Source organism: Actinomadura miaoliensis (assembly GCF_039536785.1).
Classification (GTDB): domain Bacteria; phylum Actinomycetota; class Actinomycetes; order Streptosporangiales; family Streptosporangiaceae; genus Spirillospora; species Spirillospora miaoliensis.
Window position 1 is genome coordinate 55,459 of sequence record NZ_BAAAZG010000016.1, and the last position, 186,213, is coordinate 241,671.

The 186,213-nt window shown below is 71.7% G+C and carries 187 protein-coding genes and 8 pseudogenes; 94 read left to right on the top strand and 101 right to left on the bottom strand.

The annotated features are described in order from the left end of the window. Positions 1-420: 420 nt before the first annotated feature. From ABD811_RS43980 to ABD811_RS12895, 6 genes and pseudogenes are all read right to left on the bottom strand, one after another. Positions 421-926: pseudogene (locus ABD811_RS43980) on the bottom strand (Tn3 family transposase); the annotation flags it as partial. A gap of 126 nt (positions 927-1,052) precedes the next feature. After that, positions 1,053-1,577 carry a Rossmann-fold NAD(P)-binding domain-containing protein gene (locus ABD811_RS12875; protein WP_344945824.1) on the bottom strand — a complete coding sequence of 175 codons (525 nt, stop codon included), beginning with the start codon at positions 1,575-1,577 and terminating at the stop codon, positions 1,053-1,055. Then, positions 1,561-1,872, bottom strand: a complete 312-nt coding sequence (locus ABD811_RS12880) for an SDR family oxidoreductase (protein ID WP_344945827.1) — start codon at positions 1,870-1,872, stop codon at positions 1,561-1,563. Before ABD811_RS12880 ends, ABD811_RS12875 begins: the two co-directional genes overlap by 17 nt. A 48-nt stretch (positions 1,873-1,920) precedes the next feature. Beyond that, a complete protein-coding gene (locus ABD811_RS12885) occupies positions 1,921-2,226 on the bottom strand; it encodes a recombinase family protein (protein ID WP_344945830.1) in 306 nt (101 codons plus the stop codon). Between the two features lie 88 nt (positions 2,227-2,314). After that, positions 2,315-2,572, bottom strand: coding sequence for a hypothetical protein (locus ABD811_RS12890; RefSeq protein WP_344945833.1), 258 nt, complete (start codon positions 2,570-2,572; stop codon positions 2,315-2,317). A 247-nt stretch (positions 2,573-2,819) separates the two neighbouring features. Further along, a complete protein-coding gene (locus ABD811_RS12895) occupies positions 2,820-3,164 on the bottom strand; it encodes an ArsR/SmtB family transcription factor (RefSeq protein WP_344945836.1) in 345 nt (114 codons plus the stop codon). Between the two features lie 228 nt (positions 3,165-3,392). Between ABD811_RS12895 and ABD811_RS12900 the strand changes: the two genes are divergently transcribed. Together ABD811_RS12900 and ABD811_RS12905 are read left to right on the top strand one after the other, a co-directional pair. After that, on the top strand, positions 3,393-4,550 hold the full coding sequence (locus ABD811_RS12900) for an MFS transporter (protein ID WP_344945839.1): 1,158 nt from the start codon (positions 3,393-3,395) through the stop codon (positions 4,548-4,550). Positions 4,551-4,583: 33 nt separating this feature from the next. Continuing rightward, a complete protein-coding gene (locus ABD811_RS12905; RefSeq protein WP_344945842.1) occupies positions 4,584-5,060 on the top strand; it encodes a hypothetical protein in 477 nt (158 codons plus the stop codon). An 8-nt stretch (positions 5,061-5,068) separates the two neighbouring features. Here ABD811_RS12905 and ABD811_RS12910 read toward each other — a convergent pair whose 3' ends face one another. Then, on the bottom strand, positions 5,069-5,362 hold the full coding sequence (locus ABD811_RS12910) for a hypothetical protein (RefSeq protein ID WP_344946446.1): 294 nt from the start codon (positions 5,360-5,362) through the stop codon (positions 5,069-5,071). On the opposite strand from ABD811_RS12910, the gene ABD811_RS12915 reads away from it, so the two are divergent. Beyond that, positions 5,304-5,450 carry a hypothetical protein gene (locus ABD811_RS12915; protein WP_344946436.1) on the top strand — a complete coding sequence of 49 codons (147 nt, stop codon included), beginning with the start codon at positions 5,304-5,306 and terminating at the stop codon, positions 5,448-5,450. The two genes, ABD811_RS12910 and ABD811_RS12915, sit on opposite strands and share 59 nt — an antisense overlap. A gap of 55 nt (positions 5,451-5,505) precedes the next feature. On the opposite strand, the gene ABD811_RS12920 is transcribed toward ABD811_RS12915, so the two are convergent. The 3 genes from ABD811_RS12920 to ABD811_RS12930 all read right to left on the bottom strand — a co-directional run bounded on the left by ABD811_RS12920 (position 5,506) and on the right by ABD811_RS12930 (position 9,060). Continuing rightward, complete coding sequence (locus tag ABD811_RS12920; protein ID WP_344945845.1) at positions 5,506-6,024, bottom strand: DUF421 domain-containing protein; 519 nt, start codon at positions 6,022-6,024, stop codon at positions 5,506-5,508. Positions 6,025-6,992: 968 nt separating this feature from the next. Further along, positions 6,993-7,640 (bottom strand): nitroreductase family protein, encoded by a 648-nt coding sequence (locus ABD811_RS12925; RefSeq protein ID WP_344945848.1) that lies wholly within the window; start codon positions 7,638-7,640, stop codon positions 6,993-6,995. 28 nt (positions 7,641-7,668) lie between these two features. Further along, the gene (locus tag ABD811_RS12930) at positions 7,669-9,060 is read right to left on the bottom strand and encodes an MFS transporter (protein ID WP_344945850.1); all 1,392 of its coding nucleotides are present in this window, start codon (positions 9,058-9,060) and stop codon (positions 7,669-7,671) included. Between the two features lie 136 nt (positions 9,061-9,196). Here ABD811_RS12930 and ABD811_RS12935 point away from each other — a divergent pair, with 136 nt between their 5' ends. Further along, on the top strand, positions 9,197-9,661 hold the full coding sequence (locus tag ABD811_RS12935) for a MarR family winged helix-turn-helix transcriptional regulator (protein ID WP_344945853.1): 465 nt from the start codon (positions 9,197-9,199) through the stop codon (positions 9,659-9,661). A 315-nt stretch (positions 9,662-9,976) separates the two neighbouring features. On the opposite strand, the gene ABD811_RS12940 is transcribed toward ABD811_RS12935, so the two are convergent. Next, positions 9,977-10,567: a helix-turn-helix domain-containing protein gene (locus ABD811_RS12940; RefSeq protein ID WP_344945856.1), complete on the bottom strand. Its 591-nt coding sequence runs from the start codon at positions 10,565-10,567 to the stop codon at positions 9,977-9,979. 47 nt (positions 10,568-10,614) lie between these two features. On the opposite strand from ABD811_RS12940, the gene ABD811_RS12945 reads away from it, so the two are divergent. Further along, the gene (locus ABD811_RS12945) at positions 10,615-11,472 is read left to right on the top strand and encodes a class I SAM-dependent methyltransferase (protein WP_344945859.1); all 858 of its coding nucleotides are present in this window, start codon (positions 10,615-10,617) and stop codon (positions 11,470-11,472) included. An 85-nt stretch (positions 11,473-11,557) separates the two neighbouring features. Beyond that, the gene (locus ABD811_RS12950) at positions 11,558-12,502 is read left to right on the top strand and encodes an NAD(P)/FAD-dependent oxidoreductase (protein WP_344945861.1); all 945 of its coding nucleotides are present in this window, start codon (positions 11,558-11,560) and stop codon (positions 12,500-12,502) included. Positions 12,503-12,598: 96 nt separating this feature from the next. Here the strand turns inward: ABD811_RS12950 and ABD811_RS12955 are convergent, their stop codons facing one another. Continuing rightward, a complete protein-coding gene (locus ABD811_RS12955; protein ID WP_344945864.1) occupies positions 12,599-13,816 on the bottom strand; it encodes a PP2C family protein-serine/threonine phosphatase in 1,218 nt (405 codons plus the stop codon). 170 nt (positions 13,817-13,986) lie between these two features. Here ABD811_RS12955 and ABD811_RS12960 point away from each other — a divergent pair, with 170 nt between their 5' ends. Beyond that, positions 13,987-15,039, top strand: a complete 1,053-nt coding sequence (locus ABD811_RS12960; protein WP_344945867.1) for an alpha/beta fold hydrolase — start codon at positions 13,987-13,989, stop codon at positions 15,037-15,039. A gap of 32 nt (positions 15,040-15,071) precedes the next feature. Further along, positions 15,072-15,968, top strand: coding sequence for a Vgb family protein (locus ABD811_RS12965; protein WP_344945870.1), 897 nt, complete (start codon positions 15,072-15,074; stop codon positions 15,966-15,968). A 72-nt stretch (positions 15,969-16,040) separates the two neighbouring features. On the opposite strand, the gene ABD811_RS12970 is transcribed toward ABD811_RS12965, so the two are convergent. The 3 genes from ABD811_RS12970 to ABD811_RS12980 all read right to left on the bottom strand — a co-directional run bounded on the left by ABD811_RS12970 (position 16,041) and on the right by ABD811_RS12980 (position 18,460). Continuing rightward, complete coding sequence (locus ABD811_RS12970; RefSeq protein ID WP_344945873.1) at positions 16,041-16,976, bottom strand: 2-hydroxyacid dehydrogenase; 936 nt, start codon at positions 16,974-16,976, stop codon at positions 16,041-16,043. A gap of 186 nt (positions 16,977-17,162) precedes the next feature. After that, positions 17,163-18,335, bottom strand: coding sequence for a methyltransferase domain-containing protein (locus ABD811_RS12975; protein WP_344945876.1), 1,173 nt, complete (start codon positions 18,333-18,335; stop codon positions 17,163-17,165). Further along, on the bottom strand, positions 18,332-18,460 hold the full coding sequence (locus tag ABD811_RS12980) for a hypothetical protein (RefSeq protein WP_344945879.1): 129 nt from the start codon (positions 18,458-18,460) through the stop codon (positions 18,332-18,334). The genes ABD811_RS12975 and ABD811_RS12980 overlap by 4 nt, the downstream gene beginning before the upstream one ends. Before the next feature lie 370 nt (positions 18,461-18,830). Between ABD811_RS12980 and ABD811_RS12985 the strand changes: the two genes are divergently transcribed. The 3 genes from ABD811_RS12985 to ABD811_RS12995 all read left to right on the top strand — a co-directional run bounded on the left by ABD811_RS12985 (position 18,831) and on the right by ABD811_RS12995 (position 20,554). Beyond that, entirely contained in the window at positions 18,831-19,037 is a 207-nt protein-coding gene (locus tag ABD811_RS12985; protein ID WP_344945882.1) for a DUF1918 domain-containing protein, read from the top strand. A gap of 260 nt (positions 19,038-19,297) precedes the next feature. Further along, positions 19,298-20,128 (top strand): universal stress protein, encoded by an 831-nt coding sequence (locus tag ABD811_RS12990; protein ID WP_344945885.1) that lies wholly within the window; start codon positions 19,298-19,300, stop codon positions 20,126-20,128. 51 nt (positions 20,129-20,179) lie between these two features. Next, positions 20,180-20,554, top strand: coding sequence for a CBS domain-containing protein (locus tag ABD811_RS12995; RefSeq protein ID WP_344945888.1), 375 nt, complete (start codon positions 20,180-20,182; stop codon positions 20,552-20,554). Positions 20,555-20,659: 105 nt separating this feature from the next. On the opposite strand, the gene ABD811_RS13000 is transcribed toward ABD811_RS12995, so the two are convergent. Beyond that, positions 20,660-20,800 (bottom strand): hypothetical protein, encoded by a 141-nt coding sequence (locus tag ABD811_RS13000; protein ID WP_344945891.1) that lies wholly within the window; start codon positions 20,798-20,800, stop codon positions 20,660-20,662. A gap of 349 nt (positions 20,801-21,149) precedes the next feature. Here ABD811_RS13000 and ABD811_RS13005 point away from each other — a divergent pair, with 349 nt between their 5' ends. Both ABD811_RS13005 and ABD811_RS13010 read left to right on the top strand, forming a co-directional pair. Continuing rightward, the gene (locus tag ABD811_RS13005) at positions 21,150-21,773 is read left to right on the top strand and encodes a hypothetical protein (RefSeq protein ID WP_344945894.1); all 624 of its coding nucleotides are present in this window, start codon (positions 21,150-21,152) and stop codon (positions 21,771-21,773) included. A gap of 121 nt (positions 21,774-21,894) precedes the next feature. Further along, on the top strand, positions 21,895-22,434 hold the full coding sequence (locus ABD811_RS13010; RefSeq protein WP_344945897.1) for a putative immunity protein: 540 nt from the start codon (positions 21,895-21,897) through the stop codon (positions 22,432-22,434). Between the two features lie 266 nt (positions 22,435-22,700). Here the strand turns inward: ABD811_RS13010 and ABD811_RS13015 are convergent, their stop codons facing one another. Then, positions 22,701-23,258 (bottom strand): TetR/AcrR family transcriptional regulator, encoded by a 558-nt coding sequence (locus tag ABD811_RS13015; protein ID WP_344945900.1) that lies wholly within the window; start codon positions 23,256-23,258, stop codon positions 22,701-22,703. A 250-nt stretch (positions 23,259-23,508) separates the two neighbouring features. On the opposite strand from ABD811_RS13015, the gene abc-f reads away from it, so the two are divergent. Both abc-f and ABD811_RS13025 read left to right on the top strand, forming a co-directional pair. After that, entirely contained in the window at positions 23,509-25,128 is a 1,620-nt protein-coding gene (abc-f, locus tag ABD811_RS13020; protein ID WP_344945903.1) for a ribosomal protection-like ABC-F family protein, read from the top strand. Positions 25,129-25,174: 46 nt separating this feature from the next. Further along, the gene (locus tag ABD811_RS13025; RefSeq protein WP_344945906.1) at positions 25,175-25,828 is read left to right on the top strand and encodes a CatB-related O-acetyltransferase; all 654 of its coding nucleotides are present in this window, start codon (positions 25,175-25,177) and stop codon (positions 25,826-25,828) included. 18 nt (positions 25,829-25,846) lie between these two features. Here the strand turns inward: ABD811_RS13025 and ABD811_RS13030 are convergent, their stop codons facing one another. Next, entirely contained in the window at positions 25,847-26,020 is a 174-nt protein-coding gene (locus ABD811_RS13030) for a hypothetical protein (protein ID WP_344945909.1), read from the bottom strand. Positions 26,021-26,074: 54 nt separating this feature from the next. Here ABD811_RS13030 and ABD811_RS13035 point away from each other — a divergent pair, with 54 nt between their 5' ends. From ABD811_RS13035 to ABD811_RS13050, 4 genes are all read left to right on the top strand, one after another. After that, a complete protein-coding gene (locus tag ABD811_RS13035) occupies positions 26,075-27,148 on the top strand; it encodes an erythromycin esterase family protein (RefSeq protein ID WP_344945911.1) in 1,074 nt (357 codons plus the stop codon). Between the two features lie 183 nt (positions 27,149-27,331). Beyond that, entirely contained in the window at positions 27,332-27,721 is a 390-nt protein-coding gene (locus ABD811_RS13040) for a PPOX class F420-dependent oxidoreductase (RefSeq protein ID WP_344945914.1), read from the top strand. Between the two features lie 267 nt (positions 27,722-27,988). Beyond that, the gene (locus ABD811_RS13045) at positions 27,989-28,477 is read left to right on the top strand and encodes a DUF4158 domain-containing protein (RefSeq protein WP_344945917.1); all 489 of its coding nucleotides are present in this window, start codon (positions 27,989-27,991) and stop codon (positions 28,475-28,477) included. After that, on the top strand, positions 28,474-28,674 hold the full coding sequence (locus tag ABD811_RS13050) for a hypothetical protein (protein ID WP_344945920.1): 201 nt from the start codon (positions 28,474-28,476) through the stop codon (positions 28,672-28,674). Before ABD811_RS13045 ends, ABD811_RS13050 begins: the two co-directional genes overlap by 4 nt. 46 nt (positions 28,675-28,720) lie before the next feature. Here ABD811_RS13050 and ABD811_RS13055 read toward each other — a convergent pair whose 3' ends face one another. After that, positions 28,721-30,175 (bottom strand): alpha/beta hydrolase family protein, encoded by a 1,455-nt coding sequence (locus ABD811_RS13055; protein WP_344945923.1) that lies wholly within the window; start codon positions 30,173-30,175, stop codon positions 28,721-28,723. A 360-nt stretch (positions 30,176-30,535) separates the two neighbouring features. Between ABD811_RS13055 and ABD811_RS13060 the strand changes: the two genes are divergently transcribed. Next, positions 30,536-30,874: a hypothetical protein gene (locus ABD811_RS13060; RefSeq protein WP_344945926.1), complete on the top strand. Its 339-nt coding sequence runs from the start codon at positions 30,536-30,538 to the stop codon at positions 30,872-30,874. Positions 30,875-31,127: 253 nt separating this feature from the next. On the opposite strand, the gene ABD811_RS13065 is transcribed toward ABD811_RS13060, so the two are convergent. After that, complete coding sequence (locus tag ABD811_RS13065; RefSeq protein WP_344945929.1) at positions 31,128-31,499, bottom strand: OsmC family protein; 372 nt, start codon at positions 31,497-31,499, stop codon at positions 31,128-31,130. A gap of 163 nt (positions 31,500-31,662) precedes the next feature. Then, positions 31,663-32,538: an alpha/beta fold hydrolase gene (locus ABD811_RS13070; protein WP_344945932.1), complete on the bottom strand. Its 876-nt coding sequence runs from the start codon at positions 32,536-32,538 to the stop codon at positions 31,663-31,665. A 51-nt stretch (positions 32,539-32,589) separates the two neighbouring features. Here ABD811_RS13070 and ABD811_RS13075 point away from each other — a divergent pair, with 51 nt between their 5' ends. After that, positions 32,590-33,219 (top strand): TetR/AcrR family transcriptional regulator, encoded by a 630-nt coding sequence (locus ABD811_RS13075; protein ID WP_344945935.1) that lies wholly within the window; start codon positions 32,590-32,592, stop codon positions 33,217-33,219. Between the two features lie 8 nt (positions 33,220-33,227). Here the strand turns inward: ABD811_RS13075 and ABD811_RS13080 are convergent, their stop codons facing one another. From ABD811_RS13080 to ABD811_RS13110, 7 genes and pseudogenes are all read right to left on the bottom strand, one after another. Then, entirely contained in the window at positions 33,228-33,359 is a 132-nt protein-coding gene (locus tag ABD811_RS13080) for a hypothetical protein (RefSeq protein WP_344945938.1), read from the bottom strand. Between the two features lie 454 nt (positions 33,360-33,813). Further along, positions 33,814-34,923 (bottom strand): hypothetical protein, encoded by a 1,110-nt coding sequence (locus ABD811_RS13085; protein ID WP_344945941.1) that lies wholly within the window; start codon positions 34,921-34,923, stop codon positions 33,814-33,816. Further along, entirely contained in the window at positions 34,916-35,998 is a 1,083-nt protein-coding gene (locus tag ABD811_RS13090; RefSeq protein ID WP_344945944.1) for a sensor histidine kinase, read from the bottom strand. Before ABD811_RS13090 ends, ABD811_RS13085 begins: the two co-directional genes overlap by 8 nt. 368 nt (positions 35,999-36,366) lie before the next feature. Continuing rightward, the gene (locus ABD811_RS13095; RefSeq protein ID WP_344945947.1) at positions 36,367-36,726 is read right to left on the bottom strand and encodes an NAD(P)-binding domain-containing protein; all 360 of its coding nucleotides are present in this window, start codon (positions 36,724-36,726) and stop codon (positions 36,367-36,369) included. 51 nt (positions 36,727-36,777) lie between these two features. Beyond that, positions 36,778-37,185 (bottom strand): arsenate reductase ArsC, encoded by a 408-nt coding sequence (locus ABD811_RS13100; RefSeq protein ID WP_344945950.1) that lies wholly within the window; start codon positions 37,183-37,185, stop codon positions 36,778-36,780. A gap of 314 nt (positions 37,186-37,499) precedes the next feature. Further along, positions 37,500-38,607: pseudogene (gene arsB / locus ABD811_RS13105) on the bottom strand (ACR3 family arsenite efflux transporter). Between the two features lie 8 nt (positions 38,608-38,615). Beyond that, positions 38,616-39,032 (bottom strand): ArsR/SmtB family transcription factor, encoded by a 417-nt coding sequence (locus ABD811_RS13110; RefSeq protein ID WP_344945953.1) that lies wholly within the window; start codon positions 39,030-39,032, stop codon positions 38,616-38,618. A 106-nt stretch (positions 39,033-39,138) separates the two neighbouring features. On the opposite strand from ABD811_RS13110, the gene ABD811_RS13115 reads away from it, so the two are divergent. Together ABD811_RS13115 and ABD811_RS13120 are read left to right on the top strand one after the other, a co-directional pair. Next, entirely contained in the window at positions 39,139-39,624 is a 486-nt protein-coding gene (locus ABD811_RS13115; RefSeq protein ID WP_344945956.1) for an ArsI/CadI family heavy metal resistance metalloenzyme, read from the top strand. A gap of 334 nt (positions 39,625-39,958) precedes the next feature. After that, positions 39,959-40,903: pseudogene (locus ABD811_RS13120) on the top strand (IS481 family transposase); the annotation flags it as partial. Positions 40,904-41,074: 171 nt separating this feature from the next. Here ABD811_RS13120 and ABD811_RS13125 read toward each other — a convergent pair. Next, positions 41,075-41,533, bottom strand: a complete 459-nt coding sequence (locus ABD811_RS13125; RefSeq protein WP_344945958.1) for a winged helix-turn-helix transcriptional regulator — start codon at positions 41,531-41,533, stop codon at positions 41,075-41,077. 81 nt (positions 41,534-41,614) lie between these two features. On the opposite strand from ABD811_RS13125, the gene ABD811_RS13130 reads away from it, so the two are divergent. Beyond that, positions 41,615-42,841, top strand: coding sequence for an MFS transporter (locus ABD811_RS13130; protein WP_344945961.1), 1,227 nt, complete (start codon positions 41,615-41,617; stop codon positions 42,839-42,841). A gap of 467 nt (positions 42,842-43,308) precedes the next feature. Beyond that, the gene (locus ABD811_RS13135) at positions 43,309-44,073 is read left to right on the top strand and encodes a tyrosine-type recombinase/integrase (RefSeq protein WP_344945964.1); all 765 of its coding nucleotides are present in this window, start codon (positions 43,309-43,311) and stop codon (positions 44,071-44,073) included. A 318-nt stretch (positions 44,074-44,391) separates the two neighbouring features. Here ABD811_RS13135 and ABD811_RS13140 read toward each other — a convergent pair whose 3' ends face one another. After that, a complete protein-coding gene (locus tag ABD811_RS13140) occupies positions 44,392-44,850 on the bottom strand; it encodes a GbsR/MarR family transcriptional regulator (RefSeq protein WP_344945967.1) in 459 nt (152 codons plus the stop codon). 87 nt (positions 44,851-44,937) lie between these two features. Here ABD811_RS13140 and ABD811_RS13145 point away from each other — a divergent pair, with 87 nt between their 5' ends. Both ABD811_RS13145 and ABD811_RS13150 read left to right on the top strand, forming a co-directional pair. After that, positions 44,938-45,873: an ABC transporter ATP-binding protein gene (locus ABD811_RS13145; protein WP_344945970.1), complete on the top strand. Its 936-nt coding sequence runs from the start codon at positions 44,938-44,940 to the stop codon at positions 45,871-45,873. 32 nt (positions 45,874-45,905) lie between these two features. Continuing rightward, complete coding sequence (locus ABD811_RS13150) at positions 45,906-46,739, top strand: ABC transporter permease subunit (RefSeq protein ID WP_344945972.1); 834 nt, start codon at positions 45,906-45,908, stop codon at positions 46,737-46,739. A 213-nt stretch (positions 46,740-46,952) separates the two neighbouring features. On the opposite strand, the pseudogene ABD811_RS13155 reads toward ABD811_RS13150, so the two are convergent. Beyond that, positions 46,953-48,413 (bottom strand): annotated as a pseudogene (locus ABD811_RS13155) (transposase). A gap of 49 nt (positions 48,414-48,462) precedes the next feature. After that, entirely contained in the window at positions 48,463-48,660 is a 198-nt protein-coding gene (locus ABD811_RS13160; protein ID WP_344945975.1) for a hypothetical protein, read from the bottom strand. Between the two features lie 523 nt (positions 48,661-49,183). Here ABD811_RS13160 and ABD811_RS13165 point away from each other — a divergent pair. Next, on the top strand, positions 49,184-49,876 hold the full coding sequence (locus ABD811_RS13165; RefSeq protein WP_344945978.1) for a hypothetical protein: 693 nt from the start codon (positions 49,184-49,186) through the stop codon (positions 49,874-49,876). 130 nt (positions 49,877-50,006) lie between these two features. Here the strand turns inward: ABD811_RS13165 and ABD811_RS13170 are convergent, their stop codons facing one another. Next, positions 50,007-50,921 carry an aminoglycoside phosphotransferase family protein gene (locus ABD811_RS13170; RefSeq protein ID WP_344945981.1) on the bottom strand — a complete coding sequence of 305 codons (915 nt, stop codon included), beginning with the start codon at positions 50,919-50,921 and terminating at the stop codon, positions 50,007-50,009. Between the two features lie 915 nt (positions 50,922-51,836). Here ABD811_RS13170 and ABD811_RS13175 point away from each other — a divergent pair. Continuing rightward, positions 51,837-52,199: a hypothetical protein gene (locus ABD811_RS13175; RefSeq protein ID WP_344946449.1), complete on the top strand. Its 363-nt coding sequence runs from the start codon at positions 51,837-51,839 to the stop codon at positions 52,197-52,199. A 338-nt stretch (positions 52,200-52,537) separates the two neighbouring features. Here the strand turns inward: ABD811_RS13175 and ABD811_RS13180 are convergent, their stop codons facing one another. Beyond that, a complete protein-coding gene (locus ABD811_RS13180) occupies positions 52,538-52,675 on the bottom strand; it encodes a hypothetical protein (protein ID WP_344945983.1) in 138 nt (45 codons plus the stop codon). Between ABD811_RS13180 and ABD811_RS13185 the strand changes: the two genes are divergently transcribed. Further along, the gene (locus tag ABD811_RS13185; protein ID WP_344945986.1) at positions 52,674-53,192 is read left to right on the top strand and encodes a putative immunity protein; all 519 of its coding nucleotides are present in this window, start codon (positions 52,674-52,676) and stop codon (positions 53,190-53,192) included. The genes ABD811_RS13180 and ABD811_RS13185 overlap by 2 nt on opposite strands. A gap of 133 nt (positions 53,193-53,325) precedes the next feature. Further along, on the top strand, positions 53,326-53,634 hold the full coding sequence (locus ABD811_RS13190) for a hypothetical protein (protein WP_344945989.1): 309 nt from the start codon (positions 53,326-53,328) through the stop codon (positions 53,632-53,634). Positions 53,635-54,072: 438 nt separating this feature from the next. Here ABD811_RS13190 and ABD811_RS13195 read toward each other — a convergent pair whose 3' ends face one another. After that, complete coding sequence (locus tag ABD811_RS13195; protein ID WP_344945992.1) at positions 54,073-54,489, bottom strand: hypothetical protein; 417 nt, start codon at positions 54,487-54,489, stop codon at positions 54,073-54,075. Here ABD811_RS13195 and ABD811_RS13200 point away from each other — a divergent pair. Together ABD811_RS13200 and ABD811_RS13205 are read left to right on the top strand one after the other, a co-directional pair. Further along, positions 54,463-55,200: a VOC family protein gene (locus tag ABD811_RS13200; RefSeq protein WP_344945995.1), complete on the top strand. Its 738-nt coding sequence runs from the start codon at positions 54,463-54,465 to the stop codon at positions 55,198-55,200. The genes ABD811_RS13195 and ABD811_RS13200 overlap by 27 nt on opposite strands. A gap of 366 nt (positions 55,201-55,566) precedes the next feature. After that, positions 55,567-56,106: a DUF1062 domain-containing protein gene (locus ABD811_RS13205; protein WP_344945998.1), complete on the top strand. Its 540-nt coding sequence runs from the start codon at positions 55,567-55,569 to the stop codon at positions 56,104-56,106. Positions 56,107-57,028: 922 nt separating this feature from the next. Here ABD811_RS13205 and ABD811_RS13210 read toward each other — a convergent pair. Further along, a complete protein-coding gene (locus ABD811_RS13210) occupies positions 57,029-57,424 on the bottom strand; it encodes a RidA family protein (protein WP_344946001.1) in 396 nt (131 codons plus the stop codon). Between the two features lie 136 nt (positions 57,425-57,560). Between ABD811_RS13210 and ABD811_RS13215 the strand changes: the two genes are divergently transcribed. Continuing rightward, positions 57,561-58,535, top strand: a complete 975-nt coding sequence (locus ABD811_RS13215) for a helix-turn-helix transcriptional regulator (protein WP_344946004.1) — start codon at positions 57,561-57,563, stop codon at positions 58,533-58,535. 945 nt (positions 58,536-59,480) lie between these two features. Here the strand turns inward: ABD811_RS13215 and ABD811_RS13220 are convergent. Further along, positions 59,481-59,888 carry a winged helix-turn-helix transcriptional regulator gene (locus ABD811_RS13220; RefSeq protein WP_344946007.1) on the bottom strand — a complete coding sequence of 136 codons (408 nt, stop codon included), beginning with the start codon at positions 59,886-59,888 and terminating at the stop codon, positions 59,481-59,483. A 106-nt stretch (positions 59,889-59,994) separates the two neighbouring features. Between ABD811_RS13220 and ABD811_RS13225 the strand changes: the two genes are divergently transcribed. Then, positions 59,995-60,828, top strand: coding sequence for an enoyl-CoA hydratase/isomerase family protein (locus tag ABD811_RS13225; protein ID WP_344946010.1), 834 nt, complete (start codon positions 59,995-59,997; stop codon positions 60,826-60,828). A gap of 30 nt (positions 60,829-60,858) precedes the next feature. Here the strand turns inward: ABD811_RS13225 and ABD811_RS43985 are convergent. Next, positions 60,859-61,189: pseudogene (locus ABD811_RS43985) on the bottom strand (Tn3 family transposase); the annotation flags it as partial. 348 nt (positions 61,190-61,537) lie between these two features. Between ABD811_RS43985 and ABD811_RS13235 the strand changes: the two are divergent. From ABD811_RS13235 to ABD811_RS13260, 6 genes and pseudogenes are all read left to right on the top strand, one after another. After that, positions 61,538-61,654, top strand: a pseudogene (locus tag ABD811_RS13235) (helix-turn-helix domain-containing protein); the annotation flags it as partial. A 312-nt stretch (positions 61,655-61,966) separates the two neighbouring features. Then, a pseudogene (locus ABD811_RS13240) lies at positions 61,967-62,792 on the top strand (IS5 family transposase). Positions 62,793-63,280: 488 nt separating this feature from the next. Further along, entirely contained in the window at positions 63,281-63,943 is a 663-nt protein-coding gene (locus ABD811_RS13245) for a HEAT repeat domain-containing protein (protein WP_344946016.1), read from the top strand. Between the two features lie 3 nt (positions 63,944-63,946). Next, positions 63,947-64,951, top strand: coding sequence for a HEAT repeat domain-containing protein (locus tag ABD811_RS13250; RefSeq protein WP_344946019.1), 1,005 nt, complete (start codon positions 63,947-63,949; stop codon positions 64,949-64,951). Between the two features lie 504 nt (positions 64,952-65,455). Continuing rightward, a complete protein-coding gene (locus ABD811_RS13255) occupies positions 65,456-65,971 on the top strand; it encodes a hypothetical protein (protein ID WP_344946022.1) in 516 nt (171 codons plus the stop codon). Positions 65,972-66,332: 361 nt separating this feature from the next. Then, the gene (locus ABD811_RS13260) at positions 66,333-66,473 is read left to right on the top strand and encodes a Tn3 family transposase (protein ID WP_425549401.1); all 141 of its coding nucleotides are present in this window, start codon (positions 66,333-66,335) and stop codon (positions 66,471-66,473) included. 121 nt (positions 66,474-66,594) lie between these two features. Here ABD811_RS13260 and ABD811_RS13265 read toward each other — a convergent pair whose 3' ends face one another. Then, on the bottom strand, positions 66,595-67,194 hold the full coding sequence (locus ABD811_RS13265) for a TetR/AcrR family transcriptional regulator (protein ID WP_344946028.1): 600 nt from the start codon (positions 67,192-67,194) through the stop codon (positions 66,595-66,597). A 96-nt stretch (positions 67,195-67,290) separates the two neighbouring features. Here ABD811_RS13265 and ABD811_RS13270 point away from each other — a divergent pair, with 96 nt between their 5' ends. Together ABD811_RS13270 and ABD811_RS13275 are read left to right on the top strand one after the other, a co-directional pair. Further along, the gene (locus ABD811_RS13270; protein ID WP_344946031.1) at positions 67,291-68,781 is read left to right on the top strand and encodes a carboxylesterase/lipase family protein; all 1,491 of its coding nucleotides are present in this window, start codon (positions 67,291-67,293) and stop codon (positions 68,779-68,781) included. Between the two features lie 325 nt (positions 68,782-69,106). After that, positions 69,107-69,613 (top strand): recombinase family protein, encoded by a 507-nt coding sequence (locus tag ABD811_RS13275; protein ID WP_344946034.1) that lies wholly within the window; start codon positions 69,107-69,109, stop codon positions 69,611-69,613. Between the two features lie 613 nt (positions 69,614-70,226). Here the strand turns inward: ABD811_RS13275 and ABD811_RS13280 are convergent. Beyond that, positions 70,227-70,970, bottom strand: coding sequence for a helix-turn-helix transcriptional regulator (locus ABD811_RS13280; protein WP_344946037.1), 744 nt, complete (start codon positions 70,968-70,970; stop codon positions 70,227-70,229). Between the two features lie 124 nt (positions 70,971-71,094). Here ABD811_RS13280 and ABD811_RS13285 point away from each other — a divergent pair, with 124 nt between their 5' ends. Both ABD811_RS13285 and ABD811_RS13290 read left to right on the top strand, forming a co-directional pair. Beyond that, positions 71,095-71,664, top strand: a complete 570-nt coding sequence (locus ABD811_RS13285; protein WP_344946040.1) for a DUF2231 domain-containing protein — start codon at positions 71,095-71,097, stop codon at positions 71,662-71,664. A gap of 64 nt (positions 71,665-71,728) precedes the next feature. Next, on the top strand, positions 71,729-72,178 hold the full coding sequence (locus ABD811_RS13290) for a hypothetical protein (protein WP_344946042.1): 450 nt from the start codon (positions 71,729-71,731) through the stop codon (positions 72,176-72,178). Positions 72,179-72,824: 646 nt separating this feature from the next. Here ABD811_RS13290 and ABD811_RS13295 read toward each other — a convergent pair. Then, positions 72,825-73,316, bottom strand: a complete 492-nt coding sequence (locus tag ABD811_RS13295; RefSeq protein ID WP_344946045.1) for an ArsR/SmtB family transcription factor — start codon at positions 73,314-73,316, stop codon at positions 72,825-72,827. Between the two features lie 170 nt (positions 73,317-73,486). Between ABD811_RS13295 and ABD811_RS13300 the strand changes: the two genes are divergently transcribed. Both ABD811_RS13300 and ABD811_RS13305 read left to right on the top strand, forming a co-directional pair. Next, entirely contained in the window at positions 73,487-75,406 is a 1,920-nt protein-coding gene (locus ABD811_RS13300; RefSeq protein WP_425549402.1) for a heavy metal translocating P-type ATPase, read from the top strand. Positions 75,407-75,936: 530 nt separating this feature from the next. Beyond that, the gene (locus ABD811_RS13305; RefSeq protein WP_344946050.1) at positions 75,937-76,986 is read left to right on the top strand and encodes a coiled-coil domain-containing protein; all 1,050 of its coding nucleotides are present in this window, start codon (positions 75,937-75,939) and stop codon (positions 76,984-76,986) included. Positions 76,987-77,455: 469 nt separating this feature from the next. Here ABD811_RS13305 and ABD811_RS13310 read toward each other — a convergent pair whose 3' ends face one another. The 4 genes from ABD811_RS13310 to ABD811_RS13320 all read right to left on the bottom strand — a co-directional run bounded on the left by ABD811_RS13310 (position 77,456) and on the right by ABD811_RS13320 (position 80,717). Then, positions 77,456-78,703, bottom strand: a complete 1,248-nt coding sequence (locus tag ABD811_RS13310; RefSeq protein ID WP_344946053.1) for a glycosyltransferase — start codon at positions 78,701-78,703, stop codon at positions 77,456-77,458. Between the two features lie 335 nt (positions 78,704-79,038). Further along, positions 79,039-79,218 carry a DUF4158 domain-containing protein gene (locus tag ABD811_RS43990; RefSeq protein ID WP_425549403.1) on the bottom strand — a complete coding sequence of 60 codons (180 nt, stop codon included), beginning with the start codon at positions 79,216-79,218 and terminating at the stop codon, positions 79,039-79,041. A 345-nt stretch (positions 79,219-79,563) separates the two neighbouring features. After that, positions 79,564-79,704, bottom strand: coding sequence for a Rieske (2Fe-2S) protein (locus ABD811_RS13315; protein WP_344946055.1), 141 nt, complete (start codon positions 79,702-79,704; stop codon positions 79,564-79,566). Continuing rightward, positions 79,683-80,717 (bottom strand): PucR family transcriptional regulator, encoded by a 1,035-nt coding sequence (locus ABD811_RS13320; RefSeq protein WP_344946058.1) that lies wholly within the window; start codon positions 80,715-80,717, stop codon positions 79,683-79,685. Before ABD811_RS13320 ends, ABD811_RS13315 begins: the two co-directional genes overlap by 22 nt. Positions 80,718-80,813: 96 nt before the next feature. Between ABD811_RS13320 and ABD811_RS13325 the strand changes: the two genes are divergently transcribed. The 3 genes from ABD811_RS13325 (at position 80,814) to ABD811_RS13335 (ending at position 85,516) form a co-directional block, all read left to right on the top strand. Further along, positions 80,814-81,710, top strand: a complete 897-nt coding sequence (locus tag ABD811_RS13325) for an alpha/beta hydrolase (protein ID WP_344946060.1) — start codon at positions 80,814-80,816, stop codon at positions 81,708-81,710. A 219-nt stretch (positions 81,711-81,929) separates the two neighbouring features. Further along, a complete protein-coding gene (locus ABD811_RS13330; protein WP_344946062.1) occupies positions 81,930-83,768 on the top strand; it encodes an ABC transporter ATP-binding protein in 1,839 nt (612 codons plus the stop codon). Beyond that, positions 83,765-85,516 carry an ABC transporter ATP-binding protein gene (locus tag ABD811_RS13335; RefSeq protein ID WP_344946064.1) on the top strand — a complete coding sequence of 584 codons (1,752 nt, stop codon included), beginning with the start codon at positions 83,765-83,767 and terminating at the stop codon, positions 85,514-85,516. Before ABD811_RS13330 ends, ABD811_RS13335 begins: the two co-directional genes overlap by 4 nt. Positions 85,517-85,594: 78 nt before the next feature. Here the strand turns inward: ABD811_RS13335 and ABD811_RS13340 are convergent, their stop codons facing one another. The 4 genes from ABD811_RS13340 to ABD811_RS13355 all read right to left on the bottom strand — a co-directional run bounded on the left by ABD811_RS13340 (position 85,595) and on the right by ABD811_RS13355 (position 89,811). After that, the gene (locus ABD811_RS13340; protein WP_344946067.1) at positions 85,595-86,326 is read right to left on the bottom strand and encodes a TioE family transcriptional regulator; all 732 of its coding nucleotides are present in this window, start codon (positions 86,324-86,326) and stop codon (positions 85,595-85,597) included. A gap of 551 nt (positions 86,327-86,877) precedes the next feature. Beyond that, a complete protein-coding gene (locus ABD811_RS13345; protein ID WP_344946070.1) occupies positions 86,878-87,480 on the bottom strand; it encodes an NAD(P)H-dependent oxidoreductase in 603 nt (200 codons plus the stop codon). After that, positions 87,477-88,538, bottom strand: coding sequence for an LLM class flavin-dependent oxidoreductase (locus ABD811_RS13350; RefSeq protein ID WP_344946073.1), 1,062 nt, complete (start codon positions 88,536-88,538; stop codon positions 87,477-87,479). The genes ABD811_RS13345 and ABD811_RS13350 overlap by 4 nt, the downstream gene beginning before the upstream one ends. Positions 88,539-88,689: 151 nt before the next feature. Further along, positions 88,690-89,811 carry a TRM11 family SAM-dependent methyltransferase gene (locus tag ABD811_RS13355; RefSeq protein ID WP_344946076.1) on the bottom strand — a complete coding sequence of 374 codons (1,122 nt, stop codon included), beginning with the start codon at positions 89,809-89,811 and terminating at the stop codon, positions 88,690-88,692. A 1,062-nt stretch (positions 89,812-90,873) separates the two neighbouring features. On the opposite strand from ABD811_RS13355, the gene ABD811_RS13360 reads away from it, so the two are divergent. Next, positions 90,874-91,299: a helix-turn-helix transcriptional regulator gene (locus ABD811_RS13360; protein ID WP_344946079.1), complete on the top strand. Its 426-nt coding sequence runs from the start codon at positions 90,874-90,876 to the stop codon at positions 91,297-91,299. A 228-nt stretch (positions 91,300-91,527) separates the two neighbouring features. Here ABD811_RS13360 and ABD811_RS13365 read toward each other — a convergent pair whose 3' ends face one another. Continuing rightward, a complete protein-coding gene (locus tag ABD811_RS13365) occupies positions 91,528-92,061 on the bottom strand; it encodes a MarR family winged helix-turn-helix transcriptional regulator (protein ID WP_344946082.1) in 534 nt (177 codons plus the stop codon). On the opposite strand from ABD811_RS13365, the gene ABD811_RS13370 reads away from it, so the two are divergent. The 3 genes from ABD811_RS13370 (at position 92,060) to ABD811_RS13380 (ending at position 94,317) form a co-directional block, all read left to right on the top strand. Beyond that, positions 92,060-92,581, top strand: coding sequence for an SgcJ/EcaC family oxidoreductase (locus ABD811_RS13370; RefSeq protein WP_344946084.1), 522 nt, complete (start codon positions 92,060-92,062; stop codon positions 92,579-92,581). The two genes, ABD811_RS13365 and ABD811_RS13370, sit on opposite strands and share 2 nt — an antisense overlap. A 633-nt stretch (positions 92,582-93,214) precedes the next feature. Then, positions 93,215-94,009 (top strand): maleylpyruvate isomerase family mycothiol-dependent enzyme, encoded by a 795-nt coding sequence (locus ABD811_RS13375; RefSeq protein ID WP_344946087.1) that lies wholly within the window; start codon positions 93,215-93,217, stop codon positions 94,007-94,009. Positions 94,010-94,164: 155 nt separating this feature from the next. Then, positions 94,165-94,317 carry a hypothetical protein gene (locus ABD811_RS13380; RefSeq protein WP_344946090.1) on the top strand — a complete coding sequence of 51 codons (153 nt, stop codon included), beginning with the start codon at positions 94,165-94,167 and terminating at the stop codon, positions 94,315-94,317. Positions 94,318-94,448: 131 nt separating this feature from the next. Here ABD811_RS13380 and ABD811_RS13385 read toward each other — a convergent pair whose 3' ends face one another. Beyond that, positions 94,449-95,159 (bottom strand): VOC family protein, encoded by a 711-nt coding sequence (locus ABD811_RS13385; RefSeq protein ID WP_344946094.1) that lies wholly within the window; start codon positions 95,157-95,159, stop codon positions 94,449-94,451. A 229-nt stretch (positions 95,160-95,388) separates the two neighbouring features. On the opposite strand from ABD811_RS13385, the gene ABD811_RS13390 reads away from it, so the two are divergent. Both ABD811_RS13390 and ABD811_RS13395 read left to right on the top strand, forming a co-directional pair. After that, entirely contained in the window at positions 95,389-95,856 is a 468-nt protein-coding gene (locus ABD811_RS13390; protein ID WP_344946097.1) for a hypothetical protein, read from the top strand. A 227-nt stretch (positions 95,857-96,083) separates the two neighbouring features. Beyond that, complete coding sequence (locus ABD811_RS13395; RefSeq protein ID WP_344946100.1) at positions 96,084-97,031, top strand: RNA polymerase sigma-70 factor; 948 nt, start codon at positions 96,084-96,086, stop codon at positions 97,029-97,031. Between the two features lie 307 nt (positions 97,032-97,338). Here the strand turns inward: ABD811_RS13395 and ABD811_RS13400 are convergent, their stop codons facing one another. Further along, a complete protein-coding gene (locus ABD811_RS13400; protein WP_344946103.1) occupies positions 97,339-98,301 on the bottom strand; it encodes a LysR substrate-binding domain-containing protein in 963 nt (320 codons plus the stop codon). A gap of 49 nt (positions 98,302-98,350) precedes the next feature. Between ABD811_RS13400 and ABD811_RS13405 the strand changes: the two genes are divergently transcribed. From ABD811_RS13405 to ABD811_RS13415, 3 genes are all read left to right on the top strand, one after another. Beyond that, positions 98,351-98,773 (top strand): hypothetical protein, encoded by a 423-nt coding sequence (locus ABD811_RS13405; RefSeq protein WP_344946106.1) that lies wholly within the window; start codon positions 98,351-98,353, stop codon positions 98,771-98,773. Further along, on the top strand, positions 98,766-100,379 hold the full coding sequence (locus ABD811_RS13410) for a multicopper oxidase family protein (protein WP_344946109.1): 1,614 nt from the start codon (positions 98,766-98,768) through the stop codon (positions 100,377-100,379). The genes ABD811_RS13405 and ABD811_RS13410 overlap by 8 nt, the downstream gene beginning before the upstream one ends. Positions 100,380-100,636: 257 nt before the next feature. After that, entirely contained in the window at positions 100,637-101,725 is a 1,089-nt protein-coding gene (locus ABD811_RS13415; protein WP_344946112.1) for an FAD-dependent oxidoreductase, read from the top strand. A gap of 15 nt (positions 101,726-101,740) precedes the next feature. Here the strand turns inward: ABD811_RS13415 and ABD811_RS13420 are convergent, their stop codons facing one another. Then, the gene (locus ABD811_RS13420; protein ID WP_344946115.1) at positions 101,741-102,091 is read right to left on the bottom strand and encodes a MarR family winged helix-turn-helix transcriptional regulator; all 351 of its coding nucleotides are present in this window, start codon (positions 102,089-102,091) and stop codon (positions 101,741-101,743) included. A 24-nt stretch (positions 102,092-102,115) separates the two neighbouring features. Further along, positions 102,116-102,319: a hypothetical protein gene (locus tag ABD811_RS13425; protein ID WP_344946118.1), complete on the bottom strand. Its 204-nt coding sequence runs from the start codon at positions 102,317-102,319 to the stop codon at positions 102,116-102,118. Positions 102,320-102,511: 192 nt separating this feature from the next. Here ABD811_RS13425 and ABD811_RS13430 point away from each other — a divergent pair, with 192 nt between their 5' ends. From ABD811_RS13430 to sigJ (ABD811_RS13440), 3 genes are all read left to right on the top strand, one after another. Continuing rightward, entirely contained in the window at positions 102,512-102,739 is a 228-nt protein-coding gene (locus ABD811_RS13430) for a hypothetical protein (protein WP_344946121.1), read from the top strand. A 63-nt stretch (positions 102,740-102,802) separates the two neighbouring features. Continuing rightward, positions 102,803-104,005 carry a hypothetical protein gene (locus ABD811_RS13435; protein WP_344946124.1) on the top strand — a complete coding sequence of 401 codons (1,203 nt, stop codon included), beginning with the start codon at positions 102,803-102,805 and terminating at the stop codon, positions 104,003-104,005. Between the two features lie 90 nt (positions 104,006-104,095). Then, complete coding sequence (gene sigJ, locus ABD811_RS13440; RefSeq protein ID WP_344946126.1) at positions 104,096-104,983, top strand: RNA polymerase sigma factor SigJ; 888 nt, start codon at positions 104,096-104,098, stop codon at positions 104,981-104,983. A 1-nt stretch (position 104,984) separates the two neighbouring features. Here the strand turns inward: sigJ (ABD811_RS13440) and ABD811_RS13445 are convergent, their stop codons facing one another. After that, the gene (locus tag ABD811_RS13445; RefSeq protein WP_344946128.1) at positions 104,985-106,511 is read right to left on the bottom strand and encodes an MFS transporter; all 1,527 of its coding nucleotides are present in this window, start codon (positions 106,509-106,511) and stop codon (positions 104,985-104,987) included. A gap of 323 nt (positions 106,512-106,834) precedes the next feature. Then, entirely contained in the window at positions 106,835-107,194 is a 360-nt protein-coding gene (locus ABD811_RS13450; RefSeq protein WP_344946131.1) for an antibiotic biosynthesis monooxygenase, read from the bottom strand. A 224-nt stretch (positions 107,195-107,418) separates the two neighbouring features. Between ABD811_RS13450 and ABD811_RS13455 the strand changes: the two genes are divergently transcribed. Both ABD811_RS13455 and ABD811_RS13460 read left to right on the top strand, forming a co-directional pair. Then, positions 107,419-107,784, top strand: a complete 366-nt coding sequence (locus ABD811_RS13455) for a YciI family protein (RefSeq protein ID WP_344946134.1) — start codon at positions 107,419-107,421, stop codon at positions 107,782-107,784. Beyond that, positions 107,781-109,046 (top strand): RNA polymerase sigma factor, encoded by a 1,266-nt coding sequence (locus ABD811_RS13460; RefSeq protein ID WP_344946137.1) that lies wholly within the window; start codon positions 107,781-107,783, stop codon positions 109,044-109,046. Before ABD811_RS13455 ends, ABD811_RS13460 begins: the two co-directional genes overlap by 4 nt. On the opposite strand, the gene ABD811_RS13465 is transcribed toward ABD811_RS13460, so the two are convergent. Further along, positions 109,018-110,622, bottom strand: coding sequence for a bis-aminopropyl spermidine synthase family protein (locus ABD811_RS13465; protein WP_344946139.1), 1,605 nt, complete (start codon positions 110,620-110,622; stop codon positions 109,018-109,020). The genes ABD811_RS13460 and ABD811_RS13465 overlap by 29 nt on opposite strands. A 107-nt stretch (positions 110,623-110,729) precedes the next feature. On the opposite strand from ABD811_RS13465, the gene ABD811_RS13470 reads away from it, so the two are divergent. Further along, the gene (locus ABD811_RS13470; RefSeq protein ID WP_344946142.1) at positions 110,730-111,515 is read left to right on the top strand and encodes an RNA ligase family protein; all 786 of its coding nucleotides are present in this window, start codon (positions 110,730-110,732) and stop codon (positions 111,513-111,515) included. Further along, positions 111,502-112,626, top strand: a complete 1,125-nt coding sequence (locus tag ABD811_RS13475) for an AAA family ATPase (RefSeq protein WP_344946145.1) — start codon at positions 111,502-111,504, stop codon at positions 112,624-112,626. Before ABD811_RS13470 ends, ABD811_RS13475 begins: the two co-directional genes overlap by 14 nt. Positions 112,627-112,644: 18 nt before the next feature. On the opposite strand, the gene ABD811_RS13480 is transcribed toward ABD811_RS13475, so the two are convergent. Both ABD811_RS13480 and ABD811_RS13485 read right to left on the bottom strand, forming a co-directional pair. Then, positions 112,645-112,779, bottom strand: coding sequence for a hypothetical protein (locus ABD811_RS13480; RefSeq protein WP_344946149.1), 135 nt, complete (start codon positions 112,777-112,779; stop codon positions 112,645-112,647). A 24-nt stretch (positions 112,780-112,803) separates the two neighbouring features. Then, positions 112,804-113,757 carry a helix-turn-helix transcriptional regulator gene (locus ABD811_RS13485; RefSeq protein ID WP_344946152.1) on the bottom strand — a complete coding sequence of 318 codons (954 nt, stop codon included), beginning with the start codon at positions 113,755-113,757 and terminating at the stop codon, positions 112,804-112,806. A gap of 81 nt (positions 113,758-113,838) precedes the next feature. Between ABD811_RS13485 and ABD811_RS13490 the strand changes: the two genes are divergently transcribed. Further along, positions 113,839-114,588, top strand: a complete 750-nt coding sequence (locus tag ABD811_RS13490) for an alpha/beta fold hydrolase (protein ID WP_344946155.1) — start codon at positions 113,839-113,841, stop codon at positions 114,586-114,588. A gap of 46 nt (positions 114,589-114,634) precedes the next feature. Here the strand turns inward: ABD811_RS13490 and ABD811_RS13495 are convergent, their stop codons facing one another. The 6 genes from ABD811_RS13495 to ABD811_RS13520 form a co-directional block, all read right to left on the bottom strand. Next, positions 114,635-115,435, bottom strand: a complete 801-nt coding sequence (locus tag ABD811_RS13495) for a hypothetical protein (RefSeq protein WP_344946158.1) — start codon at positions 115,433-115,435, stop codon at positions 114,635-114,637. Positions 115,436-115,583: 148 nt separating this feature from the next. Then, on the bottom strand, positions 115,584-115,949 hold the full coding sequence (locus ABD811_RS13500) for a fluoride efflux transporter FluC (protein ID WP_344946161.1): 366 nt from the start codon (positions 115,947-115,949) through the stop codon (positions 115,584-115,586). Next, positions 115,946-116,290 (bottom strand): DUF190 domain-containing protein, encoded by a 345-nt coding sequence (locus ABD811_RS13505; protein ID WP_344946163.1) that lies wholly within the window; start codon positions 116,288-116,290, stop codon positions 115,946-115,948. Before ABD811_RS13505 ends, ABD811_RS13500 begins: the two co-directional genes overlap by 4 nt. Continuing rightward, a complete protein-coding gene (locus ABD811_RS13510) occupies positions 116,287-116,784 on the bottom strand; it encodes a fluoride efflux transporter FluC (protein ID WP_344946166.1) in 498 nt (165 codons plus the stop codon). The genes ABD811_RS13505 and ABD811_RS13510 overlap by 4 nt, the downstream gene beginning before the upstream one ends. 200 nt (positions 116,785-116,984) lie before the next feature. Further along, complete coding sequence (locus ABD811_RS13515) at positions 116,985-118,223, bottom strand: cytochrome P450 (RefSeq protein ID WP_344946439.1); 1,239 nt, start codon at positions 118,221-118,223, stop codon at positions 116,985-116,987. Between the two features lie 155 nt (positions 118,224-118,378). Then, entirely contained in the window at positions 118,379-119,332 is a 954-nt protein-coding gene (locus tag ABD811_RS13520; protein WP_344946168.1) for an NADP-dependent oxidoreductase, read from the bottom strand. A 49-nt stretch (positions 119,333-119,381) separates the two neighbouring features. Here ABD811_RS13520 and ABD811_RS13525 point away from each other — a divergent pair, with 49 nt between their 5' ends. Both ABD811_RS13525 and ABD811_RS13530 read left to right on the top strand, forming a co-directional pair. Further along, positions 119,382-120,008 carry a TetR/AcrR family transcriptional regulator gene (locus ABD811_RS13525; RefSeq protein WP_344946171.1) on the top strand — a complete coding sequence of 209 codons (627 nt, stop codon included), beginning with the start codon at positions 119,382-119,384 and terminating at the stop codon, positions 120,006-120,008. A gap of 190 nt (positions 120,009-120,198) precedes the next feature. Continuing rightward, entirely contained in the window at positions 120,199-120,804 is a 606-nt protein-coding gene (locus ABD811_RS13530) for a YbaK/EbsC family protein (protein ID WP_344946174.1), read from the top strand. Positions 120,805-120,811: 7 nt separating this feature from the next. Here ABD811_RS13530 and ABD811_RS13535 read toward each other — a convergent pair whose 3' ends face one another. From ABD811_RS13535 to ABD811_RS13550, 4 genes are all read right to left on the bottom strand, one after another. After that, complete coding sequence (locus tag ABD811_RS13535; protein ID WP_344946176.1) at positions 120,812-122,647, bottom strand: glycoside hydrolase family 3 protein; 1,836 nt, start codon at positions 122,645-122,647, stop codon at positions 120,812-120,814. Between the two features lie 431 nt (positions 122,648-123,078). Beyond that, entirely contained in the window at positions 123,079-124,110 is a 1,032-nt protein-coding gene (locus ABD811_RS13540) for an ARPP-1 family domain-containing protein (RefSeq protein ID WP_344946179.1), read from the bottom strand. Continuing rightward, positions 124,107-125,429, bottom strand: a complete 1,323-nt coding sequence (locus ABD811_RS13545; protein WP_344946181.1) for a hypothetical protein — start codon at positions 125,427-125,429, stop codon at positions 124,107-124,109. The genes ABD811_RS13540 and ABD811_RS13545 overlap by 4 nt, the downstream gene beginning before the upstream one ends. 51 nt (positions 125,430-125,480) lie before the next feature. Further along, positions 125,481-126,311 (bottom strand): TetR/AcrR family transcriptional regulator, encoded by an 831-nt coding sequence (locus ABD811_RS13550; RefSeq protein WP_344946184.1) that lies wholly within the window; start codon positions 126,309-126,311, stop codon positions 125,481-125,483. Between the two features lie 101 nt (positions 126,312-126,412). Between ABD811_RS13550 and ABD811_RS13555 the strand changes: the two genes are divergently transcribed. Further along, positions 126,413-127,429, top strand: a complete 1,017-nt coding sequence (locus tag ABD811_RS13555) for an ABC transporter ATP-binding protein (RefSeq protein ID WP_344946187.1) — start codon at positions 126,413-126,415, stop codon at positions 127,427-127,429. Positions 127,430-127,460: 31 nt separating this feature from the next. Beyond that, on the top strand, positions 127,461-128,231 hold the full coding sequence (locus ABD811_RS13560; protein WP_344946190.1) for an ABC transporter permease: 771 nt from the start codon (positions 127,461-127,463) through the stop codon (positions 128,229-128,231). A 22-nt stretch (positions 128,232-128,253) separates the two neighbouring features. Here the strand turns inward: ABD811_RS13560 and ABD811_RS13565 are convergent, their stop codons facing one another. Then, positions 128,254-129,300: an EamA family transporter gene (locus tag ABD811_RS13565; protein WP_344946193.1), complete on the bottom strand. Its 1,047-nt coding sequence runs from the start codon at positions 129,298-129,300 to the stop codon at positions 128,254-128,256. A gap of 147 nt (positions 129,301-129,447) precedes the next feature. Between ABD811_RS13565 and ABD811_RS13570 the strand changes: the two genes are divergently transcribed. Further along, the gene (locus tag ABD811_RS13570) at positions 129,448-132,225 is read left to right on the top strand and encodes a hypothetical protein (protein ID WP_344946196.1); all 2,778 of its coding nucleotides are present in this window, start codon (positions 129,448-129,450) and stop codon (positions 132,223-132,225) included. 102 nt (positions 132,226-132,327) lie between these two features. On the opposite strand, the gene ABD811_RS13575 is transcribed toward ABD811_RS13570, so the two are convergent. The 3 genes from ABD811_RS13575 to ABD811_RS13585 form a co-directional block, all read right to left on the bottom strand. Continuing rightward, positions 132,328-132,891, bottom strand: coding sequence for a dihydrofolate reductase family protein (locus ABD811_RS13575; protein WP_344946198.1), 564 nt, complete (start codon positions 132,889-132,891; stop codon positions 132,328-132,330). A gap of 75 nt (positions 132,892-132,966) precedes the next feature. Continuing rightward, on the bottom strand, positions 132,967-133,461 hold the full coding sequence (locus tag ABD811_RS13580; protein ID WP_344946201.1) for an SRPBCC family protein: 495 nt from the start codon (positions 133,459-133,461) through the stop codon (positions 132,967-132,969). Then, positions 133,458-133,832, bottom strand: coding sequence for an ArsR/SmtB family transcription factor (locus ABD811_RS13585; protein WP_344946204.1), 375 nt, complete (start codon positions 133,830-133,832; stop codon positions 133,458-133,460). The genes ABD811_RS13580 and ABD811_RS13585 overlap by 4 nt, the downstream gene beginning before the upstream one ends. Positions 133,833-133,991: 159 nt before the next feature. On the opposite strand from ABD811_RS13585, the gene ABD811_RS13590 reads away from it, so the two are divergent. After that, positions 133,992-135,101, top strand: coding sequence for a WYL domain-containing protein (locus ABD811_RS13590; protein ID WP_344946207.1), 1,110 nt, complete (start codon positions 133,992-133,994; stop codon positions 135,099-135,101). Between the two features lie 72 nt (positions 135,102-135,173). Here ABD811_RS13590 and ABD811_RS13595 read toward each other — a convergent pair whose 3' ends face one another. The 3 genes from ABD811_RS13595 to ABD811_RS13605 form a co-directional block, all read right to left on the bottom strand. Continuing rightward, positions 135,174-135,638: an ATP-binding protein gene (locus ABD811_RS13595; RefSeq protein ID WP_344946209.1), complete on the bottom strand. Its 465-nt coding sequence runs from the start codon at positions 135,636-135,638 to the stop codon at positions 135,174-135,176. Positions 135,639-136,126: 488 nt separating this feature from the next. Next, positions 136,127-136,342, bottom strand: a complete 216-nt coding sequence (locus ABD811_RS13600) for a DUF3040 domain-containing protein (RefSeq protein ID WP_344946211.1) — start codon at positions 136,340-136,342, stop codon at positions 136,127-136,129. A gap of 56 nt (positions 136,343-136,398) precedes the next feature. Continuing rightward, entirely contained in the window at positions 136,399-138,039 is a 1,641-nt protein-coding gene (locus tag ABD811_RS13605) for a glycoside hydrolase family 10-like protein (protein WP_344946214.1), read from the bottom strand. Between the two features lie 216 nt (positions 138,040-138,255). Between ABD811_RS13605 and ABD811_RS13610 the strand changes: the two genes are divergently transcribed. Further along, positions 138,256-140,352, top strand: a complete 2,097-nt coding sequence (locus ABD811_RS13610) for an intein-containing Rv2578c family radical SAM protein (protein WP_344946216.1) — start codon at positions 138,256-138,258, stop codon at positions 140,350-140,352. A gap of 2 nt (positions 140,353-140,354) precedes the next feature. Here ABD811_RS13610 and ABD811_RS13615 read toward each other — a convergent pair whose 3' ends face one another. Continuing rightward, positions 140,355-141,179, bottom strand: coding sequence for an SDR family NAD(P)-dependent oxidoreductase (locus tag ABD811_RS13615; RefSeq protein WP_344946219.1), 825 nt, complete (start codon positions 141,177-141,179; stop codon positions 140,355-140,357). A gap of 413 nt (positions 141,180-141,592) precedes the next feature. Between ABD811_RS13615 and ABD811_RS13620 the strand changes: the two genes are divergently transcribed. Further along, positions 141,593-142,090, top strand: a complete 498-nt coding sequence (locus ABD811_RS13620) for a hemerythrin domain-containing protein (protein WP_344946221.1) — start codon at positions 141,593-141,595, stop codon at positions 142,088-142,090. Between the two features lie 281 nt (positions 142,091-142,371). Here the strand turns inward: ABD811_RS13620 and ABD811_RS13625 are convergent, their stop codons facing one another. From ABD811_RS13625 to ABD811_RS13640, 4 genes are all read right to left on the bottom strand, one after another. Next, on the bottom strand, positions 142,372-143,703 hold the full coding sequence (locus ABD811_RS13625; RefSeq protein WP_344946223.1) for a glycosyltransferase: 1,332 nt from the start codon (positions 143,701-143,703) through the stop codon (positions 142,372-142,374). Continuing rightward, positions 143,696-144,298: a TetR/AcrR family transcriptional regulator gene (locus ABD811_RS13630; RefSeq protein ID WP_344946225.1), complete on the bottom strand. Its 603-nt coding sequence runs from the start codon at positions 144,296-144,298 to the stop codon at positions 143,696-143,698. The genes ABD811_RS13625 and ABD811_RS13630 overlap by 8 nt, the downstream gene beginning before the upstream one ends. A gap of 209 nt (positions 144,299-144,507) precedes the next feature. Then, the gene (locus tag ABD811_RS13635) at positions 144,508-145,020 is read right to left on the bottom strand and encodes a carboxymuconolactone decarboxylase family protein (RefSeq protein ID WP_344946228.1); all 513 of its coding nucleotides are present in this window, start codon (positions 145,018-145,020) and stop codon (positions 144,508-144,510) included. Positions 145,021-145,141: 121 nt separating this feature from the next. Then, the gene (locus ABD811_RS13640) at positions 145,142-145,312 is read right to left on the bottom strand and encodes a hypothetical protein (protein WP_344946231.1); all 171 of its coding nucleotides are present in this window, start codon (positions 145,310-145,312) and stop codon (positions 145,142-145,144) included. 378 nt (positions 145,313-145,690) lie between these two features. Here ABD811_RS13640 and sigJ (ABD811_RS13645) point away from each other — a divergent pair, with 378 nt between their 5' ends. After that, positions 145,691-146,590 carry an RNA polymerase sigma factor SigJ gene (gene sigJ / locus ABD811_RS13645; RefSeq protein WP_344946234.1) on the top strand — a complete coding sequence of 300 codons (900 nt, stop codon included), beginning with the start codon at positions 145,691-145,693 and terminating at the stop codon, positions 146,588-146,590. A 255-nt stretch (positions 146,591-146,845) separates the two neighbouring features. Here the strand turns inward: sigJ (ABD811_RS13645) and ABD811_RS13650 are convergent, their stop codons facing one another. Continuing rightward, the gene (locus ABD811_RS13650) at positions 146,846-149,029 is read right to left on the bottom strand and encodes an MMPL family transporter (protein WP_344946237.1); all 2,184 of its coding nucleotides are present in this window, start codon (positions 149,027-149,029) and stop codon (positions 146,846-146,848) included. Between the two features lie 215 nt (positions 149,030-149,244). Between ABD811_RS13650 and ABD811_RS13655 the strand changes: the two genes are divergently transcribed. Continuing rightward, the gene (locus ABD811_RS13655; protein ID WP_344946240.1) at positions 149,245-149,991 is read left to right on the top strand and encodes a TetR family transcriptional regulator; all 747 of its coding nucleotides are present in this window, start codon (positions 149,245-149,247) and stop codon (positions 149,989-149,991) included. 73 nt (positions 149,992-150,064) lie between these two features. Here the strand turns inward: ABD811_RS13655 and ABD811_RS13660 are convergent, their stop codons facing one another. The 4 genes from ABD811_RS13660 to ABD811_RS13675 form a co-directional block, all read right to left on the bottom strand. Further along, positions 150,065-151,756, bottom strand: a complete 1,692-nt coding sequence (locus ABD811_RS13660) for a SulP family inorganic anion transporter (RefSeq protein ID WP_344946243.1) — start codon at positions 151,754-151,756, stop codon at positions 150,065-150,067. Positions 151,757-151,767: 11 nt separating this feature from the next. Then, positions 151,768-152,430 carry a carbonic anhydrase gene (locus ABD811_RS13665; protein WP_344946246.1) on the bottom strand — a complete coding sequence of 221 codons (663 nt, stop codon included), beginning with the start codon at positions 152,428-152,430 and terminating at the stop codon, positions 151,768-151,770. A gap of 336 nt (positions 152,431-152,766) precedes the next feature. Then, complete coding sequence (locus tag ABD811_RS13670; RefSeq protein ID WP_344946249.1) at positions 152,767-153,414, bottom strand: hypothetical protein; 648 nt, start codon at positions 153,412-153,414, stop codon at positions 152,767-152,769. Positions 153,415-153,735: 321 nt separating this feature from the next. Then, positions 153,736-154,746 carry a S1C family serine protease gene (locus ABD811_RS13675; RefSeq protein WP_344946250.1) on the bottom strand — a complete coding sequence of 337 codons (1,011 nt, stop codon included), beginning with the start codon at positions 154,744-154,746 and terminating at the stop codon, positions 153,736-153,738. Positions 154,747-154,849: 103 nt separating this feature from the next. Here ABD811_RS13675 and ABD811_RS13680 point away from each other — a divergent pair, with 103 nt between their 5' ends. The 3 genes from ABD811_RS13680 to ABD811_RS13690 all read left to right on the top strand — a co-directional run bounded on the left by ABD811_RS13680 (position 154,850) and on the right by ABD811_RS13690 (position 157,865). Then, positions 154,850-155,584: a spermine/spermidine synthase domain-containing protein gene (locus ABD811_RS13680; protein WP_344946253.1), complete on the top strand. Its 735-nt coding sequence runs from the start codon at positions 154,850-154,852 to the stop codon at positions 155,582-155,584. 161 nt (positions 155,585-155,745) lie between these two features. After that, positions 155,746-156,342, top strand: a complete 597-nt coding sequence (locus ABD811_RS13685) for a biotin transporter BioY (RefSeq protein ID WP_344946256.1) — start codon at positions 155,746-155,748, stop codon at positions 156,340-156,342. A gap of 275 nt (positions 156,343-156,617) precedes the next feature. After that, positions 156,618-157,865, top strand: coding sequence for an isochorismate synthase (locus tag ABD811_RS13690; RefSeq protein ID WP_344946259.1), 1,248 nt, complete (start codon positions 156,618-156,620; stop codon positions 157,863-157,865). 12 nt (positions 157,866-157,877) lie between these two features. On the opposite strand, the gene ABD811_RS13695 is transcribed toward ABD811_RS13690, so the two are convergent. Together ABD811_RS13695 and ABD811_RS13700 are read right to left on the bottom strand one after the other, a co-directional pair. Then, entirely contained in the window at positions 157,878-158,690 is an 813-nt protein-coding gene (locus ABD811_RS13695) for an Fpg/Nei family DNA glycosylase (RefSeq protein ID WP_344946262.1), read from the bottom strand. Between the two features lie 104 nt (positions 158,691-158,794). Then, positions 158,795-159,916, bottom strand: coding sequence for a fatty acid desaturase family protein (locus tag ABD811_RS13700; protein ID WP_344946264.1), 1,122 nt, complete (start codon positions 159,914-159,916; stop codon positions 158,795-158,797). A 401-nt stretch (positions 159,917-160,317) separates the two neighbouring features. Here ABD811_RS13700 and ABD811_RS13705 point away from each other — a divergent pair, with 401 nt between their 5' ends. Continuing rightward, the gene (locus tag ABD811_RS13705; protein WP_344946267.1) at positions 160,318-161,166 is read left to right on the top strand and encodes a tyrosine-protein phosphatase; all 849 of its coding nucleotides are present in this window, start codon (positions 160,318-160,320) and stop codon (positions 161,164-161,166) included. A 173-nt stretch (positions 161,167-161,339) separates the two neighbouring features. Further along, on the top strand, positions 161,340-162,287 hold the full coding sequence (locus ABD811_RS13710) for a hypothetical protein (protein ID WP_344946270.1): 948 nt from the start codon (positions 161,340-161,342) through the stop codon (positions 162,285-162,287). A gap of 28 nt (positions 162,288-162,315) precedes the next feature. Here ABD811_RS13710 and ABD811_RS13715 read toward each other — a convergent pair whose 3' ends face one another. After that, positions 162,316-162,969 carry a TetR/AcrR family transcriptional regulator gene (locus ABD811_RS13715; RefSeq protein WP_344946273.1) on the bottom strand — a complete coding sequence of 218 codons (654 nt, stop codon included), beginning with the start codon at positions 162,967-162,969 and terminating at the stop codon, positions 162,316-162,318. Between the two features lie 55 nt (positions 162,970-163,024). On the opposite strand from ABD811_RS13715, the gene ABD811_RS13720 reads away from it, so the two are divergent. Further along, positions 163,025-164,257, top strand: a complete 1,233-nt coding sequence (locus tag ABD811_RS13720) for an MFS transporter (RefSeq protein ID WP_344946276.1) — start codon at positions 163,025-163,027, stop codon at positions 164,255-164,257. Positions 164,258-164,288: 31 nt separating this feature from the next. Here ABD811_RS13720 and ABD811_RS13725 read toward each other — a convergent pair whose 3' ends face one another. Beyond that, entirely contained in the window at positions 164,289-164,966 is a 678-nt protein-coding gene (locus ABD811_RS13725) for a LysE family translocator (RefSeq protein WP_344946279.1), read from the bottom strand. A 1,009-nt stretch (positions 164,967-165,975) separates the two neighbouring features. Here ABD811_RS13725 and ABD811_RS13730 point away from each other — a divergent pair. From ABD811_RS13730 to ABD811_RS13755, 6 genes are all read left to right on the top strand, one after another. Further along, the gene (locus tag ABD811_RS13730; RefSeq protein ID WP_344946282.1) at positions 165,976-166,986 is read left to right on the top strand and encodes an AAA family ATPase; all 1,011 of its coding nucleotides are present in this window, start codon (positions 165,976-165,978) and stop codon (positions 166,984-166,986) included. A 226-nt stretch (positions 166,987-167,212) separates the two neighbouring features. Continuing rightward, a complete protein-coding gene (locus ABD811_RS13735; protein WP_344946285.1) occupies positions 167,213-168,085 on the top strand; it encodes a DUF58 domain-containing protein in 873 nt (290 codons plus the stop codon). Continuing rightward, complete coding sequence (locus tag ABD811_RS13740; protein WP_344946287.1) at positions 168,082-169,032, top strand: VWA domain-containing protein; 951 nt, start codon at positions 168,082-168,084, stop codon at positions 169,030-169,032. The genes ABD811_RS13735 and ABD811_RS13740 overlap by 4 nt, the downstream gene beginning before the upstream one ends. A gap of 115 nt (positions 169,033-169,147) precedes the next feature. Continuing rightward, positions 169,148-169,765 carry a class I SAM-dependent methyltransferase gene (locus ABD811_RS13745; RefSeq protein WP_344946290.1) on the top strand — a complete coding sequence of 206 codons (618 nt, stop codon included), beginning with the start codon at positions 169,148-169,150 and terminating at the stop codon, positions 169,763-169,765. Beyond that, positions 169,762-170,328, top strand: coding sequence for a TrmH family RNA methyltransferase (locus ABD811_RS13750; RefSeq protein ID WP_344946293.1), 567 nt, complete (start codon positions 169,762-169,764; stop codon positions 170,326-170,328). Before ABD811_RS13745 ends, ABD811_RS13750 begins: the two co-directional genes overlap by 4 nt. Positions 170,329-170,396: 68 nt before the next feature. Further along, the gene (locus ABD811_RS13755; protein ID WP_344946296.1) at positions 170,397-171,212 is read left to right on the top strand and encodes a glycerophosphodiester phosphodiesterase family protein; all 816 of its coding nucleotides are present in this window, start codon (positions 170,397-170,399) and stop codon (positions 171,210-171,212) included. Between the two features lie 16 nt (positions 171,213-171,228). Here the strand turns inward: ABD811_RS13755 and ABD811_RS13760 are convergent, their stop codons facing one another. The 3 genes from ABD811_RS13760 to ABD811_RS13770 form a co-directional block, all read right to left on the bottom strand. Next, entirely contained in the window at positions 171,229-172,131 is a 903-nt protein-coding gene (locus ABD811_RS13760) for a helix-turn-helix domain-containing protein (protein ID WP_344946299.1), read from the bottom strand. Between the two features lie 181 nt (positions 172,132-172,312). Continuing rightward, entirely contained in the window at positions 172,313-172,555 is a 243-nt protein-coding gene (locus tag ABD811_RS13765; protein ID WP_344946302.1) for a hypothetical protein, read from the bottom strand. Positions 172,556-172,862: 307 nt separating this feature from the next. Beyond that, on the bottom strand, positions 172,863-173,156 hold the full coding sequence (locus ABD811_RS13770) for a type II toxin-antitoxin system Phd/YefM family antitoxin (protein ID WP_344946305.1): 294 nt from the start codon (positions 173,154-173,156) through the stop codon (positions 172,863-172,865). A 112-nt stretch (positions 173,157-173,268) separates the two neighbouring features. Between ABD811_RS13770 and ABD811_RS13775 the strand changes: the two genes are divergently transcribed. The 3 genes from ABD811_RS13775 to ABD811_RS13785 all read left to right on the top strand — a co-directional run bounded on the left by ABD811_RS13775 (position 173,269) and on the right by ABD811_RS13785 (position 175,033). Beyond that, entirely contained in the window at positions 173,269-173,919 is a 651-nt protein-coding gene (locus tag ABD811_RS13775; RefSeq protein ID WP_425549404.1) for a ClpP family protease, read from the top strand. Then, the gene (locus ABD811_RS13780) at positions 173,919-174,533 is read left to right on the top strand and encodes an ATP-dependent Clp protease proteolytic subunit (protein ID WP_344946308.1); all 615 of its coding nucleotides are present in this window, start codon (positions 173,919-173,921) and stop codon (positions 174,531-174,533) included. The genes ABD811_RS13775 and ABD811_RS13780 overlap by 1 nt, the downstream gene beginning before the upstream one ends. A gap of 155 nt (positions 174,534-174,688) precedes the next feature. Continuing rightward, the gene (locus ABD811_RS13785; RefSeq protein WP_344946444.1) at positions 174,689-175,033 is read left to right on the top strand and encodes an RNA polymerase-binding protein RbpA; all 345 of its coding nucleotides are present in this window, start codon (positions 174,689-174,691) and stop codon (positions 175,031-175,033) included. Positions 175,034-175,151: 118 nt separating this feature from the next. Here the strand turns inward: ABD811_RS13785 and ABD811_RS13790 are convergent, their stop codons facing one another. The 8 genes from ABD811_RS13790 to kdd all read right to left on the bottom strand — a co-directional run bounded on the left by ABD811_RS13790 (position 175,152) and on the right by kdd (position 184,417). Beyond that, entirely contained in the window at positions 175,152-175,709 is a 558-nt protein-coding gene (locus tag ABD811_RS13790; protein WP_344946311.1) for an FxsA family protein, read from the bottom strand. 165 nt (positions 175,710-175,874) lie between these two features. Beyond that, positions 175,875-176,621 (bottom strand): polyprenol monophosphomannose synthase, encoded by a 747-nt coding sequence (locus ABD811_RS13795; RefSeq protein ID WP_344946314.1) that lies wholly within the window; start codon positions 176,619-176,621, stop codon positions 175,875-175,877. A gap of 5 nt (positions 176,622-176,626) precedes the next feature. Beyond that, positions 176,627-178,246 (bottom strand): apolipoprotein N-acyltransferase, encoded by a 1,620-nt coding sequence (gene lnt / locus ABD811_RS13800; RefSeq protein ID WP_344946318.1) that lies wholly within the window; start codon positions 178,244-178,246, stop codon positions 176,627-176,629. Positions 178,247-178,892: 646 nt separating this feature from the next. Continuing rightward, complete coding sequence (kal, locus tag ABD811_RS13805; protein ID WP_344946321.1) at positions 178,893-179,288, bottom strand: 3-aminobutyryl-CoA ammonia lyase; 396 nt, start codon at positions 179,286-179,288, stop codon at positions 178,893-178,895. After that, on the bottom strand, positions 179,285-180,100 hold the full coding sequence (gene kamE / locus ABD811_RS13810) for a lysine 5,6-aminomutase subunit beta (RefSeq protein ID WP_344946324.1): 816 nt from the start codon (positions 180,098-180,100) through the stop codon (positions 179,285-179,287). The genes kal and kamE overlap by 4 nt, the downstream gene beginning before the upstream one ends. Beyond that, on the bottom strand, positions 180,097-181,698 hold the full coding sequence (gene kamD, locus ABD811_RS13815; RefSeq protein ID WP_344946327.1) for a lysine 5,6-aminomutase subunit alpha: 1,602 nt from the start codon (positions 181,696-181,698) through the stop codon (positions 180,097-180,099). The genes kamE and kamD overlap by 4 nt, the downstream gene beginning before the upstream one ends. Before the next feature lie 166 nt (positions 181,699-181,864). Then, on the bottom strand, positions 181,865-183,196 hold the full coding sequence (locus ABD811_RS13820; protein WP_344946332.1) for a DUF2252 domain-containing protein: 1,332 nt from the start codon (positions 183,194-183,196) through the stop codon (positions 181,865-181,867). An 84-nt stretch (positions 183,197-183,280) separates the two neighbouring features. Further along, positions 183,281-184,417 carry an L-erythro-3,5-diaminohexanoate dehydrogenase gene (gene kdd, locus ABD811_RS13825; protein WP_344946335.1) on the bottom strand — a complete coding sequence of 379 codons (1,137 nt, stop codon included), beginning with the start codon at positions 184,415-184,417 and terminating at the stop codon, positions 183,281-183,283. 136 nt (positions 184,418-184,553) lie between these two features. Between kdd and ABD811_RS13830 the strand changes: the two genes are divergently transcribed. Both ABD811_RS13830 and ABD811_RS13835 read left to right on the top strand, forming a co-directional pair. Next, on the top strand, positions 184,554-185,930 hold the full coding sequence (locus tag ABD811_RS13830) for a KamA family radical SAM protein (protein ID WP_344946337.1): 1,377 nt from the start codon (positions 184,554-184,556) through the stop codon (positions 185,928-185,930). Between the two features lie 62 nt (positions 185,931-185,992). Further along, positions 185,993-186,213: pseudogene (locus ABD811_RS13835) on the top strand (cytochrome P450); the annotation flags it as partial.

The following is a 186,213-nucleotide window of genomic DNA, read 5'->3' on the forward strand; positions in this document are numbered from 1 at the left end:
GGCTGCCTACGACAAGCTGGCCGGTCCGGCTGTCCAGGCTGGGGGCGGGCGCAACCTGTCCCTCCTCCCGTCCCGTGGCGGTCGAGTCGTCGCCCACGAGGCCGGAATCACGCAACGCGTCGTTCTGATCGAGTTCGACAGCTTTGAACAGGCCGTCGCGGCATACGAGAGCGAGGCATACCAGAAGGCGCTGGTGGCCCTCCCCGACGGCTTCGAGCGCGACTTCCGCATCGTCGAAGGCATCGACTGACCGAGGTCCAGTCGGATCTTCACTGAAGATCCACCATTTTGGGTTTTCGCTGGTGCGGCTGCTGGTGTGGCGGGGTTCGTGGGTGCTCGTGTTGCCCTTGCGCGGCGGGAGCTTGGCCACGACCTGGCCGTCCCGCGGCAGCCACACCAGCGGCACCGGCCCCACTCCCCCCGCAGCCGGCGCATCAGCGTCGCCGAGCTCAACCGGCCCTCGCTGATGGAGATGGCCACCGGCATCAGGTCGCGCCAAATGCCGTTCGATCAGCTTCCAGTCGATCAGGTTGCGTCCGCCGCCGCCGGCGGCGTGTTCGCCGAACCGCTCGTCGATGTGCGGATAGACCAGGTGCTCGGACGCCCGGAAGAACACCAGGTCCTTAAAGTCGCGGATGCGCGGCATCAGGTCGAAACCGAACAGCGCGGTCAGGGTGAACACCGGCGCCGACTGGCCTTGGGTGTCGGCGTGCACGGGTGGCGGGCTGGATGTCGGACTCGTTCCCTCGATCACGTGCACCGCCTCCCACGCCCCGCAACAGGATGAACCGGGAGAACAACGCCACGTAGGTGTCAGAGACGTGGTGATGGGCGATCCCCCCGACGCCCCCGTACCGGATGGATGTCTCCGCGAGGAGATTGTCGATGTAGGTCTCCACCTGGGTGCCGTCGGCGACCACCGCGGTGTCATTCATCCCCGCCTATGCCGTGTCCCTTGACCGCCCACCCGCCCGGTAGACGCTTCCTTGTCCAGCACACCCAGGTGCCGTGGGACAACTACGAAAACCTCGTGGCCGCCTTAGGCCCTGTGATTAACGAAAGGCGTCGGCGTGCTCTCGCACCCACTGTTCGAAGGTGCGAGCGGGGCGTCCGAGGATTTGTTCGACCGTGTCGGTCACTGTGTACGCCTCTTCGGGCGGGTCGGCGTACCAGCCGACGACATGGTCGATGGCCTCCTGGGAAGCGCCCGCCTGGCGCATCCGCTCGCGCGCCTGCTCCTCGGTCAGCTCCACGAACCGAATCTCGCGGTCCAGGGCCCCACTCAGAACGGCCAGCTTCTGCGGCATGTCCAGGACCTCGGGCCCGGTCATCACGTACTCCCTGCCTGCGTGGTCGTCCTCGGTGAGCGTCCTGGCGGCCACGGCGCCGATGTCGGCCTCACCGATCATCGCGCTGCGGGTGGCGCCGAACGGCTCGCGCACCACGCCCTCGTCCCTGACCGAGTCGGTCCACAGCAGGGCGTTGGACATGAACTCCTGCGGCTGGAGCGTGGTCCACGCCAGCCCTTCGGCCGCCACGGCGTCCTCGACCGGGCCCGGCTCACCGCTCCACAGCATCGTCACCTGCCGGACGCCCGCTTTGGCCGCCAGCCGCGCGATCTGCGGGCCGGTGCGCAGCGGAGCGCCGTCCCCGCCGTCGAAGGTGATCAGGGTGCATGGCGGTCACGCCCTCCAGCGCGGATGCCAGGCTGTCGGGCACCGCGAGATCCCCGGCTGCCACTTCCACACCTGCAGGCACGAGGGCACGAGCGGGGTCACGAGTGAGGGCCCGGACCTTGTGGCCCCCGCCGAGCAGCTCTTCGACCACGTGACGGCCCACGTTTCCGGTGGCTCCGGTGACCAGGATGGTCATAGCGTTCGTTCCGTCATCGGACAACGCCACGACGCTAGAACCTCAAGATCACTTGGGGGCAACCGTCACCGCTGGGGGTGCCGTTGAGGGCCGCTCCTCCAGGAGCGAGGCGGGGATGATCAGTGGGGGCGTCTGCGGGTGGCGGGCCGCCTCCAGGCCGTCCTTGGTCTTGCGGACGACGTCGCGGCGCCGGTCCTCTGCCAGGGCCAGGATCAGGGAACGCTCGGTGTGCTCGCTGGCTGCGATGCCCTCCAGCACCTTGACCGCAATGCCGCGCTGGAACAGGTCGTTAAGGGCGATCAACCACTCAAGGAGGTCGCGGTCGAGGCGGTCGACCTCCTGGACGGCCAGCATGTCCCGTCACGGATGTGCGACACCGCTTCCAGCACCGCGGGCCGCTTCTGGGTGGCGAGCTTGCCGCTGGTCTTCTCCTCGAACACCTTCAGGCACATCGGATCCAGGGCGTCATGATGCCCAGCCCGCTCCGCAACTGCTCCTTGCACCCGGTCTGGATGTCGCGCATGTCCGTCCAGCCCAGCGCCGCGGGCGCCTCCACCAGCGTGATCCGCCGCACCCCGGGTTCGAGGGTGGCCTCCAGCATGGCCGCGCAGCCCGCCAGGTTCCCCTCCCACGCATCGGCCTCGGCGGAGAACGCCCGCCGCACCACGACCGCCAGCCGGCGCTGCTCCTCCGCGTACACCTCGCGTGGTTGCCGCTGAGTCTTCTGCCTGTGGGTGCTGACCCGGACCGCAGACCGATGAGCGCCACAGCGGGCCGCCTTTCGTTCTTCAAGCGGTCGTTAGATGAACGCCCGCACCGAACGCGGCCCTCAACCCGCTACCGCCGAAATCCGGTCCGATCCTCCTCGCGGGCCGATCCCCAAGCGAACAACCCTCAGCAGGTCCGGCTGTCGGTTTCGTCGGCGTCTCGGCCGACCGGCCTTCGGGTCACCAGTTGGCGATCACTTCGTGTCCTTGCGGGATGGCGAGGTCGAGGAGGCCGGGGAAGCGGGCGTCGAGATCGTCTCGGCGCAGCCGGTTCAGTCGCCGGGTCCCCTCGTCCCGCTGGCGAATCACGCCGGCTTCTCTGAGGACCTTGAAGTGGCCGCTCTGGGTGGACTTGCTGACCGGCAGGGCGAACGTGGTGCAGGCCAGTTCACCATCGGGCTCGACGTCGGCGAGCCGGGCGACGATGGCCAGTCGGACCGGGTCGCTGAGGGCGGCCAGCACGGTGGTGAACCGCAGTTGGGCGCGGTCGGGGTGGATGAGCTCGGTCGCGGTACGGCTGGCCATGCCTCCAGGATAGCCAAACATGTTCGGCGTTCTCGAACATCTGCTATGTTCGGGAACCCCGAACATGACCCGGAGGGACGAATGCCGCTCGAACGCTCCGCCGCCGCCCCCAGGGGGAGGCCACCGCACCACTACAGTCCGGGTGCGCGTCCCAGCGCGCTGAACACGGACCCGGACACGAAGACTGCCCCGGCAGGGCGATGGCGATTTTGGGCCGCGGCTTACGCGTTGCTGATACTGCTCACCGGCACGAATCTGCCGACGCCGTTGTATCGGGGCTACGAGGCCGAATACGGGTTCTCGCCGTTGATGGTCACGCTGATCTTCGCCGCGTACGTGGCTGTGCTGATCCCCTCACTGCTGGTGGCGGGCACGCTGTCGGACGCGGTCGGCCGCCGCAGCGTGCTGCTGCCGGCAGTGGCTCTGGCCGCGCTGGGATCGCTGGTGTTCGCCCTCGCCGCGGGCACGGAGTGGCTGTTCGCCGCCCGCATTCTGCAGGGCCTCGCGCTCGGCGCGGCCTCGGGGCCGTTGACCGCGGCGCTGACAGAACTGGAACCCAGCGGAAACCGGCGCAAGGCGGCGCTGGTGTCCACCGTGGCCTCCGTGGGCGGCCTGGGACTTGGGCCGGTGCTGGCCGGCGTGCTCGCCCAGTACGCTCCGGCACCGCATGTGCTGCCGTTCGTGGTGGAGTTCGTGCTGCTGGCGCCCGCGATGGCAGCCGTCATCACACTGCCGTCGACCCGCTCCAGGACCCGGTGGCGCCCTCGCCGGCCCGAGATCCCCGCTGACATGCGAGCGGTGTTCGCTACCAGTGGGACGGCCAGCTTCCTCGCGTTCGCGGTGATCGGGTTGTTCCTCACCCTCGTCCCCACGTACGTGGCCACCCTGTCGGGCAGCACGAACCTGCTGCTGGGCGGTGCGGCCGTGGCACTGATGCTGCTCTGCTCCGCGCTCGCCCAACTCCTCGGCTACGGCAGACCGGCCCGGGCGCTGGAGATGGTCGGCCTGCCGCTGCTGGCCACCGGACTCGTACTGCTCGCCCTCGCCGGCGCGCTCTCCTCGCTGATCCTTTTGCTCGCCGCGACCGTCATCGCAGGCACCGGCCAAGGCCTGGCGTTCCTCGGCGGCCTCACCGCAGTCAACCAAGCCGCCCCCGCCGACCGCCACGCCGACGTGCTCTCCAGCTTCTACGTGATCATCTATCTCGGCGTCGGCCTGCCCGTCATCGGTGTCGGCTTCCTCGCCACCGTGGCCGGCCTTCTTGCCGCCGTGCAGTACTTCGCCGGGTTCGCGGCGCTGCTGTGCCTGGTGATGCTGCTTGTCCTCGCCCGAGCACGTCGCAGCATCTCGCCTATCCCATCTGCCCCCAATACCAGCACTGATTGAAACCACGCCACCGCGACCATCCCGGGGAAAGCCATGGATGCCACCGAACTCGACGCGGCCTACCGCGACCTGCTCACCGCAGCCGAAGCGATCAGCGATACCGCCGCACTCGCCGCGCCCGCACGCTCTGCCGTTGATTGGACCTTGAGCCACCTCGTGCTCAGCGACCGCATCCTCGCCGCCGCAGGAGGCGACGTACTCGCCGGCCTGCCCGTCACCATCGACAACCGCCCGGCCATGGACGACACCGCCATCGCCTCCTTGGTCGCCTCCACCACCCATGCCCAGCGCGTCGACCTGATACGCCGTAACGCCACCGACCTCAGCACCGTGATCAAGGCGATCCCCGACCACGCCGCCGCCACCTTGGTTCAGCTTCGCCTGGTCAACCGCGACGGCCAACCCGTCCCCGACCAGCAGTTGTCCTGGAGCGGCCTGATCCGTCTACGGGCGACCGAACACCTCCCTGGGCACACGGCCCGGCTGAGGGCGCTCGCCACCACCGAGTAGTCCTCGCCTCAGCCCAGTCCACCCAGATCGGTACCGCCGATCTCCAACCGGGAGCCCATGTCGAGCCCCACCTCGCCGTATGGGCGAACGTGCTGCCAGAACAGCGGGGTCAGGCGGTGCCGGTCGGCCGGGATGAGCAGGCCCGACCCCTGCGAGTCCCACTCGCTGGAGCTGACCGCGACCATGCAGACCGCCCGCGCCACCGGCTCACCCGCCGAACGGCTGCTGGCCACCTGCCGCGCCATGCGCGCCTGGGCCACCACCCACCCCGCCGAATTCCGCTGGATCTTCGCCAGCCCCATCCCAGCAACCGCCTCCGCCCGCAACCGCCCCGACTCCCCCGCAACTAGGCAGCACGCGACTTCGAGCTGGTCTTCCTCCAGCACTTGAGGTAGGGGGCCGGGGCACCGGCCAGCGGGACCGCGGGGCCGCCTCCTGCTCGGCCTCACAGGGATTCGGGAGGCTCGACCGGCTCGGTCTCCCCGCGGTCTCGACGGACCACGCTGATCATGCCGTTCGGTTCGATGTACGCGCGGTCGACCACGGCGATGTCCTCGATGCCGTGCAACCGCAGATGCGACTGGACCTCCTCGGGCGTCATGAACTCCCGCAGCATCACCTTGCGGTTCAGCATGCCGTTCTCGATCAGCGCCCTGGGCCGGGCCTTCAGCAGCGCCCCGACCCGAGGGAACCGATAGGCGACGGCGTCAACCGCCACACTCCAGAAGAGGATCGTGGCCACCAGTACCACACCGTCGGTAACCGACTCGGCCTCACCGTGCAGACCGGCCGCTGCGGCCTCGGCGACCAGGACGACCAGCAACACGTCCGTGATCCCCAAGCCACCCGCTTCGCGCTGCCCGACCAGCCGCAGAAAAACAAGCAGCACGAGAAAGGTCACCGTGCCACGCACGAACCCCTCCAGCAGCGGGACGCTCGGAGCGAAGATCGACTGCCAGTCCATACCGCACCATCTACCCAGTGGCCCCCGGCCGCCTGCAGGCCAGCTTTCACGTTTGTGCTGGTCAGTAAGCGGCCAAGCGGCTCTGCGTCGCCCCGGCGATAACGGAGCCGGTTCTGCTGTCCGACCGGCGCGTCCCCGCCTCCGGCCGCCGTCCCCGCAACCGCCGACGTCCGCCCGGTGACCAGCCGGGACCGCTTGTCGCATCCGCACGCGGAGGTACCTGTTCAAGACCACCTTGCCCGCACTCGCCCCCCACGCAGGCGGGTAGACGCTGCACCAGCTACGGCACTCGGCGCGGAGGTACCTGTTCAAGACCACCTCGCCCGCACTCGACCCGCACGCAGGCGGGTAGACGCTCCATCAGCTACGGCACTCGGCGCTGACTCACCTGGGCGCCGTGGAGGCGGGCCGCCGCCGCGTCCGCTGAACGTCCACAGCCGCCGACCGTCATGCCACACCGGCGTGCACGCCGCTCACCTGCGACCTGCCCGCGCCGGTCCGGACGGGCGGCTGGGGATGGTCAGCGCCTACCCGACCGGCTACAACAGCGGGGCCGACGCGGTGGCGGGGGGTGCGTATGTCCCGCGAGTCGCGTCGCTGTTCCCTGCGCAGGAGGCCCGTTCACGCCGCTGTCGACCCCGTCCTGTGCCTCACCGACATCGTCGTCGGCGCCCCCTGGAACCGGCGCCACCACCGGCATCGGCCCGAAAGCGCCCTGGCCATGATCGTGTAAACGACGATCGGCGTCCTCAGTGTTCGGCGCGGCGGCACGGGACGGTGTGCCATGACCCCCTCGACGAATATCTTCCGTCATCGGTGAGGAGATCAGCTTCAGGCAGAAGGCCTCCATTCCGAGGCCACCGACTACTGAGCTGACGAGCGCCAACCATGCGTCCCGGACTCGATGAGCCGCCTCGGGAGTATGCGGGTCGACGGCCGAGATACTTCGACGGGCAGGGTCGGCGTGGTCACCAGTGCTCCCAGTGCAGGATCTGCTCGCGGGGGATCCGACGGGCGGGCTTGAAGTCGGTTCCGATGGTGTAGGCCAGCGGAATGAAGGCGGCGAGCATCACCTCGTCGTGCGGGACGCCGAGGATTTCGGCCAGTTCGCGTTCGTAGGGGGCCTGGGCTGTGGTCCATACGGTGCCCAGGCCGCGGGCGCGGGCGGCGAGCATGAAGCTCCATACGGCGGGCAAGATCGAGCCCCACGTCATGGACTGGTCCAGGACGGAGGCCCGGTCGGTGCGACCTTCCACGGCGGGGATGACGAAGACCGGCACGCGGTGGATGTTGTCGTATAGGTACTGCAGCCCCTCGGCGATGCGGTCCATGGAACCGGGGTGGGCGTACATGCGCCGCAGGTCGCGTTCGGTGAGCGGCCGGCCGCCGCCGGCGGTCAGCGCGCGGCGGAAGACGTCCGCGATCCGCAGGCGCCGGGCCTGGTCGGTGACGACCAGGAAGTGCCAGCGCTGGCGGTTGCGTCCGGTCGGTGCCTGGGTGGCCAGGTCGACGCACTCTTCGATGAGCTTGCGGGGCACGGACCGGGTGAGGTCGAGGCGCTTGCGCACCGCGCGGGTGGTGGACAGCAGTTCGTCGGGCGTGAGGTTCAAGGTCATGTCGGGCTTCTCCACGAGGGGACGATGATCAGGCGTCGGTCGAGGCGGGGGCGGGGGCAGGGGCGGTGGCCGGGGCGCGCAGGCCGAAGTGGGCGATGAGCGCCCCGATCAGCGAGAAGCTCCCCGCCGCGAGGAACGCCAGCCGGTAACCGGCCAGGGCGGAGTCGCCCAAGCTCATGACGGCGGCCAAGGCCGCCACACCGATGCCCGCGCCGATCTGGACGGCGGAGGTGACCAGCCCGGACGCCAGTCCCTGCTGGTCGTCGGGCAGCCCGCCCACCGCGGCGATGTTGAGGCTGGGGAAGGAAAGGCCGTTGCCGATCCCGTGCACCAGCAGCGCGGGCAGCAGCACCGTGAGGTAGTCGCCTGAGCTGCCGGCCCGCAGGAACAGCAGGATGCCCGCGGCCTGCACCAGCATTCCCGCGGCGGCGACGCGGCCGAGGCCCCAGCGGCTGATCAGCCGTCCGGTCAGGTTGGCGGTCACCACGATCGCCAGGCCCATCGGGACGATTCCCAGTCCGGTGGCCAGCGCGGTGTAGCCGAGTTCCTGCTGCAGGTACAGCACGGCGACGAACTGCCAGCCGATGGTCGCGCATGCCCAGGCGAGCGCCGCGAGATTGGCGGCGGCCGTCCGCCGGACCCGGAACACCCCCAAGGGGACGAGCGGGAGCCGCTGCCGGCGTTCGACGGCCACGAACACACCGAGCAGGCCCACCGCCACGACTCCGGCCCGCCAGTCGGTCTCGGTCAGCGCGTACACCAGCAGTAGGACGCCGCCGGTGACCGCGGCTGCGCCCGCCAGGTCGAACCCGCCACCGCCCAACCGGTTCGGCGTGTTCCCCGCCGGGAGCACCAGGGGCGCGGTGACCAGGACGAGCAGGGCGATCGGGACAGGCAGGAAGAACACCAGCCGCCAGTTGACCTCGGTGAGAACACCAGAAGCGATCAGTCCGGCGCTGTAGCCGGTCGCGCCCGCCAGCGCGTAGACACCCAGCGCCCGGTTGCGGCGCGGCCCTTCGGCGAAGGTGGTGGTGATCAGAGACAGCGCGGCCGGGGCCGTCAACGCGGCCGCCACTCCCTTGACCACGCGCGTGGCGACCAGTGGCCAGCCCGCCGACAGCAGGCCGCCTACCAGGCTCGCCGCCGCGAACACCGCCAGCGACACCAGGAACATCCGGCGTCGGCCGAACAGGTCGGCCATCCGGCCGCCCAGCAGCAGGAACCCGCCGTAGGCGACCGCATAGCCGGACATCAGCCACTGCAGGGTGCTCTCGGGCAAGGACAGGTCCGAGCCGATGGCGGGCAGTGCCACGCCCATCAGGGACAGGTCCATCGAGTCCAGGAACACCGCCGCGCACAGCAGCACCAGGGCCGCGCGTTCGCGACCCCGTATGCGGCCGCGGCCGTCAGAAGACGCCATGACCTCACTCCATCTGTCATCAAACAATCTGCGATCAGACGAAATGGACCGTAGGCGCGCAAACCATCTGCTGTCAAACAATCGCCGGTGAGATGAGTTTGGTAGGGTGGCGACTACTGGACGGGAAGGGGACCGGATGTCGCAGACGACCGACGGGCGCGTGAAACCGAGCTACTTCCCGCAACTGGCGGCCGAACGGCTCGACATCGCGCTGTGCCGGACCTCGACAGCGGTGGCGCGCGCGGCGGACGCCCATGCGGGCGCCCAGGGCCTCGGTGTCGGCCAGCACCTGGTGCTGAAGATGCTCGCCGCGGTCGGCCCCTGCTCCCAGCAGACCCTCAGCGAGGAACTGCGCATCGACCGCAGCGTCATGGTCGGCGTCTGCGACGACCTCGAACGGGACGGCCTCGTCCGCCGCGAGCGCAATCCGCGCGACCGACGCTCATACGCCGTCACCATCACCGACGTCGGCCGGCGCCGCCTCACCGAGGTCGAGAAGTCGATCCCCGGCTTCCTGGACGACGTCTTCCAGCCCCTTAGCCACCAGGAGCGCGCCCAGCTCACGGCGCTGCTGAACAAGCTGCTGAACCCCAGCACCTGACAGTTCACGCCTGGTGGCCTCACGTCACCGGTGAGCGCTACGCCGGAGAAATCGGTGATCGCCGCTTGCGGGCGCGAGACGTCACGGAGCTGAATGGCGTCCGTCCAGCGCCGCACGCGAGCCCCCGGCCCTCACCGCAAAGGCAGACAGCCACCCCAATCGTGCACAGGCGCGGCTCTGGCCAGGCGGCGACGCTTGTCTTGGACGTGGCCGTGGGGGGCGTGCAGGGGCGTCCGGGCTTCGGCGGCGAGGCTGCCGGAATCGGGGTTCGGGCCGACGGTTCCGGTATCGCTGCCGGAGACGGCTACGTCGCCGTCATGGTTGCGGAGCGTTGTCGAAGACGTGCAGGTGGGTGCGTTCTCCGTTGTGGTCGAAGATGGTGAGGATCTCGACGGGCCCCTCGTGGGCGTCGATGGCGTGCGGGGTCATGGTGGAGAACTCGGCCGCGTCGCCCGGCTTGACCAGGATGGTGCGCTCCCCCAGGTGCAGGCGGGCCGTCCCGGACAGCACGGTGAACCACTCGCGACCGGGGTGCACTTTCAGGTGCTCGGCGCCTTTGGGGCGGTCCGGGGTGATGCGCATCTTCGCCACGGTCACGCCGTGCAGGGAACGTTCGCGGGACAGGAGCCAGCTCGTCATCCCGCGCGTGTGACAGGGCTCCGGCCGGATCACCACGTCCTCGTCATCGTCGGACTCGACGAGCTGGTCGAGCGTGGTGTCCAGGGCCCGGGCGATCGCGACCAGTTGGTCGATGGCGATCCTGCGATGTCCGGTCTCGATGCGGCTCAGGCTGGACGGGCTGAGATGGCAGCGGGCCGCCAGAGCGTCCAGTGACCAGCCGCGCGCCAGCCGCAGACCGCGGATGCGCTGCCGGATCACCCTGTCCAAATCCACTTCTTGCGTCATACGCAAGAGTGTATGTCAGTGACGCATGGAGCGTTTAGCGTGAAGTCATGACACAGCACGCTCACCACCATCACGGTCCTCGTCACGGCGGGCACGCGCACCACGACGAGTCGGGGCTGGCGGACATGCTCGACCTGGACGCGCAGACGTTCAGCGCGTACCTGGACGAGCTGACCGACTGGGTCCAACAGCACACCTCCGGGGCACCGCGTAAGGTCGCCGACCTGGGGGCGGGCACCGGCGGCGGCAGCCTGGCGCTGGCACGGCGCTTCACGGCGGCCGAGATCGTCGCGGTCGACCAGTCCGCGGTGATGCTGGACCGCGTCCGCGCGGCGGCGCGCGCACAGGGGCTGGATGATCGGCTGCGCGTCGTCCAGGCCGACCTGGACGACGCCTGGCCCCCGATCGGTTCCGTCGACCTGGTGTGGGCGGCCTCATCGCTGCATCACGTCGCCGACCCGGACCGGATGCTCGGCGACGTGCACGCCGCCCTGCGCCCCGGAGGTCTGCTGGTCGTCATCGAGATGGACGCGCTGCCGCGCTTCCTCCCGGACGACATCGGCATCGGCCGTCCCGGCCTGGAGGAGCGCTGCCATGAGGCGGCGGCTCGGGCGGGCTGGAACGCGCACCCTGACTGGCGGCCTCATCTGGAGCGGGCCGGTTTCGAGATGGCCGCTCAGCGCACCTTCGTCATCGAGGCGAGCCCGGCGCCGCCGAGCGCCACACGCTATGGGCACGCCCTGCTGAGCGGCTTCCGCTCCGCCCTTGACGGCCACTTGGCCGCCGACGACCTCGACGCACTCGACCATCTGCTGGCGGCCGACCGCCCTGACGCGCTCCTGCACCGCCGCGACCTGACGTTGCGCGCCAGCCGGACCGCGTGGGCTGCCCGCCGACGGCCCTGAACTGCTCGCACAGTCGAGCACACGGCTGCCCGGCCAGCACGGCGAATGTCCGGCATGGCCGTCAACGAGGTGAAGGAGATCTTCCATGGACACGGACCGGAATCACGACGTCGCGATCATCGGCGGCGGGGCGGCGGGTCTGAGCGCGGCCGTCACGCTGGCGCGTTCCCTGCGGTCGGTAGTCGTCGTGGATGCCGGCGAGCCGCGCAACGCACCCGCAGACGGCGCACACAACGTCCTGGGACACGACGGCATCCCGCCGCTCGAACTGCTCGCCGCAGGGCGGCGGGAGGCGGCGCACTACGGGGCGCAGATGCGTCACGACCGCGCCGTGGCCACGCGTCGCCACGACGGCGGGTTCGAGGTGGAGCTCGCCGGCGGCGAGACGGTGTGGGCCCGGCGGCTGCTGCTGGCGACGGGGTTGATCGACCAGCTCCCCGACGTGCCGGGACTGCGGGAGCTGTGGGGAAAGAGCGTGCTGCACTGCCCGTACTGCCACGGCTGGGAGGTCCGCGGGCAGCGCGTCGGCGTGCTCGGCACGAGCCCTCGCAGCGTCCACCAGGCCCTGATGTTCCGACAGCTCAGCGAGGAGGTCACGCTCTTCGCCCACCGGATGCCCGACCCGAGCGACGAAGCCTGGGCTCAGCTCGCGGCCTTGAGCATCCAGGTCGTGGACGGCACCGTCGACCGGCTGCGCATCGAGGACGGCGCCCTGCGGGCCGTCGTCCTGGAGGACGGCCACGAGTTCGGGGTGGACGCGGTGGCGGTGGCTCCCCGGTTCGTGGCCCGGTCGGACCTGTACGAGCAGCTCGGCGGAACCCCCACCGACCAGCCTGCCGGAGCGTTCATCGCCACGGACCCGATGGGCCGGACGGAGATCCCCGGCGTGTGGGCCGCGGGGAACTCGACCGATCTGGGGGCGATGGTCGCGGCCGCGACGGGGGCCGGGGTCGTGGCCGCCGCCGCCATCAACGCGGATCTCGTGGCCGAGGACGCCGCCACCGCCGTATGGGCGCGGATCGGAGCCTGACCTCACTCACTGGTCCGACCAGATGGCAGGTGGTCGACTGTGCGTCACGCGGATGGCGACGTCACAGACGACGAAGCCACCGCCCCGGGCGGGTGGTCAGCACGGGGTGCGGCGCATCAGCAGAACGGCGACGTCGTCTTCGGCCATCTCACGGCCGATGAGCGCCGACATGACCGCGGCGCCGACCGCCTCCGGGGGACCCGCGTACACCGCGTCGCACAGCCGGGAGAAGCCATGGGCGAGTGGACTTCTCCGCCGCTCCACCAGCCCGTCGGTGTAGAAGCACAGCAGGGCGCCCGGAGGCAGCGTGACGGTGGTGGTCCGGCGGGGCAGGTCCTCCCCCAAGCCGATCAGGACGTCGCTCTCCAGGTCGAGGAACTTTCCCGCGCACCCCGGCAGGGCGAGGACCGGGGGGCAATGGCCGGCCGAGGACACCCGGATCCGGCCCGCCCCCGGGTCGCACATCGCGTACAGCACGGTCGCCGTCGCCTCCGGCTCGAAGTGCTGCATCTTGCGGTTGAGCTTGCGCAGTACCTCCGCCGGATCGTCGTTCTCGAGCGCATAGGCCCGCAGGGCACTGCGCATCCGTCCCATCACGACCGCGGCCGGGAACCCGTGCCCCGCCACGTCCCCCATGACGATGCCGACCTCGCCGGAGGGAAGGGTGAAGACGTCGTACCAGTCACCCCCGACGCTCGCCTTGCCGGGCCGATAGCGGGCGGCGAACTCGACGCCGGGGATGCTCGGAAGCGCGGCCGGCACCAGGCTGCGTTGCAGTTCCAGGGCTCCGGCGCGTTCCGCCCTGGTGAGCAGCGACTGCACCGCCATCGCGACACGCGCGGCCGCGAGTTGCAGGAACTCGGTCTCGTCCTTGGTGAAGCGGCGTTCGGTGAGCGACCCGATGTGCAGAACCCCCACCAGCGTGCCGCCGGCGATCAGGGGAACGCCGAGCAGGGAGCGCAGGCCCCGCTGGACCAGCAGCGGGTTGAACACGTTGGCGTTGGCCACGTCGTCGATGTAGACCGGCCGGCGCTCGGCGGCGACACGCCCGGCGAAGCCTTCGCCGACCGGAACGTGAGCGGCCTGGGTGACCTCTTCCTCGAGCCCCTTCGCCGCCGTCGCCACCAGGAACCGCGCCTGACGGTCCAGAAGCAGCACGACGGCGGTGTCGACCTCCAGGATCTGGCGGACGCGCTCGAGCAGGGTGTCCAGGAACTCATCAACGCCCATGTGGGCGAACGCCTCATCGGTGATCGCCTGGATGTTCTCAAGCTTGCGGGCGGCATCCCGCAGGGCGCTTGCTGAGTTCTCCACCTTGCCAACTGTATGTGAACCATGTGGTACCTCCTCACCATCCCCGCAGGTCCCAGGACCGGTCACAGGGCGTCGCGGGCCATACTCCAGCGGACCGTGGACCACGGAAGCCTGTGCGTGCCGTCCCCGGCGGCCGAATGCACGCTCCACACGGCCGCTGCCCGAGGCGCATGACTTTCGACGCAGCGGACGCGGCGATCAACCCCTTGCAGGCCCGCGTGCCCGCCGAGCCCCCCGGCAAAGGCGATCGCGGTCGCCGGGGGCCTACGCACGGCCTTGATCAGTTGCACCTCCGGGGTTCGGTGGGCAGGGTGTCCGCGATGTTGGGAAGGCATGTCGAGTTGCCCGTTGCCGACGGTGTGCTGTCGGGGGTGGACTTCGGTGGGCGAGGAACGGGCGTGTTGCTCGTCCACGGAAGCGGTCACAACGCCGCGGCGTGGGCTGATGTGGCACCGCGCCTGGTGGATCACTGTCACCCGGTGGCGCTGGACCTGCGTGGGCACGGGCACAGCGAGCCCACATCGAGCACGCCCGAGCAGTATTGGCGAGACCTCGGCGACGTCGTGGCGGCCCTGGGATGGGACCGTCCCCTGCTCGTGGGGCATTCCACGGGCGGGTACGCGGTGACCGCGGCGGCCGCCGCCGGCCTTGTGGATCCCTCGGCGGTCTGCGTGGTCGACGGCATGGTGCTCGACGATCGGGACACGGCGGCGCGCGGCCAGACCCAGTGGCGGGCGCCAGAGGCGGCAGCCCGGTTGCGGGAGATGTTCCGCTACGGTTGGCGGGCTGACGAACAGCAGATGTCGGCCTACGTCGAACGGTGTGCGGGCGAGGCCGCGACCGACTGGCTCAACGCCGGAGCACGTCCTGAGCTGGTACGCGAGCTCATGCGGCGTGCCTTCCTGCGGTGCGCGGACGGGCGCTGGCAACGCCGCCCGACCACCGAGGAGATCGCCACCGTGAGCGACCCCGACCCTCACGCGCCGATCTATCATCCCTCTGTGGACGTGTACGCGCGTGTCCGGTGCCCCCTGACGTTCGTGCTGCCCACCCGCGGCTTCTACGCGCAGCGCCGCGACGAGCTGCAGGCCGTGGTCGACAGCGCCCCGGACCGCGAGTTGCTCGACATCGCGGCCAACCACAACGTGCCCATGACCCGGCCCGCCGAACTGGCCGCCGTCATCGTCGAACTCGTGCGCCGCACCTCGAAGCCGCGTTCCTGAGGCCGGGCGACGAGCGCCCTGGAAGGAGAAGGATGCAGCACTCCGATCACCCGTCCGTCCGGGAGTTCCCGGTCGCGGACGCCAAGGCGGGCCCGTACGGCATCACGACCGGGTCCGATGGCGCGTTGTGGATCACTCTGGTCCACGGCGGGGAGATCGCCCGGCTGACCCTCGACGGTGACCTCAGCCGGTATCCCGTGGGCTCGGAGACGTGCCGGCCGGCCATCATCACCCAAGGACCGGACGGGGCGCTGTGGTTCACCCGGTCCGGGGACGACCACATCGGCCGCATCACGATCGACGGCACCACCAGCGCGTTCTCGCTGCCCGCACCCGGCGGTGCCCCCTTCGGGATCTGTGCGGGTCCGGACGGCGCCTTGTGGTTCACCGAGATGAACACCGACCGGATCGGCCGCATCACCCCCGACGGACAGATCGTCCACTTCCCCCTCCCCGCCCAGGGGGCGTTCCCCTCGATGATCACCCCGGGTCCGGACGGCGCGTTGTGGTTCACCCTCAACCAGGCCAACGCCATCGGCCGTATCGACCTCGACGGCAAGGTGACGCTTCATCCGCTGCCCACCGCGGACGCCGCACCGGTCGGCATCACATGCGGAGCCGACGACGCCCTCTGGTTCGTGGAGATCGCCGCCGGCCAGATCGGCAGGCTCGACGTGGACGGCACGATCCGGGAGTTCCCGCTCCCCGATCGCGCCGCCCGCCCCCATGCCATCACCGCGGCCCCCTCGGGAGAGTGCTGGTTCACCGAATGGGGCGCCAACCGCATCGGACGCATCACGTCCGCCGGAGAGATCACCGAGTACGACCTTCCCACGCCGTCATCGGAACCCCACGGCATCACGGTGGGCCCGGACGGCACCGTGTGGACGGCCCTGGAGACAGGTGCGGTGGCCCGCCTGACCCTCTGAAAGCCTGCCCCGCGCCCATGAGGCAACGACCTCGTGGAGCGGCCGCACCTGCCCGGCGTCTCGCGGGGGGCGTCAGATCTCCGGGACGGGCGTGATCAGCGTGCCCTTCTCCATGAAGTTCCGCAGGTTGCGGAAGGCCAGGTCGCCCATGGCCCGCCGCGTCTCGTGGGTGGCGCTGCCGATGTGCGGAAGCAGGACGACCGAGTCGAGAGTCAGGAGCTCGGCGGGCACGTCCGGCTCGTGGGCGAACACGTCGAGTGCGGCACCCGCGATCCGTCCGCCGGTCAGGGCGGCGACCAGCGCGGGTTCGTCCACCACGCTGCCGCGCGAGATGTTCACCAGGTAGCCGTCCGGCCCCAGCGCCTCCAGCACCGCCGCCGAGACCAGGCCCCGGGTGCCCGCCCCACCCGAGGTCGCCACGATCAGTGCGTCGCACCAGGCCGCGAGCTTTTCCGGTGTCTCCATGCGCGCATAGGGGACGCCTTCGACCCGTGACCGCGAATGGTAGGCGATCTCGACGTCGAAGCCCTCCAACCGGCGGGCGATGGCCCGGCCGATGCGCCCCAGACCGAGAATGCCGACCCTTTTGCCGCTGACCTTGGTCGCCAGCGGAAACGGACCACGGGTCCAGTCGCCGCGCCGCACGAACCGGTCGGCGGCGGAGAACCGGCGCATCACGTCGATCAGCCCGCCCACGGCCGTGTCGGCGACACAGTCGTTGAGCACGTCGGGCGTATTGGCGACGGCGATGCCGCGTTCCTTCGCCGCCTCCACGTCGGTCGTCTCGTACCCCACCCCGAAGTTCACGATCACGCGCAGCGACGGGAGCCGGTCCATCAGCGCGCGGTCCACTCCGATGCGCGAGCTGGCGACCGCGGCCGCGAACTCGGCGCCGTGCTCGTCGAGATATCCGTCCGGCACGTCATCCAGCAGCACGACGTCGTAGTGCTCGCGCATGTCGCGCTCAAGAGACGGCAGCAGCGGGCCTATCTGCAGTACACGGTCCAAGGTCTTCCCTCTCCGGCCTCGTCATGGTCGACCTGCAACACCCACACCTACCAGCCCGAACAACCATAAGCCGCCCGGAAAAAGGGCGTGCGTACAGCCATGATCACAGCTAGACGTCGCATCGCCGACGATCAGCCAGGAGCTCTTCCGCGTCCCGTTGTCCTGGTGGTCAACCAGCCGAGACGCTCAGTAGCGCACCGGGGCCCAAGACGACATCGATGGCGCATCGAGCCACACCTGATGTCGCCCGTCAGGCAGGACCGTCATACCGAAGCGGGTGACTCCCGGTCGGCCGTGGCCCAGCCAAGTCCGGTACGCGGCGGCGACCTCGTCCCAGAGGCGCCGCGGCCCGTACTGCTCGACCCGGTGGACGGCGTTGCCCTCGAAGTCGACCGAGGCCCACGATCGGCCGCCCGTCTCGACGTCGATGAGCCAGACGGTGAATTCGCCGGACCCATCGTCGGCGTCGAAGCGGTGCCAGGACACACCGGGCACCTGGACGCCGATCGCGAAGTCGACGTCGGGACGACCGAACATGTCACACAGGTCCAGGTCGGTGGTGGACACGTCGGGGGCGTCGCCGTCGTGAACGTGATCGCTCAGCGTGCCAAGCAGCACGCGGGCGTCCCTCATCCACATGAACGGGGCCCGCCCGGCGAACGGGCCTGACGCGGTTCCGTCCTCGTGCACAGTGAGCCGTAGCAGTGCGTCGTTGTGGTACGCGTTGCCCCACGGGGTCAGGATGATCCCGCCCGGCCGGGTCTGCTCGATCCACGCCGCGGGGACGCGCTGCACCGACGCGGTAGCGATGATCCGGTCATAGGGGGCGTGTGGGGGGTGCCCAGCGGCGCCGTCTGCGGTGATGACCCGCACCGGGCGGCCGACGCGGGCCAGGGCCTGGCGGGCGCGCTCGGCCAGCCGCGGGTCGACTTCCACCGTGGTCACGTTGCCGGGGCCGAGCCGCGCGGCCAGGAGCGCGGCGTTGTACCCGGTGCCGGTTCCGATCTCCAACACTCGCGTCCCCGGCTCGGCGTGCAGCTCGTCGAGCATGCGCAGGACGAGGCTGGGTTGGCTGGCGCTGCTGGTGGAGTACTCGCCGTGGTCCGGGTCGGCCGGCCGGCCGTCGTCGACCTGGGTGACGATGTACCCGTCCCGGCCGACCATCTCCCACCAGACATCGGGTTCCGTCAGGCGGGACAGTCGCCGCCAGCCGCCGGGCGCCTCGGTCCAGACATCGTCGGGAATGAACAGGTGCCGCGGCGTGGCGCGGAACTCGTCCCGCCATGTCGCGGGCAGCGCTCCGGCCGATTCGAGTTCGGCCTCGAGATCTCTGGCGCTGAGGGTGGGGTCGGCGGTCACTTTTCCTTGCCGGATCCGTGCTTGGGGCCGGTGGTGCCGTCCGACTGCTGCTTGGTGAACTTTCCGTCCTTGGGGTTCTCGCTGTCGCCGTGGCTGCCCATCTCCGCCTCCCAGCGGTCGACCACGCGCGAAGCTACCCCCGCCACAAGATCGTTGCGGGCGGTGACGCAACAAAGCCACCTCAAGGTGAGGCGTCAGTGGCTGGGTTCACCCAATACGGCGACAGCGGCTAGTCGACCGGCGGCCACGCCCGCCAGGTCCGTCCAGGCCAGCGATCGGCCCGGGGCCAGGCCCTGCCGCAGTGCGGATACCAACCGGGCAACGTCTTTACTCGGCAGCGCGCGATGGGCCGCGCACGACCCGCGCGGGCGGGGCAGACCGCCTCGCACACCTCTCTACATCGCCGCTGACCTGTGCGTTTACAGACCTTCGCCCCTTGTGGCCACCCATCACCCACACCACGATGGAGTTCGAAGGGATTGTCAGGAGGACACCATGCAAGCGAGCAAAGGCGACCGGCTGGTGATCCACGGACATCACGTGGGCCAACCGGACCGCGAAGCCGAGATCCTGGAAGTACACGGCCGGGACGGAGGACCTCCCTATGTCGTCCGATGGGACGACGGCCACAAGAGCACGCTCTTCCCCTCCTCCGACGCCACCATCGAGCACTACCCGCCCAAGTCACCGAAGGAGCGTTAGGCGGCACACCAAGGACACTCGCCAGGGCGTCGGCGAGCGCTCTCCACGAGCCGTCTTGCGCGCCTGCTGACCAAGCGTCACGTGGGTCACGGGAGGAGGGCCAAAGGTCCCCCGAACCGGGGGCGGCGGCCCCTACCTGCGGTTTTCCGTCGGGTTGACGCTGGACGGGACCCTGGCCATGAGGGGCGGTCAATGCACGATCACCGCAGTGCACGCCTCCGGTCAGGGACGGATGCGGCCGACGAGGTGAGGGATGGCGCATGAACACACCCGTTGTCGCAGGGCTGGACGGTTCGGCCGCGTCACCGCGGTGCGTCGCGTGGGCGGTCACTGAGGCGAGCCTTCGGGGCCGTCCGCTGGAGTTGGTGCACGCGTCGATGATGCTGTACCGGGACGGATCATTGAGCGAGGCCGCCTACGAGGGGCTGGAGGAGGAGCGGACTCGCCTGCTCACCGAGGCCAAGGCGTACGCGCTGGGTTTGCAACCGGGGCTGGAGGTCCGCATTCGGCTGCTGGCCCAGGAGCCGGGCAGGGCCCTGGTGTTCGAGAGCGAGCACGCGGAACTGGTCGTCGTCGGTACGAGCGGACTGGAGAACTTCGGCGGTCCCCTGCTCGGGTCGGTGGCCCTGCGCCTCGTGGCGGGCGCCCGCTGCCCCGTGCTGGCGATCACTGACGGTGCTCCCGATGCCGACACGGCGCCCGCCGAGGTCGTCGTGGGTGTCGCCGAACGGGATCGCGAGTCCCGTGCGATCGGCTGGGCCTTCGAGGAGGCTTCCCTGCGGGGGGCGCATCTGAGCGCCATCCACGCGCTCGGCGGCGAGTTCGGCGCGGGCCGGGAGAAGGTGGACGAGGACACGTCGCTGGCCGAGGCGCTGGCGGGCTGGCGGTCGAAGTATCCGGATGTGCGGGTTTCACGAGCCATCGTCGATCAGCACCCGGCGCGGGCGCTGGTGGCCGCGTCCGACCAGGCCGCCCTGGTCGTCGTGGGGGCGACGCACCGCCACGGCGTCACGGAGCTGGCTCTGGGCAGCGTCGGTCACGCGTTGCTCCACCAGGCGCTGTCCGCCGTCGTGATCGTCCCGGAAGCGTGACCGGCAGAGGGCTCGTCCGACGACAAATGATCAGCTCAGCGGGGAGGGATCATGCTGATCAGCAACGTTTACCGGCCGATGATCTTCAACTGCCAGGCGGTGGAGCGACTGGCGGAGGCGGCGCGACGGATGGAGGAGCACAAGGTCGGCGCCCTGGCCGTGCTCGACGGTGAGCGGGTCGCCGGGATCATCACCGAGCGCGACCTGGTGAGGGCTCTGGCCTCGTCGGCCGACCCCGCCTCCGAGAGGGTTGCGGCGTATGCCTCAACGCAGATCAAGACCGCCTCCCTGGGGGAGGACTCGGGTGAGGTCGCACGCCGGATGCTGGAGGCCGGCATCCGGCACCTGCCGGTGGACGATCACGGACGCCTGGTCGGCATGGTGTCGATGCGTGATCTGCTCACCCTGGAAACCTGGGCGGTCTGAAGCCACCCCGGCACCGGTCACGCCTACGCCGTGACTGACCAGTCACCGGCATGCCCACACGAAGCAGGCTCTCTCCTTCCTCGCGCCTTGCCCGCCTTGGCCCGATCATGACGTCTGCTCCAATGTCGGCACGTCGCCTTCGGGCAGCCTCAGCTCCCGCGCCTTCGCCAGCCGGCGCATGACCTTGCCACTGAGGGTGAGAACGGGCTGGCGGTGGACGGCACCGGTGTGTGGGCGCTGACCCATGACCGACTCATCCGCGTCGACACACGGACCGGCCGGAAGACGTCGACGCTGACCATCCACAACGCCTGGCACAACCGCCCGGTCGACCTATGGGTGGCGGACGGCGACCTGTTCCTCTCCGTTGTCGCGGACGGAACAAATGACCAACCACCCGTCCGAGTCCTCGGATGAGCCGGCCGCCCCGGCCCGACCACTGCGGCGACCCTCGCGGCCGCGGTCGACCGCTACCCAGACCAGATCCCGACCGGCACCACCCGCGCCGGCTACGACGACACCCTGGCCGCCTGATCGACGTCGCCGGCGGCGCGTCCCGGTCGCCACGCTGACGCCCGAGGACTTCGCCGCGGTGATGAACCGCTGGAACGGCGCGGCGGCCGCAACCTGGAACCGGCACCTGTCCGCGCTCACCTCCTTCACCACCTGGGCCCAGCGCCACGAGCTCCTGGAAACCAACCCGGCCCGGCGGCTGACCCGCCGCAAGCCCGCCCGCCGCGGCGACCGCTCCATGGCCACCGGCAACGCCCGGCTCCTGCCCCGCCTGCTCAAGGGCCGCACCGCCGGGCCGGTGTTCCTGGCCGACCGCCGCGCCCCCGCCTCCGGCGCCCGTGCCCCCGCGGCGGCCGACATCTGCCCGGCGACCGGCCGCGGCCGGCTGTCGTATCCGCAGGCCGAGTACCTGTTCAAGACCGCCCCAGCCGGCCTGGACCCGCACGGCCGCGGCTGGACGCTGCACCAGCTGCGCCACTCGGCGCTGCAGCACCCGGCCGCCGCCGGCCGCACCGCCGCCGAACTCCAGGCCAACTCCCGCCACGCGCACCTGGCCAGCCTCGCGCCCACATCAGCCTCGGCGAGCACACCTCCTGCGCGACTACCGCCGCGTGGGGGTGCACCGCGCCCTTCGGCCTGCCCGTGGGCTCGTCTCGCGGATCTAGGTCCCCCTCTGGAGCGGCCTCCTGGGCCGGGGGCCAGGTAGCAGCCGACCGCAGGTTTGAAGGTGTTTCCTCTTTACGCACTGAAGTGAGCTCCGAAGTTTACACCGGGAGTTCAACGATACAGTTGAACTCGCTTCGGCCCTATATGCAGAGGGATGACCCATGGCGGATGACTCCACGGCGATCGAACTCAGCAAGTCCGAACTCCGCGAGGTCACCGGCTACGCCGTGGCCTGCGCGCGGCCTGCTTTGGCGATCTTCGAACGTGACCGCCCTGACGATCGGCGCCCACGAGCCGCGATCGACGTCGCGCAGGCGTTCGCGGATGGCGCCGAGCGGACCAAGGCGCTGCGTGACAACGCGTGGGCGGCGCACCGGGCGGCTCAGGAGACCCGCGACGCGGGGCAGGCTGCGGCGAGCGACGCCGCGCGTGCGGCCTTGGCCGCGGCCAGTGCGGCGTTCCTCCACCCCTTGGCGAAAGCCACTCAGGTCAAGCACATCCTCGGTTCGGCCGCTCATGCCGCACGAGCGTTCGAACTCTCCGCCGGAGACGATCGCACCGTCGGAGCCGACCACATCGCGCAGTTGCGAATTCTTGCTGGTCCCGTCGTGGTGGACGTCCTGAGGCGCTACCCGCTCGCCCCGCCCGGCGGTGGGCGGGTCGGAGAACTGATGCGTCAGTTGGACGCGTCGCTCCGGTGATCCCGGACTGAGTGCTGATGGACGAGTCCCGTCGACCATGAGCCGCCCGCTGGCGGGATGTGTTCGCCGTCAACGCGGCCCCCGGGGGTGCCCGTCTGCTGGACTCGGTGCAGCCGCGTGTGCTGGACGGGCTCGGGAGTGACGCCGCGATGCAGTTCGTCGGCGGCAGGTTGCAGGCGGAAAACGTGGGGCCGTGAGCCGAGCCGCCGCTGCGGACCGCGTTCATGTGCGGCTGTTCGGCTCGGCGGTGGGGCGGAGGGGGCCCGTCAGGTGTCGCCGACCGGCGTGGGTTGGGCGAAGGCGCCGGCGGACGCGGCGAGGGCGGCGGTTCTGGCCGCCTGGTCGGGCAGGTCCGGGTCGGGTGGCGTGCGCAGGAGCACCAACTGGTGGTACAGGGGCGCGGTGGCGGCGATGAGCAGTCGCCGGGCGTCGGTGTGCGGCGGGAGTTCGCCGCGCCGCACGGCCCGGCCGACGATGATCTCGCAGCGGGCGTAACGGTCCTCCCAGAGCCGCCGCTGGGCGTGGTCGGCCTTCTCTGAGCGGAACGAGGCGGCGATCAGAGCCGCCACGATCGGCGGCTGCGCGGTCAGCGCGTCCTGGATCTCATGGTTCAGCGCCGCCAGGTCGCCCTGCAGGGAGCCGGTGTCCGGAGGCTGCCAGGCGTCGTCGCCCGCCGCGTCCAGGACGTCGGCGAGCAGGCCGCCGACGTCTCCCCAGCGCCGGTAGACCGTCGCGCGGTGCACGCCGGCGCGGGCGGCGACGGCCTCCATGGTGAGCCCGTCATAACCGCGCTCTCCGAGTTCCGCGAGGACCGCGTCGAGCACCTGCGTACGGATACGGGCGGTACGGCCACCGGGGCGGCGCCGGAGCGGTGCTGGCGGCCGGGTGCCCTCCGGTTCGGGGACTGCGGAAGTCATCGCTGGTGAATCCGTTTGCTCAGTGGGGCGGCGTTATGACAGCATCTTAATGCAGCACTTGTCGCACTAGTGGAGTCATCGATGCTCTTCCGAAGCGTTCACCCGGCCGCGCGGCCCCTGACGGCCGCCCCGTTCTCGAATGCTTTGGAGTGCACGCATGCCCACACAGATCACGGCGCTCGGCGTCAGCAAGTCCTTCAACGGCAGGGTCGTCCTCGACTCGGTGACCTGCTCGATCGCCGCGGGTGAGCGCACCGGGATCGTCGGTGAGAACGGGTCCGGCAAGACCACCTTGCTGCGCCTGCTCGCCGGGCGCGAACGGCCCGACCAGGGCGAGATCGTCGTCCAGGCCGCCGGCGGCGTCGGTTATCTCGCCCAGGACGAGCGGCTGCCGCCGGACGCGACCGTCCAGCACGTCATCGACCGGGCCCTGAGCGACCTGCGCGCCATCGAGGAGCGGATGCGCCGCCTGGAGGCGGCGATGGCCGACGGCGACGAGTCGGGCATGGCCGAGTACGGCGACCTGATGACGGTCTTCGAGCTGCGCGGCGGCTACGACGCCGACGCCCGTGTGGAACGCGCCCTGCACGGACTCGGCCTGGGCCTCGTCGACCGCGACCGCACCGTGGGCGGGCTGTCCGGCGGAGAGCAGGTCAGGTTGCGGCTGGCGGCCGTCCTGGCGGCCGCGCCGGAGGTGCTGCTGCTGGACGAGCCGACCAACCATCTCGACGACAGCGCCCTGAGCTGGCTGGAGGAGCACCTGTGCGCCCGGCGGGGCACCACGGTGGCGGTCTCCCACGACCGGGACTTCCTCGAACGCGTCGCCACCGGCCTGCTGGAGGTGGACGCCGACCGGCGCCGCGTCGTCCGGTACGGCAACGGCTACGCCGGCTACCTCGCCGAGAAGGCGGCTGCCCGGCAGCGCTGGGCCCAGGCGCACGAGCAGTGGCGGGCCGACATCGACCGGCTCCGCGAGGCCGCCGCGACCACCGCCCGGCAGGTGGCGCCCGGCCGGGAGATGAAGGACCGCAACAAGATGGCCTACGACCGGGCGGGCGGCCGGGTGCAGCAATCGCTGGCCAGCCGGGTGCGCAACGCCGAGGAACGGCTACGCCGCCTCCTTGCCGACCCGGTCCCGCCCCCGCCGGAGCCTCTGCGCTTCACCCCCGTCCTGCGGGCCCGCCGCCTGCAGGGCGTGGTGCTCGACGCCGCTGACATCGCCGTCGTCGGCCGGCTCGACCGCACGAGCCTCACCGTGACGGCGGGCGACCGGCTGCTGATCACGGGGCCGAACGGGGCGGGCAAGAGCACCCTGCTGCGCGTCCTGGCCGGAGAACTCACCCCCGACAGCGGGAACATCACCCGCCGTGGCAGGATCGGCTACCTTCCCCAGGAGCCGCAGCCCGGGAACCCGGACGAGACCCTGCTGGCCGCCTTCGCCCGCGGCCGGACCGGTGAGGCCGACGAGCACGCCGAACGGCTGCTGTCCCTCGGCCTGTTCGACCGCGACCGGCTCTCGGTGCCGGTCGGCCGGCTGTCGACCGGGCAGCGGCAACGGCTCGCCCTGGCGCGGATGCTCAGCGAGCCGTCCGAGGTCCTGTTGCTCGACGAACCCACCAACCATCTGTCGCCCGCCCTGGTCGAGGAACTGGAAGCCGCCCTGGCCGGCTACGAGGGCGCCCTCGTCGTCGTCAGCCACGATCGCCGGCTGCGCCGGCGCTGGAAGGGCGCCCACCTGGCCATGCAACCGACATCGGCGTCCGCCGCCAACGCCTGACGCCCCAAGCCCGCCAACACCCCTTGCAGGAAGGAAACGATCGCTGATGCCTGCTGTGCCCGCCGACCCGACCGTGGTGCATCCGATGCCCGAGCAGCCGCGGGTGGTGCTGCTGAAACCGCTGATCACTTCCCCGCTGATCGAGGTCGGAGAGTTCACCTACTACGACGATCCGGACGATCCGACCGCGTTCGAGACCCGCAACGTGCTGTACCACTACGGGCCGGAGAAACTGGTCATCGGGAAGTTCTGCGCGCTGGGCGAGGGCGTGCGGTTCATCATGAACGGCGCCAACCACCGCATGGACGGCCCTTCGACGTTCCCCTTCCCGATCATGGGCGGTTCCTGGGCCGAGCACTTCGACCTGATCAGTGGCCTGCCCGGACGCGGCGACACCGTGGTGGGCCACGACGTCTGGCTCGGCTACCGGTCCATGGTGATGCCCGGCGTCCGCATCGGCCACGGAGCGATCGTCGCCTCCGGTTCCGTCGTCGTCGACGACGTCCCCGACTACGGCATCGTCGGCGGCAACCCCGCCCGGCTCATCCGCCGCCGCTACAGCGACGCGGACGTCGACCGCCTCCTCGCACTGGCCTGGTGGGACTGGCCGCTCCAGCACATCACCGAGCACGTCCGCACGATCATGTCCGGCGGCATCGACGACCTGGAGAACGCGGCGCCCACGCCCCCGGACCAGTGATCCACTCACGTTCCAGCACTACAGAATCGAGCGATCAGCATGCCTGCTTCCTCCCACCACGACCCGTTCGCCGGCTGGCTTCGCGGCCATGCCGTCCCGCTCACCCACCTCGACCCGGCGGCGCCTCTCGATGACCTGGAGCCGCTGCGCGACATCATCGGCACCGCGCGCGTCGTCGCGATCGGCGAGCACTCCCACTTCATCGACGAGTTCTCGCTCCTGCGCCAGCGAGTCCTACGGTTCCTGGTGGAACGCTGCGGTTTCAGCGTCCTGGCCTTCGAATACGGCTTCAGCGAAGGCTTCCCCCTCGATGCCTGGGCCCAAGGGGAAGGCACGGACGACGATCTGTCGGCGCACCTCGCCGCGACGATCCCCGTGGGAGTCGCGGAGCCGCTGCGCTGGATCCGCCGGCACAACCGCACGGCCACGCAACCGGTGCGTTTCGCCGGCATCGACATCCCGGCGGCCGGTGGATCCCTGCTCCCCGCTCTGGCCCCGGTCGCCGACTACCTGCGCCAGATCGATCCCGAAACCCTGCCGGCGGTCCAGGAGGCGATGCGGATCGCCGAATCGTTCGCCGGCGGCTCCGGGGCCGTGGCCGCGCCCGCGTGGGCGCGCCTGGACGCCACCGAACAGGACGCCCTCAGCGCGACCCTGACGCGCCTGCTCATCCGGTTCCGCTCCGTCGAACCGCTGTACGTCTCCCGCGGCGATCAGCACAGCTACGACATCGCCTTGCGGCGTCTTGAAGGCGCCTGCCACGCCGACTACAGCTTCCGCGCCATGGCCGCCCTGTTCGCAGGAAGCGGCTTGACCGCCGACACCTCGGCCCGGGACGTCTACATGGCCGGGTCGGTCCTGTGGCACCTGGAGCGCTTCGAACCCGGCACCCGCATCGTGCTGGCAGCGCACAACGCCCACATCCAGAAATCACCGATCGCCTTCAACGGCCACCTCACAGGGTTCCCGATGGGCCAATACCTCCACAGCGCCCTCGGCGACGAATACTTCGCCCTCGGCCTGACGAGCATCACCGGACACACGGCCGAGATGCGCCGCGACGAGGAAACGCCCTTCGGTTTCACCATCGACGACACCACGCTGGGGCCGCCCGAGCCCGGAAGCGTCGAAGCCGCCTTCGCCGACGCCGACCTCGGGCTCGGCATCGCCGATCTCCGCCGGGCACGCCGCGAGACCCCTGGCGGCGTCGGTCCCGACCGCATCCGGATGCAAAGCACCTATTTGCACACCCCCGTCCTGGACTCGTTCGACGGCATCCTCAACACGCCGCTCTCCACCATCGCCGACATCCAGATCTGAGGCGCCCCGCCTCCGCGCAACCGGCATGGAGCACGGCGGACGCGGCGTCTAGGCCGCGCCATCGAACGGATCCCCGGGCCCAGCCTCCGATCAGCCTTGACCAGCCACCCGAAAACGAGTGATTGAGGCGACGCAGCAAGCTTGTCGCACCAATCACCACACCGAGCCACAAGGACCGCACGTATGACCTTCACCCAAGCCGAACTCGACTACCTGGCCACACAGCACATCGGACGGCTGGCCACCGTCTCACCCGACGGAAAGGTGCAGAACAACCCGACCAACTTCTTCCTCGACGCCGCCGCGGGCACGATCGTCATCGGCGGAGGTGCCCTGGGCAGGTCGAAGAAGTTCCGGAACGTCCAGCAGGGCAGCACGGTCGCGTTCGTCGTGGACGACCTGGCGACGGTCGATCCGTGGGCGCCCCGGGGCATCGAGATCCGGGGCACGGCGGCGGCGCTGACCGACCAGGAGCCGCCCATGCCCGGCTTTTCCCGAGAGATCATCCGGATCACCCCCACCAAAATCGTCTCGTGGGGACTGGGCGGCCCCCGAACGAGCCGCACGGTGTGAAGTACAGCGACAAGGCGGTAACACGTGCGCTGCTGAGCGTCCTGCACCGGCACTCCTCGTACTTGTCCCGTCCGGCCCAGCACGACGAATAGCGATCTCCTGGCCTGGCCGGTGCCCGCGAACGTGGCCACACCGAGCCCGGCCAGGGGTGACGCCGAGGTGAGCCCCGTCAGCAGTTGTTCTTGGGTGCGACTGCCGTAGGCCGTCACCCATTCAGCTCAGTGTCGTCGGTGGTGATGTTGACCATCGTCTGGGCCGGGGTGGGTTGTGACCTCGATCGAACGGACCGCGTATCCGCAGTTCAAGCGGCTGATCATCGCGCATGACCATCTGTTCTTCGCGCCGACCCGGGAGGAGGCGGCGTGGGCGGCTGAGCGGATGGATTCCGGCGGCCACCAACTCCCGCTGCTGCTGGCGTTGAAGTCCTATCAGCGGATGGGCCGGGACGAATACCCGGAGATGGTGGTCGACTTCGTCCGCCGCGCGGTGGAACTGCCGGAAGGGACCATGCCGCTGTGGGCGACGGGCTGGACGATAGAGCGGCAGCGTACGGAGGTGCGCCGCCGGGTGGGGGCGACTTTTGACCAGGCCGAGGCCTGCCGGATCGCGGAGGGATCGATCCGCAAGGAGGCCGCGGCGAAGAACCGTCCGGCTGATCTGATCAACATCGCGTTGGAGAGGGTCGTAGGCGCCGGGCTGGAACTGCCAGCGTTCTCCCCTCTCGACGCGATGGCTCGACGGTCCGTAAGGAGGTGAACACGTCGATCTGCACCGGTATCCACAACCGGGTCGAGCGGGCGGGACTGCTGCGGCTGCTGGAGGAACGCGACTCGGATGGCACCCCGCAGTACAACCGGCTGAAGAAGTCCTCGCAGAGTCCGGCCTGGTCGCACTTCAAGCAGCTGATCACGCATCTGGACTGGGGTGATGGGCTGGGCGACACCAGGGTGTGATGGCCGGTGCCGCCTCGCGGGCCGTCGGCTGCCGCGGCGAAGCCGGTCAGCGGCTGCTGCCCGGTGGATAGACGCTGAGGACGCCGTAAGCCGAGAGAACGTCAGCCAGGTCGCCGGGTTTGTGCCGCAGGGTGACGTCCAGGAAGGCGAGCGTGGTTGCGGCGACGACGTGCGGGCTCTCGGTGCGCCCCAGGGAGCCGACCAGCGAGGGCACAGGCGGCAGGTACAGGGGGCCGTCCATGAAGGTGAGGTGTGCGGCGCCGGGGATGGTGAGCCGGTAGCTCGTCGTGGTGTTGAGCTTGAGGGCCTTGGTGAGGCGGGGTATGTAGCGTGGGTCGGTTTCGGGGGTGATGGCCTGGGTGAGCGCGAGCGTCGGCTGGTGGAGGGAGGGTGAGGTGGGGCCGTGCGGGTAGCCGTCGAGATCGATGACGGCGTCGAACCTGGGGTCCTGCCGGGCTGCCTGCAGGGCGGCAGCACCACCCATGGAGTGGCCGGTGACCGCTACTCGCCTGGTGTCCAGGCGTCCGGTCAGCGGGCCGGCGATCTCACCTCGGCCTAGACGGTCCAGCTGGGTGAGGACGAAGCTGAGGTCGGCGGCCCGAACAGCCGTCCAGCCAACCGCCAGCTCGTCATCCTTGTCCCGGTCACCGGTGGAGGCGATTTTGGCGTGAATCGTTCGGCCGTCGGCGAGGACGACGGCGGCGGAGTCGTACGGGTGGTCGAGGGCGGCAACCACATAGCCGTGGCTGGCCAGTTCCTCCGCCCAGGCGGTGTTCTGGGTGCGCACTCCGCTCGATCCGGGAGAGAACAGCACGACCGGGAACCGTCCGCCTCTGTCGGCCACCGGGGCGTTGACGACCGAATGAGTGTGGGCATGTGGGACGCCGTCGACCAGGAAGCCGGGCAGGCCGACCGCGCGGGCGAGGGCGTCGGAAACGGTGCGCGCCTCGTCCTCCGTGCGTCCGAGGTACTGGGCGCGCTGCGTGCCGGCGGGGCTCTTCTGCGCGGGGTACCAGAGCTGGACCACGACCGTGCGCCGGTCGTGCGGATCGGCGGTGAAGGTCTCGGGGCGGAGTGGGTCGGTCCACTGCACCACTCGAGTGCCGACCGCGAAACCTCCCGACGGCTCGGGGAACACGGGTACAGGAAACGCCCAGGCGGCCACCGGGCCCGTGGCAATCAGGCCGACGCAGGCCGCCGACCCAGGCAACGCCAGCCACCATCGGGCCCGCCACACTGGCCGGCCGGTACGCCGTCGCAACAGGGGAGAAAGAGCGAACGGCAACGCGACGGCAGAGCCTGCCAATACCGGCAGCATCTGCCAGCGGATCCCCACCACACTCAGCACGATCACAGACAGCACAAGAACCACCCCCGCCGCGATCGTGACGCGTGGGCGGGCCGAGGCGGGAAGCCAGCGCGCCACCACCAGCGCGACGGCACCTACCAAGGCAAGGAATTCCAGGGGGGACATGTACAGCCCCGTAATGATCTCGGTCACCCGGCCATCGTCAGGGCGGGGCACGCGATGCCACATCGATCCCGGGTCGCCGTCGCATGCAACCGGAGTCGCAATCCGAGGCATGTCCCGTGTGCGACCGAAGTCGCAGCGCCCTCAGACGGTGGACTCATGCGCCTCTAGGCACCCGGGGGCCCTGCCCCTTCCAGAAGCTGTGTCCCTACGCGGGCGGTCAGCGAAGAAAGCGCAGCTTACCCATATCCGGGTCATGCGGGGCGTGCTGCGCGATCACGCTGCGGCCGAGCCCGCACCCGCGTCGGCGGTCGTGCCGACGGGCTGCCCGGTGTCACCGCTGGCCTTGCCACCCGTCTCGTTGTCGGTCTCGTTGTCGAGGACCAAGTGGTGCAGGCACTGTTCGCCGCCTACCGCCTGGGCAACGGCAAGCTGTATGGCCACATCAACCCGACAAAAACCGCAACGAGATTCCTGGAGTTCTGCCGCTACATGCGCAGCCTCTACCCGCCGAAGATCCGCATCGCGATCGTGCGCGGCAACTTCTCACCGCGCCTGACCACGAACAAGGACACCTGGGTCGCGACTGGGCCGCGGCCAACAACGTCGAACTGGCCTGCACGCCATCCAACAGCTCGTGGCCGGGTCACATCGAGGCCCAATTCACCGCCCTCAGCTACTTCGCTGGACGGCGCCGGCCACGCCAGTCGCAAAAGCAGGCTGGCGTGATCCGCCGCTAAATCTGGCGGAAGAAGCACGCCGCCGACGATCGAGGGCCTGGCAGCGGGCGGGCCGCTGGTCGGGCAGGTGACCCGGCTGCTGGCCGACCGTGTGGAGTTCGTCGCCCACGCCTGGTCCCAGTGCAGCACCGCCACGAACCGCGTGGCAGGGTGGTGCGGCAGGCGTGGTCCAGGTGCTGCAGGCCCGACGCGAACGCCTCCGTGAGCTCATCAGCAAGGCCCACGTTGCCTGTACCTCTCCGTCAGGCCGGTTCGAACACAAGCTGCTTGCTCAGCGTGGAGCGGACCGGCGAGCATGCGATGCGCTTCATGACCGCGGGCCGGTGAGCCTCAAGCGCCGGGTCGAGGACGAGCTCGTACCGGAACCGCGTTGCCGAGTCCTCGCGCTCCAAGTGCACCTGCACGCTCACCTCGGCATTGGTGAACCCCAGGTCGGCCAGCGCCATCCGCGCAGAGATGGTCATGCACGTGGCCAACGCCGCCTCCAGTAGTTCATGCGGCCGCATCCCCACCGAGCCACCCATGCCCTCTTTGAGCGTGTCGGCCAGGCCCTCGTTGTCGCCGGCCCGGAACCTGACCTGCCAGGGCGTCGAAAGCGCCACAGCCTCGACCATCGCCTTTGCCCCTCCTGCCACAACCCGACCCGCCGGGATCGTAACGGTCAGACCATATAATGAGAAGATCCGTCCAGAGTATGGGACGCGTGGTCGGGTGGGCGGGACGAACGTTGCCTGCTACGGCACCGGGACCTGGTCATGACGGTGTCTGTCTGGTCCGTCAGGGGGTTTTCTGCTGCCCGGCCATCTTCAGGATGCGGTCGGTGACCAGCTCTGGCCGGTCCGTCGGCAGCGCGTGACCCGCGCCGGGCACGATCTCCACCCGGGCGGCGGGTATGAGCTGGGCGAGGCGGTCGGCGACCCGGCGGGAGTCGTGCAGGGCGCTGCGTGCACCGAGGAGGAACAGCGAGGGCGCGTGCACGCGCCGGAGTTCTTCGTCGGTGAAGACCTGGGCCGGCGGGAGCCCACGGCGGAAGCTCATCGTCGACCGCATCATGCGCATCAGCTCGGTCTCGAGGATCGTGCTGTTGGCGACCAGCCGTGCCAGGAAGGGGCGCAGCGGACGTGGCGCGGTCCCGGCGAGTCCACCGCCGATCGCCCAGGTGAAGAACCGCCATCCGGGGTCGGCGAAACCGGCGGGGTCCACCAGGGTCAGGGACGCGGTTCGACCGGGGTGGTGGATCTGGTGCTGGAGGGCCAGCCAGCCGCCGTAGGAGCAGCCGACCAGATGGGCCTCCGCCACCTCCAGCGCGCTCAGGAGTTCCTCCAGCCAGGCCGCGCCGTCTCGGCCGTCGCCGATTGGAGCGGTCTGCACGCTGGCGCCGGGCTCGCCGACGGTGTCCACGGCGATGACCTGGTGCCGTCGGCTCAGCGCGTCGATGTATCGGTGCCACATCAGGGCGTTCCCGCCGGCTCCCGACAGCAGCACGATCGGCCGGTCGCCGGGCGGTCCGGCGCGGTAGGCGCGGGTAGTCCCGAAGGCGGTGGGGACATCGAGCGTCTCCCGGGCTCCCGGCCACAACTCCGCCAGCGTCTGTTCATAGGCGGTGTGGAAACGGTCCCTGCTTCTGGCGTCCTTGAATGCACCGAGTTTCATGATACGTCTGTATCACGGTACACCTGTATCACGAAAGGGAGGTGATGCGCCGTGCCCGCACGGGTGGATCACGAGGAGCGCAGGAAGCAGATCGCCGAGGCGTTGTTGCGGATCGCCGACACCCGGGGCCTGCAGTCGGCCAGCATGCGGGCGGTCGCCGCCGAGGCAGGCGTCTCCCTGCGGCTGGTGCAGTACTACTTCACCACCAAGGAGGCACTTCTCCTGGACGCGCTGGACCGGCTCGGCGCCCAACTCCAGGCCCGGATGCTGGAGTGGATCGGCGCGGCGGGTCCCTCGCCCACACCGCGTGACATCGTGACGGCGATCCTGTCGTGCGTCCTGCCGACCGATCCGGAAAGCCGCCGGATCACCAGGACCTACGCCGCGTACTACACGCTGGTCCTCAACGACCCTGCCCTGCTGGCCAGGCATGCCACCGCCCAGCCCGACGGCCTGGAGTCCTTCCTCGGCAAGCAGATCCGCGCCGCCCAACAGGCGGGCCAGATCGACCCTGCCAAGAACCCCGAGATGACGGCGGCCGGACTGCTGGCGCTGGTGAACGGACTCGGGCAGAGCGTTCTGGGCGGCCAGCGCGACGGCGAGGCGGCCCTGGCCGTGCTCACCCATCACCTGGACGAGCTGTTCCGCTCCCCTGCACGAGATGATCAACCCACTGGCTGACCTGCTGCTCAAGGCAGGGTTTCAATCCGGGACAGGCTCACCAGGGTGAGCCCGCGCACATGAACCAGCGCCGCCCGGCACGGGTCCAGGGCGGCGAACTCGGTCACGTACCGGTCGGCGAGCTGCTCCAGTGCGGTCACCCGCCACCGGCTACGACGGCGCCCCACCGCACCACGACACACAGGGCCGGACCCCGGCCAGCAAAGCCGCAGCTCCTGACGGCACGACTTCCCAGGTCGGCGCGATGGGAATTTCGGTGAGGTAGGGGGACGACCGGAAGGCGGCGGAGACAACCGCAACACAGCGGTCCTGGAAGTCGACAGTGCCGGTCTCGACGATTCATGCAGGGGCGGTGAGGTAGTCGTCGGTGGCGCTCAGGGCGAAGTAGCCGTCCAGACGGTGTCCGCGGGCGCGATCGGTAGAGGCGGCGGGCCTCGGTTTCGGCGAGCGTCCGCAGGTCCGCGGGTGTGGACTCGGTGACGGAGCCGACGGAGAGACATGCGCGGGCGCGTCGGCTGACGGTGACGCACAGCGCCTCAGCGCCGTGCATGTAGCCGGAGAGTACGGCGTCCTGGTCGTCGATGACGGCGATCGTCACGGGCCGTCCCATTGGGCCTCCACCCAGAGCAGGTCTCCGTCGCGGTCACAGGTGACGGTGACGCCCTCCACCGCGGCGGGTTCAGGGACGGCGGCGTCACCGTCGACGAGCACTGAGACGCTCACCTGCCCGGTCCCTGCGGAGACCACGGTGACGCGGGCGGCCTCGCCGGCGCCGGTCAGCACGGCCAGCGGGACCTCGGCGAGCGCCACGGCGACCTCCTCGCTCATCGGCGGCGTCCTGCCCACCTGGGCCATCTCGATGACGACGCCGCGGCGCATTGCCTCGTCGATGCCGGGACGCAGGAGGCGCAGCAGCGGGTCGGGGACGTCGTCCTGCTCGGCCAGCACCTGCCGGAGCATGGCCTCCGCCGTGGCGCACCGGTGCCGGACCTGCGCGTCCGCGGGGTCGACGGTGCCGTCGGCCAGGCCGCGCAGGACATCCGCGATGAGCCCTCGCGCCTCCCGGTAGCGGTCCTGCCGCGCCGCGGCGACCTCGGCGATGACGGCCGCGCGTGTCGCCATCTCCCACTGTTCGGCCGCGGCCTCGGCAGCCATGCCGCCGCTGAACCGGAACACCCGCGCCCCGGCGATCAGCGCGAACTGGATGCTGGCCGAGGCGTACAACAAGGTGACGAACCCGGCGACCGCATGCCGGCTCATCTCTCCCGTGGCCGCCAACGCCACGACGACGATCCCCGCGTTCACCGCGAGCACGGCGACCACCTGCCGCACCGGCCGGTGCAGGAGGAGCAGCACTCCCACCAGGCCGACCGACGTCCACGCCCAGTTGGTTCTCAGCTGCTGACCGTCCGGGCAGTTGGCGGCCATCGCAACCCCGGCCGCCAGGTCGACGGCGACCAGCGACCACGTCACCGCGGCCGCCTGCGTCCCGCGCAGCAGCAGCACCGCGCCACACGCGATGATCAACAGTTGGGTGGCCCAGACCGCCACCGCCAGGCCCGGGGACCGGTACAGGTCCCAGAAATCCAGCAGGGCCGTGCCGACGGCCCCGACCTGCCAGAGAGCGACCGCGATGACCGTGGCGATGTCGAAGGCACGGTGGAAACGCGCGGCGAACTGCCCGGCCGGCGAGCTGTCAGCCACGGGTCCACCGCAGCGTGACCACGGTCCCCTCCCCTTGCCGGGACCGCACGGTGGCTGTCCCGCCCACCATCGCCATGCGTTCCACGATCGAGTACCTGATGCCCCGCCGGGCATCCGGGACATCGGCGGGATCGAAGCCGCTACCGCGGTCGACGACGTCCACCTTCACGCTGTCGCCGCGTCGTACTGCGCAGATCGACGCCTTGCGCACCCCCGCATGCGTCGCCACATTGCGCAGCGCCTCACGAGCCGAGCCGATGATCGCCGAGGCAACCGGCGCAGGAACATCGATACACGGCCCCCCGATGACAGTGAGATCCACAGAGACCGCCGGACGCGCCTGTGCGACCAGTCGCTCCAATCCGTCCGCGAGGTCGGCCAGCGGCGCGTCGGCGACGGGCGGAGGCGCCGAGCACTCCTCCATGACCTCCAGCGCCCGCCGCGCGCCCTCACGCAGACCAGGCGAGCCGGACTGGACGGCACCGGACGCGACCATCGTCAGCGTGGCCAGCACCGAGTCGTGCATCTGCAGACGGTGGTGGCGCTCGTCCACCCGGCGGGTCGCCTCCACCATGGCCCGCTGCCGCTCACGGTCCCGGTCCGCGACGATGGCGTCGGCGCGCCGCCCGCCGCGGCGCAGCAGCCACATCATCGCGCTGACCACTGCGGCCTGGACGAACAGGATCCGGATCTCGCTGGTCGCCACCGGAACACCGGCGATGTAGGCGGCGATGACCACGGCCGCCAGCGGCAGCCCCGCGACCGGGCGCAGGGCCAGCTGCGCCACGTAGATGGCAGTACTGGCCAGCATGATGGCCCATGTCGTCTCGTGCACGACCATCGAGACGGGGACGAGCCGCGCCTGCCCGAGCATCACCAGCGCCACCAGCGCGCTGTCCGCCGCGACCAGTGGCAACCCCAGTCCGCCTCGGACGGTGACCACGGTGAAGAACGCCGCCCACACCGCCATCCCGCCGAGCGCCGCCACCTGCCAGCCGCGGGAGACGCCGGTGCCGTCACCGACGCCGGCGGCGACGCACGCCGCCGCCACTCCCCCACACCGCAGCGCTATCACGAAGCGAAGTACGGTACGCCCCAAGGCGTAGTCGGAGGGACCTGGCGCCGTCCGTGAGCGAGCCCCCGTGGCCCACCGGATGCCTGATACAGCCATTGATCACGTCACGTCCGGAAGGTCGTCAGGCCTCCGAGTATGGCCGATCCGCATCGCGACGAAAGGCACATGGCCGGTTCCGGTAGCCCACGCGCCCCCCGCAATGGGGGACCAATGCCAGAACTCCCGCGCGTGCGACAGCCGCACGTGGGTCATGACATCTAAATCGAAAAGGCTGCGAACAGGCGTTATCGCTCAAGGCCCGGGTGGCCACCACCCGCACATACGCCGTCGGCCGGCCTCGGCGAGGAGGGCAGAACGGCCCGAGCACCTCAGGGCGGCCAGAGCGCGGCCGGCGTCGGCGACCCGCCGGTCAGGTGGGCGATGTAGTGCGGGCCGTCTGCGGTGACGGACTGCACCCGGGTGCGAGTGCGGATGTCGGCGTCCAGGCGGTCGGCGTAGCGCTGCAGGTAGTCCACGACCTCGTCCCGGCGGGGGTAGCGGTCGGGGTCGCCGTCGAAGGGCAGGCCGGGCAGGGCACTGTAGCGGGCCGGGGAGAACAGGGTGAGGCTGTCGTAGTAGCGCGGCCACGACCCGACCGGCCGGTCGGAGGCCTCGGCGATGACCGGGGCCAGCCTGGAGGCGCGCAGGGCGTGGGCGGCGGCCAGCCCGGATTGGCCGCCGCCGACCACCAGAGCGTCAACGTTTCCATGATGGGGGTGCGGTCTCGTGGGTGCGGTGAGTCAGTGGGCGGGGAGGAGTTCGGCGAGCAGTTCGCGGACGCGGCGATCGATCTCGTCGCGGATCGGGCGGACCTCCTCGGCGGGGCGGCCGGCGGGGTCGGGCAACTGCCAGTCCAGGTAGCGCTTGCCGGGGAAGACGGGGCAGGCGTCGCCGCACCCCATGGTGATGACCACGTCGGCGGCCTGCACGGCCTCGCTGGTCAGCGGCTTGGGGAACTCCTTGGACAGGTCCAGGCCGAGTTCGGCCATCACCGCGGTGACGGCCGGGTTGATCTGGTCGGCGGGCGCGGATCCGGCGGAGCGGACGCGGACCCGTCCGGCGGCGTGGTGGTCCAGCAGGGCGGCGGCCATCTGCGAGCGTCCGGCATTGTGAACGCACACGAACAGCACCTCGGGGATATCGGACACGGCTTCTCCTTGAGGACGAGCATGGACGTGGGAGTAGGCGCGCGGAACCGAACCGGGCGGCCGGCACCGGCAGATGCGTGCGGACGCGGGCGGTGGCGGCTGGCAGGTTCACCCCGGCAGGCTGAGGCCGGACAGGCGGTCCGGCACGCGCAGCTTCGTAGGAATCGGCGACCACCGCCTCCACGGTTTCGGGTGAGAACACCCCCACGTGGCGGCGGATGACGGCGTGACCGAGTGTGGCGTGCACGTCCGGCAGACGGCAGTCTCCGAAGCTCCTGCACGACGACGAGAGAAAGGCGTCATCTGGACACCGGTCACCAGGTGCGGGCATGGGCATGCTCTGCTACGGAGGAGGCGGCGCGGCGGCGTAGCGCCAGGGAGACGTAGATGAGTGCGACCAGGACGGGGACTTCGATCAGCGGGCCGACGACACCGGCCAGGGCCTGACCGGAGGTGACTCCGAAGGTCGCGATGGCGACCGCGATGGCCAGCTCGAAGTTGTTACCGGCGGCGGTGAACGCCAGTGTCGCGGTCCGCTCGTAACCCAGCCCGGCCAGGCGGACGAGTGTGTAGGAGGCCGACCATATGACCGCGAAGTACGCCAGCAGGGGCAGCGCGATGCGCGCCACGTCCCACGGCCGGGAGGTGATCGCCTCGCCCTGCAGGGCGAAGAGGATCACGATGGTGAACAGCAGCCCGTACAGCGCGGCCGGACCGATTCGCGGCAGGAACCGCTCCTCGTACCAGACGCGGCCGCGGGCGCGTTCGCCCAGGCGGCGGGTCAGGTATCCGGCGACCAGTGGGACGCCGAGGAACACCAGGACGCTGCGGGCGATGTCCCAGGCCGACACGTCCAGGCTGGTCTGGTCCAGGCCGAGCCGGCCCGGCAGCACGTCCAGGTAGAACCAGCCGAGCACACCGAACGCCACCACCTGGAACACCGAGTTCAGCGCCACCAGCACCGCGGCGGCCTCGCGATCGCCGCACGCCAGATCGTTCCAGATGATCACCATGGCGATGCACCGGGCCAGCCCCACGATGATCAGCCCGGTGCGGTGCTCCGGCAGTTCCGGCAGCAGCAGCCAGGCCAGCGCGAACATCAACGCGGGACCGACCATCCAGTTCAGGGCGAGGGACGGGACCAGGAGGCGGCGGTCGGAGGTGACGGCGTCCAGCCGGTCGTAGCGGATCTTGGCCAGCACCGGATACATCATCACCAGCAGCCCCGCCGCGATCGGCAGCGAAATCCCCTCGAGCTGCACCGCGTCCAGCGCCTCGTCCAAACCGGGGATCGCGGCCGGCCAGCAGACCGACGGTCATCGTGGCGGCGATCCACACCGGCAGGAACCGGTCCAGCGCCGGCAACCGCGCCATCACCCCGGCAGCGGTCGGCTCGGGGGCACCGCTCCCCCGCCCGCTCATCGCCCGGTTCACTGGGACGTCACCGCGGCGACGCGTGGGCCCAGGATCACCGACAGGCGCTGCAGCACCTGCGGGTTCACCCAGTAGTACACCCATGTGCCGCGCCGCTCGGAGTCGATGAGCCCGGCCTGCTTGAGCACCTTCAGATGGTGGCTGATGGTCGGCGGAGTCAGGTCGAAGGCGTCGGTGAGCTCGCACACGCACGCCTCGCCGCCCTCGTGGCAGGCGATCAGCGACAGCAGCCGCAACCGGACCGGGTCGCCGATCGCCTTGAACAACGGCGCCAGTTCGGCCGCCTCCTCAGGGCCCAACGGCGCGCAGACCAGCGGCGAACAGCACGCTTCCGTCCCGGCGCGGGGCTCGGCCGCGGCGGCGGGGTTGATGACGACCGGCCCGTCCACGACCGGCAACTCCTGCTTCGACATACTTCTAATTTGACATCCATCTAAGTGCAGGCGCAAGCTGAGGCCGGTTGCTGGTTAGACGTTCGTCTAATCAGAGGTGGGATCGTCGATGCACAGGAGGAAGCTCATGTCTCGTGTCCAGCTCGCCCTGCGGGTGCCCGACCTGGAAGCCTCGGTCGCCTTCTACACCAGGCTGTTCGGTGCCGAGCCCGCCAAGCGCCGTCCCGGCTACGCCAACTTCGCCATCGCCGAGCCGCCGCTCAAGCTCGTCCTGATCGAAGGCGCCGACGAGGACGCCACCCGCCTGGACCACCTGGGCGTGGAGGTCGAAGACTCCGGCCAGGTCACCGACGCCGCCGAGCGGCTGAAGGAGTCGGGCCTGGTCACTCTGGAGGAGAACGACACCGCCTGCTGCTACGCCCTGCAGGACAAGGTGTGGGTGACCGGCCCCGGCAACGAACCCTGGGAGGTGTACGTGGTCAAGGGCGACGCCGACACCCTCGACAAGGCCGAAGACTCCACCTGCTGCACACCCCAGCCCACCGACACCTCTTCCGCCCCCGCCGCGGACAAGGCGCACGCCAGGACCGCGACGGGCGCCGACTGCTGCTGACCTCAGTGCAGGTCGCCAAACGCCGTGGCACCCTCAACCCCGCCCACCTGCGCCCCCACGATGGTGACGCCCTGGGCACCGGCCTGGGCGGCCGGGCGCCGGCAGGTGTCCGGGTGGACGGTGTGATCCGTCAACCGGACCTGCCGCTCCGAAGTCGGCCACCGCGCAGACGCGGCAGTAGAACGACCAGCACCGCAAGCCGGGGCCCCAGCGCTCGCTAGCTGTTGTGGGACATGACGTTGTGGACGTTGGGGCTTGAGTGAAGAGACGGGTCTTCCGGCGGCAGGATGAGAAGCGCGACCAACCCGTCCTGCCGCCCCGGAAAGACCCGTCCGTGCTTCACGGTAACGCGCCGTTGTCCGTCGAGGGCCGCCGCCGGCTCGTCCAGCGCTGCCAGACCCGCCCGATCGCGCACGTGGCCCCGGAGATGGGCATCTCCTGCTCGTGCGCCAGCAAGTGGGTCAACCGCTACCGCCGCTTCGGCGAGATCAGCCTGCTGGGCCGGCCCAGCGCCACCCCAGAGGTCATCGCGCAGATCGGACGACTGCGCCGCGAGCGCAAATGGTCGGCCCGCCGCATCGCCCTGGAACTGGTCGGCCAGGGCATCGAGATCAGCGAGCGCACCGTGGGCCGCCACCTGGCCCACCTGGGCCTGAACCGCCGCCGCGACCCGACAGGACGACCAACCACCCCGCACGGCCGATCATCGCCCGCTGGCCCGGCCACATGGTGCACGTGGACGTCCAAAAGACCGGCCGCATCCCCGACGGCGGCGGCCGGCGAGCGCGCGGCCGTCACAGCGAGCAGGCCCGGCTGGTAGCCCGCGCCAAGACCGCCGGAGCCCGCGGCGGCTACGTCGACCTGCACTCTGCCGTCGACGGCTACTCCCGCCTGGCCTACACCGAAGCCCTGCCCGATGAGAAAGCCGCCACCGCGATCGGATTCTGGCACCGGGCACGGGCGTTCTTCGCCGCCCACGGCATCATGCGCATCCACCGCGTCATCACCGACAACGGCGCCTGCTACCACGCCGCAGACTTCACCCGGGCACTACACGCAACCCGAACCCGCCACCAGCGGATCAACCCCTACACCCCACGCCACAACGGCAAGGTCGAGCGCTACCACCGGATCCTGACCGAGGAATACCTCCACGCCCACACCTGGAACCAGCGAACACCACCGCTCACAGGCCTCGACCATCTGGAACGTGCACTACACCTTCCACCGCCCCCACACCGCAGCAATGCGAGGGCACGCCCCTGACCTGCGCGTAGGGAAGTTCAGGTTCATCTCCCGCGCCGCGTTGCCGGTGGCGCAGCACGCCTGCGAACCGGCCCACGGTGCGCAGGCGTGCCGCCGCGGTCGGCTCGTCCACCATCGCCTCCTCTGACGGGCGGGCGGACGGCGGGGTGTCTGCGAGGTCTGAAGACGCCGAGGCCCCTGCCTTCTATCGGGTCTTCTGCACGTGGGTGGTGTCGGTGTCGAGGAGGGTGCCGTCAGCGCTGGTCGGCGTGATTTCCGGCACTGGGGTGCCGTGCTGGTCGACAAGGATGGAGTGGGTCTCGCCAGGGGCGAAGGCGTGACGTTCCCCCCACTGGCGCAGGGTGAGGATGACCGGGAAGAGGTCGCGGCCGGCGTCGGTGAGCACGTACTCCTGGCGGCGGCCCGATGGTGCGGCGCGCTGGACGAGGAGCCCGTGAGCGGTCAGCTTGCGGAGGCGGTCGGTGAGGATGTTGCGGGCGATGCCGGTGCGTCGCTGGAACTCGGTGAACGACCGCGCCCCGTCCATTGCGTCACGGATGACGAGAAGGCTCCACCTGTCGCCGACGAGGTCGAGCGTGCGGGCGACCGGGCACTCGGGGTCGGTCCAGTCGGTGTTCGGGGCGCGCATGGTGGTGCGCGACATGACACCTCCCGATCGGTTGCGGATTGAAACCATTATGCCGTACGGTCGAATTGGTTGCGATTTGCTACTGATTGGAGTGCGATGGACGTGTGGCGGCGGTTGCTGCTCGCGGTGGTGTGCGGTGTCGCAGTGGCGAGCATCTATGCCGCGCAGCCGGTACTGGAGCCGATGGGACGCGATCTCGGGGTGCCGGCAGAACTCACTGGGTGGATCGTCGCAGCCGGCCAGTTCGGCTATCTGGCAGGGCTGGTGCTGCTGGTACCGCTCGGCGATGTGGTCGACAGGCGCCGACTCATCGCCGTGCACCTGGCGATCACCGCGTTGGGCATGCTCCTGACGGCCTCGGCGTCAACCGCATGGGTGGCGTTCGTGGGACTCGCGGCGGCTGGGGTGTTCGCGGTCGTGGTGCAGACCACCGTGGCCTACGCCGCGTCGGTCTCACCACCTGCCGAACGCGGACGCAACATCGGTGTCGTGACTTCGGGCGTTGTGGTCGGCATCCTGGGCGCGCGGGTCGTCACCGGAACCCTCGCCGAGGTGTGGGGCTGGCGGAGCGTCTATGCCGTGCTCGCGGTGCTGTCACTCGGGCTCGCGGCCCTCGTCATCGTCGTACTGCCGTCAGAGGAGCGCCTCGACCGACCTGCGCGGTACAGGCGGGCCGTCGTCTCACTCGGCGGACTGTTCGGGCAGCGCATCTTCCTGACGCGCGGGCTCATCGCGTTCTTCTTGTTCGCATCGTTCGGAACCCTGTGGAGCGGACTGTCCCTGCCGCTGGCGGACAGGCCGTGGCAGCTGAGCGAGAGCCAGATCGGACTGTTCGGCATCGCCGGACTCGCGGGCGCACTCGGCGCGGCACGCGCGGGACGGTGGGCGGATGCGGGGCGAGCGACCCCGGTCACTGGCCTCGCACTCACCCTGCTCATCCTCTCGTGGGCGGCGATCGCGCAACTGCCGTGGTCACTGTGGCTCCTCATCGTCGGAATCGTGGTTCTCGACTTCGCAGTCCAGGCCGTGCATGTGAGCAACCAGCACGTGCTCACCGCCGCGCCTCCGGATCGCACCAGCAGTGTCATCGGCGGCTACATGGTCTTCTACTCGCTCGGCTCCGCCCTCGGCGCAGCCGCGACCACCGCCATCTTCGCCGCCCACGGCTGGGCGGGCTCCAGTCTCCTCGGAGCCGGATTCGCGGCCTGCGCGCTGGCCACCTGGGCGACCGGCAGACGAGCACCCCTCGATCGGTCCGAGAAGGCAGGCACGCGCCAGGCGCGGGAGCGCACGCCGGCGACTCACCGAGCCGGACCAGGCTGATCTCCTCGCTCAGTTCGGCGTCCTGCGGTACCGGACGGTGCAGCAGTCCATCGAGCTGCCGAAGAACGATCGACTTCCGCGCGGTTGAGGCCGGGCGGCCGGTGCTGGCGATAGTGGCCGCGGCGGTCTCGATGGCCAAGTCGCACCGCCGCTACGACCGCGCCGACGTCGCCGCGCACGAAGACCTGCTCACCGGGTCGTGGCGGCCGCTGATGTTCGCCAACCCCGACCTGGCGGCCGGGCAGGTCGACAAGGCCGCGTTCACGCTGTGCGCGGTGATACACCTGCACGCCGCACAACCCGCTCACCGTGATCGCGGCGGCCGATGCGTTCCTTGGGTCGCTGAACAATCCGAACACCGTGCGGAACTAGGGGATCGGGATCGGCAAGACCGCCGAGCAGGTCGGCGAGGCCAGGCCGCTGGCGTCGGTGGCCGATCGGGAGATCGGCGAGGCGCTGGAGCTGCTGTGGGGCTGGTCAACACGTGGAATGCCCGCCGTGCCTCGGTCGGCTCGTGGCTGGCCTGGTGCCGGATGCGCGGGCACGACGCGCCGAGCGTCCCCGCCTGGACCAAGCGGCTGCCCGTCCCCGATTCGGAGACTCCGGTCCGCTCCAGGCTGGAGATCGACCGGCTGATCGCACGCCGCGAGGTCGGTCTGCGGGAGAGGACTCTGTACCGAATGCTGTACGAGACGGCCGGGCGGGCCGAGGAGATCCTGGGCGTCAACATCGAGGACCTGGACTTCGCAGGCCGGCGGTGCCGGGTGAAGGCCAAGGGCGCCCGCGCCAAGGCCCGGCGCCGCGGGCATGCGCGCGAGGACCTGGTGCTGGAGAGGTATTGGGACGCCGGGACCGCCCGGCTGCTGCCGCGCCTGCTCAAGGGCCGCACCCGTGGCCCGGTTTTCCTCACCCACCGCCGCCCCGGCCCCGGCAAGGTCTTCAGCCCACGCGACGTCTGCCCGGACACAGGTTGCGCCCGCCTGTCCTACGGCCAGGCCCGCGCGCTGCTGGACGCCCACACCGCGCTCGGCGGGCCGGGCACCGGCTGGGATCTGCACGAGTTCCGGCATTCGGCGCTGACCCATCTGGGCGAGGGCGGGGCGAGTCTGCTGATGCTGATGGCCAAATCCCGGCACAAGAAGACCGAGAACGTCCGCCGCTACTTCCATCCTTCGCCGGAGGTGATTGCCGATCTCATCAGCCTGCTGGGACCCGGCGACCGGCTCCGGTGAGCTACCGGTTTGGACCGGCGGGGAACGCGTGCTCGCCTTCGGCGCCAACGTGTCCCTTCAGCCGGTTCTCTGCCCTGGACCTGCGGAGGAGTGCAGGTGCTTGACCAGAACGAGTTCGCGGCGGCATTCGGGGCGGCTCGGCTCACCCGCCGTCGGCTTGCCTTCTTCGGGTGCCCAGGAAAACCCGCACAGTTCCTTCGGCCATTGGTCTGTCGGGCCGGGCAGGTGCGAGCCGTGGCCGGCCACCCGCGCTGACCGGAAGCCCAGCTCGAAGACGTGCGGGCGCCGCGACCAGGGTGGATCGATCGCGGCGATCCATCAGATGCGGCGTTCGCGTTCGGTGCGCCAGCGGTCCACCAGGGCGGGCAGTTCGCGGAACATGAAGCCGTAGAAGTCACGCATCTCGGCCAGGCGCCGGGCGGCGGGGCTGTCGGCGCCGGCGGCGGCGATGCCCTGGTCGGCGGCCTCGAACATGGCCTGGACCATGCCGTTCTGCGCCGACATGAGCGTGGCCCACGCGCCGTCGCGCAGCCGGTAGTGCACGCGGCGGCTGCCCGGCGCCGGGACCCGTTCGATCAACCCGACGGTGGACAGCATCTTGATCGCGCCCGACACCGACCCGGAACTGATGCCCAGCTGCTCGGCCAACTCCGGGGCGGTGACGGAGTCGCTGTCGGCGAACAGCAGCGCGGCCAGCACCCGCGCGGTCGCCTTCTGTAGGCCCCCCTGGGCCAGGGTCAGGGCCATCCGTTCGGCGGCTTCGGTGGTGTCTGCCAAGGTCATCCCCCTCGCTTGCGATCCTGACGGAAGTTTAACAGCTCAGAGTCTTCAATATTCTCTGAATACTCTGATACCGTCCGGGTCATGAACACGGTGATCGAGCTGACCGAGCTCACCAAGACCTACGGGTCCCGGCGGGGCCTGACCGGCCTGTCCCTGCGGGTGAACAGAGGCGAAGTGTTCGGCTACCTGGGCCCCAACGGCGCAGGCAAGTCCACCACCATCCGGCTGATGCTGGATCTGATCCGGCCCACCTCCGGCACCGTCCGGGTGCTGGGGTGCGACCCGCGCGCCGACGCGGTGGAGCTGCACCGCCGCATCGGCTACCTGGCCGGGGACTTTGTCGTCGACGGCCGCCAGAAGGCCGGCGAGTGCCTGACCTTCCTGGGCAACCTGCGCGGCGGCGTGCCGACGGCGCGGATCACCGAACTGGCCGACCGCCTGGAGCTGGACCTGTCCGCACGGATCAAGAGCCTGTCCAAGGGCAACCGGCAAAAGGTCGGCCTGGTACAGGCGTTCATGCACCACCCCGAGCTGCTGATCCTGGACGAGCCCACCTCCGGGCTGGACCCGCTGGTCCAGCAGACTTTCCTGGAGATGGTCGCCGAGGCCAAGGCGGCCGGGCAGACGGTGTTCATGTCCAGCCACATCATGAGCGAGGTGGAGGCGGTCGCCGACCGCGTCGCCATCATCCGCGAAGGCCGCCTGGTCGCCACCGACACCGTCGCCGCCCTACGGGCCCGCTCCTTCCTGCAGGTACGGATCGACTTCGCCGCACCCGTCGCCGCCGAGCACTTCCACGCCCTGCCTGGCGTCACCGACCTGTCGGTCGACGGCAAGACGCTGACCTGTGCGGTCGACGGCAGCCCCGACGCCCTGATCAAGGCCACCGCCCGGCACACCGTCACCGGCCTGCGCGCCGACACCCAGGACCTGGAAGAGCTCTTCCACGCCTACTACACCGGCGAGCACCCCACCGACGACTCCACCGACGGCGCCTCCACCGGCCGCGCCGCCTGACCCCGCCCCCACCGTCCCCCAAAGGAAGTGACATGACCGCCGTCTCCCACACCGCCCAGCCCGGCACCTCCGGCCCCGCCCGCGCATTCGGCCGCACGATGTTCACCAAGACACTGTTCGACAACCGGCGCATCTTCACCGTCTGGGCACTGGCGACCGGCCTGCTGGCGGTGATGTACGCCGGCTTCTACCCACAGATCACCGCCGACACCGCCAGCAGCGTGCCCGAGGCGATGCGCGGCTTCGGCTTCGACGACATGACCTCGGCCGCCGGCTACCTGCAGGGCGCCGTGTTCGGCCTGCTGGTGCCCCTGCTGGCCACCTTCTACGGCGCCGCAACCGGCGCCCGCATGATCTCCGCCGACGAGGAATCGGGCTACCTGGAACTGCTGCTGGCCCACCCCATCGCCCGCACCCGGCTGCTGCTGCACCGCTTCACCGCACTCGCCGCCGGCGCGCTGCTGATCGCCGCCGTGGTGCTGGGCGCGATGCTGGCCGTCCGATCAAGCGCCAAGCTGGACTCGATCTCCGTGGCGGCCTTCACCGCCCAAGCCGTCAACCTGGCGCTGCTGGCCCTGGTGTTCGGGGCGCTGGCCACCGCCATCGGCGCGGCCACCGGCAAAAGCCGGGCCACCGTGTTCGGCATCACCGCCGGGGCGGGCGTGCTGGCCTACGCGATCAACGGCTTCGCTCCCCAGATCGGGGCCGACTGGCTGCGCTACCTCACCCCGTTCCACTACTACATCGGCGGCGAGCCATTGAAGAACGGCTTCCAGCTGACCGACGCCGCCGTCCTGGTCGCCGCCACAGCCGCGCTCATCGGCCTGGGAACCTGGCGGTTCAGCCACCGCGACCTCGGCCGCTGAAACCCGGCCGCCGAAACCGGCACCGCCCCTTCCGACACTGGTCATCCGACAGCCTGGGCTCCGGCACACTCCCAGCCGGACCCGGGCTGTCGCACCGTCGTTCCCGCGGCCGAGAGGCCCCCTGCCCCTCCCTACAGCTCAGCGCTAGCGGGATCTCGGCCGGATAGTCCCAAAATCCCTTGTTGGTGTCGGGAGGCCGTCGACCAACGAACGTCACGGCGTGGGGTTCAGTGGCCGGAGCCCGCCGGGTAGCTCGGGGAGCTGGAAGGAGTAGCGGCCCATCATGTTGATGTGGTGCCGCACGAACGGCGACAGGCACGCCACGTCCTCCTCGCGCACGTCGAAACCGCTGGTGCGCAGGTGGGTCAGGGCGGCGTTCATGTAGCGGGTGTTGAACAGCACGATGGCGTTGAGGACTAGGCCGAGGGCGCCGATCTGGTCTTCCATGCCCTCCTGGTAGTTCTGGTAGAGCTGCCCGTTGCGGCCGTGGAAGATCTTGCGGGCCAGGGCGTGGCGGCCTTCCTGCAGGTTGGCCTGGGCCTTGATCTGGTGGCGGTAGCCGGGTTCGTCGGCCATCCGCAGGATGTGCAGGATCTTGGAGATGCGGCCGTAGTGGGCGATCGCGTCGCCCAGCGGGGTGGGGCGGCCGTCGCGCGACAGCATCCGGATCACGTCGTGGGCGCGGACCGCGCCGGTGTGGACCGAGCCGATGATCCGCAGGATGTCCTGCCAGTGCCGCTCGATCCGCTTCAGGTCGATCCGGCCGCGGGCGGCGTCGTTGAACGGGGCGTAGTCGGCCCGGCCGTCGACCCGCCACATCTTCTGGTCGGGCAGGTCGGCCAGCTGCGGCGCGTAGGCGTACCCGGCGAGGGTGAGCAGGCCGAACACGATGTCGGAGTACGACGAGGTGTCGGTGACGATCGTCTCGGGGCGGCGACCGCCGTCCCGGTCGTACAGCACGTCCAGCACGTACAGCGAGTCGCGCGGGGTGCCGGCCACGACCTTGCCGCCCAGCCCGGCGGCCTGGTCGTTGATCATGTTGAGTCAGGTCGCGCCGCCGCGGCGGCCGAAGTACTTCGGGTTGGGCCGCGCGTACACCGACGGGACCGGAACCACGAACCGCATCCCGTCGATGGAGGCGACCAGCCCACCGCCCCACGCCTGCGCGAGTCCGATGGACTGCTGCGCGGAGATCAGAGCGGCGTTGGCGGCCCGGTAGGTCGCATGCCGCAGGTAGGTCTGGTCCACGTGCGACAACCGGTCCCGCATCAAAGGCTCGGCCGAGGCGATCACCGGGGTGTAGCCGACGTTGCAGCCGTGCGCGACCAGCAGCGCGGCGATCGTGACGTCCAGGTCGGCCAACCGCGCGTCCCCGCCGGTGATGGAGGTGAACGCCGCATCCGCGCCGGTCCAGGAGAACACCTCCAGCAGCACCTCCGGCAGATCCACCCTCGGCAGCAGCGCGTTCACCGCATCCCGCAACCCCACCAGCGAGGCGGGTTCGGGCTCGGGCTTCAGCGCGGCCAGGTGCAGCCGCCCGTCCTCACCGAACCGCACCTGGGAATTACGAGGTAGCCGCTCGGCGACCTCGGTGTAGGTGGCGTGCAACAGCTCGGCACGCGCGGCCAAGTGCTCGCCCGCCTCGCCGGGCAGGTTGAGGCTGGCCAGTACCATCGGGCGGGCCTGCTCCCAGGCGGCGTCGCTGAGCAGCTTGGCGCGCGGGTCACCCCACTTGGAGGAGTTCCGCGCAAAGATCTCCCCGGCGGCGCAACATCCGGTGGAACTGCTCCAGCACGCAGAAGGTGTACGTCTTCCAGTCCACCGTGCCCGCCTCCAGATGCGGAGCCGCCAGCACCAACCGCCGCCACGACCCCACCAAAAGGTCGGTGGCGAGCTTGCCACTGATCTTCTCCTCGAACACCTGCAGGCAGACCGGGTCGAGAGCGTCGTGCTGGCGTTGAGTCTTTTGCTAGTCGGTGCTGACCCGGACCAGGTCGATGAGCGCCGCAACCGACCGCCTGCTGTTCATCAAACGTGCTGCGCGGGGAAGGTCAACGAGAGTGGAAAATGAACGCTCGAACCGGACACGGCGGCCTCGCCGGTGCCCGTCCGGGGGGCGTTCATCAAACCCCCGTTAGACGAACGCCCCGATGCCGAGCCGGTCAACCCGCGGTGACTTTCTGCCGTTTGCCCGGCCACACCCCTACAGTGCCGGTCATGTCTGCTGGCTTGCATGAGACCCAGTGGTGGCCGACGTGCATAACGACCTGCTGATGGCTTGGTGGCCTGCCCGCCCGGAGGGCGTCCTTCTTCAGGGAGCGGTGGCAGCCACATCTCCGCGCAGGCGGAGTCGATGTCAACGTCGCAGTCCAATGGCAACGCGCATCCTCCGGAGACTGGATGATCTAGGCAGCAGACGTTAGCCACCCCACCTGAGGAGACCCGTGACCAGGAACGACACCGAAAAGCAAGTGTGGGATCCTTTCGGCACGCTTCGCCGGGTTCTCTGGATAGGCGGCGGGCAATGGGCCGGCAAGTCCACCGTCGCCCGGCTGCTGGCTTTCCGCTACGGGCTGACCGCCTACCACTACGACTATCACGATGCCCGCGGCCACAACGACCGCCGGATCGCTCGCCGCGTCCAGCTCGGCCAATCTCCTGCCGACCCGGACCCCGACCAGGTCTGGGTGAACACCACCCCAGAGGACATGGCCGCCGAAACGCTGGCCGGCTTTCCGGTCCGGTTCGAATGGGCCTTGGACGACCTGCGCTGCCTGGTCTCCGGACGCCCCATAATCGCCGAAGGCTGGGGGCTCCGCCCCGAGCTGGTCGCCCCGATCATCGACTCCCCCCGGCAGATGGTCGTCATGGTGCCCACCCAGGCTTTCCGCGACCACCAGCTCCACAAACTCCCACGAGCCGCCACCATCGGCCATGACGTCAGCGACCCCGAACGAGCCAAACGCAACCGGCTAGAGCGAGACCGCCTCGTCGCCGACGACGCTGTCCACTCCGCAAAACGCCTCGGCATCCGCGTGATCGAGGTCGACGGATCCCATGACGCCACAGCCATCGCCGACATCGTCGCCGACCACTTCAGCCCCTACCTACCACCACCAGAGGACCACAGCGCCTGATCGGCACGGGCGATCAGGCAGTCGTCATACCCGACTGTGCCGTAATGCGTCTCCCCCGACTTCCGCACCGCATGGCCGGGACCGGGCGGCGCGACGGTGTTCTGGCTTGGCGCGTGGGGAAGCCGATTGATCAGCGATGGGTCGCGATGAGGCGTCGCAGTGCGGCGTGGGCGGGAGGGCCCCACGTCGCCTTGCCGCCTGGGCGGCCGTGGACGCCGGCGTCTCCGATGAGGATGCCGCTGAGGGCGCGTGCCACCGCCCATCCGCGGGCGCGGCGCAGGGTCGCAGCGTCCGGGGTCGGCTGGTAGGCGGCATGGAAGCGGTCGGTGGCGCCGTCCGGCAGCAGAATCCACGCGGCGGCCAGGTCACAGGCCGGGTCGCCCGCGAAGAGGTCGCCGAAGTCGATCACACCACAGATGGTGCCGTTCGCGGTGAGGACGTTGGCCGGATGCAGGTCGCCGTGGAGCCATAGTGCCGGGCCGTCCCAGCCGGGCGCGGCGGCGGCGTCTTCCCAGACCGCGCGGACGGCGTCCGGGTCGGGGGTGAGCCCCAGCTCGGTGGCCGTGGCGAGCTGCTTGGCGAACCCCTCGGAATAGTCGGCCAGTGGTCCTCCACGGTCCCGACCGGCGGGCGCCTGCTCGGGGGCGGGTTGGTGAAGTGCCGTCAGGAAGGCGGCCAGGGCAGTGGCCGCCTCCGCGGCGCGCGTGACGGGGGCGCGGTCGGCAGGCGCGCCCGGCAACCAGGTGGTGACGATCCAGGGGCGCGGAAACAGAGCAGAGGGCTCTCCGAGACGTTGCGGGACGGGCACCGGCAGCGGAAGGCGCGGGGCGAGGGCGGGCAGCCAGGTGTACTCCTTGCGCAGCAGCGCGTCCGCGGACTGCGTCGCCCAGGGCAACCGGACGGCGAGGTCGTCACCGAGCCGCCATATCTGGTTGTCCCAGCCACGCGCGCCGAGTCGCACAGGGTGATCGGCCAGGTCGGGGTGCTGATCGCGCAGCAGATCCCGCACCAGCTCCGCGGTGATCTCGATCTCGGCATGCGTCATGCGGAGCAACAGTAGCCGCAACGCCGTTGGACCAGGCCTCTCGCCAGGGGGCCGATGAACGTGCAGCCGCGTCCTTGCGGTACGGGACTGAGGTCGTGAAGCTCGGCTTCGACGGCCTGGAGAGAGCGGCAGTCGCCAAGAAGCTAGGTGAGATCTCATCGAAAGGCCGAAGCGCGTCCTCAATTGTGCCTCGGGACCGATCGCCTGAATGATCAATGTGGCCGGGCACGGGGCAAGGAGCGCGCGCACCGCTTGCGCATGCGGTGGCATGTAGGTGCGGTAGCCATGCGGAATACGTTCGGCACCCGGAAGGATCCCGGCCGCCTTGAGTTGCTGACCGCCTGCGGTTTCTGAGCCATGAAGGATCCGCTGTGACCATCTACGTACTGCTGATCTTCGACCGGGCCGAGAAGCTCTACTTCGCCGAGCCGTGGGGATCCACACCGTGTCCTCGATGCTGCGCGACGACACCGACGCCGTCGTGCTGATCGCCGAGGACGGGGACTACAGACCGTGTCCGCGCGCCAGACCAACCAGCCTGAGACGACCACCGTCTTGAAGCTTTCGTCCAACTGTTCAGCCAATACCCACCGATAAGTTTCTAACGATAGTTCAACGATACCGTTGACGGCATGACTGGTGTCATCAAAGAAGCCGCCCATGTCGTCGACGCTTCGACCGTCATGGGGGGGTGCTCACGGCCCGGCCTCGGATGCTCACCTCGGGCGAGCCCGCCCATGGCGAGGACACTCTGCTCGATGTGCGCAACGAGCTGTTCCGGCAGCTTGTCGAGCGGGAGGGGTACCGGTGGATCGCGATCGAGAGCGACTGCCTGATGGGGCTGGTCGTGGACGACTACGTCACCTCGGGCACGGGCGCCCTCGATGAGGTCATGGAGCGTGGATTCAGCCACGGATGGGGGCATTCGCGGTCAACCGGGAACTTGTGCGCTGGATGCGTGGCGACGGCTGGCCCGCCTCCGAAGGGCTGCGCTTCGCCGGGTTCGACGGCCCGCTGGAGATCACCGCCGCCGCAAGCCCCCGACAGGCCCTCACCGCACTCCACGGCTACCTGACGGCCTGGGTGGACACGGACCTGCTCCCCTGCACCACGGAAACACTCGACCGCTCGCTCGGTGTCGACGACTGGTCGACCAATCCCGCGACGATGACGGACCAGTGTCCAGGTGGCAACCGGACGTCGTCGGCTTACGCGGCAATGGCGTCCGGGGCACACAGTGGCAGTAGAGCCCTGTCGGTACGCGGGCTGAAGGCATAGCGGCCGAGCATGTTGATGTGGGCGCCGGTGGAGGACCGGGACGGTCGAGACTGTCCAAACGCCCCCCAACCCGACGAGCACTATTTGACATCTGCCTCGACGCCGCAGCCGGCTCACCACACCGACGAACTCCTGAGCGAACCCGACAAGCCCGTCCGATAGTCATCGTCCATCGAGCCGCTGCCAGCGGCACCCCCTGAGGCCGCGCCCACCTGGTCGTCCAGAAGCACCTCGGCTCGGACTCCGCGGTCAGCGAAAGCGAAATGGGTGAGTTGGCTCCATGGAAAGTGGGTCCAGGCGTCCGTACCGCATGCGTGCCCGCGCCGCGGCCATGGAGGTCACGCGCAGGCGCTGTTCATCACCTGCTCCGACTCACGGTCATCCCGTCGCTGATCTGCCGCGCCCAGCCCGGCGAACTGTTCGAGCTGCGGACGAGACGTCGCCATTGCTGCAATGACGAAAAGGAAGGAAATCATGCCGATCCTGCCAACCCAGCGTGATCCCCGACTGATCACCGTGCGCCGCGGTGGAACATTGACAGACGAGCACCACAGGCTGCTCGCGGAGTGGGCCGTTCTCTGCGCCGAACACGTCCTGCACCTTTTCAAGCAGGAGCAGCCGCACGACACCCGCCCGTCGGACGCTATCGAAATCGCTCGTGCCTGGATCCGCGGCGAGGTGCGCATGCGTGATGCGCACCAGGCCGCCTTCACGGCGAATGCCGCCGCCCGTGGACTGCCCGCCCCGGCGAAGTTCGCCGCTCTTGCGGCCGGGCAGGCAGTGGCGGTGGCCCACGTCGCAGCCCACGACCTGGGAGCTGCGGCATATGCGATCAGGGCAGTCGTTGCTTCCGCTGCCGCCAGTGAGGCTGAGGCGGCACGCCTCCGAGAACGGGACTGGCAGCGAGAAAGAATTCCCGCGGAGGTTCGCGAGCTCGTCCTTGATGACCAGCGACGTCGAAGCGCGATCTGCTGGAACGTCTTCGACGACTGACCTCTGACATGCGTCGTCTCCCCACTACGACCATGGCAGACCACCGGGGACGTACCGGGCCGACAACGAAACGCCGCCTGCGGACCTTGCGGTGCATGTACGAGCGCGGGGTGTTCCAGAGGCTGCGGGGAGAATGCTGCGGTGCAAGGAGATCTGGGTGGTCGGGGCCGAACGGTGGCGCAACCCAGACGACCTGCCCGAAGACTGTGAGGAACGGCAGGTCGAGGACTACGCCAAGCTCCGCCAGCCACTAAACCCGCAGGTGTTCATCGACGACATGCGCACCGAACTCGACCATGAGCCATCTGAGCTGAACGACGGGCTGGGCGGCAAGGGGCTGCGCCGCCTGAAGGTCTCCGGCCGGAACACCGGCGCGATCCAGCTCACTCCCTTGGACGCGGCGCACCGAGCCGATCAACCGGCGCCGACTCAAGGCCGCTAGCCGGGCTCGGTGGGACGTGGTCCTGCTGATGGACATGCTCGGCGAAACCGCGATGCGCATCGGCTGCCCGCAGGCCCTGCCCTCGTCGGGGTGCACAACCACCTCGACCTGCAGGCTTTGTCCGGGCGGCTGCTGCTGGTCTACTACGCCTGCGGCACCAGTCGGCGCTCGGCTACATCAACACGCTGATGATCCAAGACGCCCTTGCCCTCCCCCAATGGCAGGACGTGCTCGCTGACGCCGGCCAGCGCGGCCGCACGCCCGTCTTCCACACCAAACCCCCGCCGCTGCCCGCGGCCACACCCGCCACGTCCTCGGCCGTGGCGGCGACCGCATCTGCCCCCGCCACGTCCACCAGCGGCCCCGCGAACGCCTCCCCGCCACGACGGTGGCCGCCACGGCGATGCCGCAGATACCGCACCACCTCCACCACCACGGTCACCGCCATCGCCACACCGCAGCCCCATCGCCACACCGCATGCGCAGCGGGCCACACAGCAGCAGGAGCCGTTCGCGCTTGTCGGGCTCGCGGTGCTGCTCAACCAGGCGGCGCAGGTGGCGGAAGAAGCGCTCGCCGAGCAGCAGTCCGCCGGGCACCATGACCCCGTACGGGGAGATCCAACTCAACCTCGACAAGCGCTTGGCCCCCAGCGCCATCGACGCCTCAGCCGCCAGCTGCCTTGCAGGGAACGATTCCCGATTCTTGCCTCGCAGCCGGGCGGCGCTCGCCGGTGGATGCGGAATGGGGTTCCGGCCGTCGCGGACGAACCCGTCTGCGCAGGCGGAGGCTGGCGGTTCCTTGATCCGCGCGGGCATAGGATCGGCGGCATGACGACGCGGCTTGTCCAGATTCATATGAAGGCTCGGGATGACTCGGCGCTCGGCCGGTTCTGGGCGGAGGCGCTCGGCTGGGGTGTTTCCAGCGAGGCGCCCGGCGTGACCAACCTCGAGCCCGTGGGCTTCGTCTATCCCGACCCAGCCGCCGTCTGCATCGACATCGTCGCCGACCCGAAGCCCAAGACGGTGAAGAACCGCGTGCACGTCGACCTCGCCACCACCTCCGCGGCCCATCAGGCGGACCTGGTCGCGCGCCTGAAGGATCTCGGTGCGACACCCGTCGACGCGGGTCAGGGCGACGTCCCGTGGACGGTCCTCGCCGATCCGGAGGGCAACGAGTTCTGTGTGCTGGAGCCTCGATCGAATTACCGGGACACCGGGCCGATCGCCGTGGTGGTGGTCGACTGCGTGGATCCGCGGGCCATGGCCCGGTTCTGGGGCGAGGCGATGGACTGGACCCTGCACGAGGTGACCGACGAGCATGCGCTGCTGCGCTCCGCCAAGGGGGTCGGCCCGTATCTGGAGTTCTTCCGCACGCCCGACGTGAAGACCGTGAGGAACCGCGTCCATCTCGACCTGCGGCCGTACCCCGGTGACGACCAGGCGGCGGAGGCAGACAGGCTGCGGGCCCTCGGCGCCACCGACACCGACATCGGCCAGGGCGACGTCCCGTGGACCGTCCTCGCCGACCCGGAGGGCAACGAGTTCTGCGTCCTCACCCCGCTCTGACGCGGAGCCTTGCCGCTCCTCACCGTGGGCAACAGCGACGGCTACCGGCCGGGCCTCGACGACAGCATCGCCTACGCCACTGAGGGGTTCCGGTAGCGCTGACGAGTCTCGGTCGGAAAACCGTTTGAGCCTTCCTTCCGCGTTCCCGTAGGTTGCCTGCGGCCCCGTCGCAGTGAGGACAGAGGACAAGACCGCGTGACCCCGCCTGCTCTTTAGACCTGACACCTTCTTCCGCTCACCTTCAAGCCGACCCGCCCGTCGGCTCTGCCGGGCTGCCCTTGTGCGCCCGGTCATACAGCGTTTGAGGCCGCGCGTAATCGGCCTCGTGTCAGGTCTAGAGGGCTCATGTCTTCACAACCTCATACCGTGCTGCCCTGGATCGTTCGTCGGACCAGGCTGCCTCTGCTGTCGTTGCGGTGCGTGGACTGCCGGTCGGATTCGGCCACCACCGGCGAGGGCAGGTTCCGCGTCAACGCCAACGGCAAGCTGCTGGACGTGTGGCTGCTGGTCCGCTGCGTATCCTGCGATCGGACGAGCAAGCTCACCGTCCACGAGCGAGCGCCGGTCAGATCCTTCGATCCGGCCGAGATCCACGGCTACCGCGTCAACGATCCGGAACTGGTGGCGTCCAGGCTGTTGGATCCGCTGCTCGCCCGACGCAACCGCTTCACCCTGGACTGGACGGGGGCCTGGCGGCTGGACACCCCGTCGGCATGGCTCGACGAGGCGTGGCCGGTCCAGGTGGAGGTCGTCTTCGACGATCCGGTACCGGTGCGCCCGGATCGGCTCATCGCGCAAGGGCTCGGCCTCAGCAGGAACGAGGTACTGCGCCGCATCAAGTGCGACATTCCGCTGCGCCGTCCGACCAGCGCCGGATTCACCTTCACCGTGATGGCCAGGGAATAGCGGGCATGTAGCGCGCGATCCCCTTAAGCATCCGCGCGAAATACGTCCCATCCGGGGCGGCTCCGGCCCCATGGAGTCGCCCCCGGATGGGCACGGTGTGCACCGAGCGGGCCAGCAGAGGCAGATAGCCGGGGCTCGGGACGATCATGTAGGCCATGCCCTCTCAGCAGGCCAGGGGGAGGCCGCATGCGGGCTTGCCGCAGCCTGCAGCAAGTCCTGAACGCCAGACCACTGACGCGACACTGCACCCCGACGTAACCGGCCTAACGCTCCGCCCGCCGCGGCCATCTTCACCGGCTCCACGATGCACCGCAGACGGCAAGCCACGCACGTTATAAACGGATCACGTACACGAGACCCGCACAATCACAGCCGACCAGCGGACCCGCCCCCAAGGCCGGTGTGCGACTCGGGCACGTCATCCGGTACATCGCAGCACATGTGCAGCTTGGTGGTGGGTTCGTCCAGCACGTACAGGGCGCCGGTGCGGTGCAGGCCACTCCCTCGACAGCGCCGACACGACCGGCGGGAGGTCGGAGCTGTCGAGGATCTCGGCGGTGTAGCGGCCGGCGTACTCGACCGCCAGCTCGCAGCGCGAGCGCTTGCCGACCCTGGCGGTCGTCCTCGGCGCACTCGAGCCGACGCAGCTCGGTGGTTGGGGCGAGCTGGGAGTGGTGCTCGTAGGCGATCCGGGCATGGGCGAGGGACGTAGCCGCAGTGAGTTCGCCCAGGCGTACTCGGGGCCGCGGACGCCGCGGCGCTGGCGTATGTCGAGTAGCAGGCGGACGTCCGTGTGCTGCAGTCGTGGCAGGAACGACTCGCCGTCGAAGCCGTAGACGACGATTGTCACCATTCTGAGCACCGGCATCACCCGCCTGCCTGCTACTCGTGCCGGTTCCCTACCGGAGGTGCCGAGGTCGCATCACGCGACGGCGGTCCCCTCGAGCTCGACCATCAGGGTGGGGATCGCCAGCCGTGTCACCCCGAGCATCGTCGTGGTCGGCGCCACCCCGGCGGCACCCAACCGCGACGCCAGCACGCCGTAGTGCTGGAAAAGCAGATCGACGTCGGTGGTGTAGACGTTCAGCCGTACGAGGTTCGCGAGAGTCATCCCGGCCTCGTCGAGGACGGCCTCCAGGTTGTCGAGGCTCAGCGCGAGCTGTGCCGCCATGTCACCGGCATGCTGGGGGTGGCCTCCGCCGCTCATCGCAGTCTGCCCGGAGCAGTACAGGGTCCGGGTGTTCCCGGAGACGATCTCGCCCTGGTTGAATCCCATCTCCATCGACCACGTCACCGGGTTGACTGCCGTTCGCTGCATTGCCACATCAGCTCCATTCGATTCGTCGGGAGTACGTACGTCCATCGGCTCGGTAGCCGTCATCTGTGACGTCGCGTTGACGAGCCTCCCAGCGAATCACGACATCCTGTGTCGTGTATCTCGCTAGAGTTTTTGTATGCGCGCCGACCGGTTGGTCTCGCTGGTGCTGCTGCTGCGTCAGCGCGGTCGGCTGACTGCGGCGACGCTGGCCCGCGAGCTGGGGGTATCCACCCGCACCGTGCTGCGCGACATCGAGGCGCTGTCCGCGGCCGGCGTCCCGGTCTACGCCGAACGCGGCCGGCACGGCGGTTTCGCGTTGTTGCCCGGTTTCCGGACCGAGCTCACCGGACTGAACCACGACGAGGCCCTTGCCTTGCTGGCCGCCGGAACGGGGCGCGGCGAGCAGGTGTTCGGCCTCGGCTCGGCGCTCGCTTCGGCCTTGCGCAAGGTGGTGGACGCGCTGCCCGAAGGCCATCGGGGCACCGCGAGCGACGCGGCCCAGCGATTGCTCATCGACCCGGAGACCGACCTGCTCTCACGCCGGCTGGTCACCGAGGAGGTGCCCGACACGACAATGATCGAGGTCCGGCGCGCGGTGCTCGCCGGACACAGGCTCCGCATCCACTACGCGGCCACGGGCCAGCCACCACAGTGGCGCACGGTGGACCCGATCGGCCTGGTCACCGTACGCGACCGGGCCTACCTGCTGGCCACGAGATCTGGTGCGGACCGCACCTACCGGCTGTCGCGGGTGCTGGCCGCCGAGGAACTCCCTGAACCGGCACAGCGACCGAACCGGGTCGATCTTGACCGGGTCTGGCGGGAACGCTGCTCGCAGTTTCTGTCCGACAGCGACCAGATCACCGTGCTGGTGCGGGTGAACCCGGCGCGGCGGGAGGAACTGCTGAACACCGCGCTGGCCGTCCGCGCCGAGGAACCGGACGCAGACGGCTGGCTGCGGCTGGAGGTGACCTTCCAAGATTCACGACACGCCGAATGGGCGCTGTGGCAGCTCAGCACGGACGCGGAAGCCCTGGCCCCGCAGTCGTTGCGAGCCTCCCTGCGCAACCGCGCCGCCGCGATGGCCACCCGCTACGGAGTCTCATCCTGAGAGCCGTCAGCCGGTCTGATCGCCGGTCGGTCGGCCACCCCGGGATTGAGCAGCTGGTGGTGCTGAACGGTGTCGCGATGGCGGTAGGGGTGGGTGAGGGCGCTGCCGTCAGCGTCGCATCCGGTCGGGCAGCGGTGCGGACGGCGTCGGCGTCCAGGAACTGGCGGGCGACCACGCTCCACCGCTCGCCGTAGTCGAGTTTGGCCACTTGCACGGTGACGAAGTGGCAGCCCCTCGCCACGGCCTGCTCTCGGGCTAGGCAGCCCGGCCGGTCGCCGCCGTGATGGAGCTGATTGGCGGAGCCGGCGGCCGAGGTTGAGCTGAATGTCGCCGAGAGGGTGGGCAGCCCGTTCCCGTGGATTGGGTCACGCCCCGCCAGCCGGTGCGCGCGGCCTGCTGAGCGCGCGTGCTGCCGCGGATGAGGCCGCGGCGCGGGAGTGGGGACGCGGGCGTGGCACGCGAGGACGGTAGGGCATGGCCGTCTGCATCCGTGCCCAGGCGCAGATCAACCACCTGCTGCGCGGTAGGGGCGGGCTCGTCCACGACCACATCACCATGCTGACGCGCCGCACCGAGGCCCGCCGCGTCCGGACCGGCGCCACACGCGCCAGCATCACTTTCGGCAGTCAGCGCTCGCAGTGTCGAGTGGGAGACCGTTTGGTGCCGCGCTGCTCCGGCCCGGACAGTGTGGCGAGGTACGCGGAGGCCGCCGGGCCGATCGCCATCACGGTCGGCGGTGTGATCGGCCGTACGTTCCCCACCGGCCCCCGTCCTTTCGCTATCGCAGAAAAGCTATGCGAGTCGTCCCCGCGGCGGCGGGGGTACGTCCTGGTCCCTTCGGCGATTATCGCAGGGAGTTCTGATGCTTTACGAAATAGGTTCCCCGCTGTCTGATCGCGATCGAAGGAATTCCCCATACCGAGACCTTTGCGGCCGCGCGGCGAATTACGATTGTGTAGCCTGAATACGCTGGTCGTAGCGCTGCTGGCACTCCTGGATCTCATCCGCGTGGGCGACCGTCCAGGCGTACAAATGACCGAACGGTTCGCGAAGGGATTCGCCGAGATCGGTGAGGGAGTACTCGACCCCGACCGGTGAGGTGGGCAGCACGCGCCGTTCGATCATCCCGTTGCGCTCCAGGCGGCGCAGGGTCTGCGTGAGGACCCGCTGTGTTACGCCTTCCAGGCGGCGCTTGATTTCGTTGAAGCGGCGGGGCCTGTCGAGGACGGCCATCACCATCATCGACCACTTGTCGGCGATCTGGTCGAGGATCGGGCGACTGGGGCAATCGGCCCGGTAGACAATGTCGATGCCGGTATTCGGGTCAGGAGCGGCCATGTCGGTATCCTCCATGATCCTTACGATGCCGAAAGTGCGTTATTGACGCCGGTCACCCGCCGTCCCAGGGTAGGTATACATCAGGAACTTAGGTGCCTGCCAGGCACGATCGGAGATACTCATGCACCACGACGCCTACGCGACCCTGCGAGTGAGCCGCGAGGCCGGCATCGTCCGCGTCACCCTCGACAACCCACCCGTCAACGTCCTGGACGTCGCCCTGATGGCCGACCTGCGTCACGTGCTGACCACACTGCGGGAGGACGACTCGGCCCGGGTCATCGTTTTCGACAGCGCCGACCCGGAGTTCTTCATCGCTCATGTCGACATGTCCCTCGTCGACGCACCGGACGCCTTCGACGAACTCGCCGCCGACGTGCCCGAGGGTGTCAACGTCTTCCAAGCACTTGGGGAACTGCTCCGGCACCAACCCCAGGTGACCATCGTGAAGCTCGCCGGCAAGGCGCGCGGCGGAGGGGCGGAGTTCGTCGCGGCCGCGGACATGGCATTCGCGGCAATCGACCGAGCCGGGATCGGCCAGATCGAGGCCCTCATGGGTATCGTCCCGGGAGGCGGAGGAACCCAGTACCTCGCCAACCGGGTCGGTCGTCATCGCGCTCTGGAGGCGGTGCTCAGCGCCGATCTCTACGACGCGCAGACCGCCGAACGCTACGGATGGGTCAACCGGGCCGTCCCGGCCGATGAGCTTGACGACGTGGTCGACCGACTCGCCCGCAACATCGCCGCATTGCCCGAGGGCGTGGTCGCCGCGGCCAAACGCGCCATCGCCCCGGAAAACCTGGCCGACGGTCTCCAGCGAGAACACGACGCCTGGGCGGGCCAGATCACCCTGCCCGCGGCCGAGCGGTTGATCCGAGGCGGACTCGCCCACGGCGCTCAGACCCGCGATGGCGAGCGCGATCTGGAGGGCCTGCTCCGCAAGCTGGCCGGCTGATCAGCGGGTGATTGTCTCCATGAGAGCCAGTCAGGCGGCCAGGTCCAGGACGGTGAAGTCGCCCCCTTTTTAGGACGCGGTTGAAGACCTCGGGCTGGTGGGCGAGTTCGTCGGGGCGCAGGCGCCGACGCGGCTGATGTGGGCGTGCCGGTAGGGCGGCAGTGCGGCGAACTGGTCGGCGGTGATGGTCTCCCCTTCGACGATCAGGCTGCGGATCACGTCCATGATGTCCAGGGCGTTGTGGAAGATGACCAGGTTGGCCGGCAGGGGTGTTGAGCTTGATCAGCTTCTCCTGCTCGGCCGGGTCGTTGTCGGCGAGCAGGCCGTTGTTGCCGAAGCTCAGCGAGTGGCAGCAACCGTTTCTCCCGCACCACGCTTGATGAAGGCGGGCTCGTTGTGGCGCTCGTCGGTCTGGTCCGGGTCAGCGCCGACAAGCAGAAGACCCAACGCCAGCACGACGCCCTCGAACCGATCTGCCTGAAGGTCTTCCAGTAGAAGATCAGCACAAGCTCGCCACCGAGGACCGGACCATTCGCACTGACGGAGGCGCTCATTCCGCACCTTCCCGACGGTGCGCGCGCGGCGTGGCATGCCGGGCGGGGCTTCCGGTGACTGGCGGCGACCCTCGTCAGTGCGGCACGTCGGTGCGGGGTGTCGACCGGGGAGGAGAACGGCGCGGCGGTGCGGCGCACACGCCCGCCGCCGCGTCGACGCGCTCACACTGCGGGAACGGCAGGTGCTGGCGCTGGTGGGCGCCGGACTGTCCAACGCCGAGATCGCCTCCCGGCTGCACGTGGTGGAAGGCACCGTCAAGGCGTACGTGAGCACTCCCCCGCCTGCAGGCGCCGACGCTGCTGGAGGCGCTGTCTCCCATCCCGACGGGGACATGCTGCCGTCCAGGAGGTTGACCGCCTCGGCCGCGACCTCCTGGACGGGCTGATCACCCTCAACGACCTGTTCCAGCGAGGCCACCCGCTCAGGTTCTGGAAGGGATCGCGGCCGGCGAGCACACCGAACGCTCCCTGATCCTGGACCTGGCCCTGGTGCAGTCGGAGGGCCGGCGCCGCGCCATCGTCCGCAAGACCAAGGACGGCCTAGCAAGGGAGTGTCGTCAAAGTGGCTGCGTCACGGTTCGTGCGTGACGATCATGTGGTGCGTGGTGCGTCGTCATGAGCTGTCCGATGCCGGGTGGCCATGCTGGAGCCGTTGCTGACCAGGCAGCGGATGGGGCGTCCGCGGGCTGATGACCGGCGGGTTGTGAACGGGATCGTGTTCAAGTTCCGTTCCGGGGTGGCCTGGCGGGACGTGCCAGAACGCTATGGCTCCTGGCGGTCGCTGCACACCCGCTTTCGCCGGTGGGCCGCCGACGGGACGTTCACGCCGACGTTGCAAGCCCCCCAGGCCCGCGCCGACGCCGCCGGGAACATCGACTGGCTGGTGTCGGTGGACTCCACCATCGTGCGCACCCACCAGCACGCCGCCGGCGCCCGAAAAGGAGGCGGTGGGCGCTCGGCCGGTCGCGGAGCGGGCTGACCACCCAGATCCACCTGTCCTGCGACGGCAGGGGCGTCCGCTGGGATTGGTGGTGACCGGCGGCAACGCGGGTGACTGCACCCAGTTCACCGCTGTGATGGCCGGCGATCCGGGTCCCGCGGCTCGGACCGGGCCGCCCCCGCGTGCGGCCCGGCACCTGGTCGCGGACAACGGCTACAGCACCCGCGCATTCGCGCCTGGCTGCGTGAGCGCGGCCCCGAACGCGCCGACCAGATCCGCAACCGGCTGCGCAAAGGACGCCGCGCAGCCGCCCACCCGCGTTCGACGCCCAGGTGTACCGGCGGCGCAACGTCGCCGAACGCTGTTTCAACCGGCTCGAGCAGTGGCGCGGCATTGCCGCCCGCTACTGCAGGACCGCCCGCTCCTACCAGGCCGCCGTCACCCTGGCCGCCCTGCTCATGTGGCTATGACATTTTGACGACACGGACTGGAGGCGGCCCGCCGCCGTGGCCGGGTCGGCGGGCGCCGTCCTGTGGTCGACGACGACAAACGTGCCGCAATTCCCCGTCCGCTGCGAGCGCGGAGAGTACATCCGCACCATCGCCGTCGGAGTGAAGGTCTCGGTCGGCGTCGTCCACAAGACCCTGGCCGAAGTTCAGCGAGAGGACCGGGTCAGCTGGCCCGGCCGTCGTTGGCCGCGGGGAGGTCGAATTGGTGTCGGCCGGTGGCTGGGGCGGCGGAGGTCGCTCCGCGTGGGTGGCGAGCGGGGCCGGCCAGGTGTTGGAGGTGGCTCTTGGCTTGCTGCGGCGGTGCGGTCGACGGCCGCCAGGTGTTGCAGAGCGGGAGTGGCGGAGCTGGTGGAGCGTCCACCCGGCACTGTGGAGGCGAGGTTGTTGGGGCTTGACCTTGACACAGTGACAAGGTCTTCACTGAAGCCGAGGAGGTGGTCCCGCTGTCCATGCCGAAAGAGACCACGAACACGATGCGCGCCTTCCAGGGGCTGGAGAACGGCAGTTCGTCGGTGCGGCTGCAGGCAGCGATGGCTGTCGGCACGGCCCCTGACCCGCGGTTCATCGACAAACTGATCGAACGATGCGCGGTCGAGCCTGACTTTTTCGTACGCGACATGCTTACGTGGGCGCTGACCCGCCACTCGTCATCACTGACGGTCCCACGGCTCATCGATGAACTGCGCTCGGAGCGCGCGCAGGCACGAAGTCAGGCGTTGCACACGCTGTCCAAGATCGGGGACCGGCAGGCGTGGCCGGCGATCACACGGGCGCTTCTGACCGACGCCGACGACGAGGTGGCGCGGAGCGCGTGGCGAGCAGCGGTCGTGCTCGTGCCCGAAGGTGAAGAACCCGAGCTGGCCGCGGTGTTGGCGACACAGCTCGGACGCGGCGAGCGTGAGACGCAGTTGAGCCTCAGCCGGGCGCTGATCGCGCTCGGTGACGTGATCATGCCGACCCTGCGCGCTGCGATGACGGGTCTCGACCCTCGCGTGCGTCAGCACGCGATCGCCACGGAACATCTGTTGCGCAACCCGGATGCCGGATTCGAGTTCGCGATCGAGGAGGCGAAGCGGCTCGTAGCCCTCGGCAGGACCGGCCAGGAGGATTAGGCAGTGTTGATCGGGGATGTGGCACGTCGGTCCGGGGTCAGCGCCCGCATGCTCAGGCATTACGAGTCGCTCGGCCTGGTGCGGCCAATGGGTCGTACCGAGGCCGGTTATCGGGAGTACTCCAGCGAGGACATCCGGCGGATCTTCCATATCGAGAGCCTGCGGTCATTGGGGCTGTCGCTGAGTGAAGTCGGGCGCGCGCTGGATGATCCCGATTTCAAGCCCGCGGAACTCGTCGACGACCTCATCCGCCAGACGCGAGAACGCATTGCGCGTGAGACGGAGCTGCTCACGCGACTCCGCAGGATCGATGCCGCGGAGCCCGCCGACTGGGAGGACGTCCTCAAGGTCGTTGCACTCCTCCAAGCCTTGGGGTCGGAGAGCGTTGGAAGGCGCCAGCGCGGGGCCTTGTCCTCAGCCGTGGAGGTTCCGGTGCCAGTGGAAGCTCTGGTCGAGGCAGCGTTGAGCGAGACGGACCCGAACGTCGCCGGAGCCCTTCGATGGGCCCTGGCGCGATCGGGCGATGACGGATTGGCACTGTTGGCGGAGGGCATCGGCTCACCGGTGGCGGAGGTGCGCAAACGCGCCGTCCAGTCCGTCGCCGAGATTCCGGGCGGCAAGGCGACCGCAGTGCTGCAGGACGCCCTCAACAACTCCGACATAGTGGTCCGCAGGTGTGCGGCTCTGGCGCTCGGGACACGTGGCGTGGCCGACGCGATCCCGACGCTCATCGACATGATCGTCGAGGACACGAACGACGCCGATGCAGCCGATGCGCTGAGCGCGCTGGCGAGTGATCCCGCGTTGGCGGAGCAGATCGCTACCAGGCTCGTTGACTGCCTCGCCCACAGCACTATTGGATCGTCTGCCCGTCGACGGCTGACAGAGGCGCTCGCGGGTATCCCGGGAATCACGACGTCACGTGCCCTCGCAGATCTGTCACATGACGAAGACCGCGCTGTGGCGCTTACCGCCACCTACATTCTTGGGCTACGCAACGCACGATAAGAGACCTTTCCTGGGGCACCGTGCGCGGGGGCATCGGCCGGTCACTGCTGCAGGGCCACGACTGGTCGGGCCGATCGCCTCGATGTCGGCCAGCGACGCCAGCCGCTCCTTCAACTTCCCCAGCGACCTACTCCCCAGCGACGCCGCCTTCGCCGTGTCCTTCAGCTGGTCGAACTCGCTGCGCCGACTGACCGGATCGCCCACCGCCAGCCGGGCCAGCCGTGCCCGCGCGGCCCCATCCACCCGCCCGCTACGACCCACGTGTTCGCCTCGTGGCCGAGTGCTTGGCGGGTGAAAGCCATCTCCTCCGACGCAGGACGGCTCACCTGCGAGGACTGACGGCGAGGCTCCGTCGACGGGGTGCTGCCTTGACGACACCAGCCTGTGACGGCGCAGCGTGTACGACACGCGTGGCTTCATCAGGGTGACTACCAGCGAAGAGACGCCGACATGGTGTGAGGTAGGTCCCCGGGGGATCAACCGAGTCGTTCACGGGGGTTGGTAGTGAGAACCTCAGCTGTTTCCATCGGCGCCGTCATCGCTGTCGCGGCCGTGGGCTGCGCGCAGGAGGAGCCCGACAAGACCACGGCGGTGCCACCGGCCGCGTCGAAGTCCGCGGCCGCGCCCGCCGCGCAGACGGAGGAGGCCGTCAAACGAGCCGTGAAGGAGTTCACCAGCGCCTACGCGTCCGGCGACTATGCGGGGGCGTGGGAGTGGTGGGACAGCGCCGCCAAGAAGGTTCTGCCGCAGGCCGAGTACGAGAAAGTGTTCGAGCTGTGCCCGTCTCCGGCGCAGGGCGTGCCGTTCACCGTGGAGGCGGCGCGGCTGTCGGCGGCACGGGACTCGGCGGTCGTGCGGGTGTCCCGCGCAACCTTCCAGTTCTCCTACCGGGTCGTCTATGAGGGCGGGCAGTGGCGGTTCAAACCGGACGCCCAGTCGCTGGCGGAGTACCGGCTCGGGTCGGCGGAGAAGATCGCCGCGAAGCGTCGCGCCGCTGGGAAGTGCGACAAGACGGGGTGACCGGAGCTGTGGCTACGCTCGACGCATGACCAGCGTGAACAGCGTCGAGCAAGCCACTCTGGGCGGCGCAGTCGAGCCCCCGACCCGCGGTGTGATCGGGGCCGACGGCGCCTAGGCGCCCGGAGATGGTGCGTGCGGTGCGGCAGGCGCACTTTTGGGGACGGGGCCGCGGGCACGAGGAGTGGGTGAGGGCGACGCCGCAGATTGTCGGTGCGGCCGCCCACGGCAAGCTGCTTCGGGTCGACGAGGGTGGGCAGCCCGTTCCCGTGGATCGGGTCGCGCCCCGCCAGCCGATGCGCGCGGCCCGCCGAGCACGCGCGCTGCCGCGAATGAGGCCGCCGCGCGGCAGCACCTGCTGCGGGTGGTGGACCCGGTCGACGACACCTACCGGCTGCAGATGAACCGGCAGCTCACCGTGCAGGAGTCCCGGCACAAGCTCGCCCGCGACGTGTGCCACGGCAAGCGCGGCACCATCCACCAGGCGCGGACGCTCAGGGCGTAAATGGGACGGTCGTTGCCGGGCACGGTGCCGAGGTAGAGGTGGCCGGTCAGATGGCACCAGGCCGGGGAGCGGCCGGTCTAGAGCTGATCTTGTCCCCACCTGCCCCCGTGTCCGGGGCAGGTCACGTACTCCTGAACAGCCGGTCCAGATGCACATCGATCGCGGCGAGCGCGTCCTGGGGCTCGATCACGTCGAGTTCGATCAGGGAGGTGAAGCCGGTGAGGGCGAGGAGCAGGTTGGTCTCGGTCGCCGGGTCGCGGCCGGAGTCGATGTGCCCGTCGGCGATCGCCTGGCGGACCACCTGCTCGACGAGGGCCCGCCCTTGGACGAGGCCGCGGCGCGCCTGCTCGTGCACGGCCTCGTCGTGCAGCGCCTCCAGGACGTAGGCGGCGCTCATCCGGCTGGTCGCGCGGGCGTCGGCATGCAGGGGGAGCATTTCCGCGAGCGTCAGTCGCAGCACGTCACGGGGGTGCGGACGGTCACCGAGCTTTTCGAGCCCCTGGTGTACGCGCACCGAGGTCTGCTCGGACGCGAAATCCATGGCGAAGGAGAGCATGGCGGTCCGGGAGGCGAAGTAGTGCTGCAGCTGCCCGAGTGACATGCCCGCCTCCTGCGCCACCACGCGCATCGTCAGCTGTGTGACGCCGCGCTGCTCCACCACCCGCCACAGTGCGCGGGCGATCGCTTCGCGGCGTTCGCGGTGATCCACCTGTTTCGGCATCGCCGGCGCCTCCCTCGTACCCCGGGACTGTTCCAATACAGTTGACATAATACACCTGACCCATAATCCTGGGTCCACTCGAGGGAAGGAATCGTCATGTCCGAACAGCCAAAGGTACGGACCACGGAAGGCGTGGTGCAGGGGCGCCGGCGGCAGGGGCACGCGGTGTTCCGCGGCATCCCCTACGCCCAGCCCCCGGTCGGAGCGCTCCGCTTCGCCGAGCCCGCGCCGCCTCACCGCTGGGAGGGGACGAGGCAGGCGGTCGAGTTCGGCCCCGTGGTGCCGCTGTCCCTGCCGATCGACGTGCCCCCGCAGGGCACCGACTGGCTGACGCTCAACGTCGGCACTCCGGATCCCGGCGCGGCGGGACTGCCGGTGCTGGTGTGGATCCCCGTGGGCGGCTACCTCTCGGCGGCGTCGAGCGACCCGATGTACGACCCGGCAGCGCTGGCCGAGGCGGGAGTCGTCGTGGTGACCATCAACTGCCGCGTGGGCGCGGAGGGATTCGCGTTCCTCGACGACGTGCCGCCCAACCGCGGATTCCTCGACCAGATCGCGGCGCTGGAGTGGGTGCAGCGCAACATCGCCGCCTTCGGAGGCGACCCCGGCCAGGTCACCGTGGCCGGACAGTCCGCCGGGGCGGGCTCGGTCGCCGCCCTGCTGACGATGAAGTCCGCGCGCGGCCTGTTCCGGCGGGCCATCGCCCACTCGGTGCCGGGGCTGCACAGCACCCCCGCGCTGGCACGGCAGGTCACCGCCGCGTTCGCGGACCGGCTCGGCGCGGCGGCCCCCACCGCCGAGGCCCTGCGCGACATCGAACCATGGCACCTGGCCGCCGAGCTCACCTCCTTCAACGCCGGCCTCCACGCGCACCGGGAGAGCTGGGGGCGCCTCACGGAGACCGGCACCGCGCTGTGCCCCGTCGTCGACGGCGAGGTCCTCCCGGAAACGCCCTGGCCCGCGCTGACCGGCGCGCGCGCGAGCGGGACCGAACTGCTCGTCGGCCACACCCGGGACGAATTCCGGTACTTCAGCGTCATGAGCGGACGGTACGGCACCTTCACCAAGGAGGACGCCCACGCAGCCCTGGAATTGCACGCCCCGCAGCCGGACGGCGCGCGGGCCTACCGTGCCGCGTTCCCGCAGGCAGGCCCAGAGGAGCTGGTGGAGACGGTGTACTCCGACGCCCTCTTCCGCATGCCGTCACAGAAGCTGGCCGAGGCGAACGCCGCAGCCGGCGGCACCTCGTACCTGTTCGAACTGGGCTGGGTTGCCCCGGCCCTCGGCGGCATCCTGGGCGCCTGCCACAGCCTCGACGTGCCCCTGGCGTTCGGCACGCTGGACAGCCCCGTCGGCACCCAGCTCATCGGCGAGGAGCCCACTCCCGAGGCCGTCGCGCTCTCCCGCGAACTCCAGGAGGCATGGGTCCGCTTCGTCACCACCGGCGACGCGGGCTGGTCCGCCCACCGGCCGGGCGGGCACCTCACCCGCGTCCTGGACACCGAGTCGAAGACTCTGCCCTACCCCGAACAGGCATCCCGCCAGATCTGGGAAGGCCACTCCCCCGCCCCCTTCGACCTCTCGTAATTGTCCGGGTCGGCTCCTACGACTGCGATGCCGCCTTCACCTGCCCATCGGGCACAGCGCGAATTGGCGTACAGCCAGGCAACACCCGGCCCGCTTGGCATCAGATCCCACCCGAGGGTGACGGACGACATCAAGAGCCGGGAGAGGCCGACGGGAGAGGGCCCAGGTCACGGATGATCCCGGCCAGGGCCCGGATGGGCTCGCTCTCCGCCTCCCTCCGCCACACCAGCGCGTACGGCAGCGGCTCCAGATGCGAACGTCCAATGGCCCCCGCCCAACCAAGGCTTGTCGGCCGCGCCGATCCAATCGGATCCAATGCCCGTTGATGACAGGGTTTGATGACACCAAGGAGCGGTTCACCACGCCCGAGGGGTCCTTGATGGCGAACCTGGTCTACAAACGGGTCTCCATCGCCCGGCAGAACCTCGTCCTGGCCGAGGCCCGGATCGAGGGCCCGGTCGTCTTCGAGGAGCAGGCCGGGACCTCCAGCCGCTTGCACCCGCTCCAGCGCCCCGCCGTCGGCGGGCTGCTCGCCCACGCCCGGCCCGGCGACACCGTGCACGTCTCGGAGATGTTCCGACTGGTACGCGGCACCCAGCACATCCTCGACGTCCTGGCCGTGCTGCACCGCGACCGCCGCCCCGCCATCGCCGCCGACACGATCGGTGCCGTCCGCACCCCCTACTCGGGCGGGGCCTCGATCGCCGCCCTGGCCCCGTCGTACTTGTGCGCCACGTCAGCGAAACCGTCCGGGAAGTTGAGAATGTCCGCGTCGCCGTCGTCAGGCGCCATGACGGGGCGTGAGGAGGCTGAGTGCCGAAATCAGCGGTAGGCGTCAGCGCTCTGGTCGAGGGTGTTGACGCGGGTTTCGTACTCGCGACGGGCTTTGCGTTGGGTGGGGGGTGGCTGCGGTGCCGTCGAGGGGCCAGCAATGGTCCAGGAGTTGGCGATGGACGGCGGGTGTGGCGGTGATGCGCAGAGTGTAGCCCTGGCCGCGCCGCACGGTCTGGCCGTGGTCTAGCGCGGCCCGTTCGGCGGCGTCCAGGTCGACCGTGCGCAGGAAGTCGGCGACCTTGCCGGGCATGTCGAGGGTGGCCGGGCCTCCGGGGCGTTCCGCCAGTCGCCGGTGTGGTCGGGGAGCAGGTCGGCGATGGCAGTGCGGATGGCGCCGCGGCTGACGCGGTGCTGGCACAGGGTTCGGCGTCGTCTCGCACGTGAAGTCCGACACCTCGGCGGACCCGGCCTGCCCTGGCGGCACGGCCTCCACCCCCACCCCGAAACCGACCTCGAGCTGAGCGACGCCCCTTACACCGGCCATTCGCACCTCCGCGCGGGCGGCCACGCGCACCCGCCGTGACCGTGGTGCCGCCCGCGTTCTCGGACGTTCCCTGCCAGTTGGATAACCGTGCGGCCGCCCGGTCTGTCGCGGCGTCCCCATGCCAGCTCTAGTCGGCGGCGGCCTGCTTGAGTTCGACGCAGCATTCGCCGGGGCGAGGAGCGAGCACGGCTTCCACGGCGGTGACGCCCAGCCCTTCGACGTAGCCGGTGAGGAAGGCATGGTTCATGCCGCAGACCAGATCGGGAGCCTGGGCGGCCAGGGGGTGGAACGGGCAGTTGTGCAGCGTCAGCCGGATCGGGCCCTCGCGGACGGGTTCGAAGCCGTGCTCCTCGAGCATGCGTTCGCACAGGGTGAGGCCCCGCTCGGCACCCAAACGGCCCGGCCGGACCCTCGATCGCTCGCTGTCACCGAGCCGACGGCCTCTCTGGTATGCCGCGCGCATCGCCGCCTGGGCGGCGGTTTCGTCGTCCCGCTCGGTGACGACGGCGTCCAGTAGCAGGTCGGCCAGGAGTTCGTGGCGGCGCTCCGGAATGCTGAGACGGATCTGGACGCCGGTGGGCTCATAGACCTTGGGTCGGCGGCCGACCTTGCGGTTCCCCTCGGGGGCGGCGTAGTGCGCGCGCAGTAGTCCCGCGTCGACGAGCTTGTCGAGGTGGAAGGCGGCGAGCTTGCGCGAGATGCCGACGCTGGCGGCCGCCTCGTCGCGCGTCACGGGGCGCCGTGCGCGGCGAATGAATGCGAACATCCGGCGCCTCAGCCCCTCGGCGAGCACACCGATGGAGGAGATCGCGGCGTCGCCGGACGAGTCCGGCGGGTCGTCGGCCGCGCCGTCGGCCAGGTCGTCGGTCACAGGCACACGATAACGCCCAGCACAGTAGGTCAAAACCGGGATCATCCGGTTGTTTCTCCGAGGTGCTTGACCCCTCCATCGAATAAGACCAATACTCGTTGGTGAAATGAAGGAGGTGGTCGGCATGGCCGCACCTGTGCAGCGACAGGACAAGCGGCCGGTCAGCGCCGTGCTCACCGGGCCGTACGGGCATCCGTTCCACCCGATGCTGGTCACGGTGCCCATCGGCGCATGGGTGGGCAGCCTGGTGTTCGACATCGCTTCCCAGGTGGTGGACGACCCGGCCGCCGTGTCCCGGGGAGCGCTGTGGCTGATCGCCGTGGGAGTGATCGGAGCGGTGGCGGCGGCGTCGGTCGGCGTCCTGGATCTGTCGACCATCCCGCCCGGGACCCGGGCGTTCCGCGTCGGTGTGATCCACGCGACGCTGAACCTGCTGGTGACCGCCGCCTACGTCGCGGGATTCCTGTGGCGTAACGCCGCAGGCGGGCCATCCGGCAGCGTGGGGACGGGGCAACTGGCGCTCAGCGCGGTGAGCCTGGCCGTGCTGGGCGTGTCCGGATACCTGGGCGGCATGCTCGCCTATCACTACGGCGTGCGGGTCGCCGACGAGGCGACCCAGGCAGAAGGCTTCGTCCGTCCCCTGCAGGAAGACCCCGCCGACGGCATCGGGGACACCGAACCGCACAAGCAGTGATCGCAACCGGTTGAGCCGGCTCGCGACCTGCGCGGGCGGCCTCCGGACGACCTCGGGAGTTGTCATGGACATCGCCGCACTGATCCTGTGGCTGGTCACCGCCCTGGGAGGCTTCGTCATGCTCGGCATGTGGATCGCCCGTGGCGGTCCCCGCGCCGGCACCAGCCGCCTGCCCGTCCCGGTCCTGTTCGGCCACTTCGCGCTCGCGGCGGTGGGGCTGGTCGTCTGGATCATCTATCTGATCAATGACAGCCGGGCGTTGGCCTGGACGGCCTTCGCCCTGCTCGTGCCGGTCGCCCTGCTGGGCCTGACCATGTTCGTCCGCTGGATCCCGGTCCGCCGCGGCCAGGTGGCTCAGCCGGCGGCCGCCGGGGCACGCCCCGCAACCGCGGGGGACGGGAGCACACCACCCGAGGGGTATTTCCCCCTTCCCGTCGTACTCGGCCACGGGGTGTTCGCCGTCATCACCGTGGTGCTGGTCCTGCTGGCCTCCCTCGGCGCGGGAGAAAGCTGACACCACGTCGGTGAGCCGGTACGGACCGGCGTGCCCTGCCGCGCGCCGGTCCGCATCGACAACTCCCCTCAACCGCGACACGGCGCCCGGAACGTCTCGCAGAAACCTGCCCCGCCGTGGGAGCGTGGGGCAACCCGCTCCGGCGGCGTAGGTTCTGAGCTGGGACATCGTCCTCGACGCCCACCCACCCCCGACACCGTCAGTCGGTGCCGCAGGACGAGCAGCGTCCACCTGGAAACGCCTCCCAGCCTCAACGGACCGCCGGGAGCCGGTCACGTGTGGGAGAGCGCGAACGCGGCCAGGAAGCCGAGACGATGATCAGTTGCTCCTGGCAACCTCATGACGAGGTCACTGACAGTGGGTGACGAATCCCAGGTGGACCAGAGCGACGACGGCGCATCCGGCGGCGCCATGTATGTGCAGCTTCCAGCACACGAAGAGTCGCCAGAAGCACGCTCAGCCACTTTGCGGCTGGTGAAACGGACCCGAGTGGGGGTCCAAGGTGAACGCTCGAACCGGACAGGGCGGCACGCCAGGCGCGGCCCGCGCGGGTGTTCATCTAACGCTTCGTTAGATGAACACCCGGCTCCTGCCAGTCTTGTGACGCCGATTGCATCAGCCCCGTAGCCGCCGATGCCGATGGCTATCACGTGCGGGCCGCCGCCGGTTGCTCCTCGGCGTCGGCCACGGGCTCGGGCTGGGCGGCACCTGTCGCGGTGCTTGTCACGGTGTCCGTCGCGGCGGTTGCCGGGACGGCGTCGCTGAGCCCCAGGTTGAGGTGCTCGACGTGGTAGAGGGCCTGGTCGAGGAGTTCGGCGACGTGGTTGTCATACAGCGCGTACACCACTGAGCGGCCCTGGCGGGTGCCGGTCACCAGGCCGAGGTTGCGCAGCAGGCGCAGCTGGTGGGAGCAGGCGGACTGCTCCATCCCGACCTCGGCGGCCAGCTCGGTCGCCGGGAGCGGCCCCTCGCGCAGCCGGGACAGGATGAGCAACCGCGACGGGGTGGCCAGCGCCTGCAGCGTGGTGGCGACCCGAGCCGCCGAAGCGGCGTCCAGCCGCGCGCGCGACGCCCCGCTGGAGGCGCCGCCGGGGGCGCCGCGGGTGGTGCCGGACGGTTGCGGCGCTCCGTGACCCATATAGCCCATGCTACGCCACCCATGAAGGCATGAATTGTTGTTCATATGTTCCTGATACGGTGGATCCCCCGGCTCCGATCCGGTCGTTCCCGGCTCCCTGCTGATGAAGGACGCTGTTCATGACTTCCACCCAGGCCCCGGCTCGCTCCGCCGCTGCGGGTGAGGGTGCAGTGCCACGGCGCCGCACCCGGGTGCTGGCGCTGCCCGAGGCCCGGTGGGCGGCGGCCGCGCTGCTGCTGTTCCTGACCGGGCTGCCGGTGTACCTGCTGGACGGCCCCGCGTGGACGTGGGGCGCGCTGTTCGCCGCGACCTATGCCACCGGCGGCTGGGAACCGGGCTGGGCCGGCTTGAAGGCGTTGCGCGGGCGGAAGCTGGACGTGGATCTGCTGATGGTGGTGGCCGCGCTGGGCGCGGCGGCGATCGGCCAGGTTCTGGATGGGGCGCTGCTGATCGTCATCTTCGCCACCTCCGGGGCACTGGAGGCGATCGCCACGGCCCGCACCGCCGACTCGGTCCGCGGCCTGCTCGACCTGGCCCCCGCCACCGCAACCCGGCTGCACGACGACGGCACCGAGGACACCGTCCCCACCGACCGGCTCACTGTCGGCGAGACCATCCTGGTGCGGCCCGGGGAGCGGGTCGGCGCCGACGGCCGCGTTCTGGACGGCGCCAGCGAGGTCGATCAGGCCACCATCACCGGAGAGCCGCTGCCGGTGGCCAAGCAGCCCGGGGATGAGGTTTTCGCCGGCACCCTCAACGGCACCGGCGCGCTGCGGGTGAAGGTCGAACGCGACCCGGCCGACTCGGTGATCGCGCGGATCGTGGCGATGGTCGAACAAGCATCCGAAACCAAGGCGCCGACCCAGCTGTTCATCGAGAAGGTCGAGCAGCGCTACAGCATGGCGATGGTCGCGGCGACGCTCGCGGTGTTCGCCGTCCCGCTGGCCTTCGGCGCCGATCTGACCGCCTCGCTGCTGCGCGCGATGACGTTCATGATCGTCGCATCGCCGTGCGCGGTGGTGCTGGCCACCATGCCGCCGCTGCTGTCGGCCATCGCCAACGCCGGACGGCACGGGGTGCTGGTGAAGTCGGCGGTGGTGATGGAGCGGCTCGGGCAGGTCGACCAGGTCGCTTTGGACAAGACCGGCACCCTCACCGAGGGCGTCCCGCAGGTCAGCGACATTCGCCCGCTGCCGTCGGCGTCCCTGACCGAGGAGGAACTACTGGCGCTGGCGGCGGGCGCCGAGCATCCCAGCGAACACCCCCTCGCCCGCGCCATCGTCGACGCGGCGCGCGCCCGCGGCCTGACCATCCCCAACGCGACCGACTTCACCTCCACCCCCGGCACCGGCGTCACCGCCACCATCGAGGGCCGTCGCGTCGCGGTCGGCAGGCCCACCCGCCTGTGGACCGGCACCGGCGAACACCCCGCCACCGTGGTCGCCGAGCAGCTGGAGGAACAGGGCCGCACCGCGGTGCTGGTCGAACTCGACGGCACCCCGGCCGGGGTGCTCGGGATCACCGACCGGCTCCGGCCCGACGCCGCGCCCACCGTCGCCGCCCTGACCGCCCTCACCGGCACCAGCCCGGTCCTGGTCACCGGCGACAACCCGCGCGCCGCCGCCCGGCTGGCCGACGAAACCGGAATCAGCGACGTCCGCGCGGCCCTGCTCCCAGCCGACAAGGTCACCGCCGTGCAGGACCTGCACGAGCAAGGCCGCAGAGTGCTGGTCGTCGGCGACGGCGTCAACGACGCACCTGCACTGGCCGCCGCGCACACCGGCATCGCCATGGGCCGCGCCGGATCCGACCTGGCGCTGCAGACCGCCGACGCTGTCATCGTCCGCGACGAACTGGCCTCCATCCCCACCGTCATCAACCTCTCACGGCGCGCACGGCGGCTGGTCGTGCAGAACCTGGTGATCGCCGCGGTGTTCATCACCGGCCTGGTGATCTGGGACCTGGCCGGCACCCTGCCGCTACCGCTGGGCGTCGCCGGCCACGAAGGCTCCACCGTCATCGTCGGCCTCAACGGACTGCGGCTGCTCACCGAGGGCACATGGCGCCGTGCCGCCCGTCCCACGCGCTGATACGCCACGCATACTTTTGGGGCTTGGTCAGCTTCGGGAGTAGGACGCCACTCCCGCCGCATGCCGGGCCCTTCTCCCGATCTGCCCACAAGACTGGAAGAAGCCACGCAGCGGTACGACCGAGCCGTGATCAGTGCGTAGCGGACCCGAGATGTAACTATCAGTTACGTTTCCCCGGGTCGCACGGTCCCGAGCGGTCCACTCGGGAGGCAGAGCCACGGCCTCGCGGGCTCCTCTCGGGCGCCGCTACTGGAACCTCATGACGAAGTCACCGAGCCCTGGCGACGAATCCGCAGCTCAGGCATCTGACGAGTCGCACCTGGCATCGACTCCGAGCCAACTTCCGTCAACGAACATTGTCGTCAGTTAGGGCCTGGCGATTTTTCGAGGTTGTTGTTTTCTGGAAACAGAAATTCAAAAAATGTAGGCTGGCGGTCGTGACTGAGGCGACGGTGGTGGAGCGGCCGTGTCGGTACTGCGGGCGGCCCGTGCCGCAGAGGGCAGGGCGGGGGCGTCCCCGCGAGTACTGCATGGACAGCGACTGCCAGACTCGGGCCAAGCGGGAGCGGGAACTCAGGCGCGCGACGCCGGGGCTGGAGGGAGCGCTCGCCCGAGCGGAGGATCTCTACGAGCGGATGGAGCAGGGGCTGGCCGCAGCCCTGGCTCCCCTGGCTCAAGCGCTCGACGCGGAACTTTCGCCCCGCGGCGTCGAGGCGCGGATCAGTTCGGTTCGAGCCGAAGCCCAGGCCGCGGTGGCGGCGGCGTTGGCCGAGCGGGAGGACGCCGAAGACCGGGCCGTCCGGGCAGAGAAGCTCGCAGAGAAGGCCCAGGACCGCACCCGAGCCGCCCGCGAGCGGGCACAGCAGGCCGAACAGGAACGCGATGAGGCCGTCGAAGCGGCGGCGCGAACACGCGCGGAAGCCGAGGCGGCGATCAAGGCGGCGCAGGAGGAGGCACAACGCGTCAGCGAGGCCGCACGCGCCGAGGTCGCGGAAGCCAGAGCTAAGGTCGCGGAAGCCAGAGCCGAGGCGGACGAGGCGCGTGCCCAGGCGGACCGCGACCGCATCGAAAAGCAGGAGGCGCTGCGCGAGGCAGAACAAGCTCGTCGTGCGGCCGAGTCCGCCGCCGACGAGGCGGCGGAGGCACGCGACGCGGCACAGCAGGCGCGTGACTCGCAAGTGCGCGCGGAGCGGGAGCGAGCCGCCGCGCTCGCACGGGCCGAGGCGGCCGATCAGGCCCGCGAACGCGCCGAACAACGCGCACGCAAAGCCGAGGCACAGCGGGCCGAGGCCATCTCCGGACGCGACGCAGCCCGAGCGGAGGCCGAGCAATCCACGGTGGCCGCCCAGCACGCGCGCGAGCAGGCCCACGCCCTACGCGCCGAGGTCGCCGAGCTGCGGGCCCTACTTGATCGAGCACGGGAGGACCTCGCCACGGCCCGTGCGGAACTACGCGCCGAGCAGGCACGCAACAGCGAACTGGCCCGGGAACGCGATTTCGCACGGGCGGAGGCCACCGCCCAGCGCGAACGTGCGGTCGCCGCCGAGCTACGACGCGAGGAACGTCCGCGTGACACATAAGCCGGGGCCCAGCGAATGGCCCGGCGGCCGACCGTCTCCCCCACCAGGGACGTTCACCAACGAACCAACAATGGCGAGCCGCAGGTCAGCCACGTGCCCGCCGACCTAGGCGTGATGGACCAGCAGCCGAAGCGGTCGTGGTGAACGCCGCCGTCGGCCGGGTTCAGAACCTTCTCGAGGACATCGTCCACCGGAAGCCCGCCTGCCTCCGCTTGGGAAGAACGCGCTGCCTGAGAAGTCCGGGGGACGCCCATCTCGGCGCGGCCGCAGGCCCCGGCGGAGAAATCGATCGAGGGGAAGACGATCAGCTTGCGGGGCGGGTCGTCGCTGCCCCGTTCGTCACGTCGATGTGATCGCGGGCATGACGGACAGGCCGCGGGAAGCGTGACCGGGTCCCGGTGGTCACGTCGAGGGCGTGCGGTCCGTCACCGCTGTGAGTGTCGTCGGGGGCCTACCAACCTTCGGGGGATCAGCCGGCGGACAGTGTGGACCCGCTCCGGGCGATCATGTCGAGCAGAAGCTTCGCGGCCTGCTCCACTCCGTCGGTGCGGACCGTCTCGGCCACGGCGGCCGCGCGGGCACCGGTCTCGGGGGCCAGGGCGATCTTGAGTGCGGCCGCCAGGGACTCGGCGGTCGGCGTCGGACCGTCGTGGCCCGTGCCGATGCCCAGATCGGTTACCCGGCCCGCCCAGTACGGCTGATCCGCGACCTGGGGCACGATCACCTGCGGCGCCCCGGCACGGGCCGCCGTCGTCGTGGTGCCCGCGCCGCCGTGGTGCACGACCGCGGCCACCCGGCGGAACAGCGCCTGCTGGTTGACCTCGCCGACGACGAAGCAGTCGTCCCGGTCGTCGATCAGGGCCAGGTCGGCCCAGCCGCTCCCGAGCACGACGCGGCGACCGCGCGTCCGGACCGCTTCGATGACGGCCCGGGAGACCTCCTGCGTGTTCGCGCCCCGCATCGGCCTGCTGCCGAAGCCCACGTACACCGGCTTCGCACCGGCGGCCAGGAACGCCTCCAGGTCGGCCGGGAGCGGGCGCTCGTCCGGCCGGATCCACGCGCCGGTCTGCGTCACCTCGAGCTCCGGCGTCTCCTGCCACGGGCCCAGGACCGGGTCGGCCGCCAGGAACGGGTGGCCGGTGAAGACGTGGGCGCGGACGCCGCTCACCGGCGGCAGGCCGATCGAGGCCCGGTGGGTGTTGATCGTGTCGCCGAACATGGTTTCCATGTGCTCGGCGTGCAGGTCCCACAGCTTCCGGTTGCCGGTCACCTCAGGCGGGATCACCTGGCCCGGCCGGCGGAGAGGCGGGTGATGCGACGACGGCAGGTAACACGGGGAGAAGGACGTGAACACATAGGGCACGCCCAGCTTCTCGGCCGCCGCCCGCGCACCGGCCAGGGCCGGGAACGAGCCGGTGGCCACCACTGCGGCGCAGCCCTCGGCGACCCCGGCGACCGTCTCGTAGGCCATGGCGGTCAGCTCGGCGGCGATGTCGGACAGGCCCGCCTGCGCCTTGCCGGGGATCGCCCCCGTCGCCAGCGCGCGGATCGGCCAGCCGAGGGGACTCAGCGGCACGTTGATACTGTCCAGCAGCTCCGCGAAGTCCGGCGGCGCACACACCCGCACCTCGGCGCCGAGGGCCCGTAGCCGCAGCGCCAGCCCCGTCATCGGCTCGACGTCCCCGCGCGACCCGTAGGTCACCAACACAACGCGCATTCCGCAGCCCCCATTTTCGGTACGTCCAGCCATGGAAGGGTGATTGTGCAGTACGACCGGGGCCTTGTGGCAAGGCCCCCCATGCGCGATATGTTGGTAGTGGCAAGGGGTTCATATCCCTTGCCTTTTTCGATTCGCCGCCCAGTAGGTAGCCCCTTCACGCCTGAAGAGACGACTCCGCTTAGTTACTTTGGGGTATCGCACGGACCCGCGCGGAGGGCCTGGTCGTGCGGCGCCGGAAGTCTGCTCTGCAGAAGCGCTGCCGCACGTCGGTAGAGGTCCACGTCAGCCGTCGCACCGTCGCCGGGCTCACGCTCGGTCTGGCAGCAGATGCATCAGCACTCCGCAACATGGCCGGGGCGGCCAGGAGCCAGCGTCGTCGTCGGCCTCGGCATCGGGGGCGCGGCAAGGTGGTCGACCACCTTGACCGGAACATCCAGCGAATGGGGCAGGAACCGGCCCACGCACCGCGCCGTCGTCAGCTGCAATGCGAATCCCAGCCGGCCGGCCTCCACTGGTTGGCGATCAATTCACGATCCGCGTCATTCAGGAAGACGAACCGCAGCTCCGACCGCGACGGCGGCCTCAGGTATCGGCCGTAGGCAGCGATGGGCGTCTGCTCCTTTTGGCTGCCGGAGATGCGAAGCCGCCTCGGCCAGCGGCCGGCCGGCGCGTTGACGGCCTTCCGGGCGGCGGAGGCACCAAGCGGGCTTCGTCCGCTCAACCTGCCTCGGGGCTTGGCGGCTCCCCTGGGAGGGCAACTCAGGCGACGACGGCGGGGAGCGAGCGCGCCATTATCTGCGGGGTTGCAGTCACCCCGACGGCGAATCCCGCCAGCGGCTCCTGTCGGTTGTCATGAGTCAGGGCCACTCCACCTCCACGCGGCCGGTCGCCGGATCCCGGCGGATCGGGAAGGTGGGCAGCGCCACCTGCGGGTCGTCCAGGCACGCGCCGGTGCGCAGGCTTGTAATGAGTTTCCTCAGTGATTGAGGAGTCGCCATGTGGTGAGGGCGAGTCTGGCTCGTGTTAGTCCGGTCGGTTGGGTGAGTTCGATGCCGAGGGTCTTGCCGATTTGTTCGAGACGGCGGGCGATGCTGCTGTGGTGGAGGTGGAGGAGGTCGGCGGCTTGGCGTAGGGAGCCCGTCGTGCAGTAGGCGTCCAGGGTCTGCAGGTCTTCTGGGTTGTCGGCCAAGCGAGTGATCGCGGCGACGTCGGTGTTGTCTCGTGCAATGTCGGGGGGGATCTCGGCCAGGAGCGCCAGTGCGCCCAGGTCGTCGTAGTGGACGACGGGCTGGCGCGGGGTGGTGAAGCGGAGGGCGGTGCGGGCCTGCCGCCAGGATCGGTGGGGGGTTTCGGCGTTGCCGATGCCGGCGCGTGCGTCTGCGGGGAACCGGGTCGGGTCCAGGGCGGTGGTCAGGAGGACGCCGACGTCGGCGAGCGGGGCAGCCTTGACCGGGCGGGACGGGGAGATCAGGCCGCCGATCTTGTCGAGCGGGAGCGATGAGCGCACGGCGACGACGCGGACCGGCAGGTCGGCGGCGAACCCCAGCAGGCGCAGTGCCCGGGCTCGGGCGGCCTCGTCGGTGTCGGCGCTGATCGCCAGTTCGACGAGGGCGGGGTCCGCCATGGTGGTGCGGGCCGGGCCGTACCGCTCGACGACCGCCGCGGCGGCGATGGCGAACCGGTCCAGGAGTAGTTGGTCCAGCGCGCCGGGCGGGGCGGGGCGTTCCAGCCACACCGTGCCGATCTCCTCCTCGTCGAGTGTGATCGGTGTCGTGGTGGGCGCCGGTGGTGACGGGGCGGTGGCCTGCGTGCCGTCGGGTGACATGCGGATCACCTGGCCCGTGCCGTGGAGCCGGATCCCGGCCACGCACTCGGCCAGGACCGCCGAGGCTCGGGCGAGGGCCGGCAGATCCACCCGTCGGCGCATCAGCGTGTCGTAGAACATGACGACGCGGATCGCGCCTTCGGCGTGCGCATCCAGTTGCGACAGCCGTAGGGCCAGTGCCTCCATGGCGAAGAGGATAGGCGCCGATCGGTGCGCGATCCCGGTGGGATGCCCGACGGATGGCGGATGATCTCAGGCGTGACGGCCGCGAGGATGGCCGGCATGGATCCCGAACTGGAAGCATTCATCCCGTTGTTCCCACCGGCCGACCTGACCGACCCGGTCACCGCGCGCGACAACCTGGCCAAGCTGGCCGCTGCGGCGCCGGCACCGGACACCGCGGACATGGAGATCGAGGACCGGACGGTGCCCGCCGACCCGGACGTGCCGGTGCGCATCTACCGCCCGCGCCAGGCACAGGGCGCCATCGTCTGGCTGCACGGCGGCGGGTTCGTCATGGGCGACCTGGACACCGAGCACCCGTGGGCCATCCGCGTCGCGACCGGCGCCGGCACGGTGGTGATCTCGGTGGGCTACCGCCGGGCTCCCGAGAACCGGTTCCCGGCCGCTCTGGACGACGTCTACGCCGTGCTGACCTGGGTAGCCGAGCACGCGGCCGAGCTGGGTGTCGACCCGGCCCGCATCGCGGTCGGAGGCCACAGCGCCGGCGCGGGCCTGGCGGCGGCGGTGGCGCTGCGGGCCCGCGACGAGCAGGGGCCGCCGATCCGCTTCCAGCTGCTCAACCAGCCCGAGCTGGACGACCGGCAGGAGACGTGGTCGGCACGCAACTTCACCGACACGCCCTGGATGACCCGCGACAAACTCGCCATGACGTGGCGGCACTACCTGGGGTCCGCGCCCGCCACGCCCTACGCCGCCCCGGCACGGGCCACGAACCTGTCCGGCCTGCCACCGGCCTACATCGCCACCGCGGAGTTCGACCCGCTCCGCGACGAAGGCATCGACTACGCGCTGCGCCTGCTGCAGGCGGGCGTCTCGGTCGAACTGCACCAGTGGCCCGGCACGTTCCACGGATCGCAGGCGATCCCGTCCGCCGAAGTGTCACAGCGGCAGATCACCGAACTCGCCGCGGCCCTGCGCCGCGCCCTCACCGAGTAAGGACATCCAGAACCGTCCAGGCCGGCGCCGCCCACCTGTCCTTCTTTCCTGGCCATCCAGGCAGCCCGTACTGCCCGGCCGAGCTGCGGCGGGCCTGTCGGCGTCGACAACGGGCGCGCCGTCCGCCGGTCGACACCGTCGGGCGGCCGGCCCAGGGAGGACGACCATCGGCTCCGCCACGGGCCTGGTCGCGACGAGACCGACGAAGACAGGAGGGCGATGACCGCCACCGACCTCGCCGAGGCGAGGGAGCAGTCCGCACCACCACCGGATGCCGATTCCGCGGCGGGACCGAGCCTGGCAGGGCTGCTGCGGCCGTATGTCCGGAGTTTCACCGCCGTCGTGATCCTGCAGGTGATCGGCGCTGTCGCGGGTCTGGCGCCGCTGCTGGCGGTCGTCGAACTGGGGCGTGCTCTGTTGTCGCCCGGCCCGATCGATCACGGTCATGTCTGGTTCGTCGTGGTCGCGGGTGCGGTCGGGTTGCTGGTCCGGCTGCTGTTCACGGCCGCATCGTCCGGAATCGGGCATGTGCTCGACGGCCGGGTGCAACTGTCGTTCCGCCGGCAACTGGCCGCGCGGCTGGGACGCGTACCGATCGGCTGGTTCTTCCGTCGCCGGACGGGTGAGCTGGCGAAGGTCGTGGGCGAGGACGTGAGTGCCGTGCACCCGTTCATCGCCCACACCCCCGGCGAACTCGTCTCCGCGTTCGTGGTACCGCTGGTGTCGCTGATCTACCTGTTCACCATCGACTGGCGGCTCACGCTGATCACGCTGATACCGGTGGTGCTGGCAGTGGCGCTGGTCCCCCTGATGATGACTCCGGCCCGGCTGCGCGAGCAGGAGGAGTTCGACGGGGCCATGGGGCGGATCTCGAGTTCGGCCGTCGAGTTCGTGGAAGGCATCTCGGTGGTCAAGGCGTTCGGCGGATCGGAGCGCGCCCACCGTAAGTTCCGCACGGCCGCAGACGACTTCGTCGGCGTCTTCTACCGGTGGGTGCGCGGTGTCTCCGGGATCGCCGCGGGCATGCAGCTGGCGCTGTCACCGCCGTTCGTGCTGCTGGTCGTGCTGATCGGCGGTGCTTATCTGATCACCACCGGTGGCATGGCACCGGCCGACCTGCTGCCCTTCCTGCTGCTCGGGCTGGGACTGACCGCCCCGGTGGCGGCCCTCGGCCACGGCTTCGACGACATGCAGGCCGCGCGGCGCGCGGTCGGCCGGATCCGGGACGTGCTCGCCGTGCGGTCGCTACCGGAGCCCGCGCACCCGGTCGTGCCACAGGGGCACCGGGTGGAACTGCGTGACGTCCGATTCGGTTACGAACCCGGTCGCGAAGTGCTGTGCGGGATCGACCTGGTGCTCGAGCCGGGGACGGTCACCGCGCTCGTCGGGCCGTCGGGAAGCGGTAAGTCAACGCTGGTCCAGCTCTTGCCGCGGTTCTTCGACCCGACCCACGGTTCGGTCGTGCTCGGCGGCGTCGATCTGCGCGAGGTCGGCAGCCGGGAGCTCTACCGGATGGTCTCCTTCGTCTTCCAGGACGTTCGCCTGCTGCGCGCGTCGGTCGCGGACAACATCGCGCTGGCGATACCGCACGCCGACCTCGACGACGTGGTCCGCGCCGCCCGGCAGGCGAACATCCACGATCGGATTCTCGAACTGCCGCGCGGATACGACACAGTGATCGGCCAGGAGGCCAGACTGTCGGGCGGCGAGGCGCAACGGATCGCGATCGCCCGCGCACTGCTCGCCGACGCGCCCGTCCTGGTGCTGGACGAAGCGACCGCCTTCGCCGACCCGCACACCGAACAGGCGGTGGGCCGCGCCCTGGCGGCGCTCAAGGGCGATCGGACGATTCTGGTGATCGCCCATCGCCTGGAGACGGTCGCCGGCGCCGACACCGTCGTCATGCTGGAAAACGGGTCGATCGTCGAGCGCGGTGCACCCGCCGAGCTGCTGGCACGAGACGGAAAGTTCGCCGCGTTCTGGCGATCCCATCGGTCGGTGGCCGCCGATGAGGCCGAACCCCATGGTGGCGTACTGCAAGGAGACGAGCCCAGATGATTCGAATGCTGCTGCGCGTGCTGGGACACCAGTACGCCCAGCCGGTCCGTCGCACCGTGGTCTTGATGACGGTGACCGCGGTGGCCGAGGGTTTGTCCTACGCGCTGCTGGTTCCCGTGCTGCGGGCCCTGTTCGGGAGCACACCCGAAGACGCCCGGCCCTGGCTGATCGCGTTCGGGGTCGCGGTCGCGGCCTACGCGGCGCTGCGCTATGTCAGCGACCTGTCCGGTTTCCGCGTCGGGACGACACTCTTGCGAGGCATGTATCACCGGCTCGGCGATCATTTGGCCCGCCTGCCCATCGGCTGGTACAGCGCGGGCCGCGTCGGGGAGGTGTCGGTCCTGGCCGGCCGCGGGGTCCTGCAGGCGATGAGCGTGATCGCGCATCTGCTGGCCCCGTTCATCTCCGCCTGCGTGACTCCCCTGACGATCGTCGTCGTGATGCTCGCCTTCGACTGGCGCATGGGGCTGGCCGCGTTGGCCGCCGCACCGGTCGTGGCGGCGATCCAGGTCTGGACGGGACGCTCGATGGCCGCCGCCGATACCGAGCGCGCGAAACGCGACCGTGAGGCCACCGCGCGAGTCATCGAATATCTCCAGGCGCAGCCGGTGCTGCGGGCCGGCGGCCGGACCGTCGAACGGTTCCGGTTGCTCGACGACTCGCTCCAGGAAGTGCAGCGCGCGTCCCGCCGCACCGTGCTGTCGGCGCTGCCCGGCACCTTGGGCCTGACGCTCGCGGTGCAGGTGATGTTCACCGTGTTGCTGGTCCTGGGTGCCTACCTCGCGCTCGGCGGGAACATCGGGGCGGCGGAGCTCCTGGCGATCCTGGTGCTGGCCGCCCGCTGCGCCGATCCGCTGCTGTCGCTGTCGGACGTCGGCGGCAAACTGCGCGGTGCGCGTTCCGAGCTGGTGAGACTCGACACGGTGCTGCGCACCGAGCCACTGCCGGAAGCTCGCGAACCGATCCAGCCGGTGGGCCATGACCTGGAGTTCGAGTCCGTTACCTTCCGGCACGGCGACCGCACCGTGCTCGACAACGTGTCGTTGTCCGTGCCGGAGGGGCAGCGGCTCGCCGTCGTCGGACCGTCGGGTGCGGGCAAGAGCACATTGCTGCAGTTGCTCGCGCGGTTCTACGACGTGGACGCGGGCGTGGTGCGCGTGGGGGGCGTGGACGTACGCGCCATCAACACTGAGGTGTTGATGGAGCAGATCGCCATCGTCTTCCAGGATGTCTATCTCTTCGAGGGCACGATCGAGGAGAACGTGCGACTCGGCCGTCCCGACGCCGACGAAGCCGAGGTGCGGGCGGCGGCGACAGCGGCGCGGCTGGACGAAGTGATCGAGCGACTGCCCGGCGGTTGGGAGACGAATGTCGGCGAGGGTGGCGCACTGCTGTCGGGAGGTGAGCGCCAGCGCGTCTCGATCGCACGAGCACTGCTGAAGAATGCGCCCATCGTGCTGCTGGACGAGGTGACCTCCGCGCTGGACCCGGTGAACGAGGCGGCCGTCCACGACGGCATCGAGCGGCTGATGGCGGGCCGGACGGTGGTGATGGTGGCGCATCGGCTGCGGACCGTCCAACACGCCGACCGCATCGTCTTCCTGGACGGCGGCCGAATCGTGGAGGAAGGCAGCCACGAGGAGCTGCTGCGCCACGGCGGCCACTACGCCGATTTCTGGAACATGTCCCTGACAGCGGCGGCGAGTGGGTCGGACATCAGTGAACTGGGACGCGACAGCGGTCTGTGATCATGACCGGTCGCGACATCGGCGGAACCGGCCACTACCGCCTCTTCGCAGGGATGCGTCCCCATGCTTCGCCTTCCGTCATCCGCGCTCGCAGAGGTAGGCCTCCAGCTCGGCGGCCCCGGCCAGCATCGCGCGCCCGCGGGCGGACAGCCGGCCGCGCCAGTCGCGCAGGGCGACCTCCAGCGGCTCCAGCCCGCCGGCCGCCCGCACCTGGGCGATCAGCGGGGCGATCTGCTCCAGCAGGTAGCCGCCCCGCCTGAGCTGGTGGGTCAGCCGGGCGTCCCGCACGGCGGCCTCGTCGTAGACGCGGTACCCGGTCCGCGGGTCGCGGCGCGGGCGCACCAGCCCGGCGCGCTCCCATTTGCGCAGCGTCGCGGGCCGGAGCCCGAGCTTGCCCGCCAGCGGTCCGATGAACGTGCCGCCGGGGTCGGACACCGCGGCCGGATCGGACACCGCGCCGGGATCCAGGTCGCGGAGGGCGCTCTCCACGGCCTGGAGGGTCCGGCGGTCCTCGAGGAGTTGGGCGTGGCTTTCGTCGATGATTCGGAACGCCTCATCGACCGCGCCCTGGTTCACCGCCCGCATGATCGACGCCGCCGTCTGGTGCCCGTGGCCGGACACCAAGGCGAGGAACGCGCTCAGGGCCTGCGCGTGCAGCGGGGTGTAGATGCGGTAGCCGTGGGCCGTGCGACCGGCGGCAGGAAGGATGCCGGCCTCCTCGTAGTTCCTGACCGCCTGCGTGGACAGACCGTGCCCGCGCGCCAGGTCAACCGGCCTGAGCCGCTTACTGTTTTGAAGGTCCCGTCCCATGTTCCTGCCGACATCGCGCTGAAGTCTCAATGATCAGTCCAACGATACCGTCTAGATCATGGCTACTGACATCAAGGACTCCGCCCATGCCGTCAATGTCGCCCGGCCGTGGGTGCTCCCCCGGGGCGAGCACCCGTGGCGAGGTCACTTTGCTCAACCTGCGCAACGAGCTCTTCCGGCAGCTCGTCGGGCAGGAGGGCTGCCGGTGGAGTGCGATCGAGCATGACGGGCCTGGTCGTGGACGACCGCGTCGCCTCGGGCACAGGCACCCTCGAGGAGGTCATGGTGCGCGGATTCAGCTTGGGTGTGACGTGCCGGCGCAGGCTGCGGAGCCGGCGTGCGGCAGAGACTGCACGAGGTCCGGCTGAGCGAACTGCCGGAAAGCTCGACTGGTCCCGGCGTTGATCGACAGCTCCCAGTGCGGGCGCTCAAGGCGCCCAGAACCGGCCGATGCCGAGTCGGCCGCCGCCGGGGCTCTTGAGCGCCATGTCCTGGCCGAGACGATTCTCGCTGTGGCCCATCTCGAACGTCCTGGATCCCTCTCGTCCTGATCAGGGAGCACCCGTGGCTCGGGCACGCAGAAGGTCCAGCACGTCGGTCAGGGCCATCTGAATCCGGCCGTGGATCCGCGGGTTGAGCAGGGTGGTTCCATCGAAGTCCCCTGCGGAGGCGAAGATCGCGACGGGCACGGTCAACGCCTGGAAGAAGCCGAAGAGGGGGCGCAGGGCATGTTCCAAGACGAGCGCGTGGTGCTCGCCCCCGCCCGTCGCAACGAGCATGACGAGCTTGTTGGCGAGCGCGTACTGCTCGACGAGATCGAAGAAGTGCTTGAACATTCCCGGATAGGACCCCCGGTACACCGGCACCGCAGCGATCAGGAGATCGGCGCTCTCGGCCAGCCGGAGGGCGGCTTCGACGTCAGGCGTAACGTCGTCGCGCTCGACTGCCCCCGTGAACGCTTGACCGAGTTCGTAGACGTCGATCCGGGACGTCTCGACGGGAAGCATCTCTGCCAGAGTCCCCAGGACGACGTCGACGAGGCCCATCGTCTTGGACGGGCGGTTCGGGCTGCCGTTGACGACCACGACTCGCAGAGCCGACCCGGCCATGAGGGCGGCCTGAGTCGCGCCAGTGGCGGACGCAGTGGTGGTCATGCCGTCCGCCTCGACGGCACGGCGGCCTCACGGCGTACGACAGGCGCGACCTCGGTGCCGAGGCGCTCGATCGCCTTGAGGTGCTCCTTCTGCGGCATGCCGCCGAAGCCCATCTGGATGATGGCGCGGCTGACGCCGTACAGCTCGTGGTAGGTGAGCAGCTTGTCGATGACCTCCTGCGGGCTGCCCACCAGCAGGCCGGATCCCGGCGACGCCTGCGCGTCGAACGCGGCCCGGGAGAGCGGAAAGCCTGCTCCGCGTTGGTGGTTGTTCTCCGCCATCCCCAACGCGAAGTAGGGGTACATGGTCTCGCGCGCCTCCCGGCTGGTACGCCCGACGTACCCGTGGGTGTTGATGCTGATCGGCAGCGCGGCCGGATCATGCCCGGCCCGCTCAGCGGACGCACGGTACAGCTCGACCGTCTGCTCGTGGAACGTCACCGGTCCCAGCAGGAGGGCCAGCGCCATCGGCAGGCCGAGCCTTCCGGTGCTGATCGCCGACGCGGGCGAGCCGCCGACCCCCACCCAGATCGGGATGGTGTCGCCGTCCGCGCGGGGTGCGATGTCGGCGTCGACCAAGGGGGCGCGGAAACGCCCGGACCAGGTGAGCGGGTTCTGCTCGCGGATCTTGAGCAGCAGGTCGAGCTTCTCGCGGAAGAGATCCGCGTAGTCCCGCAGGTCGTACCCGAACAGCGGGAAGGACTCGGTGTAGGAGCCGCGGCCCGCGATGATCTCGGCTCGGCCGCCCGACAGCAGGTCGATGGTCGCGAACTGCTCCCAGACGCGCACAGGGTCCTCCGAGCCGAGCACGGTGACCGAGCTCGTCAGCCGGATGTGCTCGGTCGCCTCGGCCGCGGCGGCCAGCAGGATCGTCGGTGCCGACCCGACGAAGTCGGAGCGGTGGTGCTCCCCGGCGCCGAACACGTCGAGGCCCACCTCGTCGGCGACCTTCGCCTGCTCGATCGTCTCGCGCACGCGCTGCCGTGGTGACGGCAGCCGCCCCGTGGCGGGGTCCTTCGTGACCTCGCCGAAGGTCATGATCCCGATCTCGAATGTCATCTGTCGTTCCTCTCCGCTGCGTCCGCCTGCCGGGCACCTCCCGTGGCATCTCACTATAAGTTGTCTGCGCAGCAAGCTATTCCGTGGATGTCTGCATGCGCAGGCACCTTTCCTGGGTCCGCAGTGCACGCCGATGCGGTGCCGTGCGAGGTCATCTGCGGCGGCGAGACCCCGACTGGCGTCGCAGCGGAGCTTCAGGACTCATGGAAACCGGCTGGTCGGCCGTTGGTCTCCGGCGTGGGAACACCGGTTGCGGCTGGTGCGGCCGCGGCGTGAGCCGGACGATGTACGACTGCAGTCCCGACAGTCGGAGTTGCTGGACATGGACGGGGATCAGCCGGTGTTGGATGGCGGTGGTGAGGTCACCGGTGTCCGGGAGAAGCAGCACGGCGCTTCCGTCCGGCGTCAGAACCCGTCGCAGTTCCGACCACCATCGGGAGGGGCGCCGGCCCAGGAGCCCGCCCGGAGCCACCTGGGTACCCCACGGCGGATTGCACAGGACGCGGTCGATGCTGGCGTCTCCTACGGGCATGTCTCCGGCGTCGGCCGCCTCGATGGCGACGTCCGAAAGGCCTGCGGCGTTCGCGCGTGCCGCCCCTATCGCGTCCGGATTCAGGTCGAATCCCTGGAAGCGGGCTTGCGGATGCAGACGCCTGCCCTCCAGAAGCAGTGTTCCCGCGCCACAGCAAGGATCGAGCACTGCGTGGCCCGGCCGGATGTCGGCCAGGCGGGCCATGGCGGCGGCGACGGGAGGATGCAGCGTGCCCGGGATCGTGCGGGACTTGTAAGCACGTCGGTGCAGGGGCCGCTCGAAGATCCTCAGCATCAGCGTCGCATGCGTCCCGTCCAGTGACAGCCGCCACGCGCTGTGGCCGGGCGGAGGTGGGGCGTCCCCTCGTCGGGAGTGGTAGCCGACGCCCAGCTTGCGCGCCAGGGCACGCCCGACGGCGTCTTCGGCGTCGTAGCGGTTGAAGTTGCGTCTGCCCAGAAAGGACGCCGACACCTCGACACCTGTCCATTCCCCGGAGCCACCGCAACGCCGTCGATGGCGCAGCAGCGTGTCGGTGTCCGCACGGTCGGCCAGTTCGGCCAGGGCATCGATCGCGGTTCTGGCGGAACCGATGTCCGGGACCTGGGCGGCGAACAGGAACACGTCGTCGGCGGTACGCAACCCGACCACCCCGGGATCGGGCCGCGGCGTGCGGAAACGCACTTCACGATGGCCCATGCCAGTGATCGTGCCGAGTCCGAGCTGGAGGATCTCCCCCACCACGGCGGGCTCCAGGCCCCGTACGCACCGCGCCACCAGGCGCGCCGCCGTCACCAGACGGCGGAGGCGCCGGGACGCGGAATGAGACAAGGCGCGCGAAAGCGCATGGTGTTGCTCTTCTCCCACGTCAAAGCCTCGGAACGGCACAGCGCCGCCCCGCCTCGTCGGCGACGGGGGTTCCTCGCTTCGCCGACGGCCTTTAACGCAGGTGGAAGAAGTACATGGCCCGGATGCTAACAGCCGCCAATAGGGTGATCCACCGCATTCCGGCGTCCCGGACGGCGACCTCCGTGACGGGACGACCACGTCCGCCAGCGGGATTCGGACGACGGCACCATCCGGCCCTGGCCTTGGCGGCGACGATGCCGTCGACAATCTCGGCGGCACGGACCACACGTCGGCGCAGGCCTGGCCGGGTGATGGGAGAACGACGCGGGGATCGCCGGTGCTAAGCGGGACGCCGCGGCCCTGGCCAGGAAGGACGCCGGCAGGACCAGCGGCAGCCCGACGGCGAGGGCGGCGACCACGACCGTCAGGGCGAGGAGGGTCACGGCCGAGCCGGTTCAACTAGCGGACGGACAGCGCGTCCGGTGGTTGTCCGGCCAGCACGCCGACCACCTCCGCGACAGTGAGCCGCATGGCCACAGTCAGCATGGCAGCACCGGGTGAGGCGCGGCGGTGCCCAGCCGCGCCGAAACGCAAGAGCCACGCGTCGACACGTCCGTCGACCGCCCGCGCGGACGCCCGCGTCCAGCCCCGCCGTCGCCCGTGCCAGCAGGGCCGGGCACGCAAGGGCCACGCGTCGGTGCGTGCGTCGGCCGACCGTGTGGACGCCGACGTCCAGCCCCCGTTGTGACCCGTGCCAGCAGGGCCGGGCACGCGAAGGCCACGCGTCGACACGTCCGTCGGCCGACCACGTGGACGCCCGCATCCAGCCCCGTCCTCGCCCGTACCAGCAGGGCTGGGCTTGATGCAGCGCACCGGACACGCCCTGAACCGCCCGCAAGGCGTTCAACCAGCCGACCGCGACGTGCAGCGCCTGCCCCGCAGATCCGTCACTGGTCCATGCCGACCGCTGCCCGGCGGGAGCGCGATGGCGGCCGAGGTCCGCGAAGCGACCAGGCCGCCCGGCAGCTCATAGTCGCAGGCCAACGCCCCGCGGCGGTCCTGGCGAGGCAGATCCGGGTCGTCGCGGCCGGTGACGCGCTCATCGTCCCCGGCGTCACCCGCCGCCTGATCGCGGAGTTCGCCCGGCGCCCGGAACCCGCTCCGCCGCCCGCCGGCCTCACCGGGATCACCGACCGCGAACGCCAAGTCCTCACCCTGGTGGGACGCGGTCTGTCCAACGCCGAACTGGCAGCCGAGCTGCACATCAGCCCGGGCACCGCGAAAACCCACGTCGCCAGCCTGCTCGCCAAGCTCGGCGCCCGCGACCGTGTCCAGCTCGTCATCCTCGCCTACGAGAACGGACTCGTCTCACCGTCTCGGTGACCACGCTTGAGGCTCAGTCCGCTGAGTTCGACCAGGAGCTCAGCGATGACGCCGCGCCTGCACGGCCGCGAATGCCGCGGTGGAACTGGGCGGATGAGAGGGGCGGGGTCGGTGACGAAGCCGTCATGAGGTGCGCGCGTTGACGTTCGCCCCGGCCGGGCCCGGCAGCAGCCGCCGTACGTCCAGGAACAGGTTCGCTGGCCTTGGCGGCCGCTGCCGCAGTCCCGCTCATGGTGCTTTGGGTGGGGCTGTGAGGCGTTCGGTCTGTTCTTGGTGGAGCTGTAGGGCGGTGTGGAGGAAGTCCAAGATGACGGCGCGTTGGTCCTGGTCGTAGCGCTTCAGGGCCTGGGCGCCGGCTTGGCCGACCGGAGCGAACACCTCCTGCTCGACCTGGCGCGCCGCGTCGGTGGCGGTGACCAGCACACGGCGGCGGTTGTCCGGGTCGACAGTACGGGCGACCAGCCCAGCGCGTTCCAGGCGATCGATGACGGTGGTCGTGGCGGCCGGGCTGAGCTTCAGCGCGCTGCTGAGCTGCCCGGCGGCCAGTGGCCCCCCGCCCAGCACGACATCGAGACAGCGCAGGTCGGTGCGGTTGAGGCCGAGCCGGGCCGCGACCGCCTCGTCGAAGGTGTCGAAGCTCTGTTGCAGCCGGCGCAGGCACATGGCGATCTCTTCGACGCTCACATGTTTCGACATTCGAAGCTTTCTGTTAGCGTATGTTTCGTTGGTCGAAACGATAGCAATCGCAGAGGTACCTGTCATGAACGCCATCCCCACGACGACGCCCGCACCCGCTCCCGCCGCCGGCACCGACGAGGCCCAGATCAAGGACCTCTTCCAGAACTTCATGCAGGCCTGGACCGCAGGCGACGCCCACGCCTTCGGCGCCCTGTTCACCGACGACTCCGACTACGTCTCCTACGACGGCACGATCGCCCGCGGCCGTCCGGTCCACCAGCACAACCACGACATGCTCTTCCGCGGCGTACTGGCCGGATCGGCTCTGGTCGGCGAACTGGAATCGATCCGCTTCGTCACCCCGGACGTCGCGATCGTCCACGGCACCGCATCGGTCCTGATGCCCTGGCGCACCAAGCTGCCCAAGCGTCGCCTGTCCCGGCAGACCATCGTCCTGCTCCGCACCCCTGCCGGCTGGAAGATCAGCGCCATCCACAACGGCCGCGTCCGCCCCGTGACCGTCCCCGCGCCCGACGCCTTCCCCTCCAAGATGTCCCGGCTGATGAGCCGCACCGCACGCCGCCTTGGCCTCGGCCGCCGCTGAACAGCCCTGACGGCTGCTGAAAGGATTCCGGTAGCGATCAGCGAAACCCGACAGACCCGCCCCTGGCCTGCACAGACGAATCTGCACCAAGCCCACGAGGCACCCGAGTGTCACAGGGTTTGTGCAGGTCGGCGTGTCATCGTTGAATTCACGGCCGTTGCTGCCGGAACCCCGGCCCCAGGCGCGGCTTCCACGCGAGCTTCGTTATCGAATCCCAGAGAACGAAGGCTCCGCCGGCCGCGGCTGTTCGTGGTCCTGCGCCCGGGTATCACAGGGTTTGTGCAGGTCAGCAGTGCCATCGTTGGATTCGCGGCCGTTGTTGCCGGAACCTCGGCCCCGCGCGTGGCTTCCACGCCGGCTTCGTATTCGGCTCCCAGAGAACGGAGGCTCCGCCGGCCGCGGCTGCTCGTGGTCCTGCGCCCGGGCCGGGCCGTTCGCCAACCGCAGGGGTCCGCCGAGGCGGCGTCGGCCGACCGCGCACCGTCATCTCGGCGGAGGTGGCGGTCGGCACCTGCCCAGCTGGTGGAGCACACCGCCGCGCGTCCGGACGCGTTCGCAGGTGGCCAGCGCCCAGGGCACTGTCACCGTCTGGAGTGCTGGCCGTGGCGTCGCATTGCTCAATATCATCACCCGATGACCTCACTGACGTTCGATCGCTACTGCGCGGAGATAGTCGCCCAGACCGATCTGCTGAGATCGCACGTCAAAGACGCGGACATGACCGCCCCCGTGTCCTCGTGTCCTGGCTGGAATCTCGGCCAGTTGCTACGGCACGTCGGCGGTGACCACCGGTGGGCCGACACGGTCGTACGGACCAGGGCCACCGAGCCCGTCTCCGACGCGCAGGCCAACGACCTTGCCGGCTACACCGCCGAGCATGGAGCGGTGCTGGATCGTTGGCTCTCCGAGGGCGCCGCCCGCCTGGCCGCGACCCTGCGCGCCGCCGGACCCGACGTGATCGTATGGAACCCGTCCGACACCGACTGCAGGTCCGCCTCGTTCTGGGCTCGCCGCATGACGCACGAGACCGTCGTACACCGAGCCGACGCCGCGCTGACCACGGGTGCGGAATACGAACTCGACGACGACGTCACGCTCGACGCCGTTGACGAATGGATGGAGTTCTCCACGGTCCCCGAGGCGTACGAGCCCACGCCGGACGCACCAGGCCTGCTCGGGCCCGGCCGCACGCTGCATTTCCAAGCGGGCACGGCGGCACGGTGGCTGATCGACCTCACCGGCGCCAGGCCGACGTGGCGACGTGACGGTGACGACTCATCCGACGAGCCCGCGGTTGTGGTGCGCGGACCGGTAAAGGACATACTCATGTTCCTCTACCGGCGGCCTACGCCCCACGTCGAGGTACGCGGCGACACGGACCTGCTCGACCTGTGGCTTACCCGCACCGGATTCTGGCTCGAGGCATAGCCCACATAAGGCCAGGACCTAAAGGAATCTCGCCGGCACGGGACTGTCACCGCGTGCGGGCCGCTGCGGCGGCGCCGCGCATCCTGCCAGGTAAAGGAAACTCGCCGGAACGGGACCGTCACCGCCCCGTCCCATATGCCGAGGCGCACACTGCGATGCTCCGGGCCCGGGTCTTCGACCGGCACATCCTGCTGCCCGGTACGCCGAGCGTCGCCGTCCTGCTGCCCGGTACGCCGAGCGTCGCCGTCCTGCTGCCGCATTCCGCGACCAATGAGAGGTTGCCGGAGGCGATCAACGGTCCGGCGTAACGGAAAGAACCGCCAACGCACGGTGCTGGCGCCGGCCTGGCAGGCTTCTTGTGCCGACCACGAACGGTCCGCACTGCGGCCGGGGTGTAAGGCTCCGGCGTGTGCACCGTCCCCGGCGAGACGACGCCGCGTCAGCGGGCGAGGTCGGCCGTCAACTCGACTGCGGTCGCGAGGTCCTTGGCGAGGGCCTGGCGTTCGGCCGCGGTCAGTTCCATCGTTTCGACGTCGGCCAGCACTGCCGCCGCGCCGTCCCGGTCTCCTGTGCGCAGTCGCAATTCGGCCAGGTAGACCAGCGCGGGCAGGCGCTGGGCGGAGGGCGCGTCGGCGTGCCGGGCCAGTCCGTTCTCCAACACGCGGATTCCCGCAGTTTCGTCACCGCGGGCATCGGCCTGCCGCGCGGCCGTGGCCACTATCCGCGCCAGCCGGCCCTCCGACGGGTGGGGCTCGTCGGCGTCGTCCTTGTACCTGCTGATCCGCACCCAGTTCCCGCCGGGATCGACCACCATGAACCCGCCCGCGGTGCCCTGCATGCGCCGTGGCCGGGTCATGCGCGGTATCCCCGACACCGGGATCTTGCCGTAGGCGCGGCGCAGTCCCGCCGCGAACGCCACGTGCAGCGCCTCGGTGTCCGGGACGAGCACGACCACGGTCGCCATGGACTGCACCGGGTCGAACTCGGGGACACCGAAGAAGTGCAGCTCGATCCCGCCGCGAAGGACGGCCGCGTACGGGTTGGGGCGCTCTTGACGGTAGGTCACCTCGAAGCCGAGCGCCTCGTAGAACGGCAGCACGTCGTCGAGGTGGCGGCAGGGCAGGCAGGGGATCACGGTTTCGGCGCGCATGCAAAACATCGTACAGCGTCCAGAGTTTTAGTGTCGGTCGCCGAGCCCTGACGGGCCTTGAGGGGTAGTCGAGGACGACCAGCGCCTGGTGGGTCGGCACCGGCACCAGTGAAACCTCCGCGTGCAGCACGGTGACCAGGGTCGACTCGCTGCCGACCAGGGCACGTGACGCGACCTGCGGGCCCTGCGCGACGCCAACCTGGCGCGGATCCGCACCCGCTACCTGGAGATGCTCGCCCCCCTGACCACGCTGGACGGGCCGCAGCCGACGCTGCCGGAGACTCGCCGCATGCTGGAGGCCACGCTGCGGGCCCTGCCGATACGCCGCCGCGTGTCCGGCTTCAACCTGGACGCGTTGCTGGCCAGATATCGCTCGTGGACATTCCGGCCGGGATGCGTCTGGTCGCGCCAATGCCTGCCGTCGGCACGCATTGGCGACACCCCCGCTACAGCTCGCGCGGAGCGGATTCGCCAGGCCACCACCGGAACCGAACATGAACACGACCCGCTCAGCAGCCGCTGGTCATCGGCGGCGGACGCTCTCTGCTGCCTGCCCGCCAGCAGCATCCTTGCGATGATCGCGATCGCGGCGAAGATCAGGTGGATGTACATGCGCCACCGCCAGGACAGGTTGGTGGTCAGCGCACCGTCGAGCAGCAGCCCCAGGCCCCCGCTGGCGGCCGAGACCGCGCCGTAGACGTCGAATGCCTTGGCCCGATCCCTCTGGAACTCGACTCGTGGTGTTGTGGGCTGACTGGATCGTTCGTTCGCGCGGCGTTCTGACGACAACGAGACGCCGGCGCCCCGCTCCCTGTAACAGCGCGGCCCTGTGACATAGGTCATCCGCCGGGGGTGTTACAAAGCGGTGAGGGCTGGCGTCTTGTGCGTGTGGCAGTGCTAGGAGCGATCAGGCAGGAGTCGGGCATGAGCGAGCGCAGCGAAGGAACCGGGGGCACAGCCGAGCCGCTCGATCACGCCGGCCGCGTGGACTCGGTGGACTCTGCGACTGAGGCGTTCGTCGCCCACCGCAACCTGCTGTTCACTGTCGCCTACGAGATGCTCGGTTCGGCCACCGACGCCGAAGACGTCCTGCAGGAGACCTGGCTGCGATGGGTGGGCGTCGATCAGGCCACGGTGCGGGAGCAGCGTGCCTACCTGGTGCGGATCGTTACCCGGCAGGCGCTGGACCGGCTGCGCGCGCTCGGCCGGCGCAAGGAGTCCTATGTCGGACCGTGGTTGCCCGAGCCGTTGCTGACCGCACCTGACGTGGCCGAGGACGTTGAACTCGCCGACAGCGTCTCGATGGCGATGCTGCTGGTGCTGGAGACGCTCCAGCCGACCGAACGGGCGGTGTTCGTGCTGCGCGAGGTGTTCGACCTGGACTACGACGAGATCGCCGAAGCCGTCGACAAGACCCCCGCCGCGGTCCGCCAGCTCGCCTACCGGGCACGGGCGCACGTCGCCGCACGCCGACCACGCGGCACCGTCTCCCCCGCCGAGACCCGAGCCGCACTCCACGCCTTCCAACGAGCGGTCCAGACCGGCGACCTGCAAAGCCTGCTCGACATCCTGGCCCCGGACGTCGTCGCCCTCAGCGACGGCGGCGGAGTCAAGCATGCCCTGCTGCGTCCCGTCGTGGGCGCGGAGAAGGTGGCTCGCCTGCTGGCCAGCGGATGGAACAAGCACGGCGTCAAAAGGTCAGTCGAGCCGATACAGGTCAACGGCAGCCCGGGCCTGCTCGTCCGGGTCAACGGCGAGATCGACGGCGTGCTGGCGGTGCGGGTCGACAACGGCTACATCACCGGCCTCTACCACGTCCGCAACCCCGAGAAGCTGTCGCATGTGGAGCAGCAGACCGAGGTAAGCCGCTAAGGCAAACGACCTGCAACCGCTACGCCCCCCGCACACCGCCAGTGTCACGAGAGGCTTCCGGCGGACGAGTCGTCGGCGACACGGCCTCGACCGGTGCTCCATGGGGGCGTGGGCGGCGGCGCCGCAGGTCGCGAAGCCGCCCCAGTTGTGTCCGATGACGACCGCGTGCCCGGTGCAGGGTGTTGGCGTCGGTGATCGGGTCGACGATGCGCATGTTGCCGTCCGGCGGGGTTGCGTGGGCGTGAAGCCCCGCGGCCTCATCGGAGCAGGACGACCCGGGGCGTGGCACGCCCACCCGTGGAGCTGATCACCGGCGTGCGTCTTGGGGTTCGCCGCTGCTCCAGTTCCATTGGGTGAGCGTGCTGCGCATCAACCGGGCGGCGGTGGACAGGTGGCTGTCGGCGCTCCAGTAGACGGTGACAGTACGACGGCAGCCGGGGCTGTCGACGGCGATCCAGGCGGCGGGGACGCCCGTGGCGCTGCGGCGGGCGAAGGCGGGGACGAGGCCGATGCCGAGTCCCGCGCTGATCAGCTCCGCGATGGCGCTGGGTTCGTCGCCTTCGCAGACGATGTTCGGGGTGAGGTCTCGTGCGGCGAAGAGCCGATCGAGCAGTCCGCGCAGCCAGTGCCCTTTGCGGGCGGTGATGAAGGGCTGGTCGGCGAGTTCGTCGATGGTCACGGACGTACGGCCCGCCAGCGGATGATCGAGTGTCGTGACCACCTCCACCGCCTCGTCGAACAGCCGTGCCGACTCCAGGCCTTCGGCGTGCAGCGGCTGCGAGGCGACGCACAGATCGACCTCTTGTGCGCGCAGGCGGCGGGCCATGTCCTCGGCCGGCGACCAGTAGAGCTCGATCTCGACGGAGGGATGGGCGCGCTTGTAGGCCGCCAGCGGCCCGGTGAGGGTGAGGAAGGTCTCCGACGCCAGTCTCACGGTGCCCAGGCCGCCGTTGGTGGCTTCGGCGACGGCGCGTCGTCCGGCCTCGAGTTCGCCGAGGGCCCGTTCGACGTGATCGCGGAAGAGCTTGCCCGTGTCGTTCAGCCGGAGCCGACCGCTCCGGTCGAACAGCGGTGTGCCCAGCTCGCTCTCCAACCGGGCGATGGTACGGCTCAGCGAGGGCTGGGCGATGTGAAGCTCGTCGGCTGCCCGGCTGAGGTGCTCCAGCCGCGCCACGACCAGGAACTGCTTGAGCGAGTTCAGCTCCATCATGCCTCCCGCGACATAACCCCATAGCAATATTGATCTTAGACAAGATAACTCAAAAGTCATAATCTCCGGGGGCGTTCACACATGGAGATCACAGTGAGGAGGATCCCTCATGGCCCCCAGCAGTCCGGGATCCGCTGCAGCGCGTCGGACAACGCCGACCGGGTGGGTCTTCCGGGCCGTCGTCAGCGCGCACGTGGTGGCGATCACCGGCCAGCCGGTGTTCGCCGGGGTGTATCTGACCGGCGACTTCGACAGCCTGCGCTGGCACGCGATGGGTGCCGACGTGGTCACCTCCGTCGGTTACGTGCAAGTGATCGCAGCGATCGCGGTATGGGTGCGGCTGCGTCAGCGCTGGCCGTTCCTGGGCACGATGGCGGTGGTGGCGGCCGAGACGGTGCAGTACTTCGCCGGACTGGACGGCGCGCTGTGGCTGCACATCCCGTTGGGAGTGATGACCATCGTCGCGCTCGTCGTGCAGTTCCTCGCCGTCTGGCGTCAGCCTCTGCTGCGACGGGAGGCCCGCGATGCGTGAGCACGAGGAGGGCCGCGGCCTGACCAGGCGGCGGATGCTCGGCGTCGGCGGGGCGCTCGGGCTGGTGGCGGCCGCCGGGCTGTCGACCTCGGCCGCGCTGGCCCGCCGACCGTCGATCACCGGTGCCGAGCTGCGCAGCGCCGTACCGCTGCCGCCGCCCTTCCAGGTGCCGCTGCCGATTCCCGCCGTGCTGAAGCCCGTCAGCACCTCGGGCGGCGCCGACCATTACGAGATCACCCAGCGCGAAGCCAGCGCGGAGATCCTGCCCGCCGTCAAAACGCCGCTATGGACGTACGGGGGCACCTTCCCGGGGCCGACCATCGAGTCACGCCGCGGCCGTCCGGTCACCATGACGCACCGCAACGAGCTGCCCCTGCCGACCGTCGTGCACCTGCACGGCGGACGCACCCCGGCAGCCTCCGACGGATACCCGACCGACCTCGTCCTGCCCGAAGGCTGGCACGACGCCGCCACGCACACGGGGCACGGCTCCGGGCATGGCATGCACGGCATGCACGATCCACGGGCCGTGGTGACCAAGCTGACGCGGGACTACACCTTCCCGCTGGACCAGCGGCCGACGCTGCTGTGGTACCACGACCACCGGATGGACTTCACCGCGCCCGCGATCTGGCGGGGCCTGGCCGGGCTGCACATCGTCCGCGACGACGCCGAGGACGATCTCGGCCTGCCCGCGGGGCCGCGTGAACTGCCCCTCATGATCGCCGACCGTGCGTTCGCCGCCGACGGCGGCCTCGCCTACCCCGCGCTCGACCCCACCCTGCGGGAGCGGCCGGGTGTCCGCGAGGCGTATATCGCCGGAGTCCTCGGCGACGTGATCCTGGTCAACGGCGCCCCGTGGCCCGTGCACGAGGTCGACGCGGCCCGGTACCGGCTGCGCGTCCTCAACGCCTCCAACGCCCGGCACTACGAGCTCGAAGCGGTCACCGACGACGGACGTCGGCTCGATCTCGTCCAGATCGGCGCCGACCAGGGACTGCTCGCCGCCCCGGTCACCCACGCGTCACTGCCGATCGCGCCCGCCGAACGCTACGACGTGATCGTCGACTTCTCCGGGGTCCCGATCGGCGGCCGCGTCAGGATCCTCAACCGGCTCGGCTCGGGCCGTACCCGCGACGTGATGGCCTTCCGCGTCGCACGCCGCGCCGCCGACGACAGCCGCATCCCCCGCACGCTCTCCCACGACCTGCCGGTCTGGAGACGGTCGGAGGCCGTCCGGGTGCGCGACTTCGCCTTCCGCGCCGGGCGCATGCGCGGCGACCATGGCTGGCTGATCGGCGGGCTGCCGTTCGATCCCGCCCGCTCGGATGTCACCACCCGTCTCGGCGACGTGGAAGTGTGGCGGCTGGTCGCCGACGTCCACCATCCCGTCCACCTGCACCTGGTCGGCTTCCGGGTGCTCTCGCGCAGCGGCAGGCCGCCGCTGCCGCACGACGCGGGCCTCAAGGACACCATCTCGCTCCGGCCGGGCGAAGCAGTGGAGATCATCACCCGTTTCGACGGCTACCGCGGCCGTTACCTCTTCCACTGCCACAACGCCGAACACGAGGACATGGGGATGATGGCCAACCTCGAGATCATCTAGAGGCGTCGCGTTGCTTTCCGCTCCCTCGCACGACCGTCATCACCCTCGTGCCCGCACCGCTCCACCACGGGCTGGGCGAACATTCGCGTCAGCCGTGGTGGGGCCGGCGACGGTGTTCCGGCCCGGGACAAGCCGCGTGACGTCTTCGGCGAGGCTTCTCACCGTGGCGGAGAACACCTCCGGGACGCACTCCGCCACATTGTCGTTCGCAGTGCGAACTAATATTGTTCGTTCTACGAACGAGATGTGGAGGAATCATGGGTGCTGTCGTTGCGGTCATCGGTGGAGGGTACGGGGGTGCGGCGGTCGCCAAGGCACTGGACGCCGAGACCGACGTGGTGTTGATCGAACCCAAGGACGCGTTCGTCCACAGTGCCGGAGCGTTGCGTGCGCTGGTGCGGCCCGATTGGGCGGGCAACATGTTCTTCCCGTATGACCGGCTGCTCCGGCGCGGCACGGTGGTCCGCGAGCGCGCGGTGTCGGTGGATCCGGGCGGTGTCACCCTGGCGTCGGGCGGACGTGTCGACGCCGATTTCGTCGTCCTGGCGTCCGGGTCCGGCTATCCCTTCCCCGCCAAGATGGACTCCGACTCGTCCGACGAGGGGCTGGCGCGGTTGCGGGCTGCGCATGACGAGCTCGCGGGTGCCCAGCGGGTGCTGATCGCCGGCGCCGGGCCGGTCGGGCTGGAGCTGGCGGGTGAGATCAAGGCGGTGTGGCCGGACAAGCACGTGGTGATCGTCGATCCGGCCGAGCGGCTGGTGGAGGGCTTCATGCCGGAGCTGCGTGAGGAGCTGCACCGCCAGCTCGACGCGCTGGGCGTGGAACTGAGGCTGGGTACCGCCCTGGCCGAGCAGCCGCCCGTCGAGCCGGGGCGCGCCAAGACGTTCGACGTCGCCACCACCGGCGGAGCGATCACGGCTGACATCTGGTTTCGCTGCTACGGGGTGCGGACCAACGCTGACTACCTGGCCGACGGCCGGGTCGCCGTGCGCACGCCGCAGGGGCGGGTCCGGGTGACCGAGACGCTCAACGTCGAAGGGCACGACCGGGTCTACGCGATCGGTGACGTCACCGATCTGGCCGAGGCCAAGATGGCGGCGAACGCGATGAAGCACGCCGAGGTCGTGGCGCAGAACATCATCGCCCAGGCGCGGGGTGAGCGGCCCACGGCCGTGTACCGGCCGTCTCCCGTCCCGGCGATCCTGTTGCCGCTGGGGCCGAACGGCGGCGTGGGGCAGGCTCCGTCGCCGGACGGTCCCAGCCTGCTGCCGGCCGAGGTGATCAGCGAGTACAAGGGCAGGGAACTGCTGGTCGGACGCTTCGCCGAGCTGTTCGGCACCGCCTGACACAACCCGGGGCGCTCAGCGGTCGGGCGAGGCGGAGGCTTCCTTCTCCCGGGGGAGGAAGACCTCCGGCACCTCGTTCTCCTCGACCAGGCGGCCGAGCAGGTCGGCGAGCGTGGCGCGGCCGGTGTCGTCGAGGCCGGACGCCAGGGCCTCGACGCGGCGGCAGGTCTCGGCGTAGAACTCCTCTGCCAGCCGCGCGCCCTCGGGGGTGAGTTCGACGCGGACCATCCGCCCGTCCTCTAGGGTCTGCGCGCGGCGCACCAGGCCGCGCTGGGCGCTGCGGTCCACCAGGCCGGTGAGGCTCGACTTGGCCAGCCCCAGCACCTGCCCCAGTTCCCTCATGCAGTACGGCCGCGCCATCAGCACGCACAACAGGGTTCGTGACGCGAACTACCTGACTAACGCGACAGCGAATTTTTTCGAAATGACGATGACGAAACGCGGACCGATGTTCGGCATCGGGTCGTAGATTCCGGTCAGCGGCCCGGACAGCAGATCCGGCTGGATCCCGTCCGCCTGCAGGGCCCCCGCCAGGGTCATCAGCTCAGCGGCGTTGCGTGCCAGCCGCTTCATCTCATGCATGGTGAGGGTCACTGGCTGCTCCAGGGCGGCCCGGGGTCGGTGGCCGTCACCGGCAGAGTGGATTCCGGGGCGGGCCGCGGGCTGGTTCAGTGAGCGGTACCGGTCGTCCCGGCCGGTCATCGACGAGGCGGCGGTGGCCGTGGGCCGCTCCCCGCCGACATCGCCACCGTCTACAACCTGCCGGGCGTCATCACCGACGCGCCGGTGCCGGTCACGCGCGACGGCGACGGCTGGTGGAGCGGCGGTTCGGTCGGGCAGTGGGCCGAGGAGCTCACCGGCGCGGTGCTGGAGCATGGCGCGGCCGGCTTCGTGTGCTTCCCGGCCGGCGGCACGCTGCGTGACGTGGCGCTGGGACGCTGGGCCAGGGAGATCGTCCCGGCGGTGCGTGAGGCCGTCGCCCAGTCCGGCCGGGGCGGGACGGGACGGCCGTGATCCCGGTACGCTCCTGGGTTTCCGCACGAGCTTGTTGACCAGAGCCTGGGGGGATGACGGGGCATGACCATCGGCTGGGACGCGGTCGCGGACGTCGACTGGACGCGTTTGTTCCACGCCTATGGCGCGGCGGGTGACACCCCGGGCCACCTGCGGGCGCTGACCGGCGGGGACGTCGCCGCGCGGGGCGCCGCGCTCGAACATCTGTGGAGCGCGGTGATCCACCAAGGGACGCCCTGGGCGGTGACGGCCCCGGCGGCGCTGGTGGTGGCCGGGCTGGTGGCGGATCCGGCGGCCGCCGCGCCGGCCGCCGAGGGCGAGGCCCCGCTACGGGCGCCGCTGCTGGAGTTTCTCGCAGAGGTCGCGGCGGCGGGCCAGCCCGATCTCGGCGACGACGAGCTCTCCGCGATCGCCCATCCGCCCGGCGTCGCCGAGGCGGAGATCCAGGCGGCGTGGAACGCGATGCTCGACGACGACGACACCGAGGCGCTGGCCGATGCCGCGGCCGACGCGATCATCGCGCGGGTGGTGCTGGAGATCCGGTCGGTGGCCCCGGTCCTGCTGCCGCCGGTCGAGGCGGCCATCGCCGACGACGATCCGCGTGTGCGGGTCACCGCGGCCGACGCGGCGGCGTCGCTGCTGGCCCTGCCCGGGCTGGGCGGCGGCCGCGGTCGGGTCGCCGCCCAGGTGGAGCAGGCCGCACGCCGCGCCGCCCACCGGGACGAGCGGGCCGCGCTCGTCCTGACGCTGGGGCACCTGGGGGTGGCGCCGCGCGAATTCCTGGCCGACCCGGACCCGGCGGTGCGCGCCTGCGCGGCGCTCGCCCCGGCGCTGGAGGACGACCCGGCGGCCGCGGCGGAACTGCTGACGGCGCTGCGCCGTCCGGCCGAGGCCGACGCGTGGTTCACCGACCGGCCCCCGCAGTTCGGCATGCAGGTGCGGTTCACCCTGCTGGACGCGGCGCTGCGCCGCGTCGGCGACTTCGAGCGGCTGCTGCCGCCGGCCCTCGCCATCGCCGAGATCACCAGCCCGTTCTGCGCCGACTCCGACTGGGGACGCCTGCTGGCCGCCGCGTTCCCCGACCCGGGCGATCCGCCCGCGCCGCCCGCCCGTCTCACCGACGCGCAGCGCGCCTACCTTCGCGCGCTGGTGGCCAACGAGAGCCTGTGGGACAGCAGGAACGGCAACGCCCATCTGGCGTTCAAGCGCGCCGGGCTGCCGCACGACCGCGACGCCTGCCGCCGTCTGGCCGAAGCGCCGTCCTGAACGTGCCCCCGGTCACATCGGCGCCCCGGTCACATCGGCGCCCCGGGATCCGTCATAGCGGTGACGAACCCGGTGAAGGAACTGTGAAGCATGGACGATCGTGATCTGCTGGCCGCCCGTTTCGAGGAGCACCGCGACCGCCTCAAGGCCGTCGCCTACCGCATGCTCGGCTCGCTCAGCGAGGCCGAGGACGCCGTGCAGGAGGCGTGGCTGCGGCTGAGCCGCACCGACGCCGACGAGGTGGCGAACCTGGGCGGCTGGCTGACCACGGTGGTCGGCCGGGTGTGCCTGGACATGCTGCGGTCGCGCACCTCGCGGCGTGAGGAGCCCTTGGAGCGGGGGCTGCCCGATCCGGTCGTCAGCCGCGCCGACGGGCTCGATCCCGAGCAGGAGGCGCTGGTGGCCGACGCGGTGGGGCTGGCGCTGCTGGTGGTGCTGCAGTCACTGGCGCCCGCCGAGCGGCTGGCGTTCGTGCTGCACGACATGTTCGGGGTGCCGTTCGAGGACATCGCCCCGATCGTGGACCGCACTCCGGCCGCGGCGCGCAAGCTGGCCAGCCGGGCGCGCGGCCGGGTGCGCGGTGCGGCCCCGGCGCCCGATCCGGACCCGCACCGCCAGCGTGCGGTCGTCGAGGCGTTCTCTGCGGCCGCGCGGGGCGGCGACTTCGAGGCGCTGCTCGCGGTGCTGGATCCGGACGTGGTGTTGCGGTGGGACGCCGGGCCGGCGGGCGCCGGCGTGCTGAACGTGATCCGCGGCGCCGCGACCGTGGCCCGGCAGGCGCTCACCTTCGCGCGGCTGGCCGAGTCCGCGCGTCCGGCGCTGGTGAACGGGGCGGCCGGGGCCGTGTCGACGCGCGACGGCCGCCCGTTCTCGGTGATGAGCTTCACGATCCGCGACGGGAGGATCGCCGCGCTGGACATCCTGGCCGACCCCGAGCGGCTGTCCGCGCTCGACCTGACCGTCCTGGACGCGTCGTGACCTACCGCTCGGGTCGTCCGGCGGGCGGGACGTGGCGCAGCGCCCGCGCCGCCACGACCGCCAGCACCAGCGCGATGACCAGGCAGGTCAGCGCCGCGGCGGCCATCCCGGCGGTGAAGGCGTCGCGCGCGGACGCCAGCAGCCGGTCGCCGACCGGCGCGGGCAGCCGCTCGGCGGCCGACACCGCGCCCGCCAGGGTGTCGCGGGCGTCCGCCGGGACGGCCTCGCCGAGCCGGTCACGGTAGACGGCGGTGCCTGCGCTGCCGAGCACGGCGACGCCCAGTGCCACGCCCAGTTCGGTGCTGGTCTCCCCCAGCGCCGACGCCGCGCCCGCCTTGTCCTGGGGGGCCGAGCCGACGACGAGGTCGGTGCCCAGCGCCGTGGCCGGGCTGGATCCCAGGAAGACCAGGGCGAGTCCGGCCACCACCGGCGGCGGCCCCCAGACCGCGTCGGCCTGGGCGAGCAGCAGGAACCCGGCCGCCGCGACCACCAGCCCGGCCGCGACGACATGCCCGGGACGCAGGCGCCGCGCGGCGATCGGGGCGACGAGGGATCCGACGCCGAGGGCGGCCGCGGCGGGCAGCAGCCACAGCCCGGCCGTCAGCGGCGAAAGCCCCTGGACCAGCTGCAGGTACTGCGCGGCGAACAGGTAGATGCCGCCGCCGACGGCCGCGCCGAACAGCAGGATCGTCAACGCGCCGGTCAACGCGCGGTCGCGAAACAGGCGCAGGTCCAGCATGGGGGCGGGCGACCGGCGCTGGCGCCGGACGAACGCCGCGCCCGCGACGACGCCGAGCACGACGGCCGCGACCACGGCGGGACGCGGCCCCTGGACGGGCAGCTCCTTGACGCCGTAGGTGATCGGCAGCGTGGTCGCCAGCGACAGCGCCACGGCGGCCGGGTCGAGCCGCCCGGCACCGGGCACGCGGTGCTCCGGCAGCAGGAAAGGCGCGGCGACCAGCAGCAACCCCATGACGGGCACGGCGAGCAGGAACACCGAGCCCCACCACAGGTGCCGCAGCATGACCCCGCCGACCACGGGGCCGAGCGCGAAACCGGCCGAGAACGTCAGGGCCCACAGGCCGACGGCGAGCCCGCGCTGGCGGGGGTCGCGGAACATCGTGCCGATCAGCGACAGCGTGGACGGCATGAGGGTGGCCCCAGCGACGCCCATGAGCGTCCGGGCGGCGATCAGCATCTCGGGACCGGTGGAGCAGGCGGCGGCGACGGAGGCGGCGCCGAACGCCGCCGCCCCGACCGTCAGCAGCCGGCGGCGGCCGACGCGGTCACCGAGCACCCCCATGGGAACGAGCAGCCCAGCGATCACGAAGCCGTAGACGTCGATGATCCACAGCATCTGGGTGGGGCCGGGCGCCAGGTCGGCGCCGAGCTGTGGCACCGCCAGGTGCAGGACGGAGGCGTCCAGGGACAGCAACAGGGTGGGCAGGGCCAGGACGGCCAGTCCGGCCCACTGCCGCGGGCCAGCGGACGACGACGCGGAAGACGCGGACGGAGCGTGCGCGCACACGGATTGACTCCAGGAAGACTCGACGCGATCAGACGCGATTCGACGAACGGAACCGAACGAGATCGCTTCGGCGTCGAGCACACGGCGTCAGGCGGGCCGTGTGGAGCGCGGCGGCACGGCGCGTCGCGCCGTCACCCGGGGCGGGTGCGGCGGGACGGGCGGAACGAGTCGATCAGGCCGTGGCGGGCCCGGACGCCGAAGCGAACGCGGAGACCACGCCGGAAACCATGATCGTCAAGATCGTCCTCCAGGGCCGCGGGCGGGAACGTCACGGTGACGCTGCCACGTCCGGCCCGCCCGCGCAAGCGGCTGCCGGCGGCGGCTCAGTCGACGCGCTGCGGCCCGGGTGCGACCTCGCGCACCACCACGTACCGGGGGTCGCCGCTCATCCGAGGCTCGGCCTTCCCGGACAACCCCTCCAGCGCGGCGCGGATGGCGGCCATGCGGCCCTCGGTGTCGGAGGTCGCCTCGAAGTGCCGGTAGTCCGCCTCGGTGGCCCAGTGCACGATGTTGTAGACGCGGGTGCCGTCGATGCTGACGTGGAAGCGGGCCGACCGGTAGCCGGGGTAGAACCGCACCCAGCGTTCCTGGATCTCGGCGAACGCCTCCACGAGTTCGCGCTGGGTCTCGGGCCCGTCCACGGTGTAGTCGATGATCGAGTAGAACCCGGGGTCGGTGCTCATGGTGTCGCTCCTCGTCAGGATCGCGGTCCGGATCGGTTGTCTGGATCGTGCAACCTCGACCGCGGTTGAGGGCAAGTTCTCGGAGACGCCGCCCCGGGTGGACGCCGAGAAATTTTTCGGCTGGGATGTCGAGCCCGGGCCGGCCGCTCCGACTCAAGGGGCGACGGTGCCCGTCCAGGGCGCCGGACAGCCCGCAACACGGAGACCGAGACCGGAGACCAGACATGAAGTATCTGCTGATGATCCACATGAACCCGGCGGCGTTCGACGCGCTGACCGAGGAGCAGCGCAACGAGATCATGAACGCGCACGAGCCGTTCCAGCGGGCGCTGAAGGAGTCCGGCGAGTTCGTCGGCACGCACGCCCTCGGCGACCCGTCCACCAGCGCGGTGGTGCGGGTGGAGGAGGGCGGGGCGACGGTGGTGACCGACGGCCCGTTCGCCGAGTCCAAGGAGCACCTGGCCGGGTTCTACGTGGTCGAGTGCGACAGCCGCGAGCGCGCCCTGGAGATCGCCGCGACGATGCCGGAGGCGCGGCTGCTGGGCGTGGAGGTGCGGCCGGTGGTGTTCTCCACCGGGGCGGACGTGTGACCGAGCCCGCCGCGGACGTCGAGGACCTGCTGCGCGAACTGGCGCCGCGGGTCCTCGGCCCGCTCGTGCGCCGCTACGGCGACTTCGGCGCCTGCGAGGACGCGGTGCAGGAGGCGCTGCTGGCCGCCGCCGTGCAGTGGCCGCGCGACGGCGTGCCCGCCAGCCCGCGCGGCTGGCTGATCACGGTGGCGGCGCGGCGGCTGACCGACCAGGTGCGCAGCGACCGGGCGCGGCGCGAACGGGAGGCCGCGGTCGCGGCGCTGCAGCCGCCGGACCGGTTCCTGGCGCCCGCCGCCGACGCCGGGTCCCCGGCCAGGCACGACGACACGCTGACGCTGCTGTTCCTGTGCTGCCATCCGGCGCTGTCGAAGGCGTCGCAGGTGGCGCTGACGCTGCGGGCCGTCGGGGGCCTGACCACCGCGCAGATCGCCCGCGCGTTCCTGGTGCCCGAGGCGACGATGGCGCAGCGCATCAGCCGCGCCAAGCAGCGGGTCCGGGCCGCCGGGGCGCGGTTCGCGATGCCCGGCGCGGCCGAGCGCGCCGAGCGGCTGCGGGCGGTGCTGCACGTGCTGTACCTGGTCTTCAACGAGGGGTACACCGCGACCGACGGCCCCGAGCTGCGGCGCCAGGAGCTCAGCGGCGAGGCGATCCGGCTGGCGCGGATGCTGCGGCGGCTGCTGCCGGACGACGGTGAGGTCGCGGGCCTGCTGGCGTTGATGCTGCTGACCGACGCGCGCCGCGCGGCCCGTACCGACGCCGACGGCGAGCTGGTGCCGCTGGCCGAGCAGGACCGCGGCCTGTGGGACCGGGACGCCGTCGCCGAGGGCACCGCGCTGATCGCCGAGGCGCTGTCGCGGTGCCCGCTGGGCCCGTACCAGCTGCAGGCCGCGATCGCCGCCGTGCACGCCGAGGCCGCACGTGCCGAGGACACCGACTGGCCGCAGATCCTGGGGTTGTACGACCTGCTGCAGACCATCGCGCCGGGCCCGATGGTCGCGCTCAACCACGCGGTGGCCATGGCGATGGCGCACGGTCCCGGCGCCGGGCTCGACCGGTTGAAGGCGTTGGAGGAGGACGGCCGCCTGTCCCGGCACCACCGGCTGCACGCGGTACGCGCGCACCTGCTGGAGATGGCCGGTGACGCCGACGGCGCCCGCGACTGCTACCGGACGGCGGCGCGGCTGACCACCAGCCTGGCCGAGCAGCGCTACCTGGAGCGCAAGGCCGGCGGTCTCACCCGGCCGCCGGCGCCGCGGCGGTGACCCCCGCCGCCGCACGCAGCGAGGCGCGGACGGCGTCGGGCAGCGCGCGCAGGCGGTGCGCCGGCAGCTCCAGCGGCGTGACGTCGTGGGCCCACGGCGCGGTGTCGGCGACCACGGTGCGCGCCTGCCGTTTGGTGAGGCCGTCGTGCAGGGCGATCAGCTGGTCGCGCCAGGCGTTGGCGATCTTCCCGTGCGCCCGGTCCATGATCGCGCGCAGGACGCGGGCCGCGTCGTCGTCCGGGGCGGGCGGTGTGCGCACCGCGTCCACCACCGGGCCGTGGGCGGTCAGCTCGTACACCGGTCGCAGCAGCGCGGCCGCGTCCGCCAGGTCGTCCGGCGGTTCGGCCAGGAACACCCGGACGTGCTCGGCGCGCGTGGCCAGCAGGGTGCGCACCAGCGCCGGTTCCAGTCCCGCGGGCAGCGCGACGGCGGCGTGCCGGACGGTCGCCGCGTACGGCTTGGCCAGCCAGGTCGTCAGCCGGGCCCTGGGCACGCCCGGGAGAACCTGCTTGGGCCAGTCCCCCACCAGCACGCCGGGCCGCAGGTCGGCCAGGTCGTCGGCGGTGAGCCGCAGCGCCGCCCGGGATTCGACGGCCTGCGGGCCCTGGGTGTAGATCGCGGCGCTGAACCGTTCGGCGCGGGCGGTGGCGGCGGGCAGGCTCTTGCCGGTGGGACGCAGCAGGTACAGGTCGGCGGCCGAGCCGATGGCCTCGGCGCCGAAGTACCGGTTGAAGTCGGGGTAGACGGCCTCGGTGACGAGGTTGAGGTCGCGCAGGGCGTTCTGGACCTTCAGCGCGAGCATGGGGGTGCGGTCGCTGGCCCCGTAGGCCAGCAGCACCCGGCCGTGCGCGTGGTCGCGGAGCCCCTCCAGCGCGCGGGCCACGAACAGCCCGACGCCCTCGGCGGTGTACGGCGGGTCGGTGACGGCCAGGTCGGCGTGGCCGGCGGCCGACGGCGGCAGGCCGAGACGCAGGTCGGCCCAGCGGGTCCGCACGTTGAGGCCGAGGTCGGCGGCGCTCGCGTCGATGTAGGCCAGGATGCGTTCGTCGACGTCCACGACGGTGGTCTCGACGTCGGGGTGGATCATGCCGACGGCCAGCGAGGTCAGGTCGTGGTCGCCCACGCACAGCAGCCGCGTGCCCGGCAGCCAGAACCGGGCGCCCAGCAGCAGCGCCCGGCGCACGACGGTGTCGGGCGTGGCGGCGACGTGGTCGAGGACGTGCCGGCCGCGCGGCGCCCGCCTGATGAGCGCGTCCATCCGCTCCACCACGGCGGCGTGCTCGGGCAGCAGGTGCGCCACCGGGTCGGCCGGTTCGAGGGGGCGGTGCCCGGTGCGCAGGGCCCCGGCGATCCGCTCGGCCTGCTCGGGCGTGAGGCGGAACCGGCCGTCGCCTGCGCGTTCCAGGGACAGCGCGGCCAGCAGGGACTCGACCGAGCGTCTGGGCGCGGCCGTTTCGCGGATCAGATCGGCCAGTGTCCACCATCGCCGGTCGGCCAGCAGGCTGAGCGCGGTGTGCGCCCGCCTGGGGTCCATGTCGGCGACGACCGGCAGCCCCGGTACTCCCCCTTCGCCCATCCGCAAATGCTATCGGCACGGTTCGAGCGGTCGCGGAGCCCCGCGGCGCGGCCCCGAGGGGGAAATTCGGTTGGTCGGCCGTCGCTGGGTCGGTTAGAACGGTCGGCATGATCCGCAAATATCCCCGTACTCCTCATATCGAGGGGTCCCGGCTGCAGCCCGGCGACCACGACGTGGCCGCCGTGCCGTTCCGGGAGATCGCCGGGCGGTACCTGGTGGTGGAGGAGAAGCTGGACGGGGCGAACGCGGGCATCAGCTTCGGTCCCGACGGGGAGCTGCGGTTGCAGAGCCGGGGGCATTTCCTGACCGGAGGGCCGCGGGAACGGCAGTTCGGGCCGCTCAAGGCGTGGGCGTCGTCGATGCAGCAGGTGCTGTGGCCGCGCCTGCGCGACCGTTACGTGCTGTACGGGGAGTGGCTGTACGCCAAGCACACCATGTTCTATGACGCGCTCCCCCACTATTTCTGCGAGTTCGACGTGCTCGACCAGGAGGACGGGACGTTCCTGTCCACGCAACGCCGCCGGGAACTGCTCGAGGGCACGCCCGTCGTGTCGGTGCCCGTCCTGCACACCGGGCCGTTGCAGCGGGTGTCGGAGCTGACGGCGTTGCTGGGGCCGTCCACGTGCCGTACGCCGCGCTGGAAGGACGCCCTGCGTGAGGCGGCGCTGGCGGGCGGCGCGGACCCCGGGCGGGTCGCGTCCGAGACCGACGGTTCCGAGTACATGGAGGGCCTCTACATCAAGGTCGAGGAGGACGGCCGTACCGTGGGCCGCTACAAGTGGGTGCGGCCCAGTTTCCTGACGACCATCCTGGACTCCGGCTCGCACTGGCAGGACCGTCCGATCGTCGCCAACGGCCTGGCCGACCCGGAGGTGATGTATGCGGGTCTTTGAGGAGCTGTGCCCGGCGCCGCCGCACTGGACGGTGCCGTGGCCGGAGATCCGTGAGGCGTTCGACTGGGTGCGCCGCATGGCGGGCGTCCCGCAGGACCCGGTGCACCACGGCGAGGGCGACGTCGAGACGCACACGCGGATGGCGTGCGAGGCGCTGGCCGAGCTGCCCGGATGGCGCGCCCGCCCGGCCGGCGAGCGGGTCCGGCTGTTCGCGGCCGTGCTGCTGCACGACGTGGCCAAGCCGCACTGCACGCAGATCGACGCCGACGGCCGCATCACCGCGCACGGGCATTCGCGGCGCGGTGACCTGATGGTGCGGCGGATCCTGTGGGAGCTGGGCGCACCGATCGCCTGGCGCGAGCACGTGGCGGCGCTGGTGCGTCACCACCAGGTGCCGTTCTGGGCGTTGGAGCGTCCCGACCTGCAGCCGATCGCCTTCCGGGCGAGCCTGCTGGCGCGCAACGACGACCTGGTGCTGCTGGCCACCGCCGACATCCTCGGCCGCGTCTGCGGCGACACCCGGGAGGTGCTGGACAACATCGCGCTGTACGAGGAGTACTGCGCCGAGCAGCGCTGCCTGGACCGGCCGCGCCGGTTCCCGTCCGACCACGCCCGGTTCTGGTACTTCCGCAAACCCGGCCGCGACCCCGACTACGCCGCCTACGACGACACGCGCGTGGACGTCACGGTGCTGTCGGGTCTGCCCGGGGTCGGCAAGAACCACTGGATCGACCGGCACCGTCCCGGCTGGCCGGTGGTGAGCCTGGACCGCCTGCGCGCGGAGCTGGGCGTGGACCCGGCCGGCGACCAGCGCCGGGTGGTGGCCGCGGCGCACGAGCAGGCCCGCGAGCACCTGCGTGCGGGCCGGTCGTTCGTGTGGAACGCCACCAACGTCTCGCGCATGCTGCGCGAGCAGTGCACCGGCCTGATCGCGGGGTACGGGGGCCGGATCGAGCTGGTGGCGCTGGAGGCGCCGCCGGACGTGCTGCGCGCACGCAACCGGGGCCGTCCCGCCCCGGTTCCCGACGCGGTGATCTCCCGGCTGGTGGACCGGTGGGAGACGCCCGACCCCACCGAGGCCCACCGGGTGCGCTGGCTGTCGACGGCGTAAGAACGGGTTCCCGGGAGCCTAGGCGGCGAGCAGGCGGTCGAGCAGTTCCCCGACGGCGGCCTGACCGTCGGTGATGGCGGCCGCGTCGCCGTCCCTGGCGGCGATGAGCAGGGCGACCTCGTCCCCCACCTGCGGCGCCACTGGGACGCCCACCCCGCCTAGAGGCCGCGCGCCGGGTCATCCGGTTCTGTCGGCGTGGGCGCGGAGGGTGTCGGCGAGACGGCGTACCGCGTCGCGCAGCTCGGCGGGGCGGCGGATGACGAACGGCCAGCCCAGCCCGGCCAGCATGCGCGCCATGCCGTCCAGGTCGTCGGCGCGGGTGGTCATCAGGACGCCGCCGTCCACGCGCGACAGCGTGGCGGTGGAGGCGGGGACGCGGCGCCGCGCCTCCTCCAGCGTGGTGTCCAGCACGACGTCGACCTGGTGGGCGTAGGGGACGCGCGCCAGGGACCGGGTGACGTGCTGCACGGGATCCAGGTCGTCGGGGACGTCGTAGGTGTCGGTGCTGGGCTCGGCCGACAGCACCCGGTCGACGCGGAAGGTGCGCGTCTCGCCGCTGCGGTGGTCGTGCCCGGTGACGTACCAGCGTCCGGAGTGGAACACCAGCCCGTACGGGTCGAGCTGACGTTCGCTTTCGGTGCCCTGCCAGGAGCGGTAGCGCAGCAGGACGCGGCGTCGCGCGCGGGCGGCACCGGCGAGGGTGAGCAGGGCCGCGGTGGCGGGCGCGGCCGCGTCGCGGGGCGCGAGGGTGAAGTCCAGGGTGTCCTGCAGGGCTTGCACGCGTTCGCGCAGCGCGGCGGGCAGGACGCGCTGCACCTTGGCCAGGGCGCTTTCGGTGGCCTGGCCGGGGAGGCCGACGCGTCGTCCGGCCAGCAGCCCCAGGACGACGGCGGTGGCCTCGTCGTCGTTCAGCATCAGCGGCGGCAGCTTGTATCCGGGCATCAGCCGGTAGCCGCCGTAGCGTCCCCGTTCGGCCACGACGGGCACGCCCAGCTCCTCCAGGCGGGTGGCGTAGCGCCGGACGGTGCGTTCGTCCACGCCGAGCCGGCGCGCCAGTTCGGCGCCGCCCATGCGGTGGTTGGCCTGCAGCAGCTCCAGCATGGCCAGCATGCGGGTCGTGGGATGTGACATAAGGCACCCGATTAATCCGGACGTGGTCTGACCGGATTTGATTCTACGGTGGAGACTCCAGACAACAGGGAGGGCTTGACCATGGCGACGTTCGTGTTGGTGCCGGGCTACTGGCTGGGCGCGTGGGCGTGGGAGGAGGTGGCGCGCGACCTGCGCGCCGCCGGGCACGAGGCGATCACGGTGACGCTCACCGGCCTGGCCGAACGCGCGGACGAGGCGACACCGGAGGTCGACCTCGACACCCACGTCAACGACGTGCTGACCGTGCTCGACGGCCGCCGCGACGTGGTGCTGGTCGCGCACAGCGGGGCGACCATGCCGGTGACCGGCGCCGCCGACCGTGCGCCCGAGCGCCTGGCGCGCGTGGTGTACGTCGACAGCGCCCCGCTGCCGTCGGGCTGGGCGCAGCAGGACTTCAACGAGCCCGAGCAGCAGGCCGCGATCGAGAAGCAGGTCGCCGACGAGGGCGACGGCTGGCGCATCCCGGTGCCCGCCTTCGACCCGGCCGAGGACCCGCAGAGCCTGGAGGGCCTGTCCGAAGAGCACCTGGCGCGGATGCGCCGCCGCGCGACACCGCAACCGTTCCGCACCGCCGCCCAGCCGCTGGTGCGCCCGGCGACGGTCCCGCCGACGCCCAAGGCGTTGATCGCCTGCACGTTCCCGCTGGACACGGTGCGGCACCTGGTGGCCGCCGGCAACCCGGCGTTCGCGATGCTGGCGGGGCCGGAGTGGACCTTCCACTCCCTGCCGACCGGCCACTGGCCCATGTTCTCCCGCCCCGCCGACCTGGCGGCCCTGCTGAACGAGCTTCGACCGTCGGCGGCGGCGTGATGTGACGTCGACGGCCGGATCCCCGGCGGCCTGTGGCCTGCCGGGGTCAGCGCAGCAGGGAGTAGGCCAGGGCCGCGGCGATCGCGAGGGCGTAGGCGGCCGACGCGGCCGCGACCGCGCGTGTGCGGCGCGCCTCGTGCCAGCCGGTCAGGGACAGCACGGCGGCCAGGGCGGGCAGGACCAGCACGCCGTGCAGGCTGACGGCGTGGACGGGCTTGAGGAAGCCGGCCACCCGGTAGGCCTCCTGCTGGTGGCCCGCCGACGCCTCGATCACCCCGCGGGCGATCATGGCGGCACCGGTGGCGAGCCCGGCCATCAGCGTCGCGAACCCGGCGCGCACCGCCAGCAGCATGCTGGGGGTGACGCGCGGGTTGGGCCGCAGGGCGGCGACGGCCATGGCGGTCAGCACCACGATGAGCACGCCGCCTCCGGCCGCCAGCACCGTCGACACCGCCGAGTCGAACGACGTCTCCCGGTTGAGATGGGACGGCACGCCCCGCCAGGCCTGCAGGGTGATCCCGCCGACCTCGACGACGCAGTCGGCCGTCAGCACGCCCAGCAGCACGGCGCGGGCGCGTTCGCCCAGCGCCAGGTGGGTGGCGACCCAGGTCACCGTGATCAGTGTCAGGCCGAACGACAGCCCGAAGGTGACCGGCTTGCGCCAGGACACCGGCCCGTCCCACGGTCCGCCGTCCACCGCGAAGACGACCAGGTGGAACAGGCCCGAGACGATGAGCGCGGCGCCCACCGCCACACCGGCGCGTTCGACGCGGCGCCGGAACGGCGCTGCCGCCGCGTGCAGTCTCGGTCGTGGCGGGTGGGCTGGACTCGTCGTCGGAGCAGGCATCGGACCGTTCCTTCGGGGCGTCGGGCGCTGACCCGTTCATCGTGGTGTCCGGTTCCTGCGCGGGCGTCGTCCGTGGGGCTACATCCGCACTACGCGAATCCGCGTACGCCGGGGGCCTGCGCGTACTCCCCCGCCGCGACGGGCGCGGTCACACGGCTTGGGCGAGCGCCATGCCGCAGTAGGCGGCGCCCAGTCCGGCCGCGATCGAGGCGGCGGCGTTGAGCACCGCGTAGGTGCGGGCGCCGTCCTCGGCCAGGCGCAGCGTCTCGTAGCCGAGGGTGGAGTAGGTGGTGAGCGCTCCGCACAGGCCGGTGCCGGCCAGGGTCATCGTCCCGTGCCCGGCGGGCAGGGCGGCCAGGAAGCCCAGCAGCGCCGACCCGGTGATGTTGACGGTGAAGGTGCCCCAGGGGAAGACGCCGTCGTGGCGGGCCTGCACGAAGCGGTCGGCCAGGTACCGCAGCGGCGCGCCCACCGCCGCGCCCAGCGCGACCAGCAGCACGGCCGGGACGCTCACCGCTCGTCCCCGCGGCCGGCGTAGCGGATCACCTCGACGGGATCGATGATGACCAGGCCCTCGGCGACCAGCTCGTCCAGCTGGGGCAGGAACGCGCGGATCCTGTCCTCGGCGTCCACGATGATGATCGCCAGGGGGAGGTCTTCCGACAGCGACAGGATGCGGGAGGTGTGGATGCGGCTGGACGCCCCGTAGCCCTCGATCCCGCGCAGCACGCTGGCCCCGGCGAGCCCGGCGGCGTGGGCGCGGTGCACGATCTCGTGGTAGAGCGGCCGGTGGTGCCAGGTGTCGCTCTCCCCCACGAAGATCGTCAGGCGGAGCGCGGAGCCTTCCAGCTTCATGGTCGTCCTTCCGTGCGCGGGCGGTCCTCGCGGCGGCGCGCGACCGCGCGGGCCAGGGCGCGCGTCAGGTGCACCCCGGTGAACACCGCGGCCAGCGCGGCGGCGGGGGTGGCGGCCAGGTAGATCAGCGCGGTCCTGGGCGCGCCGGCCTGCAGGGCCTGCTGGGCGTCGACGACGTAGGTGGAGAAGGTGGTGAATCCGCCGAGCACGCCCACGCCCAGGAACGGCCGGACCAGCCGGTGCGCCTCCCGGATCTCGGTGATGGCGACCATGAGCACCCCGATCAGCAGGCATCCGGCGGTGTTGACGCCGAAGGTCGCCCAGGCGAAGCCGCCGGGCGCGTGGGGGAAGGCCACGGCGACGCCGTGGCGGGCGAGCGCGCCCGCCATCCCGCCGATGGAGATGACCGCGAGCGTCGCCCACGGCACGCGGCGCCGGGCGGGGGGCCGGTCGGCGTGCAGGTCGACCTGCGCGGCGGTCCGGGCGTCGGGCATGCGGATCTCCTACCGGTATGACGACGTCATCGGTAGGGACCGTTGGCGTCCCTGTTCACAAGGACGCGGTTGCCCCGCACGTGGGCGGGGGCGGTGGGCCCCACCACCGCTCCCTCGAGGGTCGTCCTCGGGGCTCGCCCCAGCATAGCGACCGGCCGGTCCCGGCTGGACCACGGCCCGGCGGGACGACCGGCCCCGGGTCAGGGGGCGGTGAACGTGCAGGGCAGGCGTTTGATGCCGTTGATGAAGCTGGACAGCAGCAGGTCGGGCTCGCCGTCGGCGCGGATGTCGGGCAGCCGGGTGAACAGTTCCTGGAACATCACCGTGATCTCGCGGCGGGCCAGGTTGGCGCCCAGGCAGTAGTGCGGTCCGGGACCGCCGAACCCGACGTGCGGGTTGGGCGAGCGGGTGATGTCGAACCGGTCGGGGTCGGTGAAGACGGCCTCGTCGCGGTTGGCGGAGTTGTAGAACAGCATGACCTTGTCGCCCTTGGCGAGGGCATGGCCGTTCAGCTCGTGGTCGCGGGTGAGGTTGCGGCGGAAGCAGATGACCGGGGTGCTGTAGCGGACGATCTCGTCCACGGCGCCGGCGATCCGCGCGTCGAAGTCGTCCAGCAGCAGGTCGCGCTGGTCGGGATGGTCGGTGAACAGCTTGAGCCCGTGGGCGATGGCGTTGCGCGTGGTCTCGTTGCCCGCCACCACCAGCAGCAGGAAGAACGTGCCGAACTCGCGGGCCGACAGCCGCTCGCCGTCGACGTTTGCGTTCACCAGCGCGGAGGTCAGGTCGCCGGTCGGCGCGGCGACGCGTTCGCGGCCGAGGCGGGCGGCCAGGCGGTGCAGCTCGCGGGCGGCCCAGGCGACCTTGGCCAGGCCGAGGCCGGTGCGCAGGCGTCCCATCTCGGGCGTGATGCCGGTGTACTCGGGGTCGGTGTTGCCCAGCACGATGTTGGTGAGCCGGACGACGCGCGGCTGGTAGTGGTCGGGGATGCCGAGCATGTCGCAGATGACCTCGACCGGCAGCCGCACGGCGACCTTGGCGACGAAGTCGCCGGGGCCGGAGGCGATCAGGTCGTCGACGATGCGGGCGGCGCGGCGCCGCACGTCGTCGTCGGTCTTGGCCAGCATGCGCGGGGTGAAGGCGCGGGACACGATGCGGCGGATCTTGGCGTGCCGCGGATCGTCCATGTTGATCATGGAGTCGACGTAGCGGTTCAGCCAGCTCGGCGAGTCGATGACGCTGGTGGCGTTGGGCTCGCTGCTGAAGATCTGCGGGTTGCGGCTGGCCTCGGTGACGTCGGCGTGCCGCACCAGCGCCCAGAAGCCGTCGCCGCGCCGGGTGAACGGGACGGGCGGGTCGGGATAGCGCACCGGCCCGGGCTGGGCGCGCAGCACCGCGAACGCCGCGGCCCGCTCGCGCGGTGGACGGGCCCAGAACCCCATGTCGCTCAGATTGATGGCGTCGATCGCCGGACCGGTCCGCTCGGTGGTCACCGCCGCGTCACCTTCCCTCGTCGCTGCCCCCCATGCTCAAGTAAGCGATCATTTACGTCAATGCCTCGAATGTCCGGTGTGACCCGATAGACATCGATGCCGCGTCAGTGCACGAGCACGATCTTGCCGCGGGCGTGGCGGGTCTCGCTCAGTTCGTGTGCGGCTGCGATCTCGTCGAGGGGGAACGCCGCCGCGACCGGTACCCGCAGCCGGCCCGCGTCGGCGAGGGTCACCGCCGTCGCGAGGCCGTGCACTGCCAGCGGGTCGGCGCCGGCTCCCAAGGCCGTGCCCGTCCGGTCGGCCGGCGCGCCGTGCGACAGGTGCACACCGTGGGCCGCGGCGGTGAGGTCGGCGGCGATCGTCACCACGCGCGCCGCGTCCCCGACGATTTCGATCAGGTCGGGCAGCGCCCCTCCGGCGCAGTCGAACACCGCGTCCACCCCGTTCGCCGCCAGCCCGCGGACCCGGCCGGCCAGCCCCGGACCGTACGTCGTCGGCACGGCGCCGAGGGAGCGCAGGAAGTCGTGGTTGTGCTCGCTCGCCGTACCGATGACGGCGGCACCGCGGGCGACCGCGAGCTGGACGGCGATCGTGCCCACCCCACCGGCCGCCCCCTGGACCAGCACGGTGTGGCCGGCGCCGACCGCGAGCCGGTCCAGGACCCGGGTGGCCGTCTCGACACCGCCTGCGGCGCCGCCCGCCTCCTCCCAGCTCCACGCGGCCGGTCTCGGCGCCCAGGCCACCAGGACCGCGTAGTCGGCATTGGCGCCGCGCGCGGACGGGTCGGTCATGCCGAACACCTCGTCGCCGACGCCGACGCCCGTGACGCCGTCGCCGACCTCGTCCACCACGCCCGCGGCCTCCATCCCGGTCCGGTGCGGCAGCGTCACGGGCACCACGTCCCGCAGCGCCCCCGAGCGGATCAGGGTCTCCCCGGTCGAAAGTCCCGAGGCCCGGACGGTGATGCGGATCTCGCCTGGTCCGGCGTGCGGCTCTTCGACCTCGGCGACGTGCATGACACCGGGTGGACCGTATTGCGAGAATTGGGCAGCTCTCATGTGCCGGACCGTAACGGAGCGCCCTGTCCGTCTCCCTAAAGTGAGAGCGGTGACGGCCCAAGTGGTTCAGAAACTGCGCTCGGACGCCCGGGACAATCGGGAACGGATCCTGGACGTGGCCCGCGCCACCTTCGCCGCCGAGGGCCTCGACGTGCCGATGCGGGAGATCGCCCGGCGTGCGCAGGTCGGCGTGGCCACCGTCTATCGACGCTTCCCGACCAAGGAGGCGCTGCTCACGGCGGCTTTCGCCGAGCAGATGGCCACGTGCGTCGCGGTCGTCGAGGAGGGCTTGGCGGCCGCCGACCCCTGGCAGGGGTTCTGCCAGGTGATCGAGGGGTTGATGGCGGCGCACGCCCTCGACCGGAGCCTTGCCCGCGCTCTCGCCTCGCAGTATCCCCAGGTGTTCCACTTCGCCGAGAGCCGCGACCGCGCGCTGCGCGGCCTGGCCGAACTCGTCCAGCGCGCGAGAGAGGCGGGCGGGCTGCGGACGGACGTGGGGGTGGAGGACATCGTGCTGGCGCTGATGGCGAACGAGGGCCTCCGGGCCGCGTCACGGGAGACGAGGGTCGCGGCTTCGCGCCGCTTCGCGGCCCTGATGATCCAGTCCTTCCGGGCGGACCCGGTCCCCGCGCCCCTTCCCCCGGCGGTCCGGCTACCTCTCCCCGTGCGCCCATGAGGCATGCGCACGGCCCAGGGATCAGCGATCAGCCTCCAGCCGACCGACCTGCGGTGACCGGTCTCCTTTCCGCGGGGCCGGCACGGCTGGACCGTGGATGCGGCGGACGGTGATCGGATTTCGGCTCCGCCGGAGGGCGCGCAGGTGTATTCATGTACTTAGCCAAGTCCCTAAATGCCCTGGGGGGAACGTGTCCGACCTGCGTACAGACGACCGCGGGGCCACCGCGTCCGACGGCGGCGGCGACGGTGGCGGTTCGGCCTATGACCGGCTGATCGGCCTGCTGGAGGGGGGCGGCGCCCGCTACCGGCTCATCGACCACGCTCCCGAGGGCCGCACCGATCTGGTCAACGCGATGCGCGGCAACGATCCGGCGCAGGCGGCCAAGTGCATCGTGGTGATGGTGAAGCTGGACAAGAAGACGCGGCGCTACGTGCTGGCGGTGGTGCCCGGGGACCGGCGCGTGGACCTGGGCGCGGTCAAGCGGCTGCTGGGCGGCGGCTACGCGGGGTTCGCGGCCACCGAGGTCGCCGAGCGGCTGGCGGGCAGCGTGAGCGGGACGATCCTGCCGTTCTCCTTCCATCCCGACCTGGAGCTGGTCGTGGATCCGGCGCTGCTGGAGCACGCGGAGATCTTCTTCAACGCCGCGCGGCTGGACCGGTCGATGGCGCTGGACACCGCCGACTACCGGCGGCTGGCGCGGCCGCGGCCGGCCGCGATCGCCGAACCGCCCGCCGACGCCTCCACCGGCACGTCGGCGGACGGCTCGGCGGGCGGTGCGTCGGCGGGCGGTTAGGGGGCGGTCAGCGGGTGTAACCGAGGCCGTGGCCGAAGGGGTAGAGGGTCTGGCCGGAGTCGCCGCCCACCGGGATCGTCACCGGCAGCCTGCCCGACGGCGCCAGCTCACCGAACAGCACCTTGGCCGCCGACCGCAGCGCCTCGGCGGTGTAGGAGTAGGTGGCCAGGTAGGTCGGCGCCTCGGTGAAGTAGGCGATGTCGTACGGGTCGCGCACGGCGATGACCACGACCGGCTTGCCGGTGGCGACCAGCGCCTTGACCAGGTTCGCCTGCCCGGGGCCGTTGTGGGGTTCGGTGGGCGTGGACGGCTTGACGTCCCACGCGCGGTTGGTGACGGCGACGACCAGGTCGGCGTCGCGTGCCGCGGCGACGGTCTCGTCGATGCGCTGCGGGGTGGGGCTCAGCCCGGTCTCGCGCACGGTGGCGGCGGCGCCGCGGCGGGCCAGCTCCTCGCCGAGGGTGCGGGTCGTGGCGGCGCCCCATCCGGCGACCAGCACGTTGCGGGCGCCGGGGCGCAGCGGCAGCAGCCCGGCGTCGTTCTTGACCAGCGTGGTGGTGCGGTCGGTGGCGCGCTGGGCGGCGGCCAGGTGCGCGGCCGCGCCGACGACCCGGTCGACCTTGGACTCGTCGGCGAACGGGTCGCGGAACAGGCCGCGCTTGCGCTTGAGTTCCAGGACGCGGTAGACGGACTCGTCGAGGCGGCGTTCGGTCAGCTCGCCGCTGTTGACGGCCTCGACCACGGCGCGCAGCTGGGTGGGGAACTGCCCGGTCCCGGCGGTGTCGGCGGGCGGTTTGAGCAGCATGTCGGCGCCGGCCTTGAGCGCCAGCACGGGGACGCGGTCGTCGCCGTACTTGTCGCGCACGCCCTGCATGTCCAGGGCGTCGGTGACGACGACGCCGCGGTAGCCGAGGCGCTGGCGCAGGATGCCGGTGAGGATGGGCCGCGACAGGGTGGCCGGGTCGCCGGACGGGTCGAGCGCGGGCACGACCAGGTGCCCGGTCATGATGGCGTCGACGCCGCGTGCGATGGCCGCGCGGAACGGCGGCAGGTCCAGGCGCTCCCACTGCTCGCGGGTGTGCTCGATGCGCGGCACGCCGGTGTGGCTGTCGGTGCGGGTGTCTCCGTGGCCGGGGAAGTGCTTGACGGTGGGCGCCACGCCGCCGGTGCTGTACCCGTCGACCTGCGCGGTGACCATGCGCGACACCAGTGCCGGGTCGGAGCCGAACGACCGCACCCCGATGACGGGGTTGGCGGGGTTGACGTTGACGTCGGCGACGGGGGCGTAGTCGGCGTTGACGCCGATGGCGCGCAGCTCCCGCGCGGTGACGGCGGCCAGGGCGCGGGCGTCGGCGGGGCGGCGTCCGGCGGCCAGCGCCATGGCGCCCGGCGACTGGGTGGCGGGCGGCTGCACGCGGGCGACGATGCCGCCCTCCTGGTCGATGGAGATCAGCGCGGGGACGGGGACGCGCTGGGCCAGGGCGGCGCGCTGGATGCCGTTGGAGAAGGCGGCCAGCTGGCGGGGGTTGTCGACGTTGGCGGGGTCGGCGCCGTAGTAGATGATGCCGCCGGGTTTGTAGCGGGCGATGACCTGTGCGGCGTTGTCGACGCCGTACAGGCGGCGGTTGCGGGCCACGTCCGCGGGGTCGGTGGTGTCGGCGCTCTTGCCGTACACCTGCAGCACGAACAGCTGGGCGGCCTTCTCCTCCAGGGTCATCGCCTTGATGATCCGCGTCAGCCGCGGGTCCTTGCCCGGGGCGGCGAGGGCGTCGGTGACCGGGGTCACCAGCGTGGCGGCCAGGGTGGTGGCGGCCAGGAGGGACAGGCGTCGGCGACGGTGCATGACGGCTCCCTGCGGTGGCATCGTCGCCGCCCCCGGACGACCATGATCATGTGTGTTCCCCCGGCACGCTAGACATCCGCGCGGGGCCCGTCAACGGCAGACGTCCACGACGTCGCCCGCTCGCCGGTCGCGTTCGCCGTGTCACCGCGCCGCCGTCGCCGGCGCCGCCGTCGCGCGCCGTCGCCCGGCGCCCGAGGGAGCGCGCGGAGCGGGGGTGAGAAGGCGGGACGGGCGGCCGGCGCGTCCACCAGAGTTGTGACCGTTTCTCAGACGGTTAATGCCAGACTTGGAATCTGGGGTCCGTCTGGTGCGCCCGGCTCAGTTCCCGCTCGTCATTCAAGTGGGCGCGGGCCCGTGAAGCAACCGGTTTATGCCGCTGCCTCACGCGCCGCGGCCCCGCCGCCCATGCCGTGGTTCGGCCCGTGCCCGGCTCACTGCGCGGTGTCGCCGGGCCAGGGGGCGAACAGGGAGGCGTACACGGCGCGGTCCCCGTCGGTGACGACCTGCCCGGCCAGGTGGGCGCCGGTGACCGTGGACAGCCGCAGGCCCAGGTAACGCTCCTCCTCGGTGACCTCGACGGGGCCGGTGGGGACGTCGGCCAGCCATCCGGCGACCTGCGCGATGCGGGCGGCCCGGTCGCGGTCGAGCGCGGCGCGCAGCTCGGGCAGGCTGGTGGCCGGAAACGGCCGCGCCTCGGAAGGCGGCCCGGCCTCGGCGTGCCGCTGTTCGGCGTGCCAGGCGGCGACGCCGTAGGCGAAGCAGACCAGGGCGGTCCACACGTCGGCGAAGTAGCCGGGGTCGGGGGCCAGCTCCAGCCCGGCCAGCCGTCCGTCGACGAAGAACAGCGCGCCCAGTTGCCCGGGTTGCAGTTCCAGGCGGCTCTGGAACTGGGTGAGCACGGGACGCTTGCGCGACAGGATCTGTTCCAGGTGCCCGCGCGCCGGCAGCCCGTAGCCGCGGTTGAGGGCGGCGATGTCGTCCCACAGCTTGGAGAAGTCGTGCACGCCGCGCCGCTGCAGTGCGCGGGCGCGCAGTTCGACGGGCAGGACGAAGAACCACTGGTCGCGTTCGGTGAGGTAGCCGCCCTGGGACGCCTGGACGCAGGCGGCGTCCTCGAACATCAGGCTCTGCCCGGCGGCGATGAACGCCGAGCGGCACAGCGCGTGGTTCTGCGCGGCGTCCTGGATGTAGCCGATGTGCAGCGGGACGATCGCCACGCCGTCGGCGGCGCCGTTGTGCAGCTCGACGCGGCCGTAGCCGTCGACGCGGGCGAGTTTGAGGCCGCGGCGGGGCGGGACGATGCCCGGGTAGGCGGGCCCGGAGATGGGGACCATGGTCAGCGCCCCGGCGCGCTGCGGGGTGCCCAGGCGGTGCCCGGCCAGGCTGAGCGGGCCGGGCATGAGGGTGTCCAGCGTGGTGGTGGCGGCGCCGGACGTCGCGCCGGGTGTGTCGCGGATCGTCATGCGGCGATCCCTCCGATCTGTGCGGCCTGCCGGTCCAGGGCGTCCAGGCGGGTGCGCAGGGCGGTGCGCAGCCACGGCTCGCCGGCGGCGCAGTGCCCGAACATCCAGGGCAGCAGTTCGTCGAAGTCGTCCTGGTGCCAGAACCCGCGTTGCGGCAGCGCCGGGGCGGGACGGCGCAGGGTCAGGTCGTCGGTGGGCGTGAACATGGCGTGGCAGAACAGCACGGGGGTGGTGACGCCGACGTGCGGCAGGGTGGCCGCGACGCGGGCCAGGTCGCCGGGGAAGACGTTCTCGTAGCCGTCGGACACCACGGCGACCAGGTCGGGGCCGGCGGCCAGCGCGTCCAGCACGCCGGTGGCCAGGTCGGTGGCGCCGCGCGGGACGCGTTCGTCGCCGCCGACCTCCACGACCTCCACCCGGTCGCAGACCTGCGACAGCACCATGCGCAGCGCGGCGGCCTGCGACATCAGGGCCCATTGGCGTTCGCCGTAGCCGCGCATGGACGCCGAGGCGTCCAGCACGAGCGCGACGGTGCCCGGGAAGCGGGGGTAGGCGGCGACGGCGGCGGCCAGGTAGCGGCCGAGCGCCACGTACAGTTCCTCGGCGGGGCCGCCGCGGTACAGGTGGACGAGGGTGGCGGCGATGTCGCCGCGGTTGGTGGCGGTGACGGTGCCGGGGTACCGGCGTGCGCGTTCGACGGCGAGCACGGGTTCGTGTGGGGCGGTGGCCTCCTGCGGGCCCGCCGCGTACAGCGCGGGGACGCGCCGGAGGGCGTGGTGTGGTGCGGTCAGGAACCGCAGCAGCCGTCGTTGCAGGTAGTCCGAGCCGGTGTCGCCGTCGGCGATGCGGCGGGCGCAGCCGCGTGCGGTGGCCTTGCCCAGGGCGTGTTCGAAAGAGTCCAGCAGGGCGGGGCGGCGCGCGGCGATGAGGGCGTCGGCGTCGGGGTGCTCCAGGACGAACCGCAGCGCGGCGCGGGTGGTGTGCTTGTGGTTGGCGCGCAGGCGGCGCAGGCCCAGCAGCACGGTGATGACGTGGGCGGGCGGCAGCGCCAGGGTCAGGACGCGGGCGAGGCGGGCCAGGGTGGCGCGGGTGGCGTCGTCGAGCCCGGCCTGGGAGGCGGCCAGCACCTGCAGCAGGACGCGGGCGCGCTGCCAGGGCCGCACGCCGGGGGCCAGGGCGAGCAGCGCGTAGCCCTCGGGGTCGGCGGTGTAGGCGGCCCTGTGCAGGTCGGCGTCGTCCCAGCACAGGGTGCCGCCTCGGGGCAGCGTGAGCGGGACGGCGTGCGTCTCCAGGTGGGTGAGGAGTGTGGGGGTGTCCATGATTGCCTCCGCACCCACGGAGTGTAGGAACGCGGGCGATCACCCCGACACCTATTTTTCGGTGTCGGGCTCCGGCGCGGACGTCTCGGACGATCCGTGCGGCAGGGCCGGCGGCGCGGTGCCGCCCGGGAGGCCGCGGCCGGGGGCGGCGGGTTTGGCGCCGTAGCCGCCGATGCCGCGTTCCAGCAGGTCGTAGGCGCGTTCGGCGGCGGCGTAGACGTCTTCGCGCATCTCCTCCAGCGACTCGCCGGCCATCTTGCGCTGCAGGATCTGCTCGACGAGCGTCCGCTGCACGGCGAAGATCATGGCGGCGGCGGCGCGGGCGGTGATGTCGTCGGGGTCGGCGTCGGTCTCGTCGGCGAGAACGGCGGCCAGCCGGCGCTGCGCGCGATGGGCGATCTCCAGTTGCTTGGCGGCCAGGGCGGGGCTCTGGCGGACGGTGCGAGCCCAGGTCTCCGAGCCCTCGTGGAACCCGGTCTGGTAGGCGTTCTGGTCCAGGCCTTCGATGAACAGGCGGCGGAACACCGCGGCGGCCGACTCGCCGGGAGCGCGTTCGGTGAACGCGCGCGCCGCCTGCTCGACGATCTCCTCCTGCCGGTCGAAGAACAGGTCCTCCTTGGTCCCGAAGTAGTTGAAGACGGTGTTGACCGACACGTCGGCGGCGCGGGCCACGTCGGCGATGGTGACGTTGTCGAAGCCGCGCATCATGAACAGCCCTGTGGCGATGTCGGCGATGCGCCGCCTGGTCTCGCGCTTCTTGCGTTCACGCAACCCGAGCCGTTCGGTGTCGCGCGCCTCCCCTCCCCCGGACCCGGCCTCGAATCCGGCCTGGGTCCCGGTCCCGGTTCCGGCCGGCGTCCCGGCCCCGCGATCGTCCGCCATGCCAGGAATTCTAGTCGCGATGGCGTCACTGAAAACTTGGTGCGACTCCAAATTTGTGGTTACTCTATCGACGTTTCCCCCATCCGATCCTGGAGGCAGACGTGATCGAGGCGAGCGGGCTGGCCCGCACCTTCACCACCAGACGCGGCACCGTGGAGGCGGTGCGCGGCGTCGACCTGTCCGTGGCGCCCGGCGAGATCGTCGGGTTCCTGGGCCCCAACGGCGCGGGCAAGACCACCACGCTGCGGATGCTGACCACGCTGCTGGCGCCCACGGCCGGCACCGCCACGGTCGCCGGGCACGACCTGCGCACCGACGCGGTGGGCGTGCGGCGCCGCATCGGATACGTGGCGCAGGGCGGCGGCGCCGGTCCCGCCGTTCCGATCGGCGAGGAGCTGGACCTGCAGGCCCGCCTGTACGGCGTGGGCGACCGCGCCGAGCGGATCGCCAAGCTGTGCGCGCGGCTGGAGCTGGAGGGGCTGCTGGATCGTCCGGCGCAGGCGCTGTCGGGCGGGCAGCGCCGCCGGCTGGACATCGCGCTGGGGCTGGTGCACCGTCCGCCCCTGGTGTTCCTGGACGAGCCGACCACCGGCCTGGACCCGCACAGCCGCGGCAACCTGTGGGAGCACATCCGCCGCATGCGCGACGAGGACGGCACCACGGTGTTCCTGACCACGCACTACCTGGACGAGGCCGACGCGCTGTGCGACCGGATCCTCATCATCGACCACGGCCGGATCGTGGCCGAGGGCACGCCGGACGAGCTCAAGCGCCGCGTCTCCGGCGACGTGGTGATCCTCGAACTGGCCGACGCGCGGCCCGGCGGCGGGCCCGACGCGGACACCGCCGGTGAGACCGGCGGAGGGGCAGCCGGGGAGACCGGCGGGGCCGCTCGTGCGCGCGCCGCGCTGGCGGGCCTGCCGCAGGTGCGCGAGGCGGTGGTGACGGGATCGTCGGTGCGGCTGACCGTCGACCAGGGCGACCGCGCGCTGCCGCAGGTGGTGCGGGCATTGGACGCGGCGGGGGTGGAGATGACGGCGCTGCGGATGGCGCGTCCCACCCTCGACGACGTGTTCCTCACCATCACCGGCCGGTCGCTGCGCGAAGCCGCCGCCTGAATTTCCATGACACCGACGAGGAGGGGTTCCCGTGGATCTGCGACGTACCGTGCGTGACACGCGCCTGCTGTACATGCGTCATCTGCGTGCGACGCTGCGCGCCAGGGTTGCGGTGGTGTTCGGTGTGCTGCAGCCGCTGCTGTACCTGCTGCTGTTCGGGCCGCTGCTGACACGGCTCAGCGGCGTGCGCGGGTTCGGGGACCACGACGCCTGGCAGGTGTTCGTGCCGGGCGTGCTGGTGCAGCTGGTGCTGTTCAGCGCGGGCTATGTGGGGTTCGGCCTGATCGCCGACCTGCGCGCGGGCGTGGTGGACCGGCTGCGGGTCACGCCGGTCAGCCGGGTGGCGCTGCTGCTGGGCCTGGTGCTGCGCGACACCACGATCCTGGCCGTGCAGGCGGTGCTGCTGCTGGCGGCCGGGGTGGCGTTGGGACTGCGCGCGCCGGTGGCCGGGCTGGCGATCGGCGTGACGCTGGTGGTGCTGCTGGCGGTCGGCATCGCCTCGCTGTCGTACGTGCTGGCGCTGGTGACGCGGCGGGAGGACGGGTTCGCGCCGCTGCTGGGGGCGGTGGTGCTGCCGCTGATGCTGCTGTCGGGGATGCTGCTGCCGATGAGCATGGCGCCGGGATGGCTGGACGTGGCGTCGCACTTCACTCCGTTCCGGTACGTGGTGGACGCGGTGCGCGCCGCGTTCGTCGGCGACTACGCCTCGGCGACCGTCGCCGAGGGCGCGGCGGTGACGGCCGTGCTGGTGGTGGTGTCGGTGACGTTGGGCACCCGGCGGTTCCTGCGCGAGAACGCCTGACGCGGGGCCCGGCCCGGGAGGTTCAGCGGCTGAGGGCGTGCGCGGCGGCCGCGTCCCCCGGGTCTTCGGGGCCGCCCGCAGGGCCGGGACCGCCTGCGGCGACGGGGGTGACGGGGCCGCCGATGGCGGAGGCGGGGTCGGCGGGCACGGCGGTGTCGGCGGTGGCGCGCTGGGCGAGGAACGCGCCGGCCAGCACGATCGCGCCGCCCGCCAGCTGCACCGGTGCGAGCCGTTCGCCCAGCGCGGCCCAGGCCAGGAGGGTGGCGGCCACCGCCTCGGTGTAGCAGATGGCGCCGGCGACCTGCGCCGACAGCCGCTGCACCCCGGCCACGCCGGTCAGGTAGGCCAGCACGGTGCTGACGACGATGATCCAGGCGGCCAGCAGCCAGCCGGGGGCGGCGTGGTCGCCGACGGGCACGGTGGCGGGCAGCACGTCCCAGGGCAGCGCCCAGGGCGCGGCGGGCACGACCAGCACGGCCGCGGCGACCATCGTGCCCGCCGTGGTCATCACCAGCGGGTCGACCTGGCCGGTGAGGCGGTCGACGAGCAGGAAGTACCCGGCCTGGCAGGCGGCGGCGCCCAGACCGGCGGCCAGTCCCAGGGCGTCCAGCCGCAGGCCGGTCCACACCTGCACCACCATGGTCAGGCCGACCATGGCGACGGCGACGCCGGCGACGGCCGAGCGGTGCACCGGCGCGCGCCGCACCAGCCGGGTCCAGCCCAGCACCAGGATGGGGCCGCAGAACTCCAGCAGGATGGCCACGCCGACGGGCAGCCGCGAGGCGGCCACGAAGTAGAACGCCTGCGCGCCGGCCACGCCGGTCAGGCCGTACCCGACCACGTACGGCAGGTGGGGCCGCACCGAGCGCGCCGCGCCGCGGCCGCGCAGCAGCAGGGCCAGCGGCACCAGCACCAGGGTCGCTCCGGCGATGCGCAGCCACACCGCCTGCCAGGGGGTGAGCCCGGCGTGGATGAGGGCCTTGCCGAACGGTCCGGACGCGCCGAAGCACACCGACGACAGCACCGCCAGCGACAGCCCCACGGTGCGCGTACGCGCGGCGTCCCGCATGGTCCCTCCCCTCACGCGAAGTACATGAGCATCCTGCCATAACGCTCCTTACAGCGTCGATGTCCGGACTCGTTCCGGCTCGTACCGGCCGGGTGGCGTTCGCCGGAACCGTCGGGCGCGTCATCGGGGAGGACTACTATTCGCGGGGTGAACTGGCACGCGGCCGGGGCGGGACTCGGCGGAACTGGGGGCGGAACGGCCGGCGACCTCTTCACCGCGGTGGAGGCCAACGTACGGGAGCTGGTCGCCTCGCCCTGGTGGCGCACCGCCCCGCCGCAGCAGCGCGCCGAGCAGGTCGTGGCGCGGATGCTGTGGGGCTCGGGCGAGTGGTGGCTGTTCGGCGCGTGGGGGCGCTGGTACCGCTGCGGCCTGGACGGCGTCTGGCACCCGTGCCCTCCCCCCACCGACCCGGCGGAACGACGCGTCGCCCAGCCGGCGCCGCGCGGCGCGGGCACTCCTCCGGTGCCGCCGCAGCTGTTCCCCACCGGCCCCGACCTGACCGCCGGACGCGTCGCCTCGCTCGGTTTCCTCGGGGCGCCGCCGGAGACGGCGGTGGTCGCGCGCATCCAGCAGGCGCTGACCACGGCGTGGGCGGTCAACCCCGCGCAGTTCGCCCAGCAGGACCCCATGTTCCAGCCCGGCACCCCCAGCACCGTGGTGGCGGCCTGGAGTGCGCTTCTGTGGTGCGCGGGCGCTCCGGTGGTGCTGACGGAGAACCCGCTGATCGAGTCGTTCATCCCGTTCCTGACCACGCCCGCCGAACGGCTGCACTGGATGATGCCGCCCGACTTCGGCACTCTGGCCGGGTACTACATCAACCGGCTGCAGGCCGGCGACGGCGCCGGGGCCGCGCACATCGCGCGGGTCATGTACGAGGTGGCGGCGGGGTTGCAGGCCGACGCGCGGTTCCGTCCCGGCGCCGACGCGCTGGCGGCGGTGACGGCCGCGTCGCTGCGGCTGGTGCAGCAGGACATGGCCACGGCCCGGTACGGTCCCGCGGCGATGCTGCAGGAGTGGCGGCGCCGCTGCCCCGCCGAGTTCGCCACGCCCATGGTGCGCGACGCCGCGCCCGGCGAGTACCTGCGGCTGGCGTTGTACGACCTGCAGCAGGTGGTGGCGGCGCTGACGGGGGCGCGCGCGCCGGTGCCGACGGGGGGCCGTCCGCATGACGACGTGCGCCGCGCCGGGATCGCGTTGCTGGCCGCCGACCTGCAGGCCGCGCCCAACGCGGTGCCCGCGCTGCACCGCTGGCTGGACCCCGACAGCGCCCGCACGCTGCACGCGGTGCTGACCGACCCGGCCAACCCGTTGCGGCAGCTGTGGCCGCGCGACGGCCGCCTGCCCGAGGCGTTGCGCAGTACCGACGCCGACGCGCTGTCGTGGCTGCTGGCCACCACCTACACCATCGGGCTGACCTGGTGCCGTCTGGCGCAGGTGCCGCCCCCGGCCACGGGGTTCGCGGTGCCGCAGGCGGTGGCGGCCGAGCTGACCAGCCCGGCGCTGCACTCCCCGCCGTCCACCGACGAGCTGAGCGCCTGGGACATCATCAAGGCGGCGCGTGCGCACCTGGCCGCCGAGCGGCAGGCCGCCGGGGAGTCGGCCGACCAGCCCGTCGCCCCGCCTCCCCCCGAGCCGCCGCCCACACCCGCGCCCCAACCGCCGCCCCCCGAACCGCCGCGTTCGTCGGGCGCGCCCGGTGCGCCAGGTGGCCCAGGTGGATCGAGCGCGCCGGCCTCGCCGCAGCCCGAACCGCCGCTGGGGATGCAGCCCGCGCCGGCGCCCTTGCCCCTGTCGTCTCCGGTGCCGCCGCCGTCGTCTCCGTCTTCCCCGTCGTCCCCGTCGTCCCCGGTGCCGCCGCCGTCGTCTCCGGTGCCGCCCGCGCCGCCGACCGCGCCGGTGTGGCCGAGCGCCGGCCCGAACGCCGCGCCCGGGGCCGCGCCGGGCGCCGTCGCGGGGGGTGTGCAGCAGGGCGTGGGCGGCGCCGAGGTGGAGGCCACGCATCTGGATCCGGGGCCGTTCGCCACGCAGGTCGACCCGGAGGCCACCTCGCGTGATCCGCTGCCTCCCCCGCCCGCGCCGGTGTCGGATCCGCCGCCGCCGGTGCCTCCGGCGCCGTCGCTCGAGGCCGGTCCGCAGATCGCCGAGGCGTACGGCATCCGGTTCCTGTGCGGCGCCGACGACATCGAACGCGTCGTGACCGAGGTGCGGCGCCGCGGCAAGTGGGCGCAGCGGCTGCGCGGTCAGGAGATGTCCACCGCGTCCATGCCGGCGCTGCTGCTGATCGGCGCGCCGTCCAGCGGGCAGCGGCGGCTGGGGCGCATGGTGTCGCGTGCGCTCGCCGACGTGCGGGTGTCCAGCGGAGAGGTGCACGGCGTGCACGCCGAGGAGGTCCGCGGCCGCGGTCCGGCCGGGCTGCGCGGTGTGCTGGACGAGCACGCCGGGCACACGCTGCTGCTGGACGGCCTGGACGCGCTCGTCCTCGACGACCCCCAGGGCGCCGCCTACGCCGAGCACCTGTACGAGGCGCGTCTGGAGGGCGTCAGCGACACCACGCTGCTGGCCACGTGCGAGCCGGCGCGGGTGGCCGAGCTGTCGGCGGCGGCGCCGGAGCTGATGGCCGACCTGCGCGCTGTGCGGCTGCCGGACATGAACGATCCGCGTGTGCGCGCGGGCCTGCTGGCGTTGCTGGCCGAGGAGCGGCGGCTGCGGCTGGGGCCGGACGCCTGGGAGATCGTGCACCGTGACCTGGGCGGGCTGCGCGGCCGGGGGCGGCTGACGGGGGCGCGGCTGGTGGAGACCTATCTGGACCGCGCCGTCACCCGTCACCTCGGCCGGGCCGACGCCACGCAGGCGCTCGACAACGCCGACACCCTGACGTTGACCGCGGCCGACGTGGAGGGGCTGGCCGCGGAGCTGTCGCGCTGACGGACCGGGCCGCGGCCCGGTCCGCCGGGGCGGCCGGCAGCGGCCGCCGGTCAGGCCGCGACATGTGGCGCTTGGGGGCGTGTGCCGCGGCCTGGCGTGCGGTCAGGCGCGCGCGGTTTCCAGGTGCAGCGCGGCGATGCCGCAGTCGAACGTCCGCGAGCCGGCCAGGCGGAGCCGGTGGTAGCCGTCGCCGTCGGGGAACACGGGCATCCCGGAGCCGAGCGCGACCGGGTTGACGAACAGGTGCAGCTCGTCGATCAGTCCCTGGGCGATGAGCGCCCGGGTGAGCGTGCCGCCTCCGCAGACCATGATGTCGCCGCCGGATTCGGCCTTGAGCTTGTTGATGGTCGCGGCGACGTCGCCGCCCGCGACGACGGCGTTGTTCCAGGGAGACTCGGTGAGGCTGTTGGAGATGACGACCTTGGGCGTGTTGTTCATCTTGTCGATGCCCTCCTGGGTCTCGCCCTCGGGGCCGGACTCCCAGGCGGGGATGAACCCTTCGGCGAGCCTGCGGCCCAGGACGATGCAGTCGACCGGGTCCCAGATCTTCTCGACGTAGGCGTTGATGTCGTCGGTCCAGGGGCCCGTCACCCAGTCGAGTTCTCCGTTGGGGCCGGCCATGTAGCCGTCGACGCTGATCTGGAGCTGCAGCTTGACCGTGCGCACGAGGCGGTTCCTTTCGGTGTTCTGGCGTGTCTGTTGTGGTGTGTCCATGCCCGGTGCGGGTGCGGGGCCGGGTCGTCAGTCGGGTGACTCGGTGAGCAGGGCGTCCATCCGGCCGATCGACTGGGCGAAGATGTCCGTCGCGCCCAGGCGCACCAGCTGGTCCATCTGCTCGCGGGAGTCGAACACCGAGTGCACCAGCATGCGGGTGCCGCCGTCGTGCTCGGTGAGGCGCACCCGCACCTGGGTGGTCGGGATGTCGGGGACGGGCACGCCGTCGTCGGCGAAGCCGTCGGTGAACTCCAGGGACGTCGGCGGTTCGACCGAGTCGATCCGCCACCAGCCGCGCGACGTGCGGCCGTCGGGGCCGGTCATGAGGTAGGTGACCGTGCCGCCGGGGGTCAGGTCGTGCTCGTCCACGGCGGTCGTGAAGCCGGGCGGCCCTCCCCACCAGCGCTCCAGCCGGCGCGGGTCGGACCACAGCCGCCATACCCGTTCGACGGGCGCGTCGAAGTCGGCGACCACGGTGAGGGTCAGGGCGTCGTAGTCCTTGTCGACGCGGGTCACGGTCATGTGTTCCGTCCTTGCGTGGTGGTGTCCGCCGCCGGGCCGGGGTCCTCGGCGAGCAGCCGCGCCATGCGGTCGACGCGTCCGCGCCAGGTGGCCTCGAGCTCGTCGAGGGCCTGCCGCGCACGGCGCACGGCGTCCAGGTCGGTGCGCACGAGCTGCTCCCTTCCACGGCGCTGCTTGGTGACCAGACCGGCCCGCTCCAGCACCGCGACGTGCTTCTGCACCGCGGCGAAGCTCATCGGATAGGCGTCGGCCAGCCGCGACACCGACAGCTCGTCGCGTACGCAGCGGCGCACGATGTCGCGGCGGGTGGCGTCGGCCAGCGCGTGGAACAGGTCGTCCACGGCCTCGTCGGTCGATCCATCTACAACCATTTGGTTGTACGTTAGCGGAGTCGTCGGTGCCCCGGCAACGTCGACGCCGGAACGCGCGCGGACACAGGCGGACACGGACGGATCAGCGCGTTCGCGACGGTCCGGGAAACGCGCCCGAAGGGAAGGAATAATGTCGGCGGCGTCGGTGACCATGGAGGCGTGGATCGCGTGGACCGGCTGCTCGCCCTCATCGCCGAACTGCGCGCCGCCGCCCCCGACCCCCTGACCGTCGACGAGCTGGCCGAGCGGCTGGGCGTCAGCGCCCGCACGGTGCGCCGCGACCTGGAGCTGCTGACGCACGGCGGCCTTCCGGTGCGGTCCGAGCGGGGCCGCGGCCATGTCCTGGCGCCCGAGCCCGCGCCGCCCCCGATGAGCGAGGTCGCCTCGCTGGTCGGCCCGGTGCGCGACACGCTGGCGGCAGCGGTGCGCTCCGGCCGCGTGGTGCGCCTGGCCTACACCGACCAGTCCGGTGCGCGCAGCTTCCGCGACGTCGAACCGCAGGGCCTGGTGGTGGGCCCGCACGCCGACTACCTGGTGGGCTGGTGCCGCATGCGCGACGGGCCGCGGATGTTCCGCGTCGACCGCATCGGCGCCGCCTACCTGGCCGGCCGCGCCGCCGCCGCACGCGACCTGGACGAACTGCTGGCGGCGCTGCGGGTGCCGCTGCCGCGTCCGCCCGCCGACGACGGCCCGCACGGCCCCACCGGCGCCGGACGCGCCCGCGCCTGGACGCTGGACCGGCTGGAGTACGTGCGCGCGCGGCTGCGCGAGGCGACCGCCGAGGCGCGCGACGGCGGGCCGGGCGCGGCGGCCCTGCGCACGGTGCTGGCGCACCTGGCGCGATGGACGCGCTGGCAGGTGGCGGCGATCCGGTCGGCGGCCACCGGAGCGCCCCCGCCGGAGCGGGACGTGCCGCCGGGGTTCGGCCGCGCGATGCCGGCCGAGGAGCGGGAACGGGTCATCCAGGACGCGATGGCGCTGCGGTCGCTGGGCGAGCTGGCCCGCGACCTGCAGGAGGTGCTGGCGGGCCTGGGACACTGGGCGGCCGGGTGCGACGACGCGCTGTGGGAGCGTCCCGTCGCCGACCCTCGCCCGTCCGGGCCGCCGGGCCCGCGGCGGCCGCTGGCCGACGTGCTCGCCGGGTGGCGCGGCCCCCTGGCCCACATCGAGTGGCACCTGGACCGTCTCGCCGAACACCCCGAACGCCCCGTCGACCTGGACGAGGACGACGAGCTATGGGTCGTCGACCGCTGCCCCCTGCAGGCCTGACGGCTCGCGCGGCCCCCCGGCAGGCCCGCCGGCCGTCTCAGGCTCTTTGGGCTCGCGCCGTTCTCCCAGCCCTCAGGGAGCGGACGCGGCGCGGTGCCCGTTGACGCCGCGCAGGACGCGGGTGAACCACACGACCTTCCCGGGCGGGTCGGGACGGCAGCCGAACGCGGTGGCCAGCGCGGCGACCAGCAGCAGCCCGCGGCCCTCCTCCGACCAGCGCGGCGCCTGGCCGCACGGGCGGGCCGGCGCCGCCGGGTCGGCGTCGGTGACCTCGGCGACCAGGCAGGTGCCGTCCAGCCGCAGCCGCAGGCGGACGGGCGGGGCGCCGTGCACGACGGCGTTGGCGACCAGCTCGTCGATCATGAGGACGACGTCGTCGACGTCGGTGGCGTCGGTCACCCGCCACGAGCGCAGCGCGCGTGCAGTGAGGGCGCGGGCGTGGGCGGCGGCGGGGGTCTCGGGGGCCAGCTCCCAGGTCGCGGCCCGCGCCGCCCTGCGTGCCGGTCCGTCGGTCTCCATGTCGGTGTTGGCGGCCACTGCCGGACTCCTCACCTGTGGCGGTTCCCGCGTCACTCCAGGTCGTTCCCGTTCCGCCCGCCGTACGACTCGTGCGATGGACGGATCTGGCCGTGCCGCGAGCACCCCGTGTCGGCGGCGGTCAGGGACGTTCGCACCCCGGCCGTGCACAAGGTGGGACGCCGCCCGGACCGGGCGGGTGCACGCGCCTCACACAACCCTCACTGCCGGGTCAGGTGGCCGTGGCGCACCCCGATGGGAATGAGCACTCCCCCGATGCCGTTATCGTGGTGGGTGTCGGTGTGGCATGTGTCCCCCGGGCTCTACCCTTTGCCTTCGAGGAATACCGCCGGGCCGTACGGCTCGGGCAGGAGCTTCGTTGTGCCTTTCGCCGCGAGGCGACCACCACACCGGCCTGAACGTCAGGGCCCCGGCGGGCGATACGCCCGCCGGGGCCTCTCATAGCAGGGCGGGTGTGACGAGCGGAACCCGCCGCAACACCCGTCCTGCTACGAGATCGCGGTGAGCACCGCCGCGGCCACCGCCGTCAGCACCGCGAACACCGCGACCGCCACGGCCGCGATCAGGCGGATCCGGCGGCGCCGCCGCGCCCGGCCCACCTTCGCGCCCGCTTTCGACAGACGATGGGCCAGCCGCGGGTCGTCCTCGCTGAGGCGGGTCTCGATCTCGGCGAGGATCCGCTGCTCCTCCATCGACAGCGCCATGCCATACCTCCGGGGGCGGGTTGAAGTGCCTTGTTCTTGCCCCGGCAGCAAGATCATTATCCCCGTCGGGCGGTAACCGTCGCGCCCCGTGCGGGAGCGCTCTCACGCTGCATCCGGTCCAGGGCCGTGACGTAGTAGGTGTAGGTGCGGCCGGCCTTGGCGGTCGGGTCGAGGATGCCGCCGCCGCGCACCGCCGTCAGCAACGTCCCCGCCGTGACGGGGGCGCACGCGGGACGCTCGCCGTCCACCCGGTACACCGCGTAGCCCACCGCGTCCTCGGAGGCGCCCCACGTGACGCGCACACCGCCGTCGGCGCCCTCGGCCCGCACACCGTGAGCGGGCGCGGGGCCGTCCCCCGCCTTGCTCTTGTCATCGGCCGCGGGCGCCACGGGCGGCAGCGCGGGAGTCCCGTAGTGGTCCTTACGCAGGCGGGCGGCGAACCCGTGCCGGTTCTCCGCCAGGTCCGAGGCGCTGAAGAACACGTCGCCGCGCACCTGCGGGTAGCGGGCGTTGAGCTTCAGGTGCCGCGACAGCTCCTCGGGCTTGCGCCAGACCGCGTCCTCCCCGACGCGGTAGGCGGCTTGCCCGATCGTCAGTTGCACCTTGGTGCCCCGCACCTGGCGGGCCCACCACTCCACCAGCTTGGCGTAGTCGGCGCGCGCGTCACCGATCGTCCAGTACAGCTGGGGCGTGACGTAGTCGACCCACCCTTCGCGGATCCATTTGCGGGTGTCGGCGTGGATGTCGTCGTAGCTCTGCAGCGCGCGCGTGGGCGACCCGTCGGGGTCGCTGCTGTCGTTGCGCCACACCCCGAACGGGCTGATGCCGAAACGCACCCACGGCTTGGCCTGGTGGACGCGTTCGGACACGGTCCTGACGAGGGTGTCGACGTTGTGGCGGCGCCAGTCGTCCTTGCCCATCCCCTTGCCGTAGGTCTTGTAGGTGGCCTGGTCGGGGAACTCCCCCGCGCCGGCCTCGGGGTAGGGGTAGAAGTAGTCGTCGAAGTGGACCGCGTCGATGTCGTACTTGCGGACCACGTCCATCACGGCCTTGACGACCAGGTCCCGCACCTCGGGCAGGCCCGGGTCGTACCACAGGCCCTTGCCGTACTTGCGCACCCAGCCGGGGTTGCGGCGGGCGGGGCTGTCGGGCGCGAGCTTCTTCAGGTCGCTCTGGCGGCTCACCCGGTAGGGGTTGAACCAGGCGTGGAACTCCAGGCCGCGGGCGTGCGCCTCGTCCAGCATGAACTTCAGCACGTCGTAGCCGGGGTCCTTGCCGGGCGTCCCGGTGATCCACTGCGACCACGGCTCGTACGGGGAGTCGTAGAAGGCGTCGGAGTTGGGGCGGATCTGCACGAACACCGCGTTGAGGTTCATCGCGCGCGCGTTGTCCAGCAGCCGGCGGAAGTCGGCCTTCTGCTGGTCGGCGGCGCGGCGGCCGTCCCTGGGCCAGTCGATGTTGCCGACGGTGGCGATCCACATGCCGCGCAGCTGGCGTCCCTTGGACCCGTCGGGCGGCGGCACGTCGGGGCATTCGGCGCCCGCGATGCCCGGTGCCCTGTCGCCCGCCCTGCGTTCGTCGGCGCCGCCCAGCACCGGCACGCAGCCGGCCGACGCGGTCAGCGTTCCCGTGGCCAGCGCGCCCGCGGTCAGCGCCCGCGCGAGCGCACCCGGCGTCCCCTTGTTCGTCCAGACCATGACGAGCCATTGTTACGCACCCGTTGCCGTGCTCGACGCCAAACGCGAATGCGCGTGTGATGCCCGGACGTCCCGATCGCCCCCGATCGTCCTCCGAGCGTCCTTTCTATCGCCGACCGTGCGGTGCGGGCGTCGTCCGCGGGCGGTCACGCAGGGTTGCGATCTTCGAACGTCCGTTCTATCGTCCAAACGTTCGATGGAACGGGGGTGGGGCCGATGCGCTGGGACAACCTGCGGCTCGACGACGGTGCGGAGCCCGGCCCGGTGGCACCGCTGATCGAACGGCGCGCGATCGCCCGCACGTTCGACACGCCCGGTTTCCGCGGCATGACCTTCTACGAGGTGCAGGCCCGTTCGATCATCAACCGTGTTCCGCCCGCGTCCCGCATGCCGTTCCAGTGGACCATCAACCCCTACCGCGGATGCTCGCACGCGTGCGTCTACTGCTGCGGCGGCGACACCCCGATCCTCATGGCCGACGGCCGCACCAAGCCTCTTCGGGAGGTGCGCGTCGGTGACCGCGTCTACGGCACGCGCCGCGAGGGACGCCACCGCCGTTACGTGGTGACGGAGGTCCTCGACCACTGGCAGACGGTCAAGCCCGCCCACCGGGTCACGCTGCGGGACGGCACCCGGCTCGTCACCAGCGGCGACCACCGGTTTCTGACCGGCCGCGGCTGGAGGCACGTCACCGGCGGGGAGCCCGGGGCCCGGCGGCGTCCGCACCTGGCACCGGGCGACGACCTGGTCGGCACCGGGCGTTTCGCCACGCCGCCGAAGGTCGACGACGACTACCGCCGCGGATACCTGTGCGCGGTCCTGCGCGGCCGGGGGCACATCGGCCCGCACCGGGTCCGCCTGCCCGCGGGCGAGGCCGACGTGCTCGCCAGGGGGCGCCGGTATCTGGAGCATTTCGGCGTCGCCTGCGACGGCGCCCGGCCTGTCACCCGCGAGCGGGTGCCACGTGGGCCGGCGGAGCGTCACGCCGAGGGGATCGGTGTCCGCGGCGCCGTGGCGGTGGCCGCCGTCGAGCGGCTGACACGATGGCCGCGACCGCCGTCGCGGTCGTGGCACACGGGTCTGCTCGCCGGGCTGTTCGACACCGGCGCCGACGGTGATCACACGGTGTCACGGATCGCCGTCGCCGGCACCGAGATGTTCGGCGGGCTGAAGGACGCCCTGGCCGAGCTCGGCTTCACCTTCACCGCCGACGCTTGCGCCGGGGCGGCGCCGCGCGGTGTCCGCCTCACCGGCGGGGTGCGGGAGCGGCTGCGGTTCCTGCACGCGGTCGACCCGGCGGCCACACGCAAGTGGCCGGTCGAGGGCGCGGCGGTGGCCAGCGACGCGTCGCTGGCGGTGGTGTCGGTCGAGCCGCTGGGCCTGGAGGCGCCGCTGTACGACATCACCACCGGCACCGGGGACTTCATCGCCGACGGGGTGGTGTCGCACAACTGCTTCGCGCGCCGCTCGCACGAGTACCTGGACCTGGACGCGGGCGCCGACTTCGACTCGAAGATCGTGGTGAAGGTGAACGCGGGCGAGCTGGTGCGGCGGGAGCTTGCGGCGCCGCGCTGGCGCGGCGAGCACATCGCGATGGGCACCAACGTCGACTGCTACCAGCGCGCCGAGGGACGCTACCGGCTGATGCCGCCGATCCTGGAGGCGCTGCGGGACGCGGCCAACCCGTTCTCCATCCTGACCAAGGGGTCGCTGATCCTGCGTGACCTGCCGTTGCTGGTGGAGGCGGCCCAGCGCACCGAGGTCAGCACGGCGGTGTCGGTGGGGTCGGTCGACCGGGAGCTGTGGCGGCTGGTGGAGCCGGGCACGCCCGCGCCGGACAAGCGGCTGGAGGTGTGCGCGGCGCTCAACGACGCGGGCGTGCGCTGCGGGGTGGTGATGGGGCCGGTGCTGCCCTACCTGAGTGACTCCCCCGCGCAACTGGAGGAGGCGGTGCGCCGGATCGCCGAGGCGGGCGCCACGTCGGTGACGGCGATCACGCTGCACCTGCGGCCGGGGGCGCGTGAGTGGTACCTGGCGTGGCTGCGCGAGCACCACCCCGACCTGGTGACGCCGTACGCGCGGCTGTACCGGGGCGGCGCGTACGCGCCGCGCGAGTTCCAGCAGCGGATCTCGCAGCGGGTGCGGGAGCTGGCGGCCAAGTACGGCATCGACCGCCGTTCCCCCGGGCACCGCGGCTCGGCCCCGGCCAGGCCCCAGACCTCCGGCGAGCCGTCGTCCAGCGAGCCATCGCCTGGCGAGCTGTCGCCTGGTAAGCCCTCGTCTGGCGAGCCGGAGCAGCTGTCACTGCTGTGAGCCTAGGGCGTGTGGAGTTCCAGCAGCCGCGCGGTGACGTCGGCCAGGCGGGCGGCGTCGGCGGGTGAGAACAGGCCGTTGCCCACGCTCATCTCGGTGTGCAGGTGGAACGCGGTGAGCGGCTGGGCGGGCGGGTGGTCCAGGAGCCGCAGCAGGGGCGGGACGACGTCGGTGGCGGGCTTGGCGAGGGCCTTCTGGCGTTCGATGAAGGCGGCCGTGGCGGGGTCGTAGTCACCGGCGAACCCGGTCGCGGTGGTGCCGGGGTGGAACAGCACGTAGCGGACCGTGCGGCCGTGCTCCTGGGCGAAGGAGACGCCGAGCAGGTCGTTGAGCCGCCCGGTCATGAACATCGCCTGCACACCGTCGTAGCCGCGGGCGCTCTGCAGGTCGTCCCAGGCGATGGGAGTGTCGTGGCCGGGTCCGGCGACGTTGACGATGACGGGTGCGCCCGCCTCGCCGAGGACGTCGCGCTGCCCGTGGCCGAGCAGGAAGCGGCTGAGGTAGAACAGCGCGAAGTTGTCCTCGAACCCTTCGGGGGTGACACGCCGTCGCGACCGGAAGAACCGCGCGCACAGCACCAGCCCGTCGATCGCCGTGTGGGCCGCGGTGATCTCCTCGATGACGCGCCGGGTGTCGGCGACCAGGCTCAGGTCGGCGGGCAGGAAGGTGCAGGCGCCGGGCGCGTCCGCGGCCTCGCGGGTGAGCCGGTCCCCCTTGTCACGGTCGGTGCCGATGACGACGGCGTGGTCGCCGCGCGCGAACAGCGCCCGGGCGAGCGCCGCCCCGATCCCGTCCGTCCCCCCAGTGATCACCACTGTCTTCCCCACTGCCGCCTCCCCTGCCCGTCCGGGCGTCGCCCACCATCAAATCTGAATCGAAACGATAGCTTGATTGAACCTGTTAGTTCAATCTGGGTGCCTCTAGAGGCTAGATGAGGGTTCTGCGTGAGGGCCCGGCAACGTGGAGAGGGAGGAGAACTTCGACACGGCCAGCGGCAAGGCCGGCGGCCTGACCGGTGCCGACCGCGAGCACGCGGAGGTGCTTCCTTCAGCTCAGCCAGACCGTCCTTGCGCGGTCTGGCCTGGCAAAGCGGCTCTGGTGCGGCCTGTCGGCACCGTTGCGGACCCGGCCGATGCGTTTGACAGAGGATTTGGGGGTTGCTACAACGCTTGCCAGCGTCGCGGTGTACCCGGCAAGGAGATCGCCGAGGGCATGGAGGCGCCGGAACCATGGACTGAACTTGGTCGGATCCCACGGGCGCCTGGTGGCGTTCGGAAACCAGTTGATCGAAGTGCACCTCTGGCTCCGCGAGGAGCTGGCGCTGCTGCGTGAGGGCGTCGATGCCTATCTCGCCGGCGGTGCGCGGCTCGGCGAACTGCGGTTGCACTGCCTGACCTTCTGCTCGGCGCTGAACCGGCACCACACGGGTGAGGACGACGGCGCGTTCCCCCAGGTCGCCGAGCAGTTCCCCGAACTGCGCCCGGTGCTGGAGGAGCTGCGCCGCGATCATCGGTTGGTGGAGGACTCCCTGCGACGGCTCCAGGCGCTGGTCGCCGAGCTGGACCAGGCGGCGGACCCCGCCGCGGTCCGGCGCGAGCTGGACAGCCTCGCCGCGCTGATGGAGACGCATTTCCTTTACGAGGAAAAGCGGATCGTCGCGGCGCTCAACGCGCTGAACGTGCCGGGCTGGGACCAGTCCCCGCCCGCGTTCCTGCTCACCGCCGACGCGGAGAGCTGACCCGCTCCAGCACCGCACCCTCCACCGCACCGGGACCGTCTCTGGCCGCGGTCACCCTGCCCGACGACCTGCCTGGTGCGTCCGAACGGTGCCCCATGACGAGCGTCCTCGCGCGGACGGCGTGTGGCACGGCGACCACCTGGCCACCGGCGCCCCCGCCCTGGACGTGACCGTGGCAGGCGGCCTCGAAGCGGGTGGGGGTGACGTCGCGGGCCATCATCGACGGGGAGACGTCGACGCCTTCGATGGGTCTGGCGAGATGTGGCCGCTGGATGTGCGGGTCAGTTCGACAACGTCCGTGAGGGGCCGGACGGTTCGGCCGTGCCGCCTCCGGGGGCGTCCTCGTCCGTGCGGGTCGCTCGTTCGGTGAGGGCCTCGAGTTCGGCGACTGCCCGGTCGGTGGCCGTCTCGGCGGCGATCTCGGCTGCCAGTCGCTGCGCCTCGCGCCGGTAGGACGGGTCGTGCAGGACGCGGTCGACCGCGCGGGCGACGGTGCGGGGTGAGGCGCTCTTGCTCACGGTGATCCCGGCGCCGGCGAGTTCCACATGCCGTGCCACCTCGCCCTGGTCGCGTCCCAGCGGCACGCAGACCAGGGGGACTCCGGCGGCCAGGGACTTGACGGCCGTTCCGTGGCCGGCGTGGGTGATGGTCACCGCGGCGTGGCGCAGCGCGATGCTGTGCGGTGCCGTCGCGGTGACCAGGACGTTGCCGGGCGCGCGGACCGTCGCCGGGTCCACGGCCGGGCCGGTGGTCAGCAGCCCGCGCACCGGCAGTGTGCCGAGGGCTTCGGCGATGCGTTGCAGCAGTGTGCGCTGGTTCACGAACGATGAGCTCAGGCTGGCCAGCGCCAGCGGCGCGTCACCCTCGGGCAGTTGCGGTTCCCCTGCCCAGGCCGGGTCGTCGAGCCGTGGGCCGACGTGCCGCAGGTAGGCGGGGAAGCGCCTGCCGGGGTAGTCGAGGGCGCGCGGGGACAGTACGAGCAGGCGGTCGACGCGGTCGAACGCGTCGATCACCGAGTCCAGCGGGGGCAGGCCGACCGCGTCGCGGGCGGCGTTGAGCGCCGGCAGTCCCTTCCCCCACGGTTTGAGCATCAGCTGGGTCATGACCCGATCGCGCAGGCGCCCCAGCGCGCCGGTGGCGGGGGTGAGGCCCGGGCCGGGCGGTGGCGCTCCGGGGGTGGGCAAGGGATAAATGGTCGTCACCAGCGAGGCCAGCGGGATCCCGGCGGCCTCGCCGCCGGTGAACGCGCCGAGCAGCATGTGCTCGGCGACCAGCGCGTCGGCGGGGCGGGCGCGCAGCTCGGCCAGCGTGTCCCGGGCGTATTCGGCCGCGGGGCCGCAGACGATGCGGTCTCTCAGCCGCGCGAACGCGCCCAGCGGCGTGCGGGCCTCGAAGTCCTTGATGAGGTCCTTGGCCGGATCGGTGGTGTCGCCCTGGGGCGCCGTGGTCCAGGCGATCGGCTCCGCGCCGGCGGCGGCGACCTCCTCGTGCAGTGACCTGTCGGCCAGCACCCGGACGCCGTGGCCGCGTTCGCGCAGCGCGCGGGCGACCGACAGGACGGGCGGCACGGCTCCGCCGCCGGCCCAGACGGCGAACAGGAAGTTCTTAGGCATCGTGTCTGTTTCGGGGATCGATCGAGGTCAACAGGTCGCACATGGCGCGTTCGGCGTCCTGGCGCGACAGGCCGAGGTCGCGCCGCCACAGCTTCCACAGGTAGACGTCCGTGGCGGCGTGGTGCAGGTTCAGCGCATGCTCGCGGGCGGGGCCCGGGGCGGGGAGGCGGTCGGCGAAGACCTGCTCCAGCCATGCCCGATGCTGGCTGCGCGCGTGAGCGGCCGCGCGGGCGATCGCCGGGACACGGTCCATCTGCGCGGTCCACAGCACGTTGGCGTCGCCGTGCCGCTCGTAGTCCGCGAACAGCACGGCCACGATCGCCGCCACATCACCGGTCGGCGCCTGACGGTTGACCGCCGTCTGCGACGTCACCCAGTCGGCGACGGCGTCGGCCAGTCCCTCCTTGCCGCCGAAGTGGTTGACGATCGTCTGCACCGACACACCCGCCTCGTCGGCGACGTGCTGCAGCGTGACGTCGTCGTACCACCGCCGCATCCACAGCGCGGCCGCCGCCTCCAGCACGCGCGTGCGCGTGACCTCCATGGCCGCCGCGCGGGCACCCATGCGGTACGGACGCCTGGACCCACTTTCCATGGAGCCAACCATCTATTCAATTGAGCAGTAAGTCAAGCGAAAATCGCGCGCCATCCTGGCCCCGAGCGACCTCCTCGGCGACCGGGATTCAGCTCAAGGGACATGACTGCGCGGAGCGGACGGCTTCCCCGCGCGGCGATTGGTGGCGACTGGTCGGGCTGGCCGTGGCCCAGGGTGAGGCGCGGTGTCCTCACCCTGGGCCGGGGGTGTCACTCCCTCCACTGCTCGGCGGGTGACAGGCCCGGGAGCGGCTTGCCGATGACGGCGAGGGGGATGAAGAAGCAGACCTGGCCGATCGCCATGACGAGGGTGGCGAGCGCCTTGTCGTCATAGTGCGCGGACGCCTCGGCATACAGCTCGTCGGGGACCCGCTCACCGTGAGGGTTGGGTGTCAGCACGGCCTCCACCAGGGCCAGCGCGACACGTTCGGCGTCGGTGAAGTAGGGCGCGTCGCGCCAGGACGCCACGGCGGTGATGCGCTCCTCGCGCTCCCCGGCCTTGCGGAGATTGCCGGTGTGTAGGACGGTCAGGTAGGTGTTGCCGGCGATCTGCCCGGCGCGCAGCTGCACCAGGCTGATGGTGGTCTGCGGGATCGAGCCGTTGCCGGTGGCCTTGAACAGCACACCGCCGATCTGTCCCAGTTCGGGGATGAGGGCGGCGGGGTTGGGCAGCCGTGATCGCAGACCGTCCTGCTGGGTGTCGGTGTCGGTGGCGGTGGTCATGGTGTGGTTCCCTTCATGTTCGGGTGTCGTGCCGCTGCTATGACGGGTGCGAAGCGGTGGATGTGACCGGCGGCCGGGATCGGTTTCGGCGCGGTGACGACTGCCGTGCCGCGTGGGCCGGTCACGTGCGGGTGCTGGGCGTCCGCGGGGTCGCGGACGGCGCTTGAGGCTGGGCGTCCGGGGTCGCCGCGCGGGGCCGCAGGAGGACGGCGGCGGCCAGGACGGCGATCAGGTAGAACGCGCCGGCACCGAGCAGCCCGGTGGCGTAGCCGCTGATGAGCGCTTGCGGCATCGCCGTTGCGGGTGGCTGGTTCTCGGTGGCGGTGACGGCGACGCCGGCCAGGATCGCCAGGCCCAGCGCGCCGCCGACCTGTTGGCTGGTGTTGATGAGTCCCGAGGCGATGCCCGAGTCCTGCGGGGCGACGTTCTGGACGCCGGCGATCGTGGCGGCGACGAAGCCGACGCCCAGGCCAACGCCCGCGACGAGCTGCGCCGGCAGCAGAGTGACCAGGGCGTTCTGGTCTCTTGCTCATCGTCGCTGCTCCGTTCGTCACGTCGATGTGATCGCGGGCATGACGGACGGGCCGCGGGAAGCGTGACCGGGTCCCGGTGGTCACGTCGGGGGCGTGCGGTCCGTCATCGCTGTGACCATCGCGACGAAGGGGCGGGCATGAGTGAGCGTGATTTCCTGGCCGAGCGGTTCGAGGAGCACCGGGCGCATCTGAAGGCGGTCGCCTACCGGATGCTCGGTTCTCTGGCCGAGGCCGACGACGCCGTCCAGGAGGCCTGGCTGAAGCTCGCGCGTACCGAGGCGGGCGACCGGGCCGGTGACATCGACAACCTCGGCGGCTGGCTGACGACGGTCGTCGGGCGGGTCTGCCTGGACATGCTGCGGTCACGCCGGCTGCGGCGGGAGACGCCGCTGCCGGTTCGCCTGCCGGATCCGGTCGTCGGCGAGCAGGTCACCGATCCCGAGCAGCAGGCGTTGATCGCCGACTCGGTCGGGCTGGCGCTGCTGGTGGTGCTGGAGTCGCTGAATCCGGCCGAACGGCTGGCCTTCGTCCTGCACGACATGTTCGGGATGCCGTTCGAGGAGATCGCCGCGATCGTGGACCGCACACCGGCGGCGGCCAGGAAGCTGGCCAGCCGTGCGCGCCGGCGGGTTCAGGGCACGGCGTGGGAGCCGGACCCGGACCCGGTGGCGCAGCGGCGTTTGGTGGAGGCGTTCCTTGCGGCCGCGCGGGGCGGGGACCTCGACGGCCTGCTGGCCGTCCTCGATCCCGACGTGGTGCTGCGCGCCGACAGCGGCGGGACGTTCCCGGGCGGTGTGCGGACGCTGCGCGGCGCGCGGGCGGTGGCGGGGCAGGCCGCCACCTTCCGGCGTATGGCGACCGCGTCGGTGACCCGTCACGCGCTGGTCAACGGGATGGCGGGGCTGGTCAACACCATCGACGGCAGGCTGATTTCGATCATGAGTTTCACCGTCGCCGACGACAGGATCGTCGCGATCGACATCCTGTCCGACCCCGACCGGCTCGCCCGCCTCGACCTGTCGGGCCTGGAGCCCTGACCACGCCTGCTGTCCGTTGCCTGCTGTCCGCTGCCCGGTGCTCGTAGGCCGTGGCTCGAGGGCCGTGCCGGGTCGAGCACGCGCGCGGTCAGACGTCCCCCGCCGTGGGGGATGCCGGGCCGGGTCTTTCGGGTGTCAGGGTGGGCGGGTGCGCCTGGGGCCGCTCGCGGCGGTGGTTGCGCCGCCTGCGTGCCGCCGGGGATGTGCCGGGGTGACGCTTCGGGCGCCTGTCCCCGGCACGGTTCCCCGTGTGCGCTAGTGGGGCGTTGGGGTCGTGGTGGCTGGCGGGGTTGCTTGCGGGGCGGGTGCGGGGGCGGCTGGTGTTTCCGACAGGCCGATGCGGGTGTGCAGGCGGCGCAGCGGGGTGGGTGCCCACCAGTTGGCGGGGCCGGCCAGGCGCATGAGTGCGGGGACGAGGACGCCGCGGATGACGGTGGCGTCGACCAGGACGGCCAGGGCCATGCCGATGCCGAGCTGCTGCAGGAACACCACGCGTCCGGTGGCGTAGGCGGCGAAGGACACGGCCAGGATGACGGCGGCGGCGGTGACCAGCGGGGCGGAGCGGGCGATGCCCAGTGGCACCGAGCCGGTGGGGTCGCCGGTGCGGTCGTATTCCTCCTTGATGCGCGACAGCAGGAACACCTCGTAGTCCATGGACAGGCCGTAGGCGACGCAGAACATCAGGATGGGGATGCTGGGTTCGATCGTTCCGGTGGGGGTGAAGCCGATCAGGCCGGCCAGGTGGCCGTCCTGGAAGACGAACACCAGGGCGCCGAACATCACCGACAGGCTGAGCACGTTGAGGACGGTGGCCTTGAGGGGCGCGATGACGCTGCCGGTCATGACGAACAGCACCAGGAAGGTGACGGTGACGATGAGGGCGGCGACCAGGGGCAGGCGCGCGGTGACGCCGTCGCGGTAGTCGGCCAGTTCGGCGGGGTAGCCGCCGACGGTGACGGGTGCGGGCGCGGGTTGGGCGCGGACCTGGCGGACCAGCCCGATGGCGTCGTCCTCCAGCCGCTGGGAGGACGCGACGACCGACAGCCAGGTTCCGCCGCCCGGCCGGTCGGGGGTGAAGCGTGTGCCGGTGGGTGCGGGGGCGGGGCGTCCCTGGGTGAAGGATCCGGCGGCCGAGTCGACGCGGACGACGCCGTCCAGCCGTGACAGGCGGGCGGCGTAGGGGGCGAGGGCGGCGGGGTCGGTGCCGGGGGCGGCCACGACGGTGAGGGCGTCGGCCTCCTCGGCGGTGAAGTTGGCGCGGATCTGGTCGTACATCTGGCGTGCGGGGGCGGAGGAGGGCAGGACGCGGTCGTCGGGCAGGCCGAACCGCACGCCGAGGAACGGCGCGCCGAGCACCAGCAGCAGGATCAGGGCGGCGCCGCCGAAGGCCAGGGGGCGGGCCATGACGCGGGCGGCGGCGCGGTACCAGAAGGTGACGGTCTCGGGCCGGTGCGGGGCGGTGCCGTGGCGGCGTTGGACGCGGTGGCCGAGCAGGACGAGCGCGGCGGGCAGCACGACGGTGGCGCCGAGGACGGCGGCGGCCACGACGGCGATCCCGGCGTAGGCGAAGGAGGCCAGGAACGGGAAGGGGAAGGCCAGCAGCACCGACAGGGCGGCGGCGACGGTGCCGCCGCTGAACAGCACGGTGCGTCCGGCGCCGCGGACGGTGGCGGCGGCCGCCTGCGCGACGTCGCGGCCGCGGGCGAGTTCCTCGCGGAAGCGGAAGATGACGAACAGGCCGTAGTCGACGCCGAGGCCGATGCCCATGACCAGGGCGATGTTGGAGGCGAAGGTGGAGATCTCGGTGAGGGCGGTGACGCCGCGCAGGGCGGCCAGGGATCCGGCGACGGCGAACACGCCGACGGCGAGGGTGACCAGCGCGGCGGCCAGGCGCCGGTAGACCGCCCACAGCAGCAGGAGCACCAGGGGGACGACGAGCAGTTCGGCGCGCAGGAAGTCCTGGCGGGCCTGTTGCATGACCTGCCGGAACACCTCGTCGCCGCCGCCGGCCTGGACGGTGATCAGGTCGTCGGCGCGGGTGAAGCGGGGGGCCAGGCGGGGCAGGATGTCGCGGCGGACGTGGTCGGCGTCGCCGGGCACCCAGGCCAGGACGAGGGCTTGGCGGGCGTCGGTGGCGCGCAGGGTGGCGGGGGTGCCGCGGCTCCAGTAGGACCAGGTGTCGCCGACGCCGGGCCAGGCGGCCAGTTCGCGGGTCAGCTCGCGGCCGGCGGCGGCGACGCGGGGGTCGTCGACGGTGCCCTGGCGGGCGGTGACCAGCAGCGCGACGTTGGGGCTGCCGGTGCCGAAGCGGTCGGCGAGCTGGGCGCGGGCGGTCATCGACGCCGAGCCGGGTGCCTCGAAGCGGTTGAGCGACAGGGCGTCGATGGTGCCGGCGCCGATGGCCGCGGCCAGGATCGTGCCGATGATCGCGGCGGTCACGATCCACCATGGTCGGCCGACGATGGCCCGTGTGAGCATGCGGTCCCCCCGGGGAGAATGGGTATATGCGAGCATTGGCTCGCATTCAACTGGGGAGAATACGAGCGGTTGCTCGCGTTTGCAATACTCCTGCGGGAGTACGCGCCCCTCCCCCGGGGCCTCGTGGACGGGGCAGGGGCGGCGCGGGGCGCGGTGTTGGGATCGGGAGGCGCGACATGCAGGACGGGCGGGCCACGCGCGAGGACGGCCAGGCGGCGCAGGCGGCGCGGGAGGGCGCGGGCGGGGGCCGGGGCGATCGTCCGCGCAGGCGTCAGGCCCGGGGCGAACGGCGGATCGAGCAGATCCTGGCGGCCGCCGCCGAGGTGTTCGCCCGCTCGGGATACGAGGCGGCCACGACGAACGCGATCGCCTCGCAGGCGGGGATCTCGCCGGGGTCGCTGTACCAGTTCTTCGCCAACAAGGAGGCGATCGCGGGGGCGCTGGCCGACCGGTTCGTGACGCAGATGGGCGCGGCGCACCGGGAGGCGTTCGAGTCGGTCGATCCGGCGGCGGTGCCGCTGCCGGAGATGATCGACCGGATGGTCGACCCGATCCTGGCGTTCAACGTGGCCAACCCGGGGTTCAAGGCGCTGTTCGCGCGTCCGGACATGCCGACGGGGCTGGCGGACGCGGCGCGTCCCATCCAGGCGGCGCTGCTGGGCCGGGTGGAGAAGATGATCGCGGTGCGGGCGCCACGGCTGGGCCCGGCCGAGCGCACCCGCGCGGCGCGCGTGCTGATCCAGGTGTTCCAGGCGCTGGTGCCGCTGGTGACCTCCACCGACGACGAGGCCGAACGGGCGGCGCTGGTGGTGGAGATGAAGAAGGTGCTGCACGGCTACCTGCTGCGGATCGGCGCCGGAGACGTACAGGCCGGCGACGTGCAGGCCACCGAGGGGCAGGCCGGGGGCCCGCCCGCCGGGTGAACCGCAGCCGCGCCCGCGGGGGGCGCGCCGACGGGCGCGCCCCTCGGGGGCTGCGGCTGGAGGTGCGGCGGGGCTACCGGTCGGGGTGGGCGCCGACCAGTTCCACGCCGCGGGTGCCGGACGTGGCGCCCTCGGTGTCACGGCTGGTCTCCGCCCAGTTCAGCAGGGCGGTGCGGCAGGCGTGGTCCAAGTGCCGCAGGCCCGACAGGTCCAGTTCGATCCGCCGGTCGTGCGGCAGGCCCTCCAGGGTGTCGAGCATCTTCGGCAGCCGCAGGAAGGTCGCGTTGCCGGTGAGGCGGACGCGGATGGGGCCGGTGCCGTCGTCGTCGACGTCCAGGTGCACGTGGGAGGTCTCCCAGGCGGTCTTGAGCACGGCCAGCAGCAGTCCCAGCAGCACGCCCTCGAACAGGTTGAGGGCGACCACGGCGACGGCGGTGCACACCAGGATCACCGCCTCGCCGCGGTGCTCGCGCCACAGCCGCGGCATCTGCGCCAGCGGCATCAGCTTCCAGCCGGCGTGCACCAGCACCCCGGCCAGCGCGGCCAGGGGGATGGCCTGCAGGACGGCGGGGAAGGCGGCGGCGAACACCAGCAGCCATACGCCGTGCAGGACGCGGGAGGCCTTGGTGCGGGCCCCGGCCTGGACGTTGGCGGAGCTGCGCACGATCACCGCGGTCATCGGCAGGGCGCCCAGCGCGCCGCACACGGCGTTGCCGGTCCCCTGGGCGACCAGTTCCCTGTCGTAGTCGGTGCGGGGGCCGTCGTGCATGCGGTCGACGGCGGCCGCGCTGAACAGGCTCTCGGCCGAGCAGATCAGCGTGAACGCCACGACGGTGCCCAGCACGGCCACGTCGGCCAGCCGGGACAGTTCGGCCAGGCCGGGCGGCTGGATCGCCTCCACCAGTCCCTGCACCCGCAGCCGGTCGACCGGCAGGTCGAACACGGCCACGGCGGCGGTGGCCAGCGCGACGGCGGCCAGCGGTCCGGGCACGGCGCGCACCGGGCCGGGCAGCCGCCGCCAGCCGGCCAGCACGGCGATGGTGCCGGCGCCCACGCCCAGCGCGGCCAGCGCGCCGGGCGTGGTCAGGGCGCCGGCGGCCAGCCCCGGCAGTCCGGCGATCTTGGCGGGGCCGGAGTCGGGGGCGGGGGTGTCGGCCATCGCGTACAGCTGCCCGGCGATGATGGTCAGGCCGATGCCGGCGAGCATGCCCTCGACGACGGCGACGGAGATCGCGCGGAACCAGCGGCCCAGGCGCAGCGCGCCCAGCAGGATCTGCAGCAGCCCGGCGGCCAGCACGATCACGCCCAGGGCCCGCAGGCCGAACTGCTGGACGGCCTCGTACACCAGGACGGTCAGTCCGGCGGCGGGGCCGGAGACCTGCAGGCTGCTGCCGGGCAGCAGCCCGGCGACCAGGCCGCCGACGATGCCGGTGATCAGGCCGAGTTCGGCGGGGACGCCGGAGGCGACGGCCACGCCGACGCACAGCGGCACGGCGACCAGGAACACCACCAGGGAGGCGGGCAGGTCGTGGCGCAGCACGGCGGCGCGCCCTGCGATGCGCCCGCCGAGTCGCCCGCCGAGTCGCCCGCCGAGTCGCCCGCCGGGTCGCCCGCCGGGTCGCCCTCCGCCGGAGTCTCCTTTGGGGCCGGCGGCGGTGGCGGTCGCGGTCGCGGCGGCGTTGTCACGGGCACCGGCGGCGGTGTCGGCGCGGGTGCCGGAGTGGGTGTGGTTCACGTGGTGGGTGGCGGTGCGGTTGTCGGTCACTGGCTTCTCCTTCACAGCGGTGCGAAGGTGCCGTCGGAGGGGCGGTGGGCGTGCACGGTTCCGGTGTGGACCTGGTAGTACCAGCCGTGCAGGGCAAGGGTGCCGTCGGCGAGGCGTGCGCGGACGGCGGGGTAGCCGCGCAGGCGGTCCAGCTGGGCCAGGACGTGGCGTTGCACGGCGGCGGTGAGGACGGCCTCGGCGTCCTCACCTGCCTGCTGCCTCGTGGGCTGCCTCGTGTGCTGGTGCCGGGTCTGCTGTGGCGCGTCCGGTGCGTGGTCGCCGGTGTCCTTGGCGGTGGTGTCGGCGAGCCAGCGGGCCAGGGCCGGGACGGTGGTCAGGTCGTCGCCGCGGACCAGGGCGCCGACGGCGCCGCAGTGGGAGTGCCCGCACACCACGATGTCGGCGACTCCGAGGACCTGGACGGCGAACTCGATGGTGGCGGCCTCGCCGGTGGGCCGGTCGAGGCTGTAGGCGGGGACGATGTTGCCGGCGGTGCGCAGCTCGAACAGTTCGCCGGGCTGGGCGCGGCAGATCAGCGACGGGATGACCCGTGAGTCGGAGCAGGTGATGAACAGCGCCTGCGGGGACTGGCCCGCCGCCAGGGGTGCCAGGTGGCAGCCGTCGGCGTCGGCGCGGGCGGGGAAGGCGCGGGCGTGTTCGATCAGGGAGCGCATGCGAAGGACCTCCAAGGTGCGCCGCCCGTCTGCGGGCGTGCGCCATCGATGGAGCAACGGTCGGTGAACATTGGCGTGACGAACGGTGCGCACGCGGCGGCGGCCCACGTGCAGGTTCGTGTGGGCGGGCGTGTGCGTGTGCAACGTGATGCGGCCGGCGGCGATCACCTACGCGCGGGTCGCGGGCCGGGTGGCCGGTGCGCGGCGGGTCACGCCGCGCGGGCGGTGCCCGGTCGCGGTTCCTGGTGGGCGAAGGTGTGGGCGGTGAGGGATGGTGTCACCGCACGGGTGCCGGGTGGGTCGGTCCCACGGCGGTGGGGCCGCCGGTGAGGCCTGTCAGCAGCGGAACACCTGCAGCAGCGTGGAGGTCTGTGCGGCTGTTCTGCGGGTGAGGCAGCGGGGCCGGGCGTCGAAGCCGTGCGGCCGGTGGACGGTCAGTGTGAGGTTGCCGTCCAGGTGGGGCACGAGGACGCAGTCGGGGCCGTGCAGGGGGCGGTTGTCGGTGGCGATGCCGCGAAGTCTCAGGTGGGAGACGTGCAGCGGGCCCTGGACGGGTTCGTGGTTCTGGCAGGACTGCCCTGCGCCGACCCGTTCGGCCATGGCGGCAGTGCCGGCGGGTTTGGCGGCGGCGCTGGGGGCTTTCCGGCTCGGCGCGGATGCGGTGACGCGTTCCTGGACGCGCGTGTCGCTTGCCTGTGTGTCGCTTGCCTGTGTGTCGCTTGCCTGTGTGTCGCTTGCCTGTGTGTCGCTTGCCTGTGTGTCGCTTGCCTGTGTGTCGCTTGCCTGTGTGTCGCTCGCCCGGGTGTCGGTGATGCGGGTGTCGGTTGCGCGCGGGGCGGCGTGCGCGGTGTCGGCGCGGGTGTGGGTGGCGGGGTGGGCGGAGGCGGTGGCGTGCGGGGACAGGCCCGCGATGAGCACCATGAGCACGGCCAGCAGGCATGACAGCACGGCCGACGCCCGTGTGAGCGTTCGCGCCAGTGTCACCGCCGGCCCCCTCATCGTGTCGGCCCCGGGTGTGGTCCCCGGATGTCGGCATGGTGCGTCCGGTCGCGTGGACCGGTTCCGAACAGTGATCTGATGGTGACGATAAGGCAGCGTCGCCCGTGTGAGGTTATCGCCGTGTTAAACATGTCGGAAATCACATGTCGGACTCCGGTCGCCTCTTGCGGCCCGGGGTGGCGGAACGCGCAGGTCACCGCCCGTGCGGGGGTGGTCGGCGGCGGGTCGGCGCGCCGGCGCGGCCGGTGCGGGCCGTGTCGGCGGGGCCAGCGAATTCAGGCCGGCGGGTCAGGTCCGGGCGGCGTGTCAGGCGGGTTCGGCGCGCAGTTCGACGGGTTCGGCGATGACGTCGACGAGGGCGCCGTTGCGCAGGACGGTGATGGGCAGGGGGCGGCCGATCGCCTCGGCGAACATGAGCCGCTGCAGGCCCTGGGCGTGGGTGACGGGGGCGCCGCCGGCGGTCAGGACCAGGTCGCCGGCGCGCAGCCCGGCGCGGGCGGCGGGGCTGGCGGGCACGACCTCGGCGATGCGCACGGCCTGCCGCTGCGCCAGGCGCGGGCGCAGCGCGGCCGGGACGGGGACGGGTGCGGCCACGACGCCCAGGTAGGCGCGGCGGACGCGGCCGTCGCGCATGAGCGCGCCGATGATGCGGCGGGTGGTGGTGTTGATCGGCACGGCCAGGCCGAGGCCGATCCCGGCGACGGCGGTGTTGACGCCGACGACGCGTCCGGTGGAGTCGGCCAGGGCGCCGCCGGAGTTGCCGGGGTTGAGGGCGGCGTCGGTCTGGATGACGTCCTCGATCATGCGCACGGCGCTGCCGCTGCGGGCGGGCAGGGACCGGCCGAGGCCGCTGACGACGCCGGCGGTGACCGATCCGGCCAGGCCGAGGGGGTTGCCGACGGCGACGACGAGCTGCCCGACGACCAGGTCGTCACTGTCGCCGAGGGTGACCGGGCCGGGGGTGTCGCCGTCGGCGCGGACGACGGCCAGGTCGGACAGCGGGTCGGTGCCCACGACGGTGAAGGAGGTGGTGGTGCCGTCGGCGAAGGCGGCCTGGCCGCCGCGGGCGCCGCCGACGACGTGGGCGTTGGTGAGCAGGAATCCGTCGGAGGTGAAGGTCACGGCCGATCCGGCGCCGTCGCGGCCGTGGTGGCGCACGTGCAGGCCGGCCACGCGCGGGGTCAGGTCGCGCGCCACGGCGGACACGACGCGGGAGTAGGCGTCCAGGGGCCCCTCGTCACGCGGGCCGAGTCCGCCGGGACCGTCAGGACCGTCGGGGCGGTCGGGGCCGGGGTGGGGGCTGGGTTCGGAGACCATGACACCTCCCGCTGATTACATCGTTACACGGCAACACCGGTTGTCGGTGGCCTGTTCCCGGCCGTGGGTGCGGGCCGTCCGGAAGATCACCTAGGCTCGGGGCATGCGGGGGTTGGCGCGTGAGCAGGAACGGCCCGTCGTCGTCGAACGCGCACGGGGCGGGGACGGCGAGCTGGTGCTGCGCAGGTGCGGCGAGCACCACGAGATCATCAGCAACGGGGTGTTCCTGATGGACACCCGGGACGGGCGGTCCGAGCGGCTGCTGGTACGCGCGGCGGTGGCGGATCTGGACCCGCCGGCGCGGGTGCTGGTGGGCGGGCTGGGCGTGGGGTTCTCCCTGGCCGAGGCGGTGACGCTGCCGCAGGTGGCCGCGGTGACGGTGGTGGAGAAGGAACCCGCGGTCATCGCCTGGCACCGCACGCATCTGCGTCACTGCTCGGCGGGGGCGCTGGATGATCCGCGGGTTCGGGTGCACTGCACCGACCTGCTGGAATGGCTGGCCCCCTCCCCCGGCCGGGAGCCCGAAGCGGCGGGCGACGAGGCGGGCCACGGGGTGTTCGACGCGGTGTGCCTGGACATCGACAACGGGCCGGACTGGACGGTCACCGCGTCCAACGCGCGCCTGTACGGGGCGGCGGGGCTGGATCTGGTGGCCGCGCGGATGTCGCGGCGCGGGGTGCTGGCGGTGTGGAGCGCGGCCGCCGCTCCGGCGTTCGAGGAGCTGCTGCGCGGGCGTTTCGCCGACGTGCGGGTGCGGCGGGTGCCGGTGCCGCGCGGCGAACCCGATGTGATCTATCTCGCGCGCGGCCCGCGCGAGGCCGCCCCCGCCGGCGTATAGCCGACGCGCCCCGGGGGGGCGACGGCCGCCCGCAGACGGCGCGGCGGGTGGTGTGGCGGGAGGCGACAAGAATCCGGGGGTGGATTCTGTAGGGGTGCCGGATCCACCACCTCGTGCCCGGTTCGCTAGGTTTCGGGCTGTCGTTAAGCGAGGGAGGTTCTGTGGCTACCGCTCATGTGGCCCGGCGGCGTGCGGCCGTCCTGGGTGATCTGCTGCCCGGTTCGCTGGCACGGGACGCGGCGCTGGTGGTCGGCTCGGCGGCGCTGGTCGGTGTCGCCGCGCAGGTCGCCGTGCCGATCCCGGGGACGCCGGTGCCGGTCAGCGGGCAGACGTTCGCCGTGCTGCTGGCCGGGGCGGCGCTGGGCTGGGGGCGCGCGGCGCTGGGGATGGTGGTGTACCTGGCGGCGGGTCTGGCCGGGATGCCGTGGTTCGCCGAGGGCGCCTCGGGTACCGGGTCGCCGTCGCTGGGGTACGTGCTGGGGTTCGTCGTGGCCGCGGCCGTGGTGGGCCGGCTGGCCGAGCGCGGCGGTGACCGCACCCCGGTCCGCACGGTCGGCACCATGCTGGCCGGCACCGTGATCATGTACGCGGCGGGCGTGCCGTACCTGATGGCCGCGCTGGGCGTGGACCTGGGCCGGGCGCTGGAGCTGGGCGTCGCCCCGTTCCTGGTCGGGGACGCGCTGAAGGTGCTGCTGGCGGCGGGGCTGCTGCCGGCGGCGTGGCGGCTGGCGGGCACCCGCCGCGACGGCTCCGCCTGACCCTGCCTGCCCCTGCCTGACTCCGCCTGGCCCGTCCGATCCTGCACGGTTCGTTCGGTGCGCCGGGCCGATCCGCCCGTCCCGGGTGCCGCCCGGGGCGGGCGGTCGCCTGTCCGGGGGCCTTGCCTGGTGATGGGATTGGCGGCGGGTCCGGCGGTGGCCTGCGGGTACCTGTCCGGGGCACGGGTGCGGGGCCGGGCGTGTGGCGTACGCCTCAGAACGACCACCGGTCGCCCCTGTTTGAACGGGTTCAAATCTGCCGTACAGTGGGCGGCGTGAGGCTCGCCGTGTCCGCGCCGGACCGTCTCGACGTGCGCACCGTCGAGATCGACGATCCGGGCGATTTGATCAGTTGTCTTCCGCATCCGTCCGCGCTGGCGTGGGTCCGGCACGGCGAGGGCCTGGTGGGCTGGGGGGAGGCGGCGCGGCTGTCGGTCCCGGCGGGGCCGGACCGGTTCACCGCGGTGCAGGACCTGCTGGCCGAGCTGTTCGGCGGGGCGCGGGTGGACGACCCGCTGGGCGTGCCGGGGTCGGGGCCGGTGGCGTTCGGCAGTTTCGCGTTCGACCCGGACTCGGGCGACTCGGTGCTGATCGTGCCGCGGCGCGTGGTGGGGCGGCGCGGCGGGCGGGCGTGGCTGACCACGATCGGTGAGGCGTCGGGCCCGGTGGCGCGCCCGGTGGAGTCGGCCGACCCGCTGACGGCGCCGTCCCGGCTGAGCTGGAGCGACGGCGCGCTGAGCGCGCCGCGGTGGGAGCGTGCGGTGGCCGCGGCGGTGCGGGACATCCGCGCCGGGCGGCTGGGCAAGGTGGTGCTGGCCCGCGACCTGTTCGCGCAGGCGGACGAGCCGATCGACGCGCGGGTGCTGCTGGCGCGGCTGGCCGAGCGGTTCCCCGCCTGCTACACCTTCGCGTGCGGGGGGCTGGTGGGCGCGACGCCGGAGCTGCTGATCCGCCGGACGGGTGACGAGGTGGAGTCGCTGGTGCTGGCGGGCACGACGGCGCGCGGCGCGGATCCGGATGAGGACGCCGAGCGCGCGGCGCGCCTGGTGGCCTCGGCCAAGGACCGTGAGGAGCACGCCTACGCGGCGCGGATGGTGCGGGAGGCGCTGGCGCCGTTGTGCGCCGAGCTGAGCGTGCCGGACGACCCGCGGGTGCTGACGCTGCCGAACGTGATGCATCTGGCGTCGCCGGTGCTGGGGCGTCTGCACGGTGAGCGGTCGGTGCTGGACGTGGTGGAGGCGTTGCATCCCACGCCCGCGGTGTGCGGGACGCCCACCGACCGTGCCCTGGAGCTGATCGGGCGGCTGGAGGGCATGGACCGGGGCCGTTACGCGGGCCCGGTGGGGTGGGTGGACGCCCGCGGTGACGGCGAGTGGGGCATCGCGTTGCGGTGCGCGGAGCTGGACGGCACGCGGGCACGGCTGTTCGCCGGGTGCGGGATCGTGGCCGATTCGGATCCGGCGGCGGAGCTGGCCGAGGCGCAGAGCAAGTTCCGCGTCATGCGGTACGCCCTGGAAGGCTGACCCCGGAGGGGTTCAGCTGGCGGGTTGGCAGGTGGGGCACCAGAACAGGTTGCGTCCGGCCAGGGTGCGGGCGCTGATGGCGGTGCCACAGATCAGGCAGGGCTGGCCGGTGCGGCGGTAGACGTAGACCTCGCCGCCGTGGTCGTCGACGCGCGGGGGACGGCCCATCGCCTCGGGGGTGTGCTCGGGGCGGACGGTGTCGATGCGGCCGGTGCGCACGCCGTCGTTCATCAGCAGCACCAGGTCGTCCCACAGGGCCTGCCACTGGGGGCGGGTGAGGGCGCGTCCGGGCAGGTCGGGGTGGACGTTGCCGCGGAACAGCACTTCGGCGCGGTAGATGTTGCCGGGTCCGGCGACCACCGACTGGTCCATCAGCAGCTGGGCGATGGGGGCGCGGCTGCGGGTGATGCGGCGCCAGGCCCGGTCGGGGTCGGCGTCGGCGCGCAGCGGGTCGGGGCCCAGGCGGTCGCGCAGCAGTTTCACCTGGGGGGCGTCGAGCAGTTCGCAGGCGTTGGGGCCGCGCAGGTCGGCGTGGTCGCCGGTTCCGGTCAGGCGCAGCCGGACCTGCCCGACGGGGGCTGGGGCGGGCAGGGGCCCGAAGGTGTACTTGCCGTAGATGCCCAGGTGCACGTGCAGGACGCGGTCGTGAGCGAAGTGCAGCAGCAGGTGTTTGCCGTGGGCGTCGGCGTGGTCGAGGACGTGGCCGTCGATGAGGCGGGCGCCGTCGGCGAAGCGTCCCTGGGGGCTGTGGGCGCGCACGGGCCGGCCGCCGAACCGGTTGCGGTGTTCGGCGGCCAGGCGGTGGATGGTGTGTCCTTCGGGCATAGCGCGCCCAGCATAGGCGGGCGGTGATCTCCGCCGTGCCCGAATCGGCCGCGCCCCGGCTGGGGCACGGCCGATGCGTCCGTGCGGGGACGCCGCGCGGTGGGTCAGCCGCGGGTGGCGGCGCCGACGTCGTGCATGTGGCGCAGCGCCTGCCGGTAGGAGTCGACGAGGCCGGTCTCGGTGTAGGGCAGGCCGACCTGGGCGCAGTGCGCGCGGACCAGGGGCTGCAGGCGGCGCAGGCTGGGGCGGGGGGCGCTGGGGAACAGGTGGTGTTCGATCTGGTAGTTCAGGCCGCCCATCAGCCAGTCGGTGAGCAGGCCGCCGCGCACGTTGCGGGAGGTGAGCACCTGGCGGCGCAGGTGGCCCCAGCGCTGGCCGGGGCCGGGCATGGCCATGCCCTTGTGGTTGGGGGCGAACACGCAGCCCAGGTGCAGGCCGAACAGCGCGTGGTGGATGAAGATGAACGCCACCGCCTTGCCGGGGGACATGAGGCTGAACACCAGGGCCAGGTAGCCGGCCAGGTGCGCGGCCAGCACCCCGGCCTCCAGGAGCCGCCCGCCGCGCCCGTCCCGCCAGCCGGTCTGCCCGCCGCGCCGGTCGCCGGGGCGGGAGCGCAGGTGCAGGACGCTGCTGATCTTCAGGTTGAAGCCTTCCAGCAGCAGCAGGGGGAAGAACGCGCCGGCCTGGTGGCGGGCCAGCCATGCCCAGGCGCCGCGGCGCCGCTCGGCCTGCTCGGCCGTCCACACCAGGACGCCTTCGCCGACGTCGGGGTCCTTGCCGACGTGGTTGGGGTTGGCGTGGTGGCGGTTGTGCTTGTCGTTCCACCAGGACTGGCCCATGCCCAGCAGCAGGTTGCCCAGCAGCAGTCCCAGCCACCAGCCGGAGCGGGCGGTGCGGGTGATCTGGTGGTGCCCGGCGTCGTGGCCGAGGAAGGCGGTGCGGGTCGACAGCACCGCCAGCGGCACCGCCAGCGCCAGCACCCACCACGACGAGCCCGCCCAGGCCACCGCCGCCCACGTCAGGGCGGTGCCGCCGAGGGTGATCACGATGTCGCGCACGTAGTAGCCGGTGCGGCGGTCCAGCAGGCCGCTGGCGCGGACCTTGCGGGCCAGCGGCGCGAAGTCGCTGCCGGACGAGCCACCGGCGCCGGCGGCGCCGGCGGCGTGGTCCGCGCCTGAGCCGGCCGGTGCGGCGGCGGTGGCGGTGGCGGGCAGGGCTGCGGGCATCAGTCCTCCGTGGTTCGCGGATGGGAAAGCGGGGTGCGCGGCGTCGTCCGCCGTGGTGATCACCTGGTGGCGACGCTATGCGCGCGGGTGCCGGACGGTCGCCCCGCCGCAGAGCCAAGCGCGGTATGGCTCCCAGGTCTGAGGTGGGACGGCCCGACCTGCACCTGAGGTACGGGGTGATCACCGGCACCTGTCAGCCTGCCGCCGCCCGGCGCGGGGCGCACGGGGGCCCGCTCCCCTGCGGGGGTGGTGCCAGCCCCCCTTGCGAGGGGGGACAATCCTCCCCTGGAGGTCTCCCTGGGCTTTCCCCGGGGCGTCTCCCCCGTCCCGCGGGCACCTCCGCACGCCGGCCGCCCCCTGCCCACCGTTGGGAGCACATGCGGCATATAGGGTCGTAAGTCATGAACGCGAGCACTCGGTGGATCGAACTGGACGGTGCGGTCAACGTCCGCGACCTGGGCGGGCTCCCCACGCTCGACGGGCGCGCGACACGGCGGGGACGGGTGCTGCGCGCCGACAACCTGCAGGATCTGTCGGTGAAGGACGTGCGGGTGCTGCTGGACGAGCACGCCCTGAAGAACGTGATCGACCTGCGCAGCGAGGCCGAGGTGCGCCTGGAGGGCCCAGGGCCGCTGACGCGGGTGCCGTCGGTGCGGCTGCACCACCTGTCGCTGTTCGCCGAAGGCGGCGTGTACACCGACGTCACCGCCGACACCCCCGACGGCCAGACCCCCCGCACCGGAGACCCCGCGGACGCGGCGGACGCGGTGGACCTGGACAAGGTGCTGCCCTGGCAGAACCGCGCCGACGGCGGACCCGAGCACGAACGTTCCATCGCCCACTACCTGGGCTACATGCGCGACCGGGCCGACTCCATCGTGGCGGCGCTGCGGGTGATGACGCGCACCGACGGGGCGGCGCTGGTGCACTGCGCGGCGGGCAAGGACCGCACCGGCGTGGTGTGCGCGCTGGCGCTGGAGGTGGCGCAGGTGACGCGGGAGGCGATCGTCGCCGACTACGCGATGACCGGGGAACGGCTGGAGGTGATCCTGGCGCGGCTGCGGGCCAGCGACACCTACGCCGCGGACCTGGACTCGCGTCCCGCCGACAGCCACCGGCCGCACGCGTCGATCATGGAGAAGTTCCTGGCGCGGGTGGACGAGGAGTTCGGCGGGACGCTGGAGTGGCTGGCGCGGCACGGCTGGACCGGCGACGACACCGTCGCCCTGCGCGACCGCCTGCTGACCTGACCGGGTTCCCGGCTCTGACGGCTCCCCTCACGACCTTCCGGCCCCCTCCCCGATCACCCCGCCCGGCCGCACGCCTGGCCTTGCCGCGGCCTGCGGCGCGGGCCGGCGTTCGTTAGCGGCGACGGCGAGCGGGTAGCGACGGCTCGACATCCGCCGATGGGAGGAGCCGTTCGATGCCTCTGACGCTCAAGCCGCCGCTGACCGCCCGGGTCACGCCGTCGCGCAGGCTTTCACGCAAGCCGCCGCGCCTGCCCGCACAGCTGTCCGCACGCCTGCCTGCACGCCTGCCGGAGGGGTTGACGGCACGCCTGCCGGGGCGGGGTCCGGGGCGGGGTCCGGGGCGCAGGCCGCCGCGGACCCTGCGGGCGGCGTTGCGGGCGCCGGACCGTTCCGCCCTGGCCGACCTGCTGACCCGCCGTCCGGTCACCGTCCGCGACGTGCGCCGCAGCCTGGGCGTGGAGACCGCCACCCGCCGCTGGCTGATCGCCGGCGTGCTGCCGCTGTGGCTGGGCGCGGGACTGGCCGACTGGTACGCCCACCGCCGCACCCATATCGAGGACACCGCCGGCGCCCGCGAGTCGCTCATCCACGCGGTGATGATGGCCGAGGCGGGCGTGCCGGTGACACTGGGCCTGTTCTGCGAGGTCAACGCCGGGGTGCTGGCCGGGTGCGCCGCCGCCTACGGCGCGCACACCGCCACCGCGTACTGGGACGTCACCTACGCCGAGCAGCGCCGCCGCGTCACCCCGGCCGAGCAGCACGTGCACAGCCTGCTGGAGATCGTCCCGCTGATGGCCACGGGGTTCTTGGCGGTGCTGCACTGGGACCAGGCGCGGGCGCTGGTGACCGGCGGCCGCTCGGCCGACTGGGCGATCCGCGCCAAACGCCGCGACCCGCTGTCCCCGCGCACCCGCGTGGCGCTGGTGGGGGCGATGCTGCTGTTGGGGGCGCTGCCCTACGCCGAGGAGATGCGCCGGTGCCTGCGGGCGCGGCCGACGCTCAGGGCGCAGCCCGAGGCGCCCACGCCGCCGACCCGCACGCTGGCGATCCCCGCCGATCCCGCCGGGTCCACCGGGTCCACGGGGTCCGCAGGTTCGTCCGGGTCGTCCGCGGCCTTCTGACACCCCTCACCGCACCCGCCCGGGGTGATCAGCCTGCGGCGGTGCGGGCGCGGGCCTCGGCGATCCACCGGTCGGCCTGCTCGGCCAGCCACTCGACGCCCGCCTCGGCGCGTTCCCGGTCGCCGGTGTTGAGGAAGTCCAGCTGCAGCCCGGCGAACGCGGCGTTCTGCACGGTGGCGTAGTGGCGGGCCAGGTCGGCCGGGACTCCGCGCACGCGGAACGACTCGGCGACGAACTCCACGCGGTCGGCCAGCAGCCGGGTCACCTGCCCGGCCAGCCGCCCGCCCGCCGCCAGGCCCTCGATCTCGTGCACCAGGCGGATGAACGGCAGGTTGTCCTCGCGCAGCTGCCAGCGCCAGGTGTCGCGCACGATGTCGCCCATGGACCGCTCGCCGTCCCAGCCGGGCAGCGCCCGCAGACGCTCGCGCTGCTGCTCGTCCAGCCGCGCCAGAACCTGCCCCAGAAGGTCCTGCTTGTCGGCGAAGTGGTGGGTGAGCACGCGGGTGCTGTGGCCCAGGTGCTGGGCCAGCGGCCGCATCGACAGCGTCGACAGGCCGTGGTCGGTCAGGTAGGCGACGACGGCGTCCAGCAGCTCGGCGCGGCGGCGCGGGTCACGGGGCCGGGCCATGGCGTGCTCCTCGGGCTCCTCGGGGGCTGACCGGGTGGCGTGGTCGACCCCCACCCTATTAAGGTAACAGTCGTTACGTTAATTCGGTGTCCCCACCAGGAGCCCACCCATGCCCACCACCCCCACCCCGGCCACCCCAGCACGCCCCCGCACCGGCCGCCCACCGGCCCGCCGCCTGCGGGCACGGCTGCCACCCGGCTGGCTGCTCGCCCTCACCCTGACCACCTTCGCCTTCTCCACCGACGACTACGTCATCGCCGGCGTCCTGCCCGCCATCGCCACCGACCTGCACGTCACCGAAGCCACCGCCGGACAGCTGGTCACCGCCTTCTCCCTCACCTTCGCCCTGGCCTCACCCCTCATGGCCGTCCTGGCCGCCACCTGGCCACGCCGCCGCCTGCTCACCGGCGCGCTGCTGCTGTTCACCGCCGCCAACCTGGCCGCCCCACTGGTCACCACCTACTGGCAGCTGACCGCCCTGCGCGTCGCCGCGGCCCTGGCCGCCGCCACCGTCGTCCCCGCCGCCCTGGCCATCGCCGCGCAACTGGCCCCCCAAGGCCGGCAAGGCCGCTACCTCGCCCTCGTCATGACCGGCCTGTCCGGCTCCTTCGTCCTCGGCGTCCCCCTGGGCACCTGGGCCGCCGCCGCCACCGGCTGGCAGGGCGCCTTCGTCCTCGGCGGCACCCTCGGGCTGGCCGCGCTCGCCGCGGTCCGCGCCACCCTCCCCGACCCGCCACCCGCACCCACCGTCACCCTCACCGAACGCCTGTCCCCCCTGACACGCCCCGCCGTGCTGACCGGACTGGCCGCCGCCACCGCCTCCGTCCTGGGCAACATGCTGTTCCTGACCTACCTGGCGCCGTTCCTCCGCGACATGTCCGGCACCGGCCCCACCACCCTCGGCTGGGTGTTCGCCGTCTGCGGACTGGCCGGCATCGCCGGAGGCCAACTCGGCGGACGCGCCACCGACCGCTGGGGCCCCTCCACCGCCCTGCTGCTCAGCGGCGCCCTGTTCATCACCACCATGGCCGTGCTGCTGCTGTGCTGGCACACCCGCCCCACCCACCTGGCCCTGGCCCTGCCCCCACTGCTGCTGTGGACACTGGCCGCCTGGGCGGTACCCCCACCCACCGCCGCCCGCCTGCTCACCCTCGCCGGACCCGCCGCCCCCCAAGCCCTCGCCCTCAACAGCAGCGCCGTCTACCTCGGCGTGTCCGGCGGCGGAGCACTCGGCGGCGCACTCCTGGCCACCCACGGCGGCGCCGCCCTGCCCATCGCCGCCGCCACCAGCATGCTCACCGCCCAAGCCCTGTTCGCCCTCGCCGGACGCCTCACCCGCTGACACCCTCCGCCCCAGCAACCCGGGGCACAGGTCAACGAGTCTCGGCGGCCAGGCGCACCCCCAACCCGATCAACACCACACCCGACACCTGCTCCAACCGCCGCCGCACCCCGGCACGCCCCAGCACCCGCCTGGCCGCCCCCACCAACCACAGCACCGCCCCGTACCAGACCACGTCGACCAACGCCCACACCACCGTCAAACCCACCAGCATCACCAGCACCGGCCACCCCGTCGGCACCGACACCGGAACGAACTGCGGCAAGAACGAAACCGCGAACACCCCCGCCTTCGGATTCGCCACATTGGTGATCAACCCCAGGCGGAAACACCGCCACAGCGAATCCCCGCCCCCAACCGCATCAGACGACACGGTCACGTCCGCACCCTCGCCCCGGCCCCCAGCCCCCTCATCACCCCGGCGACGACGCGCCTCCCACAACGCCCGCACACCGAACCACACCAACACCACCGCACCCACGATCCGCAATCCGTCATACACCAGCCGCGACGCCACCAGCAGCGCCGACAACCCCACGGCGGCCGCGACCCCCCACAACACCACCCCCGCCTCATTCCCCAACACCGCCGCCACCCCCGCACGACGCCCCGACCGCACCGCCACACGCATGATCACAATCGTGCTCGGCCCCGGCGCCATCGCGATCAACATCGCGGCACCCGTGAACGCCACCAACGTCTCCAGCATCCCGCCATGCTCACCACACCACCCCCACCCCGCAACAGCATTTCCCCCGGCCGCGGCCACACCCCCCAAAGACCAGGCGTCAGACAGACCCGTCAGACCGGGCCGCCGTCCTCCCCATCCCCACCATCCGTCGGCCCCGGCGACGGCGAAGACGGCGAAGGCGACGGAGACGTCGGACTCGGCGACGGACGCGGCGCCTGCGTCGGGGGAGGCACCACCGGAGGCGACACCGACGGCGACGGCGGATCCGGCGGAGGCACCGGCGGCTCACTCACCCTCGGCTGACACGCGAACAACACCAACATCAACAACCCCAACAACAGCAACACCGCCGCCAACATCACAATCGCCGCGACCAACGGCCGATCCGATCGCCCCGCCCCCGGCAACACCCCCACCGGCCCCCGCAACCGAGGCTCCCCCAACGCCGGCTCCCCCGCCCCCAACCAATACGGCTGAAACTGCGGACCCCGACGCCGCCCATTCCACCGCCCACCAAAAGAACCCCGCAACAACACCGAATCCAAAAACCGCTCCGCCCCCACACGATCAGGACGATCCGCGTCATACCGCGTCGCCACCCACGGCGCCGAACCATCCGGCTGCGCCGCCACCACCGGCGCCGCCTCCCCCTCACCAACCCCCACCCCAGACCCCTGCCACGCAGCCTCGATCGCCGCACGAAAACGATCCCGAGCCGCCGCATCCCCCGCGGCCCCACAATTCAACACCGCCACACTCGCCTGCCGCCCCTCGGCATCCACACCCAGATACACGATCCCCGCAGACGACTCCGCCAACCGCGCCGACAACCGATACGGCCCAAGCTGAACAGGATCCTCCGATGGCAGCGGCCTCGACATGGCCGCCAGACTAACAACCCCCACCCACCACCAGACCCCACCACACCCGCACGTCCCGCACACCCCCGCAAACGTGATCGCGTAGGGTCGAAAGGAGCGCCCGGCCGCTCCCCGCGGGACCACTCCGAGGACAGTGAGGACGCCCAATGACCATCGCCGCCCACGATGCCGACCAGGCCGCGACCCTCCTCCAGCAAACCGTGAGCGAGGTCAAAAAAGTCATCGTCGGCCAGGACCACATGGTCGAGCGCATGGTCGTCGCCCTCCTCGCCAAAGGCCACTGCCTCCTCGAAGGCGTCCCCGGCGTCGCCAAGACCCTCGCCGTCTCCACCCTCGCCCGCGTCGTCGGCGGCACCTTCGCCCGCCTCCAGTTCACCCCCGACCTCGTCCCCTCCGACATCGTCGGCACCCGCATCTACCACCCCTCCACCGAACAGTTCGACGTCGAACTCGGCCCCGTCTTCGTCAACTTCGTCCTCGCCGACGAAATCAACCGCGCCCCCGCCAAAGTCCAGTCCGCCCTCCTGGAAGTCATGGCCGAACGCCAGGTCTCCCTCGGCGGCAACACCTACCCCCTCCCCCAACCCTTCATCGTCCTGGCCACCCAGAACCCCATCGAATCCGAAGGCGTCTACCCCCTCCCCGAAGCCCAGCGCGACCGCTTCCTCATGAAGATCGACGTCCGCTACCCCGGCGCCCACGAAGAACTGCAGATCCTCCAACGCATGAGCGTCGACCCACCCGAGGCCACCCCCATCCTCGACCCCGACCAGCTCACCGCCCTCCAACGCGCCGCCGCCGAAGTCTCCGTCCACGAACTGGTCGCCGACTACATCGTCCGCCTCGTCATGGCCACCCGCGAACCCGACCAGTACCGCCTCCCCGACCTACGCCAGGTCATCGAAATCGGCGCCAGCCCCCGCGCCACCCTCGGCCTCGTCGCCGCCGCCCGCGCCCTCGCCCTCATCAACGGACGCGACTACGTCCTGCCCGACGACGTCCGCGCCGTCGCCCGCGACGTCATGGCCCACCGCATCGTCCTCACCTTCGACGCCCTCGCCGACGGCGTCGACACCAACGAAGTCGTCGCACAGATCCTCACCGCCGTCCCCCCACCCCGCGTCGTCTGGAACCACGGCGCCGCGGTGAGCGCATGACCACCCCCACACCCCGCCCCCACCAGGGCACCCCACCCCAGGCCGCCCCGGCAGCGCGACCTGCCTTCCGCCCNNNGCACCCCAACCTGCCTTCCACCCACCCGCCGACACCCCCGCCCGCCCACGCCGCACCGACAAACTCGCCGCCCTCGCCCCCGAACGCACCCTCCGCCGCCTCGAACTCGCCGTCACCCGACGCCTCGACGGCCTCCTGCACGGCGAACACATGGGCCTGCTCCCCGGCCCCGGCACCGAACTCGCCGAAGCCCGCCTCTACCAACCCGGCGAAGACGACGTCCGCCACATGGACTGGGCCGTCACCGCCCGCACCACCACACCCCACGTCCGCGACCTCATCGCCGACCACGAACTGCAGGTCTGGGCCCTCACCGACCTCAGCCCCAGCATGCAGTTCGGCACCACCACCCTCCTCAAACGCGACCTCGCCGTCGCCGCCCTCGCCGCCGTCGGCTTCCTCACCGTCCGCCTCGGCGACCGCGTCGGCGCCTACCTCCTCGGCCCCGGCGGCCTCCGCCGCTGGCCCGCCCGCACCGGCAAAGCCGCCATGTACACCCTCCTGCAAGCCGTCCTCGACACACCCACCCCCACCGCCGACACCCACCCCCACACCCCCACACCCGACCTCGCCCAAGCCATCACCGCCCTGCACCGCGGCCAGACCCGCCGCGGCCTACGCGTCGTCGTCTCCGACTTCCTCGACCCCACCGACCCCGCCCTCCACAACCCCCACCCCACCTGGGAACGCCCCCTCCGCCGCCTCGCCGCCCGCCACCAGGTCCTCGCCGTCGAGATCATCGACCCCCGCGAACTCGACCTCCCCGACGTCGGCCTGGTCGAAATGGCCGACCCCGAAACCGGAACCGTCCACGAGATCGTGCTCAACCGCCGCACCCGCCAACGCTACGCACAGGCCGCCGCCGCCCAACGCCAACGCACCCGCGACGCCCTGCGCCGCTGCGGCGCCCACCACCTCATCCTCCGCACCGACCGCGACTGGATCACCGACATCGCCCGCTTCGCGCTGCGCCAACGCCGCGCCGCCGGACGCGCCGTCGCCGCCCAGGGGGTGCGCCCATGACCTTCCTGTCACCCGAACGCCTCTGGCTGCTGGCCCTGGTCCCGCTGCTCGCCGCCGCCTACGTGCTCATGCAGCTGCGCCGCCGCCGCCACACCGTCCGCTTCACCAACCTCGCCCTGCTCAGCCAGGTCGCCCCCCGCCGCCCCGGCTGGCGCCGCCACGTCGCCGCCACCCTCTTCCTCAGCATGATCCTGCTGATGATGATCGGCTTCGCCCGCCCCGCCACCGGCGTCAAGGTCCCCCGCGACCGCGCCACCGTCATGGTCGCCGTCGACGTCTCCCTGTCGATGATGGCCCGCGACGTCACCCCCACCCGCTTCGAGGCCGCCAAGGCCGCCGCCAAGAAGTTCATCCGCGACCTGCCCGGCCGCTTCAACGTCGGCGTCGTCTCCTTCGCCGGCAACGCCAACCTCGTCGCCGCCCCCTCCACCGACCGCCAGGCCGCCATCGCCTCCATCGACCAGCTCGTCCTGGCCAAACGCACCGCCATCGGCGAAGCCGTCTTCACCTCCCTGCAGGCCGTCCGCTCCTTCGACGCCCAGGCCAGCCAGGGCGACCCCCCGCCCGCCCACATCGTGCTGCTGTCCGACGGCGACAACACCACCGGCCGCACCGTCCCCGAGGCCATCGACGCCTCCCGCGGCGCCCACGTCCCGGTGTCCACCATCGCCTTCGGCACCCCCTACGGCACCGTCGACATCGAAGGCGAGACCACCAGCGTCTCGGTCAACAAGGAGACCCTGCGCATGCTCGCCGAGAGCACCGAGGGCAAGGCCTACGAGGCCACCGACGCCGACCAGCTCTCCGAGGTCTACGCCAACATCGGCAGCTCGCTCGGCTGGAAGATCGAACACCGCGACGTCTCGGCCCGCTTCACCGGCATCGCCCTGCTGTTCGCCCTCGCGGCCGGCGGCACGTCCCTGGCCTGGTTCTCCCGCCTGCCCTGACCGCCACCCGGCCCGTTCGAGACCGCCCGACACGGCGGCTCCGGCGCCCCTGCGGACTCCGGCGGTGACGCCCGCCGCGCGCGGCAGGCCCGCGACGCTGGTACGGTCGGCCGACGTGGGGGAACACTACTTCGCCTCGCGGCCCGAGGCGGCCAGCCGCCGCCGCACCGTCGACCTCGTCCTGCCCGACCTGCACCTGCGGCTCGAAACCGACAGCGGCATGTTCTCACCCGACCGCGTCGACCCGGGCACGCGCATCCTGCTGGAGACCGTCCCCCCTCCCCCGGCCACCGGCACCCACCTGGACCTGGGCTGCGGCTACGGCCCCATCGCCCTCACCCTGGCGACCCGTTCCCCCCAGGCGAATGTTTGGGGCGTGGATGTGAATCGCCGGGCCTTGGAACTGGCTGAGCAGAACGCCACAAGCGCGGGCCTTGACAATGTAAGGTTCTGCTTGGCGGACGAGATCGACCCCGGGCTCCGCTACGACGCGATCTGGTCCAACCCGCCGATCCGCATCGGCAAGAAGGCCCTGCACGACCTGCTGCTCACCTGGCTGCCCCGCCTCACCCCCGGCGGCCGCGCCCACCTGGTCGTCCAGAAGCACCTCGGCTCGGACTCCCTGCAGCGCTGGCTGAACGACCAGGGCTTCCCCACCGAGCGGATCGCCTCCCGCTCCGCCTACCGGGTCCTCGCCGTGTCCGCCCGAACGCAGGAAGGTCAAGCCCCATGAGCAAGCCGCAGACCGCCGCGCCCACCCGCCGGCAACTGCGCCCCACCGACGTCAAACGCCTCAACCGCGACTGGCGCCGCCGCACCGACGCGCGCCTGGGGCTGCTGGTCGAGTCGGTCACCCAGCCGTTCAACCTCGGCTCCATCCTGCGCAGCGCCGCCGCCTTCGGCGTCGAGCACCTCTGGCTGGCCGGCAACGCCACCACACCCGACCACCGCGCCGTCGGCAAGACCGCCCTGGGCAGCGAACGGCTCGTCCCCTGGGAGCACGCGGGAACCGCCGCCCAGGCCGCCGACGCCGTGCGCGAGGCGGGCCTGCGCCTGGTCGCGATCGAACTCACCGGCGACGCCCAGCCACTGCACGAGGCCCCGCTCGACGGCGACGTGTGCCTGGCCGTGGGCGGCGAGGACCACGGCTGCTCCCCCGCCCTGCTGGCCGCCGCCGACGCCGTCGCCTACATCCCCCAGATCGGCCGCGTCGGCTCCCTCAACGTCGCCGTCGCCACGGCCATCGCCCTCGCCGAGGCGCGTCGCCGGGAGTGGGCCCACGACCCCACGCCTTGACAAAGTAAGGTGACACCCTGGGGCGGGGAAGATCGCGTATGGCCGCGCCGGACGGCGATAATCGGGACGTGCGGCGCACCTACGCATTCCTCGACCACGACGGCCCCATCGCCTTCGCCCACCGCGGCGGGGCCGCCGGCCGTCCCGAGAACTCCATGGCCGCCTTCCAGCGCGCCGTCGACCTCGGCTACCGCTACCTGGAGACCGACGCGCACGCCACCGCCGACGGCGTCGTCGTCGCCTTCCACGACCGCACCCTCGACCGCGTCACCGACCGCCGCGGCACCATCGCCCGCCTCCCCTACGCCGAGGTCGCCAAGGCCCGCATCCACGGCACCGAGCCCATCCCCCGCCTGGACGACCTGCTCGGCTCCTTCCCCGAGGCCCGCTTCAACATCGACCTCAAGGACGCCCCCGTCATCGGCCCCCTCGCCCGCGCCCTGCACCGCACCAAGGCCTGGGACCGGATCTGCATCACCTCCTTCTCCACGCGCAGGCTGGCCCAGATGCGCGCCCGCCTGCCGCTGTTCACCGACAAGGACGTGTGCATGGCGCTCGGCCCCCGCGGCGTCATGGCGCTGCGCGCCAAGTCCTACGGCGGCCCCACCGCCAAGCTCGTCCGCCTGGCCGCCACCGGAATCGCCTGCGCCCAGGTCCCCCACGGGCTGGGGCCGGTCCCGTTCGTCACCGAGTCCTTCGTCGCCCAGGCCCACGAGCTCGGCCTGCAGGTCCACGCCTGGACCGTCAACCACCCCGCCGAGATGGAACGCCTCCTCGATCTGGGCGTCGACGGCATCATGACCGACGACCTGCTCGCCCTGCGCGACATCATGACCGCCCGCGGCCACTGGCGCCCCATCCCCGCCTCGCCCAACGGCCACTGAGGCCCGCCGGCCCCCGCTAACCGGTGACGGCCGCGTCCGCGCCCCAGCCGGCCAGCAGCCGCAGGCTCTCCGCCGCCGCGGACCCCGCGGGGGCGTGGTAGACGGTCACCACCTGCTCCTCGTCGTCGGGCAGCCGGAACGACTCGAACGACAAGGTGAGGTCGCCCACCAGCGGATGGCGCAGCCGCCGGACACCGTGGCTGTTCTCCTTGACGTCGTGCCCCGCCCACAGGCGGCGGAACTCCGCGCTGCGCACCGACAGATCACCCACCAGCGCCGCCAGTCCGGGATCGTCCGGTTGGCACCCCGCGTACAGGCGCAGGGCACCGACGACGTCTGCCGCCATCGCCTCCCAGTCCGCGAACAGGCGCCGCTGGTCGGACCGCAGGAACACCAGCCGGGCCCAGTTGCACTCGTGGGGCGGCAGCCGGTCCCAGTCGCCGAACACGGCCCCCGCCATCGCGTTCCAGGCCAGGATGTCCGTGCGCCGGCCCGTCACGTACGCGGGCACCCCCTCCAGGGAGGTCAGCATGTCCAGCAGCGCGGGACGCACCTGGTCCCGTGGAGGCGGCACGTCCCTCCTCCGGCGCTGGCACTTCACCAGATGCGTCAGATGCGCGTGTTCGGCGTCCGTCAGCCGCAGGGCCCGCGCGATGGCGTCGAGCACCTCGGCGGACACGTTGTGCCCCCGGCCCTGCTCCAGACGCGTCAGATAGGCGACCGACACCCCGGCGAGCTGTGCCAGCTCCTCACGGCGCAGCCCCGGCACCCGCCGATACCGCCCGCTGGACGGAAGCCCGACGTCCCCCGGCCTCACCCGGGCCCGGCGGCTGCGCAGGAACTCCCCGAGTTCGCCACGCGGATCGATCGGCGGCCCACCGGGCTCCACCGCGTCCTCTACCCCAGCCCGATCGTCCATAGCGCTCATTATCCCGGCCGCTCCCCCGTACCAGCGCCCACGAGCCTGACCCTGCCAGTAGTAGGACCGGCTCCGGCGAACGCGACGATGACTCGGGCCGCGGCCGCCTCGGCCTCGGCCTCGCAGCCTGATCCCCGTTCCGTCCCTTCGGCCAGGCTGATGAGGGGACGGGACGCTCTGGTCAGGCCGCGCCGTCTGGGGTGGGTGGCAGGGGGGTTCGGGCCAGGACGAGTTTGGTGGTGCGGGCGGTGTAGGCGGCCGGGGCGTCGTCCCAGTCGGCGGTCAGGGTGGTGACGTGTTCGGCGGGGAAGCCCGTGCGGTGGACGAAGTCCAGCAGGTCGGGCAGCAGGGCGCGGGCGTGGGAGACCCCCAGGCGCAAGGTGGCGTCGATGGTTGTCGCCGCCCAGCTCGAACGGCTCGTCAACAGCGCCGTCCGCTGACGCCGCCACCGCGCAGCACTCCCGCTCACGTACGTACATGAGCGTCGAGCGATCACGATCTCCGCTCCCACTCTTACGCGCACGTCCTAGCGGCAGGAGGAGATGGCGGGGGGTTTGCGTTTGCGGGTGGCGGACGACGGATCGGCCAGGAAAGCCCGCTCCCGCCGATGGCGCCGTCGCGGTGGGGCGGTGGACTGCGGGAGCCGTCCGCGTTCTTGCGGGTCGTCCAGGTGGATCGTCAGAGGTGGTCCGCGGCCGTGCTTTTCAGCCGTCGTCGGCCGGGCGGGGGGCTCAGCGGGTGAAGCCGGGGCGTTGGGGACCGCCGGGAGGACGGTACTGGGCGGCGATGCGCAGTGGGGCGTGGTGGGGTTGAGGCGCGGACTGCGGCTCCGGGCGCTCCTCCACGCCGGACGGGCCGGTCTGGAGGAGGTGGAGGCGTCCCTCCCGCAGGCTCTCCAGCAGCTCGAGGTCCTCGGCCGACACCAGGGCAGCCATGACCTTTCCCCGCCGGGTGAGCGCGATGCGCTCCCCGGAGTAGGCGACCCGGTTCACCAGGTCGGCGAACTCCGCGCGTGCCTCCGTCACCGGCTTCTCCACATGTTCATCTTACGGCGAACTCCCCTGTCCTCTCGTGCGGCCCGGACGTAGGCTCGACCCCGAAATGTACAGTACGTACAGATGATCTTCGGGAGGATTCATGCACGGACGGCTCACGCAGGGCATCGGCGAGGCACGGTCCGGGCCGGCGACGTACGTGGGCAGGAGCCGCACGGCGGTGGACGTGCCGGGGCAGCTGGGGCAGGAGCAGCTGATGCAGAGGCTGCTCGACCAGCGGATCCTGTTCGTCGGGAAGGAGATCGACGACGACCTGGCCAACCGGGTCTGCGCCCAGCTGCTGCTGCTGGCGGCGCAGGACCCGCACCGCGACATCACCGTCTACATCAACTCCCCCGGCGGCGTGGTGGACGCCGGGATGGCGATCTACGACATGATGCAGTTCGTGCCCAACGACGTGGCCACTGTCGCGCTGGGCATGGCGGCGTCCATGGGCCAGACGCTGCTGTGCGCGGGTGCCCCGGGCAAGCGGTACGCGCTGCGGCACGCGCGGGTGATGATGCACCAGCCGCACGGCGGGATCGGCGGCACCGCGTCCGACATCAAGATCCAGGCCGAGCAGTCGCTCTACCTGAAGCGGATCCTGGCCGAGCTGCACGCCCGGCACACCGGGCAGCCGCTGGAACGCATCCAGGCCGACTCCGACCGGGACCGCTGGTTCACCGCCGAGCAGGCCCTGGAGTACGGGATCATCGACCACGTCGTCGACAGCACCGACCGGGTGGGGGCGTGATGGAGCGCTTCCCGCGGGCCGAAGGCCGGTACGTGGTCCCCTCGTTCGTCGAGCGCACCACGTACGGCTACAAGGAGATGAGTCCGTACAACAAGCTGTTCGAGGACCGGATCGTGTTCCTGGGCACGCCGGTCGACGACACCGCCGCCAACGACGTCACCGCGCAGCTGCTGGCGCTGGAGGGCATGGACCCCGACCGTCCCATCAGCCTGTACATCAACTCGCCCGGCGGTTCCCTGACGGCGATGATGGCGGTGCTGGACACCATGCGCTACATCCGCCCGGAGGTGGAGACCACCTGCGTGGGCCAGGCGGCGTCGGCGGCCGCGGTGCTGCTGGCCGCCGGGACCCCGGGGCGGCGGGCGGCGCTGGTCAGCTCGCGGGTCCTGCTGCACCAGCCGGCGATCGAGGTGTCCCGGGGGCAGTCCACCGACCTGGAGATCCAGGCGCGGGAGATCAACCGGCTGTGGGAGCGGATGGTGGCGATCCTGGCCGAGACCACCGGCCGGGACCCGGCGCGGGTGAGCGAGGACCTCGAGCGGGAGCGGTACTTCACCGCCGCCGAGGCGCTGGAGTACGGGCTGATCGATCATGTGCTGACCACGCGCGGCTAGCCGGGTGCGGGGGCGCCCGCCGGGCCGAACGTTTCTGCCGGGCGGCCCGGCGGGCCGGAAAGAGCAGGGTTGGAACGGCTCCACGACGGGAATCTTGTGACGGTCAGCAGCGTTGGTCAGGACGAGACCGCAAGCCGTCTGGGAGGCACGTGACGATGGCCGAGCGCGCACTTCGCGGCACCCGACTCGGAGCGACGAGCTACGAGAACGATCGCAACACCGATCTGGCTCCCCGTCAGGAGGTGGACTACACCTGCTCCCGGGGGCATCGGTTCACCGTGACGCTCGCCGCCGAGGCCGAGGTGCCGATGACCTGGGAATGCCGCAACTGCGGCGTGACGGCGCTGCGGGTGGACGGTGAGGCGCCGCAGGCGAAGAAGGGCAAGCCGCCGCGCACCCACTGGGACATGTTGATGGAGCGCCGCACGGTGGAGGACCTGGAGGAGGTTCTGGCCGAGCGTCTGGCGATCCTGCGGGCGGGCCGCAGAAGGACCGCCTGATCCTCGCTCGGACGCGGTCCGTGCCGTCATCCCACCGACGGCACGGACCCGCTTCCGCACTCGTGCTTCCCGACCCACCCGTGCTTCCCGACCTGGTCTCGCTTCTGCCGTCGGCACGTCAGGGCCTGCCGCGAACGTTGATCTCGCCGTTCCCGCCAACACTGCCGCCGTCGTCCTTGACGACCTCCCCCTGGACCACCGTTCCCTGTGGCGCGCCGCCGGTGTCGCCGCGGCCGAACGGGTCGCGGGCGCCGAAGGGGCCGAACGCGTCGTCCATTCCCGGCGGGTAGACGGACCCGACGCCGGCGGCCCGTACGCGGCGGGCGATGCGGGCGGCGAGCAGCCGACGCACCAGCGGCCGGGTGAACGGCAGGACGAACGCCAGGCCGAGCACGTCGGTGACGAACCCGGGGACGAGCAGCAGCATGCCGCCGAGCAGGACCAGCGCGGTGTCGGCGGGTTCGCGGTCCGGCGCGCGGCCGCGGCCGAGGGTCTCCTGCAGGTCCCGCCAGGCGCGCCGTCCCTCGCGGCGGACGATCCAGCCGCCGAGCAGGCTGCCGGCCGCCAGCAGCGCGACCGCCCACCAGGGGCCGATCGCCTGCGCCACCTGGACGATCAGGTAGATCTCCAGGATCGGCATCAGCAGGAACGCCAGAACCAGTACGAGCGGCAGCATGGCTCCATCTTCACCTAGGCGGTCGGCCCTTCACCTGTGTCAACGCCAGGGCGGCGGCGAACGTTTCCACGCGGCGGCCGTTCCCGTCGGCGGCGCCCGGCGTCTCGAGGGCGGCCCGGCGCGCCGAGGCGGGCCGGACGCGGCCGTGGGGGGCGGGGGCGCAGGTCAGCGGGGCGGGCGGAGCTTGCGCAGGCGCGCGTTGGTGCCCCACTGGGTGATCCGCCACATGGCCTCGACCATGATGTCGCGGTTCATCTTGCTGGCGCCGTGGGTGCGTTCGACGAAGGTGATGGGGACCTCCACGACCCGCAGGCCCTCGCGCAGCGCGCGCAGCGCCAGGTCGATCTGGAAGACGTAGCCGCGGGAGTCGACGCCGTCCAGGCCGATCTTCTCCAGGGTGGCGGCGCGGAAGGCGCGGTAGCCGCCGGTGGAGTCGTGCAGCGGCACGCCGAGCATGAGGCGGGCGTAGGTGTTGGCGCCGCGGGAGAGCACCTCGCGGCGCAGCGGCCAGTTGCGGACCTGGCCGCCGGGCACCCAGCGGGCGCCGATCACCAGGTCGGCCTCGGTGAGGGCGCCGAGCAGCCGGGGCAGTTCCTCGGGCTGGTGCGAGCCGTCGGCGTCCATCTCGACCATGACGTCGTAGCCGTGGTCCAGGGCCCAGCGGAACCCGGCGATGTAGGCGGCGCCCAGGCCGTCCTTGGCGGTGCGGTGCAGCACCTTGATCTGGTCGTCGGCCTCGGCCATGGCGTCGGCGACCTTGCCGGTGCCGTCCGGGCTGTTGTCGTCGACCACCAGCACGTCCACCGACGGCACGGCCTCGCGCACCCGGCCGACCAGCCGCTCGATGTTGTCGCGCTCGTTGTAGGTGGGCACGATGACCAGCACCCGGCCGAGCTCGGCTGGGATCTCCATCGGCGTCAATTCCCCTCGTTCCCTCTGGCGGTTGACCTGGCGGCCGCCGCGACCGCCCCCACGGCCAGGAGCACCAGCGCCCATTCGGGTGCGGCGCCCAGTCGGTCGGCCACCGTCCGCGACGTGCGCGCCGGCACGGCGGCGACATGCATGTCGGGGACGAACTCCCGCGACCGGTAGATCATCCGGCCGTCCGGGGCGACGACCGCGCTGATGCCGCTGGTCGCCGCAACCAAGATCGTACGGCCATGTTCGACCGCCCGCAGCCGGGACATCGCGATCTGCTGCGGGGGCAGGCTGGTGCGGCCGTAGGTGGCGTTGTTGGTCTGCACGACCAGCAGGGAGCCCGCGGACACGTCGCGGACCTCCTTGTCGTAGGCGACCTCGAAGCAGATGACGTCGCCGATCGTGGTCGGTCCGAGCCGCATCACGCCCGAGCGGGTGCCCTTGGCGAAGTCGCGGGGGATGCGTTCGAACCGGGTGATCAGCTTGGTGAGCAGGGACCGGAACGGCAGGTACTCGCCGAACGGGACGGGGTGCCGTTTGACGTAGTAGTCGCCGGGACCGGTGCGGGGGTCCCAGACGATGCCGCGGTTCTCGACCTTCTGCCCGTCGGGGGTGTCGACCAGGGCGCCGACGAGCACGGGCACGCCGACGTCCTTGACGGCGCCGTCGATGGCCGCGAAGGCGTCGGGTTCGGCGTAGGGGTCCAGGTCGCTGGCGTTCTCGGGCCACACCACCAGTTCGGGGCGGGGCAGCTGCCCGGAGCGGACACGGGCGGCCAGCTCGTGGGTGCGGCGCACATGGTTGTCCAGGACGGCCTTGCGCTGCCCCAGGTAGTCCAGGCCGAGCCGGGGGACGTTGCCCTGGATGACGGCGACGGTGACGGACTTGCCGTCCGTGGGCGTCGGGATGAGGAAGGCGCCGCCGACGACGGCGACCAGCGCGGCCAGGGCGACGCCGACGGGCCGTGCCGCGTCGCGGTGGAGGCGCAGGCCGCGGCGCGTCCTGGCGATCGCGACGACGGCGTAGGCGGCCAGCGCGCCGACCAGGGCGGTCAGGAAGGTCACCAGCGGCGCGCCGCCGATCGCCGCCCATGGCGTGAAGGCGGAGGCGGTCTGGCTGAACGCCAGCCGCGCCCAGGGGAAGCCGCCGAACGGGACGCGTCCGCGGGCCGCCTCCTGGGCCACCCACAGCGCGGCGGTCCAGACGGGCCAGCCGGGCAGGCGGGTGACCAGGGCGATGCCCGCGCCCATGGGCACCCAGTACAGCGCCTGGATCAGGCTGAGCAGGATCCACCCGTCCGGCCCGATCTTGATGATGCCCTCCAGCACCGGGACGAAGAACGCGACGCCGCCGACGAATCCCAGCCAGGCGCCGGTGCGGGCGGGCAGGCCGCGCAGCGCGAGGGTGAGCAGGGCGACGCCGACGGGCGCCAGCGGGGCCAGGTCGGCGGGCGGGAACGCCAGCCACAGGATCAGGCCGCCGGTCAGCGCCAGCAGAGTGCGGGGCCACCCGGCCCGCCCGCCGCGGCGCAGCCGGTCCAGGCGTGCCGGGCGTGCGACGTCGGCCGCATCGGCCGTGCCGGCCGACGCCGGCCGTTCCGGGAGAGTCTCCTGCGCCACCGGCACGCTCCTCCGCTCATGCGTTCCCCTGGCCGGAACGGTACCGGGCCGCCGGAGCGGTGGCGACCGGGCACGATCCCCTTTATGCCGGAAACGCACCGACTGAGAGATGCCACGATGTTCCTCGGCCTGCCGGCGGGGTGCGAGGGAGCACGTGCGGGCGGGCGGAGGACGGTAGCGGGGCGGCAGCGGGACGGGGGGCAGAGGCGGGCACGGAGGAGGGCCCGTGACATCCCTCGGGCCGGAGTCGCCCCACAGGCGGTGAGAACGCAAGCTCCGTTTTCTAGTGGATGTCCGGGCCCTTCCCGGGTCCAAGCCCCCGACCGATCGGGCGGCCCCGCCGGGCGCGGCACCCGGGCAACGCACCTGGCTCGGGACGGAGGCGAGGAGCGATCGGTGTGCGATCCGCGCTCGTCCCCGTCGTGGCGCGGTGTCCGGTGGCGCCTTCGAGCGGCCGATCGGTGAGTCCCGTGCTGGACTGGTGCCAAACTACCGGCTTCGCGAGCTGTGTCAACCGCCGCATGCGCTGCGACGATTCCGTGTCATCCCTGCTCAGCGCCATGATCGCGAGTGCGGGGAGATCGCGCCGCCCGTCCGGTCCGTCGCCGGTGCCCGGTTTGGGACGCCCAGCGCCGCGCCCCGGCCGTCACGCGCCGGCCGGGGGCACCACGACGGTGCCGGTCGCGGTGACCACCACGATCGGCTCCGCGAGCGCCTCGGCGGCCGAGGGGCCCTTGTCGGGACGGCCCCGGCACACCACGCGCGCCTCGAAGTCCAGGGTGCGGCTGCGGGTGCCGACACGGGTGACGGTGGCGGTGGCCTCCAGCACGTCACCGGCCCGCACGGGCGCGCGGAACTGGACGTCGGAGTAGGAGGCGAACAGGCCCTCGTCGCCGTCGGTGCGGATGCACACCTCGGTGGCCACGTCCCCGAACATCGCCAGCACGTACGCGCCGTCCACCAGGTCCCCGGCGTAGTGGGCGTGCCCGTAGGGGACGTAGCGGCGGTGGGTGACGGTGAGTCCTTGACGCGGATCGCTCACTGGGCGGCCTCCCGGGGCAGCAGGGCGTGGACGAGGTAGCTGGCGACCTCCGACGGGGTGGTGCCCTTGCCGAAGATGCGGTCCACCCCCAACTCGTCGGCGGTGACGGTGTCGAAGCGGGGGCCGCCCACCACCAGCAGCGGACGGCCCATGCCCGCGGCCACGGCGGTGGGGTACTCGGCGTGGAACGCGGCGGCCATCTGCTTGGTGTTGTGCAGGTGCGCGTTGCGCTGGGTGACGACCTGGGACACCAGCACGGCGTCGGCGTCCTCGGCCTTGGCGCGGGCGACCAGTTCCTCCACGGTGACCTGGGCGCCCATGTTGACCACCTGGATCTCGCGGTAGTACTCCAGGCCCTTCTCCCCCGCGAAGCCCTTGACGTTGAGGATGGCGTCGATCCCGACGGTGTGGGCGTCGGTGCCGATGCACGCGCCCACCACCACCAGGCGGCGGCCCAGCGTCGACCGGATCGCCAGGTTGACCTCCTGGGCGCTCAGCAGCGGGTACTCGCGTTCGGGCGGGGCGGGGATGCCCGCGTAGTCGATGAGGTGGTTGACCCGTCCGTAGACGATGAAGAACGTGAAGTCGGGGCCCATCGGCTTGGCGTGCACCACGCTGGCCGGGTCCAGCCCCATCTTCCCGGCCAGTTGCAGCGCGGCGGCCTCGGCGCGCTTGCCCGCCGGCACGGGAAGGGTGAACGACAGCTGCACCATGCCGTCGCCGGTGGTGTCGCCGTAGGGGCGGATGACCTGCCGTGTGTCGGCTTCGGCGGTGGTGTGGGCGGTGGTGGAGCCGGGGGTCGTGGCCGTCATGCGGGCACCTCCTCCTGCGCGCGCGCCGCGGCGTGGGGGTCCTCGGTGTCGAGGATCTCGATGGCGGGGTTGAAGTAGCCGTCGGCGCGTTCCACGACGCCGTCCAGGCCCTTGCCGCCGTCGGGGGGACGGCGGGTGACGCCGAACGTGCCGTCGGCGATGGCGTTGAGCAGCCCGTCGTCGGCGATGCGCGCCAGCAGGTCCACCGACTCGGCCAGCACGCGCCGCGCCCGCTGGACGATGAACCCGTCGGGGCGCGGGACGAAGTCCTCGGCCAGGTCGCCGCAGGCGTCGCGGACGTAGCGCACGTTCTCCAGCGCCAGGTCGCGGTCCGACAGCCAGGGGGTGTGGATGCCCTCGGTCATCATGCCGATGAGGATGATGGATTGACCGGTCATCACCCCCGCCAGGTTGAAGAAGGCGTCCAGCAGGTACCCGGCGAAGATGTTGCCGGTCATGTGCTTGGTGGGCGGCATGTACTTCAGCGGCGCGGCGGGGAACAGCTCGCGCACCAGCTGGGCGTGCGCCAGCTCCAGGCGGAACGAGCCCGGCAGCGACGGGTCGATCTCGAAGGCGTGGCCGAGGCCGAGCTGGGCGTCGGTCAGGCCCGCCTCGTGCCCGAACCGCTCGTTGAGCAGCTGGCTGACGATCACCGTGTGCGCGGCGTCGACCGCGTCGGCGGTGGTGAGGTAGTTGTCCTCCCCGGTGTTGATCACGATGCCGGCGCGGGCGTGGATCTGCCGGGAGAACCGCTGGTCGATGAAGGTGCGGCGGGGGTTGATGTCGCGGAAGATGATGCCGTACATGCAGTCGTTGAGCATCATGTCCAGGCGTTCGAGCCCGGCCAGCGTCGCGATCTCCGGCATGCACAGGCCCGAGGCGTAGTTGGTCAGCCGCACGTACCGGCCCAGCTCGCGGGACACGTCGTCGAGCGCGGCCCGCATCAGCCGGAAGTTCTCCTGCGTGGCGTAGGTCCCGGCGTAGCCTTCGCGGGTGGCGCCCTCGGGCACGAAGTCCAGCAGCGACTGCCCGGTGGAGCGGATCACCGCGACCACGTCGGCGCCCTCCCGAGCGGCGGCCTGCGCCTGCGGGATGTCCTCGTGGATGTCGCCGGTGGCGACGATCAGGTAGATCCACGGGTGCGGCGGGTCGCCGACCTGGCCGAGCAGCCGGTCGCGTTCGGCGCGGCGGCGGTCGATGCCGTCGACGCCGCCGCGGGCGGCCGCGCGCGCCGCGGAACGCGCCGCCCGCTCCGCGTCCCCGGCGGGCAGGCGGAACCGGACCCGGCCGCGGGCGGCGGCCTGCGCCAGCTCGGTCAGGGACGGGTAGGGGCCGGTCAGCAGCGCGTCCCACACCGGCAGCGCGACGCCGTGCTCCAGGCCGACCTGGTCGCGCACGGCGTCGGCGAGGTGGTTGACCCAGGGGCGGCCGTCGGCGTCGGCGCCCGCCAGCCCGGCCAGGCGCAGCAGCGCCCGTTCCACCGACACCGTGGTATGGGTCCGGGCCATCTCGATGATCGGTTCGGCGGCGCGCGCGGCCAGCCGCCGGGCCGTGCGCACCGCCTCCGGATCGAGTTCCAGCTTGGGCTGCGGCGTCATTGCCGTCCTCCGATCCACCGACAATCATCCGTCTCAGCGGAATATCTACGGAAGATCCTCCGGCATGCAGCCCTGATTGCGCAAGAACCTCTTTAGCCGCCGCCGCTCACAGCCCGCACCCCCGCCCCGGCGCCGTCCCGGTCGCGGGGGCCGGTCGCGGGGCCGGTCACAGGCCCGGGATCTGGTGGTTGCGGAAAGCGTCGACGAAGAGCCGGTGGTCGTCGCGCACCACCGCCGCGTACTCCATCCCGAACTCGATCATCGCCTCCACGAACGCCGACTCGTCCGGGCCGATCACCTTGTCGATGGCCTCCTCCACCTGGAAGTCGACCAGCGTGTGGTCGGAGTCGGTGTCGGACACGCAGTGGATCTTGGCGGTGGCGCGGCCCAGGTCGTCCAGCAGCGGCAGCATCTCCTCCGGCTCGGTCAGCCCCGACCAGTCCAGGTCCTCCTCGTAGGGCGACAGCTCCTGCACCACGTAGCCCACGCCGTCGATCTGCGTGTAGCCCAGCCACGGGTCGGTGTTGGCCTGCAGCGCCCGCCGCGACACCGCCGTGCGGTGGCCGTGGTGCCGGAAGTAGCCCCGGATGCGCTCGTCGTCCACCACCCGGCTGGGCGCGGCCACGTTGCCCTGCTTCATCGACAGGATGACGTCGTTCTCCAGCGCCTGGGTGTGCCCCTCCACCAGCACGTTGTAGGCCGACAGCCCGGCCGAGCCGATGCCGAAGCCCGACGCGCCCACGATGTCCTTGATCCGGTAGGTCAGGCTGCCGAACCGCTTGTCCTCGGGGATGGTGTGCAGGTACTCCTCGTAGGCCCGCTCGACCTTGGCACGTTCCTGCTCGTCCAGCCGCCGCACGCCCGGCCCGGCGCGGAAGCGCCGCTCGTGCCGCTCGACGACCGTCTTGTCCTCCAGCAGCCCGATGCGGGTCGACGACAGCGCCGAGACCAGCACCTGGCGGGCGTGCCCGTCGGTGTTGTCCAGGGTCAGCGCGAAGCCCTGGTCGTCGCCGTGCGCGGCGAAGGCGCGCACCTGGTCGACGTAGGCGCGCACGTACGTCTCGATCATCCGGCGGATGTCGGCGTCGGAGATCGCCTTGCCCCACGCCAGCAGCGCCACGCTCGCCACCAGACGCTTGACGTCCCAGGTGAAGTGCCCGACGTAGGCCTCGTCGAAGTCGTTGACGTCGAAGACGAACACCCCGTCGTCGCTCATGTAGGTGCCGAAGTTCTGCGCGTGCAGGTCGCCCTGGATCCACACCCGGCTGGTGCGCTCGTCGGCCCACGGGTCGTCGTCGTGCACGATGTCGGCGTAGAACAGGCAGGCGCTGCCCCGGTAGAAGGCGAACGGGTCGGCGGCCATCTTCCGGAACCGGCGGCGGAAGTCGGCGGGACTGCGCTCCATCAGGTCCGCGAAGGCCTCGACCAGCACGTCGACGATCTGCCGCTGCCGCTCCTCGGGCGCCTTCTCACGCAGGGACCGGGTGATGCTCGCCATCTGTGTTCTCTTCTCTGCTCGGGTGCCGGGGCGCGCTCCTCCCCAAGGTCCGGGCGCCCCCCGCCGCTACCGGACGTACCCGAGTCATTGTGCCGAATCGCGCCCCGCCCGGGCGGTGAACAACGCGCGAACCCCGGGCACCGACCGCACCAGTTCCAGCGCCATCCGCGCGTGCCCCGGCACGTACCCGTTGCCGATCAGCATCGTGACGTCCGCGGCCAGCCCCTCGGCGCCCAGCGCCGCCGCCGGGAACGAGGTCGCCATCGAGAAGAACACCACCGTCCCGCCCGGCGCGGTGCCCAGGATCGCCCCGTGCTCGCAGCCGGGCACGTCCACGCACACCACCGTCACGTCGGCGGGCTCGCCCAGCGCCTCCGCCACCGCCACCGGGTCGCGCGCGTCCGCCACCACCACCGCGTCGGCCAGCCCGGAGGTCTCCAGCCGCCGCCGCTCGTCCGCGTCCGGGACCAGCCCGACCGTGCGCGCCGCCCCCGCCCGCCGTGCCGCCGCCAGCGACAGCGACCCGCTCTTGCCCGCCCCGCCCAGCACCGCCACCACCGGGGGCGCGCCCCTGCCGACGCGCTCGGCCACCACGCGATGGGTGAGGGCGGGCGCGCCGCACACGTCCATCACCGACAGCGCCAGCGGCATCGGCAGGTCGTCGGGCAGCACGGCGGCGATGGAACGGGCGAACAGGATGGCGTGCCCCTCGGCCGGCACCTGCTCGGACCGGCCGTCCCAGCGGGCCAGCCCGTCGGTGATCGCCAGCGGCGTGAGCGTCAGCGACACCAGCGTGGCGACGCGGTCCCCCGACCGCAGGCCGAGCGGCGAGGCGGGACCGGCCTCGTCGACGACGCCGACCAGCATGCCGCCCGAGCCGGTCACCGGGTTGTGCATCTTGCCGCGCTCCTCGACGATCTCCAGCACGGCCCGCCGCAGCGCCCCGGCGTCGTCCCCGTGCTCGGTGCGCAGCTGCCGGTAGGACGCGGCGTCCAGGTTCAGCCGCTCCACCCGCACCCGCACCTCGTCGGGCCGGATGCGCGGGTCGGTGTCCAGACGGCGGGCGGCCTGCGGCAGCACGCCGCGCGGCTCCAGCACCCGGTGCAGGCCCACCGCGGTCCCGGCCGTGGTTCCGGCCGCCGTCCCCGCCGGCGTCCCGGCCGTGCCCCCCGCGCCCGGAGCGGCGCCGGAGCTTTCGGTCTCGCTGCGAAGATCGGTCATCTCTGTCCCGCCTCGCCTTCCCTGTCCGAATGTGAGTCCGCAGATTATCCCGGGTACCTCTGGTTTATCCGGAAGTCTTCCCGTAACGTCCGTCATATACAAGACTTTGTCCGCAGCACGTCGCGAGAGGTCGACGATGACCACTGCCCTGCACCCCGAGCCGGACACCGCCCGCCACCCGGGCGGGCCCGCCGAACAGCCCTACGCCTACCGGCGCCGGCCCCTGGTCGAACCCGACTGGCGCCGCCTTCCGGGCTGGCGGGACGTCACCACCGCCGAATGGGAGTCGGCCCAGTGGCAGCGCGCGCACTGCGTCAAGAACATCCGGCAGCTGCGGCAGGTGATGGGCGACCTGCTCGACGAGTCCTTCTACGCCGACCTGCGACGCGACCAGGACGAACGCGCCACCATGTCCATGCTCGTCACGCCGCAGATGCTCAACACCATGGACACCCGCTCCACCGAGGCGTTCTACGCCGACCCGGTGCGCCGCTACATGATCCCCGTGTTCAGCGACCGCCGCACCGACTGGCCGTCCCACCCCCACGCCACCCGCGACTCCCTCCACGAGGCCGAGATGTGGGCCGTCGAGGGCCTCACCCACCGCTACCCCACCAAGGTCCTGGCCGAACTGCTGCCCACCTGCCCGCAGTACTGCGGCCACTGCACCCGCATGGACCTGGTCGGCAACTCCACCCCGGCCGTCGACAAGCACCGCTTCACCGTCCGGCCGCCCGACCGGCACGAGGCCATGCTCGACTACCTGCGCCGCACCCCCGGCATACGCGACGTCGTCGTCTCCGGCGGCGACGTGGCCAACCTCCCCTGGCCGCGCCTGGAGTCCTTCGTCGACGCCCTGCTGGACATCGACAACATCCGCGACATCCGCCTGGCCACCAAAGCGCTCATGGGCCTGCCCCAGCACTGGCTGCAGGACGACGTCCGCGCGGGCATGGAACGCCTCGCCGCCAAGGCGCACCGGCGCGGCGTGCAGATCGCCGTCCACACCCACGTCAACGCCGCCCAGTCCGTCACACCCCTGGTCGCCAGGGCGGCACGCGCCCTGCTCGACACCGGCATCCGCGACGTCCGCAACCAGGGCGTGCTGCTGCGCGGTGTCAACGACTCCCCCGCCGCCCTGCTCGACCTGTCGTTCGCCCTGCTCGACGAGGCCGGGATCATGCCCTACTACCTCTACATGTGCGACATGATCCCGTTCAGCGAGCACTGGCGGCTGGCGGTCTGGGAGGCCCAGCGACTGCAGCACGCCATCATGGGCTACCTGCCAGGCTTCGCCACCCCCCGCATCGTGTGCGACGTGCCGTACGTGGGCAAGCGCTGGGTGCACCAGCTCGCCGACTACGACCGCGAACGCGGCATCTCCTACTGGACCAAGAACTACCGCACCGGCCTGGAGGCCACCGACCCCGACGCCCTCACCCGCCGCTACGAGTACTACGACCCCATCCACACCCTGCCCGAGTCCGGACAGGACTGGTGGCGAAGCCACTGACCCGCCGGGGCCGGCACCCACCGAACGGCGCCGGCCGGACCGGTCCGGCTACGCTTCGCTGAATGGGACCCGAGCTCACCGAACGCTTCCCCCTCGGCGCCGCCGCGACCGTCGCCGAACTGGAGGCCGACCCGCATCCCCTGCTGGCACGGCTGCGCGCGCACGAGCCGGTCTCCTGGCTGCCCGCCCTCGGCGGCTGGCTGGTCACCTCGCACCACCTGGCCGTCCGCGTCATGCGCGACGCCGCCACCTTCACCGTCGACGACCCGCGCTTCTCCACGGC

Bases quoted from the DNA above. Each gene is read 5' to 3' on its own strand.
- ABD811_RS12875 (WP_344945824.1), bottom strand. From the start codon at position 1,577: ATGCTGTGGAGCGGTGAGCCGGGCCCGGTCGAGGACGCCGTGGCGGCC.
- ABD811_RS12880 (WP_344945827.1), bottom strand. From the start codon at position 1,872: ATGACCATCCTGGTCACCGGAGCCACCGGAAACGTGGGCCGTCACGTG.
- ABD811_RS12885 (WP_344945830.1), bottom strand. From the start codon at position 2,226: ATGCTGGCCGTCCAGGAGGTCGACCGCCTCGACCGCGACCTCCTTGAG.
- ABD811_RS12895 (WP_344945836.1), bottom strand. From the start codon at position 3,164: ATGGCCAGCCGTACCGCGACCGAGCTCATCCACCCCGACCGCGCCCAA.
- ABD811_RS12905 (WP_344945842.1), top strand. From the start codon at position 4,584: ATGGATGCCACCGAACTCGACGCGGCCTACCGCGACCTGCTCACCGCA.
- ABD811_RS12915 (WP_344946436.1), top strand. From the start codon at position 5,304: ATGCGCGCCTGGGCCACCACCCACCCCGCCGAATTCCGCTGGATCTTC.
- ABD811_RS12910 (WP_344946446.1), bottom strand. From the start codon at position 5,362: ATGGGGCTGGCGAAGATCCAGCGGAATTCGGCGGGGTGGGTGGTGGCC.
- ABD811_RS12920 (WP_344945845.1), bottom strand. From the start codon at position 6,024: ATGGACTGGCAGTCGATCTTCGCTCCGAGCGTCCCGCTGCTGGAGGGG.
- ABD811_RS12925 (WP_344945848.1), bottom strand. From the start codon at position 7,640: ATGACCTTGAACCTCACGCCCGACGAACTGCTGTCCACCACCCGCGCG.
- ABD811_RS12930 (WP_344945850.1), bottom strand. From the start codon at position 9,060: ATGGCGTCTTCTGACGGCCGCGGCCGCATACGGGGTCGCGAACGCGCG.
- ABD811_RS12935 (WP_344945853.1), top strand. From the start codon at position 9,197: ATGTCGCAGACGACCGACGGGCGCGTGAAACCGAGCTACTTCCCGCAA.
- ABD811_RS12940 (WP_344945856.1), bottom strand. From the start codon at position 10,567: ATGACGCAAGAAGTGGATTTGGACAGGGTGATCCGGCAGCGCATCCGC.
- ABD811_RS12945 (WP_344945859.1), top strand. From the start codon at position 10,615: ATGACACAGCACGCTCACCACCATCACGGTCCTCGTCACGGCGGGCAC.
- ABD811_RS12950 (WP_344945861.1), top strand. From the start codon at position 11,558: ATGGACACGGACCGGAATCACGACGTCGCGATCATCGGCGGCGGGGCG.
- ABD811_RS12960 (WP_344945867.1), top strand. From the start codon at position 13,987: ATGACTTTCGACGCAGCGGACGCGGCGATCAACCCCTTGCAGGCCCGC.
- ABD811_RS12965 (WP_344945870.1), top strand. From the start codon at position 15,072: ATGCAGCACTCCGATCACCCGTCCGTCCGGGAGTTCCCGGTCGCGGAC.
- ABD811_RS12985 (WP_344945882.1), top strand. From the start codon at position 18,831: ATGCAAGCGAGCAAAGGCGACCGGCTGGTGATCCACGGACATCACGTG.
- ABD811_RS12990 (WP_344945885.1), top strand. From the start codon at position 19,298: ATGAACACACCCGTTGTCGCAGGGCTGGACGGTTCGGCCGCGTCACCG.
- ABD811_RS12995 (WP_344945888.1), top strand. From the start codon at position 20,180: ATGCTGATCAGCAACGTTTACCGGCCGATGATCTTCAACTGCCAGGCG.
- ABD811_RS13000 (WP_344945891.1), bottom strand. From the start codon at position 20,800: ATGGGTCAGCGCCCACACACCGGTGCCGTCCACCGCCAGCCCGTTCTC.
- ABD811_RS13005 (WP_344945894.1), top strand. From the start codon at position 21,150: ATGAACCGCTGGAACGGCGCGGCGGCCGCAACCTGGAACCGGCACCTG.
- ABD811_RS13010 (WP_344945897.1), top strand. From the start codon at position 21,895: ATGGCGGATGACTCCACGGCGATCGAACTCAGCAAGTCCGAACTCCGC.
- abc-f (WP_344945903.1), top strand. From the start codon at position 23,509: ATGCCCACACAGATCACGGCGCTCGGCGTCAGCAAGTCCTTCAACGGC.
- ABD811_RS13025 (WP_344945906.1), top strand. From the start codon at position 25,175: ATGCCTGCTGTGCCCGCCGACCCGACCGTGGTGCATCCGATGCCCGAG.
- ABD811_RS13040 (WP_344945914.1), top strand. From the start codon at position 27,332: ATGACCTTCACCCAAGCCGAACTCGACTACCTGGCCACACAGCACATC.
- ABD811_RS13065 (WP_344945929.1), bottom strand. From the start codon at position 31,499: ATGGTCGAGGCTGTGGCGCTTTCGACGCCCTGGCAGGTCAGGTTCCGG.
- ABD811_RS13070 (WP_344945932.1), bottom strand. From the start codon at position 32,538: ATGAAACTCGGTGCATTCAAGGACGCCAGAAGCAGGGACCGTTTCCAC.
- ABD811_RS13110 (WP_344945953.1), bottom strand. From the start codon at position 39,032: ATGTCGAAGCAGGAGTTGCCGGTCGTGGACGGGCCGGTCGTCATCAAC.
- ABD811_RS13115 (WP_344945956.1), top strand. From the start codon at position 39,139: ATGTCTCGTGTCCAGCTCGCCCTGCGGGTGCCCGACCTGGAAGCCTCG.
- ABD811_RS13125 (WP_344945958.1), bottom strand. From the start codon at position 41,533: ATGTCGCGCACCACCATGCGCGCCCCGAACACCGACTGGACCGACCCC.
- ABD811_RS13130 (WP_344945961.1), top strand. From the start codon at position 41,615: ATGGACGTGTGGCGGCGGTTGCTGCTCGCGGTGGTGTGCGGTGTCGCA.
- ABD811_RS13145 (WP_344945970.1), top strand. From the start codon at position 44,938: ATGAACACGGTGATCGAGCTGACCGAGCTCACCAAGACCTACGGGTCC.
- ABD811_RS13150 (WP_344945972.1), top strand. From the start codon at position 45,906: ATGACCGCCGTCTCCCACACCGCCCAGCCCGGCACCTCCGGCCCCGCC.
- ABD811_RS13170 (WP_344945981.1), bottom strand. From the start codon at position 50,921: ATGACGCATGCCGAGATCGAGATCACCGCGGAGCTGGTGCGGGATCTG.
- ABD811_RS13175 (WP_344946449.1), top strand. From the start codon at position 51,837: ATGGGGGCATTCGCGGTCAACCGGGAACTTGTGCGCTGGATGCGTGGC.
- ABD811_RS13185 (WP_344945986.1), top strand. From the start codon at position 52,674: ATGCCGATCCTGCCAACCCAGCGTGATCCCCGACTGATCACCGTGCGC.
- ABD811_RS13180 (WP_344945983.1), bottom strand. From the start codon at position 52,675: ATGATTTCCTTCCTTTTCGTCATTGCAGCAATGGCGACGTCTCGTCCG.
- ABD811_RS13190 (WP_344945989.1), top strand. From the start codon at position 53,326: ATGCTGCGGTGCAAGGAGATCTGGGTGGTCGGGGCCGAACGGTGGCGC.
- ABD811_RS13200 (WP_344945995.1), top strand. From the start codon at position 54,463: ATGACGACGCGGCTTGTCCAGATTCATATGAAGGCTCGGGATGACTCG.
- ABD811_RS13195 (WP_344945992.1), bottom strand. From the start codon at position 54,489: ATGAATCTGGACAAGCCGCGTCGTCATGCCGCCGATCCTATGCCCGCG.
- ABD811_RS13210 (WP_344946001.1), bottom strand. From the start codon at position 57,424: ATGCAGCGAACGGCAGTCAACCCGGTGACGTGGTCGATGGAGATGGGA.
- ABD811_RS13215 (WP_344946004.1), top strand. From the start codon at position 57,561: ATGCGCGCCGACCGGTTGGTCTCGCTGGTGCTGCTGCTGCGTCAGCGC.
- ABD811_RS13220 (WP_344946007.1), bottom strand. From the start codon at position 59,888: ATGGAGGATACCGACATGGCCGCTCCTGACCCGAATACCGGCATCGAC.
- ABD811_RS13225 (WP_344946010.1), top strand. From the start codon at position 59,995: ATGCACCACGACGCCTACGCGACCCTGCGAGTGAGCCGCGAGGCCGGC.
- ABD811_RS13245 (WP_344946016.1), top strand. From the start codon at position 63,281: ATGCCGAAAGAGACCACGAACACGATGCGCGCCTTCCAGGGGCTGGAG.
- ABD811_RS13265 (WP_344946028.1), bottom strand. From the start codon at position 67,194: ATGCCGAAACAGGTGGATCACCGCGAACGCCGCGAAGCGATCGCCCGC.
- ABD811_RS13270 (WP_344946031.1), top strand. From the start codon at position 67,291: ATGTCCGAACAGCCAAAGGTACGGACCACGGAAGGCGTGGTGCAGGGG.
- ABD811_RS13275 (WP_344946034.1), top strand. From the start codon at position 69,107: ATGACAGGGTTTGATGACACCAAGGAGCGGTTCACCACGCCCGAGGGG.
- ABD811_RS13285 (WP_344946040.1), top strand. From the start codon at position 71,095: ATGGCCGCACCTGTGCAGCGACAGGACAAGCGGCCGGTCAGCGCCGTG.
- ABD811_RS13290 (WP_344946042.1), top strand. From the start codon at position 71,729: ATGGACATCGCCGCACTGATCCTGTGGCTGGTCACCGCCCTGGGAGGC.
- ABD811_RS13295 (WP_344946045.1), bottom strand. From the start codon at position 73,316: ATGGGTCACGGAGCGCCGCAACCGTCCGGCACCACCCGCGGCGCCCCC.
- ABD811_RS13305 (WP_344946050.1), top strand. From the start codon at position 75,937: ATGGACAGCGACTGCCAGACTCGGGCCAAGCGGGAGCGGGAACTCAGG.
- ABD811_RS13310 (WP_344946053.1), bottom strand. From the start codon at position 78,703: ATGCGCGTTGTGTTGGTGACCTACGGGTCGCGCGGGGACGTCGAGCCG.
- ABD811_RS13315 (WP_344946055.1), bottom strand. From the start codon at position 79,704: ATGGCGACTCCTCAATCACTGAGGAAACTCATTACAAGCCTGCGCACC.
- ABD811_RS13320 (WP_344946058.1), bottom strand. From the start codon at position 80,717: ATGGAGGCACTGGCCCTACGGCTGTCGCAACTGGATGCGCACGCCGAA.
- ABD811_RS13325 (WP_344946060.1), top strand. From the start codon at position 80,814: ATGGATCCCGAACTGGAAGCATTCATCCCGTTGTTCCCACCGGCCGAC.
- ABD811_RS13330 (WP_344946062.1), top strand. From the start codon at position 81,930: ATGACCGCCACCGACCTCGCCGAGGCGAGGGAGCAGTCCGCACCACCA.
- ABD811_RS13335 (WP_344946064.1), top strand. From the start codon at position 83,765: ATGATTCGAATGCTGCTGCGCGTGCTGGGACACCAGTACGCCCAGCCG.
- ABD811_RS13340 (WP_344946067.1), bottom strand. From the start codon at position 86,326: ATGGGACGGGACCTTCAAAACAGTAAGCGGCTCAGGCCGGTTGACCTG.
- ABD811_RS13345 (WP_344946070.1), bottom strand. From the start codon at position 87,480: ATGACCACCACTGCGTCCGCCACTGGCGCGACTCAGGCCGCCCTCATG.
- ABD811_RS13350 (WP_344946073.1), bottom strand. From the start codon at position 88,538: ATGACATTCGAGATCGGGATCATGACCTTCGGCGAGGTCACGAAGGAC.
- ABD811_RS13360 (WP_344946079.1), top strand. From the start codon at position 90,874: ATGCCGACCGCTGCCCGGCGGGAGCGCGATGGCGGCCGAGGTCCGCGA.
- ABD811_RS13370 (WP_344946084.1), top strand. From the start codon at position 92,060: ATGAACGCCATCCCCACGACGACGCCCGCACCCGCTCCCGCCGCCGGC.
- ABD811_RS13365 (WP_344946082.1), bottom strand. From the start codon at position 92,061: ATGACAGGTACCTCTGCGATTGCTATCGTTTCGACCAACGAAACATAC.
- ABD811_RS13375 (WP_344946087.1), top strand. From the start codon at position 93,215: ATGACCTCACTGACGTTCGATCGCTACTGCGCGGAGATAGTCGCCCAG.
- ABD811_RS13380 (WP_344946090.1), top strand. From the start codon at position 94,165: ATGCTCCGGGCCCGGGTCTTCGACCGGCACATCCTGCTGCCCGGTACG.
- ABD811_RS13385 (WP_344946094.1), bottom strand. From the start codon at position 95,159: ATGCGCGCCGAAACCGTGATCCCCTGCCTGCCCTGCCGCCACCTCGAC.
- ABD811_RS13390 (WP_344946097.1), top strand. From the start codon at position 95,389: ATGCTCGCCCCCCTGACCACGCTGGACGGGCCGCAGCCGACGCTGCCG.
- ABD811_RS13395 (WP_344946100.1), top strand. From the start codon at position 96,084: ATGAGCGAGCGCAGCGAAGGAACCGGGGGCACAGCCGAGCCGCTCGAT.
- ABD811_RS13400 (WP_344946103.1), bottom strand. From the start codon at position 98,301: ATGACTTTTGAGTTATCTTGTCTAAGATCAATATTGCTATGGGGTTAT.
- ABD811_RS13405 (WP_344946106.1), top strand. From the start codon at position 98,351: ATGGCCCCCAGCAGTCCGGGATCCGCTGCAGCGCGTCGGACAACGCCG.
- ABD811_RS13410 (WP_344946109.1), top strand. From the start codon at position 98,766: ATGCGTGAGCACGAGGAGGGCCGCGGCCTGACCAGGCGGCGGATGCTC.
- ABD811_RS13415 (WP_344946112.1), top strand. From the start codon at position 100,637: ATGGGTGCTGTCGTTGCGGTCATCGGTGGAGGGTACGGGGGTGCGGCG.
- ABD811_RS13435 (WP_344946124.1), top strand. From the start codon at position 102,803: ATGACCATCGGCTGGGACGCGGTCGCGGACGTCGACTGGACGCGTTTG.
- sigJ (WP_344946126.1), top strand. From the start codon at position 104,096: ATGGACGATCGTGATCTGCTGGCCGCCCGTTTCGAGGAGCACCGCGAC.
- ABD811_RS13450 (WP_344946131.1), bottom strand. From the start codon at position 107,194: ATGAGCACCGACCCCGGGTTCTACTCGATCATCGACTACACCGTGGAC.
- ABD811_RS13455 (WP_344946134.1), top strand. From the start codon at position 107,419: ATGAAGTATCTGCTGATGATCCACATGAACCCGGCGGCGTTCGACGCG.
- ABD811_RS13465 (WP_344946139.1), bottom strand. From the start codon at position 110,622: ATGGGCGAAGGGGGAGTACCGGGGCTGCCGGTCGTCGCCGACATGGAC.
- ABD811_RS13470 (WP_344946142.1), top strand. From the start codon at position 110,730: ATGATCCGCAAATATCCCCGTACTCCTCATATCGAGGGGTCCCGGCTG.
- ABD811_RS13475 (WP_344946145.1), top strand. From the start codon at position 111,502: ATGCGGGTCTTTGAGGAGCTGTGCCCGGCGCCGCCGCACTGGACGGTG.
- ABD811_RS13485 (WP_344946152.1), bottom strand. From the start codon at position 113,757: ATGTCACATCCCACGACCCGCATGCTGGCCATGCTGGAGCTGCTGCAG.
- ABD811_RS13490 (WP_344946155.1), top strand. From the start codon at position 113,839: ATGGCGACGTTCGTGTTGGTGCCGGGCTACTGGCTGGGCGCGTGGGCG.
- ABD811_RS13495 (WP_344946158.1), bottom strand. From the start codon at position 115,435: ATGCCTGCTCCGACGACGAGTCCAGCCCACCCGCCACGACCGAGACTG.
- ABD811_RS13505 (WP_344946163.1), bottom strand. From the start codon at position 116,290: ATGAAGCTGGAAGGCTCCGCGCTCCGCCTGACGATCTTCGTGGGGGAG.
- ABD811_RS13510 (WP_344946166.1), bottom strand. From the start codon at position 116,784: ATGCCCGACGCCCGGACCGCCGCGCAGGTCGACCTGCACGCCGACCGG.
- ABD811_RS13515 (WP_344946439.1), bottom strand. From the start codon at position 118,223: ATGGGGTTCTGGGCCCGTCCACCGCGCGAGCGGGCCGCGGCGTTCGCG.
- ABD811_RS13520 (WP_344946168.1), bottom strand. From the start codon at position 119,332: ATGAGAGCTGCCCAATTCTCGCAATACGGTCCACCCGGTGTCATGCAC.
- ABD811_RS13535 (WP_344946176.1), bottom strand. From the start codon at position 122,647: ATGCACCGTCGCCGACGCCTGTCCCTCCTGGCCGCCACCACCCTGGCC.
- ABD811_RS13540 (WP_344946179.1), bottom strand. From the start codon at position 124,110: ATGACGATCCGCGACACACCCGGCGCGACGTCCGGCGCCGCCACCACC.
- ABD811_RS13545 (WP_344946181.1), bottom strand. From the start codon at position 125,429: ATGGACACCCCCACACTCCTCACCCACCTGGAGACGCACGCCGTCCCG.
- ABD811_RS13550 (WP_344946184.1), bottom strand. From the start codon at position 126,311: ATGGCGGACGATCGCGGGGCCGGGACGCCGGCCGGAACCGGGACCGGG.
- ABD811_RS13565 (WP_344946193.1), bottom strand. From the start codon at position 129,300: ATGCGGGACGCCGCGCGTACGCGCACCGTGGGGCTGTCGCTGGCGGTG.
- ABD811_RS13580 (WP_344946201.1), bottom strand. From the start codon at position 133,461: ATGACCGTGACCCGCGTCGACAAGGACTACGACGCCCTGACCCTCACC.
- ABD811_RS13585 (WP_344946204.1), bottom strand. From the start codon at position 133,832: ATGGTTGTAGATGGATCGACCGACGAGGCCGTGGACGACCTGTTCCAC.
- ABD811_RS13600 (WP_344946211.1), bottom strand. From the start codon at position 136,342: ATGGCGCTGTCGATGGAGGAGCAGCGGATCCTCGCCGAGATCGAGACC.
- ABD811_RS13605 (WP_344946214.1), bottom strand. From the start codon at position 138,039: ATGGTCTGGACGAACAAGGGGACGCCGGGTGCGCTCGCGCGGGCGCTG.
- ABD811_RS13610 (WP_344946216.1), top strand. From the start codon at position 138,256: ATGCGCTGGGACAACCTGCGGCTCGACGACGGTGCGGAGCCCGGCCCG.
- ABD811_RS13625 (WP_344946223.1), bottom strand. From the start codon at position 143,703: ATGCCTAAGAACTTCCTGTTCGCCGTCTGGGCCGGCGGCGGAGCCGTG.
- ABD811_RS13630 (WP_344946225.1), bottom strand. From the start codon at position 144,298: ATGGAAAGTGGGTCCAGGCGTCCGTACCGCATGGGTGCCCGCGCGGCG.
- ABD811_RS13635 (WP_344946228.1), bottom strand. From the start codon at position 145,020: ATGACCACCGCCACCGACACCGACACCCAGCAGGACGGTCTGCGATCA.
- ABD811_RS13640 (WP_344946231.1), bottom strand. From the start codon at position 145,312: ATGCCGCAAGCGCTCATCAGCGGCTACGCCACCGGGCTGCTCGGTGCC.
- sigJ (WP_344946234.1), top strand. From the start codon at position 145,691: ATGAGTGAGCGTGATTTCCTGGCCGAGCGGTTCGAGGAGCACCGGGCG.
- ABD811_RS13655 (WP_344946240.1), top strand. From the start codon at position 149,245: ATGCAGGACGGGCGGGCCACGCGCGAGGACGGCCAGGCGGCGCAGGCG.
- ABD811_RS13665 (WP_344946246.1), bottom strand. From the start codon at position 152,430: ATGCGCTCCCTGATCGAACACGCCCGCGCCTTCCCCGCCCGCGCCGAC.
- ABD811_RS13675 (WP_344946250.1), bottom strand. From the start codon at position 154,746: ATGGTCTCCGAACCCAGCCCCCACCCCGGCCCCGACCGCCCCGACGGT.
- ABD811_RS13680 (WP_344946253.1), top strand. From the start codon at position 154,850: ATGCGGGGGTTGGCGCGTGAGCAGGAACGGCCCGTCGTCGTCGAACGC.
- ABD811_RS13695 (WP_344946262.1), bottom strand. From the start codon at position 158,690: ATGCCCGAAGGACACACCATCCACCGCCTGGCCGCCGAACACCGCAAC.
- ABD811_RS13700 (WP_344946264.1), bottom strand. From the start codon at position 159,916: ATGCCCGCAGCCCTGCCCGCCACCGCCACCGCCGCCGCACCGGCCGGC.
- ABD811_RS13705 (WP_344946267.1), top strand. From the start codon at position 160,318: ATGAACGCGAGCACTCGGTGGATCGAACTGGACGGTGCGGTCAACGTC.
- ABD811_RS13710 (WP_344946270.1), top strand. From the start codon at position 161,340: ATGCCTCTGACGCTCAAGCCGCCGCTGACCGCCCGGGTCACGCCGTCG.
- ABD811_RS13720 (WP_344946276.1), top strand. From the start codon at position 163,025: ATGCCCACCACCCCCACCCCGGCCACCCCAGCACGCCCCCGCACCGGC.
- ABD811_RS13725 (WP_344946279.1), bottom strand. From the start codon at position 164,966: ATGCTGGAGACGTTGGTGGCGTTCACGGGTGCCGCGATGTTGATCGCG.
- ABD811_RS13730 (WP_344946282.1), top strand. From the start codon at position 165,976: ATGACCATCGCCGCCCACGATGCCGACCAGGCCGCGACCCTCCTCCAG.
- ABD811_RS13735 (WP_344946285.1), top strand. From the start codon at position 167,213: ATGGGCCTGCTCCCCGGCCCCGGCACCGAACTCGCCGAAGCCCGCCTC.
- ABD811_RS13740 (WP_344946287.1), top strand. From the start codon at position 168,082: ATGACCTTCCTGTCACCCGAACGCCTCTGGCTGCTGGCCCTGGTCCCG.
- ABD811_RS13750 (WP_344946293.1), top strand. From the start codon at position 169,762: ATGAGCAAGCCGCAGACCGCCGCGCCCACCCGCCGGCAACTGCGCCCC.
- ABD811_RS13760 (WP_344946299.1), bottom strand. From the start codon at position 172,131: ATGGACGATCGGGCTGGGGTAGAGGACGCGGTGGAGCCCGGTGGGCCG.
- ABD811_RS13775 (WP_425549404.1), top strand. From the start codon at position 173,269: ATGCACGGACGGCTCACGCAGGGCATCGGCGAGGCACGGTCCGGGCCG.
- ABD811_RS13780 (WP_344946308.1), top strand. From the start codon at position 173,919: ATGGAGCGCTTCCCGCGGGCCGAAGGCCGGTACGTGGTCCCCTCGTTC.
- ABD811_RS13785 (WP_344946444.1), top strand. From the start codon at position 174,689: ATGGCCGAGCGCGCACTTCGCGGCACCCGACTCGGAGCGACGAGCTAC.
- ABD811_RS13790 (WP_344946311.1), bottom strand. From the start codon at position 175,709: ATGCTGCCGCTCGTACTGGTTCTGGCGTTCCTGCTGATGCCGATCCTG.
- ABD811_RS13795 (WP_344946314.1), bottom strand. From the start codon at position 176,621: ATGGAGATCCCAGCCGAGCTCGGCCGGGTGCTGGTCATCGTGCCCACC.
- kamE (WP_344946324.1), bottom strand. From the start codon at position 180,100: ATGACGGCCACGACCCCCGGCTCCACCACCGCCCACACCACCGCCGAA.
- kamD (WP_344946327.1), bottom strand. From the start codon at position 181,698: ATGACGCCGCAGCCCAAGCTGGAACTCGATCCGGAGGCGGTGCGCACG.
- ABD811_RS13820 (WP_344946332.1), bottom strand. From the start codon at position 183,196: ATGGCGAGCATCACCCGGTCCCTGCGTGAGAAGGCGCCCGAGGAGCGG.
- kdd (WP_344946335.1), bottom strand. From the start codon at position 184,417: ATGACCGATCTTCGCAGCGAGACCGAAAGCTCCGGCGCCGCTCCGGGC.
- ABD811_RS13830 (WP_344946337.1), top strand. From the start codon at position 184,554: ATGACCACTGCCCTGCACCCCGAGCCGGACACCGCCCGCCACCCGGGC.